Genomic DNA, 230,686 nt, shown 5'->3' on the forward strand with positions numbered 1-230,686 from the left:
AAATCAGCGTCGTCCCACTCCCGCCGACCAAAACCAACCAACGCGAAACTCGGCGGCAACAACCCCCGGTTCGCCAGGTCATAGACCGCGGGCATGAGCTTCTTACGGGCAAGGTCACCGGTGACTCCGAAGAACACCAACGACGACGGCCCGGCAATGCGGTTCAGGCGACGATCCCGCGGATCCCGCAAAGGATTCCGCAGGCCGACGTTCTTCCTGCCGTTTTCAGATTCTGGCATGTTTGGTTTGTGCCTTAGCTTTCGAGTGCGCTGGCCTGGCCGGCCAACGCAGCGACGACTTCCTGGAGCTGGGCTACGCCTGCGGCACGCTCGGTGAGGTGCAAGCGCAGTACGGGCCGGCCATGGCCTTCAAGGACCTGGGCGTCGCCCGAGGCCTGGGCAGCGATGAGCTGTCCAAACGTGAAGGGGCGCTCCGGGATTTCAAGATCGGTGGAGGACGAGGCAGTGATCTGCAGGAACACTCCAATAGCCGGTCCACCCTTGTGGAACTGGCCGGTAGAGTGCAGGAACCGCGGGCCCCAGCCAAACGTCACGGGCCGTCCGCTAACAGCGGCAAGTTCGTCCCTGATGCCTTCGAGCGGTGCGTGGGAGATGCGGTCCAAGTAAGCCTGGACGCTCAGGTAGCCATCCGTGCCCAGCTGGGCGAGGAGGGCTTGAACGGCTTCGGCAGCAGTAGCTGCAGATCCGAGCCATTCGCCGCCACGAACTTCCACTGCACCATCGGTGAACGCTGCAGGAGTGGGTTCGGGACGCGCGTCCAGCAGGCCGCGGGCGGCTACCTTTGCGGCCTCCACGTCAGGCTGGTCGAACGGGTTGATGCCCAGGAGGCGACCAGCGACAGCCGTAGCGAATTCCCAAACGAACATCTGGGACGCCAGACCACCGGCGATCGCAACTTCGTTCTCGCGAAGTTCGACGTCGGCATCAGCATTTACCAGGCGAATGACGAGGACGTCCTCGGCGCCGTTAACGGCCTCGGGGGAATCCGGGCCCGCAACCACCGGCAGGACACCGGTGCCCAGCTTGCCGGTGGATTCGGCGATGAGCTGTTCGGCCCAGTCAGCGAAACCGACAATGCCCGAGCCGTCCTCAGCGATGACAATCTTGTTGCGCAGCGGGCTGGTGCCACCCAGGGCGATGCCCAAGGCGAGGCCAATGTTGTCAGCGGAGTCTTCGTTGAGGATCTCAGCAGCTTCCTCGGCTTCGTCCAGGAAAGCCTGGATGTCGACGCCGGCCAGGCCGCAGGGAACCAATCCAAATGCAGTCAGAGCCGAGAAACGGCCGCCGACGTTGGGATCGGCGTTGAAGACCGCACGGTAGCCGGCCTCGCGGGAAGCCTTGTCCAGGGGCGAGCCCGGGTCAGTGACGATGATGATGCGGCTCTTGGCATCGATTCCGGCGTCGTTGAAAGCCTTCTCGAACACCCGTCGCTGCGAATCGGTTTCCACCGTGGAGCCGGACTTGGAGGACACGACGATGGCCGTTTCCGCCAGCCGGTCTGCCAGGGCAGCACTGACCTGCTCGGGATCCGTGCTGTCCAGCACAGTCAGCTCGACGCCAGCGGTGCCGGCAATGACCTCGGGGGCCAAGGAGGAGCCACCCATGCCGCAGAGGACAATACGGGAGACGCCTTCGGCGCGCAGTGCATCACGGAGTTCGAGGATGCCGTCAACCAAGGACTGGGAGATAGCGGGTGCCTCTACCCAGCCGAGACGGATCGCGGACTCGGATTCCGCTTCCGGACCCCACAGGGTGTGGTCCTTGGCAAAAATCCGCGTGGCGACCTTGTCCTCCACCAAGCTGGTGATCTGCTGGGCGATTGCCTGCTGTGCGGCGCCGCTGGCGTCGTAGCTGATTGTGCTCATGGTCGGTTAGGAAGCCTTCCGTGCGGTGGCGAGGGCGCCTTCAACGTCGGCCAGGAGTTCCTTCCAGCTGGCCACGAACTTCTCAAGGCCCTCGGATTCCAGCAGTGCCACCACGTCGTTGTAGGAAACGCCGAGTGCTTCGAGGGCATTGAGGGTTTCGTTAGCCTCCGCGTAAGTGCCGGTGATGGTGTCGCCGGTGACTACGCCGTGGTCGAACGTGGCGTCCAGGGTCTTCTCAGGCATGGTGTTGACCACGCCGGCTGCTACGAGTTCCGTGACGTAGAGAGTGTCCGGGTAGGCCGGATCCTTCACGCCGGTGGAGGCCCAGAGCGGACGCTGCGGCAGGGCGCCGGCCTCAGCCAGCACTGCCCAGCGCTCGGTGGAGAACAGCTCTTCGTAGACCTGGTATGCGAGGCGTGCGTTGGCGACACCTGCCTTGCCCTTGAGGGCCTTGGCGTCCTCGGTGCCGATGGCGTCGAGACGCTTGTCGATTTCAGAATCAACGCGGGACACGAAGAACGATGCCACGGAGTGGATCGTGGAGAGGTCGTGGCCGTTCTCCTTGGCCTGCTCCAAGCCGGACTGGAACGCGTTGATGACCGCACGGTAGCGCTCCAGGGAGAAGATGAGCGTCACGTTGACGCTGATGCCCTCCGCTAGGGTGGCCGTGATGGCTTCCAGGCCTTCCAGGGTTGCCGGGATCTTGATGTGGACGTTGTTCTTGTTGACCTTGGCGTAGAGGTGCTTGGCCTCAGCGATGGTGCCTGCGGTGTCCCATGCAAGGCGGGGGTCCACCTCGATGGAGACCCGGCCGTCCACACCGTTGGTGGCGGCGGCGATCGGAGCGAACAGGTCGCAGGCGTCGGCGACGTCGGCAGTAGTGATCTCGAAAATCGTCTCCTCAACGCTCGCGCCGACAGCTGCCTGGGCAGCGATCGTGGCGTCGTAATCCGTACCGGAGGTGATGGCAGCGTGGAAGATCGACGGGTTGGTGGTCACACCGACCACGTTCTTTTCGTCGATCAGTTTCTGCAGGGTGCCCGTTTCGAGGCGGCTGCGGGAGAGGTCATCGAGCCAGATCGAAACGCCGGCATCAGAAAGCAACTGTGTGGGAGTGCTGGACATGTGTTTTTCTCCTGTAATGGGGGATCAGGCCGTCAGGCCTGCGAGGGAGTCTTTGGCTGCGGCTGCGACGGCTTCGGTGGTGATGCCGAATTCCTGGAACAGGCGCTTGTAGTCGGCGGAGGCGCCGAAGTGCTCGAGGGAGATGGAGCGGCCGGCGTCGCCGACGAATTCGCGCCAGCCCAGTGCGAGGCCGGCTTCAACCGAAACGCGGGCCTTCACGACGGTGGGGAGCACGGATTCGCGGTAAGCCTCGTCCTGCTTGTTGAACCATTCAACGCAGGGCATGGACACAACGCGGGTGGCGATGCCTTCAGCCTGCAGGGTTTCGCGGGCTGCGACGGCGAGCTGGACTTCCGAGCCGGTGCCGATCAGGATGACCTGCGCGTCAACGGTTTCGCCGTCCTTGGATGCCTCAGCCAGGACGTAACCGCCCTTGGCCACACCAGCCGTGGAACCGAAGGTGTCACCGGTGGCTTCACCTTCGCCGCGGGCGTAGGTGGGGATGTTCTGGCGGGTCAGCACAATGCCAGCGGGGTTCTCGTGGTTCTCCAGCATGGCCTTCCAGGCTGCGGAGACCTCGTTCGCGTCGCCGGGACGGACCACGTCCAGGCCCGGGATGGCGCGCAGGGACGCGAGCTGCTCCACCGGCTGGTGGGTGGGGCCGTCCTCGCCCAGGCCGATGGAGTCGTGCGTCCAGACGTACAGGGACGGGACACCCATCAGGGCGCCGAGGCGGATGGCCGGGCGCTGGTAGTCGCTGAAGATCAGGAACGTGCCGGAGAAGGCGCGGGTGCGGCCGTGCAGGGAGATACCGTTCACGATCGAGGCGGCAGCGTGTTCCCGGATACCGAAGTGCAGGACCCGGCCGTAGGGGTTGCCCTTCCAGGCGTCCGTGGAGCGCGAGGCCGGGATGAACGACGGCGAGCCTTCAATGGTGGTGTTGTTGGACTCGGCGAGGTCGGCCGAACCGCCCCAGAGCTCGGGAAGAACCGGGCCGATCGCGTTCAGGACCTTGCCCGAGGCAGCGCGGGTGGAAACGTCCTTGCCTGCTTCGAACACGGGCAGGGCGGCGTCGATGCCTACGGGCAGCTTCTTGGCCTCAACACGTTCCAGCAGGGCAGCGCCGTCCGGGTTCGATGCCTGCCAGGCCTCAAACGAGGACTGCCATGCCGCGCGTGACTCGGCGCCGCGGTCCAGGACCTTGCGGGCGTGGGCGAGGACTGCTTCGTCAACCTCGAAGGACTTGGCCGGATCGAAACCGAGGACCGTCTTCAGTGCTGCGACTTCTTCGGCGCCCAGGGCCGAGCCGTGGATCTTGCCGGTGTTCTGCTTCTTCGGGGCCGGGTAGCCGATGATGGTGCGCAGCGAGATGATGGACGGCTTGTTCGTCTCTGCCTTGGCTGCGAGCAGTGCCGCGTAGAGTTCCTGGAGGTCCTCGACGTACTCGCCGGTGCGGGTCCAGTCCACGCGCTGGGTGTGCCAGCCGTACGCTTCGTAGCGCTTGAGGACATCCTCGGTGAACGCGATGTCGGTGTCATCTTCAATGGAGATGTGGTTCTCGTCGTAGACCACGACGAGGTTGCCCAGTTCCTGGTGCCCGGCCAGCGAGGACGCCTCGGACGTGACACCTTCCTGGAGGTCTCCGTCGGAAGCGATAACCCAGATGGTGTGGTCGAACGGCGATTCGCCGGCGGGAGCATCGGCGTCGAACAGGCCGCGTTGGCGACGCTGGGAGTAGGCGAAGCCGACAGCCGAAGCCAGGCCCTGGCCCAGCGGGCCGGTGGTGATTTCCACACCGGCGGTGTGCTTGTATTCCGGGTGGCCCGGGGTCAGCGAACCCCAGGTACGCAGCGCCTCAAGGTCCTTCAGTTCCAGCCCGTAGCCGGAGAGGAACAACTGGATGTAAAGGGTCAGCGAGGTGTGACCCGGGGACAGTACGAACCGGTCACGGCCAATCCAGTCCGGGTTCTTCGGGTCATGGCGCATCAGCTTCTGGAACAGCAAGTATGCTGCCGGAGCCAAGCTCATCGCCGTACCAGGGTGGCCGTTGCCGACCTTCTCCACAGCGTCGGCGGCCAACACGCGAACCGTGTCAACAGCCTTCTGGTCCAGATCGGTCCATGACAGTTCTTGCTCTTCCAAATGTGGCACGAAAACCGAGCCCCTCTCTGTGCTGACGGCAGGCGTAGGAACACGGCACGCAGGAAGCACAGGATGGCGCCCGCTGCAATGTGTCTACCAGCCGTTCACCATTGAAACGTTGATCTCTCATCCAGACGCACGGATATCCAAGAATACGGTTTCCCGGATCGTCAACGTGTGCTGATCTGCTCAACAGCTTAGCCCTAAACGTGTCGTGGGACTCAGGGAATCCCACTAACTGGACCTAAATTCCCTTATATGAATCACGATGGCGCCGCCGGGGCGTGAAGATTCGGAAACATTGGCGCTTTTTGCGGACATCGGCGCACTTCCGGCCACGGTATGATATTTGGAGGCCACCAGCGGTTCATGCCCCCGGTTCCAGGGACGGCAACCGTTGCGAAGAACCCCAGAGCATAGAACAGAGTGACTGCCGCCGTGAGCACAACTGATACGCCCCTTAACGCGTCCCCGGCCCGGGGAAGCATCGGAATTTCCCGTAAGTTCAAGGCGTATCTGGCCCTCACCAAACCGCGTGTCATCGAGTTGCTCCTGGTCAGCACACTCCCCACCATGATCTTCGCCCAGCGTGGGTTCCCGTCCATTGGACTCATCCTGGCAACGCTTGTCGGCGGCGCATTCGCTGCTGGCAGCGCTGGAGTTTTCAACTGTTACATCGACCGCGACATCGACAAACTGATGCACCGCACCGAAAAACGTCCGTTGGTCACCGGCGAGGTCTCCCCACGCGAGGCTTTGGTCTTCGCCTATATTCTCGGTGCGGCCTCCATTGCGATCCTTTGGTTCGGCGCGAACCCGCTGTCAGCCTGGCTGGGCCTCGGCGCCATCTTGTTCTATGTGGTCATCTACACCATGATCCTGAAGCGCCGCACGGCACAGAATATCGTCTGGGGCGGCGCCGCCGGCTGCTTCCCGGTGCTCATCGCCTGGGCCGCTGTGACCAACACAGTGGAGTGGCCCGCCGTCGTTCTTTTCATGGTTATTTTCCTGTGGACGCCCCCGCACTACTGGCCGCTGTCCATGCGCTACGGCGAGGACTACCGCAACGCCAAGGTACCCATGCTCGGTGCAATTGCCGGTGCAAAGGTTGTCTCGGTACAGGTGGTGCTCTATGCGTGGGCCATGGTGGCTTGCTCGCTGCTCATGATCCCCGTTGGCGGAGCGGGCTGGGTCTACACGATTGCTGCAGTTGCAGCCGGTGCATGGTTCCTCTACGAGAGCCACGCTCTGTACAAGCGCGCGCAGGGCGGCGACGTCTCCAATAAGGGCGCCATGAAGGTTTTCCACGGCTCCATCAGCTACCTGACGCTCCTCTTCATCGCGCTGGCTGTCGACCCGTTCATCGGTTCGCCGATCATCGGCGGCTAGTTTTCCGGCTTCCCCAACGAGCCGAACAGGGCTCGACCGAAGAGGACCTCACCGAAAAGGACTCGACGTCGGTACTCACCTGAGTGCCGACGTCGAGCCATTTCCAGACCCTCTTTCACATCCCGCGCCCTTTCGCCGGTCCCTCTCGCACATCCCTACGCCATACGGCGGACGCTCAATCACATCCCGACGCCTGGAACCGAAGCCAGCCAACACCTAGACGGGTATCGTCGTCGCCACGGGATCATCGACGTCACCGCTGACGCGCTCTCCGCCCTGACGATCCGCCCGGCCAAGGCGCTGCTGTCGGTGCTTGCCGTCCTGTTGGGCAGCGGCGGTTTGGTTGTGGCCGTCGGGTTCAGCGAAAGCGCTGCCGTCAAGGTTTCCGCGCGCATAGACGCAGCATCCAATGACGAAGTAAGGGCTACACGGGACGGTGGATACGCCTCTTGGTCGGTGGTGTCCACGGACCTGGCGGCAGCAAGGCTACTGACAGGGGTCATCGACGCCGGCGTTGTTGCCGATCTCCCAGCCAGTGAAGTTCAGCCGGCGACTTTTCGTCCCGGCTCCGTGCCGGAAGCGCCCGCTTTCAGTGGTGCAGTCCGCATCGCCGATACCGCCTACCTTCGGCTGCAGGGTGCCACCGTCTCTTCAGGTGACGCTGCCTTGCTTGACAACTCATTCGGGGCCCCGGTGGCCGTCCTCGGCGAGGACGCCGCACGCCAACTGGGCGTCGCAAAGCCGGGACCCGGCGTCGTCATCTGGCTCTATGGCCAGCCAGTGCCGGTGGTGGGAATCATCAACGACCCGGGACGTGACCCCATCCTCGATGGCGCGGTTGTGGTGGGCGTGGGGTCGTACCCCATAACGTCAACCAAGGTGGCTGCGAGCTTGGTCCTGAGAACGCAGACCGGCGCGCCGACGGCCATAGCGGAAGTCCTTCCCAAAGCACTGGGTCCCGCGTCAACGGAGGCAATCGAGGTGCAGACCGTCGCGGACCTGAGGGATCTCAAACACGGAATAAACACCGACCTCGGCCGGATGGTTGCGATCGTTTCAGTGGTCCTGCTCGTCATCGCCCGTCTTAGCGCCGGTACCACCATGTACGTCGGGGTGCTCGCGAGGGCGCCTGAGATTGCGCTGAGGCTCGCGCTGGGAATGCGGAAGGGACCTTTGGCATCCATGTTCCTGCTGGAAGGAGCGGTGGTGGGTGCACTGGGCGGCATGGCCGGCGGGGCCGTAGGCATGGGCGCGGCCCTTGCCTACGCCGCAAGCGAGGGTTGGGTCCCGGTGATCCCTGCGGATGCGGCACTCTGGGGTCTCGGTGCAGGACTGTTGAGTGGGCACCCTGTCTGCCGTCTATCCAGCGCTGGTGGCGTCCAGGGCGGATCCGGCCCAGTTGATCCGCGGCTAGCGCAGGGAGCTGTACTTGGCCAAGTCCGCCGCGTTGGTGGCAGCGCTCATCAGCACCGCAGCACCAAACATGTGGGCGCCTACGAGGAGGGCGGGGATTCCGTTGTAGTACTGGGTGAAGCCAATGACAGCCTGCAACAGCGTCACACCCAACAAAAGAAATGCCGCGGTGCGGAAAGGTCCGTCGATCTTGTAGCGCACCACCAAGAACACCGCCAGAAGCGTTCCGGCCGTGATCAGGTAGGCGGGAACGGCGTGGATGTGCGAGAAGAGGTCCCAGTCGAGGTCGTTGCGGGGTGCATCGGCGTCGCCTGCGTGTGGGCCGGCTCCGGTCACCACAACGCCGAGCATCACAGCAAGGGCCGAGCAGACGGCAACGGCCATCATCGTTGGGCGGGCAATTGCTGGAAGGGAGGGCAGCGTGCGATTCATGAAGCCGCCAGTCCGGCCGTGAGCCCGGTTGACGAGCAGTGTTGCGAAGATCACCAGTGCCATGGACACGAAGAAGTGAAGACCCACCACCCAAGGGTTGAGGTTGGACAGCACAGTGATGCCGCCAATGACAGCCTGCGCCGGGATGCTGGCCAGAAGCCCCAGGGCCAGCAGGAAGAGATCCCGCCGTTCCTTGCGCAGGTTCCACAAGTAGACCAGCATGAGCGCGGCAACTGCAGCCAATGCGAAGGTCAGCATCCTGTTGCCGAATTCGATGAACCCGTGGATGCCCATTTCCGGAGTGTTGACCAACGAGTTGTCGGTGCAGCGCGGCCACGTCGGGCAGCCAAGACCGGACGCGGTGAGCCGAACGGCACCTCCTGTAACCACCAGCACGGTCTGGCCGATCAATGACAACATGGCCAACCGGCGGATGGTGCGGTTGACCTCGGTCGGCAGCTTGGCCGCGAATCGCTGGACGGTTTTCGGAAGGCGGGACGCCGTGCTCACAGTTTTCTCAATTCTCAGTTCTGATGGGGTTCGGTCAGTTCCACTTGAACCAGCGGATTGCTGCAGCGCCGGCCAGCACTGTCCACAGCAGGAGGATCAAAACCGCGGGGAGCGGGACAGCACCCAAGAGGAAGGCATCGCGCAAAGCCTGCCCCAGCGCGCCTGACGGAAGGAATTGCACAATGCCCTGGGCCAAGGCGGGAAGCCGTTCGGCAGGCACGACGATCCCGCCGAGGGCGCCCAGCAGGATCCATAAGAGGTTGGTGATGGCCAAGGTGGCCTCCGGGCGCACGGTACCGGCGACCAGAAGACCGAGTGCTGTGAAGGCGGCGGCCCCCAGTACAAGCAGACCGATTCCGGGTAGCCAGGCTTCCGGCCGAGGCGCCCAGCCCAGAAGGCCAGCAACGGCACCCACTACCAGTACTTGCAGGAACAGCACTGCCAGCACGGCCAGGATTTTGCCCGCAATGAGCCCACCGCGGCCCAGCGGCGTGGTGGACAGGAACCGGAGGACGCCGTAACGGCGGTCGAATCCGGTGGCAATGCCCTGCCCGGTAAATGCAGTGGACATGGCGCACAGCGCAAGGATGCCAGGGGTGGCCACGTCAACGCGTGCCCCTCCCAGCCCGTCCAACAAAGGAGTTACCGTCAGGCCAACCAGCGCCAGCAACGGCAGGATGATGGCCAGAATCAGCTGTTCACCATTGCGCAGCATGGTGATGGTCTCGTAGCGGCCTTGCAGCATGATGCGGCGCGGAAGGGAAGCGGGGCCGGCATTCCGGGACAGCAGTTTGCTCATCGGATGTCCCTTCCGGAGATGTCAAGGAAAACGTCCTCAAGGCTACGGGCCTCGAGCCGAAGCGAAGCGGGCATGATGTTCCGCTCCGCCCACCAGGCAGTCAGTGCCGCAAGATGGGCCGGGGAGAGTGCCCCGGTAACGGAGTAGCTGCCAGCGCGGGTCTCTGCAATCCGCAGCTCTGTCCCCAGGACCCCGGCGAAATCGAGGCCGGACGGTGCATCAAAATACAAGGTCCTGTCAGTGATAGCCGTATCAGTCGAATGATCGTGCCGGAGGAGTTCGGCGACAGTTCCTTCGGCGACGTTGTGGCCGCCGTCGATGATGTAGACGTAGTCGGCCAGTCGCTCGGCGTCGTCCATTAAGTGCGTGGTGAGCACGATGCCCATGCCCGCATCGCGGAGTTCTGCAATCAGGTCAAAGACAATCTGCCGCGACTGCGGATCGAGTCCGGCACTGGGTTCGTCGAGGAACAGGATCTCCGGGTTGCCAACCAATGCGGCCGCCAGGGCAAGTCGCTGCTTCTGGCCGCCGGACAGGCGCCGGACGGTCGTCCTGCTGAATTGTCCGATGCCAAGACGCTCCACCAGTTGGTCGACGTCCATGGGGTTCCGGTACATGCCGGCAATGTGCCGGAGGAGTGGAAGGGGACGGGCCGACGGCGGGAGGCCACCGTCCTGAAGCATGACACCTACGCGGGACCTGAGGTCAGCCCCGGCAGTATCGGGGTCGGCGCCGAGGAGCGAAATGTCTCCGCCGGTGCGCTTCTGCAAACCTTGGGCGCATTCGAGCGTGGTCGTCTTGCCGGCGCCGTTCGCTCCAAGAAGAGCAGTGATTTGCCCGCGTTCGGCCATCAGCGACAGCCCACTGACCACCCGGAGCATTTTGCCGTCAAGGGAGGCCAGGGGGCCTACATCCTTAATGAGTCCATCTATGGTGAGGACTGGGGAATCGGGGGATCGCACCAGAGTATTCTACGTGAAGTAGTACGGTCACAGTTTGTGTGCTGGCTAAGGTCAGTCTTGCCTTACTGGATGCATGAAACAAATTACGACATGATTGTGTTGTGTATTCCATGACGAGTCCAGTTTCCATGCCTTCAAAGCGGCATGCTGCAGCGGCGGAGGCCTTCGCGCCTTCGTCGGCGCTGCCGGACGCGGAAGATCGCACAAGGGACCGCGTTCTGAGCGCTGTGCTCGAAAACGGCCCGGTAAGCGCAGCGGAGCTTGGCGACCTGCTCGGATTCACACCAGCGGCCGTCCGTCGCCACCTTGACCATTTGGAGCGCCATGGCGTTATCGAGGTCAAGCGTGTGGCCAAGGCAGGGGCTGGCGCGGGACGACCCGCGCGCCGTTACGTCCTGAGCTCCCAAGGACAATCGAAGTTGGGCGACGACTACCTCAACATCGCGAGTTCCGCACTGAGGCGCCTCCAGGAAATTGCCGGCGAGGACGCTGTGCGGGAGTACGCGGAGGAGCGCTTCTCGGACATGGAACGCCGCTACGCCCCGGAAGTCGAAGCTGCGGGGGAGGACATCACTGCCCGGGCCATGGCACTTTCGAAAGCCCTTAGCCGTGATGGATATGTCGCTTCAGCCCACTCAATAGAGGCCAAGGCCCCGTTGCCCGCAGCACTGTCCAGCGTCCAATTGTGCCAGGGCCATTGCCCCATACAGCATCTTGCCGCGGAGTTCCCGGTGTTCTGCGACACGGAAACCAAAGTCTTTTCCCGGTTGGTGGGCGTCGACGTCCGGCGCCTATCAACACTTGCGCAAGGCGGTCACGTCTGCACAACCCATATACCTACCGGGCGTCCGGCTGCCACGGGGCCTACAGGCACCGCAGAGCTGTCCGGAAACCCGTACCAGGAATCAAACAACCAGCAAGAAAGGCCGTGATGACGGACCAACTAGCAGAGAAAGCGGTAGCCGACGGCACTGTGATCTCGGAGATTCTGGAAAAGAATCCCGAACTGCACGGTATCGGAAACTACGAGTACGGCTGGGCCGACAAGAACGACGTAGGCGCAAACGCCCGTCGTGGCCTCAACGAGGAGGTTGTCCGCGACATCTCCTCGAAGAAGAACGAGCCCGAATGGATGCTCGATCTGCGCCTGAAGGGCCTGAAGTACTTCGACCGCAAGCCCATGCCTACCTGGGGTGCAGACCTTTCAGGCATCGACTTCGACAACATCAAGTACTTTGTCCGCTCCACCGAAAAGCAAGCAGCCACGTGGGAAGACCTCCCCGAGGACATCCGGAACACATACGAAAAGCTGGGCATCCCCGAAGCTGAGCGCAGCCGCCTCGTTTCCGGTGTCGCGGCACAGTACGAGTCCGAGGTTGTCTACCACCAGATCCGTGAGGACCTGGAAGCCCAGGGCGTGATCTTCCTGGACACCGACACCGCACTGCGTGAACACCCGGAGATCTTCCAGGAGTACTTCGGCACGATCATTCCGGTGGGCGACAACAAGTTTGCGTCGCTGAACACTGCCGTTTGGTCTGGCGGTTCCTTCGTGTACGTCCCCAAGGGCGTCCACGTAGACATTCCGCTGCAGGCATACTTCCGTATCAACACGGAAAACATGGGCCAGTTCGAGCGCACGCTGATCATCGCTGACGAAGACTCCTATGTGCACTACATCGAAGGCTGCACCGCCCCGATTTACACCTCGGACTCGCTGCACTCCGCTGTTGTGGAGATCATCGTGAAGAAGGGCGCACGCGTCCGCTACACGACCATCCAGAACTGGTCCACCAACGTGTACAACCTCGTCACCAAACGCGCCATCTGCGAAGAGGGCGCCACCATGGAATGGATCGATGGCAACATCGGCTCCAAGGTGACCATGAAGTACCCGGCTGTTTACCTCGTTGGCGAGCACGCCAAGGGTGAAACCCTGTCCATCGCTTTTGCGGGTGAAGGACAGCACCAGGACACCGGCTCCAAGATGGTGCACATCGCGCCGAACACCAAGAGCTCGATCATTTCCAAGTCCGTGGCCCGCGGCGGCGGCCGCGCGGCTTATCGCGGTCTTGTCCAGGTCCGCGAAGGCGCCAAGCACTCGGCCAACACGGTCCGTTGCGACGCCCTCCTGGTGGACACCATTTCCCGTTCAGACACGTACCCGTACATCGACATCCGCGAGGATGACGTCGTCATGGGCCACGAGGCCACCGTTTCCCGCGTCAGCGAAGAGCAACTCTTCTATCTGATGTCCCGCGGCATGCCTGAGGACGAGGCCATGGCCATGATCGTGCGCGGCTTCATCGAGCCGATCGCCCGTGAACTGCCCATGGAATACGCCCTTGAGCTGAACCGCCTGATTGAACTGCAGATGGAAGGGTCCGTCGGTTAACAATGACTGATATCACTACTGAAAAGGCGCGCATCGGCGCGCCCTCGGCCCAGCCGTTTATCAACGGCTTCACCGAGGAGGGCGAGAACCTTTCGCCCATCAACACCGGCACCAATGCTTCGCAGAGGCTGGAAAAGTCGTCGGAGCAGCCTTCAGCTGGTCCGCTCGGCGGCGCTTCGGTCAAGAGCCACTCGCACGGTGGCGGTGTCGGCATCCCCGACAGCTCCCGCGCGGGCCGCCTTACCTCTTACAAGCTGGACGACTTCAAGCCGCTGACCGGCCTTGAGGAAGACTGGCGTTTCACGCCGCTGAAGCGCCTCCGTGGCCTTCACACCGCAGTCCTCAACGGCGCGGCTCCGGCTGTCAGCGTGACGGCACCTGCCGGCGTCGTAGTTGAGACTGTTGGCCGCGACGATCAGCGCATCGGCCAGGCCGCAATCCCTGAGGACCGCGTGTCGGCCAACGCCTGGGAGAACTTCGCCGAGGCGACCGTCATCACCGTTCCTGCTGAACTGCAGGCCGAGGGCGAAGTCTCCGTGCTCCTCACCGGCGTTGGCGTGGACCCGTCCGCCCAGCACATCGTGATTGTGGCTGAGCGTTTCTCCAAGGCTGTTGTAGTCCTGGATCACCAAGGCTCCGCCGTGGTTTCCGAGAACGTGGAAATCATCGTTGAAGATGGCGCTGAACTGACCGTCATTTCCCTGCAGGAGTGGGCAGACGACGCCGTTCACGCTTCATCGCAGCAGGCGAAAATCGGCCGGGATGCCAAGTTCAAGCACATCGTGGTCAGCCTTGGCGGCGACCTTGTCCGCGTCACACCGTCCACGCGTTTTACTGCGCCGGGCGCCGACGTCGAAATGTTTGGCTTGTACTTCGCAGATGCCGGACAGCACCTTGAGCAGCGCCTGTTCGTTGACCACGCCGTGGCAAACTGCAAGTCGCGCGTCTTGTACAAGGGTGCGCTGCAGGGCCGCAATGCCCACAGCGTGTGGGTCGGCGACGTCCTGATCCGTAAGGAAGCCGAAGGCACGGACACCTACGAGGCCAACCGTAACCTGGTCCTGACTGACGGTGCACGTGCGGATTCTGTTCCGAACCTGGAAATCGAAACCGGCCTGATTGAGGGTGCGGGCCACGCCAGCGCCACCGGCCGTTTCGATGACGAGCACCTGTTCTACCTCATGGCTCGCGGTATCCCTGAAAAGGTCGCCCGCCGCCTGGTGGTCCGTGGCTTCCTCAACGAGATCATCCAGCAGATCAAGGTACCGGCCATCGAAGATCGCCTGACCGAGGCTGTTGAGCGCGAACTCGCTGCGACAGACAACTAAGACGGGTCAGGCAGGAATCAGATGAGTGAACAAACCAAGGGCGAACTGGTATGCAACGCCAACGACATCCAGGTCAAGCAGGCGCTGCGAATCCTGATCGATGACTACCCCGTAGCCATTGTGAAGGACTCGATGGGGGACATCCATGCCATCGGAGATACCTGCTCGCACGCGGATATCTCACTGTCCGAGGGTGAGGTTGAGGGCTGCGCCATTGAATGCTGGGGACATGGCTCCCAGTTCGACCTGCGTAGCGGCCAGCCCCTCCAGTTGCCTGCATACGACCCCGTCCCGGTCTTCGCCGTCACCCTTGACGGGGACGACGTCTACGTGGACGTGACCAACGTTGTGAACGGCGCTTCGGTAGAGACCTACTAAGCGCCCAGTACCGCCAGACTTACGAACGAAAAAGAAAGAAGAGCATGTCTACTCTTGAGATCAAGGACCTGCACGTCAGCATTGAGACGGAGCAGGGCACCAAGGAGATCCTGAAGGGCGTCAGCCTGACCATCAAGACCGGTGAGACCCACGCAATCATGGGTCCCAACGGTTCGGGCAAATCCACGCTCGCGTCCACCATCGCCGGCCACCCGCGTTACACCGTCACCAGCGGTACCATCACGCTGGACGGCGAAGACGTCCTGGAGATGAGCGTCGATGAGCGCGCCCGTGCAGGCGTCTTCCTGGCCATGCAGTACCCGGTCGAGGTTCCGGGTGTCACCATGACCAACTTCCTGCGCACCGCAAAGACCGCCATCGACGGCGAAGCCCCCGCACTGCGTACGTGGACCAAGGATGTCAAGGCTGCGATGCAGCAGCTGCGCATCGACGCCGACTTCGCCCAGCGCAACGTCAACGAAGGCTTCTCCGGTGGTGAGAAGAAGCGCGTTGAAATCCTCCAGCTCGAACTCTTCAAGCCGAAGTTTGCCGTTCTGGACGAGACCGACTCCGGCCTCGACGTCGACGCCTTGAAGGTTGTTTCCGAAGGCGTCAACCGCGCACACGCCGAGGGCAACATGGGCACGCTGCTCATCACCCACTACACGCGTATCCTGCGCTACATCAAGCCGGACTTCGTGCACGTCTTCGTCGACGGCAAAGTAGTTGAAGAAGGCGGCCCCGAGCTCGCCGATCGTCTTGAAGAAGAAGGCTACGACCGCTACGCCGCAGGTGCAGGCGTTGCCGTTGCTCCTGCTGTGCAGGCCTAGTTAGGATCGTTCCATGACCGAAATCAACACGGCGCGTACCAGCCTCGAGGACGTCGAGGAAGCGCTCAAGGACGTCATTGACCCGGAACTTGGGGTCAATGTGGTGGACTTGGGCCTGCTCTACGGTCTTAAGTACTCGGACGAGGACGGCGCCCTCCTGATCGACATGACACTGACCACGGCGGCGTGCCCGCTGACGGACGTGCTTGAAGAGCAGGTTGGCAAATCCCTCGACGGCGTAGTGGACGACTGGCGCCTGAACTGGGTATGGATGCCGCCATGGGGTCCCGAGCGGATCACCGATGACGGCAAGGACCAGATGCGGGCCCTCGGCTTCAACATCTGATCAGCAGTTTTCGCCCCTGCAGAGGGCATGGAAGTGGCCCCGGACTGAAGAGTCCGGGGCCACTTTTAGTTAATGGGGCCACTTTTGGTTATGCAGTGACTACGGCGTGGCCACCCCAAACGTGTCGCACTTGTTGATGTCGCCTGTGGAGTAGCCCTGGTAGAACCACTTCTGCCGCTGCTCGCTTGAACCGTGCGTCCACGATTCGGGGGAGACGCGGCCGGTTGCGGCCTTCTGGATCCTGTCATCGCCGACGGCGGAGGCGGCCGAGAGCGCGTCCTGCAGGTCCTGCTCGGTGAGGGGATCGAGGTAGGGCTTGCCGCTGGTCGGTTCCTTTTGCGTTGTGGCGTAGCGAACCCAGAGGCCTGCGTAACAGTCGGCCTGGAGTTCTACCCGGACAGCGCCGGATTGAGGACCCTGCGGATCCTGCTGGGCTTGATCCAGTGTGCCGATGATGTTCTGGACGTGGTGCCCAAACTCATGGGCCACCACGTATTCCTGCGCGAGGGGCCCGCCGGAAGAGCCGAATCGTGTGACCAGTTCGTCGAAGAAACCGGGATCGAAGTACGCCTTGGTGTCCGCAGGGCAGTAGAAGGGTCCAACGGCCGTGGTCGCGGGTCCGCAGCCCGTGGTGGTGCCGTCGGTGAAAATAACCGTGCCTGGTCGGGTGTATTGCACGTTGTACTCGGCCAGATACGCCGGCCAGAAGGCGTTCAGGCTGTTGACGGTACCGACAATCCGGCAGTCCAGGCGCTTGTCTGCGTCCGCACCTGTTTGGCATTCCTGGCTGCCGCCGGTCGCGCCGCCCTCGACGGCGGGTGGCTGGCTTCCGCCGCCGGTGAGGTCGCCGAGGATGTTTGGGTTGATGCCGAAGAGGGCCAGGAGGAGAACAACGATTCCGCCGCCGATCCCGCCACCAATCTTGGTACCGCGGCCCATTCCGCCGCCTCGTCGGTCTTCGACTTGTGAGGGATCAAGCTGTGCGCCATCGTTGAAACTCATACAGCCAGAATAGACGTCACTATTGGTGCCTGCGCATGGACACTGCCGTAAAATTGACTGGATGCCTTTCCTGGAAAAACTTCAGCTCTGGGCCGAGGAGCGTCCGCACGACACCGCCGTCGTTGTGGGCAGCAGCCGGCTCAACTGGTCCGGCCTTCGCGACGCCGCCACAGCGGTGCTTGGCGACGCTTCGGCCACGACTGTTCTCGCTGAGCCCAACTCCGTTGGTTTCGTTGAGCGATACGCCGCTGCGGTGGCGGGTGAGCGGCGGTGCGCTGTTCTGGACCCACTGTGGCCGCAGCCAATGATCGATGAAGTTGTGGCGCGCTTGGGAGATTCCGGCACGGCAACCACGGACCTGTTGGTGGACGGCGACCCCTCATCCACCTTCCTGGTGGGCCTGACCTCGGGCACCACCTCGGTGCCGAAAGCGTTCACACGGTCCCGTCGCTCCTGGCAGGTTTCGTTCGAGGCATCCATTGAATTCTTTGGACTCTGCCAACACGACCGCACCCTCGCACCGGGCCCTTTGGCAGCAAGCTTGAACCTCTACGCACTCTCGGAGTGTCTCTACGCGGGTGCGTCCTTTCACACCCTTGAGAAGTTCGACGTCGGCGACGCCCATGCTGCTATCAGTCACGATGGCATCACGCGCCTGGTGCTCGCGCCCACCATGCTCCGGCTGCTGAGCGAGCGCGGCTTGGCTGGCGACGTCGATGCCTCGGGTATCACGAGCATCATTTGCGCCGGGTCCAAGCTCGACGCACGCACTTTGGAGGCAGCGCGGCGTTGGGCACCCAACGCCGCGATTTTTGAGTACTACGGCGCATCGGAATTGAGTTTCGTTTCAGGAACGCGACTGGCAGCCGGCGAGCCGTTGGATGTGGGCGGAACAGGTATTGGGCAGCCCTTCCCAGGGGTCGAATTGCGCATCCTGGACGACGCCGGAAACGCACTGGCGGACGGAGAGCACGGCAACATCAGCATCCGCAGCGGAATGGTCAGCGACGGATACCTGTGGGGCGACGACGGTCAGGCCTTCCGCTGCTTGGATGGGTGGTACACGGTGGGGGACCAGGGCTATTTGAATGATGGAACCCTGCATATTCTGGGACGCCGTTCAGACATGATCATTACGTCAGGCAAGAATGTCTATCCGCATGAAGTTGAGCTTGCTCTCGCCTCCGTGCCCGGCATTTCCGCTGCGGTTGCCGCCGGGATCCCGGACGACATCCGGGGTCAGAAGGTGATTGCCGGCGTCGTGCCAGCCTACGGTGCCGTCACCGCGACACAGCTCCGCACCGGACTCGATGGCTTGCTGGCCCGGGACAAGTGGCCCCTTCAGTACTACGTCCTTGCTGAATTGCCGGTGACGGACCGTGGCAAGGTGAGCCGGACCGTCCTTTTGGATTGGATCAAGAACCACGATTCCAGGGCGAAACCCCTTGGTTAGCCTGGCCGACGAGACCCGCCAACCGGTCATCATCGCGGCGCTCAGGACGCCGATCTGCCGCGCCAACGGCCAGTTGAAAAGGCTGCGTGCGCCTGAGCTACTTGCCCCTGTGCTCAGGGAACTACTGGAATCCACCGGGATTAACCCCGCAGGCGTGGATGACGTCGTCATCGGCAACGCCGTAGGTGGCGGCGGAAACGTGGCCCGCTTCGCGGCGTTGCAGGCAGGCATGCCCATCACCGTTCCGGGCCTGACCGTTGACCGTCAATGCGGCTCCGGCCTGGATGCCATCGCGCTGGCGGCCCGCCTGGTGGCCGCGGGCGGGGACCCGCTCTATCTGGCGGGCGGCGTCGAAAGTATCAGTACTGCGCCCGCCCGTGCAAACAGGAACGACGACGGCGGACTCAGCTTCTACTCCAGGGCCACGTTTGTGCCACCTGGCTTCGGCGATCCGGATATGGGTGTTGCTGCAGAAAACGTGGCCCGCGAGTTTGGCGTCAGCCGGCAGAGGCAGGATGAGTATGCCCTGCGAAGCCACCAGAGGGCCCTGGCTTCCGCTGCTGCGGGAACATTCGTGGACGAGATCGTACCGGTTGAGGTGCTCGGCAACGTAGTGGCCTCGGACGACGGTCCCAAAGCATCGCTGAAGCCGGCCCTCATGGCAAGGTTCCCGGCAGCCTTCGTGCCCGGTGGAACGGTCACCGCAGCGAACTCGTGTTTCGACGCTGACGCCGCGTCCGCCGTCGTTATCACGTCCCTGAAACGAGCGCGTGAGATGGGCGCGGCCGACGGCCTTCTGGTGCTCGGGTGCGACACCGCGGGAGTAGACCCAGAACTGCTGGGCATCGGTGCCGCGACTGCGGCGCGCCGATTATTGGAGGTCCACGGTGTGGAATCCCGCGAAGTCGACCTCATCGAATTCAACGAGGCCTTCGCGTCGCAGACGATTGCCTGCCTGGATCAACTCGGCATCGATCCGGAACGCGCCAACCTGGACGGGGGAGCGCTGGCCCTGGGGCATGGTTACGGCGCATCCGGGACAGTGCTGGTGACCAGGTTGCTGGCCCAAGCCCGGGCGCGTCACATCGACTATGCCGCCGGAACCGTGGCACTTGCGATGATCAGCATCGCTGGCGGCATGGGAACGGCATCCCTGCTGCGGTATACGCGGCTCTAAGACCTGCCCGGCTCGTGGGGTTCGCCGAGCCCACGGGCCGCCAGTGCATCTCCGGTCTGCCGGGCATAGGCAACGGTGGTGATGAAAACCGGGAGGACCAGTGCCCTTGGATTCCGTTCGAGCCCGCGTGCACGGGCCGAGTCGCGAACATCCGAGAAGGCCCCGGCAATGAACGGGATGCTTCGCAGCATCACCGCGATGGTCAGGGCAAAGCGCTCGGGGTCCGCGCCGAAGCGTTGGAAGGGTTTGGCCAGGGACACCACGCCATCCAGCAAATCCTGCACAGGTGTAGTGGCGGTCAGGACTGAAGCGGCCACGACGCACACCAGAATGTTCAGGACGATGCGGGCTGCCGTGGGGCCACCAAGTTGCCACCACTGGAACAAGCCGATGACCAGCAGGACCGGCATAACCATCCACACCGCCCGCATCAATCGGCGGGGACCCGCACCGCTCAGGAGGAAGAGCACGCACATTACTGCCAACACGAACAGCGAAACAAGCCAATCCACTATCAGGAAAGAGGCTGTTCCGCAGGCGGCAACCACCAGGAATTTCAGCCAAAGAGGGGTGCGGTGGATCATCGAGTCGCCCCGCACATAGTTGGCAATCAGGAAGCCGTGTCCCCTCATCGCGGCGATTCCCCCGCGGGTGCCTCATCCAAGGCAGCAAGGCACAGCGCACGGTAATGGGCGATCGCATCTGCCGCGCCGCCGTCGAAAACTATGCGCCCGGACTCCACCACCAAAACGCGATCCATGTCCAGGGCGAGGTCGAGGTCGTGCGTGGACATGATGACCTGCTGATCAAGTCCCGCCACCGTGCGGCGCAGGAGTTCGCGGTTACGCAGATCAAGCAACGTGGACGGTTCGTCAAGGACCAGCACTTGGGGTTCCACAGCGAGGACCGCGGCCAAGGCCAGCAGTTGCCGTTCACCGCCGGAGAGTTCATAGATGCTCTGATCGGCCAAGGGCAGGAGCCCGAACCGGTCGAGTAGTGCCTCGGCCCGGGATGCGCGTTCGCGGCCATTCTTGAAGGAGCGGCGGAGCGACAGCTCAACGTCTTCACGGCCAGTGGGCATGACCAATTGGGAGAGGGGATCGGTGAAAACGAAACCGACGTTGCCACGCACGCGGCGGACAGACGCAACGGTGTCCTCGCCGTGGACCACCACCGTGCCCTCGCTGGGCTCCACCAGGCCGTTCAGGAGCCGAAGGAGCGTGGACTTGCCGGATCCGTTGGCACCGATGACGCCGATGCGGCGTTCGGAGAGATCCAACGAAACGTCGTGCAACAGGGTCTTGTGCGCGTTGCTGCCATCGACGGCAACGCGCACTGAGACCCCGGTCAAGCTGATGGAGTTCATGTACTGATTGTTCCGCTATTTCTTGACGCGACGAACCAGAACGTCAGGGAAGGCCTTGTGGATTGCCACCGCGATCACCACTGCAAGGACGTTTTTGAGAATGTCTCCGGGGTAGAACGGGAGGTCCGCGAGGACTGCCTTGGTGAAGTCGAGTTTGGCGTTAACCATCATGCCCAGTACGCCCAGACCGTGGACGAGGACGATGCTGCTCACCATCGCGGCCGAAAACAGCAGGAGCGCCCGGTACTTTACGGTCTTGCGGATAATGACGGCCGCCAAATAACCCGTCGCAGCCGCGGCGAGGGGGAAAGCAATGATGTATCCGGCCGACGGCGTGGCGAGGATGCCAAGGCCGCTGCGGCCACTGCTGAAGATGGGCAAACCTGCGAAGCCGAGAAGTACATAGAGCCCGACGGCGGCGAAACCGCGCCCAGCGCCAAGAACCAACCCGCTCAACATGACAGTCAGGGTCACCAGGGTGATGGGTACTCCGAGAGCGCCAACCGGGATGCCCGGCACCACGGCCGAGGCAGCCACCAAGGCCGCGAAGACGGCAATAAGGCCGAGGTCAGTGGCGGTCCAGCGCTTGCGGGACGCAGTGCGCGCGGTGGAAGTGTCGGTCTGGCTCATGACAGGTCCTATCAGGAATGCTGGGATGCGATGGAAAGGTGATGGTATTTCCCCCTGAAATTGAGGATACGTAGCCTCAAGCGGGCTATTTTTGGAGGCTCTCTACAGTTGCAGACCGCATTTCTTTGATAACCGCCACAGTTTGAGTGCACGCTACACCTGTGTCGGCCCTTGGCCTGCGTGCCGGTAGACTTGAACAGGCTGTTCTCACGGCCGCCCCGCCGCATTGAGAGGGACCACCGGTCTCCGCAGGCGTTCCCCGTTGAAAGGCATCACCCGAATTGATTACCGTCCAGGATCTTGAACTCCGCGCCGGCGCACGCCTGCTCATGGACCAGGTCAACTTCAGGGTGGACAAGGGGGACAAGATCGGGCTCGTGGGCCGCAACGGCGCCGGGAAGACCACCCTCACCCGCGTGCTCGCAGGCGAAGGACTCCCCGCTGGCGGCAAGGTGACTCGCAGTGGCGAGATCGGCTACCTGCCTCAGGACCCCCGTACTCCGGATATGGAGCAGCTCGCCCGCGACCGTATCCTGTCCGCACGTGGCTTGGACGTGGTTGTCGGCAAACTCAAGAAGGCCCACGATGACATGGCCAGCGAGGACGCTGCCGTCCAGCGGAAAGCCATGAACCGGTATGACCGACTCGAGGCCGAGTTCCTTGCTGGCGGAGGCTATGCCGCGGAGGCGGAAGCCGCGGCGATCTCCTCCAACCTGGCATTGCCGGACCGGCTCCTCAACCAGCCGCTGAAGACGCTCTCCGGTGGTCAGCGGCGACGTGTGGAGTTGGCGCGCATTCTGTACTCCGATGCCGAGACACTGCTCCTCGATGAACCGACAAACCACCTCGACGCCGACTCCATCACGTGGTTGCGCGACTTCTTGAAGAACCACCAAGGTGGCCTGATCGTGATCAGCCACGACACGGAGCTGCTCGAAGCCACGGTGAACAAGGTGTTCCTGCTGGACGCAAACCGTGCCCAGATCGATTACTACAACATGGACTGGAAGCGTTACTTGCTCCAGCGCGAAACGGACGAGCGAGCCCGGAAGCGCGAACGTGCCAATGCCGAGAAGAAGGCCCAGGTCCTGATCGACCAGGCCAACAAGATGCGCGCCAAGGCCACCAAGGCCGTTGCAGCGCAGAATATGGCCAAGCGTGCTGAGCGGCTCTTGAGCGGCCTTGAAGCAGTGCGCGAGAATGATCGCGTTGCAGCCCTGCGCTTCCCGGATCCTTCACCTTGTGGAAAGACCCCGTTGACCGCGGAAGGCCTCAGCAAGTCTTACGGTTCCTTGGAAATCTTCACGGACGTGGATCTGGCGATCGACCGCGGCTCCAAGGTGGTCATCCTCGGCCTCAACGGTGCGGGCAAGACCACACTGCTGCGCATGCTCGCAGGCGTTGACAAGCCGGATACCGGAGACATCATCCCGGGCCACGGCCTCAAAGTGGGCTACTACGCCCAGGAGCATGAGACACTCGACGTCGATCGTACCGTTCTGGAGAATATGCGTTCCTCCGCACCGGACATGAAGGACGCCGAGGTCCGGGGCATCCTGGGCTCGTTCCTGTTCTCCGGCGACGACGTCGACAAGCCTGCCGGCGTCCTGTCCGGCGGTGAGAAGACGCGTCTGGCCTTGGCTACCATCGTGGCCTCCAGCGCAAATGTGCTGCTCCTCGATGAGCCCACCAACAACCTGGACCCTGCCAGCCGCGCGGAAATCCTGGGCGCGCTGAAAAACTACAGCGGCGCCGTCGTCATGGTCAGCCACGACGAAGGAGCTGTTTCGGCCCTGAACCCGGAGCGAGTCGTACTGCTCCCGGACGGGGTCGAGGACCACTGGAACGAGGACTACCTGGACCTCATCACACTGGCCTAGGTAGCCTGCCTTGCGGTCGGGTTGGCGCCCGTTTCACCTTTGTGGATCTAGCGAACCTGGAGTTCTTCGGCGTTTGTGATCGCTTTTAGCTCTTCATAGCTGATGGAGAACATTGAGTTGTGGTCTCCGGCGCCTGCCCACAGCAGCGGTTGTTCCCGCAGCGAGGCGTCCAGCAGTGTACGGAGTTTCTCCGGGTGTCCTACTGGTGCAACGCCTCCCACTTCCTGGCCAGTGTGCCTCAGCACGAAGTCCGGCTTTGCCCGGCGGATCTTGCCGGCTCCCAAGAGGCTTGCTACCAATGTCGTATCCACTTTTGCCGCGCCGCTGGCGAGGATCAGGAGTGGTTGCCCATCGAGTTCGAAGATCAGGCTGTTGGTGATGGCCGCGACGTCACAGCCAAGAACCGACGCCGCCGCTGCGGCCGTCGGAACCTTGTCCTCGAAAATCCGAACGGTGTCCTCGGCGCCCGCAGCCGTCAGTGCTGACTTTACGTTGAGTACAGGATCCGGAATCATTCAGTACCCTTGCGCATCCAGAATTGCGTCTTCCTCTTCTTCGGATGTTCGACGCTTGTTCTTCCGGGGCGCCGGAGTCCGGCGCTTGGGCGGACCGCCCGCGGCGATGATGTCGTCGTCCTCTTCGTCTTCCGCGTCAATGGCCGCATTGCGTGCCTGCTGACGGGCCGCATATCCGAAGCCGATGAACATGAGGACACCAAATGCGAACCACTGCAAAGAGTACGAGAGGTGCGTTCCCTCCTCCGTGGCAGGCTTAGGGAACGCAGTAGGCATCGGTTGCACGGCCGGGCTTTCGCTCGCCAACTGCCCATAGGCGCCCGTGGCAATCGGGTAGGGGAGTTCTGTGGCGAAACCCGCCAGGTCAATCGACGCCAATTGGCCCTCGACAGCGCCCCGGTCCAGCTTTGGCTCGGACGGTTTGAGGCGCGCCACTACGGTGACCTCGCCAGCGGGCGGCGCAGGAACGACGTCGGGATGCCCCGGGGTGTTGTTGCCAATCGGCAACCAACCGCGGTCGATGACCACCGCTTCACCGGTAGTCAAGCGGAAGGGAACCACGACGTCGTAGCCTGGCTGGCCGTTCAGCGGCCGGTTGCGTACAACCCGCTGACCGTCGATATCGTAGCGGCCTCGGAGTTCAACCTGGGTCCATTCACGCTCGGGGTCCATTGAGTCGAACTCGGACTTGATGTCCGTGTATGGGATGGGCGTGGCCGAATAGTTGCTCACCACCCGGTTGATTTCGGCGAGGGTCTCGGCCCTGCGATCCATCTGCCAGCGGCCCAGGAAAACACAGGCAGTGGCGAAGACCGCCGCCAGGACAAAGTACCCCAGCCATTTGCTGGAGAAGAGAAAACGGTACATTCAGCGGGCCTCGCCAACTGTGGCGTCGTCAGCCAGGAAGGGAATGGTTTCCTTCCACAAGCCACGCGTCTGGAGATATTCCTCAAGCCAACCGCGATGTTCATCACACGAGAGCCAAACCTTCCGACGCTCCGGGGTGTGGATGCGCGGGTTGTTCCACAGGAGCTGCCAGTCCGCACCTGCACGGCATCCCTTGCGCGAGCAGACAGCAGGCCCGGTGGCACGTTCGGAATCCTGGCCGCCAGTACCAAGGCCGCCAAGGTTAAGGATGTTCATGAAGCCGCCCGTTCATTACCGGTTTCGGTGGTGTAGGTCGTATCAGGTGCGTCAGCCGGATCGCCGGGAGTTTCGTCGTCGATCAGTTCGCCTTGGAGAATTGTCACTTCGTCCGGGGCTTCGTCGGCCGCGGGAAGCGGGGAGCCCTCGATCTCGGCGGCCGCGACGTTCTCAAGCAGGGACTCACTGTGGTCCTCGGCTTTGTCGCTTCCGTTGGCAATAACCACTGCGATCCACGGCAGGAACACTGCGCCGGCTATGGCAATGATCTTGAACCAGCCGTCCACGACGAAGATCAGGATGATGCACACCATGCGGATGCCCATGGCCACCGCGTATTTGATCATGCGCTCACGCATGTCTTCTGAGTGGGCAGCGGCGGCATCGGTGATGCTATGGACTTCGGGGTCGCTGGAAACAGCGTCCGGATCCCCGGGCACCTGCTGCAGGGGACTGTTTTCTCGTGTCACAGCTGAATCATCACGCTCCAAAGGCTTCTCTTAATTCTCTCACCAAGGTGGGAGCCGCCCAAACCGCGCTGGCGGCCAGTTACCCACGGGTTGCATTGCACGGCGGATAAGATCGAGGCAGGAAAACCCCTCTTCACCGCGGCATTGCCTTGCCGCAGAACCTGGAGTCAACGAATGTCTGAAGCAGTATCCACCGGCCGCAGCGTCCTCATCACCGGCGGCAATCGCGGCATTGGCCTCGCGATCGCCGAATCGTTTCTCGCCAACGGTGACAAAGTCGCAGTGACCTACCGCAGTGAAACAGAACTGCCTGAAGGCATCCTGGGCGTCAAGGCAGATGTGACGGATGAGGCGTCCATTGACGAAGCGTTCAAGGTAGTCGAAGCCGCGCACGGCCCGGTGGAAGTGCTGGTTGCCAATGCGGGTATCACCAAGGACACGCTGCTGCTGCGCATGAGCGAGGACGACTTTACTTCGGTCCTGGATACCAACCTCACTGGAGCCTTCCGCGTCATCAAACGCGCCTCCAAGGGCATGATCCGGCTCCGTAAGGGCCGCGTGGTCCTGATCTCCTCGGTGTCCGGCCTCTATGGTGCACCTGGACAGATCAACTACTCGGCATCCAAGGCCGGAATGGTCGGCATTGCCCGATCATTGACTCGTGAACTTGGCAGCCGCGGCATCACGGCCAACGTCGTTGCTCCGGGCTTCATCAACACGGACATGACCGCGGAACTGCCCGAAGACACCCAGAAGGCATACCTTGCCAATGTCCCGGCTGGACGCTTCGCGGAGGCCTCTGAGGTTGCTGACGTGGTCCGCTGGGTGGCCAGCGATGAGGCTGCATACATTTCGGGCGCCGTGATTCCCGTTGATGGCGGCCTCGGGATGGGGCACTGAGCCCCCAACGGTCCTAGTAGACCAATCAGTTTTTGTGTGAGCTCAACAAAAGGATTCATCGTCGCCGCTGGCATGATGGAACTCGAGCCCACGGAATTTGGATGAATTGAACAAAAGGAGCACGAATGGGAACGCTGGATAACAAGACTGCGATCGTCACTGGATCTTCCCGGGGGATCGGGGCCGAAGTTGCCAAGATCCTCGCGGGTGAGGGTGCCGCCGTCGTCGTTAACTACCGCCAGAAGGCGCCTCGCGCCAATAAGGTTGTGGCTGACATCCAGGCCGCGGGCGGCCGCGCGGCTGCCGTAGGCGCCGACCTCACCACCGACGAAGGCGTACACGCCTTGGCCAGCACGGCCATGGAGGAATTCGGTTCCCTCGACGTCCTGGTGCTCAACGCATCCGGCGGCATGGAGTCCGGCATGGAGGAGGGCTACGCACTTAAGCTCAACCGCGACGCCCAGATCAACATGCTGAACGCTGCCGTGCCGCTGATGCCTGAAGGTTCACGCGTCGTCTTCGTGACCAGCCACCAGGCCCACTTCGTTGAGACCGTGCCCACCATGCCTGAGTACGAGCCCGTCGCCAAGAGCAAGCGTGCCGGTGAAGACGCGCTGCGCGCCCTCCTGCCGAACCTTGCGGACAAGGGCATCTCGCTGGTTGTCGTTTCCGGCGACATGATCGAAGGCACCGTCACGGCTACCTTGCTTGACCGCTCCAACCCGGGTGCAATCGAGGCCCGGCGCGCGGAGGCCGGCAAGCTGTACTCCGTGCAGGAGTTCGCGGCCGAGGTTGCCAAGATGGTCACCGCTGACGTCGAATCCGGCCACACCGAGTACGTCGGTGGAGCAGACTATTTCGGCAAGACGGCCGAGTAACGTTCTCCTCAACAGCTGTGGCCCGGGGCAAATGTCCCGGGCCACAGCTGTTTAAGGGCACATTGACGACTCGTTGGCCGACCAGACCGCGGGTAGAGGAAGACGACGTGATAAATAGTCGCGCTTTTCGCGTCACGAAATTCGATAACTTGTTTCGCCGTACCTCTTTTGCATTAACGGATACTATCTGATTAACTCGGCAGAGCGCCCACTCCCGCTGTCGAACGCGTATCCGCGAACTAGGAGCTTTCCTTGGATCTGTTATTGCATGCCGATGATATTCATGCCTCCTATGATCAACGGCAAATCCTCAAAGGCGTTGGGCTTTCCTTGTATCGCGGCGAAATTCTGGGGCTGATTGGAACCAATGGGGCGGGCAAGACAACCCTGATGGGCGTATTGTCCGGATCCCATAAGCATGACGGCGGTCGAATCATGCTGGCCGGGGAAATATATGGACCCGAAACGATCGACGAGGCGCAAGCCTGCGGCGTTGGGCTCATTCCACAGAACTTCCGACTTGATCCTGACATGACTGTCGCCAAAGCGATTTTCCGCAGGACTTTTCAAGCCGATAAGTCCCATCTTGAACTACGGGCCCAGGCCACGGAATTGATCCGCGACATCGGCATCAGCATGGATCCGGATGCCGCAGTCGGGACTCTCATTCGCGCCGACCAGACCCTCGTGGAAGTTCTCAGAATGGTCGCCGAAGAAGCCCAACTCGTCATCATGGACGAGGTTGCCGCATCTCTGCCGGATCACGATGTCGCGGTTCTTCATCAGGTTCTGCGGATGCTGGTCGATCAGGGGAGGGCGATCATCTACATCACCCACCGCCTGGATGAGGTCCGATCCATCGCCCACCGCATCGCCGTTCTGAGGGACGGCACGGTGCATAGGATTCTGGAAGCAAGTCAGACCAATGTTGATGAGCTGGCTTTTCTCCTGCTGCAGCAGAAGCTGGAAAGCAACACCAGACCCACTGTTCCGGCAGCTGGTGAAGAAGCAGTCCGAGTCGTAAACCTTAGCGTCGGGGCCAATGTTCGCGACGTGACTTTTAACGTGGCCAAAGGTGAGATTTTCGGACTCGTCGGAACCCATCGTTCGGGTATTTACGAGTTGCTGGAAGCACTTGTGGGCATTCACCCGAGCACATCGGGGCAGATATTCCTCCACGGAAATCCGGTTCAGATCCTGGGGCCGCAGGATGCACTGCGCCTGAAGATTGGCTATCTGTCAGACACCTCGGGCAACCTGGAGTCCGGAACCACTATTGCGGACGGCCTCCAGCCCAGTGACGATGCCGCCGAGGCGAACTTGCTGGATGAGATCACGCAGCTGCGAGGCGTCATTGAACTGGTTCGCCGCATGCGCATCAACACGACGAACATCCATGGCACCATCACCACTCTTTCCGGCGGCGACCGTCAGAAAGTTCACCTCGCCAAATGGATGACGACGGATTGCGATGTGTTGATTCTCAGTCATCCCAGTCGAGGCATAGACATTGGGGCCAAGGAAATTGTGTATCAGATGCTTACCGAGCTCAGCCAAACCGGGGTGGCCATCATCCTGTTGTCATCGGACTTGTCGGAGCTGGTCAGCTGGTGCCACCGGATTGGTGTGATGCGGGACGGCGAACTTGTTACCATCGAGGCCAACGCCAATACCAATGAGGACGTCTTGGTGCACCATATGCTGGGCTCCAAGTTTGAATCCGGGGTCAGCGAGGCTCGCCGCGTGAAGATTTGAGGCAGAGCGGCATCGCTGCCGGGAAGACGCCAAGGGGACGGCCACGCAATTGCGTGGCCGTCCCCTTGGTTTTCCTGCGGGAGATCAGATCGTGATTCCCTTGGCCAGGTTGTTGAGCTTGTGGCGTGCCAATGCCAGGTTTGCATAGGTTCGGTCGAGCACCAGGTAGACGAAAAGGCCCTTTGAACCGCCTGAATTCAGCACGTGGATCAAGTGGTACTGGGTGCTCAGGGTGATCAGGATATCTTCGATGTCACTGTCCAGGCTCAGGTCCGCCATGGTGCGCAACTTGGCACTGACGACGTTTGAGTTGCCGGCTGCGGCAATGCCGAGGTCAAAGCCAGGGCTTCCACCCTGAGCCAGGGCCATTCCGCTGGAGTAGTCCACGACGGCCGCACCAGTGGCGCCTTCGATGGACAGCAGTTGCTTAATAGCTTCGTCAAGCGTGCTCATATTTAGCTCTTCCTGTTCTGTTTTGTCATCAAACGAATCCGTGAAGTGGTCGCCATGGAAGAGTTCGCGGAAGGTCGTTGTGGGCTCGTCTGATGGGGACTGCTCATATTCCGCCGACTCAAATCCTTCCCGTTGTTTCCACCATTTCCATGTGCGCTGTGAACGGTTCATTAACCCTGCACTTCTGTCATCCCGGACGTCCGCTTTCTTCACGGTACGTCTATTAGGTTATGCGACTTAATGCATAATTTGGAAACTCTGACGGAGCGTTTCACACTTAATGGCCATATTCCCAAGAATTCGCGGCGATCGAATAGATTGTCTCAGTTTTCGCGTCACGAATCCTGCTTTAGCGTTTCATTCCGCCGCTCCCACGTTCATGGCCTTGACTTACCAACTGGGGTGCAATTCGCTTAATTCGGAGACTGAATCCATGCTTGGGCTTCGCATGACGAGGACCGTTGCGTGGTTCAGTGGCTTCCGCCTTCGCCTTTGCCGCAGCAGGAGAGATCTCTCTCCGCCTGCCTCTGCGCTTCCTGAGGACCAGCGCCGCAAGCGGTACAACGACGAGAACGACGAAGACCCCGAGTAGGGCCATTAACGTTGCGCCGAGAATCAGCACGACCATGAGGCCTGCTTGCACGTCCGCGGTATCGAGGTTGGCCATGCCAACTGACGCTCCGATGTGGGATTGGTTGAAAACCATCTTTCTCTCCTGGGATTCTGTTGCTATGAGTCACCAGTAGGTGGGACGGGAATCCGGTTCGTGTCGCGAAAATCACGTTTTCCGGCGCGGGCGCCCGTGGTCACCCGTCACCCGCAAGACCCTCCGGCGCGGAGATCGATGCGCGACATACCACTCCAACGGAGGACCGGGACCTCGGACTCTATTGGCGGCTCGGATCCGGGCTGAGACTGGGAGTAGATCTCAGAAGTGAAGGGTGCGGATCATGATGTGGGGTTATGGACAAGGCATGGCGTGGATGTGGCTTTGGGTTCTTCTGCTGCTTGTCGGCATCACGCTTCTTGTGTTTCTCTCGATCAAGGTCATTAGCGGCGGCCGTGGCGGCTACGTGCCTACAGGCCCACAGGGGCCAGGCGACCCGCCGCCGGCGAAGGGGAGCAGTGCCCGCCAGATTCTCGACGAGCGTTTTGCAAAAGGAGAACTCACGGCAGACCAGTACCGCGAACACCTCAATGTGCTCGGTGAGGCCCCGTAGTGCAACCCATCAGCCGTCGCCAGGTGCTGCTGCTGGGCGGGTTCGGCATTGCAGGAACAGCGGCCGGCGGTGCCGGGTTGGTCTGGACCCTGACCTCGCCGGATCATCCCCCTATGGGAAGCGAACTGACCCAGCCTCCGGAGGAGTGGAGTGCAAACGGCCAGCTTCAGGTACGGCTCGAAGCCGCACCCGGACAAATGTTGCTTGCTGGCCAGCAGACCGCAGCCCTTGGCTATAACGGCGGCATTCCCGGCCCGACGCTTCGAGTGCGGGCAGGCGATGTCCTGAGGATCCGCCTGGTCAACAACCTGGCTCAGGCCACTAACCTGCACGTGCACGGCCTCCACGTGTCCCCGGAGGGCAGCGGGGACAATGTGTTCGTCGCGGTGGACCCCGGAGGAACCTTCGACTATGAATACAAACTTCCGTTGGATCACCCCCCGGGAGTGTACTGGTATCACCCTCACCACCACGGCGTGGTCGCTGATCAGATCTTCGCGGGCCTCTTCGGAGCGATCATCGTCGAGGACCCGGTGCCGATCGAGTCGAGTGTGGACCGGGTGCTGGTCATTTCGGACACCACCTTGGACGGCCTGGGCAATATTGCGGCGGTCCCGGGGATGGAACGGTTGATGGGCCGGGAGGGTGAGCTGATATTGGTCAACGGTCAAAGCAATCCGAAATTCAGTGCCCGCCCGGGGCAACGGGAAAGGTGGCGCATCGTCAACGCGTGCGTGGCCCGCTACCTCCGGCTGCGGCTCGACGGCCAGCAGTTGCAGCTCCTCGGGCTGGACTCCGGCCGCTTCCCGACACCGGAGAAAGTGGATGAACTGCTGCTCACTCCCGGAAACCGGGCAGACCTTTTAGTGACCACAGCAATCGGCAACTCCGTTCTGCGCACGTTCTATCAGGACCGGGGAACCATGGAGGGAATGATGAGCCCTGGGCGCCGAACACGAGGCCCTGCCAACCAATCGGACGGTACGGCACTGGCCACGCTTCATGTGACCGGCGAACCGGTCGCCACCCTCCCATCAGTGCCCACCCAGAAAGTGCCCGGAGACTTACGGTCAGCGACGGTCGCGGCCCGCCGGCAGTTCGTGCTGGCCGCTGGCATGGGTGGGGGCCTGATGAGTTTCACGATCAACGGCAAGAAATTCAACGAAACCCGAACAGACACTACGGTATCGGCCGGCGACGTGGAGGAGTGGACGCTGATCAACTCCGGCCCCATGGACCATCCGTTCCACCTTCATATCTGGCCAATGCTAATCATCGAAGAGAACGGTCACCACAAGTACCCAGCCATCTGGCAGGACGTGGTGAACGTGCCCGCAAACGGGCGTGTAAAGGTCAGGATCGCATTCAAGGACTTCAGCGGACGCTCCGTCTACCACTGCCACATCCTGGACCACGAGGACCTCGGCATGATGGGTGCCATCGAAGTCCGTTGAATATCGAAACAGAGGAATCCCGAACCACCCGATAAGGGATGAACAGCGCTTGTCGAATATACCCCCTAGGGGTATATTAATGGTGTTGTCAGTGAGTGGTATGTCGCGGAGGGTCGTACTGGTTTCCTCTTTACATCCGTTCAACCACAGCACCCATCGCATCTTCTGCAACTAAGGGAACTGACATGCAAACACCTTCTTGGATCCAACTGCCCCTTACTGCTGCGTCGTCCTTGCGCTGCGGCTGCTGTTCCGACGAAGCCCGAACCACTCCGCCCGCCGAAACGGGTATCGAGTACGGCGTTGAAGGACTGACCTGCGGTGGTTGCGTGGCCAGCATCGAACGGGCTGTCAAGGCCGTGGACGGCGTGGACACCGCGTCCGTTGAACTGGTCCCTGGCGGCGTTTCCCGCCTGATCATCACCGGTTCCGCCGGATCTCCCGCCGTCCAGCATGCCGTCATGTCGGCTGGATACAGCCTGACGGGAAGCTAGTCCAAACACGTTGGGCCCGCATCGCCTCGGCGATGCGGGCCGCGTCTGAAGGAGCGCACCATGACAGACCACAGCCATCACCACGATCACCGCTATTCGTCGGCCAGCGAAGCAGATGACCCGAACCGGGCAGAACCGCAGCAGCTTCCCGAAGCGGCAGCGTCATCACATCCGCACGATGCCCATGGGCAGGGGCACCATGCCCAGGACGATCATGCCGTGCACACTCACGGCCAGCACGCCGGGCATAGTACGGCCATGTTCAAGGACAGGTTCTGGCAAACCTTGGCGCTATCAGTCCCGGTCGTGTATTTCAGCCCGATGTTCGGGCACCTCGTGGGGTATATGCCGCCGGAATTCCCGGGCTCCCTCTGGATCCCGCCTGTTCTGGGCACGGTGATCTATGTCTATGGAGGCATGCCGTTCCTCAAGGGCGGCTTGAACGAACTGAAGTCCCGGCAGCCGGGCATGATGCTGCTAATCAGCATGGCCATCACCGTTGCCTTCGCCGCGTCCTGGGTCACGACCTTGGGACTCGGGAACTTCGAGCTGGACTTCTGGTGGGAGCTGGCGTTGCTGGTAGCCATAATGCTTCTCGGTCACTGGATCGAAATGCGGTCTCTTGGCTCGGCCCAAGGCGCCCTGGACGCCCTGGCGGCCCTGTTGCCCGACGAAGCCGAACGCGTCACCGACACCGGCGTCCAGACCGTTCCGGTTTTCGAACTGAAGACAGGGGACGTAGTCCTTGTGCGATCCGGGGCGCGGATGCCCGCCGACGGCACCATCGTCGACGGGCAAGCCGAGTTCGATGAATCCATGATCACCGGTGAATCCAAAACGGTGCTTCGCTCATTGGGGGACCCGGTGGTGGCCGGGACCGTGGCCACCGATAACACCGTCCGGGTCACCGTGACGGCGATCGGGGACCACACGGCCCTGGCTGGCATCCGGCGGTTGGTAGCCGAGGCACAGGCCTCGTCCTCAAAAACCCAAGCCCTCGCCGACCGGGCGGCGGCATTCCTGTTCTACTTCGCCACCATTGCCGGTGTCATCACTTTCATTGCCTGGGCCCTGTTGGGCAGCCTGCCCGACGCCGTCACCCGTAGCGTGACGGTCCTCGTTATCGCCTGCCCGCACGCCCTCGGGCTCGCCATTCCACTGGTGATTGCGATCTCCACGGAACAGGCCGCCACGGCTGGGGTGCTGATCAAGAACCGGATCGCACTGGAGCGGATGCGCACTGTGGACATCGTTCTGTTCGACAAGACCGGGACCTTGACCAAGGGCGAGCCCGAGCTCAAGGAGACTGCCGCAGTCGAGGACACCAGCCCGGAAGAACTGCTGGCGCTGGCCGCGGCCGTGGAATCCGACAGCGAACACCCCGTCGCCCGCGCAATCGTCCGGGCAGCCCACAGCAAGGGCCTGGAAGTTCAGCAAGCGAAAGGTTTCACTTCGATGACGGGCCGGGGCGTGCGTGCCACGGTCAACGGTCGCTCTGTCCAGGTCGGAGGGCCGGCATTGCTGCGCGAACTGGGGCTCACGGAACCCGCCTCCCTGACGGCCTCCACTCATGAATGGATGGAGCGCGGCGCGGCAGTGCTGCACGTCATCGACGACGATCGGATCGTTGGTGCGGTCAGCCTGGAGGACGCAATCCGTCCTGAGTCCCGGCAAGCAGTGGCAGCCCTGCAAAGCAGGGGCATTAAGGTTGCCATGATTACCGGCGACGCCACCCAGGTGGCGAAGACAGTAGGTGAGGAGCTGAACATCGATGAGCTCTTCGCCGAAGTGATGCCCGCGGACAAGGACAAGAAGGTCGCTGAACTACAGAGGCGCGGTCTGAAGGTGGCAATGGTCGGGGACGGCGTCAACGACTCCCCGGCGCTGGCCCGCGCCGAGGTCGGCATTGCCATCGGTGCCGGCACCGACGTGGCCATGGAATCAGCCGGGGTGATCCTGGCTGGCAACGACCCACGGGCTGTGCTGTCCATGGTGGACCTGTCCAGGGCCAGCTACACGAAGATGTGGCAAAACCTCGTGTGGGCCACCGGCTACAACGCCATCGCCGTACCCTTGGCAGCGGGCGTGCTGGCATTCGCCGGTATCGTCCTGTCCCCAGCCGCCGGGGCAGTCCTGATGTCCATTTCGACCATCGTGGTCGCCCTCAACGCACAGTTGCTCCGCCGGGTGAAACTGAACCCCGCACAGGTTCGTTGACCGCCCTGAAGGCCGCCAGCACCGACGCAACACATACTTGGAGGGCGTGCCGGTGCCGGTAGCCTGGAAAAGACAGCCACGCAGGGAGGAGGACCGTCATGACCAGAGAGCGCACCATGACCGGATCCGTCCTGCATGCCATCGGTCTGCTCTCCACCGTGTTGGCGCTGACCGCCGGGATCCTGGGCATGCATGTCATGCCCAGTTCCCATTCGATGCATACAATGGCGACCATCACCGGGTCTCCGACGGCAACTACAGGAGTAGTTTCCACTATTATTGACGGAAGCGCCGCGGGGCACTCCGGCCATGCAGGCCCAGCGCAGGAACGCATCATGTCGCAGAACGCGGCCGACTCGGAGACGTTCCCCTCCCGGGCTCAGTGCTCCTGCTCAGGGAACTGCCCAAACCAGCACATGATGACCGCTCCGTGCATCCCCTCTGTCGCGCCAGTTGGCCTTTCCGCGCCTTTGCCCGTGGACTCGGTTTCCATAACGGCACCGTCCCGCATCTCCACCATGACGTCCTGGAGCCTTTGGGCCTACCGTCCAGCCGGTCCTTCGCCGGGTGAATTGTCCATCAGCAGAACATAGACGCTCCATCTGCCCGTCCCGGGCTTCTCCCCGCTGCCCGCCAGCCTCTACGGCTGTCGGGTCATGGCTGATACACGCCGACCCTTATCCCGGGCCGCTTGCGCCCCGAAATCCTTTCGAAGGACCCAATTTTGATGACCACGAAAAAGTTCTTGCCCATTGCCGCGACGGCCGCCGCCGCCATCATCGCTCTCGCCGGCTGCGGCGCATCCGGCAGCGGTTCCAGTTCCTCAGGGACCTCCATGCCGGGGATGGATCACGGTAGCAGTTCCTCCAGCCCTGCTGCGGCCACCGGCCATAACGCCGCGGACCTGATGTTTGCCCAAATGATGATCCCGCACCACGCACAGGCGGTCGAAATGAGCGACATGATCCTGAAGAAGCAGGACATCCCGAGCGAAGTCACAGCGCTGGCAGCCCGGATCAAGGAGGCCCAGGCGCCGGAGATCAAGAAGATGACCGGCTGGCTTCAAGGCTGGGGCGAGTCGATGCAGGTGCCCACCGGGCACGGCACGGAAGGCATGATGGGCGCTGAAGACATGGCGAAACTCGAAGCCGCGCAGGGTGTCGATGCCGCCAAGCTCTTCCTGACCCAGATGGTCGCCCACCACGAAGGTGCCGTGACGATGGCCAAAACCGAAACGACCGACGGCAAGAACACCGAAGCCGTCCAGCTCAGCAAAGACATCGTGAGCGCCCAGGAAGCCGAGATCAAGGAAATGCAGCAGCTGCTGGCCACCCTCTAAGCCCGCACTCCAGGCTGCTGGCCCACGATGAATCCGGGCCAGCAGCCCTTTGGATGGCCTTGACGTTTCCCAACTCCTAGGGATTTCCATACCTCTTTCCCCCCGCAGCCTCCCGCAGCAAGGCAATAATCGCCGGACAAGTCAGGCCCGGACGAGACTCGTCATGCCCAGGTTGATGTGTCGCGAGGGCGGTCCAGGCGCGTGCTGAGGTTCGGAAAGACCCGGACCTGGAACCCGTGACAGTGCCGGTATTGGTCATTCGGCCAGACCGAGGACGGTCGTGGACCGGGACCGCACCGCGCTATCGTGGCACGATGTGGTCAAATGAGAGTCAGCCCTTGTCTGTTGCCGTGGTTGGCGAGGACGCCGAGCCTTCCCACCGTTTGCTGTCCGACCTCCGGGCGGCCATCCGAGGCGTCAGGGTTGTCGAACTCCAGCCTGCCGACCTAAGAATCGCTGCCGCGTCGGCTGCCTGCCATCTTGCGGTGGGCGTTGGTCCCGGAGCGTCGGGAATGAAGGATTCCCGTCTTTTGGACGCGGTAATAGCTGGTGGCCGGGACCGCGAGGCCTTTATCGTCAGGGCGCAGCGGTTCGACCAGAGGCGCCGTGACCATCAACTACCGTCCGATTTACCGCCCGCGATTGCTCAATGGTCGCCGGTCTGGGCCGAAACAGCTGGGCGGATCGAGGCACGCATCGAGCTGGTATTCAATAGTTTCGCCGTGAAAATCAATCACATCGGGTCGACGGCAGTTAAAGGCCTGCCTGCCAAGGCCATTATCGATTTGCAAGTCTCGGTTGAGCGCTTGGAAGACTGCGACAGTGTGGATGCGCAGCTGCGTAGCGCGGGTCTCGTTAATGTCCAAGATGTGGCGCCGGACGCTCCGGGCGTCAGCGCAGACAACCCTCGCGGCTTGATCACCGATCCCGCGTTGTGGGCGAAGCGGTTGTACGCGAGTGTCGATGAGGAACGCCGGGTCATCGTCCATGTGCGCCGAATTGGCTCGCCGGGATGGCGATATGCGTTCTTGTTTCGGGACTGGCTCCGGGCAGATGACCAGGCCCGCGACGACTATGCGGCGGTGAAAAAATCACTGGCAGCAACACATGCAGCTGACACCCATTTCGATGCCTACGCAAAGGCCAAGGATTATTGGTTCGCCAATGCATACTACCTCTCGGAACAGTGGGCCAAATCAACCAATTGGGATCCGGAGGCCGCCCCGAAAGCAGCGCCGTAACGCCGCCCAATCGGCAGGACACCGTGAACGCGTGCGTTTAGTTCCTGACCCGGCCGAACGAGTCCGGATGAATGACCCGCCTCAGTCGACGCTTCAGACGTTGGCTATGTGCCGTACGGCGTCCAGGTATGGCATGTTGATCGCGGCGTCTGCCACTGCGCGGACCGCCGGCTTCGCGTTGAAGGCGACGCCGATGCCCGCGGCACCGAGCATGTCGAGGTCATTGGCGCCGTCGCCCACGGCGATGGTGTGTTCCATACTGATTCCCTCGGCAGCGGCCCACTCACGCAGGTACTTTTCCTTGGCGGCCCGATCAATCACCGCTCCCAAAACCTTGCCCGTCAATGCGCCATCCACGATTTCCAGCTCGTTCGCAATCCAGTAGTCCAGGCCGAGCTCCTCGGCGATGGGCCCCAGGATCTGGTTGAAGCCACCCGAAACAACGGCCACCACATGTCCGGCGGCCTTGAACGCGGCAACGAGCTCAGCAGCTCCCAGGCTGAGGCGCACCTCGTTGCGTACGGAGTCGACGACGGCGGCAGGCAGCCCTGCGAGGACGGCCACACGTGCGTGCAGGCTCTGGGCAAAGTCCAGCTCACCACGCATGGCGGCCTCGGTGACGGCCGCAACTTCGTCGCGCTTGCCGGCGTAGGCAGCCAAGAGCTCAATGACTTCCTGCTGGATGAGGGTGGAATCCACATCCATGATGAGCAACTTGCGGGATGCTTCCCGAAGACCGGCGGGGACCAGTGCAGTATCCGTTCCATCAACGGCATCCTCGGCCACGCGACGTCGCAGGGCGGCAAGGTCGGCGTCGGTACCAGAGACCACGGCGAGATCGGCAGTGTGAACGCCAAATCGGTCATCCCCCGACTGTGATTCCGATGACACTGCGGCGCCGGCATCGGCCAGCACTTTGCGCAGGTTATCGAGCGATTCAGGGGACAAATTCACGCCATAGCTGACCGCAGCCAAGTTCGAAGTCATGGCTTCAATCCTACTGAGCCTGCTAGGTTCACCCGAATTTGTTTCTCCGCAGCAACGAGCACAAGTGACCGGTTATCAGTCATCTGTATTTTTGTCCTAGTGTCTACTGCTATGAGTGATGTTCTGGAATTGGCTTCCGTCAGCGTTGTCCGAGGCAAAAAGACCCTGCTGGACAAGGTTGACTGGCAGGTCAATGAAGGCGAACGCTGGGTCATCCTTGGACCCAACGGCGCCGGCAAGACCACCCTCCTCCAGATCGCGGCAGCACGACTGCACCCCAGCAGCGGCAAGGCCGGGATCCTCGACGAAACCCTCGGCCGCGTCGATGTGTTTGAGTTGCGTCCGCGGATTGGCCTTTCTTCTGCAGCCCTCGCCACCCAAATCCCGGAACACGAGAACGTGCTGAACGTCGTCGTGACCGCCGCTTATGGCGTGACCGGACGCTGGCGTGAAGGATACGAACGCGATGACGAGCGCCGCGCCTTTGGCCTCTTGAACGACTGGGGGATGGGACCACTGCTCAACAGGACGTTCGCCACGTTGTCCGAGGGAGAGCGCAAGCGCGTTCAGATTGCCCGAGCCCTTATGGCCGACCCCGAGCTGCTGTTGCTTGACGAACCAGCTGCCGGCCTGGACCTTGGCGGACGCGAAGAGCTGGTCCACAAACTGGGCGAACTCGCCAGCGATGAGGACGCACCGGCCATGGTCCTGGTCACCCACCACCTTGAGGAAGTCCCGCCTGGATTCACGCACGCAATGCTGCTGCGGGATGGCGGCGTCGTCGCGGCGGGTCCCATCAAGGAGGTCCTGACCGACGAGCACCTGTCCAACACCTTCGGGCTTTCCTTGGACGTCACTGAAAACTCCGGCCGCTACACGGCCACTGCCCGCCGCTAGGCCGGGGGACCCAAGAAATGGAGATCCTTAGCAGCATCCTGGTCTTTTTCGCGGGCTTGTGGGCCGGCACCATCAACGCGGTGGTCGGCTCCGGCACGCTCGTAACTTTCCCCGTACTCATTGCGCTCGGCGTTACCCCTGTGGTTGCGTCCATGAGCAATGCCATGGGTCTGGTGGCCGGCACGGCGGCGGGCGCATGGGGATACCGGCGGGAGTTGGCTGGCCGCGGCAGGCAGCTCATGAAGTTGCTGCCGGCGTCTCTATTGGGCGGCATCACCGGCGCGTGGTTACTGCTGCATCTGCCGGAGAAGGTCTTCCACTACGTAGCGCCTGTCCTGTTGGTGCTGGCGTTGTTGATGGTGCTGTTCCAGCCGAAATTGCAAACTTGGGTCCGGAGCCGTGAACAGAACCCGGAGCACGCCATTCGGGATCGTAGCCATGGCGTGCTGCTGGTGGTTCTCGTTTACCTCGCCGGTATCTATGGCGGCTATTTCGTGGCTGCCCAGGGCATCCTGCTGGTGGGAATCCTGGGTGTGTTCCTCACGGGAACCATGCAGAACGCGAATGCCATGAAGAACATCCTCGTGCTGGGTGTGAACATGGTGGCCGCAGTGTCCTACCTGATCTTCGCCTTCGATCGCATCAACTGGCTGGTGGTCCTCCTGATCGCGGTGAGTTCCACGATTGGCGGTCTCGTTGGCTCCAAAGTAGGCCGCAGGCTTTCTCCACGCGTCCTTCGGGCTGTCATCTTCACCCTCGGCATTGTGGCCTTGGGCGTCATGATCGCCAACCTGCTGAAATAATCCCGCGGTGACCTTCCACTATCTGGAGTCAGCCGACGATCCCCGGGTGACTGACTACACGACGCTGACCGACGTGCACCTCCGCAAGCTCCGCGAACCTGAGGAGGGCATGTACATCGCCGAGTCCTCTCGGGTGCTGCGTCGTGCACTCGCCGCCGGGCACCAGCCGCGGTCTTTCTTCCTCGCGGAGAAATGGCTGGAAGATCTCGACGACGTTTTCCAGGCCTATCCAGACGTTCCGGTGTTCATCGGCAAAGCTCCCCTGTTGGAAGAGATCACAGGGTTCCACCTGCACCGCGGAGCCATGGCTGCCATGCACCGGCCAGCCCCAGTACCCCTCCAGACACTGTTGGAGGGTGCGCAGCGGGTGGCCGTTCTGGAAGACATCGTGGACCACACCAATGTCAGTGGTTCCAAAGTACAAGGGCCGGATCGTTCTCATACGCCAGGACGATCAAGGATCGCGGTCCTTGAGAACCTTACCGACCACACAAATGTAGGCGCGATTTTCCGCAGCGTGGCAGCCATCGGCGTCGACGCCGTACTGGTCTCACCCCAGTGCGCCGACCCGCTATACCGACGCTCCATCCGCGTGTCGATGGGCACCGTGTTCCAGGTGCCGTGGACCCGCATCGAATCGTGGCCGGACGACCTCGAGGTCCTCAAGGAAGCAGGCTACTTCGTGGCCGGCATGTCGCTTGGCGAAGGTGCCATCACGCTTGATGACTTGGTAGCGCAAGATCATCCGCATCTGGCGCTGGTCTTCGGCACCGAGGGTGAGGGGTTGAGGCCTGAGACTGACCAGGTACTCGACGCGCGCGTAACAATTCCGATGATGAACGGCGTCGACTCGCTCAACGTCGCTGCCTCGTCGGCTGTTGCGTTCTACGCGACGAGGTAATGGCTGAGCGTGACTGCACCCACCCGACCGCGGTGTCAGGAGCAAATGAAGAGCTAGAGATGCCCTGGTGTCTGAGGTGAAACCTCAGGTCAGAGCACCATTTGCTGCCCAGGGGAAGGTGTGGGAGGGCAGCGCGAGTCCCACCGCCCATCAGCGATCGCCGGCCGACGATGGCCGGGTCACGCCGAGGCGATGAGGCGGGGGAGGTTGGAGAGCGCTCCGGCGGCATGGGCTCGGCTGCGCTCGCGAGCCTCGGGGATGCGTGGGTCGTCGGCGTAACGCTCCAGCTCGGAGAAAGGATACAGCCGGCTCGTGCGAGACCAGGCGGACACGGCCGGATGCTGGCCGCGTGACCGGGCGTTCGCCATCAGCGCGGCGTAGGCGCTGAGGAAGTCGACATTCCGATCCCAGAGGTGCAGCGGGCGGCACAGCTTGTTCTTCTGGTCATCGTCGTGGAGTTCTGCTTCGACGACGCCAAGCATCGCGTACTGGAACGAGACGGTGCCCCAGAACATCGGCTGAAGCGTGATGCGGCCAGGTTCGAAGATCGGACGAAGCGGCGGCCGGACGAGCCCCGACGCCGCGCAGTGGACGTGCAGTGTGTCGCGTGTCGTGGGGATGACACCGTCGTCGAGGATGATGCGGTCTCGCTCGACACTACGCACGTGACCGAGGCGGACGACATCCTCGATTTGCCGGAGGAGGGCGATCTCGGCTTCTCCGACGATCGCGCCGTGGAACATCGTGGGTGACACCGACGGATCGACCCGCAGCAGGATTTCCTGTTCGTCGAGCCGTGCGAAGAAATCGTCAACCGTCGTCGCTTGGGCCATGGCCTCGATCTGTGCGGTGTTCGCGACGTACTGGTCGACGACCAGGTCGTGCGGCTGCAGGTAGCGCCGATTCGGCCACCAGCCCTCGCGCGGTTTGATCCACGTGAGGTCGGCGGGATCCACACCCCGTTCGAGAAGCCACACACACGTGTCGAGGGCGGTTTTTCCCGCGCCGATCACGGTGATGTGTCCGGCCGGGTGGGCGAGTCGGGCGAGCCCACCGGTGGGGATGCAACGGACTCCCTCGGCCACGGAGAACGGCGGGGCGGAGGTGGCGGGGATGCGGCCCTCGAGATACCTGGCATCCACCACGCGGCGGCGCACTGTGACGGGCACGGTGCGCCCGTCCAGGCGGGAGACGATCCGACCCTCGTCAACGAAATCGCACTCGGGCAGGTAAACTACACGACCGGTCGGCAGGAAGACCCGCGTCATCGCTTCTTCGAAGTGCGCGCAGATCTCGCTCGGGCCGGCCAGCTCGTACATGCCTGCATTCGTGCCGCTGACGTCGCGCCTGTAGGCTCCGAATGGCACGGATTCGACGCCGTAGAGGTTGGCGGGCTGGTGCAGCCGAACGAACGGATATGCGTCCTGCCAGTGTCCCCCGGGTGCGTGCCGACGATCGACGATCGCGACCGTGGCATCCGAATGCGCGAGGATCCGGTCGGTGAAGACCATCCCCGCTGTCCCAGCGCCGACCACCAGATAGTCGGCTTCGATGCGCCCGCGCACGCACTCACAGTAACCCGGCCGGCTGCGCAGGGGAATCCCCCGGTGCGCAGGTACGCTCGGGCGGCCGCCCGACAGGTAATCGCCCGGTCTGCGCCTGAGACGCTTGCCGCCGTCGACCTCGCCGTCAAGATACCCATGCGTGGCGGCGTCGATTCGCTCAACGTCGCGGCCGCCTCGGCGGTGGCGTGCTGGGAGCTTCGCCCGCACGGCTGAGCTTGGTTCGTCTGGCCTACCCGTTTCCGCTATGATTGGTTGTTGGCCCGGCAGCTGAAATTTCTACACTGCAGCAACGGACCACCTCCATTCATACCTGGCAGCTGGCAAAATCCAGTTGCGCGAACAAAAGGTCCCATTATGAAGTCTGATATCCACCCGAAGTACGAAGCTGTTGTATTCAACGACCTGGCTTCCGGCACGAAGTTCCTGACCAAGTCGACTGTGTCTTCCTCGAAGACCATCGAATGGGAAGACGGAAACACCTACCCGGTTATCGACGTCGAAATCTCTTCGGAGTCCCACCCGTTCTACACGGGCAAGCAGCGCATCATGGACTCCGCTGGCCGCGTCGAGCGCTTCAACGCTCGCTTCAAGGGCTTCGGCGGCAAGAAGTAATTCACTTCACCCCAAGGCTTTCGAAAGCCCGCATTGCTGGAATTTCCGGCAATGCGGGCTTTTGCGTTTTCCGGCAAGATGGAAGCCATGACTTCCCACCCGGCTCCGGAAATACCAACCAACGACGGCGGCAGCCGCCTACACGGCGAATTCAAGGTTCCCGGCGGCAAACTGGTGGTGGTCGACCTGGAGGTCAAGGATGGCCGGTTCGCCAACGTGTCATTGAGCGGAGACTTCTTCCTCGAACCCGATGAAGCCCTGGTGGACATCAATGCAGCCCTGACAGACCTCTCCGCGGACCTGTCAGCTGCAGACATTGCCGCTGCCGTTGCCGCAGGCCTGCCCGAGGGGGCCACACTGTTCGGGTTCTCGGCGGAGGCGGTAGCTGTCACCGTTCGCAGGGCACTCTCCAAGGCGACAGGATGGGCGGACCACCCGTGGGAGTTGATCCCGCCGAGCGTCCTGCCAACGCAGGTGAACGTCGCCCTTGACGAGGTCCTCACCGAGGAAGTGGGCGCGGGGCGACGCAACCCCACGCTGAGGTTCTGGGACTGGGAGGAACCATCGGTAGTGATCGGCAGCTTCCAGTCGGTCCGCAACGAGGTTGACCCGGAGGGCGTTGCCCGGCATGGCGTCACCGTGGTGCGCCGTATCAGCGGAGGCGGGGCCATGTTCATGGAAGCCGGCAACTGCATCACGTATTCCCTCTACATCCCGCAAACTCTTGTAGATGGCATCAGCTTCGCCGACTCCTACGCCTTCCTGGACGCCTGGGTCATGGCTGCGCTGGAAAAACTCGGCATCACTGCTTTCTATGTTCCCCTCAACGACATCGCAACCGATCAAGGCAAGATCGGCGGCGCTGCGCAGAAGCGGCTCGCGAACGGGGGCATGCTGCATCACGTCACCATGAGCTATGACATCGACGCCGACAAAATGGTGGACGTCTTGCGGATCGGCAAGGAGAAGCTCTCCGACAAGGGCACCCGCAGTGCCAAGAAGCGGGTAGACCCGTTGCGCCGCCAGACCGGGTTGGCCCGCTCCGCGATCATCCAGGCCATGCAGGAAGTCTTCGCGGAGCGGTACGGCGCCCAGGAATCCCGGCTATCCGCCGAGGAACTGGCGGAGGCCAGGAGCCGGGTGGAGACAAAGTTCGGCACGGAGGAATGGCTGTACAGGGTTCCCTGAGCGCCACTTCCCCGACCGCGAATCAGCTTCGTGCGGCCTGGGCCGTGAGGGCACGGAACAGATGGCTGCGTTGCTCGATCACAATGCGGCGTAGTCCGCGGGGCGCCTCGGTGTGCGCCCGCAGCCATTCGTCGGTCTGCACCAACACCGGATGATCGGTGGGCTTCAGACCATCGCCCAGGTCCTGCGCAGCAGGGTAGAGCCCGCGGACGATCCTGGCGGCAATTTCGATGCTGCGCTCGGCCCAGACACGCTCCAGGCATTCGAAATAGGAATCCGTGTAGGGCTGCAGGAGGACCAACGGCGCCGTGGTGAAGCCGCTGATCGTGGCGGTGAGGATTTCGTTGGAAAGCCCTGTGCCCATGACTGCGGCATCCCAAGCTGCGGCCTTGACGGCGGCGTCGGGGCGTGCGGCGGAAGCCGTGGCGTGGCCTTCCCTGCCGGATGCGGTCCGGTCATTGGCAAGCTCTGCGTCGAGTTCGCCCTGCGTCGCCTGCCCGTGGGCGGCCAGTGCTTGCCACAGGCTCCAGCGGAGGTCTGCGTCCACCGCAAGACCCTCCACCACCCTGCTGCCGTCCAGCAGGCCACGCAGCAGCGGTAGCTGGCTGTCACCGTGCCTTGACACGTCGGCCAGTGTCCTTGCCCAGGCCAGCTGCTGGTCAGAACCGGCCGCGGCCGCCTGCAGCTGCGCCGCTGCGACCGCGAGGAAGTCTTTACGGACTGCGTCCCGTGCGCCGGCGGGCACAAAGCGTTCGATTGCGCTGGCCGCGTTGCCCAGGACGTTCAGGAGCACGCCAATGCCGGTCTCCGTCGGGGCGAACTGCTCGACGGCGGTCACGTACCGTGCCGCTGGGGTGACACCGTCGCGGGCAGAATCCCAGAGCGCAGTCCAGCACAGTGCCCTGGCCATGGGGTCCTGGATCTTGGCCAGGGAGGTCCGGACTGTATCTTCCGACGTCGGATCGAGCCGGACCTTGGCGTAGCTGAGGTCGTCATCGTTAATGAGAAGCAATGCCGGACGCGGCTTCCCGTCCAGCTCAGTGACCAGCGTGCTGGGTCCGGCGACGTCCACCTCGATGCTTTCGGTCCGGACCAGGTTGCCGGCCGAATCGGCGTCGTAGAGGCCCAGGCGTAACCGGTGTGGGCGGAGTTCCTGTTTGCCCGTGATGGGGTCAACGGCGTCCTGCAGGAGCGTGACGGCCCCGAGCTTATGGCCGTCCTCGACGATATCGGCCGAAATGGTGGAGATCCCGGAGGTCTGCAGCCATTGTCCGGCCCACGCGGAAAGATCCCGGCCGGACGCCGCACTCAAGGCCCCAAGAAGGTCGCCCAGGGAGGTGTTGCCGAATTCGTGGTCGCGGAAGTATTGCCGCGAACCTGCGATGAAAGCGTCGAAGCCCACGTAGGCCACCAGTTGCTTCAGCACCGAGGCGCCCTTGGCGTACGTGATGCCATCAAAGTTCTGCTTGGCTGCCTCAAGATCCGGGATGTCAGCGACAATTGGATGCGTTGTGGGCAATTGGTCCTGGAGGTACGCCCAGGCTTTGCGCTTGTTGGCAAAGTTCACCCACGCGGTGTCCCAGTCGGTGGCCCGGTCCACGCCCAGGGTGCCCATGTAGTCCGCGAAAGACTCTTTGAGCCATAGGTCATCCCACCAGTTCATGGTGACGAGGTCACCGAACCACATGTGCGCCATCTCGTGCATGAGGGTGTTCGCCCGGGCCTGGTACTGGGCATCCGTGGCCCGCGAGGCGTACACGTACTTTTCGGTGAACGTCACCAGACCCGGGTTCTCCATGGCGCCGAGGTTGTATTCGGGTACAAACGCTTGATCATATTTGCCCCACGGGTAGGGGTAATCGAAAAGGTCGTTGAAGAATGCCAAGCCGCTCTTGGTCAACCGGAACAGTTCATCGGGGTCGAATGATTCCGCCAAAGAGGCCCGGCAGTAAAGTGCCAGCGGCACCTCAAGGCGGGTGTCGTCGTCGAGCGTTACTCCCCAATGATCCGTGGCCTTGAAGTAGGGGCCGGCCAGGACGGTGGTGATGTACGTGGACATCCGCTTGGTGGTGGCGAAATCCCATTTCGCGGCACGAGGGTCATCGGCCAGGGGAGTGCGGGCTGACTCGACGCCATTGGAGGCGACCTCCCAACCAACGGGAGCAATGACATGAAACGTAAATTCAGCTTTGAGGTCCGGCTGTTCAAAGTTGGCGAACACCCGCCGGCTATCGGCCGGTTCGTACTGCGTATACAGGTAGCACTGCCCGTCGGCAGGATCCACGAACCGGTGCATGCCCTCACCGGACCGGCTGTAGAGCGCGGTTCCAGTCACTGTCACGACGTTTTCAGGGGCCAGGCCTTCCAGGACAATCCTGTCGCGATCCACCACTTTCCCAACGTCCAAGGACTGCCCGTTGAGCACAACGCTGTGCACGGCACCGCTGATGAAATCCAGGAAGGTTGCGGCGCCGGGTTCGGCCGAGAAGGTGATGGCACTGGTACTCGGATAGCCGGCAACTGCGGGATCCGCCGCGTTCCGGACATCCACGGTGACGTCGTAGCTATGGGTGGTGATCAGGGCTGAACGGGTAGCGGCTTCATCGCGCGACAGATTGTGATTCGACACACAGCTATCTAATCATGATCCACGTGGCACCCAGTCCGAGGGTGGCGATCAGGAACCACGACGCGAGGGCCACCAGGGCTGCGCGGCCGCCGGTGTGGATCAGGGTGCGGATCCGCACTGCGGACCCCAACCCAAAGAGCGCCGTCGCCAGGAGCACGTCCTGTACGCCCGCCGCCACCTCCAGGGCGACGGGCGGCGCCCAGCCCAAGGAGCGGACCCCCACCATGGCGATGAAGCCGAGCACGAACAACGGGACGATCGGCGGAAACTTGCCGTCAACGTCGTCGTTGCCCGACGTGCCGTTGGAGCGCTGCCTGAGGTGGCTGAAGCGCTGCTGCAACCCGGCTGCTGCCGCTATGGGCGCCAGCAGCACAACGCGGGTTAGTTTCACGACGACGGCGACAGCCAGTGCCGCGGGCCCCGCGGTTTGCGCCGTGGCCACCACTTGACCTACGTCATGCACGGAAGCGCCGGTCCATGCGCCGAATTGCTCGGGGTTCAGGCCCAATGGGTGCATGAGCAGGGGGAGGATGCCGATGGCCAACGTTCCGCACAGGGTCACCAGCGCCACGGGCAGCACAGTGTCCTGATGCTTGATGCGGCGAACCGCGGCCATGGCGCCGATCGCCGAAGCCCCGCAGATGGAAAAACCCGTAGCTATCAGCAACGCAGCTTCGCCTGGCAACCGCAGCAGCCGGGCGAAGCCGTACGTTCCGGCGAAGCTGAGCAGCACCACTCCGGCGATCAGGACCAGTGACAGCCAACCGAGTCCCAGGACATCCATGATGCTGACTTTGAGTCCCAAGAGGACAATGCCGCCGCGCATGAGGTGCTTACCGGCGAAGTCGAGGCCCGCACGGGCGCGTCCCGCAGTCCACACGGCGGTGCCCGGTATATTTGCTGAGAGCAGGCCTAGCGCCACAGCAACCGTCATGGCCGGGATAGCCGGAATAACGGCGTGGATGGCAAAGGCAAGCCCCGACGCGGCAATGGCCAGCACCAGTCCGGGCCCCAGCCGGGACAGTTGGGGCACAGGTCTGTTGAAGGGCATGCCTCCACCCTGCCGGATCAGGGTGTGGAAAGGCGAACCGGACAGCGTCCGGAAACCGCGACACAATCAGTGCGTAATGCGCTCGACTCAAAAAGGTGATTGTCTAATTCCCATGTCTGACCTATTCCAGGATTACTCCGAGGCAGCCGCACGCAGCGGTGCCTACGACGAGATGTTCACCCCAGGCCAAGCTGCCCGAAAATCCTACGGTCAGGTTGCCGGTGCTTTGCGCGAGCTTTCGTTGGCCGATGTCACGGCCCGCGCGGACTCCATGGCGCGTACGTTCCTTGATCGGGGTGTGACGTTCGATTATGCGGGGGAGGAGCGTCCGTTCCCGTTGGATATCGTTCCGCGCGTCATTCCGGCCGATGAGTGGGATGTGATGGAGCGCGGTGTCGCGCAGCGGGTCAAGGCTTTGGAGGCGTTCCTGAATGATGTCTATGGCCGGATGGCCGTGGTGTCGGACGGGGTTATTCCGCGTCAATTGATCACCACGAGCGCGCATTTCCACCGTGCCGTGCACGGTTTTGAGCCCTCGGGCGGGGTGCGCGTGCACGTCTCGGGCATTGACGTTGTGCGTGATGCCGCGGGCACTTTCCGGGTGTTGGAGGATAACGTGCGTGTTCCTTCCGGCGTCAGCTACGTCCTGGAAAACCGCCGGGCCATGGCCAAGGGACTGCCGGAGGCCTTCGGGCAGCAGCACATCCGGCCGGTGGAGGAATATCCGCGCAGGCTCTTGTCCGCCTTGCGCAAGACCGCGCCGTCGGGGGTGGACGATCCCACCGTGGTCGTCCTGACGCCCGGGGTGTTCAACAGCGCCTATTTCGAGCACACCCTTTTGGCTGGTCTCATGGGTGTGGAGCTCGTGGAAGGCCGCGACCTGATTTGCCGTGGCAACCGGGTGTACATGCGGACCACGGCCGGTGAGCAGCGCGTGGATGTGATCTACAAGCGCATCGATGACGACTTCCTCGATCCTTTGCAGTTCCGCTCGGATTCCATGCTCGGCTGTCCCGGCCTGGTCAACGCTGCCCGCGCCGGCGGTGTGACTATCGCCAACGCCGTGGGCAACGGCGTCGCCGATGACAAGCTCGTGTACAGTTACGTGCCTGACCTGATCCGGTACTACCTTCACGAAGAGCCCATCATTGCCAACGTCGACACTTTCCGGCTTGAGGAAAAGGAAGCCCGGGAGCACGTCCTGGATCGATTGGATGAACTGGTGGTGAAGCCCGTGGACGGCTCCGGCGGCAAGGGCCTGGTCATTGGGCCGGACGCTTCCAAGGACGAACTCGAGGCCCTCCGTAAGCGCGTGATTGCCGATCCCCGCGGTTGGATTGCCCAGCCGGTCCTGCAGCTCTCCACGGTACCTACGCTCTCCGGCGACAAGTTCGGTCCCCGGCACGTGGACCTGCGTCCCTTCGCTGTCAACGACGGCGACGACGTCTGGGTCCTGCCGGGCGGCCTGACCCGGGTGGCGCTGAAGGAAGGTTCGCTGATTGTGAACTCCAGCCAGGGCGGTGGTTCCAAGGACACCTGGGTACTGGCCGACTCACCGCAGATGCCGGCCGAGCTGATCCCGCGCCAATCTGTCACCGTCCGCGAGCAGGTCTCGGTATGGCCGGTTGAAAGCAACTGGCGAGACCGCCAGACGGAGCAGCAGCAGTGAACCCGGCAGCAATTGCCGGACCGCAACCCATTGAACTTCGACAAGCACCACGCGAAGGAGGCACAGTTCCATGCTGAGCCGTATTGCTGAGTCACTCTTCTGGATCGGACGCTATGTAGAGCGTGCCGACGGGACCGCCAGGATCCTCGACGTACACCTGGAGCGACTGAACCACCTTCCCCTCGAGGAACAGCGCAGCGTTGCGCGGGAACTCCTCGCCGTCATGGGCGCACGGCCGCAGAGCGAAGACTTCGGCCTGCCCGAATTGCTGCATGCCTTGGCTTATGACAAGCAGAGTGCATCGTCGATCGCCGGATCGCTTGGGGCCGCCCGTGAGAACGCGCGCCGTGCCCGGGAGACCGTATCCCAGTCCCTGTGGGAGAGCCTCAACACCACGTATTACGGGCTTAACCAGCACCGCAAGGACGTTGTGGGAACGTACCGGTTCTGCAACTGGGTCCTTGAACGGACCGCCATGGTCCGGGGCCTCGCTGACACCACTGTGAGCCACGATGAGAGCTGGCTGTTCATGGTCCTCGGCCGCTCCCTTGAGAGGGCGGATATGACTGCCCGCATGTTGTCCACGCGAGACGTCCAGTCGGCCGGCATGTCGTGGGTGAACATGTTGCGCTGCGCCGGAGCCTACGAGTCCTTCATCCGGACACGTCGTGCCGCGTTTGGCGACCAGCACGCAGCGGAGTTCCTGCTCCTTGACCGATTGTTCCCGCGATCCATCGTGTACGCGCTGCGTGATGCTGATGAGTGCCTGGCGAAACTGGACCCTTCGGCCCAGCGTGTCGGCTTCATCAATGATGCCAGGCGCATCGTCGGCCAGGCCCGCACCTTCCTTGAGTTCCACCGGACCGATGACCTGATGGCAGAACTGCCTGAGCACATGGAACGTGTGCAAAAGGCAGTCACGCAGGCCTCGGACGCGATTTCCCGTAAGTACTTCAATCAGGCGGACGAGCATGCCTGGGTGGGAGAAGTTTCATGACCCGGCTGAGCATTGTTCACAAGACTGCCTACAAGTACAACCGCCGCGTGACGTTGTCGTACAACGAGGCCCGGATGACGCCCCTCACCGACTCGCAGCAGGTGGTCCTTGAGTCCTCGCTGAAGGTCTCGCCGTCGCAGGCTGCCGTCAGCACTTACCGGGACTACTGGGGTACCAGGGTCACGGCCTTCGACATGCAGATGCCCCATGAGAGTCTTGAGGTCCTGGCCACGGCAACAGTTGAGGTACACCGTACCGAGCGTGTGGCCACTGCAGAGGACATCGTTGGGTGGGACGTCCTGGCTTCGGAAAAGGTGCTGGATGAATTCAGCGACTGGCTCCCGCAGTCCCGCCTCAGCGGACCCGGCGATGAAGTGCTCGGAATCATTCCCGGTGTAGTTGAGGGGAAGAACCCGCACGAAGCTGCGATGGCGGTTTTCGCCTGGATGGCGGGGGAGATGACCTACATGAAGGGCACCACCGGCGTCACCACGAATGCAGAACAGGCATGGTCGCAGCGCCAGGGTGTGTGCCAGGACCTTGCCCACCTCGCGATCGGCGCCCTGCGGAGCAGAGGCATCCCGGCACGCTACGTTTCCGGGTACATCCACCCCCGCTCATCTGCTGACATCGGTGAAACCGTGGCCGGGCAATCGCACGCGTGGTTGGAGTGGTGGGACGGTGAATGGCGCAGCTGGGATCCAACCAACCACAAGCCGGCCGGCGACTATCACGTCACCGTGGCCAGGGGCAGGGATTACCGGGACGTTCCGCCCTTGAAAGGCATCTTGTCCGGCGGGGGTGGCTCCGGCCTCACAGTGACCGTGGAGATCACCCGCCTGGCCTAAGGGCGTGTGAATGCAGTTGAGGCCCCCAAGAAGACTTGGGGGCCTCAACTGTGCTTACGGCGTCGAATCTCTACCAGGCCGAATCTTTACCAGGGAGACGGCTTGTAGTCCTTAAGGAAGACGCCATATTGATCTTCGCCGTTTTCGCCCATGACGATGGGATCGTAGACACGGGCTGCGCCGTCTACCAGGTCCAAGGGCGCGTGGAAGCCTTCCTCCATGAGCCGGACTTTGGTGTAATGAGGACGTTCATCGGTGATCCAGCCTGTATCCACAGCCGTCATGAGGATGCCATCAGCGTCCAACATTTCCTGCGCGCTGGTACGCGTCATCATGTTCAACGCGGCCTTGGCCATGTTGGTGTGTGGGTGGCCCGGGCCCTTGTAGGCACGCGAGAATTGGCCTTCCATGGCCGAGACGTTCACGATGTACTTGCGCCGGGCCGTTGACCGCTTCATGGCACCCCTGAGCCTGCTGACCAACAGGAACGGAGCCGTGACGTTGCAGAGCTGAACCTCGAGCATTTCGAGTGGATCCACCTCGTCCACCACCTGTGTCCAACTGTTGATCGTGGCGAGGTCTGGAACCAATCCGCCGGCGTCTATTGCTGTCCCGGATTCAATGCGCGCCAAAGAGGCAGAACCGGTGGAGAGCGCCAGCGAAGTAATGGCGTCGCCTGCCAGGACCGGATGTTCGGTGACACTGCTTGCCAGAGCCAAAGGATGTTTGTCGTGGGCATGGCCGAAGGTTACAAGTTCCGGGCCGCCATTGGCCGCTTCAAGTTCAGCGGGCAGCGGTTCGTCCTCGGCGTCAACCAACGGCTTGTAAGCGTTGCCTGAGCGCCGTACGGTCTGCGCAGCATTGTTGATGATGATGTCAAGGGGGCCGGCCTCGTTCAGGGAATCTGTCAGGGCCATAACCTGTGACGGGTCGCGGAGGTCGATCCCCACAATCCGCAAGCGGTGCAGCCACTCGGCGCTGTCTTCCATGGCCGCGAAACGTCGGGCAGCATCCTTCGGGAAGCGCGTGGTAATGGTGGTGTGGGCGCCGTCCCGGAGCAGTCGCAAGGCGATGTACATGCCGATCTTCGCGCGCCCACCGGTCAACAGGGCCCTGCGGCCTGTGAGGTCGGTGCGGGCGTCACGTTTGCTGTGGCTGAATGCAGCGCATTCAGGGCAAAGCTGGTGGTAGAACGCGTCCACCTGGGTGTAGTGCGTCTTGCAGATGTAGCACGGGCGGGAGCGGATCAAGTGGCCGGCGATCTCGCCGGTGGCTGACGGTGCCAACTTGTTGCCACGCGTTTCGTCATCAATCCGGTCCGGGGCCGCCGTGGCCGTCTGGGCAATAACAGCCCGGTCGGCTTCAGCAATAAGGTCGCGCTTGGTGACTCGACGGTGGCGCTTGACGGCCTTGAACATCTTGCCGGTGGCACGACGGACTGCAATGTAGTCCGGGTGCTCCTCGTCGTAGACGTGGATCGTGGTCAGAACCTTGAGGCAGGCCTGGATCTCTTCAGGCGTCAGATCGGTGGAGCTCATTGACCTGATTTTACAGCCTTGGGAGCCCGCGGCCTGCCTCGGGTTCTGCCAGCGTCACGGCTGGTCAACCATCAATCAGCGGGAGGCGCCTTGGGTGGCGGCGTCCACGGCACGGGCCTGAAGTCCGGCGGCAACCTTTTCAGCGGAGTCCCGGATCTCCGGGTCATCCTGCGTCGCTGCTTTGAGGGCTTCCGGCAGGCTGCGTCGGTACTCAGCGGACAATGCCAGTTCGGCCTCGCCGGGCTCAGGAACCAGCTGTCCCTTTGCAAGGACGGTGATGCCCGATTCGGTGACTTTGTATCCGCGGGCCTTGTCCAGGGCCGGGTCCAGTCCAATCGCGGCGCCTGCAGGAACCTTGACGTTCTTGTCCAGGATTGCGCGCTTGATCACGGCGCCTTCACCCACCCGGACCTTATCCATCAGGACCGAATCCTGAACACGGCTTCCGGCTGCAACGAAAACGTCGTTGGACAACACTGAGCCTTCCACGATGCCGCCTGAGATGACCACGCCACTCGCCACGATCGAATCCAGCGCAGTACCCACCGTGCTGTTTTCTCCACGGACGAACTTTGCCGGCGGGGAAATGCTCTGGCGGGTGTAGATGGGCCACTCGGAGTTGTAGAGATTGAAGACAGGCACGGGGGAGATGAGGTCAACGTGCGCGTCGTAGAACGAGTCGATGGTGCCTACGTCCCGCCAGTAGGTGCGGTCGCGTTCGGTGGCGCCGGGGATGTCGTTGAGCGTGAAGTCGTAGACTCCCGCTTCACCCTTGTCCACGAAGTAAGGAATGATGTCGCCACCCATGTCGTGCTTGGTGTCCAGGCGCTCGGCGTCGACATGCAATGCCTCAACCAGGGCGTCGGCGTCGAAGACGTAGTTACCCATGGAGGCCAGGAACTGGGTGGGATCCGCGGCGAGCCCGGGAGTGCTCGCCGGCTTTTCGACGAACGCTGCAATCTTCTGGGGATCGTTCTGGTCGACTTCGATCACACCAAACTGGTTCGCCATGTTCAGCGGCTGGCGGACGGCCGCCACAGTGGCCTTGGCGCCGCTGGCGATGTGCTGCTCCACCATTTGCGAGAAGTCCATGCGGTACACGTGGTCCGCGCCCACCACAACCACGATGTCCGGAGCGTCGTCGTGGATCAGGTTCAAGGACTGATAGATGGCGTTGGCACTGCCAAGGAACCAGCTCTTGCCCACGCGCTGCTGCGCGGGAACCGAAGCTACATACCGGCCCAACTGCGTGGACATGCGCCACGTCTCAGAGATGTGGCGGTCAAGGCTGTGTGATTTGTACTGCGTCAAAACGACGATTCTTAAATACCCGGAATTGACAAGATTCGATAGTGCAAAGTCAATTAGCCTGTATCCTCCGGCAAACGGCACAGCGGGCTTGGCCCGGTCTGCCGTCAGTGGCATGAGGCGGTTGCCTTCGCCGCCAGCCAATACGATTGCCAAAACTTTCTTCAACGCCATGGTCGTCGCTCCCCGTACGTCTTCGTAGCCCCCAAAAGTCCGATTTTCCGGACTCTTTCACACTAGAACACATACGCCGGAACGACTACGTTGGGTAGCGTGCGAATAGACATTGTGACTAAAGAATTCCCTCCGGAAATTTATGGCGGTGCCGGTGTCCACGTTGCCGAGCTCAGCCGCGTGCTGGCCCAGCACGTTGACCTTCATGTTCGGGCGTTCGGCGCGCCGCGTGATGCCGACTACCACGGGGCAACCGTGGCGTCCTATGCTTCTCCCGAAGATCTCGCCGATGCCAACGCGGCCATCCAGACACTCGGCGTCGATCTTCGGATCGTTCCGGACATCGCGGGGGCAGATCTTGTCCACTCGCACACCTGGTACGCGAACATGGCGGGCCACCTTGCCTCGCTGTTACACGGCATCCCGCATGTGCTCAGCGCCCACAGCCTCGAACCCCTGCGCCCGTGGAAGGCCGAACAGCTCGGCGGCGGTTACGCCTTGTCGTCGTGGGTGGAGAAGACCGCGTATGAAGCCGCAGCGGCGATCATCGCTGTGTCGGACGGCATGCGTCAGGACATCCTGCGCAGCTACCCGGACGTAGACCCGGACAAGGTCCGTGTAGTGCACAACGGCATTGACGTTTCCCTCTGGGAACGCGACGAGGAAGACGACGCAATCCGCGCGCTTGGCATCGATCCCGCCAAGCCCAGCGTTGTGTTCGTGGGCCGTAACACGCGGCAGAAGGGCGTTCCGTACCTGCTCCGTGCCGCGTCCAGCCTGCCGGCGGACGTGCAGCTGGTGCTGTGCTTGGGAGCTGCGGACACACCCGAGCTGGCAGCAGAAACCGCCCGCCTGATCGAGGAACTCCAGAACAAGCGCCAGGGTGTCATCCTGATCGAGCGGATGCTCCCGCGCAAGGAACTCATCCAGGTCCTCAGCCACGCCACGGCATTCGCCTGCCCGTCCATCTACGAACCCCTGGGCATCGTCAACCTGGAGGCCATGGCGTGCGGCGCAGCCGTGGTGGCCAGCGCCACTGGTGGTATCCCCGAGGTTGTCCAGCACGGCGAGACCGGCTTGCTGGTGGAGTTGGAGCAGGTTACAGACGGCACCGGGACCCCTTTGGATCCAGAGAAGTTCGTGAGCGACTTCGCCGCTGCCTTGAACGAGGTAGTAGCAGACCCCGCTCGCGCCAGGAAGATGGGCGCGGCAGGTCGACGCCGCGCCGAGGAGCATTTCTCGTGGGAGTCCATCACCGAAACCACCCTTGAGGTGTACCGCTCAGTCCTTCGCTGACCAGCGCACCCGAGCGTCACTCAAGCAGCAGAACGACGACGGCGCCGCCCCCTTTGGTGGGGACGGCGCCGTCGTGGTGTTAAAGCTTCCGCAACTGTTCACCGCCCGGACGGGGACCCGTGCTAACGGGCGCCGGCCTCACGGTATGGCAGTTCCGATCAGCGGGACGTGGATGCCTTCAGCGCCAACAGCGACTTCTCGTCGGCAGGTGCGTTGCCGCTGGCCCGAAGCTCACGGAAATGCGTCTGTGCCTCGTCCTGACGGACGGCTTCCGCTCCCGAAGCGATGGCAGCGCGCAGGTGCTCCGGGCCGTAGCCAAAGGCATCAACCAGGTCCAGCGCGTGCGGTCGGATCTTGACGAGCAGACGGTTGATGTACGTGCCCACTGTGCGACCACGCTGCATGGAAAGCCGGCCATTCATGAGGTACCAAGACAAGTGCTTCTCGATCAGCGACAAGCCGAAAAGGTCACGCAACCAGGTGAGGACCCGCTTTGTGCCGTCATCGGAGACGTGGGTCAGGGCCTCGGTGAAGGCCTCCCACTGAAGCAGTTCGGCGTGGGCATGGGCTGCCTCGATCAGTTCATGTTGGTGCTGGTTGAACAGAGCCGCCGCTTGATGTTGGGGCAGCTTGTTGGCGCCCTTCAACGCCGCGCCGACCTCGGCAACCATGGACTGCACACGGTCCGTGAGGAGGGTCCGCTGTCCGTCTTCGTCGCGCAATGCGAGTGCGGCTTTCTGGACCGATCCGGTATCGGCGACGAACTGTGCCACTTGGCGAAGGCCGGTCCGGTTGAGGGCCACATCAGCGGCCTGGTCAACCACGTAGCGCGCCAGCACGCCGAAGTCGGCACTGCGGAATTCCTTCGCGTAGTCAGCCAGCAGCCGCTTCGCGACCAGTTGCAAGAGCACGGTGTTGTCACCTTCGAACGTCACGTAGACGTCCAGGTCTGCGCGCAGTGAGGCGAAACGGTTTTCGATGAGGAAGCCGGCGCCACCGCAGGCTTCACGGCATTCCTGGAGCGTGTCCAGGGCGTGCCACGTGCTCAGCGGTTTGAGGGCTGCCGCCAGTGTCTCAAGATCCTGCCGGTCCGTGTCGGTGTCGTGGGCTCCGGAGAAGACGTCGTCGAACTTCTGCAGGAGCTGCTCGTGGGCGAAGCTTGCGGCGTAGGTGGTGGCAAGCCTGGTGAAGAGGCGCCTCTGGTGCCGCTGGTAGTCAAGGAGGACCTCTTCGTCAGTGGGGGAGGAGGCATTGAACTGGCGGCGTTCGGTGGCGTATTGGATGGCGGTCTTGAGTGCCACCTTGGTGGCGGCCACAGCAGCGCCGTCCAGCGAAACACGGCCCTGGACCAAGGTGCCCAGCATGGTGAAGAACCGGCGGCCGGGGCTTTCGATCGTGGAAGAGTATGTCCCGTCCGCCGCGACATTTCCGTAGCGGTTCAGCAGATTGGTGCGCGGGATGCGGACATTGGTGAAGTGCAGGCGCCCGTTGTCGATGCCGTTGAGCCCACCCTTGATGCCGTCGTCCTCGCCGCCGATGCCTGGCAGGAATTCCTTGGTGTCCGGGTCCCGGAGTTCAACGTAGAAGGCGTGGACACCATGGTTGATGTTCCTGGTGATCAATTGGGCGAACACCACCGCGGCGAGGCCGTCGTTGGCAGCGTTGCCGATGTAGTCCTTCCATGCAGCGCGGAAGGGCGTGTTGATGACGAACTCCTGGGTTCCTTCGTCATAACTGGCCGTGGTGGCGATGCTGGCGACGTCTGAGCCGTGACCTGTTTCGGTCATGGCGAAGCAGCCGGGAATGTCCAGGCTCATGATGCCCGGGAGCCAATTGTCGTGGTGCTCTTTGGTGCCGAGGTGCATCACCGCGGAGCCGAAAAGCCCCCACTGGACCCCAGCCTTGATCTGCAGGGACGGGTCGGCGGTGACGAGTTCCTCGAAGCCGGCGATGTTGCCGCCGTGATCGTCGGAGCCGCCGAGCCGGGTGGGGAAGGCGCGGTGGACGGCGTTGTTGTCCACGAGGAACTTCAACTGCTCAAACACCCGCGCCCGGTGCTCGGTGTGGGTGAGCCCTTCAATCTTCTGCACTTCCGGGCGGCCGGCGACGTCGCGGGCTTGGTGGCGGATGTGCGCCCATTTGCCGAGGAGCTGCTCGCCGAGGGCAGCGACGTCCACTGCCGGTTCCGTCGCGCCGGCAACCGGGGTTGCTGTGCCGGCGTTCGCGGCGTCGGTGCGTCCTGATGAGGCGCGGTCCACTACTTCAGTCATGTTGCTTCCTTCTTTGGTTCCGACAACTGATGAGTCATAGCTGGTGTTGGCTGGTGGTCTTGAGTGCAGGAGCAATGCCGAGGCACAGCCAGTCGGTGATTTGCCCTGCCATGGCTGCCTGATCCGGTTTCGCCGGTGACGCTGGGCTGCCGAGCCACATTTCGCCGGCGTTCCGGACGAGCCCGATGGCCGCGGTGGGCCAGTAGTCGATCACGGCTTCCTTGTCGGCGCCGAGGTGCTCCTGCATGGGGGTGGCGATCATGTCGGTGATTTGTTCAAAGAAGTTGCCCAATGCGCCGGATGCAGCGATCGCGTCTTGTGCCGAGGCCTCGCCGGGGGAGAGCCGCGTGATGAACGCGTAGACGTTGGGGCTGGACTCTGCCATCTGCAAATAGGCGGAAACCATGGCGTAAAGGCCCTCGCGGGGCGTTTGTGCCAGCTGGGCGGCTTCCTTCATGCGGCGTTGCATTTGGCCCAGGATGACCTCTCCCATGGCCTGTTGGAGGCCGGCTTTGTCGCCAAAGTACCTGTAGTAGACCGACTTGGAGGTGCCCGCGGCGCCGGCAATGTCCTCCATGGACGCGTCGCTGCCCAAGAGGTGGACAGCCCTTCGGGCCGCTTTGATGAGTTCCCTGCGCCGCTCCTCGCGATGCGACTGCCAGCGGGCGGCTCTGCCGTCTACAGCGACCGGTGAATCTTCGACGGCGGCAAGCGCGGAAGCGTCCGACGCGGAGGCGGCGCTGGGGCTGGGGGATTCTGCGGCTGGGCTGTTCACGATACCCAGCGTATCAGGTACGCTGGGTATCAGTAACTGGTGATCGACCCAAGGAGACAAGCATGGCTGCAGCAGACGTGACCCACGCATCGACCTTCACCCCCAAGGCCACCCGCCGGGCGGTCGTTGTAGGAGGTAACCGCATCCCCTTCGCCCGGACAGGTGGGGCGTACGTAAAGTCGTCCAACCAGGACATGCTGACAGCCGCGCTGGACGGCCTGATTGCACGCTTTGGGCTGCAGGACGAAAGGATCGGCGAGGTGGCTGCGGGCGCCGTCCTTAAGCACTCACGCGACTTCAACCTCACCCGTGAAGCAGTGCTGGGTTCAGCGTTGTCGCCGGAGACACCCGCCTATGATCTCCAGCAAGCTTGCGCAACAGGACTGGAGACCGTGCTGGGCTTGGCCAACAAGATCAAGCTCGGCCAGATCGACTCGGGTATCGCCGGCGGTGTTGATTCAGCCTCCGACGCTCCGATTGCCGTCAGCGAGGGTCTGCGGGAAATTCTCCTGGACCTGAACCGGGCAAAGACCGCCACGCAGAAGCTTCGCGTCCTCGCCCGGATTCGCCCCAAAGACCTTGCCCCCGATGCACCGAATACCGGCGAACCGCGGACAGGACTCTCAATGGGCGAGCACCAGGCCCTGACCACGGCCCAGTGGAAGATCACCCGCGAGGCACAGGACGAACTCGCCTTCAATAGCCACCAGAACCTTGCCAGTGCGTACGACCGCGGGTTCTTCGATGACCTCGTCACCCCCTACAGGGGTCTCAGCCGTGACTCCAACCTTCGTCCCGACACCTCGCTGGAAAAGCTGGCCGGCTTGAAGCCGGTCTTCGGCAAGAACCTCGGTTCGGAAGCCACCATGACTGCCGGCAACTCGACACCCTTGACCGACGGCGCCTCGGCGGTCCTGCTGGCCACGGAGGAATGGGCGGATCAGCGCGGCCTGCCGAAACTCGCCACAGTCCTCGACGGCGAGGCGGCCGCCGTCGACTTCGTCCACGGCAAGGATGGGTTGCTGATGGCTCCGGTCTTCGCTGTACCGCGCCTCCTGGCCCGCCATGGACTCACGTTCGAGGACATCGATTTCTTCGAAATTCACGAGGCTTTCGCCGGTACCGTCCTCAGCACGCTGGCAGCCTGGGAGGATGAGGACTTTGGGCGGACGCGGCTTGGCCTGGACGGCGCCCTTGGCAAGGTGGACCGTGCAAAGCTAAATGTCAACGGATCATCGCTGGCAGCTGGCCACCCCTTCGCCGCTACCGGCGGTCGGATCGTGGCCTCGCTCGCGAAGATGCTCCATGAGAGGGGAACCGTGGACGGCCGGCCCGCCCGCGGCCTGATATCCGTATGCGCCGCCGGCGGGCAGGGCGTCGTCGCTATTCTTGAAGCAGCGTAGGGGAGCCCGATGACCGACAAGTACACGCAGATTGTCAGCCATGGACTGGGCAAAGACGTGGCACGCAGGCTTGGCCTGCCGCAGCCTGTTGTCCTCCGGAGGTACCAACCGGGAGCCCCTCTCATCACGGGCCCGGTCCTGGTCAATGGTGACAGCGCCGGCGCCGATGACCTTGCCACCACCCTGATGGGATGGGGCCTGGATGTTCGACGCAACGCCCTCCCCAAGGAAAAGCTCGGGGCCATCATCATGGTTCTCGACGCCGTCCAACACCCCGAAGACCTTGGTAAGCCGGTGTTAACTGTTGGTGCGTCATTGCGGGACCTCGCCGCCAACGCCCGGGTGATCACCGTGTCGAGGGTGCCAGGCTCGGCCTCCGCTCCCGCCGTCGCCGCCGTCCGGCAAGGCGTCGATGGCCTGTTGCGATCCCTCGCCAAGGAGCTTCGATCAGGGGCAACGGCAAACGGCATCCTGCTCGCCGAGGGAGTGATCACCACCAGCCCGTCAGCATTGGGAGCTTTGCGGTTCTTCCTTTCCGGACGCTCCGCCTACGTTGATGGCCAGTTCCTGACTGTCACCACGAACTCCGGTACGCTGCCGGACGACGTCGAGAAGCCCCTGGTGGGCAAGGTCGCCGTGGTCACCGGTGCCGCACGGGGGATTGGCGCAGCCATCGCCCGGACGTTGTACCGTGACGGCGCCAAAGTCGTCGTGGTGGACATCCCCGGCGCCGGGGACCACCTGGCCGCAGTTGCCAATGAGGTCCACGGCACCGCCCTGCAGTTGGACATCAGCCGCGACGACGCCGGTCAGCGCATCCTGGACCACGCCGTCGAACGTCACGGCCGGCTCGACATCGTGGTGCACAACGCGGGCATCACCCGCGACCGCCTTCTCGCGAACATGGATGAAGGCCGGTGGCAGTCCGTGATGGCCGTCAATATCGCAGCGCAGCTGAGGATTAACGAGGCATTGCTGGCTTCGGAGCATTTCAAGGACGCCCCGAGGATTGTCTCCGTTGCCTCTACAAGCGGCATTGCCGGTAACCGCGGCCAGAGCAATTACGCCGCGTCCAAGGGCGGAGTCATTGGCATGGTCCGCGCGACGGCCCCGCTCTTGGCGGCCTTCGACGGCACGATCAACGCCGTTGCGCCTGGATTCATCGAAACCGAAATGACGGCTCGCATGCCCTTGGCGATCCGTGAGGCCGCCCGACGGCTGAACTCCCTCAAACAAGGTGGCCAACCTCAGGATGTTGCCGAGGCCATTGCGTTCCTGGCCAGTGATGCTGCCGGCGGCATTTCAGGCCAGACGCTGCGCGTGTGCGGCCAGCAACTGGTGGGGGCATGAATCATCCCCAGCCCGTGATACTTGGAGAGCTTCCGTCGCTCTCCAAGCTGTACGTCAACGCGGCTGCGACCGCCGCCAGGCGTCGCGTCCTGGGCACCTCCACTGATGGGAAGCTGCCCGCCATCAGCCACGAAGTCCGGGGAGTAGTTGCCGACGTCGCGAACCTGACTGCATACCAACACCTGGTGAGTGAGACTGCCAGCGATGTCCTGCCCGCAGGGTTCGTTCACGCGCTGGCATTTCCCGTGTCCATGAGCATCATGAACCGGGACGACTTTCCCCTTCCGCTACTTGGCATGATCCATCTGGGGAACCATGTGGAGCAGTACATTCCCCTTCAGTTCTCGCAGCCCATGGATATCCGTTGCTGGTCTGAGAACCTCTCAGGGCACCGAGTAGGGACCAAGCTGGATGTCGTGGCGGAAGTGCGTTCGTCGACGGATGGCACACTGTGCTGGCGTGGTGTGTCGACGTATCTCGCGAAAGGCGTCTTCCTGCCGGGCATCGACAAGCCCGGGGCCAGCAATGGGGCAATGCCGCGCACGGACTTTTCACCTCCGAATCCAACAGCGCTCTGGCAGTTGGGTTTGGACATTGGCCGCAGCTACGCAGCAGTCTCCGGAGACTTCAACCCCATTCACCTGAGCGTTCTCTCCGCCAAGGCACTGGGACTGCGCGGTTCCATGGCCCATGGCATGTATCTGGCGGCCCGCGCATTGGCCGACGTCGGATCCGTTAAGTCAGATGCCTTCGTTTGGGACGTTGCCTTTGAAGCACCCGTCTTCCTCCCGGCGCGGGTGGCCCTGGACATCTCCACCCGGCAGACGGACTCGGGCACTTGGGAGCGTTCGGATTACGTCGCGTGGAATCCGCGCGGCGGCCGCCGGCATTTCAGCGGCAGCGTCGCGGCCTTGGGCTGAGTGTGAGAATGCTGCCTGATGGAAACAACGACGGCGGCGGCCACCTCAGGGTGGCCGCCGCCTTCGTGCAGTGTCCGGCTTTGTTTGAGGCCTGAAGTCCGCTCAGCGGGTCCGCGCCGCGGCTTCCGGTACGTAGGCGCCCGCCCAGCGGAAAACCTCCCGGAAGAACTGGCTTCGAGCCGGTTCGGCTGACAATGCGAGGTCGTGGATACCCCCATCAATCCGCGCCAGCGTCACCAGGCGTCCCAGCCGGACGCTTCGTTCCGCGATGTGTTTGACGTTCAGCACGATGTCGGCGGCGTTGATGGTCTCCGGCGGGGCATTCTCGGCCGCGCTGGCCGTGGAGGCGCACACGAGCACAGGGCAGCGGATATCCAAGCCCTTCGCCAGTTCGGCGTGCCCGCGCCGGATGGCACGCAGCCATCCAGCCAGGACCGGGAACCCTTCCAGCGGCTTCCATGTGAGGTTGAAGTCCCACGTTCCGCCGGTGCTGGCGTGCAGGCTCCGACCATACCGGTCACCGAGCGCGCCCACTTGGCGGCGCGGCTGGTAGTTCGCCAAGCGGTCAACGACGGCGGTGCCCACCGTGCGCTGCAGGAGCGGCTTGTTGAGGTCGAACCAGGGGCTGTTCAGGACCAAGGCATCGATGACGGACTCGAAGCGGCGCCGATGCGCCCACAGGCTTGCTACCAATCCTCCCGTTGAGTGCCCAAGGACCACCAGGACATCGTGTCCGTCCTCTTCCCTAATGATGCGGACGGCGGCATCGAGCTCTTCGTCATAGTCTTGGAGCGACTCGGTGTAGTTCGGCGTTTGGTGGGGGAGAAGGGACCGGCCATATTTCCGAAGGTCAACGGCGTAGAAGTCGTAACCGGCGTTGACCCACTCATCGGCCAGGTGCGTCTGGAAGAAGTAGTCCACAAATCCATGGACGTACAGCACTGCCCGTCCTGTGGGGCGCGAACATTTCCTGGAGACCAACGTGGCAATGACGTCGCCCTCAGCGTCGGGCTGGAGGGGGATGGTACGGGCCGAATATTCAGGACCGAGAATGTCTTCGGAGCTGCCCATGTTTTCCTTAAATGACTGAACGGAAACAAATGTGATCAAGTTCGCATTGTATTTCGTTCTGTGAATTTCGGACAAAACAAACAAGGCCCGGAATCCGAAGATTCCGAGCCTTGACTTGGTGCGCGGAGGGGGACTTGAACCCCCACCCCCTTTCGAGGACTAGCACCTCAAGCTAGCGCGTCTGCCATTCCGCCACCCGCGCAGGTGGTATCCGGAGCCTCGTTCTGCACCTCTCGGTGCTTCACTTTCCTCCGAAGCAGCGAGAAAAACTCTAACACGGTTTCAGGGAAACAAGAAAATCGGCGCTGGTCAGGAGCCGGTCCATTCGTATTCACGCCCGCAGGGCTGATCCGTTCACCGGCACGTAATGCTCGTGGTGAGTAGGCTGATGGAACACGGGAGGGCACACCAGGCGGGCAACCGCCGTGTCGTCACCGGAACCTGCATCCCAGCCACGCGAGGAGAGTTTCCATGTCTGTCATCCGCCCTGAAGACGAAGTTGTCCGGATCTGCCAGGAGCTCATCCGCATTGACTCCTCGAACTTCGGTGATGACTCCGGCCCGGGCGAGCGTGCCGCGGCCGAATACACTGCGGGGCTGATCTCCGAAGTCGGCTTGGAGGCAGAGATCTTCGAGTCTGCGCCGGGCCGCGCGAACGTCGTCACCCGGATGGCCGGCGAGGACCCTTCGGCGGATGCGCTGGTTGTGCACGGCCACTTGGATGTTGTTCCTGCGCTCAAAGACCAATGGTCAGTGGATCCTTTCAGCGGCGAACTCAAGGACGGCCTGATCTGGGGTCGCGGTGCCGTGGACATGAAGGACATGGACGCCATGATCCTGTCCGTGATGCGCGGATTCGCCAGAACAGGCCGCAAGCCCAAGCGTGACATCATCTTTGCGTTCTTCGCCGACGAAGAGGCCGGCGGAACGTACGGTGCCCGCTACGCGGTGGAGCACCGGCGGGAACTCTTTGACGGGGCTACCGAGGCCATCTCGGAAGTTGGCGGCTTCTCGGCCACTATCGGCGGCCAGCGGACGTACTTGCTGCAGACTGCCGAGAAGGGACTTTCGTGGTTGCGGCTCGTGGCCCACGGACGTGCAGGACACGGCTCGCAGATCAACACCGATAACGCGATTACGCGGCTTGCCGCGGCCGTCACCCGGATTGGTGAGTACAAGTGGCCTGTGGAACTGACGCCCACAACACGGCAGTTCCTGGACGGCGTCACTGAACTGACCGGCGTCGAATTCGATGCCGACAATCCCGACATCCTGTTGAAGGAACTGGGCACCGTTGCGCGATTCGTGGGCGCGACCCTGCAAAACACTTCCAACCCCACGCTGCTGCGCTCGGGATACAAGCACAATGTCATCCCCGAATCGGCAGAGGCGTTCGTCGACTGCCGCACCCTCCCAGGGCAACAGGAACAGGTGCTGGAAACCATCAAGCAACTTGCCGGCGACGGCATTGAAATCAGCTACGTCAACAAAGATGTGTCCCTGGAGGTGCCGTTCGCAGGCAACCTGGTGGACTCCATGATTGATGCCCTGCACTCCGAGGACCCCGGGGCCAAGGTATTGCCTTACACGCTCTCCGGCGGAACGGACAACAAGTCGCTCAGCAAGATCGGCATCACCGGGTATGGCTTCGCCCCACTGATGCTCCCGGACGAACTCGACTTCACCGGCATGTTCCACGGTGTGGACGAGCGTGTACCTGCCGAATCCCTGCAGTTCGGCGCGCGCGTCCTGAACACGCTGCTGAGCAACTACTAACCCGTTCCCACCAGGAGGACCAGCCATGACTCCCGAGGAAATACTGCCGGATGCGCTTCTTGAACGCCTGCGCGGCCGTGCGGCCGGTTACGACCAAAACAACCTCTTCTTCCAGGAGGACCTCGAAGAACTGGCGGACGCCGGCTACCTGAAACTGTTCGTGCCGGAGGCCGACGGCGGGTTGGGCCTTGGGCTCGAGGCGGTAGCTGCCCTGCAGCAGCGCCTCGCCACGGCGGCCCCGGCCACGGCATTGGCGGTCAACATGCACTTGGTGTGGACCGGCGTCGCGCAGGTGATGGCGGCCCGCGGCGATGACTCGCTGCGTTTCGTGCTGGAAGAGGCCGGACAAGGGGAGGTCTTTGCCTTCGGTATTTCCGAGGCCGGCAACGATTCCATGCTGTTCGATTCAACCACTGTCGCAGAGCCCCTGCCTGATGGCAGCTACCGTCTGACCGGGAGGAAGATCTTCACGAGCCTTTCGCGTGGCTGGACCCGGTTGGGGACGTTCGGCAAGGACGCGGCCGCCAGGGATGGCGAGGGTGAGCTGGTCTTTGGATTCCTTCGCCGCGACGAACCCGGCCACGAGACGCTCAGCGATTGGGACACTCTGGGCATGCGGGCCAGTGCTTCGAACACCACCCTGTTGCATGGTGCCGTTATTCCTCCCGAGCGGATTTTCCGGAAATTGCCGGTGGGTCCCAACCAGGATCTGCTCATTTTTGCGATTTTCGCGTGTTTCGAGACGCTGCTGGCCGCGGTCTATACCGGGCTGGCACAACGCGCTTTCCTCGTGGGCATTGAGAATGTGAAACGACGTACCTCAGCGAAGCACGGTGGCCGGAGTCTCGCCCAGGACCCGGACATCCGGTGGAAAGTGGCCGACGCCGCCCTTGCGATGGACGGAATCTACCCGCAGTTGTCCTCCATGGCCCGGGACATTGACCTCTTGGTGGATCACGGGCCGCAGTGGTTCCCCAAACTCGTCGGCCTGAAGTCACGCGCTACGGAGAATGCGCGCCATGTGGTGGATCTGGCCATCCGGGTCACGGGCGGCTCAAGCTACTTCCGCGGATCGGAGATGGAGCGCCTGTACCGTGATGTCCTGGCAGGAATATTCCACCCGTCCAATGACGAGTCTGCACACACCACCGTGGCCAACGCCTGGCTTGGGCCCCTGGCAGACTGATCCTCCAGGAGGTTAGAAAGTACGCTGCACCGAATAGACTTTCCGGCGTAGCCAAAAGCGCCGGCCGCCGCCGACGTAGAGGATGCTGCGCTCCAGTTCCCACTTGCCGTATTCCGAGTGTTCGGCGAGCCGGCGGCGGGCTTCAGGCAGCGAATCCTCAGGTCCAACCGTCAGTACGAGATACTCGTACTGACGTGCATAGTCGCGTTGGCGTTCAACTGAGCCGCTCAGAAATTGTTCCTTCATCCCTCTCCATTTTCGTCCTTTTCGGGCTAACGTGAAGTCATGAGCATCGATCCGCGTGTCGCGCTTCAGTCATTGACCGCCGCCCTCGAGGAACATCTGGTGGCTGCATCAGCACGTCGTGGTGAGGGTGATCCTAACGTCGAAGCCGCCTTTTTCGCTGTAGCCGACGCCTTCGAAGTGTACGAGGACGCACTGTACGAGGCCTATTCCGAGGTTACGCCGCTCCAAGTCTTTGACGACGACGAGGACGACGACGACGAGGTCCTCGATGAAGACCTGGAGATCGTGGAAGACTAACCATTCTTCGCAGCGAACCGGCCGTCTGGAGACGGCCGGTTTTTTGTGCCGTTTTTCGGCCTTCTTTGTGTTGCGTCCCAGCCTGATTTCCGCGGATTTTGTTGAGCCGGGCGAGGGCGAAAACACGTAGTCCTGCGTAGCCAAGCTAGGTACTTGCACGTAGGGGTCACGGGTAATCAGGCACAAACTTGAGTACCGATTACTGGTGCGCGCCCCAAAGGCCGGGTCTTCACTTGGTTGTAGGCAATGGCAGGTCTGCGAAGAAGGCTGACATGGGAGAAGTTCCAGTTGCACGTCTGGTTCAAGAACCGGCACCCAAGGGCGCTGGAGTCTCCCTCAACTCTGCTTTCCCCGCGGAATCCTCTGTTGCTGAAGTCAATCCGCCGGCGTCCCCCTGGATTGACAAGTCCGCTGCTGCACAGCGGGCTGACAAAGCGGGGCTGGCGGCACTGAGGTCGGAGGTGCCCATCGACCCGGTGCCGCCAGTCACCCAACACACCTACCCTGCCGGCGAGCGCAATCGCCGGGCCACGTGGACGCTCTTTCTGACCAACAGTCTCAGGCTCGCTGACAGTGCTCTTGTTGCTGTGGCCGTCATCGCGGGCTATCTGCTCGGCACCACCGGTTGGCCTTTTCCGGAAGGGCGCAACGCGAACCCCCAGCAGCTTGCCGTCAGCATGGTGCTCGCGATCGTGTGGGTGGCGTCGCTGGAAATCTACAGGACGCGGGACCCGAAAGTGCTCGGCATTGGCGCCGAGGAGTACAAGCGCGTTTTCTCTGCCAGCCTGCGTGTTTTCGGATTCCTGGGAATCGTCGCAGTCGTTTTCCGGGTAGAGGCCGTCAGCTCGTTCGTCCTTGTTTCTCTTCCGTTGGGCCTGATTGCTCTCACGGGCAGCAGATGGGGCTTCCGCCGCTGGATGGTTCGCGAGAAGTCCCGGGGTCGTTTCCTGTCCCGCGCCATCGTGGTGGGTGAACCGCAGGATGTCAGGTACGTCATCCAGCAGATCAACCGGAAGTCAGGAGCAGCTTACGAGATCCTTGGAGCATGCTTCCCCGCTGCACGCCGCGGCGCCGCGATTGAGGTGGACCAGGTCCGGGTACCAGTGCTGTCCTCCATTTACGGAATATCCCGCACTGTTCGGCTGACCGGGGCCAACGCTGTCATTGTGGCCGGGCCCGTGCCTGGCGGAAACCAATTCATCCGCGAGCTGGGGTGGAGGTTGGAAGAGGATTCTGCTGAGCTGGTCCTCGCTGCCACGTTGACGAATGTGGCCGGTCCTCGCATTCATTGGCGGCCGGTGGAGGGGCTGCCGCTGATGCACGTAGACATCCCGCACTACTCAGGTGGCAAACACACCCTCAAGCGTTTGATGGACATCGGCGTCTCGGCTGCAGCTTTGCTGGCCTTGTCGCCCGTCTTGCTGGGTCTCGCCCTGATCGTCAAACTGGACAGCCCGGGGCCGGTGCTCTTCCGGCAGGAACGCATCGGCAAGCAGGGAAGATCGTTCCCGATGCTGAAGTTCCGCTCCATGGTGGCCGATGCCGAGGCACGCCTGGAAGAACTCAAGGCCCAGGACGAAGGAGCCGGTGTGCTCTTCAAGATCCGTGGCGATCCAAGGGTCACCAAGTGCGGCCGCTGGATGCGGAAATACTCCTTGGACGAGCTGCCCCAGTTCTGGAACGTCTTCCTGGGCCAGATGAGCTTGGTGGGCCCCAGGCCGCCGTTGCTGCGGGAAGTGACCGGCTACGAACGCCACACCCACCGTCGGTTGTTGATCAAACCTGGGATCACGGGTCTTTGGCAGATCAACGGACGATCGGACCTCCCTTGGGATGAGGCGGTCCGGCTTGATCTTTACTACGTCGAAAACTGGTCGATAGCGGGGGACTTGATGATCATGTGGAGGACTTTCAGAGCCATGAGCCGGGCTTCCGGCGCTTACTAACACGTCAAAAACCAGCCATCCATCACAGAATCCGAGTGGACAATGAGCATAGGAACTATTCCGTCCGGTGAGATGAACGGAAACGGGTTGAGGCCAAGGCTGCGGATCGCCGTAGTCGGGGCCGGATATTGGGGGCCGAATCTCGCCAGGAACCTCAAAGCCAGCCCTGATTGGGACCTTGTGGCAATTTGCGATCTCGACGTCGAGCGCGGGTTAAGGCTCGCCGAGACGGTGGGCGGTGTGGCCGTCGTCGAGTCCCTGGACGAGTTGCTGGACACCTACAACCTGGACGCCGTAGCGGTTGCGACCCCGGCGCATACGCACCACGGAGTGGTGATGACGGCTCTGCGCGCCGGCAAACACGTCCTGGTGGAGAAACCACTGGCTGACAGCCGTGCGAAGGGCCTGGAAATGGTCGAGGAAGCCAAGGGCCGGGGCCTTGTCCTCATGGCGGACCACACATACTGCTACACGCCGGCCGTCCTGAAAATCCAGGAGCTGGTGGCCAGCGGCGCCTTGGGCGAGATCCTGTATGTCGACTCTGTCCGGATCAACCTTGGCCTCGTGCAACCTGACGTTGACGTGTTCTGGGACCTGGCGCCGCATGATCTGTCGATCCTGGATTTCGTGCTCCCGGGCGGCCTGCACCCCACAGAGATCTCTGCCCACGGAGCGGACCCCTTGGGGACAGGACGCGACTGCGTAGGCCATCTGACCTTCGGTTTGCCCAACGACGCCATGGTGCACGTGCACGTGAACTGGCTGAGCCCCACGAAGATCCGTCAGATGGTCATTGGCGGATCACAAAGGACGTTGGTGTGGGATGACCTGAACCCCCAGCAACGGCTGAGCGTCTACGACCGCGGCGTCAGCCTTGAACACCAGCCCAGGTCTGCAGCTGACAAGAAGTTGTCGGCGATTTCATACCGTTTGGGCGACACGTGGTCGCCTGCTCTGCAGGAACGCGAACCGCTGGGCCAGGTGGTGGCCGAGCTGGCGTCATCCATTCGGACGCACAAGGCCCCCCGGACCAGCGGAGAGTCCGGACTTCGGGTCTTGTCAGTGCTGGAGGCCGTGACTCAGAGCCTCGGGCAGGATGGACGGTCAACTGCGGTGGCGGGCAACGAAGTGACGCTCCAGGTTGCACGGTGAAAAAGCTCCTGGGCGCGAATGTACTGGTCACCGGCGGCGCCGGAACCATCGGTTCCACCTTGGTGGACCAGCTTCTCGACGCCGGCGCGGCGCATATTGACGTGCTGGACAACCTGGTTCGGGGACGCCGCGCAAACCTCGAAGGTGCCTTGGCTACAGGCAATGCCCAACTGGTTGAAGGCGATCTCCGGGACCGCGACCTGGTCCATGACCTGACCCGCGGCAAGGATCTGGTGTTCCATCAGGCCGCCATCCGCATTACCCAGTGCGCCGAGGAACCTCGGCTGGCCCTTGAAGTGCTGGTTGATGGGACGTTCAACATTTTCGAAGCCTCGGTGGAGCACAAGGTGGGAAAGCTCGTTGCGGCCTCTAGTGCTTCCGTCTACGGAATGGCTGAAGAATTCCCGACGGCGGAGCGCCACCACCATCACAACAACGACACGTTTTACGGTGCGGCAAAGTCCTTCAATGAAGGGATGGCGAGGAGTTTCCGCGCCATGTCCGGGCTTGACTACGTCCTGTTGCGCTACTTCAACGTCTATGGCCCCCGCATGGACGTCCATGGACTCTACACGGAGGTACTGGTCCGCTGGATGGAGAGGATCGTGGATGGCCAACCACCCCTGATCTTCGGCAGCGGAGAACAGACCATGGACTTCATTCATACGGCCGACGTGGCCAGGGCCAACGTCCTGGCGGCGGTGAGCGACGTTCGCGAAGGCGTTTACAACGTCGCCAGCGGCACCGAAACCAGCCTGGCCGAATTGGCTCAAACACTGCTGCTGGTCATGGACTCCGCGCTCCACCTTGAACACGGTCCGGAACGGGCTGTGAATGGCGTGGCCCGCAGACTTGCCGACACCACCGCCGCCCGAAGGGATCTTGGCTTCGAAGCCGCAGTTGGGCTGGAAGACGGGCTCCGTTCGCTGGTTGCGTGGTGGCGTCCGCTACGCGAGGAAATTGCTGCTTCCCGGCTTGTCGCCAGGCCCGAATCCCCGGCTGTGGGTGCACGATGACCACCTCCGAGACTTCACTGGCACGCATCGACGTCATGAAACCGTGGCTCGGCGAGGAAGAAGCGCAAGCCGTAGCCGAGGTCATCGCCTCCGGCTGGGTGGCCCAGGGCCCCAAGGTCCGTCAGTTTGAGGAAGCCTTCGCCCGGGAGCAACAGGCAGCGTTCGCCGTCGCGACCTCAAGCTGCACCTCATCGCTGCACCTGGCACTCGTCGTGGCCGGCATAGGTCCCGCCGACGACGTCCTGGTGCCGTCCTTCTCCTTCATCGCTACCGCCAACGCACCCACGTACGTTGGAGCGCGGCCGGTCTTTGTGGACGTGGACCTCCAGACGGGCTGCGTCACCGCAGCCACGATTGAAGCTGCGCTCACCCCCAAGACGCGGGCGGTCATCGTGGTGGACCAGGGCGGCGTACCCGTGGATCTCGACCCCATCCGGGCCCTGTGCGACCCCCTTGGCATCGCCGTCATTGAAGACGCGGCGTGCGCCATCGGTTCGAGCTACCGGGGACGACCAGTAGGCGCAGGCGCCGAACTGGTCGCATGGTCCTTCCATCCCCGCAAGATCCTTACCACTGGCGAGGGCGGAATGATCTCCTCCTCCCGCCGTGACTTGGCAGACCAAGCCCGACGCCTCAGGGAACACGCCATGAGTGTTTCGGCTACGGACCGCCACGCAAGCATCCTCGCCCCCGCCGAAGAATACCTGGAGGTTGGGTTCAATTACCGCATGACGGACCTTCAGGCCGCCGTCGGAATCGTCCAACTGGGCCGTTTGGCCGCCGCCGTACAGCGACGCCGTGAACTGGCCTCCACCTACGCTGCGGCTTTCGCCGGGGTCGAGGGCCTCCGGCTGGTGATGGACCCCGCCTATGGCACCGGCAACTTCCAGTCCTGCTGGCTCGAAGTGGGTGCAAACTTCCCGGTGGGAAGGGACAGCCTGATGACCCGGCTCGCCCAGGATGGCATCTCGGCCCGGCGGGGCATCATGGCGGCACACCGCCAGCCCGCGTATACCGGCAGGGACACGGGAAACGCCGACTTGGCAGTCACTGAATGGCTCACCGACCACACACTGATCCTGCCGCTGTACCACCAACTTGACGACGGCGACCAAGCCCGCGTCATCGACTCAGTACTTCATGCGGCGGGGCAGCAGAGATGAGCGAGCTACTCCTCATCGCAGCCAGCGGACTCGCACGTGAAGTCCTTGCCATGGTCCGCGGGAGCGGTCTCTACGACGTCGTTGGCATCCTCGACGACGACGAAGACAAGCTGGGCCGGGTAGTGGACGGCGCCCATGTACTGGGACCGATCCGTGACGCCCTGAAGTTTCCGCACGCGCTCCTGCTGGTCTGCATAGGGTCAGGGAGCGGTCGTGAAAGCGTCGTGATGAGACTCAGGACCCTGGGGCTGGCAGAGGACCGGTATGCAACGGCCATCGATCCCTCGGTCCACCCGCCCGAGGGATGCCGGATTGGCCTTGGCAGCATCCTGTTGGCCAACGTCACCATGACAGCTTCGGTGTCTCTCGGCATGCACGTGGTCGCTATGCCGGGAGTCACCTTTACCCATGATGACGAAGTGGACGACTTTGCGACGTTTGCCGCAGGCGTATCGCTCGGTGGGAGCGTCCGCATTGGCCGCGCCGCCTACCTCGGCATGAACGCCAGCGTCCGGGAACACCGGCGCGTTGGGGCCGGGGCAACCATCGGGATGGGTGCCGCCGTCCTGACTGATGTTCCCGACGGCGAAACCTGGGCCGGCGTACCGGCCAGGATCATCCGCCGCGGGAATTCACCACAGCTGGAGGACATGCTGTGAAGCTGACACGTCCACGCCCCCTGCACAGCCGCCCCCTGGTGACGGTAGTGGTGCCCTGCTACAACTACGCGAGGTTCCTGCCGGCCGCTGTGGCCAGCGCCCTCACGCAGGAAGGCGTGGACGTCGAGGTCATCGTCGTGGACGACGCTTCCACCGACGAAAGCCTCACGGTTGCCAACAGCCTGGCAGCCACGGATGCGAGGGTGAAGGTGGTCGCACACCCGCACAACCGCGGACACATCGCCACTTACAACGACGGACTCGCCCGGGCCGGGGGAAAGTACGTCACCCTCCTGTCGGCTGATGACCTGATCGCTCCCGGAGCACTTGCCAGGGCCGCTGCCCTCATGGAGCACAACAACCGCGTGGGAATGGTCTACGGACTTCCCAAGGACTTTAGCGATCCGTCCACTACGCCATGGCCGGACACCAGCCCGCAACGCTCCACCTGGACACTCTGGAAGGGAAAGAGCTGGATCGCACTGGCATGCGCACGGGGGAGGAACTTCATCCTGTCACCCGAAGTCGTCATGCGCACAGAGGCAGTGCTGGGCATCGGGGCGTACAACGCCACTCTCCCGCACTCCGGAGATCTCGAATACTGGCTGCGCGCGGCTGCCATCTGGGACGTAGGACGGATCAACGGCCCAGTCCAGGCTTACTACCGCGTCCACGGCGCGAATATGCACCAGACGCACTTCGCCGCGGCCGCCGTCGACCTCCAACACCGGCTCGATGCCTTCCGCGTGCTCGAAGATCCACGCTTTCCAGTACCCGCTGAGCTCAGGGCCAGGCAACTGCATCGCGCACAACGGGCCTTGGGCAAGGAAGCCACCAGGCTCGCCTACAGCGAACTCGCACACAGCGGCTCCACCGAGTCCGCAACCGAGCTCCGCAAATTCATCGAAACCCTGCACGAAATGCCAGGAAACATCCGCAAAGCCAACGCCATCCAAGCGAAAATCACCAAGGCATCCCGCGGCAAACGCCCCAGTACCGGCCGAGCAGCTGCCGAGTACGTCCACACCCAACTTGACCGCGTCCGTTGGCGCCTATGGGCCATGACAGGCATCTCATGACCACCCGCAGGGAAAACCGAACTCTGGGAAACCGGGCTGCGAGCGCCACGCTCTGGGGTGGACTCAACATGGCCCTGGGACGGACCGTCCAGTTCGCCACGACCATCATCGTCGCCCGGATGATCGCCCCCGAACACTTCGGCGCACTCGCCGTCGCCATCGTGATCCAAACGATCGCCACCAATATGGCAGAACTGGGTGCCACGGCAGCCCTTGCACGCGGCAACGGCGACCCCGACAAAATCGCCCCCACCGTCTTCTCCATCGCCCTGGTCACCAGCACCGCCATGACGGCAGGCGCCATTGCCTTGGCCCCTGCCATCGCCGCCCTGTTCGACGACCCAGCCGCAACGCCGGTAATACAGGTACTGTCCACCACCATCCTCCTGCAGGGCATTGCTGCTGTACCTTCCACCATGGTGTGGAGGGAATACCTCCAAAAGCCACGGGTCGTGGTCGACCTCGCCAGTGTGGTGACCATCCTGGTACTGGTCGTCCCCATGGCACTGGGCGGCTGGGGCGCAATGGCGCTTGCATGGTCACGTGTGGGCGGCCAAGTCGTCGCGCTGATCGGTTACTGGATCATCACTCCCAAGCGCTACGCGCCGGGCTTCAATCGCTCAGTGGCCTCGGACATCCTCAAGCTGGGTATGCCGCTGGCGATGGCGAACCTCGTGGTCTTCGTGACACTCAACATCGACTACCTCCTGATCGGCCGCATGCTCGACCCCGTCGCCCTTGGCCTTTATCTCCTGGCCTTCAACCTGGCAGGGTTGCCAAGCCAAGTCATTACCGCTGTAATTCGTTCCGCGGCTGTGCCAACGTTCGGCCGCCTCCACGCCGAAGGCACACTCGGAGCCCTCGCAGCTCGGTTCGTTGCAGGGGTCTCGTACTGCGCCTTTCCCGTGTCCGCCATGGTCATCGCCTTGGCCCACCCCCTGATCGTCACCGCCTACGGCCAAACCTGGGCGCCGGCAGGAATGGCCCTGGCCACCCTGGGAGTCTTCGGCGCCGCACGGATCCTCGTTGAGCTGTTCGCGGACCTCAGCGTTGGCGCCGGGCGAACCGTATGGCTCTTCTGGGTACAGGTAGCCTGGCTTGCCACCCTCACCCCGGCCCTCTACTTCGGCATTCTCTGGTGGGGTATCGCAGGGGCAGGAGTAGCGCACGCCACCGTCGCCATCCTCATCGTCATCCCCCTGTACGTGAAGGCACTGACCTCCGTACTGCAGGTGACAGCATGGCAACTCCTGCGGGGGAGCGCCTCATCGCTCCTGGCCTCCGGTGTGGCAGGTACAGCTGCATGGGCCGCCACAACAACGATCACCCATCCCGTCGTAGCCGTGGCCGCCGGCACGTTGCTGGGAGCCGCCATCTACCTGCTGCTGACCCTTAAGCAAGGCCGGCGGCTGTTCAGGGAGATCAGTTCACTCCTGCGCCCGGAACAAACCAGGCAGCAGGGCCCCACTGGAGTCGCAGAACCCGAACCCGCGCTCGCAGAAGCCTCACCCGCGGAATCCGGACGGGTGGGCAAGCCATGACACCCAAGTTGGCAACACTTCACCTCATAGCCACACGGGTGAAGAAGGACGGCTGGTCATCAGTTGCCCGGCAGGGCACCGGCAAAGTGCTCACCACGGTCCTGGACAGGCTCCACCTCTCAGAACCCGAACTTCCCCTGCGCCCCGAGGACATCGTTGACCCTGGAACGGCGGCACCATCCTGGCAGGTCCCCGGAACCTCTGGAAACCTCCGCATTGGTTGGGTGTGCACCCCGCCCGCCCCAGGGTCAGGCGGCCACACGACGTTCTTCCGGATGGTCCAAGGACTCGAAGCCCGCGGCCACCAATGCACCCTGTTCCTCCATGACCGCAATGACGACGACGTCACCAGGCATGAAGCAACCATCCGCCGCCACTGGCCGATGATCAAGGCTTCCGTGCGTAGCGCCACGGATGGACTGGAAGGGGTGGACGCCATCGTCGCGAGTTCCTGGCCCACGGCACACATTGTTGCCGCGCGGTCCCCGCGCGGCGTCCATCCCTTCTACTTCATCCAGGACTACGAGCCGTACTTCTACCCCCGGGGCGCCTTCTACGCCATGGCCGAAGACAGCTACCGATTCGGTTTCACCAACGTTGCCCTGGGCGGGATGATCGCCAAGGTCATGCAAACAGAACTGGGCCTGCCACCGGACGCAGTAGTTCCCTTCGGCTGCGACACAGACGTTTACCGACTCCTGGACACCCCACCAACAGTCCGGCGCAGCGGAGTGGTCTACTACGCCAAAAGGAAAGTCGACCGCAGGGGCTACCTCCTGGCCAAGCTGGCTCTGGAAGAATTCCACCACCTCCACCCCGAGCAGGAAATCCACATCTACGGTGACATCATCACCGGCTGGAACATTCCCGTCACCAACCACGGGAACATGACACCCGCGCAACTGAACACCCTCTACAACCAAACGATCGCCGGATTGGCTATATCGTTTACCAACATCTCCCTTGTTCCCGGCGAACTCCTCGCAGCCGGCAACGTACCCGTCCTCAACAACGCCCCCTTCGCGTCCGGACTCCTGGACGACCCCGACGCCGTATGGGCCCCCGCCACCCCCATGGGGCTGGCAACAGCGCTCGCAGAGGTCGTGAGCGCCCCTGATGTGGACGAGCGTCCTTCGCGGATCGCCGGCAGGCCGCGATTGGACTGGAAGGTCTCCCAGGAAGTGTTCGCCGATCTGCTCGAAGCCACGTGTGCCCTCGCAGCAGCGGAGTCCCCAGTCATTCGCTCAGAGAACCGGGACCATTCAAAGAACCGGGTCCGGGCATGAGGGCGAACAGGAAGGCCCTGACCTTCACGCCACCGCTTGAGGCAAGCCATGCGGAGCTCTCGGTGCAACCCGGTATCAAGGGACACGTGTCGTTGCTGCTGAAGTTCGCGGCCTTCGGTGTCTTCTTCTTCCCGTCGAACATGATCGTCAAGCCCTTGGGGGCCATTGGCACCATTCCGCTGATGGTGGCACTGCTGTTGCTCGCCTTGTGGCTGTGCTCCGTGCTCTTCGGGCTGCAAAACCCCTTGAAGACCAGGCATCCGGGGCGACTCGGGGTGGGGCTGCTGTGGTTGGGCACGTGTGCGTCCTACGTTGCGCTGTATTCGGGCTTCTCGGGCAATACCAGCGTCGCCTCCCAAGCCGCAGCGGACCGGTGGCTGATTCTGGTCCTGGCGAGCGCGGGCATCGTCCTGGTCACCGCCGAGGCTGTGCGGACACTCAATGATGCTATGTCACTGGTTCGCGCGATTCTGGCAGGTGCTTTCTTCTGCTGCCTGGTTGCCGCCATCCAGTTCCTGTTCCGGGTCAACCCCATGCTGTGGATCCAGGAGGCCATGGTGGGATTCACGGACAATGGAGGCAACACCGCATTCCAGGTCCGTGGCCTCATGATGCGCGTTGCCGGCAGTACCTTCCACTCCATAGAACTGGCCGTCGTCTGCTCCATGCTGTTGCCTTTGTCCATCTGGCGCAGTCTCTATGACCCCATCGGCCGCAAATGGCTGCACTGGACCGGCACAGCGCTCCTGGTGTTCGCCATTGCGTCAACAGTGTCCCGCTCCGGAGTTCTGGGACTCTTCATGGGCATGCTGGTATTTGTTCCTTTCCTGCCGCGAATCGCCCGCCGCTGGGCGCTCGTTGCGGCCCCCATGGCAATGGCTGCCCTCTTCCTGGGCATCCCCGGACTCGTGGGCACCCTGACATCATCCTTTACGGCCGGCGACAGTGATCCGTCGCTCACCACAAGGACCAACAACTATCCCCGCGTGGCCGAGATGTTCGGCGAACTTCCGTTCCTTGGGCTCGGCCCGGGAAACTACCAGCCGGCCAACGCGTTGAACATCCTTGACAACCAGTACCTGAACTCACTGGTGACCATGGGCCTGGTTGGCTTCATTGGCACGCTCGCCTATCTGACTTTTCCCGGCATATCGTCGTTGATCGCCGCGAGGGCGTCACGGATACCGGCGCTGCGTGCCCTTGCAGGAGCTTTGGCCGGGGGAGGGATCGTCGCGGCCGGGTGCTCGCTCACCTTTGATTCCATGTCCTTCCCGGTATTTGCTTTGACGTACCCGTTCATTGTTGGCCTCGCTGGAGGTACATGGATCATGATTCGACGAGAACTGGACCTCCGGGAATCCACTGTGGTTGACGACGGGGACAGTGGACCGCCGCCGGGTGGACCGGCAGCCAATACTTCCACCCCGAATGCGAAGGCGATCACATGGACCCCGTAGTAGTAATCAAGACACTCTGGCACCACAAGCTGGTGGTTCTACCCGTCCTCCTGTTGACGGCGCTTGCTGCTGTCTACGTGTACTCCTTTGCCCCGCGATCCTATGAGGCAAAGACGACGTACGCCATTGTGAATCCCAAGATCCCCACGGCAGCAGAATTGGAGAAGAATCCTGCCTTGGGACTACTCAATTCGGATAATCCGTACCTGCGTTCGGCCGATTCATCGCTGATCGCCCAAGTAATCGGTACGCGGCTCAACGACGATACGACAGGGGATGCCCTGTTGCGCGCCGGCCTCAGCACGGACTTCACCGTGGAACGCCCGCCGGCCTCGTTCCTCATCGAGATCTCGGCTACTTCGGACAGCAGGGAGAAGGCCGTCGCCACGGTTAACGCCCTGGGGAGCCGAATGGAGGAGGATCTGCACTCGATCCAGTCGGCTAATGGCGCCGACGAGCGGTTCCTCTACACATCCCTGATGATTGCCGCCCCGGACAATGCCACTGAGCAGTTCTCCAGCCGTCTCCGTTCCCTCATTGTGGTGCTGGTGGCCGGAGTGGTGCTGACCTTCGGAGCGGTTTCGATAGCTCGCGGAGTAGAAAACTCGCGGGCGCGGGCCAGGGCAGAGGCCCCAACCGAGGAACGGCAAAAGAAGTCCCGCCGTCGGCGCGCCGACCCGGATCCGGAAGAGCGGGCCGAGCACGACGAAGAATCCAAACCGCTCACCCTGACGGCACTGGACAAGCTGACAGTGCAGGACGTGCTGGAGCCGACAGGCAGTGACGACGATGCCTTCCTGCAGAACGGCCCGTTGCATGAAGCACTCCGGTCCGGCGGCCGCACCACATCACCCATCGGCGCCGCATCACCCATCAAGGAAACATCTGTCTGAAAGCGTGATCCGTGAAACGCAGCACAGCCGTGGCCGCCGGCGGAGTCGCACTGGCCAGCCTGATCGTAGTGGTTGCGGCTGCCAGCGGCGTTCCACCCTTCCCCGGCAGTGGACCTGCCAGCTCCACGGCGTGGACGTCGGCACCCACCCAACCAAGCTATGAGGGCGTATCCCTCCGCCAGGTCGACGGTGGACCGGATTACTATGCCAGGTTCAAAAACGGCCTGCCCACGGATCCATCCTTCTTTCCCATCGCCGTCTGGTTCGAGAGCGTGCTGGATACCGGCAATGTTTCCCTGGACAAGGGCATCGGGCTCAACACCTATGTTGAACTGACGGCGAACTCCGACCTGGACCTTGTGCGGGCATCGGGCATGTACGCCATCCCCACCTTCGAGTCGGCGGCCGCGTCCGGCTTTGCGCTCAGTGATGAGGTAGACATGTGGGCAGGCCCGGGAAGCACAACCTGGACCGGAAAATATCCCGGGGAAGGGCAACTCTGCTCACCTGACGGCAGCAGGTGCGGCTACACCGTGCAACAGGACCGCCGAGCGGTTGCGCCCCCAGGAGCCATGCTTTATGCCAACTATGGCAAGGGAGTCACGTTCTGGCTGTCCGATGAAGAGTCCCAAGGGTTTTTCAAAGGCACGCAGGATCTTGTCTCTGCCGACAATTACTGGTTCACGGATCCAAACATTTGTGCCAAGGGTGAAGGCGGCGCCATCATCGGCTACACCCGGGACCTGACCGAAGACGAGTGCCGGTTGGCCGCAAACTACGGCTGGACTGTGGATCGCGTCCGGAAACTGCAGGATCCCGGTTCCGTGACGCCCATCTGGGGCTTCGTTGAAGCCGGCCATCCTTTCAAGGACTCGGCTGGCGCGACCACCATCACTGGCCCCGAGATCCGGGCCGCCGTATGGAGCAGCCTCATTCATGGAGCCAGGGGCATCATCTACTTCAATCACAACTTCGGCAGTGAATGCCTTTCCCAGCATGTGCTCCGGGATTGTGGCGCCAACGTCCGCCCGATTGTGGGAACCCTGAACCGGCAAATCAAGAATCTTGCCCCTGTGCTGAACGCCCCGTTCCTTGACGGCGCCGCAACCGTCACCGGTCCGGCGGATTACGCCACCAAACTCCACGACGGCAAGGTCTACATCTTCGCCGGCGCGAATTCGGCGGTAGGTGGCGAGGCGGCGTTCACGCTCCGCTGCGGCGGCAGCTCTGCCGTCGTGATTGATGAGAACAGGACCATCCCCGTAGTCAACGGTTCGTTCAAGGACACCTTCGCCGACGGCAACGCCGTGCACCTTTACCGCATCGAAGGCGGCAGCAGCTGCGGCTTGTGACTAGCGGCTGCTGTCGTCGCGTTCCCAAGCGGGCGCCGGCTGACGCACCAGCGGACGACGGCGGCCCGCACTTGCGAAGGCGGCATAGACCACCGCATCCATGGCACTCAGGGGACCGCGGACTGACCGGATCAGTTCCTGAAGCGTCCGGACTGTCGACGGTCCTGCCGGCGAGGCTGCCTTGAGGGGACCACTTGCGTCCTGCTGTGCGTTGCCACGATAGGTGCGGCGCAGGATGCCCAGCAACGCGGCAGTGTTCCGCGGCGTCCTGACCACCACAGGCGTAGTTTCCAGCACGGCCTTTTCGTCCGGACCGAAGAGACGGTCCACATAGTAGTCATCGCCGGTCAAAGCAGGGAACGTTCCGAGTCGCTCATGGGCTCGCTGGCTCATCGCATACGCGCCGGCTCCCCAGAGCGCCCGGGCATTCCCAGGGATCCGGTTCCTGGCCCGGTAGTATGCCCGGACCGGCCGGGACGCGCCAGTGGTGTCGTAGCGGAAGGCTGGCCGGGCAGCAAGGAGGGGTCCGTCGCCGAGCGCCCTGAAGACCGAACGGAGCGCCTCCGGGCTCAGTTCGATATCGGCATCCAGGTAGAGCCGCGGCCAGCGTTGCGTCACGGCGTCTGCAGCGTTCAAGGCGGCCACTTTTGACGCTTCGTCAACATGGAGGACATGAACCCCAGTGTGCCGGGCGGCGAGCTGTTCAGTCTCATCCGTGCAGCCGTTACAGGCCACGATGACGTCCACGGTGCCCGAATCAATGACTTCCTGGAGCGAATCCAGCGTCCGATCGATGACAGCGGCTTCATTGTGCGCAGGAATGATGACGGCCCCACTGGGGAACACGTCTGCATCAACGCGCGAACGGGTGGCGTGCGGCAACGTGGGCCAGCGCCGCATGTTCACAACCGCCAATGCCGCTTCCCGGTGGCCGGGCTTGTGAAGACGGGCTACCTCGGCCGCGCAGACGGCACCACGGAACAACGCTGCATGCCCACGCCCCAGATGCTTGGCTGCGTAGCGGACGCGGTTGACGGACATGAGGGCCGTCAATTGGGGGGACGAGCCCGAACCTCCGCGTTCGTGCCACATCCGCGCTGTTGGTTCGAACCAGATGTCCCGGCCTGATTCGCGGGTGCGGCGGCAGTAGTCAGTTTCTTCGGAATAGAGGAAGAACTGCTCGTCCCAGTCGCCCACGGCCTCGGCTGCCTCAGCGCTGATGAGCAGGGCCGCGCCGGTGGCCCAGTCGACGCGGTGCGCATGCTGGTAGCTTTCAGTTTCGCAGTCCATCTCGGACAACCATCCGGGCCGCCCCGGCAGATGGCTCCCCAACGCTGCATCGCCCAACGCGCGCAGGAAGCTCGGCTCCCGACGCAACGAAGGGTAGACACTGCCGTCGTCATCAAGGAGAGCAGGGACCACCATACCGGCGCCGGACTCGGTCATTCTTTTGCGCAAAGAGGCCACGGCACCGCGCTCCACCCGGAGGTCCGGGTTGAGGATCAGGAAAGTGTCTGCCGGGCCTGCTTCCCTGATGGCGGCGTTGATGCCGCCGGCGTAACCGAGATTGCCGCCCGTCCGCATCGCCAGGATGTCCGGGTGCTTGGCCAGCTCAGCCATGGTGGCGTCGTCGGGGGAGTTGTCGGCCACCACCACCTTGATGGACTGATCTGCCGTTTCCGCCCGCAGGCCGGCGACCAGCGGTCCGACGTCGTCGGCGTTGTTGTACGTGACAACAACGACGGCGACGTCGGCCCTCAGCGCCGCTGGCACGAAAGGTCCCGGAGCACGGCTGGGGGCGCACTCCGGGACGTCTGGGGCCGCGTGGAGTGCGCGGCCAATGCTTGGGTTGGGTACTGCAGGAGCCGGTCCACTGGCCTGCCGAAGTCTCAAATAGGCTTCCGGTCCGTCCACCAGGTAGCGGCGTGCGAGCCTTCGCGGCTCCAGCATCAAACGCCATGCCCACTCCATGCCGTGGGAGCTGATCCACGACGGAGCGCGCCTGATGTGTCCGGCAAGAAAATCCACCACAGCACCGAAAGCAAGCAACACCTTGGCGCCAGTCAGGTGGCCGTACTTGGAAATCCAGAGCTCCTGGCGCGGCTTCCCCATGCCAACCACCAGGATGTCCGGAGCGCTTTCGGCAATGGAAGCCGCCAGATCCAGGGAAGCATGCTCATCGGCCAGCACGGATCTTTCGGGAGCCCACCAGCCTGCAATGCCCAGCTCAGGGTGCTCAACGGCGAACCTCTTGCGGATCAGTTCCTGCGCCTGCTCGGAGCCGCCAAGGAAACCAACACGCAGGCCACGCCGTGCTGCCCCGTTCAACAGTGGTTCCACCAGGTCGCTGCCTGCCAGCCGGGGCCATGACCTTGCCGTCAGGCGTCGCGCCTCGGCTGCCAGGGGTGCACCGTCAATCAGGGTCAGCCAATCGACAGAGGCCTGATACTCCATGGTGCCCATCCAGCGGCTGCCGACGCCAAAATGCCGGATGTGGTCCAGGTTCGCGGAACAGACACCGAGCGGCAGGGAATCTTCCACGGACGCTGCGCGGTCCAGGATTTCGGTCAAGGCTCCGTCGAAATCCATCAGCTTTACGGGGACACCACCAAGGTTCACCCACTGGGATTCAGACGCCAAGGACGTGGTCTTCGATTGCAGCATTGCGGCTCCAGGCTCAAGCTCACGGTGCCACGCGGGGCACCACCATGTGACCGACGATCCGAAGCCGCTGCACTGCCCGGATCGTCGTGGGCGACCCTGGGGCCGCCCCACCAACATGTTTACTTGAGTTGTCTCCCGGCGCCGCCGAAGCGGTGCTGCCGTAACCGCAACTTTAGGCGCATTCCTTCACCCGCGCCAGATCTTGGAGGAGGCTATTTGCCGCCCGCCGAACGCACTGTCAGCCGGTTGCCGTCGTCGGGATCTGCGGCAGCGCCTTCAAGGTACTCGGCAAGCCGCCGCGTGGCAGGCGCAGGCGCGAATCCGGTGTTGTGGATCTTGGTGAGGTCCAGGACGCTGCTGCGGGGCCGCGGCGCCATCCCGGGCTTCGCGTAGTCGGCCGTGCTGATGGTCGTCACCTTTCCGGGATCGGCGCCGCACAACCTGAAAACCTCGCGGGCGACGTCGGCCCACGAGTACGGTTCGCCGCTGTTGCTCACGTTGTACGTCCCGAACGGCGCGGAGCTGGTCAGCAAGTGCCGGATGCCGGCCGCGATGTCTTTTGCGAAGCTTAGGCGTCCCCACTGGTCATCGACGACGGCGGGCGAAGCACCTTGGGCAGCCAGCGCAGCCATCGTTCGAACAAAGTTTCGACCTTCACCAACAACCCAACTGCTCCGCACGATGTAGTGGCGGGGGACCACTGCTGCCGCCGCGTCGCCTGCAGCTTTGCTTTGTCCATAGACACCCAAGGGGCTCGGCTGCTCGTCTTCGCCGTGGACGTCGACGGTGCCGTCGAACACGTAGTCGCTGGACACATGGACCAGCGTCAGTGAATGTTCGACGGCGACACGCGCCAAGCGGGTTACGGCACCGGCGTTGATGCGCCAGGCGGCCGCACGGCCTTGCTGTGTTTCGGCAGCATCGACTGCGGTGTACGCCGCTGCGTTGATGACCGTTGCGTATTTCCGCCAATCCATGGCGCGGTACGCCGCGTCATCGGTGATGTCGAACGTTGCCCTGCCGGCAAAGTCCACGGTTTCGTCGCCGTCGTATTCGGCCCTGAGCGCAGTCCCCAATTGTCCGTCTGCGCCCAGCACCAGTGTCCGCCGCGCCCGCATGGGGACAACATCGCCCAAGCGCGGATGGGTCCTGTCCTGGTCCGACACGATGGCCTGATCAAGGGGAATCGGCCACGGAACGGCGATGTCCTCATCAGCGAGGTTCAAGAAGGTGTAGTCGGCCTGCGCCTCGGCACTCCAATGATCGTTGACCAGGTACGTGTAGGCGGTGTTGTCGTCCAGCGTCTGGAAGGCGTTGCCCACGCCGCGAGGCACGAAGATGGCATCCTTGGCGGTCATTTCGGCGCAGAACAGCGTGCCGAACGTTGGCCCGTCACGGAGATCCACCCACGCCCCGAAAATGCGTCCCGAAGCCAGGGAGATGAACTTATCCCACGGTTCGGCGTGGATGCCACGCGTGGTTCCACGCTTGGCATTGAACGAGATGTTGTTCTGGACCGGCCCAAAATCCGGGAGACCCAACGCCACCATCTTGCCTCGATGCCAGTTCTCTTTGAACCACCCCCTGGCATCGCCATGAACCGGCAGTTCGTAGAGGACCATTCCGGGGATTGGCGTGGGCCGTGCGGTCAGCTCCGGCGTGTCCATGGGCCTAGTGACCCTGCTTGGCGTAGTTGGACTCTGTGTCGGCTTTCTGAGGCCTCCACCAGTCCTCGTTCTCCTGGTACCAGCGGACCGTATCTGCCAGGCCGGCGTCGAAGTCCCCGTACCGGGGCGACCAGCCGAGCTCCCTCCTGAGCTTGGTCGAATCTATGGCGTATCTGACGTCGTGGCCGGGCCGGTCCGTCACGAGGTCGTAGGATTCGACCGGCTGGCCCATCCGGACCAGGATCTTCTCCACCACCTCCCGGTTGGACCGCTCGCCGTCGGCGCCGATCAGGTAGGTTTCACCGATCCGTCCGTTACGCAGGATGGCGGCCACCGCGGATGAATGGTCCTCAACGTGGATCCAGTCACGGACGTTCAGTCCGTTGCCATAGAGCCGCGGCCTTGCGCCATCAAGGACGTTGGTGATCTGCCGCGGAATGAACTTTTCCACGTGCTGGAACGGCCCATAGTTGTTGGAGCAGTTGCTGATGGTTGCCTGCAGCCCGAACGAGCGGACCCACGCCCTGACCAACATGTCAGACCCCGCTTTGGTGGCCGAGTACGGACTCGTCGGCCTGTACACGGACTCTTCAGTGAATCGGGCCGGATCGTCCAAGGCGAGGTCACCGTAGACCTCGTCCGTGGAGACGTGATGGAAGCGGGTACCGTGCTTGCGGGCTGCTTCGATGAGCGTAAAAGTGCCCACGAGGTTGGTGTCCACGAACGGTCGCGGCTCCTGCAAGGAATTGTCGTTGTGCGACTCCGCCGCGAAGTGGACCACCGCATCCGTCGCCGCCACGAGCTGGTCCACGAGGGAGGCATCGCAGATGTCGCCTTTGACGAAGTCGTACCGTTCCGGGGGCAACCCGGCAAGGGATCCGAGATTGCCCGCGTAGGTCAATTTGTCCAGAACCGTGACATGAAGGCGCGTGTGCTCCATGATGTAGTGGACAAAGTTGCATCCGATGAATCCGGCCCCGCCGGTGACAAGGATTCTCTGCATGGCCCTAGAGTAGCCGTCCGCGGCGAGACTGGGCACAGGTGAGGACGGCAGGTTTGCGCGGAATAGTTCTTGCAGGCGGCACTGGCTCAAGGTTGCATCCGATCACGCTCGGAATCAGCAAGCAGCTGGTACCGGTGTTCGACAAGCCCATGATCTACTACCCGCTGTGCACGCTGATGCTGGCCGGGATTCGGGACATCCTGGTCATCACCACGCCAGGTGACGCAGGCCAGTTCCAAAGACTTCTCGGCGACGGCTCCCAATTCGGTATCAACCTCAGCTATGCGGAGCAACCCACCCCGGATGGGCTCGCCCAGGCATTCATCCTGGGGGAGGAGCACATCGGCACCGGCAAGGTCGCCCTCATCCTGGGGGACAACATCTTCAATGGTCCGGGTATGGGCAACCAGCTCCGCCAGTACACCGAGGTCGACGGCGGAGCCATCTTTGGATATTGGGTCAAGGATCCGTCGGCGTACGGTGTGGTGGAATTCGACGACGACGGGCTGGCGGTCTCGATCGAGGAAAAACCCGCAGTACCCAAGAGCAACTACGCAGTCCCTGGCCTGTATTTCTACGACAACAACGTGGTGGCCATGGCAAAGGACCTTGAGCCCTCAGCCCGGGGTGAACTGGAAATCACTGACATCAACCGGCAATACATGGAGGCCGGTCAGCTTCATGTGCAGAAGTTCCCCCGTGGCACGGCGTGGTTGGACACGGGAACGTTCAGCGACCTCAACGATGCCTCAAACTACGTCCGCACCACCGAGAACCGGCAGGGCCTGAAGATCGGCGCTCCTGAGGAGGTGGCGTGGCGGATGGGATTCCTCAACGATGACGAACTCCGGCAGCAAGCAGCCAAACTCTCCAAGAGCGGATATGGCAGCTACTTGTTGGACATCCTCGACCGCCAATAGTTGGGACGTGATGTCCCTAGGCCGCGGACACATCTTCCAGGGCGCGTGCAATCTCGGCGGGCAGTACCGTCAATTGCGCCTCCAGAATCTCTTTGAGCTGAACAGCGTTCCGGGCGCCAACGATCGCCGTGGCAACCCCTGGACGGGAAAGCAGCCAGCTGAGGGATACATCCGCGGACGAACGTCCCAGTCCCCGGGCGGCCATGGCCACGGCTTCCACCACGCGTGAGGCACGTGGCTCAAGGTAGGGCTCCACGTATCCCGCGAGCCTGCCTTGGGCTGCCCGCGAGTCCGACGGAATCTGACCGCGGTACTTTCCGCTCAAGACGCCACGGCCCAGCGGAGCCCAAGCCATGAGTCCCAATCCGGCGTCTTCGACCGCCGGGACGAGTTCTTCTTCGGCTTTCCGCTGCACGAGCGAGTATTCGGACTGGTTCGCCACGATCGTGAACCCGGCAATCGCTGCAGCTTTCGCAGTCTGCCAGCCGTTGTAGTTGGAAATACCGACGTAGCGGGCACGCCCGGTTCGCTGGGCCAGTTCCAGCGCCGAAAGGGTCTCTTCCAACGGCACGTTGGGATCCCACTCGTGGGCGAACCAGATGTCGATATAGTCGGTTCCCAGCCGGGCCAGGCTCGCGTCCAGGGCAGACAACATGGCGCCACGGGATGCGTTGACGCTGCGGCGGGCCTCCGACGACGACACGCCGGCTTTGGTGGCAATGACGACTTCCGATCTGGCCACGACATCACCCAACATGGAGCCCAGCATTGCCTCCGCCTGTCCGTGGGCATAGGAGGCTGCGGTATCGATCACCGTGCCACCGGCATCCACGAAGGCATAGAGCAACTCGGCGGCGTCCTGCTCATCGGTCTCCTGCGCCCAGGACATGGTTCCCAGGGACAGGGACGAGACACGGAACCCGCTGTTGCCGACGTAACGCTGCTGCATAGCTGCAAGCTTACGGGGAGTTCCCATACTTCATGACGTAGGGTCTATTCACGTGAACTGGATAGAAGCAGCCTTGCTGGGCCTCGTGCAGGGCCTCACCGAATTCCTCCCGATCTCCTCCAGCGCCCATCTGCGCATTGTCGGCTCGTTCCTGCCGGCTGCCGCCGATCCCGGCGCGGCCTTCACTGCCATTACGCAGCTGGGTACGGAGACCGCCGTCATCGTTTTCTTCTGGCGCGACATCGTACGCATTGTGGGGGCCTGGTTTGGTTCCCTGACCGGACGAGTCGCCCGGAGCAACCCGGACGCCCGCATGGGATGGCTGGTGATCCTGGGCAGCCTTCCCATCATCGTCCTCGGGTTGTTGTTCCAGGACCAGATCGAGTCCGTGCTGCGAAGCATGTGGATCGTTGCCACCATGCTGATTGTGTTCGGCATGATCCTCGCTGTGGCCGACGCCGTCGGCCGGCAGGAGAGAGATCTCACACAGCTAACCTACAAACACGGCATCCTGTATGGCTTGGCTCAAGCAATGGCCCTGATCCCCGGTGTCTCCCGTTCCGGCGGAACCATCACCGCAGGCTTGCTGATGGGTTACACCCGTGAGGCTGCGGCCCGCTATTCCTTCCTCCTGGCCATCCCCGCAGTGTTCGGCAGCGGCTTGTATCAGCTCTACAAAACCGTTTCCAACGAAGGCCTCGCCGGCCCGTACGGCCTGCCCGAAACGGCACTGGCTACTGTGATCGCGTTTGTGGTGGGCTACGTCATCATCGGCTGGTTCCTGAAGTTCGTTTCCACCCGGAGCTACAGGCTTTTCGTCTGGTACCGGATCCTCCTGGGCCTCGCCTTGTATGTCTTGCTCGGTTTCAATGTGATCAGTGCCTAGCACTAAGGTTGACCTGTGAAATCGTGGATCTCCCGCCCTGTTCCTGAGCTGCCCGGCAGCATGCCGCAACTACGTCTCTTCGACACCGCCCTCGGCGACGTCGTGGAGCTTGAACCGCGGCCCGAACAGTCCATGTACGTTTGCGGCATTACGCCGTACGACGCCACGCATATGGGTCACGCGGCCAGCTACGTCGCGTTCGATCTCCTCAACCGGGCCTGGCGGGACAGCGGCACCAGAGTTTCATACGTGCAGAACGTGACCGACGTCGACGATCCCCTCCTGGAGCGGGCAACCGCGACCGGCGTCGATTGGCGTGACCTCGCCCAAAGCCAAATCGATCTCTTCCAGACGGACATGGACGCTCTTAACGTCCTGGCACCCAATCACTACATTGGCGCCGTTGAGGCCATCCCGGACATCGTTCCGGCGATCGAGCAGCTCATCATTGATGGCCTCGCCTACCGGGTCCAGGGCTCCGACGGCGAACCCGACGGCGACGTCTACTACGACGTCGAAACCGCCGGCAAGCGCTCTGACGCTACCGACGCCTGGTCCCTGGGCGATGTCTCCGGCCTGGGCGAAGCGGAAATGCTCGCATTATTCGCTGAGCGGGGTGGCGACCCCAGCCGAGCGGGTAAGAGACAGGCGCTTGATCCTCTGCTCTGGAGGGTCGCCCGCGTTGGCGAACCGAGCTGGCCCGGTGGCACCCTGGGTGACGGCCGGCCGGGGTGGCATATCGAATGTACGGTCATTGCGCAGAAGTACCTCCCAGCGCCATTCACCGTCCAGGGCGGGGGCTCGGACCTTGTCTTCCCGCACCACGAAATGGGAGCCGGTCACGCCTATTCCATCTCCGGAGTTCCTCTCGCCAGGCACTATGCGCATGCGGGCATGGTGGGCCTCGAGGGCGAAAAGATGAGCAAGTCCAAGGGCAACCTCGTCCTGGTTTCGAAGCTTCGCGCCGCCGGCGAAGAACCGGCAGCCATCCGCTTGGCCATTCTGGCCCACCACTACCGTTCAGATTGGTCGTGGACGGACGAAGCGTTCGCCGCTGCCAAGGACCGGCTTGCCACGTGGCGTGACGCCGTAACCAAAGCCCCGGCTGGATCCGCGGCTGCCGTGGTGACTGCCATGCGCCAGGAATTGGCCAACGACCTCAACGCTCCCGGTGCGATCGCCGCCATTGATCACTGGGCTGCTGACGCGGTGGGCAACGACACCGCCGGTTCCGCCCAAGACGGTGCGCTGCTGAGCGACGCCATCAACGCGCTGCTCGGCGTGGAAATCTAAAACCGCTTAACTAGCAACGGCCCCGACAAGTAACGGCCCCGACATTTCGTCGGGGCCGTTACTTATTTAAGCGAAGATCAGTCCGTCAGGGTCGCTCCTTGCCGCGGCGCTTAAGATAGCGTTCGAACTCGCGCGCAATGGACTCGCCTGAGGCTTCAGGAAGATCAGCGGTGTCCTTGGCCTCTTCCAATTGGCGAACATAGGCGGCGATTTCAGGATCCTCGGTGGCCAACTCGTCCACCCCGCGTTCCCAGGCCTCTGCTTCCTCGGCCAAAGAGTGGCTGTCCAGTGGAACCTGGAGCAGGTCCTCAATCTTGTGCAGAATGGCCAGCTGGGCCTTGGGGGAGGGTGGCTGGGCTACGTAGTGCGGGACGGCCGCCCAGAGGGAAACCGTGGGGAGGCCCGCCAGCAATGCGAACTCGGCCAAGACTCCGACGATTCCCACAGGGCCCTCGTACTGGGAGGCTTCCAGGTTCAGGCGTTCGCGGAGAGAGCTGTCCTCAGTGGTAGTGCTCACCGGGATGGGGCGGCTGTGGGGAACATCAGCCAGCAAAGCACCGACCAGGATGACCGAATCCACTTTCAACGTTTCGGCGTGCACCAGGAGTTCAGTAGTGTAGGCCCGCCACCGGTAGGAAGGTTCCGTGCCCAGCACGAAGACAACGTCCACGTTGCTGTCCGGCACCTCGGCCTTGTAAATCCGGGTTGCCGGCCACTTGACCTTCCGCGCACCGGAAGAAGTGCGGCGGACCGTTGGGCGCGTGAATTGGAAATCGTAGTATTCCTCGGCGTCCACGGTGGCGACCTTCTTGCCGTCCCACAGCTTGTTCAAATAGTGCAGTGCATCGCTGGCTGCTTCTCCGGCGTCATTCCAGCCTTCAAATGCGGCAACCATCACCGTGACGCGTTGTCCGGCCGTGGGTTCCTTGAGGAAACGCTCGGGCTCCGCTGCGATGTCCTGTCCTTCGGGGGTCCCGTCCACACTGTTCATCCACTCACCCTACGTCCAACACCCTCGACGACGCATGGCATTGCGCGGGCGCGTGTCCCTTCTTCGCCCACAGCGCAGTGCGGACAGCCGGAGTCCATGTTCCACGTAGACTTGAAGCCATGCATTCCTCACCCAGTCAGCCCCTTCTCAAAGCCGTGCTCTGGGACATGGATGGCACACTCGTGGACACCGAGCCCTACTGGATCGCCGCTGAAAGCGCGATGGTGGAAGCCCATGGTGGCACGTGGTCGCACGGGCAGGCCATGCAGCTGGTGGGTCAATCACTGGTCCACTCCGCCGGAATCCTGCAGCGGGCCGGAGTCCGCCTTGAGGCCCGTGAAATCATCGACACCCTGAGCGCACAGGTCATTGCGCAAGTCCGCAAGGAGGTTCCCTGGCGTCCAGGCGCGCGCGAACTGCTCGATGAACTCCACCAAGCCGGCATCCGGTGTGCGTTGGTGACGATGTCCGAGGGTCCCTTGGCAGGCGTCGTCGTGGAAAGCCTGCCCAAGCCCTACTTCGAGTTCAAAGTGACCGGGGATACCGTCAGGAATGGCAAGCCACACCCTGAGGCCTACCTCACGGCCGTCGAACGCTTGAAGCTCGATGACCCGTCGCTGACCATCGACCACTGCGTGGCCCTTGAAGACTCCGTTCCCGGGGCAACCGCGGCGATCGCCTCCGGCGTGGTCACCGTGGGCATCCCGCACCAGGTGCCCTTGCCGGCGGACCGCCGCATGATTGTTTGGGAAACCTTGGTAGGAAAGTCCGTGGACGACGTGAACGAGCTGGTGCTTAACCGCGTGTCAGGACAGGATGCGACAGATTCGGCCAACAACGTTGGCAGCTCCGATGACGCAGGCCTCCTCGAAGGGGCCAACTAGGTGAGCAGTTCTTCCACGCCACATCATGCCGCCACCAAAAGAGCCGGCATCCCGCTGGGCAAGATCGCGGGAATCCCGGTGTATCTGGCCTACTCGTGGTTCGTTATTGCCGGCTTCACGGTGATTGTCTTCGGTCCGCTGCTCCAGCTGACCCGGCCGGACCTTGACCTCGGCTTCGCCGCCTATTTCGTGGCCCTCGGGTACGCATTGCTCCTCGCTGTCTCGGTCCTGGTCCACGAGCTCGCCCACGCACTGAGTGCCAAGGCCTTCAACTGGCCTACGGAGAAAATCGTGCTGAATCTCTGGGGTGGGCACACCCAATTCGAGAGCTTCACGGCTTCTCCGGGCCGCGCTGTGATCGTCGCCATGGCGGGCCCTGCTTCCAACTTCGTCTTGGCTGCTGGAGTTTGGGTCCTTATAGAGACGCACGTATTCACCGGCGTCACACTGCTTTTGGCGGATATCCTCATGTCGGCCAACTTGCTCATCGGCATCTTCAACGTGTTGCCCGGATTGCCCCTCGACGGCGGCCGGCTCGTGGAATCCGCCGTGTGGAAGGCCACTGGCAGCCAAGACAAAGGAACGATTGCCGCAGGCTGGTCCGGCCGGGTCATTGTGGTTGCACTGGTCATCTGGCTTATCGGTGTGCCGCTGCTGAGTGGCGGTCCTATCAACTTCAACTACATGCTCATCACAGTCGTCGTGTGTGGCTTCCTCTGGATGGGAGCCTCGAGCTCCATCAACCACGCAAGACTGCGCAGCCGCCTGTATCTGGTGAGTGCCGCAGGTCTGGCCGATCCCGCCGTCGGCGTCCCCAACTCCGCCACTGTGGCCGACGTCCTGGCCATGTCGCCGGGCGGAAGGCCCGCCGTCGTCATCTGTGGTCCGGATGGCAAGCCGCAGGGCGTAGTCGACCCCGGCGCAGCCGCCGCGGTGCCGCTGGAAGCAACCTCGCTGACGCCCGTCACCGCCGTCGGGCATGCATTGGCCGCAGGGGCGTATGTGCCTGAATGGTCAAAAGGGCAGGATCTCATCCAGTACCTGGCGCGGCTGGAAGGCGGCGAATACGCAGTGGTTGACCACAATGGCGCCGTGACCGGCCTCTTGCGCCAACAAGCCGTAGTGACAGCGATTACAGGTAAAGAACCCCGCAGGAGCGGGCGTCCCTGACACCGTTGCCGGTAGAGTTACCTGCCGGCCGTGAAATATACCGGACAAATTTTGCGCCCATCAAGCAGCAACGAATGACGGCCCAGCCGTACAGGAGCGAGGAACACCACATGAGCAGCGAAACCGCCGCCACCGAAACAGCCGTAGGGACCGCCTCGGCCGTGCAGCCGACAGGCGCTGCGCGACGCCGTGGGCCTTTCCGCGTCGGCGAGCGGGTCCAGCTCACGGACGAACGCGGCCGCATGAACACCATCACCCTTGAGGTCGGCGGAGCGTTCCACACGCACCGGGGGTTCCTCAACCACGATGAAATCATCGGCCAGGTGGACGGCTCGGTGGTCAGCAACAACATCGGGCAGCAGTACCAGACCCTGCGGCCGCTGATCTCCGACTTCGTGCTCTCCATGCCGCGCGGCGCTGCTGTGGTCTACCCCAAGGATGCCGGCCAGATTGTCACCATGGCGGACATCTTCCCGGGTGCCCGGGTTGTTGAAGCCGGTGTTGGCTCGGGAGCACTCTCCATCTCGCTGTTGCGCGCCGTGGGCGATGGCGGTTACCTGCACTCCTTTGAGCGCCGTGAAGAATTTGCCGACATCGCACGCGGCAACGTGGAAACCATTTTTGGTGGGCCGCACCCGGCATGGAAGATTTCGCTGGGCGACTTCCAGGAAGAAGTGGTCAAGGCCGAAGAACCCGGTTCCGTGGACCGTGTGGTGTTGGACATGCTCGCACCCTGGGAGTGCCTCGATGCCGTGGCAACGGTCCTGGCGCCGGGTGGTGTGTGGATCAACTACGTGGCTACTGTGACGCAGCTTTCCCGCACCGCGGAGGCCATCCGCGCCGACGGCCGCTTCACTGAACCCGATGCCTGGGAGTCCATGGTTCGCGGCTGGCACCTGGAAGGCTTGGCTGTCAGGCCGGACCACCGCATGGTTGCCCACACCGGCTTCCTGCTGGTCACGCGCCGGCTGGCCGACGGTGTGACGGGAATTTCCGTCAAGCGCCGTCCGTCCAAGACTGAATTCAGCGAGGAAGACCTCAACGCCTGGACGCCCGGTGCAGTGGGGGAGCGTGCGGTTTCGGACAAGAAACTCCGCCGCGCTGCCCGCGATGCGATCGCCGGAACCAACGTGCAGGACGACCCCCCGGTCACAAACTGACAAAGGTCACAATAGGGTCCGCATTCCGGATGTCACCAAGCACCCTGAGCTTTTCGGGACTAATGTCTTGTTAAGCGCAGGAAGGGGCTGATGAATCGTGGATACGTCCAACAATGACCTGGGACGGCCGACGCCGGAAGAAGCAAACGCCGCAGCGGAAGAGGCAGCAAGCCGGGGACTTGCCGCCATTCAACCGCCAGACCCCTCGAGTGAACTTACCGTCGCCGAACGGCAGATCAACATCCTTCGGGACAAACTTCGCCATATAGACCGCCAGCTTGCTGCTGCAACGCAGAACAACAGCAAGCTGGTGGGCATGCTGGAAACCGCCAAGGCTGAGATCCTTCGCTTGAAGGGCGCCTTGGAGCAGGAAGGGCAGCCACCCTACAGCTTCGGCACGGTGGTGCAGATCAACCTCCGGAGGCTGCCGGGCGCAGGAAGCTCCGGCCAGGCGGCTACGGAGGAATCCGTGGATATCTTCAACGCCGGCCGCAAGATGCGCGTGGGCGTCAGCCCCTTGGTCAACGTCAGCCAGCTGGCCGTCGGACAGGAAGTCCTCCTGAACGAGGCCCTGCTGGTGGTGGCTGGTCTCGGGTACGAGCGCGCCGGCGAACTGGTCACGCTCAAGGAAATGTTGGGCAAGGACCGCGCGCTGGTGGTCGGCAGGGCCGACGAAGAGCGCGTGGTCCGTCTTTCGGGTGCTCTGCAGAGCGTGCACTTGAAGGTTGGGGATGCTTTGTCCCTGGACTCGCGCACAGGCTACGCCTTGGAGAAAGTACCCCGCGCAGAGGTGGAGAACCTCGTGCTCGAAGAAGTTCCGGACATCACCTACCAGGACATTGGTGGTCTGGGACCACAGATTGAGCAAATCCGGGATGCCGTGGAGCTTCCGTTCCTGCATCCTGACCTGTACCGCGAACATGGCCTGAAGGCTCCCAAGGGAATCCTGCTCTACGGCCCTCCAGGGTGTGGAAAAACGCTCATCGCCAAGGCAGTGGCCAATTCGCTGGCGGCACGCGCGGCCGAGCGGGCCGGTAACACGGACCTCAAGAGCTACTTCCTCAACATCAAGGGCCCGGAACTGCTGGATAAGTACGTCGGCGAAACCGAACGGCACATCCGGCTCATCTTCTCCCGTGCCCGCGAAAAAGCATCGGATGGCAGCCCGGTAGTGGTGTTCTTCGATGAAATGGATTCACTGTTCCGCACCCGCGGTACCGGCGTCTCGTCCGACGTCGAAACCACGATCGTGCCGCAGCTCCTGAGCGAAATCGACGGCGTGGAACGCCTGGACAATGTCATCGTCATTGGCGCCTCCAACCGTGAGGACATGATCGACCCCGCCATCCTGCGGCCCGGCCGCCTGGATGTGAAAGTCAAGATTCAACGTCCGGATGCCGAGGCTGCGGCGGATATCTTCGGCAAGTACATCACCACCGATCTGCCGTTCCATGCCCAGGACCTGGCGGAATACGGCGGCGACGTCCAGGCCACCGTGGACGCCATGATCCAACGCACGGTCGAGGCAATGTACTCCACGGAGAAATCCAACGAGTACCTGGAAGTCACGTACGCCAACGGCGACACGGAGATGCTCTACTTCAAGGACTTCAACTCCGGGGCAGTGGTCCAGAACGTTGTGGACCGCGCCAAGAAGTACGCCATCAAGGACCTCCTGACGAACAACCAGAAGGGCCTGCGGATCGACCATCTGCTGCGTGCAGTGGTGGACGAGTTCCGCGAACACGAAGACATGCCGAACACCACCAACCCCGATGATTGGGCCCGGATCTCCGGCAAGAAGGGCGAACGGATCACGTACATCCGCACCATTGTGCAGGGCAAGGCGGGTCAGGAACCGGGCAAGTCCATCGAAACCACCGCCAATACGGGCCAGTACCTGTGACGGCCCGGCCCGAGGGGGTCCCTCCCGCCAAGTTGCCCAGCGAAAGACTGCCTGTCGGCGGCGCCATGCGCGTCATGGGCTCGGAGACCGAGTATGGGATCCACGCACCCTCGGCTCCTGGGGCGAATGCCACCATGATGTCCGCCCGGATTATCCAGGCGTACGCCACGGTGACGCGCCAACGTGCCGCTGGCGGTGCCGAAACACGCTGGGACTACACCGACGAGGAACCGTTGCATGACGCCCGTGGCTGGACCCTTGACCGGGCGTCTGCGGATCCGAGCCAGCTGACGGACCAACCGCCAGTGCTCGACGCCGAAGCTGTCGCCTTGGCTTACGGTCGCCAGGACCTCGAACTCGATGGCGCGGACGAGTCCGGGTCCCTGCTGATGAACATGGTTCTGGGGAACGGCGCACGCCTGTACGTGGACCACGCACACCCTGAGTATTCCAGCCCCGAGGTCACCAACCCGCGTGACGCCGTGGCCTGGGACGCCGCGGGAGACTTGGTTGCCTTGGCCACGGTCAGGAAGGTTGCGGCAGATGCCAGCCTTCCCGCCATCAACCTCTACAAGAACAACACCGACAACAAGTCCGTTTCCTATGGTTCCCATGAGAACTACCTCATGCCGCGGTCAGTGCCCTTCGGCGACATCATCCGTGGGCTGACGCCGTTTTTCGTCTCACGCCAGGTGGTTTGTGGTGCCGGGCGCGTGGGGCTGGGTCAGGACAGTTCCACCCCTGGGTACCAGATCAGCCAGCGGGCAGACTTCTTTGAGGCCGAGGTTGGTCTCGAAACCACCATCCGGCGCCCGATCATCAACACCAGGGATGAGCCCCACGCAACAGCGGACAAGTATCGCCGCCTGCACGTGATCATCGGCGACGCAAATCTCAGCCAGGTCTCGAACTACTTGAAGTTTGGCACCACGGCCATGGTCCTGAGTCTGATCGAAGCAGGTCAGGCCCCGCGGATTGAGGTGCACGAACCCGTTCAGGCATTGCAGGCCATTAGCCATGACACCTCCCTGACAGCGACGGTTCGGCTCCTGGATGGCCGGCGGGTGACAGCGCTGGACATTCAATGGATGTACTACGAGGCAGCAGCCAAGTTGGCGCAGGAGACTGGAGTCTCGGACTCCGTTTCGGGGGACGGCCACACCCACGGCGTTCTGGAGCGGTGGGAGGCCACGCTCACGGACTTGGGCGGTGATCTCAGTGCCGCAGCGTCCTCCGTTGAATGGCTGGCCAAGAAGTCCCTGCTGGAGGGCTACCGCAACCGCGATGGCCTGGAGTGGAACGACGCCCGCCTGGGGTTGGTCGATCTGCAGTGGTCCGACATCCGTCCCGAGAAGGGCCTTTACTACAGAATGCTGTCCAGGGACCGCATGCAGCGGGTAGTGGACGACGCCGACATCAGCCGCGCGGTCAGTGAACCGCCTTCCGATACCCGGGCCTTCTTCCGTGGACGGTGCGTTTCCAGTTTCGGCAAAGACGTGGTTGGCGCGAGCTGGGATTCGGTGATCTTCGATGTCCCGGGCTTGGGCAAACTGCAGCGCGTACCAACACGGGAGCCTCTCCGCGGGACGCAAGCACTCACTGGGGCCTTGTTTGAACGCCATGGTGATGCAGGCTCGTTTCTGGCGGAATTGCTGGGCCAAAACCCGCCGCAGACCAAGGGCTGAGGCTGGAAGCGCCACAGCGAATTTCAGGGCCGGCCAAAGCCGGGCGCAGCACGCTTGGGCGTGGCAATATGGCAGTAGGAAGTCTCCATTGAAGGGGACTGACAGTAGGGAGAAAGAAAATGGCAGCACAGGAGCAGCAGCAACCGCAGTCGCGCGACACCGAGACCGAAGTGGACGTCCCGGAGGCACCGCCGGCTGCACCCGAGGCCCAGGCCTCTGCGGCAACACAAGGCGTGGATGACCTGCTCGACGAAATTGACGGCGTCTTGGAATCCAACGCCGAAGAGTTCGTGCGGGCATTTGTCCAAAAGGGTGGCCAGTAACCGGACCCCACACAGGAAGTAGGCCCGGCCGGCGTGAGGCCGGCGGGCATCGGAATGCAGAGTCGAAGGAGTGCAGCAATGCAGGACCCATCAGCCGGCCCCCTGACCACCCAGGCAACGTCTTCGTTCACGGAGCATCTCCAACGCTCCCGCCCAGAACTGCTTCCGTTCAACCAAACCTTACCGGCCGGCTCTGTACCGGCGACTCCGCACGCCACCACCATCGTGGCCCTGACCTATGCCGGGGGCGTCCTGATGGCGGGGGACCGGCGGGCCACCATGGGCAACGTGATCGCCAGCCGCCATATTGAGAAGGTATTCCCGGCAGACCAATACTCCGTGCTGGGTATCGCCGGCACTGCAGGCCTTGCCATCGACATCACCAGGCTCTTTCAAGTGGAGTTGGAGCACTACGAAAAGATCGAGGGCACGCTGCTGAGCCTCGTGGGCAAGGCGAACCGCCTAGGCGCCATGATCCGGGGAAACCTGCCCATGGCGATGCAGGGTATGGCGGTCATTCCGCTGTTTGCCGGATTCGACCACGTCTCGGCAACGGGACGGCTGTTTTCCTACGATGTGACCGGTGGCCGGTACGAGGAACAGGAACACCATTCGGTGGGTTCCGGGTCCGTGTTCGCCAGGGGTGCCCTGAAGAAGCTATGGCGCCCCAATCTTTTGGAAGAAGAGGCCGTGTCAGTGGCTGTCGAAGCCCTGTACGACGCCGCGGACGACGATTCAGCCACGGGTGGACCGGATCCAGTCCGGCAATTGTGGCCGGTTGTGTACACGGTCAACCGGGCCGGCAACCGCAGGGTTCCGGATCTTGACCTCGCGGCCATCGCGGGTTCCATCATCGAATCGCGCACCGGCGCTGGAAGGGAGGCCTGACATGACGCAGCAGTTCTATGTCTCTCCCGAGCAACTGATGAAGGATCGCGCTGACTTCGCGCGGAAGGGCATCGCCCGCGGGCGGTCCGTGGTGGTCATCAGTTGCGCTGACGGCATTGCGTTGGTTGCAGAAAACCCCTCGCCGTCGCTGCACAAGATCGGCGAGATCTACGACAAAATCGCCTTTGCCGCGGTGGGAAAATACAACGAGTTCGAAAGCCTGCGGCAGGCCGGTGTGCGCTACGCGGACGTCCGTGGTTATTCCTACGACCGCGAAGACGTCACGGCACGCGGATTGGCGAGCGTCTATGCACAGAGCCTCGGTGCGGTCTTCACCGCGGAACAAAAACCGTTCGAAGTTGAGTTGGCCGTGGCGGAGGTAGGTACCAGGCAGGAGCAAGACCACTTGTACCGGCTGACCTTTGACGGTTCCATTGCCGACGAAAACGGTTTTGTGGTCATGGGTGGGCTGGCCGAACAAGTATCGGATGTTGTCCGAGGCGCGTGGGAAGCAGAACTTGGATTCGCCGGAGCGATGCGCCTGGCGCTTCGAGCCCTTGCCGCGGACAAGGAAATGGATGAACTGCCGGCCACCGCAGTGGAGGCCGCAGTGCTTGAGCGTATGTCAGAGAGCCACCGCGGATCACGGCGGGCCTTCCGGCGGCTGACCGCCCAGGACATGACGCAGCTGCTCACAGAGGAGGCTTGAGATGGACAAACGAATATTCGGCATCGAAACAGAGTTTGGGATTTCCTATTCCAGCCCCGATTCACGCCCTTTGGCCCCCGAGGAAGTTGCGCGGTATCTGTTCCGCAAAGTTGTCAGCTGGGGCCGGTCGTCCAACGTCTTCCTGACCAACGGTTCCCGGCTTTACCTGGATGTGGGCTCGCATCCGGAATATGCCACGGCTGAATGCGATGACCTGGCCCAGTTGATCGCCCATGACCGTGCGGGCGAACTTATCCTGGATGACTTGGTGGACGAGGCCCAGACCCGGCTTGCCGCTGAAGGGTTCAACGGGACGGTCTACCTGTTCAAGAACAACACCGATTCCGCGGGCAATTCGTACGGAAGCCATGAGAACTACCTCATTCCGCGCCGCGGCGAATTCTCACGTTTGGCGGAGATTCTGATCCCGTTCCTGGTGACCCGCCAACTCATTGCCGGCGCAGGCAAGGTCCTGAAGACACCGCACGGCGCCACCTTTGCCTTCTCACAGCGGGCCGACCATATTTGGGAAGGGGTATCGTCGGCTACCACCCGGTCCCGCCCCATCATCAACACAAGGGACGAGCCCCACGCTGACGCCGAGTTCTATCGCCGTCTCCACGTGATCGTGGGCGATTCGAATATGTCAGAGACCTCGGCCCTTCTCAAAGTAGGCACAGTCGACCTCATCCTGCGCATGATCGAAGCCGGTGTCATCATGCGGGACATGCGCATGGAGAACCCCATCCGCAGCATCCGGGAAATCTCACACGATCTCACCGGGCGGGCGTTGGTCCGTTTGGCCAATGGCCGCCAGCTTTCGGCTCTTGAGATCCAGCGGGAATATTTGGCAAAAGTCACTGAATTCGTGGCCGCCAACGGTGCACACAACGCCCATGTCCCACTCATCCTCGATTTGTGGCAGCGGACCTTGGACGCCATTGAGAGCGGAGACACCAGCAGCATCGATACCGAGGTTGACTGGGCCATCAAGAAGAAGCTGATGGACAACTACATGCGCCGCCATGACCTCAGTCTGGATTCGCCACGGATAGCGCAATTGGACCTGACCTACCACGACATTTCGCGGCAGCGCGGCCTGTTCTTCCTCCTTCAGGCCCGCGGCGCAGCCAAACGGCTCGTCACGGAAACAGAGGTCAAGGACGCAGTGGACGCACCACCGCAGACCACCCGCGCCAAGCTGCGCGGGGACTTCGTTCGAAGGGCCCAGGAACTCGGCCGCGACTACACCGTGGATTGGGTCCATTTGAAGCTTAATGACCGCGCACACCAGACCATTCTGTGCAAGGATCCCTTCCGCAGTGTGGATGAAAGGGTGGACGCCCTTTTGGACTCTATGAGCTGACTCCCAGCTTCACGGGCTATTCTGGATGTTGGTCTCTTTCCAAGAGCCATCTGCTTGGATGCGCTACACGCCGTTCCGAGTGTCCTTTGCCCCGACGAAAGTGTCTTTTTGTGCGCCGACTCCTAGCAATTCTCCTTCCTGCCCTGCTGCTCATCACTGCCTGCGGGGGAGGGAACACGCCCGCGGCAGAGCCGACGAGCCAGTCCTCCGGTGACATCTCCAAGCTCGAGTCGCTGAAGGTGACGGACAATGGGGACGACAAAGCACCCGGCCTCGATTTCACCAAGCCGTTGGCTGTCTCGGAGCCCACCATCAAGGTTGTCAGCGAAGGCAGCGGTGAGACCATCAAGGCCGGCCAGACCGTAGAGATGGCCTACGTTGCCGTCGACGGCAAGGACGGCAAGTCCCTTGAAGACACCTACGCGGCGGGCCCCCAGCCATTGGAAGTCAACGACGACCTGAAGTCCGGAAACGAGCTCATCTACAACGCCATTGTTGGCGCCAAGGTGGGCAGCCACGTTGCGTTTGCAGCCTCCGGCCAGGCCCAGGGTGCCGAAGCGGCGTCCACCCAGCTCGTTGTATTCAAGCTGATCTCCGCCAAGGAGGCAGCCAAGGTCCTGGAGAAGCCCGAAGGCGAGACAGTAACTCCTCCGGCCGGACTGCCCACCGTGAAGGACAACGACCAAGGCATTCCGGAGATCTCCGTTGAAGGCGTCGCAGCACCTACCGAGCTGATTTCCCAGGATCTCATCAAGGGCTCCGGCCAAGCCGTGAAGACAACCGACACGATCACGGTCAACTACGTCGGCGTCAATCTGGTGGATGGCAAGAAGTTCGATTCCAGCTTTGACCGCGGACAGACTACGAGTTTCCCGCTGACGGGCGTCATCAAGGGCTGGACCCAGGGCCTGGAAGGCAAGACTGTGGGTTCCCGCGTCCTGTTGGTGATCCCGCAGGACCTCGCCTACGGTGAAGCCGGGCAGGGCGAAGCCAAGGGCCACCTCGTCTTTGTCGTTGATATCCTCGGTGTCAAGTAACCCCTCCAGTAGCCCAGGCACTGGCTTAAGCTTGTCCTGACACCCTTTGACCCCATCACCCCAAGGAGTAACCATGTCATTTGGTCAGCGTGACTTCGACCGCACCAAGCCCGAGATTGATTTCCCGGAAGGTGACGTCCCCACCGACCTCGTCATCACCGACCTCATCGAAGGCACGGGCGCTGAGGCCAAGCCAGGCGATACCGTCTCTACCCACTACGTCGGCGTTGCCTGGTCCACGGGCGAGGAATTCGACGCTTCCTGGGGCCGCGGCGCTCCGCTGGACTTCCGCGTCGGCGTCGGCCAGGTCATCCAGGGTTGGGATCAGGGACTGCTCGGCATGAAGGTCGGCGGCCGTCGTCGTCTGGAAATCCCTTCGGAGCTCGCCTACGGTTCACGCGGAGCGGGCGGAGCGATCAAGCCCAACGAAGCCCTGATCTTCGTGGTTGACCTTGTAGCAGTCCGCTAGGAATCACCTTTTGCGCATGGCGCGTCATCTCCGGTCCAAGCCGGCAGGTGACGCGCCTTGTTCGTTTCTGCCGGGACTTTAGTAACGTAGCAACCGTGTCCGCATCTCGTACTGAACGACTCTTGAACCTGCTCTTGGCCCTGCTCAACACAAGAGTGGGGCTTTCGCGTGCCGTCCTGCGGGAGAAGGTCTATCACGATTCTGCCGAGAACGATGTCGCTTTCGGACGGATGTTCGAACGCGACAAGGTGGATCTCAAGCAGTTTGGCTTTGAGATTGAGACGCTGACGGATCCCAGCACCTTCGCAGGCGATGACCCGGCCTCTACGCGCTACCGGATCGGCAAGGACTCCAACAGGCTGCCTGACGTCAGCCTCACCCCGGCCGAATGTACGGTCTTGTTGCTGGCCGCCCAGCTGTGGGAGCGTGCAGCGCTGGGATCTGCCGCTGCGAGTGCAGTCCGCAAACTGCAAGCCGCCGGCGGCTTCTCCGACGTCGACCTTCCGGCCGGTGTCCAGCCCCGTATCAAGCCGGCGGGTCAAGCGTTCGACGACGTCGTTGCGGCCATGCACGGGAAGTATCCAGTCCGCTTCGGCTACCTCGCCGGAAGTACCGGTCGCGAGGAGGAGCGCGAAGTGGAACCGTGGGGGCTGGGCAGCCGATTCGGGCAGTGGTACTTAGTGGGCCTCGACCGGGCCCGCGCCGCCAAGCGGATCTTCCGGCTCTCCCGGATGACGACTGCCGTCAGCGTCATGACCGGCGACTCCTTCGATCCTCCAGCTGGATTCAACGCCCGCGCAGAGCTCGATTCGTTGAACGAACTGCCCCTCCAGCAGGCTGTCCTGTCCGTTGACCCGGACCGCTTGCTGGGCCTGCGGAAGCGCGCTGTGTCCATCCAGGCAGCCCGGGTCGGTGGCGATGGTCGTGACACCGTGGTGGTGGACTTCCGTGACCCTGAGCAGCTCGCCGAAGAACTGGCCTCGTACGGTCCCCACGTCAAGGTGACCGGACCCGCAGAGCTGCGGTCCGCCGTCGTGCGCCGCCTGAAGGGAGCTGCTGACTTCGGTGCCTCACCGACGATTCCGGTGCAGTTTCCGGCGGCGGGCCGCGCTCCCCGCTCAAGGAAGCGGACCTCGGAAGACCAACTGGCCCGGATGCTTCAGCTTGTCCCTTTCCTGGTCCACCATCAGGGGCTCCATATCCAGGAGGTAGCGGACAGGTTCGGTATCAGCCGCAAGGCGCTCATTGACGACCTCAAGATCCTTATTTGTTCAGGGCTTCCCGAGGGCTATCCTGACGACCTGCTGGACATCCAATGGGAAAACGACCACGTGTACATTACAGAGCACCTGGACCTGCACCGTCCGATCCGCTTCAACGAGGACGAGGCAGGCGCCCTGCTGACTGGCTTGGCAATGCTGGAGGACCTGCCTGCGATGGCAGGGATGGCTGACGACGAGCAGGGGAGTGCCTTGGAATCCGTGACCCTCAAACTGACCGGCGCAGTCGGCCAAGCGGGTCGCTTGGCCGGGTCCGTGGCGGGACAATCGGTGGCTCCTGCCCAATCACAAGCCTTCACCACCATCACCCACGCAATCCACGATGGCCAGCAATTGCGGTTGAGGTATCTGTCCCTGCAAAAGGATCAGGTATCCGAGCGGGACGTGGACCCGCTCCGTTTGTACTCGCTGGATAACACGTGGTACTTCGAAGCCTATTGCCATACGAAGGCCGGCCTCCGGAACTTCCGCCTTGACCGGGTGGAAAGCCTCGAACCGAACGGTAAGCCCGTAACCGGCAGCGCGAGGACAGCGCAGGACTATCCTGCACGGCTGTTTACACCCAGCGATGACGATGTCCTGGTGGTCTTGGAACTTTCCCGGCAAGGGGCTGGACTCGCGGATGATTACTACGCTGAGCGAACCGTCCCGCTGAGCGGCGGCGGCCTGGTGGCCGAAGTACGGTTCGGCAATGCCGAGTGGCTGCCCATGTTCGTCTCCCAGCACGGCGGCTCGGTACGGATCCTGGAGCCGGACGTCCATCGCCGGGAAGCCCAGGCCTGGCTCGCCGCTTCCCTCGACCAATACGACCACCTGTCTGCCGGCTCCGGTCCGGCTCGCTAGACTACACAGATGCCTTGGTGGTTCTGGATCCTGCTGTGGATCGCGCTCATAGCTTTGTCGCTGCTGTTTCACGGCTGGCTGGGAGTCCGGTTGTTCCGCCGGTTCATGGCCACAGTCCGGGAATTGGGTGATGCGGGGAAACGTTTCAGCACGATTTCACCGCGTAACGAAACCTCCGATGTCGAACCAGCGGAAGTCCGGCCGGAACCGGGATCCGCAATTTTTGCCTCGCCGGATCAGATGCGTCATGATTACCTGACGGCCAAAGCCTTCCGCCAGGAAGTTCGTCGCAAGAAACGCGTACAACGCAAAGCCGAGCGGGGTCAGCCCCAATCCCTGCACGACATAGAATTCAGATAGACGTAGGATGTATCCAAAAGGAAAGGACCTCCCCACATGAGGCTCGAAGGCTGGCATCTCATCATCATCATCGTTCTGGCTCTGGTGCTTTTTGCCGCACCGAAGCTGCCGTCCATGGCGCGCAGCATTGGGCAGTCGATGCGTATTTTCAAGTCTGAAGTCCGCGAAATGAAGAAGGACGGCGGTTCTTCGGAGGCGAAGGACTCGCAGGACGCTTCCGACGCCGTTGAAGGCAAGGTCGTGAACCACCCGGACGAGAAGGCCAGGAACAACGGCGAAACCGACGTTCCCCCCTCCAACCGCGTCTAAGAAGAAGTGGTACAGACGAAGGGGCGCAAGACCAACCCCGAAGCCCGGATGGCTCTGCTTGACCACCTCAAGGAGCTGAAGAACCGGCTATTCAAGGCTGCCATCGGCGTCATCCTGGGAACTGTTGTCGGCTTCATTGTCTACCAGCCGCTCCTGGAGGCCTTGATCAAACCGATCAAGGACCTCAACGAGAAAGAAGGAAGGCTGGCCACCCTCAACTTTGACGGCGTAGCCAGCTCCTTCGACCTCATGGTCCAGGTATCGGTCTTTCTGGGCCTGATCCTCGCCAGCCCGGTGTGGATCTATCAGCTCTGGGCTTTCATTGTTCCGGGCCTGCACAAGAAGGAACGCCGTCTGGCGTTGTCCTTCGTGGCAGCCGCAGTCCCGCTGTTTGTGGGCGGCGTGTTGCTGGCGTGGCTCGTTCTGCCCAATGCCGTCCGGGTGTTGACGGACTTCACACCGGTGGGCGGCTCAAACTACATCAGTGCGGAAATCTACCTCGCGTTCGTGCTGAGGCTCCTTCTCGCATTCGGCATAGCCTTCCTGGTTCCGGTTGTCCTGGTGGGATTGAACCTGGCTGGAATCGTCAAGGGCAAGCAACTGGTCAAGAGCTGGCGCATCACCATCTTCCTGGTATGCCTCTTCGCGGCCATGGCCGCCCCGGGCGCCGACGCCATGAGCATGTTCTACCTTGCAGCGCCGATGCTGATCCTCTTCTTTGCTGCCATCGGAGTATGCCTCCTCAACGACAGGCGCCGTGAACGGCGGGCCATCAAGCGCGCCGCTGAGACTGAGGCCACTGCGGATATCGCCACGTCCGCGTCCGATCTGGAGAATCTGTAGACGCAGGGCCACTAGGCTTGATGCATGTCCTCCATTTCCGGGTCTTCGTCACCATCAGACCGCTACCAGGCGGCCGCGCACCGGACAGCTGAGGCCAAGACCTATCTTGGCTCTTTTGCCCGCTCCTTGGACTTCGAACTGGATGACTTCCAGCGCGAGGCGTGCCGGTCCTTGCAAGAGGGACGGGGTGTCCTTGTAGCCGCTCCCACGGGCGCAGGCAAGACAATCGTCGGTGAGTTCGCGATCTACCTGGCCTTGGAGCGCGGTCTCAAAGCGTTCTACACCACTCCGATCAAGGCGCTGAGCAACCAAAAGTTCTCCGAACTGGCATCAAAGTACGGCGCGGCCAACGTCGGCTTGCTGACGGGTGACACCACCATCAACGGCGACGCTCCCGTGGTGGTCATGACCACCGAAGTTCTGCGCAACATGCTGTACGCCGATTCTGAAACGCTCGGCGATCTCGGTTTCGTGGTGATGGATGAGGTCCACTACTTGGCGGACCGCTTCCGTGGGGCAGTGTGGGAAGAAGTCATTATCCACCTGCCCAGCGAAGTTCAGGTGGCCTCCCTCAGTGCCACCGTTTCAAACGCCGAGGAATTCGGTGCATGGCTGGACACAGTGCGCGGGCACACCGACGTCATCGTTTCCGAGCACAGGCCCGTGCCGCTGTGGCAACACGTCATGGTCGGCAGGGAGATTGTCGATCTCTTTGCCGGGGATACGTCCTTTGACGAAATCGCCCCGTCAGCACCTGAGGACGACGTCGTTCCTGACCTTGCCGATGCAGAGGAAGTCTCCGAAACCCCATCGACCCCTGCCGTCAGCCGGTACAACCGCTCCGACAGCGGTCGCACCGTGACGTCGATCGTCCGGGCACAGTCAACCTCCGGTCCTGAATTCGAGGTCAACCCGGACTTGCTGGCCATGGCCCGCTCCGAAAGCCGGATGAATTTCAACGGGCGGTTCGGCCACGGTGGCCGCAGTCGGCGTCGGCAGGACCGCTACCGTGATGACCGTCAGTCCTCCGAGCAACGGAGCCCGGTTCGGAAAGCCAGCAGGCCTCAGGTCATTGAAAGCCTGAACCGGCAAGGCCTCCTGCCCGCCATCACCTTCATTTTCTCGAGAGCCGGCTGTGATGGCGCGGTCGCGCAGTGCGCCGCGTCAGGGCTGTGGCTGACCACTGAACAAGAGCAGCAGATCATCGCCCTTCGCGTGGACGAGGCCAGCCGCGAAATTCCCGCAGATGACCTCGATGTCCTGGGGTTCTGGGGTTGGCGGGACGGACTTCTGCGCGGCTTCGCGGCCCACCATGCAGGCATGCTCCCCACTTTCAAGGAAGTGGTTGAGAAACTCTTCGCGGACGGCCTGGTGAAGGCTGTTTTTGCCACGGAAACCCTGGCCCTCGGCGTCAATATGCCGGCCCGTTCCGTAGTGCTGGAGAAGCTTGAGAAGTTCAATGGCGAGGCTCACGTCAACATCACGGCGGGGGAGTACACGCAGCTGACGGGTCGTGCAGGCCGACGCGGCATCGATGTTGAAGGGCACGCCGTGGTCTTGTGGCAGCCCGGTACAGATCCGGCCGCGGTGGCAGGCCTGGCTTCACGCCGAACGTACCCGCTCAATTCGAGCTTCAGGCCCACGTACAACATGAGCATCAACCTGATAGCGCAGTTCGGTCCGGTCCGTGCCCGCGAAATCCTGGAGTCGTCCTTTGCGCAGTTCCAGGCGGACCGCTCAGTTGTTGGCCTGGCCCGCCAGGTCCGGGGCCGCGAGGAATCGTTGGCTGGTTATGCCAAATCCATGGAGTGCCACCTCGGCGACTTCACCGAGTATGCCAAGTTGCGGCGTGAGCTCAGCGATGCGGAAAACTTTGCGGCGCGGGACAACCAACGCGCCCGGAAAACCAGAGTGGCGGATTCGTTGGCGCGGCTCATCCCTGGTGATGTCATCAGCGTCACGGGCAGCAGGTTGGCCGGGTACGCCGTCGTGATTACTTCCGACGCCAACGCGCGCGAGCCGCGTCCTTCGGTCCTTACCGCTGACAACCAATTGCGCCGCGTGGGTGTCCATGACATCGATGGCCCGGTTTCGCCGGTCACCCGGATCCGGATCCCGAAGTCGTTCAACGCCAAACTGCCCAAATCGCGCCGCGACCTCGGGGCCTCCATGCGCCATGCGGTCAGCGACGAAGCACCCAAGACCAGCCACAACCGCCGGCATGAGGACTTCGGCCTTGGCTCGCGACTTCCGGACCAAGAGAAAAAGATCGCCGATCTTCGCAGGGCCCTGCGAGCCCATCCCTGCCATGGCTGCAGTGAACGCGAAGACCATGCGCGCTGGTCCGAACGCTGGTGGAAGTTGCGCAGGGAAACTGATGGATTGGTACGCCAGATCCAGGGTCGCACGAACACGATCGCCAAGACGTTCGACCGCGTTTGCGATGTCCTGTCCTCTTATGGCTACCTTGAAACGTCCGACGCCGGCCGGGTCACCATCAGTGCCGACGGCCAGCGTCTCCGGAGGATCTACGGGGAGAAGGATCTGCTTATTTCGCAGTCCCTGCGCCAAGGGGCCATCAATGACCTGGACGCTGCGGAACTGGCGTCCCTCGCCAGCGCCTTGGTGTATCAGGCGAAGCGTGAGGACCGCGGTTTGCGCCCAAAGATGCCCTCGGTGTCTCTCGAGAGCGCCGTGGACATTGTTGTCCGCGAGTGGTCCCAGCTGGAAGACACCGAGGAGCAGAACAAGCTTCCGCTGACCGGCGAGCCGGAGTTGGGCCTCATGTGGCCCATGTACAAATGGGCCAAGGGCCGGCATCTGCAGGAGGTCCTCAGCGGCACCGATCTCGCAGCAGGAGACTTCGTCCGCTGGGCCAAGCAGGTGGTGGACTTACTTGACCAGCTCGCAAAGATCCCGCAACTGGAGCCGCGTTTGGCGCGGATCTGCCGCGAATCCATTGACCTGATCCGGCGGGGCGTCGTGGCTTATTCCACGGTCGCCTAACATTGATTTCCAAGCTCGAGGAGCACACCGCATGAACCAGCCAGGCGCGCCTGCCGGCAATCCCGTCAACCGCAAGGTGACCCTCTACCGCAACGGCTCCATCTACACGGCTGCCGATCCGTTTGCCACTGCCATGGTGGTGGATGGCGACACCGTTGCCTGGGTGGGTTCGGAGCAGGCGGCGACCTCAATCGCGGATTCAACCATGGAGGTCATAGACCTCCGTGGGGCCCTGCTCGCGCCGGGCTTTGTTGACTCCCATGCGCATCTGACTGAAACCGGCATCGCACTGGCCGGACTTCAGCTGTCCGGCGTCCGGTCCGCGAAAGAATTGCTCGACGCCGTCGCTGCCGCCCCGGGCGACGGCGTAGTGCTTGGTCACGGCTGGGATGAAACTGGTTGGGCAGATCCAGAGCTACCCACGTTGGAACAGCTCGAACGGGCGGGCCGAGGACGCCAGGTCTACCTCTCCCGCATTGACGTTCATTCAGCCCTTGTGTCCCAGGCACTCGTGGCAGCCGCTGGGCTGACCGGGACAGACGGGTTCGCCGGGCACGCCCACGTAGTGCGGGCAGCGCACACGGCTGCCCGGTTGACCGCCCGCCAGGTCAGCGAACCGGATCGCCGCTCCTACCAGGCCGAGGCACTTCGTGAGGCAGCTGCCAACGGCTACGTCGCGCTGGCGGAAATGTCGGCACCCCACATCTGCACTGTTGACGACCTTCGCATGGCTGTCTCGTGGAACACTGCTGGTGCCAGTCCCGAAGTGTTGCCGTACTGGGGAGAATTGGCGTCTTCCGCCGATCACGCCCAGTCCATCCTTGACGGACTGGGAGTCAGGGTCCTTGGCCTCGCTGGAGACCTCAACATGGATGGCTCCATCGGATCACGGACGGCGGCTCTTCGAGATGACTATTCCGACGCTGCGGGGGAGCGGGGAAACCTGTACCTCGCGGTGGACGAGGCCGCGAAGCACCTCGCCGCATGTTCACTCCTGGGCGTGCAAGCAGGATTCCACATCATCGGCGATGCGGGCCTTGATGCCGCACTGGAAGCCTTGGACGTCGCAGCGGCCGAAGTGGGCGAGCAGCGGATCAGGGCAGCCGGTCACAGGTTTGAGCACGTTGAAGTGGCAGATCAGGTGTCTGTGGACAAGCTGGCGAAGTACTCGATTACGGTCAGCGTGCAGCCTGGTTTCGATGCCGCCTGGGCCGGGCCTGGCGGATTGTATGAACAGCGGCTCGGCGACCGCAGCAAGACCATGAACCCGTTCGCATCGTTCTATGCGAGCGGCGTGCCCATTACGTTCGGCAGCGACAGCCCCGTCACTCCGCTGCGCCCGTGGTCCAGCATCCGTGCCTGCCTCGAGCACAGCAACCCTGAACAACGGATCTCTGCGCGCGCAGCTTTCCTGGGACACACTCGGGCAGGATGGCGTGCCACACGAAATCGCAATCCCCTCATGGGCCAGCTTGTGCCTGGCGCCCCGGCAAGTTTTGCCGTCTGGGAAGTCGAAGAGCTCATGGTGCAAGTTGCGGACAGCCGCGTGCAGTCGTGGAGCACAGACCCCCGTGCACGGACACCGCTCTTGCCGGCACTGGATACCGGAACGGATCCCGTGTGCCTGCAGACGGTCCGGGAGGGGCAGGAGCTGTTCGCGCACGAGATTCTCCGCGCGTAATCCGTCGACTTTCTTTCGGCGTGCGTGGCGCTCCTGAACTGGGATGATGAGCAAAGGCGCAGGTCAGAAGACGCTTGACAGGTTTTGTAAACACCGTAACATTGAGGCTCAACGGATCGTCCAATGCGTGGCCACGTGCCGGGCTTGGTGATCTGGCCGCAGCCGGATCTGCGTCTTGGTGGCGGCACGCGAGTGGGCAGGCCTATAGGGTCCCAGAAAACAGTTCGGTGGGCACATCCGTTGTCCGGCGTCACTGGTCCTGGACCTATGGACCTGCCCGCAGCGCTTAAGCTCCTGTGGCAGGCGCCACACGTGCCCTCGAACGTCCCATGAGTCGTCCTATAATGGAGAGTTGCGCCAGAACGCCAGCCGCGCGGCTGGTCCGGCACACTGACCGCTCCATCAAGGAAAGGCCTCTTCTTGCGTGTCCTGACGATCATCCCCACCTTCAACGAGCTGGAATCGCTCCCCAAGACGCTCGGTCGGCTGCGCGCCGCAGTCCCGGACTCGGATGTGCTGGTGGTAGATGACAACAGCCCGGACGGCACGGGCCAGCTTGCCGACCGCTTCGCCGCAGAGGACAGCCAAGTGCACGTCCTCCACCGCAAAGGCAAGGAAGGCCTGGGCGCCGCTTACATTGCCGGCTTCAAGTGGGGCCTGGCTGCAGGTTACGACGTCCTGGTTGAAATGGATGCAGATGGCTCCCACAAGCCTGAGCAGTTGCCGCTCCTCCTGGACGCCGTCAACGACGGCGCTGACCTCGCCATGGGCTCCCGCTGGGTACCCGGTGGAAGCGTGGTCAACTGGCCGCTCTACCGACAGGCCATCTCCCGCATCGGCAGCACCTACGCGCGAATCATGCTCGGCCTCAAAATCAAGGACGTCACCGGCGGCTACCGCGCCTTCCGCCGCACCACGCTTGAAGCACTCAAGCTGGACGAGGTCGATTCGGTGGGCTACGGCTTCCAGGTAGACCTTGCCTGGCGTGTAGCCAAGCTTGGCCTTCGCATTGAAGAACGCCCCATCACGTTCGTTGAGCGCGAACTGGGTGCTTCAAAAATGAGCGGAAACATTGTTGTGGAAGCCATGATCAATGTGACCAAATGGGGCATCGCGTCCCGGTGGGCAAAGCTGACCGGCAAGAAGTCCGTCATGGCCAAGTAGGTCTCTACTTCCCAAACACAGAAGGCCGGGTCCGGTTCCCTTGGGAACCAGACCCGGCCTTTGCTGTCTCAAGTATCCGACTACGCGGAGCGACGCTCTCCACGACGTTCGCGCAGAATGTTGAGGCGATCCTCAAGAATCTGCTCGAGCTCGGGAAGGCTGCGGCGTTCCAGCAGCATGTCCCAGTGCGTGCGGACGGCCTTTTCGTTGGCGTCGATGGGACGCTCGCCATCTACAAGGAGAGCTTCCTTGCCAGTCTTGGAAACCCAAACAGGGGGGATCTCGGCCTCGGCGGAGAAGGTCACGAAGACCTGCTCGCCGTCCTCGCAGCGGTATTCGACCCGCTGGCGAGGTGCCGGCTCAACACCGGATTCTGTTTCCATGCTCTGGGCGCCAAGACGCATACCCCGCAGGCTGCGATCGCTCATGATTACTCCCTCTGTCTGTTCGCGAAGCGGAACTCCGCGCTAGCCGAAGGCCGCTTGCGCGGCTTCCGGACTACTTCTGCACACGATGCATCAATACATGCAACGCCTGACCAAGCCTTAATGTTCCGTCCGGACTGAACCGGCCGGACAAATATCCCATTATACGCGTACTAACTGCGACTACTCAAAGTCGGTACCAACGCCGAACGGCCAACCACTGAATGGCTGGCCGTTCGATGTGTTCGGTTGAGGCGTACGCGCGGCCGGTTTACTCGGCTGATGTGGCCGTTTCACTTGCTTTGCCCTGGTCGCCACCAAACAGGCCGGCAACCTGGGAGTCACCATTGGTGCCACCCAAGGCACTCCCGATGCCCTTGAGGGCCTCACCAACTTCGCTCGGGATGATCCAAAGCTTGTTGGAGCTGCCTTCGGCCAGTTTGGGAAGCGTCTGCAGGTACTGGTACGCCAGCAGCTTCTGGTCCGGGTTGCCCTTGTGGATGGCATCAAAGACCTTCTGGATGGCCTGTGCTTCACCGTCTGCCCTGAGAATGGCGGCCTTCGCATCGCCTTCGGCAGCAAGGATGGCAGCTTGGCGCTGGCCTTCTGCCGTGAGGATCTGCGACTGCTTGGTACCTTCGGCGGTAAGGATTGCGGCACGGCGGTCACGCTCTGCACGCATCTGCTTTTCCATCGAGTCCTGGATGGAGTGGGGCGGATCGATTGCCTTGAGCTCTACACGCGAAACGCGGATGCCCCAGCGACCGGTTGCCTCATCAAGGACGCCACGCAGTTGCCCGTTGATCTGGTCGCGGGACGTCAGTGCCTCTTCGAGGTTCAGCCCACCCACCACGTTGCGGAGCGTGGTGGTGGTCAGCTGCTCGACTGCCTGGATGTAGTTGGCGATTTCATACGTCGCGGCGCGCGGATCGGTCACCTGGAAGTAGACAACCGTGTCGATGGACACCACGAGGTTGTCCTCGGTGATGACTGGCTGCGGCGGGAAGGACACCACCTGTTCACGAAGGTCGAGGAGCGGCAAGAGCCGGTCGACAAACGGAATCAGGATGGTGAGTCCCGGGTTGAGCGTGCGCTGGTACTTACCGAGGCGTTCCACAACGCCGGCACGTGCCTGCGGGATGATCCTGACCGAGCGGACCAACACGATAATGACAAAAATGACGAGAACAATCAGCACAATTGCTGCCGCTGTTCCTCCTAAGCCGTCCATACGTCTCCTTCATTCCCCAATTGCGTGGCTTAATGCGGCCGTCACGGGCAGGTTGGCCAGCCCGGCAACCCCGCGGACTCGTCGGTGATTAGAGCTGGCTGTTCTCGGCGCTCGAGGCGACTACCGCCGTCGCACCGTCGATCCGGGTAACTTGCACTGTCGCCCCGGCGTCGATGACTCCGGCAGTGCTGCGTGCGCTCCAAACGTCCCCACCGATCTTGACCAGACCGCTCGTGCTGCTCACGGCTTCAATGACGAGGGCAGACTGTCCGATGAGCCTGTCGATATTCGAGCGCTGCTCGGCCGGCCCCTTGTGCAGGTGCTTGAGGGCGACGGGACGGACGAAGGCGATCATGAGCAGGGAAACGACGCAGAAGATGACGATTTGGAGCCAGAAATCCGCTCCGGCGAAGTCGGCGATCAGCCCTGCAAGGGCTCCGCCCCCCAGCATGATGAAGAAGAGGTCGAGGGTGAGCATCTCGACCACTGCAAACGCAAGGAAAACCGTGAGCCAGAGAGCCCACCAGTTTTCGCCGAGCCATTCAAACATCATTCCCCCTTGGTCCCGGATCCCGCGGGCGGGATCACAGTCGCTGTTCCTCCATCCTAGCCCGAGGTGACGTCCCACGTCAGGACAGGACCAGGGGTGCTTCAGGACCCCGAATCCGGAGCAGTGAAAACACTGATCTGGAACATCGCCGTGGCAGCGACCTTGTCATCGGAGCCCGCGGCGTGCGCCAGTACCCTACGATCCAGATGATGCCCTGCCGGCCCCATGAACGCGAGGTCGGCGAGCTCAGTGGGGTCGAGTTCCAGGGCGATGTCCAGGGTGTGTGAGGACGACGGCGAGAAGTGTCCGCGAAGGGTATCAGCCAGGCGGTCGGCTTTTCCTTCCTCGATCTCCAGCATGCCGGTCCGGGCCGCGACCTCGGCGAGGTGACCTGGACGGGGTGTGACAATGATGAGCGTCCCGCCTGGGCGCAGGACCCTCGCGAACTCAGCCGGGTTTCGCGGGGCGAAGACCACCATGAGGACATCTGCGGCGTTATCCGCGATCGGCAGTCGGCGCCAAACATCCCAGACGATATTCACTGCCTCCGGGTTGAGCCGGGCAGCGCGGCGCAACGCAAATTTGGAAATATCAAGCCCAATGGCCCTGGCTGGCGTTCGATCCAGAATGGACCGCAGGTAATAGCCGGTACCCGTTCCGGCGTCGATGACCACTGACCGAGGACCAGCAAGGGCTTGCCCGGCCAGCTCGGCAATCAATGCAGCCAAGGCGCGATAGTGGCCACTGTCCAAAAATCCTTGCCGTGCCGTCACCATGTCCGCCGAATCGGCTTCGAAGACCGTGCCCTTGCCGGTGAGGAGATTGAAGTATCCCTGCTTGGCACTGTCAAAACTGTGTCCGAGGCCGCAGACCAGGGCATGTTTGGGGTCTTCTTTTAGGGTTAGTGGCCCTTGGCACACAGGGCAGCAAAGGACAGAAACGGCGTCGGACAACATGGATTCAATCCTACGGGGGACGGTGTGTCTGGTGATGTCCTGAAATCGTCCCGGCTAGGCTCACGAAGGTGAAACCCGAGCAATTGCCCTTGCTGAACTCCGTGTCCGCGCCAGCCATCCACCCCGATGGCAGCAAAGCAGTAGTGTCCGTCATCCGGCCGGATTTCGCCGCCGATTCCTATATTGGACAATTGTGGAGCGTTCCGCTCGATACGTCGAAGTACCCGCGGCGGATCACCCGTGGATTCAGGGATTCTGCACCGGCGTTCTCGCCCGATGGGCTGGTCCTTGCGTTTCTCCGGGCTGAACCTGAGGGCAAGGCGCAGTTGTTCGTTGTGGAGGCGGCAGGAGGGGAGCCCCAGCGAATCACGCGGCAGCAAGCAGGCGTCTCGAGCTTTGCATGGGCCCCTGATTCGCGCCGGATTGCCTTCACCGCAAGGGTCCCGGACGCCGGTCGCTACGGAACGGTTGACGGTGTAGGGCCCGGCAGCGAAGACGCCCGGCTGATCGACACAAACCAGTACCGGATCAATGGTGTTGGCTACACCACGGATCAACCACAGCAGCTCTTCATGGTTGACGTCCCCGAGCTCGGTGGCGAACCTGCGGTGATCCCGCGGGGCAGGGCGGCCCGTGAGCAACCAGCGGACCAGGTGACAGGCGTTCCGCAGGCCCGGCAACTCACGTTCGGCGCTACCGACCACGAAGCACCGGCGTTCTCCGCTGACGGTGCCCACCTTTTCTTTGTGGCTACGCTCCATGAAACGCACGACGACGACCTCGTCACCAATATTTACAAAGTGGATCCTGCGGGCGGACAAGCCGTTGCCGTCCTACCCAGCAACAGCCGCCCTCAGACCGTGACGGCAGTGCGGCCGTCAACCGACGGGCAGTGGATCTTCTACACCGCTGCGGACTTGGGAGACAGTGGCCGCGACTTCGTGGGGAGAAACACCGCGCTGTACGCCATGCCGAGCCGCGGGGGAGAAGCGGTAACACTGACCGACGTCGAACGTCTTGATGTGTCCGGTCCGCTGGAACCCAGCGGACCCGATGCCGTTTTGGTGCTGAACACGGCGATGGGAAGTGTGGAACTTCTTGAAGTTTCAGCCAGCGGAAACATGACGCCGTTGGTCCACGGTTCGCGAGTCGTGACGGGGGCGACTGTCGCCGCCAATGGCGAGACGGCAGTGAGTTTCCTCGACGCGTCCAGCGCGGGCGACGTCGCCTCTTTGGAGCGTGGCGAACTCCGGCTGCTCACCGATTTCTCCGCTGTGCTGCGGAACAACTCCCGCGTGAGCGAACCGATGGAGTTTGTTGCCGAACCCGCTACAGGTAACCCTGTGCACGGCTGGCTGGTCCTTCCCGACGGACCTGGGCCACATCCCGTGCTTCTGAATATTCACGGTGGACCCTTCTCTCAATACACAGGTGCGTTTTTTGACGAGGCACAGGTCTACGCAGCCGCCGGTTACGCGGTCCTGATGTGCAATCCGCGCGGTTCAGCCGGCTACGGGCAGTCCTTCGCGCGGGCCCTCAAGGAGAAAATGGGCACTGTTGACATGCAGGATGTCCTCGCCTTCCTGGACTCAGCGTTGGGCAAATTCGCTTCCTTGGACAAGGATCGTCTTGGCATTATGGGCGGCTCGTATGGTGGCTATCTCACCGCATGGGTGATCGCCCACGACCACCGGTTCAAGGCGGCAATCATTGAAAGGGGCTTCCTGGACCCGGTAAGTTTCACTGGCTCCTCCGACATCGGCTGGTTCTTCGGCGGAGAGTACACCGGAGGAACCCCGGAGCAACTCGCGGCGCAGAGCCCTATGGCCGTTGTTGGCGCCGTGACGACACCAACGCTTGTGATCCACAGCGAAAACGACCTCCGCTGCCCCATTGAACAAGGACAGCGCTATTACAACGCGCTGAAGCAACAAGACGTCGAATCCGCGCTGCTCATTTTTCCGGGCGAAGACCATGAACTGTCGCGTTCAGGTACACCTCATCACCGCAGGCAACGGTTCGAACGCATCCTTGGCTGGTGGGCCAAACATTTGCCCTCGGACGCCAACCGACCACCGGAGTAGCCGGCCTCTGCGACCTCGAGTCGTCAGTCCCGCAGGAAGCCCAACCCGCGTCGGGCATCATCGGGGGTGGCGTGAGCCCAGTATTCCGCGTACTCAGCGTTGCCGGCCAACGAACGCAATTCCGCCCTGTCCAGATAAAGAGTGCCTTGGAGGTGGTCGGTTTCATGCTGCACGATGCGTGCTTGCCAGCCCGAATACCAGGCTTCCGCGGCATGCCCGTCCGGCGTGAAGTACCGCAACTCCACATCGCGGTGCCTCGTGACCACGGCTTGGTAACCGCTAACGGAAAGGCACCCTTCATAAAACGACGCCGTCCCGGTGCCAATTCCGCGATAGCCCGGGTTGATCATGGCAAAGAATTCCAAGGATTGTCTGTCGCGCGCAGCCGCTGAAACCGGATCAACCTCAAACTTGTCTTCCAGTACGGCCAGTTGGAGGGGAACACCCAATTGCGGGGCAGCCAGGCCAACACCTGGCGCGGCACGCATGACGTCCCTCATCCGTTCGATGAGCAGGCTCAGGTCACTGTCGTCGATCTGGCCGAACACCGGCGCTGCGAGCTGTCGCAGTACCGGATGGCCTGCCTGGACAATGGCGGGCAGTTCAGGATCGTCGAGGATTCGGCGCACTGCGTCCCTGATCTGGAGGGGGTTCAGGGTAGTAGCCGGGCTGGTGGCAACCGGATGAGGCTGATGGGTCATGTCTTGAGCCTAGCGCCAGAGCCCCGTCTTGACACGACGAACCACCCGCTTGAGCTAGGCTCGTCGGATGAGCGAAACCACCCCTCTGGAATGCGTACTTGGGTTCGTCCGCGCAGTTGAAGCCGGCGCCGGCTCAGCGCAGATCCGGCCGTTCCTGGCAGATGACTTCAAGCTCACCGAGTGGCCTCATGCCTTGTCCAAGACCGGGTCCACCAGCAATCTGGAGCAGACGTTATCCGGCGCCGACCAGAGCAAGCATGTTGTTGCAGACCAGAATTTCGAGATCGTCCGGACCACCTGCCAAGACACTCGGGTGGTCCTCGAAATGAACTGGTCGGCAACCCTCCTCCTCGATCTTCCGCATTGGGACCAAGGAGACACAATTCGGGCACGAAGCACTGCCGTCTTCGAAGTGCTGGACGGCCGCATTGTCAGCCAAGACACGTATGACTGCTATTACACCCTTCCGGAATGACTAGCGCATGGTGAAGCGCCGCTCTACCAACCCGGCGATGGCCGGCACTCCTATTGCCTTGGCAAAGAGCCGGTTTCTTGCCGCGAGCACGGATGACGGCAAGGGCCGTCCCAAGGCCATGTTGAGCCCGGCCTGAGTGGAGGCCCTGGTAGCTGCCCGGTAGCGCTTCCGTTCGAAATCGCGCAGCACTTTGCCAACCGGGTGTCCTACCAAGGACGCGGCGATGATTGGCGCAAGAGCAGCCGAGTCCAGCCAGCCAAGGTTCATGCCCTGGCCACCGATGGGACTGATTTCGTGCGCAGCATCGCCAAGCAGCACGGTTCGGCCGTGGACCATGCGTTTGGTCAGCCGTGACTGTACGTCGAAGGCACTGAGCATCGTGTTACTCGCCGCCTCAACGTCTACCCCCGTTCTGGCGCCGATCAGGGTTGCCAGCTGGGCCGCCGTCGACCCTGGATCCGGAGCACCCAAACGCACCACCCAACGCCGGATCGCACCGGGCAGGGGGAACGATTCGACGATGCCGTCCGGTTCGAGATACAGCACAGCGTTACTCCCGTGTCCGGTGGTGTCCGCAAAATCGCCCATAACGTAGCAGTCCGGATAGTTGCGCGCGGGAGTGTCCGGCAGAAGCTGTTGCCTGATCCCGGAGTGTGCGCCGTCCGCGGCCACCACGAGCTTGCACGTAAACTCAAGGTGCCCCGAAGCTCCGGAGGCCTGCACGCGGACCGCACCGCCGTCGTCGTGAATGGCCTGGACCTCCGCGCCGCGCACCAGCGTTTCAGGGTCGAGCGCCGCCACCCGGCTTTCGAGCACCCGCTCCGTGACCGTCTGCGGAACGGCGAGGATGAATGGATAGAGGGCGTCTCCTGTGAACGAGATCCCCGCAACGCGGCTACCCCGGCTATAGGCGACGCCATTCTCGATGCGGACGCCTGCAGAAATCAGCGGCTCAGCGGCACCGATCGTATCCAGGACAGCCAGGGCCGGTGGATGGATGCCGATGGCCCGCGACAGTCCGCTCCTGCCATTCCGCCGCTCAAGAATGAGTACGTGATGCCCGTTCTGCAAGAGCAAAGCACCCATGAACAGTCCCACGGGCCCTGCCCCAACAATGACGACATCAAACACCGGACCTCCCGGGGTCGCCTTCCGTCTGGTGGTCGCGGCGATAGACGAGCGCGATGTGCCATGGCCCGTTGGCTTCAACCTGCCAACCAGGCGGGGCCACCGAACCAAGTTCGCGCGCAGTGTAACTGCGCCTGATGGACACCAGCCCGTCACCACAAATGTAAGAGCCAAGCCCCAAGGGCCAAAAGCCGGCCATGAACAGCACGTACGCCGCGTTGCTCCGTTTGAGGTCGTTATGGAGTGCCACATCGCCGGTTAGGAGCTCGGAATCGTGGAGGACACCGGCCAACTGCGCCGGGTCAAGGTGATGCAGGATGTGGTTGGAAATGACGACGTCGAATCGGAGGCCTTCCGAGACGAGCTCGGCGCTGTGCGCCTGACGGTAGGTGACTCCGTCCACTGCCCGCGCCGTCGATGCAAACCGGAACGCACGGTCGTCCGGATCAATCGCCGTGACGTGCAGGCGAAATCCATCTTTGGCCGCCCATCGGGACATACTTCGAGCCACGTCCCCGCCTCCACAACCGACGTCGAGCATCGACGCTGAGCCGGACCTGACAAGGATTGGCCGGATATGAAGCCGGTACTGCCGATGCCAGCCGGAGAGGAGCGCGTTGATCACAGGGAAACGGGCGTAGGTCCGGCTCAAGCGTTCGGGGTCGGCGTCGGGCCTGTCCATTTCCTCTATGGCGAGCAAGTCACGCTGCCCCAGGAACCCCCACGGCATCAGAGACCGGGCGAGACCAGGGTGAATAGTCCCGTTTCCACGGTGAGGCCGGGTCCGAACGCCATGGAACAGATCCGCTCCTCACGATCGGCGCCGGGTTGACCGAGGATAAACTTCAGGACGAAGAGCACAGTGGCACTGCTCATATTGCCGTATTCCCGCAGTGTTTCCCTTGCCGGAATCAACTGATCCTGCGTCAGCTCAAGCTTTGCTTCCACTTTGTCCAGGATGCTGCGACCTCCGGGATGGATGGCCCAATGCGTGATGTCCTGGTACGGCAGGCCTGCCAAGTCGGGCTCCCTGGCCAGCAACGGTTCTAGGGCTCCGGTGATGTGCTCTTCAATAATGTGCGGCACGTAGGACCCCAGCACCATCTCGAAGCCTTCGTCGCCGATGTTCCACGCCATGGCCTCCTCACCCACCGGAGTCAGGACCGTCTCGAAGTGGTCCAACCTGATCACCGGCTCGGGACCCTGCGGCGGCCTGGCAGTTACGACAGCGGCCGCGGCACCATCACCGAAGATCGCCGAGCCCATGATCGTGTCCGGATCGTTCGAGGTCCGAACGTGAAGCGAACACAGCTCTGCACAAATGACCAGGACGACGGCGGTAGGGTCCGCCACGCAGAACTGCTTGGCCGCCCTCAGCGCCGGAAAAGCGGCATAGCAGCCCATGAATCCAAGGTGATAGCGCTGGACCGATGGATTCAAACCCAGCGCCCTGACCACTTTGTAATCCGGGCCGGGATTGAAGAAGCCTGTGCACGACACCGTGATGACATGGGTGATTTCGTCCAAACCGATATCCGGCGTACCGGCCAGCGCGGCTTTGCCGGCTTCGATAAAGAGCTTCGTGGCCTCGTTGGCGAAGATTTCGTTGCGCACTTTGGTGCTTGGGCTGAGGACGCGGTTGGTGGACAGGTCAAAGAATCGTGGGTTTTCGGGGTGCGCGTCGAGGCTGAGCTCTTCGACAGCTGTGTAGCGGGTGTCAATGGCTGCGGAATCGAAGCAGGTGGAGACGAGCCTTGATCCGAGGCGGGTCAGACCCGGTTGGGCTGCGAAAACGTCGCGCGCCTGGGATTGCACGAGGATGGTTGGCGGAACTGCGGTTTCAAGGGACCTCACAAATACCGGCATGCTTCATTCTTAGTGAGTAAACCTCTGAAGACAATGGCAGAATCAAACGTACTGATCGATGTCGATCAGATCGACTCAGGCGCCGCAGGCGGGGGACCGCGAGGACAGCCCCGCCTTAGAGATGGAGACACCATGAGCATTGCAACGAGCACGGACACGGAATCTTCGGGGATGCACGTTGCCGACAGCCACGACATGATCCGGGTTCAAGGTGCGCGCGAGAACAACCTCAAAGACGTGAGCATCGAGATCCCCAAGCGACGTTTGACGGTGTTTACAGGTGTTTCGGGCTCGGGCAAGAGTTCACTGGTATTCAGCACCATCGCAGCTGAGTCACAACGAATGATCAACGAGACCTATAGCGCCTTCGTGCAAGGCTTCATGCCGTCGCTGGCGCGACCCGACGTCGACATGCTCGATGGTATTACCACCGCCATCATCGTCGATCAGGAGCGCATGGGTTCGAACCCGAGATCCACAGTTGGTACGGCCACCGACGCCAACGCCATGCTCCGGATCCTGTTCAGCCGTCTCGGGCAACCGCACATCGGCTCACCTAACGCCTATTCGTTCAATGTCCCCACCGTGAAGGCCAGTGGAGCAATCACCGTTGAGCGGGGGGAAGGCAAGACCAAGACTGAGAAAGCGACCTTCAACCGGCTGGGCGGCATGTGCTCGCGGTGTGAAGGAATGGGCTCCGTTAACGATTTCGATGTGACTGCTCTATACGACGACACCAAGTCGCTCAACGATGGGGCGCTCACCATCCCCGGCTACTCGATGGATGGCTGGTACGGCCGCATCTTCAGCGGCTCAGGGTACTTCAACATGGACAAGCCGATTGGCAAGTTCACCAAGAAGGAACTCCACGATCTGCTCTATCGCGAGCCCACCAAGATCAAGGTTGAAGGCATCAACCTGACCTACGAGGGCCTCATCCCGAAAATCCAGAAATCAATGCTTTCCAAGGATGTAGATGCCCTGCAGCCCCATATCCGCGCCTTCGTGGAACGGGCCATCACCTTCACAACCTGTCCCGAATGCGAAGGCACCAGGCTGAGCCCGGAAGCCCGGTCCTCCAAAATCAAGGGGAAGAGCATCGCCGATCTCTGCAAGATGCAGATCAGCGATCTCGCCGTGTGGATCCGCGAGCTCAAGGAACCTTCTGTTGCGCCTCTACTCAAGGGCCTCCAACACCTTCTCGACTCTTTCGCGGAGATCGGCTTGGGGTACCTGTCCCTCGACCGGCCCGCCGGCACGCTGTCCGGGGGAGAGGCACAGAGAACAAAAATGATCCGCCACCTCGGCTCGTCCCTCACTGATGTCACGTACGTTTTCGACGAGCCCACTATTGGTTTGCACCCGCATGACATCGAGCGCATGAACCAATTGCTGCTGCAGCTGCGGGACAAAGGCAACACGGTTCTCGTCGTCGAGCACAAACCGGAAACCATCGCCATTGCCGACCACGTCGTCGATCTCGGTCCAGGTGCCGGTACGGGCGGAGGTACCGTCTGCTTTGAAGGCAGCTTGGAAGGATTGCGGAGGAGTGACACCATCACCGGCCGCCACCTTGACGACCGCGCTTCCATCAAGGAAACCGTCCGGCAGCCCTCGGGTGCCATGGAAGTCCGGGGAGCTTCGACTCACAACCTGAAGAACGTGGACGTCGATATCCCGCTCGGCGTGCTCTGTGTTTTGACCGGCGTGGCCGGGTCCGGCAAGAGTTCGCTGATCCATGGCTCGGTGGCAAACCGTGAGGGCGTCGTCGTCATCGATCAAGGTGCCATCCGTGGTTCGCGTCGGAGTAACCCGGCAACCTATAGCGGCCTGCTTGATCCAATTCGCAAGGCATTCGCGAAGACCAATAACGTGAAGCCGGCTCTCTTCAGCTCCAACTCTGAGGGTGCTTGCCCTACGTGCAACGGAGCAGGCGTTATCTACACGGACTTGGGCGTCATGGCCACTGTTGAGTCCACTTGCGAGGAGTGCGAAGGCAAGCGCTTTCAGGCTTCCGTTCTTGAGTACAGGTTGGGTGGACGCAATATTGCAGAGGTGCTTGCAATGTCTGTCACTGAGGCTGAGTCGTTCTTCAGTGATGGCGAAGCACGAACTCCGGCCGCCCACAAGATCCTCGACCGCCTTGCCGACGTGGGCCTTGGCTACCTGACACTGGGCCAGCCTCTCACCACACTGTCCGGCGGTGAACGCCAGCGCCTTAAGCTTGCCACCCAGATGTCGGACAAGGGCGACGTCTACATCCTGGACGAGCCGACAACGGGCCTCCACCTCGCCGACGTCGAAAACCTGCTCGGCATGCTCGATCGCCTGGTCAACTCAGGTAAGTCGGTCATCGTGATTGAACACCACCAGGCCGTTATGGCGCATGCGGACTGGATCATCGACCTCGGCCCAGGCGCGGGTCACGACGGCGGTCAGATCGTCTTCACCGGTACGCCGGCGGATCTCGCGGCAGGTCGGGCAACGTTGACAGGCAAGCATTTGGCGGCCTACGTAGCCAACTGATCAGGCGGCTTGGTTGCAGCTCAGGTGACCGCGGTTGATTTCTCACAGCCGCGGGTCGCCTGAGCTTTTTAATCTTCAGTTAGCGGTGCGCCATATCCATGAACCATCTTGATTGAATTTTCAGTCAGGATTACAGTTGAGGCATTGCATCAGCGTGATGCAGCTCACGAAAGGTTTCCCATGATCAGCATGCGCCTCCGCAATGACGCGGAATCAGCCGGTGCGGCATCACAGCACAAGGATCGTTTTGGCCGGATCGAGTCGGTCGGCATTGAGTTCATTCCCGACGAAGAGCGCACCTCCAGGCCCCGGAACCTCTTCACTGTCTTCTTTGGCGGCAACTTCGCCTTCTCAGTGATCGTTTTCGGCTGGCTGCCCATAACGTTCGGCCTCGACTTTGTGGGAGCCGCAACGGCCAGCCTCGCGGGTCTCGTTGTTGGCACCGCCCTTATCGCCCCGATGGCTCTACTCGGGCCACGGACTGGAACCAACAACACCGTTTCCAGCGCCGCTCATTTCGGCACCCGCGGCCGGCTGATCGGCTCAGGCCTCACCTTGCTCTTTGCCCTGGCGTACGCTGCGATCGCCGTCTGGACTTCGGGCGACGCCTTGGTAGCGGCAGCCGAGCGGCTGCTGGGCGTGCCCGTTGACGGTACGACCCTGGCGGTTGGTTACGCCTTGATCTCCGTGGAAATTGTGCTGGTTGCACTATTCGGTCACGGAACCGTGGTGGCCATGCAGAAGTTTGTAGCCCCGGTAGTGGGAGCCTTGCTGCTGCTTGGCGTCATCGCGTTCGCCCCCGACTTCAGCCCCACCACAGTTCAGGCCGATTACCTGCTGGGCGATTTTTGGCCCACGTGGATCCTTTCCGCCGTGATTTCAGTAGGCGGACCACTCTCATACGCACCTACCCTCGGGGACTACAGCAGGCGCATCTCACGCACGCGACACTCCGACCGATCTGTCGTCATCGCTACCTGCCTCGGCGTCTTCCTCGGCCTGTTTGTTACAGCTCTTTTCGGTGCCTTCACGGCCTCGGCAATGCCGGAGCTGGGCGGCTCCTATGTTGCAGACCTCGTAAAATCATCGCCTGCCTGGTACCTTTTGCCGATCCTGTTGATCGCCCTGGCCGGGGGACTGGGCCAAGGCGTACTGAACCTCTACGCCAGCGGTCTGGACCTCGAAGCCCTCTTCCCGCGCTTGCGTCGCATCCATACAACCTTGATAACCTCCGTCATCGCCGTGGGGCTCCTGTACCTCGGGGTGTTTGTCTTCAACGCAGTGGACTCGATCACCGCCATGACGCTGGTTCTCAACGGATTCGCCGGGCCCTGGGTGGTCATCAACGTTCTGGGATTCCTGATCGCCCGCAGGGGTAAGTATCACGCCGCCGACCTCCAGCTCTTCCGGGCGGACGGCCCACGCGGCAGGTACTGGTTCTGCCACGGATGGAACTTACGTGCCGTGATTCCCTGGGCAATCGGTTCGACGTTCGGTGTGCTGGCGACGGAAACATCCCTTTACTCCGGGCCCTTGTCCCACATCGGCGGGGGAGTAGACCTTAGCTTCATCGGATCCACCCTCATCGGCGCAGTCGGCTATCTGATCGCCTTGCGATTCTGGCGCGAAACGGCCACCACGGGGGAGTTCGCACAAGAGCAATGCGAGCACGTACTAATGTCAAACCATGAGTGACAAACTAACCAAGATCCTCAACGCCAGCACCGCCTGCATTGCCAGGAACGGAGTCCGGGGGATGCGGGTCAATGATGTGGCAGCTGAGGCCGGGGTTTCGGCGGGTCTTCTCTATTACCACTTCACAGACCGGGCCGGACTGCTGGCTGCGACTCTTGAACACATCAACAAGCAGGTCAGCAAGGACGACGCTGCACCCTCAACGCTGGACGCCGAGGGGCGCAAGCGGCATTTCCGCCACCTGCTGCTCGACGAAATCAAGGACGACGCCGACGTGCGCCGGAACTCTGTGGCGTGGAATGAATTGAGGGCCTGTTCCATCTTCGAGTCGGAACTGGCAGAGCCACTGTCACAGACGACGACGGAATGGAACCGCGCGATTGCCAGAGCCATCCTGGACTCCAGCGAAGGAACCAGCACCGAGGAAGCCGCCGTCACGGCCGAGATACTCACCAGCCTTGTGGAAGGGATCTCCGGCCGATGGCTCAACGGCTTCATTACCACCGAGCATGCACACTCGCTCCTGACGACAGCGATTGACGCATTGGCCGCGGCGCGCCCGGCGACTTCGCGGGAATCCGTCGTCTAGTTTCGGGGATATTCACCCAGCGGATGCCGCACGTATCGAGTGCAGCATCCGCTGCGTGAGGCTGTTTTGTTGGCCACTTCCAGCTTCGTTGAACTTCATTGAAAAAACTGGCATGCACGGTTATTCGTGGGGCTGGAGTAGGCGGCCTTGGAGGACACGTCACCTAGATAGAGCTGCCTGTCTGGGCTGCAACCCGCCCAGGCCGATACTAGGTGTCGTCATCGATGGCGAGTTGGCGGAGCGTCTCCGTCAACACAATGCGAAGTTGATGGGCGTCGAAGTACTCCAGACCTTCTCCCGGGGCGTAGAGCGAAAGCGCGTAAAGCAGATCGTCCAACTGTTCATCGTCGAGGTGCTCCTCAATGAGGACGCCTTCCAGCTCCTGTGCCAAGTTTTAGCAGCTACTTCTGCTCCCGTCGCTCAACGTGCCTGCGCGGGCGTTCATGGGCCGGTAGTAGGGTGCGTGAGACACTTCGTCTATGGAACAGCCCATACTCGTGACCTCTATTCGACGTCCTTGGCACAGGGGGATCGCTGTGGTCACGGGCCCTGGTCAGACGGAGGACTTTCCAGAGATCGAACCGGATCGGCCCTTCTGTTCGACCTCGGGAGCACTGGTCATCATGGTGCGGCACGCCCAGGACATTGATGATATTGATCTTGGTTTCGCAGAGGTGACGGTGTCGATAGCCCTGCATCAGAACGAGGTGGTGCCGGAGGCCGGCTATCACGCAGTGGGTGGGGGCGTCCTGTCGACTCCAGAGGGGACACTGTCTGTGGGAGATGCCGATATGGAAGTTGTTGTTCCGGCCCAAAAGGGGATAACCCAATTCCGGGTCAGTGTCGCCGATCCTGCGGAATCGTCACCCGAGCACGTAAGGGTCGATCTCTGGCCCAGCGGAACGTCATAGAGCTCCCTGAAGATACGTCCGAAATGGGCGTCTCCCTGAAGGCCTCCGGATGCCGAGCTATTTGCGTCTTGTGTCCTGGCGTTCGGTTCTCGCCGTGGCGACGTATTGGGCATGGGCGGCTGCCCAGTCGGTGGCGTGGCGTTCGATGGTGGTCGGGGAGTAGCCGAGCGTTTCGGCGATGATGGCCACTAGTGCGAATTTGGTGAGTTCGTGGAGGGTCCCGAGCCGTGCGGCCCGGGTGCTGAACAACTCACTGAGGCGCGTTGTGTGAGGTGTCCGGGGTGGGTGTGTGCCATGTTTTCAGCCTGTTGTCCGAAGATGAGGATGAGGATCGCGGCGGCCCTGTCACGTGCTTCGAGTCCGTTGGCGTCGATGTTCTTTTAGCTGCTTCTACTCCCGTGGGTTGACTGGCAGCGAGACGTGTTGATGTGGGACGAGTTGGAGGCCTTGGATTTCAATTTGCATTGGTGCTGTGACCACTAAACTGCGGTTATGGAAGTCCTTCCCACGGTGGCGATAGGGATCAATCTGTGTGTCGTGCCGACGGCGGAAGGCGGACGGGACACACCTCTGCTAGGTGGCTCCGCCTTGAAATCTAGATTCAGCTACCGACCGAACTGGGGCTTGCCTGGCTGGGCCGACGGCGAACAAGCGGGTGCACCAGTATTGGGCTTCTCTGGGGAGGACATTCAGCCGGGTGAAACAGTTCGCGCTGTAATCGCTCCCTTCTTCTTTGAAGGTGTGCCAGCTTGGCGGGACATTTTGCCGGGCGATGAGCTGCGCATGTACGAAGGTCTACGCATCTGTGGGCGTGGAACCGTGATTTGGGTGACGCCCTCTACCTGGCCGATGCCCGACGAGGATCAAGTGCGGTTTATCCGCTGGCTCGAAACCGGATAACTGGCGTGTCAATCATCATCCCAGTCTGATGGCCGGTCGTCCCGTGCGCCGCCAACAATAGGGCACCAGCAATTAGGGTAGCCATTCGATTTGTGGTGGCGTCGAGATCAACGAGATCTGCCCGAAGTCTCCGTCCATCGACCAGACGTTGTCCTTGAACTGCAGGACATCGAGTGATCCGTAAACGATCTCACCACTGGCGTCAGTTGCGGGCGTAACTCTGCTTTGCGCGGTCCAGTGCAGTTCGCTCACTGACGAGAACACGAGGCTGCCCCTCTTGTAGCAGTACTGCTCTCCGGGTTTGGGGTTGCTGTAGTCCGGGTGACGTTCTCGGAGAACGAAGTCCAAGAGCACTTCCAGGCGTCCTGGCGAAGCGTTCATCGACAGAATCCAGCTGTCTTCGAGGTAAACGTCCTGGAGATGGTCCAGCTTCCAGTAGGGATTCATTCTTGCTTTTGCCCTGTCTTTGTCATGGTTGGTTCCTCTCCGGCGCTGTCGAGGCGATGTATTGAGCGTAATTGGCTGATGAGTCGATGGCGTGGCGCTCGATGGTGGCGGGGCTGTAGCCGAGAGCCTCGGCGATGATAGCTACCGGGGCGAGTTTGGTGAGTTCGTGAAGGGTTCCGAGCCTGGCCGCCCGGCTGCTGAAAGCGGTGCTGAGTCTTTGAGTGAGGGTTGAGGCCCGGAGATGTCAGCCCGGGGAGCCACCGCGGAATACCCAATTGCTGTTGGGGTGAGCAGCTGTCTGGTCGTGGGCTGGGAAAGCTGCGAGTTCACGCCAAGGCTCATCGAGCGGTTCCCTGAGGGCTATCTCCACAGTTCCGAGGGTTATCGTGACGAGTTCCTCTGTCACCGTGACGTTGTCCCACCTCAGTTGCACGATGTCGGAGACCTGCTGGCCGAAGACCATGACCAGGATGGCTGCTTCGCGATCCCGGGGGTTCATGTCGGTAGTGTGGCTCAGGCTGTGCACGACTTCTGTTTGCCTGGCGGCGTCCAGCCGGGGGCTAGTGCCGCGGCGGTGACGAGTTCTCTCATCTACTTCTACTCGTCCTACTTAACTGGCATGCGCGGTTATTCATGAGCCGGGAGTAGGCCCATTCCGGGTGGCTGGCAACGCCTTCGAAGTGGAAGTTTTCCCTGACCGCCTATGCTGAGCCAATGGGTTTTGGTCGTGAGTCGAGGCGTGTTCGTGATGAGTCGCTGCCGTTTAGCCATCGCTTTATGTCCCTTGGTTCCTGGATCCAGCAGGCGCAGCCGATCGGCTTTGAACCCGCTTGGGCATACCTTGAGGCGAAGTTGAATCTTTCTTGGTATGAGCCGGACTTCTTGTTGCCAGCGATGGATATGTTGGAGGCAGAACGAGCGATTCATCTCCGGATTGCCGCGGAGTATGCCGACCTTCGTAGGCTGCAGAAGGCTGCCGGCCATCGGTCTCCGCCGCGGGACCAAGTTACCCCTATCGAGCCGCGCCGCTGGCACGGCGATGAACGGGCTGGCGCACGACATGCGCTGGAATCATGGCTCCGGCGCGTAGGCCTGGCTCTTTCCGACCCTTACGAGCGAAGAATCCGCGGTGTGGTGGAAGATGCTCTCTCAGGATCAACGCTGACAAAGCTTGACACTGACGAGCTCCAGTCACTTCTTGATGGCGCGCGCGCCCAAAGTGCAGGCTTCGCAGGTGGCACGGTTCCGTATCGGAATGCCTTGTCCTATCGTCAGCCTCTTGGGCACTTGTTTTTGATGTTTCATGAGGTTCCTTCCGTCGGGAAGCCCTGGAATTTTCGAACCCCTTAGATTCAGGTTGCCTGCTTTCGGGCGGCGATGTACTGGGCGTAGGCGGCGGCTGAGTCTGTTGCGTGGCGTTCGATGGTGGTGGGGGAGTAGCCGAGGGTTTCGGCGATGATGGCCACGGGGGCGAGTTTGGTGAGTTCGTGGAGTGTTCCCAGGCGTGCGGCGCGGGTGCTGAAGAGTTTGCTGAGGCGGGTCGTGAGGTGTCCTGGGTGGATGTGGCGTCCGGGTGATGCTCCGCGGAACACCCATTTGGTATTTGGGTGCGCGGCGGTCAGCTCGTGGCCCGGGTTCGCGGCGAGCTCCCGCCATGGCTGTGCTAGAGGGTCTGGCAGTGCGATCTGTATGCTGCCGAGCTGAATGGTGACTAAATCATCAGTGACGCTGACGTCGTCCCAGGTGAGCCGTGCGATGTTTTCGGCTTGTTGTCCGAAGACGAGGATCAGGATGGCCGCGGCGCGGTCGCGGGTTTCCAGTTCTTTGGTGTGGATTACTTGGTGGAGTGCTTGGTCTTGTCCAGCCTTGGGGAGTCGTGGGCTGGTGCCGCGGCGGTGCGGAATGATGGTGGGCCCGGCGGGGGCGGTTTTGGTTTTGATGGCCCATTTGAGGAAGCGCTCAGCGATGCGTCTGGTTGTGGGTCCTTCGGCTTGCCAGACGTCCAGGTGGGGTTGCTGCAGGTCGGGGAGCTTGATGTCATGACTGGTGAGCCAGTTCAGGAAGTCGATGGCGACGGTGACTTCCTGCTTGGCACGAAGAAAAGTGCCGCGCGTAACTTCGTCCATGACATTCATGCGCCGTTGGTGGTGCCAGCGGATGTAGCGGCGGATCACGTCAAGGTGCTGAGGGTCGCTGACGCGTTCCAGGGCCTGTGCTGCCCAGTTGTCGTAGCGCGTCAGGAATGCATTTCGTTGGGGGAGCACGCCGTGTTCGATGAGGAGCCCCCGGACGTATTCGCGGGTGCGCGAGTCGGGTAGTTCGTCAAAAGTGTCGTGACTGATTCTGGGTGCGACGGCGAGGTTTCGAAGGAAGTCTGTGACGTGCTTTTGCCGGATCCAGGTCATGCCGCTGTTGGCCCGTTTCATTGACTTCAATGCCGCTGCCAGCGGGATCAGTTCCGTTGCCATGATTCCCGTAGTCGGGTTGGTCAGCAGGTCGTCGACGATGTCGCCGAGGACGCAGCCCCAGCAGCGTGCACCGGTATAGAGTTCGTCTTCGGCGCCGCAGCTCTGGCAGTCGATATTGAGCCGAACGCCTGAACAGTTCCGGCATGCAGGCCGCTCATCGACGATTCCGGGCAGGACGCCTTCGTGGCCGCAGGCGCAGACCCCGCGGGTGCGTTTTGCCTGCTGGTAGCAGTAGCCGCAGACTCCGCCGTCGGGCCAACGCGCGACTGTTTGGTGGTGCTGGCCGCAGCGGCCGCAGGGGACCGGCCAGCGGGTGGGGTCCTCTGCTTTGCGTGGCCTACTCACCGTCTTCGGGAGCGACGAGTCGGACGCGTCGTGCGATCGGGTTTCCTGGTTGGATGCCGAGGTCTTCGCTGCGTTTCGGGGCGTTCGCTGTCGCTGCGGCGCGCATTTCCACGAAAGGTTCGAACAGGTCGTTGGGTGTGCAGTCCAGGATGTCGCAGAGCGCGGCGAATGTCCTGGCCGGAATGCGCTCCGGCGTGGAGGTGACCAGCCTGTAGACCTGGCTTTCGGAAAGGTTGATGCCACGGGATTTCAGGAGCGGCATAAGTTCGGTGGTCTTCCAGAGGTTCTGCTTTGCCATCAGGGCTCGCAGGTTCCAGCGGTAGCCGATCCGGCGCTGTTCAGGCATCTGGGTCCTCCAAGTTCGCGATGCGGCGTGCAATCATCTGCTGCACGGTTTTCTGCTTGAAGTCCGACGATACCGAGGTATAGAGCCCGGTAGTCGACGCATAGGAGTGGCCAACCTGCGTCTGCACGAAGGCCGCGTCATAACCGGCTTCGATCAGGTGGGTCACGTAGGAATGCCTGAGGCAATGCAGGCCCAGCTCTTGGGGCAGACCGACGGCATCCCGCGCGGCAGCGAACGCATCACCGAACGAGCCCAGGGACATCCGGGCGCCACGCTCGCTGGGCCACAGCGCTGAGGACCGTTCAGCGGTCGGAAACTGTTGCCGCATGCCGCCGGCTGTCCAGGTCTTGAGCTGGTCCACAACCCAGTCGAACTCCGGAACGGTCAACACGGTCCGCCTTCTGGGTCCTGAGCCTGCCGTGCCTTTGGCGAATCGGACCTGGACGGCTCCGAACCGGCCGTAATCGCTGACGTGTGGGTTCGGGCCGAAGTCCTCCAGGTCCAGCATGGTCATTTCACGGCGGCGAAGCCCGTAGGCGTAGCAGACCTTGAACGCCACCGAGTCCCGGAACAGGGGCAGCCAGCGTTTGCTGCCGGCGGCATATTCCCTGTCAACAAGGTCATCTAGGTAGTCGAAAAGCCGCTGCAGTTCCGCCTTCGTGAACGAGCGCTTCTTCGCCGGGACAGCATCATCGGTGGTGTGCCGTGGCGTGTTCCACTCGAAGCAGATCTGGCTCGGTATATCACCGAAGGTCCGTTCGCAGAACTCGCCCCAGCCATAGCCGGGATGCGTCAGGAATGAGCAGAACATCGCCACAGCGTTGCTGTACGAGCGCAACGTCTTCAGGCTGATCGGCTTCTCGCCAGAACGCAGATCGGCCAGGAAATCATCGATGTCCGCGGGGCGCCATTGCCACGGAAATTCACCCGTGAACCGCTGAAAACGCTCCAGCAGCTGGCAGCGCTGCTTGATGGTGTCCGTCGTGAGGCCACGGGCAAGCATCTGCGCCCGCCAGCCATCCAGCATGGCCGTAAAAACCCGTTCATCAGCACGGAAGAGCCCAATGTCCGGATCCACCAGCATCCGCGGGACAAAACCCGGAACGGCACCACTCACAACGACCCCTAAACCATGGAAACATGCATTAGATGCAGGAAACCTACAGGCGCAAGGGATCCGGGCGCAAGTTCACACCCAAGGCGCGAGCATGTTCGTGACCAGTGAATCCTGTTTGACCTGCGGAAACGTCGAAATCGTTGATAGACGGGAGTTCTCGCAGCTACTTCTACTCCCGTTACTTTAACGCCGATAATCTACATTATGTAAAGTGGTACTCTGCGTATCTCATCAGATGAATCAATTCGCCCCGATCCTTGGTCCCGCGGCGACCACCTCAAGAACGCCTGAATTCTGCGTTATTCCGGGCCAGTATGCGCTCACGATCCGCCGCCGCGCCGTCCCGCGCTCTCCGGGCGGCCGTTGTGTGTCGCAGTGAGAAGCGCCTCTGACCTGCGGTTTTGCTGTGATGATGCATTTGATGAATCATTGATTCAGAATCTGAGCGTGGTTGTGAGCAATTTGGGGGCGATAAGTGGCAGTCGATGGATCCGGGCGCGTGTTGCAGTTGAATGCCGTGCACCTGCTGCATCCCGAGGAGCAAACGCTCGAGGACATGTTCACGGGCTGGCGCAACCAGCAGCTCTCGCGGAACCTTCAGTTCGACACAATTGATAAAGGCATTGCGTGCGTCCGAAGGTTCGTCAACCATGTGAACGAGTTCCCTTGGAACTGGTCACCGGAGCATGTCGAAGAGTATTTCGGTGACCTGCGCTCGATCCATCAGCTGAAGCACTCTACTATCCGTGGTTACCAGTCCTCGCTTCGCCGGTTCGCGTCCTATGTGTCCAATCCTGACTATGGCTGGGACCGGGTCTGTGAGGAGCGTTTTGGGACGCACCCGGCCCAGGTGTTCTTTGACTGGAACACCGCAGCGCACACGCAGGAATATGAAGGAAGCCCGTCCAAGCGGCCTTTCACGAGGGCCGAACTGCAAAGGCTGTTCGACTACGCGGACGACCAAGTCGAGATCATTGCCGCGTCAGGCAAGAAGGGCTGGCAAGCGGCTTACCGTGACTCAGTCATGCTGAAAGTCGCCTACTCATTCGGGCTGCGGTTCAATGAGCTCCGACACCTCCAAACCTTCGATTTCGCGACTAACCCGCAGGCTCGGCGGTTCGGAAAAACAGGGATATGCAAGGTCCGCTTCGGCAAGTCACGCAAGGGCTCCCCCTTCAAGCCCCGCAGCGTCCTGACCGTGTTCGACTGGACAGCCGGTGTCATCGAGGACTGGCTCGCGAACGGACGCGGAACCCTGGAGACACTCGACCTGTTTCCCAGCGAACGAGGGGGCCTGATCTGCGAATCAACCCTGCTGAGACGGCTCCGACGTTACCTCAACGAGCTGGGATTGCCGATGGAGGGCCTGGACCTGCATTCGCTCCGACGCTCCTATGCAACGCATCTTCTGGAGGATGGATGGGATCCTAGATTCGTGCAATATCAAATGGGCCACGAACATGCCTCCACTACCGGGATCTACCAGTTCGTCAGCGACGACTTCCGTAACTCCACACTACGTGCGGCCCTGGACCGCACCATGGTCGAAGTCCTGGGCGTGCAGATGCGTGGGCAATGGTGAGGCGCGAAGTCGAGTACAAGTGGCGGCTATCCGAACTCATGGCAGCACGGGGACTGCACAACACCACCGACCTCATCCCCCTGCTGGCCGAACGCGGCATCACCCTGTCCAGGCCGCAGGTTTACCGGCTCGTCAACCAGAAACCAGAACGCGTAGCGCTGCAGGTCATCGCCGCGATCTGTGACATCTTCTCCTGCGGACCCGAAGACCTCATTACCGTCACAGCAGCCGACGTCCGCGCCCGCAAAACAGGAACCAGCGCACCGAACGTCGTCGACCTGAACCGCACCGTCCGCCCACGCCGGGCACGCATCATCGACGATGCCCACTGAGGTTCCGGGGCTTAGCCCTCGGAACACCAGCCGCGGCCGGCCCCGCACCACCGGCACCGCCACGTGCGCCCGCTGCGGCCGCAATGCCGGCCGGACACGGGCCACCTGGCCAGAGGGGAGAATCTGCGGACCCTGCTTCACCACCGCCACCCGCACCCACGGGACCTGCCCCAACTGTGGCCAACACCGGCTGCTCCCGGGATCACCCGAAATCCCCGGAGGACCCCGATGCGCACCCTGCGCAGACATCACCCACGACTTCCACTGCACCAGCTGCAATGTTGAGGGTGAGTTTTACCGGCGGGGCATCTGCGCCCGCTGCGCCCTCCAGAACGATCTCGCCGACCTGCTGCTCACCAACCCCGACGAGCCGTCAATAGCCGAAAGGATCATCGAGGTACTCTGCAAAGCCGAGCGGCCCGAAAGCATCATCACCTGGAAGCGCTCCTCAACAGTGCAAGCCCTCCTGGCCTCAATCGCCCGTGGCGAAACACCTTTGACCCACGAAGCACTCGACGCACGAGCTAAGTCAGCGGAACGGGAAACCAACCACCTCCGCGCCCTGTTCGTTCATCACGGACTCCTTCCCTACCAAGACCCCTACCTGGCCCGGTTCGAGGCTTGGATCAAAGCCAAACTCAACCCCCTGCCCGACGAGGTCGCTAAACCCGTCGAGCAATTTGCCACCTGGCACCACCTCCGTCGCATCAGGTCCATGACAACACCTGAAACAAGCGCCCGCGGCCCCGTGCATGCCGCCAAGCAGGAGATCACCGAAACCATCAAATTCCTCGACTGGCTCTGGGAAACCCACCAACGGACTGCAGCAAGCTGCACCCAACAAGACATCGAAACCTGGCTCGCGACCGGCCCCACCACCCGAAAGGCCCTCCGCACCTTCATCGTCTTCAACAACGACACCGGGACAAACCACCGCGTGAAGATGGGCCACTACACGGCGAAAAAACGCCCCGCGATCACCCAAGAGCAACGCCTTGCCTGGCTACGGGAATTGCTCACCGGCACCAGTGAATCCCTGCCCTACAGAATCGCCGCCGTCCTGCTGCTGCTCTACGCCCAGCCCTTGGTGCGCGTAGCGAAACTCCGGACAGCTGCCATCGAGACCAGCGAAACCACCGGCGCTATGAGGATAACTTTCGGCAAGAATCCGGTGCCCGTTCCCGAGCCCTTCGCGGAACTGCTACTTGAACATCTTGGAAGCCGTCCCAACCTCAGAACCGGAACAGCCGACGACAGCCCCTGGCTGTTTCCGGGGACCCGGGCCGGGCAACCTCTTCACCCAAACGGGATCATGGACAGGCTCCGCAGCCTCGGCATCGATCTGCGCGGCGCCCGAAACACCGCATTGGATGAACACCTCGCCCTTTCCCCGCCACCGTTGGTCGCCGACGCACTCGGCTACAGCCACCAAGTTGCCTTCCTCCACGCCGACAACGCCGGCGACGCCTGGTCACGCTACGTCGATCGGCGGACGATGCGTTCTCCGGCGAAGCTGAAACACAACAACCGAAGGGACTGAAATGGGAAAACGTAAACCGGCCGCTTGGGGCATAGTCGTGCGCTTGGATACGGGAGAGACGTTCTATTACTACCTGCACCCCAGCCGGCCAGGCGATGAATGGACGCCCAGGGAAAATCAGGCGTTGCGGTTCAATTCGGAAGAAGAGGCTCTCTCCCGGTGCCGCACCTTCGTGACGAACAGTAAGGCAAAGGAATACTACGTCGTGCCGCTGCCCCTGCTGAGGGCTTAGGCCTCTGGCGCCGAGCTCTCCTCACCGAACGGACTCGGATACAGCAACCGAAAGCGCTCCTCCAAGCCCACAATGCCTGCGACACCCGGTCACGCTTCGTCAATCTTCTCTCTAAACCCTGATCAGGCGTGCTGTGTTGATGTTGAAAGCGTTGTTTCTGCAACACTACGATCAGCGAACTCCGTATGCTTGCCATTCGTGAAGCACTTCACGGGGAAATCGTTGGGGCCGATTCGCTCATTGCTGCGGGTCTACGGGCGCTTCTGGATGACGTTGATTCGCCTTCGCTCCCACTCATTGCAGGCCTCACACGACGGGAAGAAGGCGAGGCACACGATCTGTTCCGCGCCGTCGCAGTTGAGCTGAGTCTGGTGCCGCCAATGCCCGTGAACACAGCACCAGAACGTTGGCGTCTGGTTCAGTGGCTGTGCGAAGCACTAGTTGACGGCACGGTGGAGCCGGACATTGTAGGGCGTTTGATCTGGATCGAGGGCTGGGAGGAACTAGGACGCCCTGTCGGCCTGTTAAGCGAGTGGGACGACTGGCAGCCATTCTGGACCGTGTCTCGCGAGCAGATCGGCCAGCTCATCGTGAATGAAGCGGTGCAACTCCTCAATGGATCATGGCCGCCGAAGTAGCAGGCTGGACCATCTCACGACGAGGAATACGTACACGGTCAATCCGCAGGGATGCCACTACAACAGTGATTGTTGCATCTGATGCACGATCGCCCCTCCTCCGCCAGTTGAGCCGGAACCTGGCGCTTGGCACCAGCGAGGGCCGGGAACGGGTGGCGGGAACGGCCCGGTGACGCGGTTCCAGTGGATGAGTTCTTCGGGGATCTTCGCAGCGTGAAGCATGCCGCGCAGTCCACCATCCGAAGCTACCAGGCAGCACTGAGGGCGTTCTGCGCCTACGCAGCGTCGCCTGAGTATGGCTGAGAGCGGGTCTGCGAACAGTACTTCGGAACACGCCCTTCGCAGGTCTGCTTTGACTGGAACACCGCGGTCCATGCGCAGGCGACAGAGTCAGCTCCTGTCCGGCGCCCGTTCACCAGGCAGGAGCTGCAGGCCTACTTTTGACCGGGCCGACGACGAGGTGGACCGGATCGCGACCCTGGGTCGCAAGGGCTGGCTGCCGGCATACCGCGACTCTGTCCTGTTCAAGGTGGCCTACAGCTGGGGCCTGCGGCGCAATGAGGTCAGGCACCTCCAGATCGTGGAGTTTGCCCCGGAACCCGCACGCCCGGGAGTTCGGCAAGTACGGGGTGCTGCAGGTCCGCTATGGCAAGGCCATGCGGGGTTCTCCCCCGAAGCGCCGCAGCGTCCTGACGGTATTTGACTGGTCGGCGGAGATCATCGCCGACTGGCTGGAACGCGGCCACCGGAACATGGCTGACGGGCTGGACCTATTCCCGTCCGGGCGCGGAACCCTGGTTTCGGAGACGGCGCTGAACCGCAGGTTCAACCGCCACTGCGAAGACCTGGACCTCTCCCCCGGACTAGACATCCACTCCCTCCGCCGCTCCTACGTCACCCTCCTGATCGAAGCCGGCATGGACCCCCTATTCGTCCAGCACCAGGCCGGGCACGAGCACGCCTCGACCACGGCCCTCTATACCTCCGTCTCCAGCGACTACCGCGTCAAAACACTACGCCGCGCCCTGGACTCAACCATCAGGGACGCACTGGCCGGAATGGAAGACAGCTACCAAGTCACCCAGAAACACTCCGCAGCGGCCGCCGAACCCGGGTCCCGCTATCCAAGAATTCAGGCGACGAGGATAATGACTGACACCATCGGAATGGGTCGCTAACCGCTCCGCACCGATGAGAGGCGCAAGCGTCCTGCGAGCAACCGCGCGGACTGGCCAGGGACTGAGAGCCCTGTGTCTATACCTTGCTCGCGACCACCATGTAGTTCTCGGCCTCAAGATCGAACGTGCTCACTTCCGTCCGGAGTCCGACCCGGTGCAGCTCGACTTCGAGTTCCTCGTACCGGTAGGGCCAGCAGGACAGCAGTTCCGAGCGGACAAGAACCAGCCCAGTCGCATCAACTTGGGCGATCGCAATCTCGATGTGGTGCTCATCTTCCCAATGCGGCGCAATCTCCCAGCGGTAGACCACAACGGCATCGCGACCGTTCCGACGGACGAGTCGGTCCCAGATGTCCAGCCGGGAACCTCTGGCCCTCACCAGTTCCCAAGTGCGGGATGTGAGCACCAAGCGCCCACCAGGGCGCAGAAGCCGTGACATCGACTCCAGAGCAGCACCCCTGCCTGTCGCGCCCGCGGCATGGTGAAGCGAGTTGCCAACGCAGAACACCATGTCGAACGTGTCGTCCTCGAAATGGTCGGGCAACTCTTCCCAATTCGCCCGCACGGCCCGAACGGAGGCCCCGAACTCCTCAGACAACTCTGAAGTCCGGCGAACCATCGCTTCGCTGGCGTCAGTTGCGACAACGTGCATGCCACGACCGGCGAGGCCAACCGCCAACTGTCCGGTTCCGCACGAACAGTCGAGGACATGAGCGTTCGACGGCAGGAGACTGAGGACGTCATCGAACGACGCAACGAACTCGGCAGGAGGCAACTTTGCATCCGCGATGAGCCATTCGTACACCTCGGCAAGCACATCATATTCCGTCACAACCACTACCTCCGTCACGCAGCAGGCTCACGGTGGGACGTCAGTCCATCAACGGCGCTAGCCGGGCATCAATGGCTTTCGCAAGGATAACCCGTCCGCGCATGCCGCGGATAGCGCGAGCTGATCCGCTCGGTCATTCGCCGTGTTCGGCTCTTCGGAACTATCAATACGTCCGAACCTGATACGCAGCGCGTCCATTAGTTTCCTCAGGCAATCAGAAGTGGCTTGCACTTTTCGCCCCTTCCCGAAGAGGCATTTATAGGAAGATCATGCTGCGGACTACGGCATCGGATACGGGCACAACCTGAAGCAGGGACATGGAAATAAGACGAGCCACCGGGACGACCAAGTGGCAATAGGCAATTTGATATTCCCTTGGGACCTGGAAACGGTCCTCCGCAGTCCAAACCCTCCCGATCCCTACGCCGAAACGGCCGAACGAGCATCGAACCAACTACGCGCCTTGTTTGTCCGCTATGGACTGCTCCCCTACCAAGACCCCTACGTGGCGCGGTTCGAAGCCTGGATCAAAGCCAAGCTCGACCCCTGGCCGTCTGCGAGCAGCATGATCATGGCCATTGATCTCGCACGGTACTCAATGGAGTCGACTCTGAAGCCCAGGTGCTGCGAGAGTTTTGCGAGGCGATGTGCCACGCTGCTGTGGTGCAAGAACAAGGCGTCGGCTGCCGTTCTCAAAGTTCCCGACTGCAAGTACACCTTCAGGGTCTCCAAAAGCTCTACCCCGTGTTCGGAACTGCGCACCTCGAGCGCACGCACCATATCTGGGATCCGCTCTTGCCCTACCTTCGATCCCGGCGCCAGCAGCACCATCGCGCCGAGATCGTCTGCGCTCACCACCGGTGTGGCTCCAGACGTCTGGCACTTGGCAAATTGAGCTGAGGCAACCAGCAGGTGGATCTCTGAGGCTTCGGCAGCAAGCGACACACCCACCCGGGCGTGCGCCGCGGACGCCGCCGCCGCGAGCTCAGGAAGATGCAGAGGCAGGTATGAATCGAGCACTAGCCCCATGTGATCCCCGTCCATCTCGATCCCAGTTGCCCGGCCGGGTGCCGCCTCTCTCGGAATCGCCAGCCCCTCCCCCGAAGAGACAAGCACGCGCACCGTCGTCGAGGGTTCAATGCGCAGCGAGGCGCACGCCGTCAAAACCGCGACCTGATCCACGGAGACCAAGAGATTTCGCGTATGCTCCGCATCGGTGAGGGGTCTTCGAGGCTGCAAGATCGATGCGGCCGTGAGCGCCATGCGATCGACCAACATTTCGTCGAGGGGAAGCTGGTCGCCTATCCGCTCGATCCACACCCGGCCGACGACAGCATCGCCAATCATGATGTCTTTCATCACGGTTCGCGGGCGCACCGGCTGCGGCGACCAGTTTCCGCGAGAGTCGCACCGCCGCACGTCGAGGTTGCCGGATTTCCCGGTCGTTTCGATCCCCACAACACAGTTGGCCAGCGCGGCACTTGCGCGCATCAACGCCACAGTGTCGGCACCGTGTCGCACCAGCGCATCGAAATAATCAATGACACGTACGAGACCTGCCGAATCAGCGTCGAGTTCGGCAAGGCGGTACATTAAGCCCTGCATAGCGTCATTCTACGAGACTCTTGATACAGCACGCAGTCCCCCCTTTATCGCGTTCAGCGACTCGGCAACGCCACGGCGGCTCACCTCGGCGGCAACGACCATTCCTGAACCGTGAAACGTTCCTGGGAATGAGTGCAATTCGACACTCACGCCAGATTGCAGCAGCCGGAGTCCGAATTCGATGCCCTCATCACGCAGCGGATCAAGCTCCATCGTGCACAAGTAGGTGGGGGGAAGACCGCTGAGATCTGTCGCACGCGCGGGCGCTGCGTAGATTGATACGTTCGAGTCGGACGGACCCGCGTACTCTGCACCCAAGTAGTATCGCCACGACAGTTCTGCGTTCGGGCGATTCCATAGGGGGGTGTCGATGAAGTTCGTCATGGAAACCGTGTTCATGCGGTCATCGAGTACCGGGACTTCGAGGTGCTGAAAGGCGATCGGGATGACGCCTTCGTCTCTGGCTCTCAGCACGACGCCCGCGGCGAGCCCACCACCGGCACTCTCACCGCCCACCGCGATGCGTTCAGGGTCGATTCCCAATTCGTCGGCATGCGCGTGGAGGTACGTCAGCGCGGCGTAGCAGTCGTTGTGCGGGCCAGGGAACGGCGTCTCGGGGGCGAGCCGGTACTCGACGCTCGCGACCGCGTACCCGAGTTTGCGCACCACATCGAGGCAGTAGGTGTCGCTGGCGACCGCCGTGCCGACCGCAAAACCACCGCCGTGGATCCACATGAGTACCGGGATTTGGCCTGTCGCGTCTTCCGGCGTGAAAAAGCGAACCTCGACGTCGGGGTCCTCTCCCATGCCTGGGACTGAGAGCACCTGAAGATGCGCATCCTCGTATGACAGCTCCGCGAGGAACGCGTCGATGAGGCTGTTCATGGCGGATCGGGCGACCGGGAGATCGCTGAAATCTCCCTTGGGAAGCATGGACACCGCGGCTGCGAGTTCGGGATCGAGCGTGGGAAAGGTTGTCATGCATTGATGATGAGCCGGATTCATGCACTGGTCATCAGCAGCCTGTCGGGCTTTTGGGCAGCTATACCCGACGGCCAGTGGGTGCATGAGGTGCGGCGGACATACAAGATGGACGACATGACTTATCAATTTGATTCCGAGCTCGAACCGGTGCTGGCGATGTTGCCTGACCAGAGCGCCCCTTCCCAGTCGGTCGCAGAGGTGCGCGAGCAGCTCGCCCAGTATGTGGCGGGCTCCAGCGACATTGATATCTCCGGCGTGCGGGTCTACGCCGAGATGATTCCCGGTCCCGACGGCGCGCCCGAGGTTACGCTGCACATCATCGCCCCCAGTGTTCGCAAGAGTACAGGTGCGATCTACTACATTCACGGCGGCGGGTTCACCGTTGGTTTCGCGTCCATGCGAGACGACATCAACATTCCGCTTGCTCGAGACTTGGGTGTTGTGATCATCTCTGTCGACTACCGCTTAGCGCCCGAGCACCCGTTCCCCGCAGGACTCGAGGACTGTTACGCCGGGCTGCAATGGGTCGCAGATCATGCGGAGGCCCTGGGCATCGACCCAGCGAACATTGCAATTCAGGGTGATAGTGCCGGCGGCGGGCTCTGCGCCGGGCTGGCGCTGCTCACGCGCGACCGGGGCGGAGTCACGCCCGTCTTTCAGTACCTCGGGGTGCCGGAGATCGATGACCGCCTCACCACCCTCAGCATGCAGCGGTTCACCGACACGCCGATGTGGACGAGAAGGGCGGCCGAGGAAAGCTGGGACGCCTACCTCGGCGACGGCGTGCGCGGCACCGACGGGGTCTCACGGTATGCTGCGCCTGCGCGCGCCACCGAGCTGTCGGGGCTCCCGCCGACGTATATCTCGGTCATGCAGTACGATCCACTGCGCGACGAAAACCTCGCGTACGCGCAGAAGCTCCTTGACGCGGGGGTGAGCGTCGAGCTCCATCTCTATCCGGGCACGTTCCACGGTTCCAGCCTCGCAACTTACGCTGCGATCACCCAGCGCGAGTCTCGGGAAACCTTCGCAGTGTTCGCAAAGGCACTGGGCGTAAACACGGAGAACTGAGGCGCCATGCCCGCCCTCCTGTAGGAAGACGACGCTCAGGGCTCACGGATCAACACAGCACATTGGCCTCGGCAGTAGCCCCAACTACTGCCGAGGCCAATCTGGCCCCAGGCAACGAGCGGTGGATCCTACTTCAGGCCGGCATCGGCGCTGCTGAAGTCAGCGTTCGCGAGCGAGCCGTCGAAGAGGTTGCGCTGATCCCAGGTAAGCGCGGTGGTGGTTGCATCGTTGCACAGCGAATCGAGATCCCAGCCGTCGCGATGGAACCGTGAGCGGATGAGCTCTGACTCCTGGTAGAACGCGATGTGGCACCCCGCGATAAACAGCTCGCGTCCGTTAATCGCCCTGGCTTGGTCGGTGCACAGCCACGCGATTGCGGCGGCGGCGTGCGAGGAATGCGGATCGGCGGCGTAGGGCGCTCCCCCGCCGTCCATCCACATGTTGGCGAGGGGCGGGATGCCAAGGGAATCCACCGCGTAGCCCAGGCTCGCCATGTTCTCGGGTGTGGCCATGTTGCTGTTTGCGGTGCTCGGGCGCACGACGTTGCTGCGCACGCCGAACTCCCCCAGGTCGCGGGCGACGGTGCGGGAGAGGCCAACGACGCCTTCCTTTGCAGCAGAGTAGTTGCCCATTCCGTAGTGGCCGATGCCTGACGGCGACGAGAGATTCACGATCGAACCGCCGCACTGCATCAAGTGCGGGGCTGCCTGGTTGATTGTAGCGAAGTAGCCCTTGAGGTTCACGGCCAACACCTGGTCGAAGTCTTGCTCGCTCATGCGGTCGATGCGGGCCGGCCGTATGATGCCGGCGTTGTTCACCAGAATGTCGATCCCACCGAAAGTGTCCATGGCCACCTCGACGACGGCCTTCCCTCCGGCCATGCTGTCCACGCTCGAACCTTCGGCCACGGCCTGGCCGCCCGCGGCCCGGATCTCGTCGACCACTTGCTGCGCGATCGACGCGTTGCTTCCGCCGCCGTTGGGGGAACCGCCCAGGTCGTTAACGACGACGTTGGCGCCTTCGCGGGCCAGGAGGAGCGCCGTATCTCGTCCGATTCCTCGCCCGGCTCCGGTGACAATGGCTGTCTTTCCCGTAAATCGTTGGTGGTTCATGTGCTTGCCTTTCATTCAATGGGTGTGGATCCGTGCGGCGGGGTGCCCCGCCGGACGGTGCAGGGGGTGAGTGAGTAGGTCGGCTAGGTCTTACTCAACCTCTGCCAGCTCGGGGGCACCGCTCTGCTCGGCAGCCTTCGGGGTGACCTTGCTGTGGCCCATCGCCAGGACGAGGCCCAGCACGATGACAGCACACACAATGAAGAGGGTGAGGCAGGCCTGAATCGCACCGAGGGTTGGGAACGGGGTGCCTTCGGTCGTTGACGACGCCAGAATCACCGAACCGATGGACACGCCGATCGCCGCAAACATGCTGCCCGCGGTCAACATAACGCCGGTGATTTCGCTGGTGACTTCTTCGGGAACGCTTTCGGTAATGAGCTTCGGGTAGGCGGTGAGGCTGAAGCACGCGGCACCCGCGAGCGTGATGTGCGCGGCGACCATTGCCGGGATCGAGTTGTAGCCGAAGAAGATGATGAGGCAGGTCACGATGTACAGCGACACCCCGACGACGAGCGTGAAACGCCCGCCCCACTTGCTGGCGACGATGCCGGTAAGTGGGCTAATGAGGAATCCGACGAGGGCTGTCACGGCAGCAAAGGAACCGGCCGCAGTGGCAGACAGCCCGAGACCGACGGCGAGGGTCACTGGCGCAAGCATGATGAGCGGCAGCACGATGACAAGGGCGCCCGAAGGGCCGAGGCCCATGACAGAGGTTGCGACGATGGTGAGCGAAACGCGCCGGTCGCCGAGCACCCGGAGATTCATGAGTGGATCGGTCTGTCGAAGCTCCCACCTCACCCAAACTGCGAGCACCACAACTCCGCTGGCAACGAGACCAACGACCGGCAGGCTGGTCCACCCCCAAGCGGGACCCTGGGTCAGCCCGTACAGAACCGCGGTGAGGCCGGGAGTCAACAGTAACGCCCCCACGAGGTCAAACTTGGGGAGTTGTGAGAAGCGCTTCGAAGCGGGAATGCTCACGGCCACGATGAACGCCGCGATGACCGCGAGGGCCCCGGCAAAGATGAAGATGACGTGCCAATCCCAGATATCGAGAATGCGACCGGCAAGAATTGATCCGCCGGCACCGGCCACGAGCCCTGCACCGCTCATCGCTCCGAGGCCGATGCCGAGCTTGTGCCGGGGCAACGCTTCCCGCGCGAGGCCGTAGCACAGCGGCATGATCGCGCCCGCGACGCCTTGCACACCGCGGCCGATGATGATCGCGCCCATCGAGTCGCCGAAGATGCTGATGCCTGAGCCGAGGGCTGAGATCAGCATGACGATAATGAGGACTCGTTTGCGGCCGTACATATCGCCAAGACGGCCCCCAACAAGCGCAGCCGTTGCGGCAACGAGCATGAAGGCCGTGACGGTCCAAGCTGTAGTTGACGCCGGAACGTCAAAGAGCTCGCCGAACCGAGGCAGCAAGATGTAGATCATGCCAGACTCAAACGCCGTGACGCAGACTGCGGCAACGAGCGAGAAGATGACAAGCGCAGAAGGCCGATAGCTTCGGGTACTTTCTGCTGATTCAATTTCGTCTTGAGATGTGGGTAACGACATTGTTTTCACTCCTCTTACTTAGGGCATCTGGCGCGACACGTGAAAGGACTCAACGAGTTCACTGTCGATGCTGGGTACTGCTGTTGGGAACCGGTTCCGCGCAACGCAAATTCTGGGCCGCTGCCGACTACTGCGTCTGGAATTGCCTCGCCAGCGCAGCTGCGGGCCAGTGCCCGAGCGCTGGAATCTTCGTCATGCATTGATGATCCACGTCTTCCCGGCCCGCGTCATCGGCGGCCTGTAGGACGCTCGACTCCAATTGATCGACGGCGGTCGGGTCACAAAACCGGTAAAGGTGGCCCTCAATGTCGTGGCTATTGTCGTCAGCTTTGGTATCGCCCTCGCCCAAACTTTCGTAGCCCGAGGCGCAAGGCTTTACTGACGGGTTGCCGTCGAGAGCGCCGAGGGGCACCATCGACACATGACCAAGTACCTCATCTCATTCCCGAGTGAAGCCATGGTGCTCACGGACGAAGAGTTCCCGATTGTGGTCGCCGAATCCCACGCTGTGATCGAGGAGGCCAAGGCCGCCGGTGTTTACGTGTTCGGGGGCGGGATCAACGAGGGCGTCCAGCCAGCGCTTGTCGCCGCCGACGGGTCTGTAGCCACCGACACCTATCCCGGCTCGAAGCTCAACGGCGGTTTCACCGTCCTTGAGCTGCCGAAGCGCGAGGCTGCCGAAGAGTGGGCGAGAAAAATCGCAACTGCCTGCCGCTGCTCACAAGAGCTGCGGGAGTTCATGTACGATCCGGCGAGCTAGGTTCCCTGGCGCAAGCTTTCTGTTAACAGCCGAATGCCCCGTCCAAGCGGCGTTGGACGGGGCATTTCGCGAAACTCAGTGCTGCGTTTGGTTATTGCTCCTGCTGGGAGCCTGCGATGTTCACGAGCCAGGCGATACCGAATTTGTCGACGCACATCCCGAATACGTCACCCCAGGGGGCGCTTTCGAGCGGCATGGTGACCGTGCCGCCGTCGACAAGTTTGTCCCAGTAGCCCCGCAACTCGGCCTCATCCGAGGATTCGCCACTGAGGGACACTGAAATGTTGTTGCCCGGGTTGTACTCCATGCCATTGGGCGTGTCGGCCGCCATGAGCGTCAGCCCGTTCGGCGTCACCAACTGGGAGTGCATGACCTTGTCGGCCTCGGCCGGGTCCTCGCTGGCGTGATAATCACCAAACGTGCTCAGCGTGAGTTCGCCGCCGAAGACGGATTCGTAGAAGTTGATCGCGTCCCGGGCATTGTCGCTGAACGAAATGTAGGGGTTGAGGCGGGTTGTCATCAGTCAGTTCTCCTCATTGTTGTGATCGGTGCGCACGTCACCTGCCGTCATGCTAACAGCGCTCCAAGGCCCCTGTCCCCCAAAACTTTTAGTCGCCGTCGTACGCCTTTTGCAGAACGTTGATATCCAGCTTCCGCATCTTCAGCATCGCTTCCATGGCGCGCTGGGCGCCTGCCGGGTCCGGCCCCGACAACAGCGCCGGCAGGGCCGTCGGCACAATCTGCCACGACAGGCCGAATTTGTCCTTCAACCACCCGCATTGGCTCTCCTCTCCCCCATCAAGGAGCGCTGCCCAGTAGCGGTCAACTTCGTCCTGAGAATCGCAGTTCACAACGAGCGACACCGCTTCGGTGAAATTGAAGGCCTGGCCGCCGTTAAGCGCCATGAACTGCCGTCCTTCAATCTCAAACTCAACCGTGATGACGCCGCCGTCGGGCCCGGGCATCGATTGCCCGATGGACGAATCCTCAAATACCGACGTGTAAAACCTGGCCGCTTCGTCAGCCTGGTTCTCGAACCATAAGCACGTGGAAATCTTCTGCACTACGCCAGCCTTCCAGAAATGGTCAGGAACCGGTTGTCCCCTCGACCGCGGCTGGTCGCGTAACTTCTCCGCCGTCACTTTGACCGACCCCGCCATCGCGTTCTTAGCATCACGCTAATTCAGCGAAAGAACCCAGTCACCGTGGCCAGCAGCGAAGAAAGCGCGCTCCGCCTCGATGAAATTCAGTCTAGATGACCGACCCTGCATGTCATCGATCCGCCAGCAAATAGTGGTGCATGTGCCAGATTTGACCAGACGTGCCGGAGCGCGCAAAACGGGCCCCACAGTGAGCGGCTAGCCCCGGTTCATGCCCCGTCCTTCGTTCAAGGCATTCATGGCCGAAATGTGTTGGGCAAGGTAATTGAGGCCGACGTCCATCTTGGTCTGCCAGCTCAAGGTTGCGGCCCTAAGATCTCCGGCATCGATTGCTACAAGAATCTCAGTATTTTTGTCGAGAATTATTGTCGGGGAGAATGCATAGCGCGCGCCCATGACCGCAAAATGCATGAATGCCTGCTTGGTCAGCGTCTCCAAAATTGCCGGTATTCGATTCAAGCCTGATGCCTCAAACAGTGCGATCTGGAAATCCATATCCAAGTAGTGGGCCCGGGTGACATCGTTGCGGCGAGCACAATCGCCCAGCTCATCCAAGTGGTTCTTGACGCGGGATCGGCCTTCGGGGCTCCATCGGCTGGCCGCTCGTACCACGATCGCGCCCAATGCACGCCGGGCCATGTAGGTCTCTGATACGTCATCAAGGGAGGGAATTCGCACCACCACGGAATCTGATCTGGCGGCGGTGACCAACCCATCTTCGGTGAGCGCGCGAACGGCAAGCCGAATGTCCCGCACAGGCGCACCCAGCAAACGGTTCAACGTCCCCGGGGAAGCGAATACACCGACCTGAGCTGGCACTTCATTCTGGGCACGAGTACTTTCATAGCCGTCGCCATTTTCCTTGGCCGCCTGGGCATGCCGGAGTCACTACGCTGGTTGTGGAGCGTCGGACGCAAGGAAGAAGCCCAGGCACTTGCCAAAAAGTACCTACCGGATGACGCCCTTGACGATGTCCGTCATGAGGACGTTCGCAAAGGGAGCTTTGGAATGTTGTTTTCCAGGCAGTACTGGCGATCGACGCTCTTCATCTCGGCCTTTTGGTTCTGTGCAGTGACCCCCTACTTCGCAATTGCCACTTTCGCGGACAACGTGCTGAACCAGTATGGGCTCGCCGGCGGCGTCGGGCTCTCTGCAATCGCCCTGGCCGGAGTGATCGTCATTTTCTTGCTGATCGAAAGGGTCGGCCGCCGAACGCTCACCGTCCCTCCTCAGTGGCTCTGCGGTGTAGTACTGGCAATTATTGGGCTGTGGGCTGGTGCCCCGGCTTTCGCCGTCCTCACTCTCTTCCTGGTGTTCTCCTTCTTCAATGCCGGCTACAACACCCTGACGAATGTCTATCCGGGAGAAGTCCTTCCCACAGAGATCCGAGGAATAGGAACCGGGTTCGCCGCCGCCGTCAGCCGGGTAGGGGCGGGCATCGGCATCTTCCTCATGCCAATGTCGATGGAATCCCTGGGCGCTGGACCTACGATGCTGGTCGCCGCCGCGGTCGCCCTGGCCGGGGCCGGACTATCCCAATGGCTCGCCCCGGAGACGAAAGGAAAAACACTCACCGAGGCAGCAGCCGGATATGCGCATTAAAACTTCACCTGGGTGCTTGCCAGTGCTTCACCGATCCACGGCACGGCATGTACGCCGATCGATTGAAGCTCATATTCAGGGAAGGCCTGACGCCGCAGCACCAGCCTCTTTCTTGAGTAATCAGAGCGTGCTGGCTACCGGAATCCAAATCCGCATGGTTGAGCTGCCACGCTCTGCCCAGGAGTGATATGGGACCAGCGGTACAACGATTGTGTCCATCGACTTCCGTGGAGTCTGCACTTCGAAAGGCCAGCCGCTATGCCCCCCGGTTCTGTTCAGGCCACGTACTGTGACAGCCACTGAGCCATCTGCGTCTCCCAGCCCGGCTGACATGTCGACTTGAACGTTTTCAAGTTGCCATCCTGCCGGCAGATCGACGGATTCCAGGGCAAAAACCTCCGGGCCCCGCTCAACAGCCACGCATCCGCGAACAGCATCAATCCGGTCATCCGGCAAGGAAAAGCGCGGCTGCATCGGAAGCTCAAGGATCAGCTGATGCCCTGGCTGAAATGTCTGGTTCACGTGGACGTTCCCGGTCCCCACAGGCTTCGGCCCAGATCCGGTGTCCAACGTGGCGCCTGCGGCCCAGCCCGGCACTCGGAACGACAAATTAATGGACGACGACGGCGCCGCCACCACAGTGACCACGATTCGGCCACTGCTGGGGTACTCCGTGTCGATATCGAGATCCACGTGTCCGGCTGCTACCTTCGAGCGAATCCGGGAGGAAGCGTACTGGTGGATCTGTACACCTTCATCGTCTGCGGTTGCTACGTAACCGCCGAAACTGGCCAACGTCCTTGCCACGTTGGGTGGGCAGCACGAGACCTCGAACCACGCCTGGCGGCCCGTGGAACCTCCGCGGATGCATACGCCGTCCGCGTTCAGCGGGGCTTCGCCAGCAGTGGTGCGTTGGTGCAGGGTGTTTGCGTAGAAGAAGGATTTGCCGTCAGCAGAGGGCGATGTGGCAACGATGTTGTAAAGGGTTCGTTCGATGAGGTCCGCATACTTTGCCTCGCCCGTTGCCAGGAGCAGCCGCCAACTGAACATGATCGAGGCAACGCCGGCACAGGTTTCGCAGTACGAGCGGTCCGGGGGAAGGACGAAGTCGTCGCCGAATGCCTCATCCATGTGGTGCGAGCCCATCCCACCGGTGATGTAGGTTCGCCGGGCCAAGGTGTTGTCCCATTGGAGCTTCAATGCGTCCAGGAGCTCTGAGTCGCCGGTTTCCACTGCTACGTCCACAGCGCCGGCCGCCAGGTAAAGCGCCCGCACGGCGTGTCCGCGCAATACCGTCGCGGCCCGTACTGGGATGTCGTCCTGCCAATACGCCTGCCCGAATTCGAATAATGGAAGCGTCCCAGTGCCACGCCGTTCGACGAAGACCTTGGCTTGGTCCAAGTACCGCCTCCGGCCAGTTGCCCGGAATAACTCCACAAGCGCCACTTCAATTTCGGCATGACCGCATACTTTGTCGAGGCCGCCAGGGCCGAACATCGTGCAGACGTGGTCGGCCAGTTTCGTAGCGACGTCGAGGAGTTTGGTGGAGCCGGTGGAACGGAAGTTGGCCACCGCGGACTGAATGAGGTGGCCGAAACAGTACAGCTCGTGCCCCCATTTGAAATCCGAATAGCGGGGCTGCTGCCAGGGCCTGCCGAAGAGGGTGTGGAGATATCCGTCTGGATCCTGCGCCTCAGCGAGCTTGCCGATAAAGGCGTCCAGAACTTCGTCAAGTTCAGAAGCTCCCGAACGTGCGTGCTCCCAGGACATGGCTTCAATGAGCTTGTATACCTCGGAGTCGGCGAACTCCCGGCCCCGGTGCTCGTATTTCTCACCTGTGGCCGCCTTTTCAAGATTGCCTACCCACTCCAGGCGGTTAACCCAGGAGACTGCGTGCGGAATGATGGATTCCCGGTTCAGCCTTTGCCGTTCGCCCCAGAAGCCCCCGGCGATGGCGACGGCGGATAACGGCAGCGGAACCAGGGTTCCTGCCGATGGGGTGACTGGTATCGCATCAAGCGTGTCTTCACGGACGGATTGCATGGGGACCTCCAAAGCCGCGTTGCGCGGCGTCGTCGTAGTTTTTGATGATGTCTTAAGTTCGGCAGCGAGCAGGCTGACTCCGAGGACCGGGTCCTGCTCGACAACGCGAACGTCGTGAATGCCCGCTCTGGCGAGCTGTTTCCGGAAGGCGGCTTGGATCAGGGCCACGTTCATGGCGAGTCCGCCGCCCAGAATCACGGGCCCGGAAATGTCCAGGAGTGCGAGAGTCTGGACTGTGAGATCGGCCAGATCCTGTCCGGCATGCTCCACCAAGCTTTCACTGGCTTTGTGTCCGTTTTCCGCGGCCTCGACAACCTCGCGAGCCCGCTGTGCCCAATACCGGCGCCCGGTTTGCCCTGAATGAAACAGTGCGATGAGCTGGCTTGGATGGCTTACCTCGCAGGCCACCAGAAGGTTCTGGGTGAGGAGGTCCGGCTGGTGGCCTTGGTTCATTCTGCGCAGGCTGTGACGAACCGCTTCGCGGCCCAGCCAATAACCACTCCCTTCATCGCCCAGAAGGAACCCCCAACCTCCTGACCTGGTCTCCTCACCGTTGCTGTTGCGGCCCCACACGGCCGAACCCGTTCCCGCGATGACGGCAACACCGGTGGTCACTCCGCCCGCGGCCAGCAGCAAGCGGGAATCGTGAACCACCTCGATGCGGGCTCCGGGCACGAAAGGAGCAATGAGCTCCTTCAGCGACTCCGCGTCCTGGACGGTGTCCACTCCCCCGGCCCCGGCGATGACCTCATCGATCCTTCCCTGGCCCAGTGAGCCGAAGAGTTCAGCGAGGTTCTGCTTGGCAGTTTCCCTGCTGACGTTCTGGACATTCGCGCTGCCGGTGATCCGCTCCGCCACGGGGGTGCCGTCTTCGAACCTGGCACCGTGGGTTTTGGTTCCGCCGATGTCCAGCCCGATCATGGTGGGCTGGCTGGTCGCCTTCATCGGGCAGCCGTCACATGCAGCGGGACGGTGGCTGCAAAGGCAACGAGGGGTTCGGAGCCGATGCCATGTAGCGTGGGCAAATCCTCGTTCGCGGAAACAAACACACTGTCGCCCCGGTTGAGGCTGAGGGATTGGCCCGTCGAGGATAACCGTCCGGAACCTGACACCACCAACAGGATGCTCGGAGTTCCGCCGGTGAGGGGAAGTCCATCATCGCCGGCAACGACTTCCATCCGCTGCAGCACGAATTCATCAAAGGGCGGCTGCCATAGGTGCACCCCGGCCGTGGGCGAGAAGGCCTCCAGCAGGGGAACCGGCAAAGGACTGAAATCCACAGTGTTGAGCAACTCGTCGGTGTCGATGTGCTTGGCGGTCAGGCCTCCCCGCAGAACGTTGTCGGAGGATGCCATGACCTCGATGCCGAGCCCGCTCAGGTAGGCGTGGATGTTGCCGGACGGAAGGAATACCGCCTGGCCGGGCGTCAAGGAAACCCGGTTAAGCATCAAGGAAATCAAAACGCCCGGATCACCGGGGTAGGCCTCGCTGAGCTCCAGGGCAGTCGCCAACTCCTTGGCGAAAGGCCCTACCGGAATGCCCAAGCGAAGGATTCCAGCCACGGATTCAACCGCGTCCACAACGGAAATGCCGCCGCGGATGAGCAGGGCGAACGCCGCGCCGACGGCGGCAGGTTCCCCACCGCCGTCGAGCATGTCACGAACCTGCTCCAGGACAGGTGGAACCTCAGTTCCGACTTCACGAAATGCGCCCGCCAGGTGGCCGAAGATGGACGCCGCTTCAGCCGCCGGGCGGAACCCGCATAAGGCTTCGATGGGAGTCAGCGCAAGAATCATCTCTGGTTTGTGGTGGGCATCCTTGTAGTTGCGATGGGCAGCTTCCAGGGGGACGCCCGCAGCCTCTTCCGCCACGAAACCGGCAGCAGCCTGTTCGTTGCTTGGATGGACTTGGAGGGAAAGTGGAGAGCCGGCGGCGAGGAGCTTCATCAGGAACGGGAGGCGGTCGCCGAAGGCCTCCCGGCATCGGGTACCGAGCAGACGGTCAGGATCTGCGGAGATCAGCCGGTCGAGCGGAATTGCGCCGTGCTCACGGAGCGCCGACGACGGCGAGCCGGCGTGCGCGCCCAGCCACATCTCCGCCTCCGGCGCCCCGGAAGGATCGGTGCCGAGGTAGTCAGAGATCAGCGTCGTGGAGCCCCAAGCGTAGTCACGGATCGTGTTCTTCAGTTTGTACATGGTTCCCTTGTCAGCTTTGCTGTGCTCTGACCGTGAACGTGCCTGCGGAAATGCCGTCCACGCCGGACAGAGCGAGATATCCGGCCTTATCCCACGTGAAGTCGAAGGCTCCGGGTGGGCCGACCCAGTCCACAGTGACTTCCGTGCCAGCCCAGCGCGGAAGGTCCAGCGTCAGTTGCCCAGCTGTCCCTCCCCTGTTCCAGACGGTGATCAGGTCCCGTTGCGGAGCGCGGAGACCGATACTCAACGACTGGTCGTCCCACTGCGGGATGCCGGACGGCCAGAAAGCGCTGGAAGCGTGAATCTCAGGTAGCAATTCTTTGTGCGCCGTGACAGCCTGGCGGACCAGCTGCAACTGCCCGGGGGTCATGCGATCCAGAAAACCTGAGAGGCACATCCGCCCAAGGATCGCCGTGGCGAGGGTGAAGCGGATTTCCGCATCCGTCATTTCGGCCTGCGGGTAGGCCCAGTGGGCTGCCTGTTCGGGCAAGACACTGAAGAACGAGTTCGCCGCGATAGGCGGGTAGAGCAGCAGGTCTTGCTGATCCGAGGTGGACTGCAGATCCAGACGGGACAACAATGCGTAATCCTGACGCATGGCCCCAGACGCGCAATTTTCCACCGTCAACCGCGGGTGGCGGGCCTTCACATCGTCGAGCCATTGAAGATAGGCGCGATTGTGAGCCAAAAGGCCGTCACCGGTTGAAACGCCACCGAGGTCGGTTCCGGGGCCCGCTGTGATGTTGTAGTCCAACTTGAAATAGTCCACCGCGAAGTCCCGTACGAGCCTGTCGATGGTTTCGTCCATGTGTCCCCGGGCTGCGGGATGGCGGAAGTCCAAGTGATACCTCCCGTGTTCAACCACGCGTTGGCCGTTGCGCTGTAAAAACGCACTGCGTGGAAGCGACGAAGCCATAGGGCTGCGAACGCCGATGACCTCCGGTTCGAGCCAAAGGCCAACTCCCATACCGTAGGCCCGGATGGCCTCGGTGACGTGGGAAAGTCCATGGGGAAAGCGACGGGCGGACGGCCGCCACTCGCCCACTGCGTCCCACCAGTCCGTGCCGTCGTCGTACCAACCCGCGTCGATGCAGAAAATATCGGCACCAGCCTCAGCTGCGGCTTTTACCAGGGGAAGGAGCTTCTCGGTGCTGGGGTCGCCCATGAGCGTGTTCATGAAATCGTTGTAGACCACCGAGTGGTTTTCTTCGGCGGCTGTGGTGGTACGGAGCGCCCTCCGGTGCGATGTCAGCTCGGCCATAGCACCGTGCAGGCCTTGGTCGCTGACGGCGAGCGAAACAGGCACGGTGGTAAATTCCTGGCCAGGCTGTAAGTGGTGAAGCCATTGGTGTTGATCATCTGTGGGCCCCAGAAGGGCGAGGTTGACGCCTTTTCGGGTCTCGCTCAGCTCCCAGGCCCACCCACCGTTGTGCTCAACCTGCCACATCCAACACCATTGGTCGTCGACGTCGGTCACCGCGCCTGTCGGCAGCGGGCCGCCGGTGGACCACGACGACGTCGACGCCCGGAGCAGGTGCCCCCGCTGGTCTTGTGCGTGCAATCCCAGGTTCAGATTCGGAAGTCCGGCACGCAATGGCTGCAACGTCCATTGATTTTCGCCGAGCCACTGTGACGTGGCGGACGCAAGGCGGAGGTCGTTTGCGTCCACGTGCCGGCTCCCTGCCAACAGAGGTACGGCAAGCGACGTGACTGCCTGCAACTGCACCGACTCCGTGCCGTTGTTCCGAACGATAGCAACGGCTTGCAGAGCACTGCTCCCCTCGGCCGCCCGGAGAACGACGTCCACCTCCAACCCGCTGTTCGCATCGCATTGCTGGACGGTGAGGGTGTGCCAACGGCCATCCCTGCCGGATTGATGACCGGTGTAGCGGAGTCGGCCGCCAATGGCGGACTCGCCGTAGCGCTGGCTTGTTCTTGCCCTGCCGTGCCCCACGGTCAGGATCTCCACCAGGGCGGGGCCGCTTTCAACCGGACCCGAGGCCGGCCTGTTGGGATGGAAGTACCCAAGGCCAACGGGCTCGTTTTCTCCTGCGTTCAAGGTCAGGTTGAGTACATGGTTGGTCCATACGAGTTCCATTTGCTATGCCATCCTCTCCAGGTCGGTCAGGCCGACTGGAAACTTAGGGGGCTCACCCGCTGCGTACCGTTCCACCTCGGTGAGCGCGTAGGCGGTCAATCGATGGAGCTCTGTGCCCATCGAACCGGCGACGTGCGGAGTAAGCAGGACGTTGGGCAAGCCGTAGAGGGGGTTACCTGCCGGCAGCGGCTCGGGGTTGGTGACATCCAAACAGGCGTTGATCCGTTGCGAAACCAGCTCTCGGACCAGCGCTTCCTGATCCACCAGCTCTCCCCGGGCAGTGTTGATCAGCGTTGAGCCGTCCTTCATGGCAGCCAACTGCCGGGATCCAATCATGTTCACCGTCTCAGGGAGGACCGGGGCATGCAGGGAAACAATGTCGCTGCAGGCCATGAGCTCATCCAGCCCAACCCGGCGGGCGCCCATTCGCCTCGCCTCAGCATCGGAGATAGTTGGGTCGTAGACGAGCGCGTCAAAGTCAAACGGCTGGAGCCGTTCCAGAACCAGCTTGCCGATCGTGGAAGCCCCAACGATCCCCACTGCCCGCTCGTAGTTTCCGGTCTCCGGGAACTCCAGCTCCCGGTCGATTTTCGTTTGCCTTTGGCTGTAAAGGTTGCTGGCGGCCAGCGCGGACTTGCCCGCCAGCAGGATCAGGCCCAGTGTAAATTCCGCGACCGGAAGGGCGTTGGCTTCCGCGGCAGTGGTCACAACCACCCCGCGCTCCCAGCATTCAGGCAGCACGTGGGCTTTAACGCTCCCTCCCGCGTGGGCGATGAGCCGGAGCCGGGGCATCCTTGAGAGCACTTCAGCGTTGATCTTCGGAGAGAACCAGCCGGTGATCAGAACATCAACGTCTCCCAGCAGTTCATTCGGAACGATGGAGAAGTCCTGGATGACCTCGCTGAAGTCGCAGTCGGCAATCGCCTCGAGCCTGGACTTCAACCGCTTGGAGAACAGCGCGTCCCGCAGGTCCACATCCTGCATGGCCAGGGCCACTTTGGGCCGGAACTGAGCAGGTTTTGGCTCTGCGCTGCTGTGGAGTGCGGCGCTCAATGGCCCTCCTTGTTCCGGCAGCGATTCAGCCGGTTTTCGGCAGCGCCCACGGAGCGGGGCAGCGGCGACATCATCATGGTGTTCCTTGGAGTGGTGGGAAGGCGGTGGTTATCAGCCCTTGAGGCCGGCACTGGCCATGCCTTCAACGAATCGGCGCTGGGCAAAGATGAACAGGATGATCATCGGAAGGGTGGCCAAAGTGGCGCCGGCCATCAGATAGGGCCATTGCACGTTGAGGGGGTCCTGCGAGAAGATCGCGAGTCCCACCTGTAGCGGCCTGAGTTCATCGGAATTGGTGACGATCAACGGCCACAGGAAACTGTTCCAGGCGGCCTCAATCTGGAAGACCCCGATGGTGACCAACGCAGGTTTGATAAGCGGCGTCATGATCCTGAAGAAGATGCCGAATTCGCCGAGGCCATCCACCCGCGCAGCATCCGCGAGTTCCGAGGGGAGCGTGACGTAGAACTGGCGGGCGAGGAAGGTGTAAAGAGGCGCGATGGCCAAGGGGATGATGAGGGCCCACCAGGTATTGAGCCAACCGGTGCCGCCTTGGCCAAAGATGTCGTTCCCACCGAACAGAGGGATGGACTTCACTAGCAGGAAGAGCGGAACCAGGATGATCTGGAACGGGACCATCATCAGCGCGATGAAGTAGTTCAGGATTCCCTTCGCACCACGAATTGGCGCCTTGGCCAGTGCGTAGCCCGCCATGGTGCAGAACACCAGCGTCAACGCAGTCTGTCCAACAGTGAGGACCAAGCTGTTCCAGAAGTAGCGCAGGAAGGGAGCAGCATCCATTGCTTCTACGAAGTTGGACCAATGGAACTCGGTTGGGAGCCAGGTGAAGGTACTGACTTCACCTGTCGACTTCAGTGCCGTGAGGACCATCCAGATGAACGGGCCGATCATCAGCACGCTTCCCAGGAGCAGCACTGCGTAGAGGACCACTCGACCGGGCGTGAGGTTCTTCTTACGCATCCTGGTTCTTCCTTTGTGAACGACCACCCAGGTAGATGAAGGTCGCAATGAGTATGAGCATGATGACTGTTTCAGCGGAGGCATACCCCAGCCGCAGCCCTTCGAAGGCGTTGTTATAGATGTCGAAGGTCAGAACGGTCGTGGAGTTCACTGGCCCGCCCTTGGTCATGACGAAGACCAAATCAAATACCTGGAATGTCTGCACGATCGCCGTGATCAGGACGAAGTAGTGGGCAGGCCCCAGGGCAGGCCACACCACATTGCGGAACACTTGCCAACGGTTGGCGCCGTCGAGGTTGGCGGCCTCCAGCAATTCTTTCGAGACGCCCTGCATTGCTGCCAGGTAGACGATCATTTTGGCACCGAGACCCTGCCAGATGCCGACCGCCATCAAGGCCGGCAATGCCGTACCCGGATCGTTCAGCCACTCTGACCGTGCCAGGCCGAAGAGGCTGCCCACGGCGTTCGCGAGGCCCGTGCTCGGCTGATAGATCCACAGCCACACGGACGCAACGGCAACGGTGGCAGTGACGACCGGAAGATAGTAGACGGTCCGGAAGAAACCCAGTCCGCGAATCTTCTGGTTCAGGCCGAGGGCGATGACCAAAGCCAGGGCCATGGACAGTGGCACAACCACCAAGGTGTAGCTGATCGTGTTCCACAGGGCTGCTTGGAATCGGGTGTCTTGGAACAGCTCCACGTAGTTCTCGGCGCCGATCAGCTGCCAGGCTCCGGAGAAGTCGTAGTTGGTGAAGCTGAGGAAGACGGCCGCGACTGCCGGCACTGCAAGGAAGAAGGTGGAGTGGAGCAAGGCGGGCGCGAGAAGCCACCAACCTGCCCGGGATTGCTGGCGGGTGAGGCGTGAGCCGTCCCGCCCTGTGGGGCGCGAAGCCCGGGGTCTTGCCCCGTGTGCCGCGCGCACCACCGGCGTCGTTTCTTTCAAGGTGCTCACTTTGACTGCTTTTCCAGGGCTGACAGTGTCTCCTGGGCTGACTTCTTACCCAGCAGCGCATCATCCAGGCTTGTGCCAAAGGTTCCACGCAGGTCCAGCCAGTTGGCAGCCCCGCCCTCAAACTTGGCGTCACCGAGGTTCGCGGCAACAAACGTGCTGGCGGGGTTCGATTTCACAACGTCCGATTGCGCCGCATCCTTTGCCGCCGGAACGGCGAAGTTCAGTGTCGCGATACCTGACTCAGCTTCGGGCTTGCTCAGTTCCTGGATGAAGTCCCAGGCCGCGGACTTGAGCTTGCTGCTCTTGCCTACTGAGGCGAGCTGGCCGCCCGTAAACATGGAGCCGTCCTTCTCCTTGAGGTTGAAGTACACGAGGTCATCGCACACCGCCTTTCCCACACCTTTGTCAGAGCAGTCGATGTAGCCACCGGTGAAGCCCATTGCTGCCTCACCTGTATTGACCAGAGGAGACTTGGCGGCGTTCTGTGCGCCGTACTTCTGGACGTTGTTCACCATGGACTTCATCCACTCAAGGGTCTGAACACCTTCTTCTCCGGCGAATTGAGGGTCGCCATCAGTGTTGTACAGCGGCTTCCCAAGCGAACCAAGCAGGGCCACGAAATCCTGGCGGTAGCCACCGGGCGCAGCCCAGAAGTCGAAACCGGCCTGGGTGATATTACCCGCGGCATCCTTGACGGTGAGTTTCTCTGCAGCGGTCCTGATCTCGGCCATGGTTGTGGGCGGCTTGCTCGGATCGAGCCCCGCCTTCTCGAAGAGCGACTTCCGTAAGGCCAAGGGCTTGGGGCCGGCGATCAAGGGAACGGCGTACACCTTGTCTTTGTATTCAGCCGCGGGGACGAGCGCCGGGTTGGTCGACTCCCCCAGCGAATCGGCAGTGGCGCCGAACGATGAAAGGTCCTCGAACACGTTCTTTGCCGCGAATGGCGGAACCCAGCCAATACCTGTCACCAGGACGTCGTAGCCCTGGCCTCCTGCAATCGAGGTAGAGATCTTCTGGTTGAGGGTGTCGAACGTAGCGAAGTCCGGTTCAACCGTCACCTTGGGGTACTTGGCGTTGAATGAATCCACTACTTTTTGCAGTGCCGCCTTGCCCTCGTTGCTCGCAGGGTAGCTGGGCACCAGGACCCGCAGGGTCCCCGTCACCTCGGCAGGGTTGGATGCCGGTGCAGTCGATGTTCCGCCCGAACCACAAGCTCCGAGGGCGAGAGTACCGGCCACTGCCAGCGCGAGAAATCCTGCACGTCGACGTGCCATATCAATCCTCCTGATTTAGCCATCCGACGGTGGATAGCGTGTGCAAACCACTGTATGATACCGATATCAGAGATGCAAGTCACAGATTTCACTTCCTAAAATGGGTGAACTCAGGAGGGCTCTGACAGCAACCTCGCTGCTATGAATGGATGGACGCATGGACCAGCAAAAACGCCGCCCACGGGGAGCCGCTGTTATGGCAGGGCTTGAAACAGTCGGAGATGTTCTACTGCTGCAGTTGCTGTTCCTGCTGGTCAGCCTGCCGCTCTTCACCATGGTCCCGGCAGCCATCGCACTACAGAGAGCCTTCCGCAAGATTGTGCTTCAGGACCGACCGGGCGTCACGCGGGCATTCTTCACCGAGTTCACATGGGCCTGGCCGCGCCTTGGAGTACCCGGGCTGTTGGCGCCGCTTGCCATGGGCGCAGCCACGTTCTCCATTTTGTTCTGGCTGTCGACGCCAGGAGTCCTCGGCACAGTAGCGCTCTGCATCATCATCCCGTTGTGTGGCGCCGGCGTGGCTGCCTACATTGCCCTGCTCGGAACAGCGATGGACGCCGACGACGATACTTCCCGACGTGGGCTCCTGGACGGGGCGGCCCGGATCTTCCTCACCAAACCCCTGGCGCTCGCCGGATGCGTCATTGCCTTCGCCACGTGGTTGCTCCTCGCATCCAGGATCCCCACCCTGATTCCCCTGGGCAGCGGTCTCGTACCCGCGCTCCTCGCCTGGCTTCTGATGCGAAGGGAAATTGCCACCCAAGACGGTATTTCGGGATAACCTTCGCAGGAAGACGCAAACTGTACGACGAGGATCCACATGAGAATTTCCAAAGACTCCAAACCGCCAGTCATTGCAGACGTGGCACGCCTGGCCGGCGTTTCAGTTCCCACGGTCTCGCGCGTCCTAACGGGCAATATCCCCGTTAGCGAGGGCCTCCGCGCCAAGGTCGAAGCAGCAATCAAGGAGCTCAACTACCGTCCAAGTTCCCTGGCACGGGCCCTAAAGAGCGGCGAACGGACCATGATCGCGATCTTCGCGGCCAGCACTTCCGCCTATGGCTACGCGAACACCTTGGCCGGCATCGAAGCGGTGGCCCAAGCCGCCGGCTACTCGGTAGTCATCTCCGCCGTGAAGTCCGCCGAAGAATCAGACGTCAAAGCAGCGTTGGAGGTAGCCCTTCAGCAACAACTCGCCGGCATCATCGTCCTGGACTTCGACCCGTCCGCTGCCGAGGTCCTGAAGCAGCTACCAAGCGCCATTCCTACGGTTGCAGCGTCCGGTTTCCCTGTTGGTCAACCCGGCTTTCCCTACGCTTTCATCGACGAATACGCAGCCGGGCGGGCCGCCACGGAACACCTGCTGGAACTTGGGCACAGCACCGTCCATCACCTGGGCTTGTTTCCGCTCACCCAGTTCTCCGGCCGCTACCAAGGCTGGCACGATGCCCTTACGGACGCCGGAATCACGCCCCCTCCTGTCCTTGAGGCGACACGGGCAGCGCGCTCCGGCTACGAACAAGGGCTTCGGATCGCGGCCGACCCCGGCATCACGGCTGTGTTCTGTTCCAACGACGGTCTGGCTGTAGCCGCACTGCGCGCACTCTACGAAAAGGGCATCAAGGTCCCGGACGACGTCTCGATTATCGGCTGGGACAACCAGCCCTTCAGCGAATTCACTTGGCCGGCACTGAGTACCGTGGCACCTGATTTCAACGACCTCGGTGTCAGGGCATTCCGAATGCTTGAACAGCGACTTTCCGGCGTGGAGGCAGTCGCAGACTCTTCGGTCGGACCCGTCCTCCTCCAGCGGGAATCCACCGGCGCACCAACTGCGGGGTCGCGCCGGTACGCATCAGGGGAGCAAGGAAACGGCGCCAATCCCCGGACTTCCGTTCGTAGGTAGAACTGGCCACACAGATTCGACGAGCCTGGAGTCCGTATGGAGTCACGGTTAACCGGATCCAGAAGAAACTTCACGACATTTGCTGTAGATCATGTCATCGGTACGTGCGCCGACCACAAAGTTGTACATGCCGGGACCCGAACGGCGTGTCTGGGAATTCTTTAGCGAGACCGTTCGGACCGTGACCCGGTATGGTCCACACCACCAGCCGGAGGGTGGCTAGGCTGGATGGATGGCAACACTACTTCTCGTGCGGCACGGCCGCACCACAGCCAATGCCAGTGGATTGTTGGCCGGTCGGGCCGACGGCATCGGCCTGGACCAACTAGGGTGCGACCAAGCGGCTCTGACTGGTGACCGGCTCGCGGCCGTGCCCGTCGTCGGGGTGGTATCGAGCCCTCTTGAACGTTGCCAGCAGACCGCCCAGCTCATCATCGACCGCCAGGCCGGCTCGCCGTCCACAGTGGTCGATCCCGATCTCACCGAGTGCGATTACGGCCAGTGGCAGGGCCGAAAGCTCGGTGATCTAGCCACCGAGGATTTGTGGCCTATGGTGCAGTCGCAACCGTCCGCCGTCGTCTTTCCCGGCGGTGAATCCATGGCCGCGATGCAGGCTCGGTCCGTGGCAGCGATTCGACGCCACGATGCTGCCTTCGAAGCCCGGCGCGGGCCAGGGGCCGTGTGGGTGGCCGTGAGTCACGGTGACGTCATCAAGTCAATCCTTGCGGACGCGCTCGGCATGCACCTTGACCTGTTCCAGCGTATAAACGTCAGCCCCGGTTCCGTATCAATCGTCCACTACAGCGCGAGTCGCCCCAGCGTCCATGCGACCAATACCGAAGCCGGTGACCTGTCATGGCTGTCGAACGGCATCCGTTCGGGCGATGCACCGGTGGGCGGCGGCGCAGGACAGAAGACGTCGTGAAGGTCATGTGCCTAAACTACTGGCATGCCTACACGCGTTCACGAGTTTGCCTGGCCTGATCGGGTTGTCATTGGCACCATCGGCCTTCCCGGAGCGCGCACGTTCTACCTGCAAGTGCGGACCGGGGCGCAGATCGTGAGTATTGCCCTTGAGAAACAGCAGTCGGCTCTGCTTGCGGAGAAGATCGACGAAATCCTCGATCAGCTCATCACCCTCGACGGCAACCCCTTCAGCGTTCCTACGGGTACGCCCCGTGAACTCGTCGACAATGACCCGATCGAACCCCCTCTGGAGCAGTTTCGCACCGGCGCCATGACCTTGGATTGGGACCCGACCACGGCCCAGATCGTCGTCGAGGCTTACCCCCTTACCGACGTTGATGCTGATGAGAACGACGAACGGCTTGTTGAGGGCGGCACCAACGAAACCGAAATGATGCTGGTGCGCATGCCGGTCGGCACCGCCCGCGCGTTCGCCAAGCGCACCCGTGAGATTGTGGGAGCCGGGCGGCCGATATGCCCGCTCTGCGGTTACCCCATGGACGCGGACGGGCACGACTGCACCCTCCCCGAGGTCTAATGCCGGTGCTGGACCTGGTGACCGCCGAGCTGACGCTTTCAGGCCGCATTACGACGGCCTCAAACGCCACATTTCTAGGCAGCATCGGCGACGTGCCGGTCGTCTATAAGCCGATAGCGGGCGAGAGTCCCCTATGGGATTTCCCCGACGGCACCCTCGCCCACCGGGAGGTGGCCGCATACCTGGTCTCGCAGGTTCTCGGCTGGGACGTTGTGCCGCACACCTGGCTACGTGATGGTCCTCTGGGCGAAGGGATGGTGCAGCTCTGGCAGGAGCAAGAGCCCGCCCAAAGAGCCGTGGACCTGATTGCAGCGGACCACCTGCCCGAGACGGGCTGGAAACACGTTCTCGAAGGACAAGATGAGAACGGTCAGACGGTGGCCCTCGTCCACGAAGATTCGCCGACGCTGAGACGCATGGCCGTGTTCGACCTGGTCGTCAACAACGCTGACCGCAAAGGAAACCACATACTCGCCATGACGGACGGACACCGGCACGGTGTAGACCACGGACTCACTTTTCACAGCGAACATAAACTGCGCACGGTGCTCTGGGGATGGCTGGGTGAGGCCCTGACAGCGGAGGAACTCGACGGGATCGATCGCGTCACCGAAGGACTGAAGAGCGAGCTGGGCCGGAATCTGGCGGACCTGCTCACTGCCGAAGAAATCGCGTCGCTCACCGCGCGCTGCGCTCGGCTGCGGCTGACGGGACGATTTCCGGCCCCAGTCGGCGGAATGCCGGCGGTCCCTTGGCCGCTGTTCTAAAGTCGGCTACCGGCTTCGCGGGCTGAGTCGTCCCGTTCTCCCCTGTGCCAGGACTTACGGTCAGGGGTTCTCGGCTCTACGACTGATTTGTCGGCTCCCAGCCCTTTCCTTCCGCCCGGTCAGAACAGAGCTTGAAGGCGATGTCTGCCGCCTTGTTAGTCGCCACGGCAGGTAAAACGTCCGATCCCCGGCTTCCTTTCCCAGCTTCAAGCCCTGCGGCGTAACCGACCATGAAAGCCGTCACCGGCGCTGCTGCATGGATCACGGCGTCTGCAGATTTCCTGGCAAGATCAAGGACAAGCTCCTGGTCAACGCGGCAACGGGATGTTCGCGCCGGCTGCCGATGAGCGCCATAGGAAGTGGGGCCCACCAACCCGCTGTGGCAAAGTTTGCCGCTTCTGGACAAGGCATAATCGCTGTCCATGGACAGCAGCCGTGACAGACTGGTGCCATGCTGCTCGATGAGCTCGTGAGGACCTCGGAAGCCGTCGCGGCCACGCGTTCCCGGATCGCCAAGATCAAGGAACTGGCAGGCCTGCTGCTTCGGCTCGACCCCGCTGACATCCCGACGGCGGTCGGTTTGCTCACCGCCAAGCCTCGCCAGGGCCGGGTAGGGATCGGCTGGAGCGGCATGAGGGCGGCCAAGGGCGAGCCCTCTCCTGAGTCGAATCTCACCATCGCCCACCTCGACGTTGCGTTGGACCGGCTGCTGGCGGGCGCAGGCGCTGGCTCCACCGTGGAACGCGCCGCCACTCTTCGGACTCTGATGGCGGAAGCCACAGAACGAGAGCAGACGTTCATCGCCGGCGTGCTGCTCGGAGAACTTCGTACCGGTGCACTCGAGGGCGTCCTGACGGACGCCGTTGCCCGCGCCGCCGGCAGGCCGGTCGAGGCCGTACGCCGCGCAGCGATGCTCTCCGGCGATCTCGGCGCGACTGCCCTGCTGGCGATCACGGGCACCGCGGCCCAGCTTGACGCAGTCGGCCTCGTCGTCGGGCGTCCGGTCCAGCCCATGCTCGCCGCAACCGCGGCCAGTACCGGCGAGGCGCTGGAGGCGACGGGAGAAGCGTCGGTGGAGTACAAGCTCGACGGCGCACGCATCCAGGTGCACCGTGCTGGCGATGACGTGCACATCTACACCCGCACCCTGGCCGAAGTGACCCATCGGCTGCCTGAGGTGGTGGACGTGGTGCGCGGACTGCCCGTTCGCGATGTGATCCTCGACGGCGAGACCTTGGCCCTCGACGAGGACGGCAGGCCCCGGCCGTTCCAGGAAACCATGTCCCGGTTCGGGACGAACGCCGCGCGCACCACACTGCTGCATCCGTGGTTTTTTGACGTGCTGCACGTCGACGGGCGCGACCTGCTCGACGAGCCGTTGGCCACACGCATCGGCGTGCTCGAGCGGATCGCACCCGGTCATCGCATCCCGGGGAAAATCACTGAGGATGCCTCTGTTGCCGAGAGCGTCTCGCGCGATGCGCTGGACGCCGGCCACGAGGGTGTGGTCGTGAAGGCGCTGGGCTCGGCCTACGCCGCCGGGCGGCGGGGTTCGAACTGGATCAAGGTGAAGCCAGTGCTCACCTACGACCTGGTGGTACTCGCCTGCGAATGGGGGTCCGGACGGCGCGCCGGGCTGCTGTCCAACCTGCACCTCGGTGCCCTGGACCCTGTTGGCGAGTTTGGCGAACCCGGCAATTACGTGATGGTGGGCAAGACTTTCAAGGGCCTCACCGATGCACTGCTGCAGTGGCAGACTGAAAAGTTCCAAGAGTTGGAGGTGCGGCGTACGGCGGGCACGGTGTGGACCGAACCGGTCACCGTTGTCGAGATCGCTATCGACGGCGTCCAGCACTCGCCCCGCTATCCGGGTGGAATCGCCCTTCGGTTCGCACGCGTCAAGCGCTACCGTGACGACAAGACTGCCGCCGAAGCCGACACCATCCAGACGTTGCGCTCTCTGCTCCGTACATCAGGGAGTAGAAAGGCATCGCCCGCACAAGCAGAGCCAGATCTCCAGTCCATGGCTGAGGAGACCTAATGTGGATGGTGATTTGAGTTCCGTCGCACCCACGGTCCTCAGCTACCTGCCCAGCTTCGTCTACGTCGGAATCTACTGGAACAATCACCACCACATGATCCATCCGGCAAGCAGGGTCAACGGCGCACTGGATGGATGAGTCCGGCTTCGTGCAGACCCCCGCCGTCCCCCCTAGCTTCCGGCGGGTCCAGAAACAGTGCCGGGGTGGGCGGTGACAGGAAACAACTGGTGAAGTTGCGAGCAGGCGCGCTGAACTACGGAGCGAAGCCACACGTTGGCCGGATCCTCCGTCCTTGATGGGTGCCAGTAGAGGGCCTCCACCAAGGATGCTTCGAGTTCTTCATCGAACTCCAAGACTTCGATGTTCGCGCCTCGCTGTGCTCTGGCTGCCAGCATGCGGGGCACTAGCGCCACCAAGTCTGTACCTTCCACCAAGAGCGGCAGTGAGAGGAAACCTGCCACCACTGCTGCCACACGGCGTCGAACGCCCCGGGACTCGAAGAGCTTATCGGCCGGCGTGCTGATTCCTTCCCCGAAATATCCCACCGCATGTGGGACGCTCACCAGATCCTGCAGGGTAATGCCCGGGAGCTGAAGGACTGGATTTGCGGCGTCTGTGATGGCCACAAAACTATCCCTGAACAGCTGCTTTGTTTCACCCTGCATCTTGTAGCCGGTAGGTCCAACAAGCAGGTCCAGCTTTGAATACTCGGCCATGGTGCCGTGAAGTCCAGTCATGGGGACGATGTCCACGGTGACTCTGGGAGCCTCTTCCCGCAGGATCCCACGCAGCGGGCCAACGATGAGAGCCGCTGCGTAGTCCGAGGCCGCAATCACAAATTCCCGTTCACTCGTGGTGGCGTCGAATCCTGATCGGACCAGCGTGGCTCTCTGGACGTGCACCATGGCCTCATCCACCAGAGGAACGAGCGACTGCGCAAACGGCGTCAGGACGTATGTTCGGCCGTTACGAACCAGGAGTTCATCGTCGAAATGCCGCCGCAGCCTGGCCATGGCAGCGCTGGTGGCAGGCTGGCTCAAACGCAGCCGTTCGGCGGCCTTGGATACGTTGCGCAGTTCGAGCAGTACCTGCAGCTGGGGCAGCAGGTTCAGGTCCAAGGTCTTCATTCCCACAGACTACCGGGTATCAGTCTGACGAATACGTTCTATCCAGAATCCTCTCTTCCCCAAATAACTGACCGGCCCCATTGTTGTTACAGGACCTGCAGATCACTGTCCGAGCAACCAGAGCATTTAGAAGGAATTCATCGTGGAAACTCCCCTCTCCCATCTTGCCCACCTCGAGATCACCACTCCGGACGTCGAAGCCTCGGCGAGGTTCTACGAGGAAAAGTTCGGCATGCGCATCATCGACCGCATGGATGGAAACGTGTACCTGCGCTGCTGGGGCGACTACTACCGTTACAGCCTGGTGGTCACCCATGGAGAGGAAGCGTCGCTGGGCCGAATGGCATGGCGCACCAACTCCCAGGAAGCCCTCGAAGCTGCAGCAGCCCGTGTAGAAGCAACCGGTGTGCAGGGCACCTGGACCCCGGGCGGCCACGGATTCGGCAAAGCGTACGAATTCACCGGTCCCTACGGGCACCACATGCGGCTTTTCTATGACGTGGAGAAGTTCGTTGCCGAGCCCGGCTTCGAGTCCACCTACCCGGACCGTCCCGAGCGCCGCAGCAGCCACGCCGCCGCTCCGCGTTTCCTGGACCACGTCACCGTCGCCTCTTCCGACGTCCGCGGATTCGCCAAGTGGTACAACGAAGCACTGGGCTTCCGCGTCATGGCGTTCGTGGACCTCGACGAGGCACCCATCACGGTCTTCTCCGTACTGACCACCAACGAGAAGTCCCACGACCTCGGCGTCGTCCTGGACACCTCAAAGCGTGCCGGCCGTGTCAACCACATCGCCTTCTGGGTGGACGCCACCGAAGACCTGCTCCGCACCGCGGACGTTATGATGGAAAACGGCACCCCCATGGAATATGGCCCCTCCATCCACGGCGTGGGCGAGCAGAACTTCCTCTACTTCCGCGACCCCTCAGGGCTGCGTGTGGAACTGAACTCCGGCGGCTACCGCAATTACGTCCCGGACTGGGATGCAAACACCTGGAAGCCCTCCGAGGGCTCCAACAACTTCTACAAGAACGGCGCCATGCCGCACTCCATGACCGAGTCCTTCCCGCCTGCCGAAGGTTTCACCGCCACCGAGGAAGGCGCTTCCGCCGAAATGAAGGAAGCCCTCCTGAACCCCTATGCAAAGCAGGGCCGCGGCTAATGACGCAGCCACACTACGCGCTGATCCGCTTCCAGGAGGCCGGCGACACCAAAACAAGAGCGGGCCTTGTGGTGGGCGAACGGATCCTACCGCTGGACGGTGACATCAACTCGCTGATCCAGCACTGGGACACCACGGAGGCCGAACTGGACGCACTGGCCGCCTCAGCCGGTGAGGAAACCGGACTGGCGTTGTCCGCCGTCGAGGTCCTTGCCCCGGTGGAACCCGCGCAGGTCCTGCAGACCGGCGCCAACTACCGCAAGCACGTCATTGACTTGGCCGTGGCACACCGCGACGCCGGGCAGGACGCTGAGGAGGTACGCGCCAAGACCGCCGCCATGATGGACCAGCGGGCCGGCCAGGGAACCCCGTACTTCTTCATCGGCCTCCCGACGGCCATCGCGTCAGCTACCGACGACCTCACCTTGCCGTCCTACAGCAAAAGCCACGACTGGGAGCTGGAGCTCGCGGCCGTCATCGGCAAGGAAGCGTTCCGTATCAGTCCGGAAGAGGCCCTTGAGTACGTCTTCGGCTACACCATGGTCAACGACATCACCACCCGTGAGTATGTGTTCCGCAAGGACATGCCCGCCATCGGTTCGGATTGGTACCGTGCCAAGAACGCCCCAGGCTTCCTGCCCACCGGTCCCCTGCTGGTGCCGGCGAAGTTCTTCGGCGATCCGCAGGATGTCCATGTCACGCTGAAGCTCAACGGCAAGGCCATGCAGGACGAGTCCACGCAGGACATGATCTTCGGGGTTGCCAAGCTGGTCAGCGAAGCATCCCAGATCATGCCCCTGCGTCCGGGCGACCTGGTCCTGACCGGCAGCCCTGCCGGGAACGGCCAGCACTGGGGACGACTCCTTCAGGACGGCGACGTCATGGAAGGCACCATCACCGGATTAGGCACACAGCTCATCCGCTGCAAGGACGAACAGTGACAACCGATGCCGCGGACACACACCTGATTCAGCGCACGGATCCGCTGGCCAGCATTGCCGCCGCCGCAGAAAGATACAACAACTGGGGCCGTTGGGGCGAAAGCGATGTGCTCGGAACGCTGAACTTCATCGATGCCGGCAAGCGGGTGGAGGCCGCGGCGCTGGTCATCACCGGAGAGGCGTTCTCCTTGTCCCAGCCCTTCGACACCAACGGCCCACAAAAGGGGTGGCGTCGCCGCACCAATCCCGTCCACACCATGACGGACACCGGGGTGGACGCGGAGCGCGGCAATCAAGGGTTCCCGCACGGATTCGGCGGCGCCGATGATGTGATTGCCATGCCGTTGCAGTGCTCCACACAATGGGACGGACTGGGACACATCTTCGATCGCGGCAAAGCCTGGAACGGCAGGGCAGCCGGGGACGTAGTGACGTCAGAGGGTGATCTGTTCACCGGGATCGAAACCGCCGCGGCCAAGATTGTCACGCGCGGCGTGCTCCTGGACGTTGGACGTGCGCTGGGCCCGGATCTGGGACGCACCGATGGGGAACTGCCCGATGGCTTCGCGATCGCCCAGGAACACCTGCAGAAGACCATTGACTGCCAGGGTCCCAGCTCGGCAGTCCGCCGTGGGGACATCGTGGTGATCCGCACAGGGCAGTACGCCCGTGTCCGTCGCGATGGATGGGGAGATTACGCAGGTGGGCCCGCGCCGGGGTTGTCCTTCAGCACTGCTGCGTGGCTGCACGAGTCGGAGATTGCTGGAATCGCAACCGACACGTGGGGCTTCGAGGTGCGTCCGAACGAGTTTGAGGGCGCTTTCCAGCCACTCCACCAGATCGCCATCCCCAACCTGGGGTTGTTCCTCGGCGAAATGTGGGACCCGGACCAACTCGCTGAAGCTTGCGCAGCCGACGGCAAGTATGACTTCATGCTGACCGCAGCGCCACTTCCCATCACCGGGGCTGTCGGTTCGCCGGTCAATCCCATCGCCGTCAGATAGCCGACCAGTCCCTGGGTTGGGCCAACGAAGGCCCAACCCAGGGACAACAGCCAGCAGCACTATTGGCAGTATCGCCGTCACACAAAGGAGTCGTCAGATGGCAGCAGTACAGAAGGTCGGAATTGTCGGAGCGGGGGCGGCAGGACTTGCTGCGGCCATTCTCCTGGCCGACGCCGGCATCGAGGTTGAGATCCTGGAGAAGGCCACCGGGCCGCAAGCCCTCGGCTCCGGCATCACGCTCCAAGGCAACGCCCTGCGCATCCTGCGCGAACTTGGTGTCTGGGAACAAGTGCAGGCAAAAGGGTACGGGTTCAGCACCCTTGGACTGCGGGCTCCCGACCCCGCCGGCACCGTGCTCGCCGTGTTGGAAGACATCCGGACCGGTGGCGACGATCTTCCGGCCACGCTCGGAATGTACCGCCCGGACCTGACAGCCATCCTCCGCGAACGCGCCCTTCAAGCGGGTGCGAGGATCAGCTACGGCAAGGCGGTCACCGACCTGGCAGACGACGGCGGCAGCGTCACCGTGAGCACCGCCGACGGTGGCACCTCCCGTTTCGACCTCCTGATAGGCGCAGACGGGCTTCATTCAGCCGTCAGACAGGCGATCGGAACCGGCGTCGAGCCCAAGCCCACAGGCATGGGCATCTGGCGGGCATTCGTGGAGCGCCCCGAGGACGTTATCCGGACCGACCTCACCTACGGCGGCCCCTGCTTCATCGCCGGATACTGCCCCACCGGCCCGGACACCATTTACGCCTACCTCGTGGAAAAGGCCCAGGAACGCAAACATGAGGACGGTCCCCGCGTGATGGCAGAACTCGCGGCGGCCTACGGCGGCCCGTGGAACGAGATCCGCGCCAGTCTGGACCACGGTGCGCGCATCAACTACACGTGGTTCACGTCGCACCTGGTGGACGGTCCATGGAACCGCGGCCGGACGGTCATCATCGGCGACGCTGCCCACAGTTGCCCGCCGACGGTGGCCCAAGGTGCCGCCATGGCACTGGAAGACGCCGCAGTTCTGGCCGAACTCCTCATCTCCGCCGACCACCTCACCGAGACTCTGTGGAAAGAGTTCGCAGACCGCCGACTGGACAGGGCAACCGCCGTCGTCAAGGCTTCCGTCCAGTTGGGCCAGTGGATGCTGGACGGCGTCCGGGACGCCGACGTGCCCGGCCTCATGAACTCGCTCTCCACCATGCTGAAGGAACCCGCATGAACCCCACCGCTCCCAGCCAGCACCCCACGATGGATGTCCACGCCCATGTCCTCATTCCGGCCCTCCAACAGGCCGTAGCGGAGAGTGATCCGGAAGGTTTTTCGGCCCTCCAGGCTCTGGAAGTCCGGCGAAACGGGCCCGAATCCATGGCTAACTCCGGCCTCATGATCAAAGAACGGTGGCCGCAGCTCACCGACCTTGGCCGGCGTCTGGAAGACATGGACGCGCAAGGCGTAGATGTCCAACTTGTCTCACCTTCGCCGTCCCACTTCTACTACTTTGCCGCCGAAGAGCTTTCCCTGAGGTTGGCGAGGCAGGCAAACCAGTCCATCCGGGACTACGTCAACAAAGCTCCCGACCGGTTGAACGGGCTCGGGCTGGTGCCCTTGCAGCATCCGCACCTCATGGTCGAAGCACTGGACCAAGCCGTCCTGGAATGTGGCTTGCTTGGCGTGGAAATCGGTTCGTTCGCCGGCACACCCGGCGACCCGGACCGGACCACAGTGGAACTCTCAGACCCCAGGCTGGAACCCTTCTGGAACCGGGCCGAGGAACTGGGTGCCATTGTGTTCCTGCACCCGTTCGGATGCTCCCTGGACGAACGGCTGGACCGTTTCTACCTGGCCAACACCGTCTCCCAGCCCGCCGAGAATGCCGTGGCCTTGTCCCACCTCATCTTCAGCGGGGTCTTGGACCGGCATCCGGACCTAAAGGTGCTTGCTGCCCATGGCGGGGGTTACCTTCCCACCACCATCGGTCGTTCCGACCACGCTTGGAAGGTGCGTCCCGAGGCACAAAGGTGCGCCGAACCGCCGTCGTCATATCTCCGGCGGATCTTTTTCGACTCACTGGTCCATAACCCCCGCGAGCTGCGTTCCCTCGTTGAGGCAGCGGGTCCCGGACAGGTGCTGCTCGGTTCGGACTACCCCTTCGACATGGGATCAGAAAGGCCTGTTGACGAAGTGCACGCCGCCGGGCTTCCCGAGGCCGACGCCGCCGCGATTCTCGCCGGCAACGCAGCCCTGCTGGGCATCACCGCCGCGGCAACGCTCAGCACCCGCGCTACGGCCCAAGGAGCCTGACATGGTCAAGATCGCCCGTTGGAATCACGACGGCGGAACCCGGGAAGGATTCGTCGACGACGGCAACTGCTTCGCGTTGTCCCACGGACGCACAGTCAACACTCTTTTAGCCGCAGGGCTGGAGGAGACTCTGGCCATCGCCAAGGAAACTCTCCGCAGCCAGCGCCCGGTCGCCCTGCGGGACATACAGTTGCTGGCACCGCTGGCACCTTCCACCATCCGGGACTTCGTAGCCTTTGAAGAACACGTCGAGGGTGTGCGCAAGAGCATCGATGGCGTAGCTGGAGTGGTGGCTGAATGGTATGAAGCACCCACTTTCTATTTCACCAATCCCCACACGGTGACGGGAACCGGCGAAGTGATTGGCATTCCGGCAGGCTGTGAGGACCTGGACTTCGAAACCGAAGTAGCTGCCGTCGTCGGCCATGTCCCGGGCAGTGACGGCAGGAACCTGTCCGCGGCCGAGGCTCACCGGCACATTTTCGGCTACACCGTGCTCAACGACTGGTCGGCACGCGACCTGCAGCGCCGCGAGATGAAGGCCAGCCTCGGCCCTTGCAAAGGGAAGGACTTCGCCAACACCTTGGGTCCGTGGATCGTCACCGCCGACGAGTTCGAGCACCTTCACGATGAGGAAGGCTTCCTGCCCATCTCCATGGAGGTGGAAGTCAACAGCAAACCGATTGGCCAGGATCTGCTGTCCAACATGGGGTGGCCGTTCGCCGAGCTCGTCGCCTACGCATCCCAGGACTCCGTGGTGCGGCCCGGCGACGTGCTCGGATCCGGAACATGCGGCAGCGGCTGCCTCGCCGAACTCTGGGGACGGAACGGTTCCAAGACTCCCCCACCGTTGAAGACCGGCGACGTCGTGCGGATGACCGTGGAGGGAATCGGAACGATTGAGAACACCGTGGGCCAACGCCGCGACGCTGAGACGCGGGTGGCTGCACGTCCCCGGCCACGGAACAGGTCTGCCGCTGAAGTCTCGTCCGCTATCCGTTAAAGAGGCTCCAACGCTTGAATTCATCGGGGGGCAATGGCTAAGGATCTGCTCCAAATCCTTAGCCATTGCTCGCCGATCTTTTTTGGATAGTACGGTTACCCTTCTATCGACGTAGGTGAAGGCTCCCTACCGCCGTTGCGTCGAGGCCACCGCCCACATGGATTTCGAAGGCCCCTTCCTCTACGACGTAACGAGCGTCGTTGTCCCAGAATCCGAAGTCATTCCAGCCGAGTTCGAAAGACAGCGTCCGCGTCTCTCCGGGCTGCAAGCTGGTTCGGGTGAAGTCCCTGAGCCTCCGGACGGGCTGTGCGAGGGAGGCGACAAGGTCTCGAATGAAGACCATGGTGACCTCGTCTCCTGAGCGCGAGCCTGTGTTCGAAACATCGATCTCGAAGCCGATGGTAAGGCCGCATTCAAGGTCTCGCAAGAAGACCTCCGGAGCTGAGAGCCTGAGCTCCCCGTACTCGAATGAGGTGTAGCTCAGGCCGTGGCCAAAGGGAAACTGAGGACCCAGGTCCAAGTCCTTGTACTTGGACGTGTAGTGGTCGTCTGTGTTCCCGGGGCCCATCAGAGCAACGTCAACGGCACCGCCGTCGAGGGTTCCCGAGACCCTTGCCGGACGCCCAGTGTTCTCGTGGTCGTAATAGATAGGTATCTGGCTGGAGGAACGCGGAAAGGTCATTGGCAACCTCCCGCCGGGATTCACCGCGCCGCTCAAAGCCCGCGCCACTGCCCTGGGGCCTTCCAGACCAAGGTGCCAGGCCTCCATCACTGAAGGAGCCCCATCAATCCATGCGCTTGTGACCAGCGGGCGTCCGTTGAACATGACCACAGCGAAGGGCGTCCCTGTCGCCGCAACCGCCTGGATCAGTTCTTCCTGTGCCCCCGGGAGTCGGAGGTCACTGCGTGAACTGGCTTCTCCGGTCAGGGCAGACGGCTCGCCGACGGCGACCACAACAGCATCGTAGTCAGCAGCGCCGCCCACTGCATCGGTGATCAGATCGGGCTCGCCTCCGAAGAAGCCGGTCCCCTCCCTGACTGTCAGCACCCATTCCGGGCACTCTCGTCGGATGGCGTCGGCCAAGGAACCGGCGGGTTCCGCGAAGGATTGGACCCAGGCTCCAAGATGGTCCGTGCTGTTGGCGTACGGACCGATCAGCAAGATCCGCTTCGGTCCAGGGCCAAGCGGCAGGACGGATTCATTCTTGAGCAGAACCAGCGCTTTTTCGGCAGCCTTTAGCGCCGCAAGTCGACTGGCACCCGTAGGGGACGTCACCTCGGATTCGGGCTCCCGGAACGGATCATGGAAGAGACCCAGGGCAACCTTCAGGCCGAGGACCCTGCGAACGGCATCATCCACTCGTTCAAGGGGCAGGTCTTCCTGACCAAGGCGCGCACCGTCATCGCCAGCAACAACATTTCCACCCATTTCGATGTCGAGCCCGGCAGCAAATGACTGCCTGAGCGCATCCCGGAGATCTCCTGCAACTCCGTGGTCAAGGAGGTTCACCACACCGTCGGCGTCACCAACCACCGCACCGGAAAACCCGAGTTCATTCTTGAGGATTTCCGTCAGGAGCTCGTGGTTGGCGTGTGCCGGTCGACCGGCAACCGTGTTGAAGGCCGCCATCACGGTGGCTACGCCGGCATCCACTGCAGATCTGAACGGCTCAAGATAGACATTGCGGAGCCGCTGGAGGGACATATCCACGGTGTTGTAGTCACGACCTCCTTCGGCCTGGCCGTAGGCCACGAAGTGCTTTGCGCACGCAAGGATGGAGTCGCGGTCCCGCAGAGAGCTACCTTGATAGCCGCGAACCTTCGCCGCACCGAACACGCCGTTGACGTACGTGTCCTCGCCGAAACCCTCCACAACGCGGCCCCAGCGAGGATCGCGGGACACATCGATCATCGGAGAGAAAGTCCAATTGACTCCCCCGGATGCAGCTTCCTTCGCTGTGATGCGGGCGTCGGTCTCCGCTGTAATCGGATCGAAGCTTGCCGCCTGAGCGATGGGGACGGGGAACGTGGTCCTCTGTCCGTGAATCACGTCCAAGCCCACTAAGAGCGGAATCCCATGCGGAGTCTCTTCCCGGGCGATCCTCTGGAGTTCGTTGGTGGCTTCCGCGCTGCGAGGCCAAAAGACCGCACCGATGCCGCAACGGACCAAATCCGCAGCGTCGTCCAACCGGGGCCGGAAAGCTATCTGGAGCTGAGCCAGCTTTTGCTCCCACGTCATCGATGCCATGAGGTGGTCGATGATTTCCTGCTGAGCCGGAGCTGCTGTCATTTTGTGGGCCTTTCACTGTCGGGGAGAGCCGATCGAACAGCCAGCGGTTGCCCGTGCCGGCAGGCAGAGGCAACCGCTGCAGGGGACGTTCAGCTCTTAAGGGTGAGGGTCTTGTGGTCTGCTCCCCCACCCGGTACGGGCATGTAGGAGATTCGAAGCCTTTGACGGACGGCAACTGAATGGGGTCCCTCAGCGAGGCCACCTGCCCTGTCAACGGACACTGTGGCCACCTCCCCCATTTCCCAGCGATCATCAAAGATGCCGGGCAGGTCTGTCAGCTTGTACGTATTCCCGTGGACCGTCAGGGACACAGAACCGCGCGGGGCAGTTTCACCGTCCACGGTGACCTCGATATCCTCCACCATGGAGAGCCCTAAGCCGCGGTAGTACGGAAGCCGCACGCCGAGCTGGAAGCCTGCGACGTCGTCGCCATCCACCGCGTTGCAGAGGGTGTCCTCAACGATGATGTATTTATCGAACATTGCTGCCTCCCTCGGCGTAAACACCGATGCCTGGCGTAGCCCCGGCATCGAGCGTTGTTTCTTCACCCAACAGACGCGCGAACATGCGGTGCTGCCGGCGGACCTGTTCAACACTGTCTACCTCGACGATGTCCTGGATATGCCGGTTGCCTTCGTACTCGCTGGACAGGTAACCGTCATAGCCACCTTCAATGAGCACGGGAATGATCCTCTCGTACGGAATGCTGTATTCCGATCCCTCGTCTGTCATCTCGTAGAACTTCGCTTGGATGTGGTGGATCAGCGGCATGTGCTCCAGCATCACGCGGGGATCGTTCCATGTGAGGAACGTTGAGAGCCGTGCAATTGCTTGCTCTACAGGGTTGGCACCCATGTAATTGAACGTATCCATGAGGCCATGCACGTCCCCGCGGTTGTTGTAGGTCTCCACTGCGAGCTCAACGAACTGCGGACGGGCTCCGTCGCGCAGCGCGCGCTCGGACATGACGCGAGGGAACCGTTCCACGAAGGTGCCCATGTCCGGCATGAATCCCAGAGCTGGAGACTGCAGGCGATGCATCACCTCCAGGTGCCGGAGAATCCACGGATGCTCGTAGTGGAAAGGTGCATGAACTTCCAGAAGCAACTTCAGCCCCAGCTTTTCGGCATGCAGGGCACACGCCTCCATGACTTCCGGCGGCGTGTTGATGATGGCGCGGACGAACCTGGCGCCAAGCCGTTTCGCGATCTCCAGGTCTTTTCGAACAGACTCCGTCATTTCGTCGAGTGTCATGACCCGTCCGGGGTATCGCTTCGTGTCGAGGAACAGGTCCGTGGCAACCGTGGTGGTGCCGTACTCTTCCATCCACCCATCCCAGTCCCGGTAGAACGCATCCCCCGGGTTCGGGTAGCCGGTCATCGACTGTTCGGGGATGATTTCGACGCCGAATGCCCCTATGGATCCAGCCTCCCTGACGCAGTCCTCAAGGGACATTTTCTTGAGGAAGCATTCTTCCTGGTAGCTGTAAAAACTGACTCCACGCTTAATCTGATGGGCGGTATTCAACACCCAGCTCCTCGTGTTTGGCGCGCTTTCGGCGCGACATCTCGCACCGACCTACGACGGGCGTATTTCCACGCTACTGGCGTGGCCACACAAAGGGCAGTGCTGGAAAGATCACGAACACTGATGCTGCCCATCAACAGTTCGAATGACCACAACGGTCCTGGCCGCCGTCGCAGCCGGTACCGTCTATTCAGGTGCCTGCATCGCTTTTGTACGCTTCGTGCGCTGATGCTCCCGGGCACTGTGCCTCCGGGTTCAACACCCGAGCACTGAGTAATCCGCGAAGGATTTCCATGGAAACAACATCCGACAAACCCAGTCAAGCCTTCGACGTCGTGATCGTCGGCAGTGGCCCTTCCGGCGCCGCTTACGCCCGTGTCCTGCATGAAGAGGCTCCAATGCTCCGGGTCCTGATGGTTGAAGCTGGACCGTTGCTGTCCGAACAACCGGGCCTGCATGTGAAAAACTTGCCGGACCCACACGCAAGAGCGGCGGCACAGCTCGCTTCCCAGGGGCCGGTTACTTCGCTGAGCCCGGAAACACCTGTACCCGGACCAGGACGGCCTGGAACCTTCCTGCTGCGTCCCGACGTACTCGCTCCCCTTGCCGGTATGCCAGCAGCGGCGATGTCCAGCAACGTCGGAGGCATGGGCGCGCACTGGACCTGCGCCTGCCCCAGGCCTGGGGAATCGGAAAGGATTGCATTCCTGGACGATGGCACGTTGGACGCAGCCCTTTCCGATGCCGAGCGACTCCTGTCTGTTACGGCGTTGGTGTTCGAGGATGCACCGTTCTCCGCCGAAGTACGCCAGCGTCTGGCTGGGGAGTTTCCCCGCACCGGATCCGCGGCCATCCAATCGATGCCGCTGGCCGTGCAGACGCGTTCTGATGGAACCATCATGTGGTCAGGGACCGACGTCGTACTTGGTCCGCTTGCCGGACCGGAGACCCGGGGCGACCATTTCGAACTCCGCGACCAAACTCTGTGCCAACGGGTACTGCTCGACGACGGCCGCGTTACCGGAGCGGTACTCAAGGACCTCACCACGGGGACCGAATACACCACTTCAGCGCCGGTTGTCGTTGTCGCAGCGGACGCCCTCCGCACACCTCAGGTGCTGTTTGCCTCCGGCATCCGGCTCCGCGCCCTCGGACGCTACCTGAACGACCAGCCGCAGGTAATCAGCGCCGTCCGGCTGCCAACCGAGGCTGTGAAGGCCGAAGCCGGAACTGCGGTGGTGGGAGCAGCGCGGCACAGCGGCGTTTCCTGGGTTCCCTACACGGACCAAGAGCCGTTCCACGGTCAAGTCATGCAGCTTGACGCATCACCCATTCCCTTGGCCGAAGACGACGCAGTAGTGCCCGGATCCGTCATCGGTCTCGGGTGGTTCTGCGCCACGGAGACGGTTGAAGAGAACCGCGTGGAATTCGATGAGAACGTGACGGACCACTATGGGATGCCTCGCATGAGCATCCAGTACAGCCTCACGTGGAAGGACTTGCGGACAATTGATGAAGCCAAGGAGGCCGTCACTCGCGCGGGCAAAGCCTTGGGGACATTCCTGGATGACAGGCCGCCGTTCCTCCTACCAGCCGGCTCCTCCCTCCACTACCAAGGGTCTGTGCGTATGGGCCAGTACGACGACGGTCGTTCCGTATGCGGTCCGGACAGCCAGGTCTGGGGTACCGGGGGTTTGTACGTTGCGGGCAACGGGGTGATCCCGACGTCCACGGCATGCAATCCGACGTTGACGTCGGTGGCATTGGCAGCGTTGGGTGCCCGTGCAATCATTGACCGCTTGACGTAGGCGCATACGGCAAAGGCGGTGCCACCTGGGAGGTGGCACCGCCTTTGCCCTATGCGCCGTCAGCCCCGTGAAACTTCCAGAAGTTTGATCCGAGCCGCGCTGATATTGGCGCCCTGAAGAACCTGCAGCCGTTCATCGCCGTTCAGGAGGCGGCTCTCCTGCCAGCCATCGGGTGTCAGCCGAAGCTCCCGCACCGAATCCACTTCAAGCACAGAGTCTGCTGTGTGGAAATCGAACAACGCGCCTTGGCCGACTACCAGGTACTCCAATGGTCCCGTCTCGATGACAAGTCCGAACGGACGGTTGTCCCCTGGAGTGTGCCCGTGGGCTGCTCCGTCGGTCTCCCCCGGTAACTCCGGAGGCGGCGGAAGAACTACCCCTGCGTCCAGGAGCATTGCTGTGTAGAGCTTCGCCGCGTTGCGGATGCTGACGGTGATGGCACCGAAATTGGTGACCACATCGTCTTCGTTCTGCTCCAAAGCAAATCCGATGATCCGCCCATCACGCTGCGCATCCACAATCTCCCGGGTCAGGGAAAGTATCGCCTCGCAGGCCATGCTGTATTGGTTACCCTCACGGCCATCTTCCAAGCCGAAGACGTGGTAGCCGAAACCTCCGAAGCGACCCAGCGCGAGGAAGACGTCCCCTGCCCGGAATCGAGCTTCCGGGATGAAGAGCGGATTCTCGGGAGTTGCATACTGGGCCATGATTTCGGCGGAATGAGGTACGTAGATGTCCGGGGCGAGGAAATCAAGGGTCGGGGCAGCTGCCTGCCACACCGGCAGCATCTTGGCCGTTGGTCCGCCACTTGGGTAGTTGCCCGGTAGGTCTTGGCCAGGCTGCGGCCCAATCCAGGCATTGGCGTAGGCCGGAAGATTCAGAAGCTCCTTGCCAGCGGCGGCAAGCCCACCGACGTATGTCGCAAACGCCCACGCCATGAAGGTTTCCTCAGCGGCTGGGTTGCCGTCGCCGAAGTGATCGGCCCAGCTGGCGTCAGAGGAGGTGATGGGACGGAGATCATCCGCCAATGTGGAATCGAATGAGTACTCGCTGTTCGCCAGGGCCTTCCGGAGTGATTCGGGTACGGGCGATTCCCAGGCTGCCTGCGCTGCTCCCGAACGGTCCCGTCCCGCACCAAGGAGTCCGACTTCGTTCTCCACCTGAACCATGATCACAGTGTGCTGTGTATCAGTCTCGGCAAGGTGCGCCATGAACCGGCAGTACGCAGCTTTGTCGGCTTCAAAAAGATTGTTTGAAAACACGGAAAGCGTTGGCCGGGGCATCGAACCCTTGTAGGAGAACGGCGTTTCCATGGGTTCCGACCCCCGGTCAGCACGAGGAAAACGTGAAGGGTCACTTCGTACCCACGACGGCGCGTAGGTGGAAGAGGCATTCTTGAAGGCGCCAAACCAGATCAGCACGAGCCGAAGCCCAGAGGATCGGGCGCCTTCGACGAGCCCGTCCACAGCGGAGAAATCAAAAGCACCTTCAGTTGGTTCCACTTGGTCCCAGGCCACCGTCGCAATGACCGTGTTGACCTTCGAATCCGCAATCCTTCCCCAACGTGGTGCCATATAACGGGGATCGGAAGAACTGGAATTGTGCAACTCCCCGCCAATGCAGAGGAACGGTTCACCGTCAACGATCAGTCGCGTATGTCCGGAATATCGTTCGAGTCTCGGAAGCGGGGGCATGTTCATCCTCATTGAGTCTGTCGGGTTAGTTGGTGGCTGAGCCGGTTTGCCCAGCGCCGTCAAGATTTCACCCCTCCAGTGAATCCTTGGATGAACTGCTTCTGGGCCACCAGGAAGAACGCCAGGATGGGGATCATCGAGATGATAATGGCCGCAAAGATCACGTTCCATTGCGAAACACTCTCGCCTACAAAGTTGTAGATCACCACTGGCAACGTGACTGCGTCAGATCCATTGAGGAAGATCAGGCCCGTGAAGAAGTCGTTCCACACGATGAGTCCGGTGAAGATCGCCACGGTGCCGGTGGCAGGCGACAGCAGCGGAAAAATAATCTTGCGGAACACCGTGAACCGGGAAGCTCCATCGATCTGGGCGGCTTCCTCGTAATCCCGGGCTATGCCATTGGTGAACCCCATGTACAGGAAGATCGAGATGGGTAGCAGGGCGCCTGCGTACATGATGATGGTGCCTGCATGCGTACCCACGAGGCCAACATTGCGCATGCCCACGTAGATGGGGATGATGGCGGCCTGTGCGGGGAGGACCATGGTCACCAGGATGAGCCCCATGGCCACTTTGCTCAGCTTGCCTGTCCGGCGGCTGAGCGTGTAGGCGGAGATCGATCCAACAGCTACCAGCACCAGCACGCTCCCGGCGGTGATGATGATGCTGTTGAGCATTCCATCCATCAAGGTTGCTTGGCGCCCTCCTTGGATGGCTTGCCCGAATGCGTCCAGAGTGGGGTTGGTAACCAGCTGCATCGCCGACGTCGTGAGTGCGTCATTGCCATTCTTGAGGGCAAGGTTGATCAGGAAGTAGAACGGCAGCAGGAAGATGAGGGCAACCAGGATCAGCAGTGCCTCACGGAGGAAGGTCTTCTTCGTATAACGGAACATGGCTGGCTAACCTTTGGAATTCGTGCGGAGGAGGAGGCGCTGGGCCACCGTGAGGATAATGATGATCACGGACATGACCAATGCGAGTGCGGCACCGAAGCCGAAGCGGCCCATCACAAAGGTTTCCTTGTAGATGGTGACTGCGAGCGTTTCGGACGCACCGTAGGGTCCGCCTCCCGTCAAGGCTTGAATCTGGTCGAAGACACGCAGGCCGTTGATCAGCATGAGTGTCATGGCGATCACCACGGATGGCATGATGGCCGGCAGGACTACATAGTTGAACCTTTGCCACAGGCTTGCTCCATCAAGGGACGCTGCCTCTTCGAGCTCCGGAGATACGGTGGCCAGCCCGGCCAAGTACATAACCATAACCAAGCCAACGTTTTGCCAGACCATGACGATGATGATTGCGGGCAGGACAGTAGACGGGTCGCCCAGCCACGTCCGCTGCAAGGACTCCAGCCCGATCGAGGCCAGGAACTCGTTGAGCGGGCCGTCCTGTTCGAAGATGAACTTCCAAATGTAGGACGTTGCCAGCGAACTAAGCACCACCGGCGCGAAGATCAGCGTCCGGATCACATTGCGTGATTTGACGGTCCGGTTGAGGCCGAGAGCCAGCAACAAACCAAGGACGTTAGTCAGAACCACGAACGAAATGCCAATGATGAAGGTGTTGATCAGCGCCGTGGTAGTCGGGCCACCCTCGGCAATTGCCGCGAAGTTGTCCCAGCCGACAAACTGCCACTTTCCCAAGCCTTTCCAGTTGGTAAAGGCGAAGAATGCCCCAATGGCACTGGGGGCGTAGTGGATGAGCACCAGGGCCAGGAGTGCGGGGGTGAACCACCACCATGTGGCGAACCGACGCTCGGTGCCGCGGTGATCTTTGCGGCCGTTCTGCTTGCTGGAGCGGGGCTGGCGCCCGGTGACCCGGGCGCCCTCCGCTTTCTGCTCAAGTTGTGCGGTCATGGGATGTTCTTCCAATCCGGTTCGTCGCCGTGGACTAGGCGCCGCGGTCGTACTGCTCGTCCATGGTCTTCAGAACCTGGTCAGGAGTAGCCTGCCCGGTCAGGAGTCCCTGGATGCCGGAGCCGAGTGAGTCGTAGACGCCGCTGTTGGGCCACAGGTAGTTGGGCTGAGTGACGATCTTCTTCTCAGGTTCGGAGAAGTAGGGTTCCAGCAAGGGGAACTGTGCGGGAACTGTTCCCGAGACGGCGGCAGTAATCGAAACATTTCCGTTGGCTTTCGCCAAGGCATCCTGGTTGGCCGGCTGGGCGAGGAACTCAAGGAACTTGAGGGTGGAGCCCTTGTGCTTGCCTGCGGCGTTGACGGCGAGTGCGTTGCCCGGGCTCGCAATCAGCCTGGTGTCTTCGGCCTTTTCGCCAGGGATGACAGATACGTCGAAGGAGCCATCCTTGACCTGGGCGCGAAGGGCAGCCACTGCACCAGCCGGGGCAAATACAGCTGCGACCTTGCCCTGGGCAACGGACGGGAACAGCTGATCGAAACCAGCACCCGCGGCACCATCCTGGTAGCAGCCTGCGTCCTTGAACTTCACGATCTGCTCCAGCACCTTCTTCCAGTCAGAGTCAGCGAAAGTGGTTTCTTTCTTCGCCCGTTTGGCATCCCATTGCGGATCCTTGGCGTAGACAAGGGAAGCCGCAAGCTGCATTGCCTGCAGGCCAGTGTTCGCACCGGAAGTTCCTGCGACGGCGAAGAACGACTTACCGGCCGCCCGTGCTGTCTTGCACTGCTCTATAACTTCGTCCAAGGTGGTTGCTTGCTTGAGGCCAAGCTCTTTCAAAACGGTGGTGTTCTGCAGTTCCGTGATGGGAGCGAGGTCGGCTGGAACTGCGAAGATCTTGTCGTCGTCGTAGTACAAGTTCTTTGCCGATGCAGGAATCGCATCTGCTGCCCACTTTTGGTCGGTGAGGTCCTGCAGGTAGCCCGCCTCTGCCAGTGACGCGAACGACTGGTTGTTGCCCCGGCCTGCCGTGACATAGAAAATGTCGGGTGCGTTGCCGGCTTGCAGCTGCGTCCGCATCGTCTGCCCATGCTGGTCATTGGGCGACTCCACCAATTTGACGGTGATGTTGGGGTTCTTGGCTTTGAACGCGTCGATCAAAGCCAAGTAGGGGTTACCTGCGCCGCCCCCTGCGTAGGCGGGGGTGGCAAGGGTGATCTCCACAGGACCAGTTTCTTCTGCAATGGGTTCGCTGCTGGCGTCGCCGCCACCGCAGGCGCTCAAAGCCAGCGCAGTTACAGACGCCAGCGCCGCGGCGGAGAGGAACCTCCGACCTGCCGGGGTTGTTGTTTTCTTCATGGTGTGGCCTTTCGTGACGTCGTTGTCCTGTTCGCCCTGGCGATCAGTGGATTCGAGCCTTGCGTCAGTTTGTGTTTCCTGGATCACAAGCTGGCTCCTGTCATTCAAGGTAGGTCAGGTCACAGCGGCCATGGAAATAGTTATCGTCTATGCTCACCATCTTCTCTCCGCATGGCTGTTTTCCCCCATGGACATATGCGCAGGTTTTAGGCTGAATTCAGATGTCGCGGCGTGAGCCGTCTCCCCACTTAAGGATGTTCCCGTGCCCGACGATGCCACGTTTGCTTTATCCCTTGGTGCAGACGTTCTGTTCCCTGGTTTTGTGAATCCGCCCAGTTCCGCGCGTCCGCGGGTTTGGTGGCATTGGATGGATGGGAATGTGGATGAGGCCGGGATCGTCAAGGACCTCGAATGGCTGGCAGCATCAGGAGCTGGTGGAGTGCAGGCGTTCACCGGATCGATGGGTATCCCCCAGTACACCCGGGATCACGTGGCTTTCCGGTCCCCGGCATGGCAGTCGGCCATCGCATGCGCGGCATCAACCGCTACAAGGCTCGGTCTTGAATTGGCGGTGGCAACGTCGGCTGGCTGGAGCGCCACGGGCGGCCCCTGGGTTGTCCCGGCCGCTGGCATGAAGAAGCTCGTGTGGAGTGCCACGCGGGTAACCGCTGGTCAGACTGCCCAGCCCAAATTGGCTGCTCCCCCGTCTTCGTCAGGTCCCTATCAGGACGTGCCGTTTGGGGCGGTTCGGAAAGACCCGATCGGTGTCCCGGACTATTTCGAAGACGTCGCGGTGGTCGCATTTCCCCGGAGAGACGGCCATTTTCCACTGCAGGCAGCCCGCCAGACCTTGAGCGGAACAGCCACCGGAGACCGGGTTGCTGATACGTTGGCGGACGGCCGTTTCTGGCCCGCCCTCGAGCTCGGTTCCGACGGCGATTCCGCGTGGATCATGGCGGAGTTCGACGAGCCAACCTCTGTTTCGTCCGTGCGGGTAGGCCTGCCCGTATCCCGTGGATTTGGAACGCAGCCCGCCCCCAAAGCCCGGCTGGAAGCCAGTATGGACGGCGTAGCCTTCAGCGCGGTGACCGTGCTCCCGGCGTCGGCGTCGCCGGTCCGTTCTGCGGGTTTTCCTACCGTGACCGCTCGCTGCTTCCGACTGGTCCTCGAGTCTGGAGAAGGTCACAGCTTTGCAATTGCACCGGGTATCAAACCGTTGCCCTTTTCGGCGCCATCAAGCAGTCAGCTCTTCAAGGTTTCCGCCTTTCAGCTTTTCTCCGGTGCCCGTATCAGCCGTGCCGAGGAGAAAGCCGGGTACGCTCCTGTGCCCGACTACTACGCCCTCGACGGCGGGCCAAGCCAACTGTCCGATGCCATCCGGCCCGAGGACGTCATCGATGTTACGGAGTATCTGCGTCCGGATGGAACCTTGGCCTGGGAGCCCGAAAGCGGAGACTGGACAGTTCTGCGATTCGGCTACTCCCTGACCGGTCATCTCAACGCCCCGGCACCTGTTGACGCTACGGGTCTGGAGGTGGACAAGCTCGATGCAGGCTTGGTCACCGAGTATCTGGAGCATTATCTGGGATTCTTCGAAGACGCCCTCGGCAGCGAATTGGAAGGCATTTCGGCACTGCTCAGTGACAGCATCGAATCCGGTCCGCAAAACTGGACGCCTGCCATGCGCAGCGGGTTCCAGAAGCGTCGCGGATACGATCTGTTGCCGTGGCTCCCCACTGTCAGCGGCATCATTGTGGGCAGTGTGCAACAGAGTGATGCCTTCCTATGGGACCTGCGGAAGACCATCTCCGAACTTCTCGGAGAGAACCACTACGGGACCATAGCCGGCATGGCCCGCGAGCGTGGCCTGACTTATTACGCGGAAGCGCTGGAGGACCACCGGCCACAGCTGGGCGATGACCTCGAGATACGCTCCCACGCGGACGTCCCCATGGGGGCCATGTGGTGCTACGAGCCGGACGAAGGACCTCAAGCCACCTATGTTGCAGATCTTCGCGGTGCCGCCTCTGTCGCCCACGTGTACGGAAAAGCTGCCACCGGTGCGGAGTCGATGAGCGCCTTCGGAAAGCCGTTTACGTTTACCCCCCGGAAGCTCAAGCCGATCGTGGACATGGAATTCGCCTTGGGCGTCAATCTCCTGAACATCCACACGTCGCCCCATCAGCCTGACGCCGTGCCCAAGCCTGGGATCACCCTGTCTCCGTATCTGGGACAGTCGTTCACCAGAAACGAAACCTGGGCGCACGCGGCAAAGCCGTGGCTCGACTACATTGGCCGTTGCAGCCACCTGTTGCAGCAAGGGACCTATGCAGCCGATGTCGCGTATTTCTACGGCGAGGAAGCGCCAATCACGGGTGTCTTCGGGGACAGTGCGCCCGCGGTTCCAGAGGGGTATGGCTTCGATTTCATCAACCTTGACGGCCTCCTCAATCACCTCACCGTCACGCCTGACGGCGGTCTGCTCACTACGGGAGGCACCACGTACCGTTTGTTGTACCTTGGCGGTTCCAGCCGACGGATGACTCTGGCGGCCGTCCGGCGCGTAGCAGAATTGCTCGACGGCGGAGCCACCGTTGCCGGTTGGCGTCCCGAAAGCTCTCCCAGCCAAAGCGACGATCCCTCCGAGTGGGCTACCGCCGTCGAGAATTTGTGGTTGGGACGATCCGGCTTGCTGGACCTCACCGGAGTGGCCTCGGCAAACGGAGTCGCCACTGCCCTTGCTATGGCAGGCGTTGAACCCGACTGGAGCCTGCTTGCCTCTGATGGCGCGAAGTTGCCGGTCATTCATCGTCGGCTCGAGGACGCGGAGCTCTACTTCATCAGCAACCAACGTCAGCGTCCGGAGAAGGTGAGCGCCTCGTTCAGGGGCGAGGCAACGTCGGCGGAAATATGGGACCCGGTCCAGGTGGTTCGCTCCGATGTCAGCGTTCGCGCCGAAGCTGGACGGACCGCCGTCGACCTGCATCTCGAGCCGTTTGGTTCAGCCTTCGTTCTTGTCCACCGGAATCGGGAGGCATCTGCAGCTGTCAACGATCTGCAGAAAAGCGCCGCCGAGGAACAGGTGCTTGAAGGTCCGTGGGAAGTGACCTTCGACGGCGATGGCCAGTCGCCATCTGCAATGCACTTGAAGGCCGTGGCACCGTGGAGCGGGCCCGGGGCCGGTCATCATGCGGCCGACGTCAAGTTCTTCTCCGGGACTGCGACCTACCGTCACGTGTTTTCTGCTGACATGCCGCTGCCAGGATCATCCAAGCGGTTGTTCGTGGACTTGGGCGACGTCAGCGACCTTGCCGAAGTACGCCTCAACGGGGCGCCTCTGGGCACCTTATGGACCCATCCGTTCAGCATCGATGTCACTGACGCCGTCCGGGCCGGCACTAATGTGCTTGAAATCGCCGTGACCAACACGTGGTGGAACCGGCTGACCGGGGACGCCGCAAAGAACGATCTTAGGCGTCCAGGAGCGGCCATCTTTGAAAACCATGCCGAGATCTTGCCGGCGGGTCTTCATGGGCCGGTCCGGCTTCTGGTCCTGGACGCCTAATTGTGATCCGCCAGAAGGTACGCCGCAACCATGCCGGAAAGATTGTGGAGCATTTCATCCCAGTCTTCCTGTTCGGTGCGGGGAGATGAATGCCCCAGTCCCAGGTGACGGGCAAGGACATCGTAGGAGAAAGTGAAGGCCCAATACCGCTTGCGCTCGGACGCTCCGGGAAGCGCCGGGCTGAGCCGCTGCAGGGCGTCGTCGAAGAATGCTCCGAGCTTCGAATGGGCGGCCGCACCCCGTTCCGAAATGGACCTGTCCCCCACCGCATGGAACATCAGTGCCCTAAGGACGGCCGCCTCCGCTTCCAGCACGGCGGCGAGTCGGGACACGACGTCGCCGACGAACCTCTCCGGTTGACTGGCAGGTTCAGCTTCGGCCGCGCCGAAGAGCTTGGCGGCATGAGCGTCCATACGATCCATTACTCTTTCATGGACCGCATGGACGAGTTCGCTCTTGCCTTTGAACCTGGAGTAGATGGTGCCTGTTGTGACTCCCGCGCGGGCTGCCACCTCTGCCAAGCTGAAGTCTCCTGCGCCGCGTGCGGACAAGGCCTCCTCTGCAGCATCCAGCAGCTTGGCTTCGGACTGCCTGCTGCGTTCTTGCTGCGGAATTTTCCTGCCCGCTCCGACGACGTCCATGAGACTCCCTGCTTCGTATGACCTAGTTCAAGAGCTCCGCCGGTGTCTGCCACTCAGCCGGGGGCTTCCAGTCGCCCAGCGGCGGCGTGGGAACGGGATCGCCGGCATCATTGCGTGACGGCTGGGTGGGGTCGCAGAATTCACGGAACTCCTTGATCTTTCCATCTTCCAAGCGGAAAGCCATGATGTAGTGGTTCGCGGCGTTTACAGGCTCATGACCGTCTATTCGAATGACGCCCCTCCCGTGGCACTCTGCCCAGAATCGATCATGGTACTGCGTGTCGAAAATCTGCACGCCGCTCCATGTCCAGTCCGTGAAGATCTGGCGGTTGCGTGTGAAGTTGTAGCTGATCTCCCTGATGCCTTCCATGTCGATGGGATGCCCCATCGAGGTCCATGGAAGTTCCTTACGCCCGTCCACGGCGAAGAGGGCAGCCCTCTCAAGTCCTGAGGTTACGAAGAACCTCTCCACTGTTCGTCGGTTAATTTCCTTGATGTTGGCGTGTGCCATCCCGCTCCTTCTTGAGCTGTTCCAATCTCAAACCATAATCGTAATTATGATTATGGTTAACTTAGATGCTCCCGTTGAAGTGGTCAAGAGCAGCTTCTAGCTGTGATCCTTCAGGTCCGCCAAGCGTTGCTCCGGCATGAAGATGGACAACAGCACCCCCACGCCGAATATGCACGCCAGCAGCCCGAAGATCGGGAGGAACGCATCTGTGTAGATTGCGGCAACCCCGGATTGAAGCGCTGGCGGAAGCTGCTGGACGGCTTGGGGATCAGTAATCATCGATGGCGGTAGACCCAGCTTGTTAGCTGTCGAGCCCTGCGCGAGCATCATCGCGAAAAGCCCACCGAAGACCGTCGTTCCTACCGTGACACCTAGTTCACGAAGGTAGCCAAGAGAGGCGGTCACGCTTCCCACCACCGAATGGGGCATCGCGTTTTGCGCTGCCACCACTGTGATTTGCATGAAGCTGCCCACAGCCAATCCCAGGAGCGCCAGGAGTAGGCCGACCACCGGCAGCGGCGTACCGGGCTGAAGGAACCTAAGGCAGATGGCGACGGCAGCGGCGAGGGCCGAGCCGGCAAGAGGGAAGATCTTGTACCTCCCGGTGCGGCTCACAATCCATCCCGTCAGGTTGGTGGAAACCATCATTCCCAGAACCATGGGCAGGAGGATCATGCCCGCTACGGAAGCCGACGTCGAGTAGACCATCTGCACGTAGCTGGGCAGGTACGCCACCACACTGAACAAGCCGGCTCCGATAACCAACCCCAAACCGGCTGCATTAACCACAGGCCAGCTCCGGAACATCCCCATGGGGATCAAGGCATGCTTCGAACGAATCTCGACGACCACGAAAAGCACGCCGGAGACGGCCGTCAGCACGCCAAGTCCAAGGAGTATGGCGACCGGGACCTCCGGCCCCGTAGTTAGCGAAATCACCGCCACCAGGGAACACGTGAACACAACCATCAGCACGGTGCCGGCCCAATCCACGCCACCGGAGCCCCGGGCGGACTTCAGGCGACGGAGAGAAAACGCCATGGCCAGCGCCAGCAATCCAACGGGAAGGTTGATCCAGAACACCCATCTCCAGCCAACGGTGTCAGTAATGGCACCCCCTACCAGCGGGCTGATGACGGTGGCTACACCAAACACAGATCCCAGCGGCCCAAGGTACTTGGCCCGCTGGCGGGGCGGTACCAGGTCGGCGATGATCGCTGGTGGCAGCACAGCCAGCCCCGCCCCGCCAAGCCCTTGCATGCCGCGAAAAAGCGAGAGCTGGAACATGTCCTGCGCGAAGCCGCACAACACGGACGACCCCAGGAAGATCGTGAGGGCGACCATGAGAAGGGCAGGACGGCCAAAGCGGTCCCCCAACCGCCCGTAAACGGGCATGCCTACTGTCATCGCCAGTGTGTAAGCAGTGATGATCCAGGCCATATGCCGCGCGCCATCCAATTCACCTATCACTGTAGGCAGTGCAGTGGCGACGATCGTATGGTCCAGGGCACCCAGCAGGACGATGATGAGCAGAGCGGTATAGATCGGGCCAACCCGGGCTTTCGGACCCTGCCGGGCCTTTGTATCGGGCAGTTCCACAGACGGGGCGGCCGCCGAATATTCATCAGTGCGGGGCTCACCGACTTCAGGATCGGAGCCGGCTATTGGGGACAAGTTTGAACGGCGCACCGCAACCTCGTTCTGGGAGAGCCAACAACGTTGACTCGATACCGGCCAGATGCGCGTCCGGAGGAATGTCCACCCCGACCGACGGGCCATGAGGCCCCGGTATCCCCACGAACCTATCATTGGCGTACGCCCCAGCACCCAGGCATGCAGCATCGGAATTCGCGATAGCGCACATACTTTGGAACTATTTCCGCAGCCGCCTCTCCCCCGCGTTTACTGGAGTAAATCTCAACGAAGAGGAGAGCAAAACGATGACCCGGAGCATCCGCGCTTCCACTGCCGAAACGCACGAAACCAGCCCCGAAAACGCCGCCTGGTTCCGTTACGTCCTCGGCCAATACCCCACCGGCGTCACCCTGATCACGGCTGCACGCGACGAAGACGAACCTGCAGGAATGGTTGTGGGAACGTTCAGTTCAGTCTCGCTGGATCCACCGCTGGTGGCCTTCATGCCCGATGTCCGCTCGACAAGCTGGCCCAAGATCCGGGAGGCAGGCTCGTTCTGCGCCAACATACTCACCGCCGGTCAGCAGGATGTCTGCCGGGCTTTCTCCCGCAAAGCCGAGGACCGCTTCAGCGCCAACCAGTGGGGAGACACCCCCTCCGGCAGCCCGAGGCTTGAGGGGGCGGCTGCCTGGATTGACTGCGACATCGAAGACGTCATCCGCTCCGGCGACCATGACATCGTCATCGGTCGCGTCAAAGCCCTGGGAGTAGGTTCATCCAAGGAACTGCCCCTGCTTTTCCTCCGCGGTGGCTACGGGTCCTTCACCATCCCGTCCATCGTTTCCCCGGCTACCGCACTGACCCGTCACGTCAAGGCGGCGGATGCCGCACGTCCAATCATTGAAGCGCTTGCCGATGCACTGAAGCTTGAAGTCCTGGTGAGTGGAGTCGTCGACGATTCAGTCGTCGTCCTCACTGCCGCCGGAGTGGACAGCTCCCCCGGCGGCTCACCGTCACGCGTAGGAGTCTCCTTTGGCCTTGCCGCTCCGCTGGCACCCCTCTATGTGGCGTGGGCCGGTGAGGTTGCCGAGAAGCGTTGGATCGACAACGCCCGGGAGGTCGTTGGCGACGTTGACGACAAACTGGCGCACGCAGAACTTGAGCACGTCCGATCCGTGGGCTATGCAGTATCCGTGGATGTAGGCGCGGCAGCTGAATTTGAACGGATCGTGCACATTCCCAGCGACACCGCAGCGCCCGATCTCAGCGGTGTACTGCCCCTCCTCATTGAACGGGCTGCGTCATCCGGGCCGGCGTCACTGGACGATCCCGCAGGAGTAACTTCCCTGCACGCCCCGGTCTTCGACTCCGAGGGGCAGGTAGCAGTGACTCTTACACTCAACGGCTTCTCCGGGGATGATTCCCTGGCCCGCTTGGAGGAATGCCGTGACAGGCTGCTGGCCTCGGCCAAGGCAATCTCCGAGACGATCGGAGGTACTTCCCCAAGCCCCGCCTCCTAATCGAAAGCCGGCTATTGACCTGGGGTGTGACGCCTCTCATAATTAGTATCAGTATTCTAATTCGAATTTGGAGAATCACATGGTCAACCTTCTGACTGCGGACCTCAACCTCCTGGTTGCCCTGGACGCCCTGCTCGTAGAACGCAATGTGACGCGAGCCGGCGCAAGGATCGGCATCAGTCAGCCGGCCATGAGCTCGTCCTTGCAACGCCTTCGCAGGCAGTTCGATGACCAGTTGCTGACGCGCGTCGGCTCGTCCTACGAGCTCACGCCCCTGGCACAGGTCCTCAAGGAAGACGTCTCCCAGATCCTCCGCATGGTGGAACGGACGTTCGACGCGCAGGCAGTCTTTGACCCGGCGTCGTCGACCAGAAGCTTTCGGATCGTCACCTCGGACTACTGCCTCACAGCCCTCTCCGGGAAATTGATGACCATGCTCCAAGAGGAAGCACCCGGCGTGCAGGTTCACTTTGATGCCGTCACGCCACAGGCTGTGGAACGCATCAAGGAAACACTTCAGTCCGCTGACCTCATGCTCATCCCCAAGGGGCATTTTTCCGGCTTCCCACATATGGAATTGTTTACCGATAACTGGGTGTGCGTGACAGGAGCCACGTCGCCGGAAAGAACACTGACCGTCGAGGAAATGCGGGATGCCCGCTGGGCCAGGCTCTTCGGAGCCGAGGTTGATTCAACGCTGGCCGACCGCAGGGTATATGACCTCCAACTGGGCGAGAAGACGGACATCATCGTTGACAGCTTCCTGATGCTGCCCTTCGCAGTGGCGGGAACAGCACGACTCGCCCTCGTCCAGGAGAGGCTTGCACAAATGCTTGCGTCCGTGGCCGGAGTCAGGATCATGCAGCTTCCCATCAGCCTTCCCACTTTGGTGGAGTGCGCCTGGTGGCACCCCACCAAAACCGCAGACCCAGGGCATCAATGGTTCCGCCGACTGGTGGCGCGCGCCGCAGCCCAGCTTGACGCCGCAGCGACTGACGTTGTTGCCCCCAAAACGACAGAAATCCCCGAGGCAGAGAACCACGTCGAGCCGCAGACGGCTCAGCACGTTCTCGCCTGACACAACCAAACACTTCAGGAGTTTCCATGCATTTCTCTTTGTTCCTCACCTCCCGTTCCCGCGGCCCCGAGGAAGACCGTCCCGTCATGCAGGCCATGGTGGAGCACGCCGTCGATGCCGAACAGAAGGGATTCGACGCGGTCTTCCTCCCCGATCACCACTTCACCGGCTACGCTCCCCCGGCCAGCGACCCCTTCGTGTTCGCGGCCTACCTCGCCGGCAAGCTCGAACGAATGCACTTCGGATTCTCCGTGCAGACGCTTGCGCTCCACCACCCGGTCCGATTCGCAGAACGTCTGGCACTGCTGGACCAGCTGACCGACGGCAAGCTCCTGGTCGGTGTGGGCAGTGGAACTACGCCCGAAGAGATGATCGGCTTCGGGGTGAACTACCAGGACAGCTCGCGCCTGGCCAACGAAAACCTTGAGATCGCCGAACGGCTATGGGCCAAAAAGCCCGATGACGCCCCCGTTGTCTTCGACAACGGCCACTACCGCGGTGCAGTGGTGTCACGCATCGTCCCCGCGCCGTACACCAAGCCTGAACCGCGCGTCATGTCCGTCGCGGCGCGACCTTCCAGCGTCGAGCGCGCCGCCAAGAACGCCCAGCCTGCGTTCATCCTCGCCTTCACGCCACCAGTGATCGACAGCGGAAACGCCTACGAGGAAGTCAAGAAGAACTTCACCATTTACCGCAATGCCCTCGAATCGGCTGGTCACTCGGATCAGGCCGTCAAGGCAGCGCTTGAGTGGACCACCCACTCGTACCAGCACGTGCACATTGCTGAAACGGACGAGCAAGCTGCTGCCGAAATGGACATCATCCTCGAGCAGTACCAGGAGACCGTGGAGCGCGAACACGCCGCCAACAAAGCAGCCGAAGAGATCAGCGGCGTCGATTTGCGCCCCACACCGGATGCGCGGACGGCGGGCTACAAAGGGACCTGGTGCCTGTACGGCAGCCCGGAAACCGTCGCCACCGAGTTGCAGAAGTACGCGGACCTCGGAATTGGCAATGTTCTCATGGCGATCATGGGCGGCCCCCTCACCGACGAACGCCGTCGCTTCACCGCCCAAACAATGCGCCTGTTCGCCGAGCGCGTCCGGCCGCTGCTTGAGACTGCCGCATCCCGCGCTGAAGATGACAAAGTTGCAGCCCTGTGACGGCAGCTGCCACCACGGGCGAACAAACAGAGGTAAGCCGCGCGGAAACCAGGGCGGCTAAACCGGACCTCACTGGAGCAGAACTCACCGGCGGCCTGAACGGTTGGAGCACGTCCGCAAGTGCAGCCACAGGAGTAGAGGAAATGGTGCTGCTTGACGGTCCCCTGGGAATCGTCAGCAAGGCCATGGATGAACGTGACACCTCACTGATCATGCCCTCCGGAACCGCCCTGGGCGCTACCTGGGACCCGGAACTGGTCGCGGATGTTGGCCAGGTCATCGGTCAGCAGGGCATGGAACGTGGTGTTTCGGCCATCCTCGGCCCCAACCTCAACATGCCTCGCTCGCCACTCACGGGCCGTGGATTTGAGATGTTCTCGGAAGATCCTTTGCTCACCGGCATTCTTGGCGCGGCCTGGGTTGACGGTGTGCAGTCGCAAGGAGTTGGTTCCTGCACCAAGCACGTCGTCGCCAATGACACAGAAACCGAACGACGCCGGATGAACTCCCGCGTGGAGCCGGCAACCTTGCGCGAAACGTACCTGCGGCCGTTCGAGATTGCCGTCCGATCTGCGAATCCTTGGATGCTGATGATGGCCTACAACCGGGTCAACGGAACTCACTGCTCCCAGAACGCCGAGCTGATCAGTGTCTTGAAGGATGAGTGGAAGTACGACGGCGTTGTAGTTTCGGACTGGTACGGCGTTGATGACACTGTCGCTGCTGCAAATGCAGGGCTGGATCTGGAAATGCCCGGACCGGCCACTCACTTTGGCGCCCGTTTCGGAGAAGCCGTCACCGTCGGCGACGTTGCCCAATCGCGCCTGGGTGACGCCGTCGAGCGTGTCACGCGGCTCGCGGACAGGACCGGGCGCCGCTCCGGCGGCACTCCACCGGCACCGTCCCGCCTTCGTAGCCAGAAGGAGCAACGGGAGATCCTGAACAAGGCCGCTACCCGGTCCTTCGTGCTGCTCCAAAACAAGGACAACGTCCTGCCGTTGGATGTGTCGAATATCAGGACGCTGGCCGTCCTGGGGCCCAACGCGAGCAAACCGTGCTTCCAAGGCGGAACTTTTGCGACGGTCCGCCCGGAAGGCGAAGTGGTCACTCCACTGGAAGCTATCCGCGCAACAGTGGGACCCGGCGTTGAGGTCCTCTATGAACCCGGCGCCGCACCGGCGTCGGCTCTGTCGCTGACCGATCTCGGCAGCACAGCACCAGACGGTACACCGGGCGTCCTTCTGGAGGTTCTGTCAGCCGGTGCGGATGACGTGCTGTACAGCGAGGTGCGCCAGGCATCAGCGTTCGTCTGGTTTGGTCCAGTTCCAGGACTCGGAGCCGGCATCCCGGGCCGGGCCCGGATCACAGCAAACTTCACCCTTCCAACCGCCACCAGATGGACCTTGGGTGCGGGTGGGACGGGCGTCAGTTCCCTTCGAGTTGATGGGACGGAGGTATTGGAGGTTCCGCCGCCCGCACCGGATGACGTCATGGGTGTTGTCGCGCGGGCGCAAACACAGGAAGTTGCGCTCGACCTACCCGTGGGTGAAGTTGAGGTTGTCATCGAAATGGCCTTCCAGCCTGGCCGCGTACAGGCAATCACCGCCGTGGCAACACCGGAACAACTCTCTGATCCGCTGGCTGCAGCGGTGGAACTCGCAGCCAGCGCCGACGCTGTAGTGATCGTCGTTGGTGACCAGCAGGGGTCATCGCGTGAAAGCGCTGACCGCACGACGGCGGCACTCGACCCGGCGAGCGACCGTCTGGTAAATGCGGTGGCTGAGGTGGCGACGGAAACCATCGTGGTGGTCAACGCGTCCCGGGCGGTACTTCTCCCGTGGGCCGACAGAGTCAAGGCCGTGCTGATGGCTTGGTTCCCCGGGCAGGAGTTCGGCCCGGCGTTGGCTGCTGTCCTGGCCGGCAGGGTGGCTCCTTCGGGACGCCTCCCGGTGACTTTCCCCTTGCACAATGAAGACATACCCGGATGGGGCACCGGGCTGGACGCTGAGCTCACGTTGGACTACGCCGCCAGCGAACCCATGGGATACCGGCATTTCGAGGTCTCAGGACCGAAACCCCGGTACTCCTTCGGATACGGTCTTGGCTACACTACCTTTGAACTGGTGGATGCCGTAGCTTCTGCCAGCCCGACCAAACGGGACCCGGCCAACGGCGTTGGCGGCATCTCCATCCGGGCGACGGTCAGCAATACAGGCGGCTCGGAAGGTCGGGATGTCCTGCAGGTCTACGCCAAGGCGCCCGGCGAGGCGGACTTCAGGTTGGCCGGATTCGCCGCCCTCGTCGTGAGCCCGGGGGAATCAGCAGAGGCAAAGATAGCCTTGGACCCACTCGGGTTCAGGAGGTGGGCTCCTTCGAATGCGGGATGGGTGGTCCCGTCAGGAGAGTGGGAGCTTCGCGTGGCACGGAATGCCTCCGACGCGGGAATCCTCTGTAGGATCGCGTTGTGACCCTTCCGGAGACAAAGTCCCGCGAACCTAAGCAGGCCAGGAGCCGCCAGTCGTTTGAGAAGACGATCGAGGCGGCCCTGGCCCTGCTTGAAGAGCGGGGCAACGATGAATTCACGCTTGCGGACGTCAGCGCCCGCTCAGGTGTGTCCATTGGGTCCATCTATGCACGGTTCGAAGGCAAGGAGGACCTTGTCTGCGTTGCCCACGGCCGGAAGATGGACGACATCGACGCCGTCTCCAATCATTTGTTTGAGTCGCTCCCGTCGCATCCGGAGGATGGATTGCAGGCCATCGTCCGCGAGGCCATGGACAAGACCATTGAAGTCCTCAGGCGGTACGCCGACATTCTTCGCCCGTTCATGCTCCGGGCGACGAACGATGAAACCATCTCGCAACGAGGTGCAGCATCACACGCAGTGCTCGCGGGAAACTTCGCAGCAGTGCTGCGCCAGTGGCCTGGTGGTTACCTCGGCCAGGATGAGATCGACTGGTGCTTCAACGTGGCCTACAGTGTCATCGCCCGAAGGCTCGGACTTGGGAGCACCATGGAAGGCAGCGGCAAGCTGGAGTGGCCGGAGATTTCGGAAAAGCTCGCCGGCATGGTTGCGTCCTACCTGACGGCCAGCCTGCAGGACCCCTCTGACAGGGCATAACTTTCAGCAATACTGGCTATCCAAAAGCTCGTCTTCCTGACCCTTCCCGTCTCTCGGCATAGTGGAAATAAGCACAATTTCACTGCCGATTGAAAGGAGTCCGCCGTGCACGTTCGCGTTAGCCCCGGATCCGTTGCCCTGGACGAGCCCGACGACTGCACCAGCTTTAAGGTGCTGTTGTCGGAGGCGGCGAGGGACAACCTCCCTACCCTGCTTAAGACGACGTCCGCGGGACAACTCGACGACGGAGATGTCCTGGTATCTGTCGACTGGATCCGCAACGAGTGTGTAGGCCGGATTGGCATGGGGTGGAGCTACCGCTTTGCCAACATGCTGGTCTATGCCGCCGGCAAGGGTTGGTTGAGCGACGACGGCAGCCATGTTCGCGCCCACATAGAGGCTTACTGACAGGGCCACCATGGGACGGCACCACGGATCGACGATTCTGCCATGTCATCCCATCCGAAGAAGACCCTGACATCCCGCGGAACTCGCAAACGTCGCATCAAAGGTGGTTGTCAGTGAATATCCGGTGGGCACAGGTTCCTATGCTTGGGTAAAAATCTTCGCAACCTCTTCGCGAAGGATAGCCGAAACGGCAGTCGCCGCAATCGACGGAGTCCCCCCGCCCGGCCAAGCCATGACAACTTCGCGGTGCAGGGACGGATGGATAATGCGAGCCTGCTCGAGGGCACCCGCTTTCACTTCTGATCGAACAGCAGATATAGGAAGCACGGTGATTCCGAGCCCCTGCGCAGCAATTTCCAGGAGGATGCGGAAGGAATCAGCTTCGATGACCACATTCATGGGTGCGTTTACCCGCTCTGCGGCATCGCTGATGATGCGCCGCACCCCGTGTGAGGCGCTCGGAAGGGCAAGGGGTTCACCCAAAAGCGCGGTCAGTTCCACTTCCTCCACGTTGGCAAGACGCCCTCCGCTCGCGGTGATTGCTACAAGTTCTTCGTTCCCAAATGACTCGGTGGGCATGAGCAGCGAGTCTCCAGGCCCATACAGGACGGCGAGGTCGAGCTGCCCGCGATGCAGCCAATCGACCAAGTGGCCGGTGTAACTCTCTGACAAGACCAGCGACACCCCCGGAAGTTCGGAGAGCACTCTCCGTGCAAGAGTTCCGGAAACCTGGGCACTCACTGTCGGGACAAGCCCGAGATGAACGTGCCCGGTCGGTGCTCCTGTAAACGAACGGAGATCGTCCCGCAGGCGATCCACGTCCCGCTGGAGCTCCGCCGTCCTCTCAAAAAGCATCTGACCCGCGGGAGTCAGGCGCATGCCGCGCCCGTCGCGGAAGAATAAGGAGTTTCGCAGCTCAGCTTCCAACAGTTTGATCTGGCGGCTCAGGGCCGGCTGGGCAATATGAAGGCGGCCCGAAGCCTTGGTTACACTTCCCAGCTCCGCTACGGCGCGGAACGTTTGCAATTCCTTGAGATCCATTGCCAATCACCACCTCCGATAAAGCGTACGACGCGTTCAGGTCAGCGCGTTCACACATCTACAGCCCGACGTTCAGCCATCGTCCATGGGCCCTGTGATGACGGGGGTATTCCGAGGCAGCATATCTGAATGATCCGACAGGCATGCCAAACCTCTGGTGAGCCGGATCACTCGATGCCTAGGCTCTAATTACGGCCGAATGAACAAGTGACGGGATCTGCCTTTCAGCACTTTCGCAGCAATGGAGCTGCACCGCTGAATTCAGCTCCGAGTCATACCTGGATACTCGCAAACATGATTTCGTAGCAAGGAAACAGCTTGAATAATCCCTACTCCCAGCCCGTGCTCACATCGGCGGAGGTCCCGCAAACGGACACCCCCATGGTCTCTCTTAGAGGTGTGAACAAGCACTATGGACCACTCCACGTCCTGAAGGATGTCAACTTGGACGTCGGCAAGGGGCAGGTGGTCGTTCTCATCGGGCCGTCCGGTTCGGGTAAATCAACGCTCTGCAGGACGATCAATCGACTTGAGGCGGTGTCCTCCGGGACTATCCGTGTGGACGGCCACGAGTTGCCACGGGAAGGACGTCAACTGGCCGTCCTTCGTGCTCAGGTCGGCATGGTCTTTCAATCGTTCAATCTGTTTTCCCACATGAGCGTCCTTGAAAACGTGACGCTTGGACCGACCCGGTTGAAGAGAATCAGCAAAGCAGAGGCCGAAAGCCAAGCGCTGACCTTGCTGAAGCGAGTCGGGGTTGCGCAACAGGCGCACAAGCTTCCCGCCCAGCTGTCCGGCGGCCAGCAGCAGCGCGTGGCGATCGCCAGGGCCCTGGCAATGGACCCTAAAGTGATGCTGTTTGACGAGCCAACTTCAGCGCTTGACCCAGAGATGATCAACGAGGTTCTCGACGTGATGATCGAGCTTGCCAAAGAAGGTATGACGATGATCGTCGTGACCCACGAGATGGGTTTCGCCCGCAAGGCAGCCGACCGGGTTGTCTTCATGGCTGATGGCGAAATTATCGAGGATCAAACCCCTCAAGGCTTCTTCACCAATCCGAGCACCGAACGCGCCCGCGACTTCCTGTCAAAGCTGATTACCCACTGAACAATTTCAACGATGGCGCCGCTCAAGGACGCCTGTGTCAACAATTCCTTCTTTGGCGACCGCCGCTTTACTTGCGGAAGCCGAAAACCATCCCCATGAGGAGTACAAACGTGTCAAAATCCTATGCTGCAATCGCTGTCGGAACGGTTGCCCTGCTTGCGATTGCCGGCTGCTCGGGTGCAGCCAGCGGAACGTCGGGCGCAGTGGAACCCGACGTGCGTTCTTACACCGTGGCCTCGTCCGTCACCCCGGAGGACAGCCCCACCATTAAGCGGGCACAGAGCCGCGGACATTTGGTCATTGGTGTCAAGGAAGACCAGCCTGGTTTCGGATACCTGGACGTAGTCACGGGAGCGCGGAGCGGCTTCGACGTAGAAATAGCGCGCTGGACAGCGGCCACTTTGGGCTTCGGGCAAGACAAGATCTCCTACAAGGCTGTCCCTTCCGTCGCCCGCGAACAAGCTCTTGAAAACGGCGACGTCGATATCTACGTGGGCTCCTACTCCATTACCGACAAGCGCAAGCTTGTGGTCGATTTCGCAGGCCCCTACTTTAAAACGGGCCAGGGAATCCTTGTCCTGAAGGACAATGACAAAATCAAGGGCAAGGATGACTTGAGGCAAGGCGTCAACGTTTGCTCGATCACCGGTGGAACACCCATACAGAACATCAGGGCGAATTTCCCAGGTGTGAAAACCACTGAGTTCGATACCTACTCGCAGTGCGTGGAATCCCTGAAGGCCGGCCAGGTAGATGCGGTCTCCTCAGACCAAGCACAGCTGCTCGGCTTCGCGTCGCAGGATCCGGAGAAGCTCAAAGTGGTCGGGGACACATTTACCAATGAGCTCTACGGAATCGGCCTACCCAAGGACGACACAAGCCTCCGCAAGGTCATCAACACCATGCTCACCGACGGCGGGAGCACATGGACGGAGATCTACGAGAGCACGCTCGGGAGTACTGGCAAGGCTGGCGAGCAACCCCCTGTGAACAACTACTGAGGTTTGAGAGTCCGAGAAATGAACATCGTCGCCGACAACCTCGACCTCTGGGGTCCCGCACTTTTGAACACCTTGGCCCTCTTCCTTGGGGGTGCCTCCATAGCCCTTGTCCTCGGCACGGTACTGGGCGTTATGCGCGTATCTTCAGTCCCGGCCGGCCGCGCCATAGGGACTGCCTACGTGAATCTTGTCCGGAACACTCCATTGACCCTGGTCTTCTTTATTTTCGTTTTCGGCTACCCCGCTCTGGGACTTCCCCGTCTCGACTACGCGGCTCTCGCGATCACGGCAATAGGCCTGTATGCGGCCACATACGTTACGGAAGTGCTCCGGTCCGGATTCAACACAATTCCTGTTGGCCAGGCCGAAGCCGCCCGGGCTCTCGGGATGACGTTCGGTCAGGTCATGGGAAACGTTGTGCTCCCACAGGCCTTCCGATCTGTTGTCCCGCCGCTCATCAGCACCCTCATTGCGATCCTGAAAATGACAACTATCGCTGCAGGTTTCTCTGTCCTGGAGCTCGGCGCAGTGCGTGCGAACCTCAGCGAACGCGGAGAGAATGCGCTGGGCGTACTCCTTTGGGTTGCCCTGGTCTTCGTCCTACTGGTTGCAATCATGTCCTTGGCCCAGCGATCTCTTGAAAAGAAATGGAAAATCGTTCGATGAGCAGTGTCTTTTCCGACCTTCCCGGCCCCCGGGCAGTCACCCGCAACCGGTTCCTCGCCGTAATTGCAGTAGTGACCGTGTTGGCAGTGCTCGGATTCATCGCCTACAGGTTGGCCATCTCCGGGCAGTTCAGCGAACAGAAGTGGAGAGTATTTTCCTATCCACAGGTCTGGGAGCAGATTGGGGCAGCAACTGTTCGCACGCTTTCAGCCTTTGGCCTGGGCTCCGTGTTCAGTCTCTGTATTGGGTTCGGACTTGCACTGGGCCGCATGTCCGACAACCCCTGGATTAGCAGGTGCTTCGCCGTCATCACCGAAATCCTCCGTGCCATTCCAGTTTTGGTGCTGATGATGATCATGTACTACGGGCTCCCGGTTTTGGGGCAAACGTGGGTAACGCCGTTTACTGCGGTTGTCACTGCAGTCTCGGTCTATAGCGGGGCGGTTCTGGCTGAAGTATTCCGAACCGGAGTCGATGCTGTTCCCCGCGGCCAGTCGGAAGCGGCGTACGCCATCGGATTCCGAAAAACGTCCGTCATGAGGCTTGTCTTGTTGCCCCAAGCGATTCGGGCAATGCTCCCGGTCATTGTTGCCCAAATGGTGGTGGTGTTGAAGGATACAGCGCTCGGATTCGTCATCACCTATCAGGAGCTGCTCTACCTCGGCAAGCTTGTGGGCAGTTCGGCCAGCTACTCCTCACCCATTATTCCTGCAGCAGTGGTGGTCGGCAGTATCTATATCTGTCTTTGCCTCACATTGGCCGGCATTGCTAAATACCTTGAGGTCCGGCTGAGGACCAGTCCGAAATCGAAGGACGTCAAACCTCCCGCGGACATTGCCGGTCGCATCCCTGCTCCAGCTGGCAAATGACCAGCGCCCGCGGAGATTGACCCATTGGGAGTCGGGCACCAAGCAGAAGACCCGTGAACCACGTGAAAAGCCGTCCGGAGATGAATCTCCGGACGGCTTTCGCCCCAACTTTCCTTAGCCGAGTCCCAGTTCGGCCCGCACTTTGGCGGTGTGCTCCCCTAATGCCGGGACGGCAGCCATGCGGTAACCAACTTCCCGCGACGTTACCGGCGGGATCAAGCTGCGAATGGGTCCGACAGGCGACTTCACGTCCCGCCATCGGTTCCTCGCGGATAGTTGGGGGTGTTGCGACAAACCCTGCATGTCCCGCAGCTCCGCGTTGGCTATTCCGGCCGCATCCAGCGCCGCCGTAACGGCATCGGTGCTCATGGTCCCCACGACAGCGTTGATCGCCTTATGCAGACCGGCGCGGTTGGCCACCCGTAGGCTGTTGCTGGAGAAGCGGGAATCGGTAGCGAGTTCGGGACTACCCAGCACCTTTCCACAGAAAACTACCCATTCCCTCTCGTTTTGGATCCCCAGGAACACAGTGCCGCCCTGAACGTGGAACGGACCGTACGGGGCGATGCTTGCATGCTGCGCACCGGCGCGGGCCGGTGGCGCCCCGCCGTACTCCGCAAAGAAGTAGGGTTGACTCATCCATTCGGCGAGGGCTTCCAGCATGGAAACCTCCACCACGTCCCCGCGACCGGTGGTGGCACGGCTCAACAACGATGTAAGGATGCCCGAGTAGGCGTACATCCCGGCGCAGATGTCTGCAATGGAAACGCCCACCTTTGCTGGACTCTCGGGCGATCCAGTAACGCTCAGCAGACCTGATTCACATTGGATGAGGAGGTCATAAGCCTTCTTCTGTTCATGGGACCCCCCACGCCCATAGCCGGAAATGGAGACATGGATGAGCTTTGGATTCAGCGCCAAGGCATCGTCGGGTCCGAAACCAAGCCGTTCCACTGCACCTGGAGCGAGGTTCTGCACCAACACGTCAGCGCTGGACACCAGCTCGTTGAGTACAGCAAGCCCGTCCTCGGACTTCAGGTCCAAGACCACGCTTTCCTTGCCTCTGTTGAGCCAGACAAAGTAGCTGGACATGCCATCAACCTTGGTATCGTAACCACGCGCGAAATCGCCGGCGTCCCGTTCAATCTTGATGACGCGCGCGCCAAGGTCTGCGAGCTGGCGGGTGGCGAAGGGCGCGGCAACTGCCTGCTCCAGCGAAATGACGGTGATGCCTTCCAAGGGAAGCCGGGACATTTAGAGTTCCTTTCCAGCCTGCGCCAGGATGCGCTTCGCACGATCGGTGACCGGGCGGTCGATCATCTGGCCGTCCACCTGTACTGCGGCACCTTCCGCGCCAATAACCGAGTGCGCCCACGCTACTTCTGCCTCGGACGGAACAAAAGCGGCGACCACCGTGGGGACCTGCCGCGGGTGGATGCACAGCTTGCCGCCGAACCCGAACTTCCGGGCCAGCAGTGCTGACTCAGCGATTTTTCCCTCATCCTGAATGTCGACGCACGGCGAATCCAACGGCGCTGCGATTCCAGCCGCCCTGGAGGCCACCACCAAATGCGAACGGGCATGATCCAGGAACCTGTCCTCCCCCGATCCATCAACATCAAGTGCGAAGTCGATCGCCCCAAAGGCCAGACGGGTCACTCCCGGTACGCAGGCCAGGCCAAAAGCGTGCATGAGCCCAGCCGCGGATTCGACCAATGGCACCAACGCCAGGTCCCCCGGAAAACGCGCGCGGAGTTCGGCCAGCAACTGAGGATCGTCAGCCTTGGGAAGCACAATGCCCAGCAAGCCATGTCCCTCCCCCGCGGTGAGGCCGAGCAGCACCGAAATTTCGGCGTCGTGCGTTGCAGAATCTGCCGGGTTGACTCGCACCAAAGCGCGGACGTCACCGCCCCTCAAGGAATCGACGACGGCGGCCAGCGCCGCTGCCTTGTTCGTCGGAGCTACGGCGTCCTCGAGGTCAATAATGACGACGCCGGCACCTGCGGCAGCCGCTTTCGCGAAACGTTCGGGACGGTCACCGGGAACAAACAGCGCGGTGACAGCTCCTGCTGCCAGGACGTGGCCAGTGGCCCTTTCAGTCCATTTTCCAGCGCTGGTCATTTGAAGTCTCCGTGGTCAGGCAGGCTTGACTCGTCCGGGCGCGACGACTCTACACCGGGAAGGTGGCCCTGACGATAGACCATGAACGTACGGCGATAACTGATCACAATTTTGCCGTCCTGGTTGTATCCCTCCGTCGCAACAGTCACCAGACCGAGGTTGGGCCGCGACTTGGATTCACGCACGGCGAGGACCTTGGAGCGGGAGTAGATGGTGTCGCCTTCAAACACGGGGTTAGGCATCCGCACTTCGTCCCAGCCCATGTTCGCGAAGACGTTCATGGACAGGTCGATGGTGGACTGCCCCGTCACCAAGGCCAGCGTGAACGTTGAATTGACCAGCGGCAGGCCGAACTCGGTGGCCGCGGCAAAGTTTCTGTCGATGTGGGTCTTGGCAACATTCTGGGTGACCAGGGTGAAGGTCTGGTTGTCCGCCTCGGTGACTGTCTTGCCAAACGGGTGATAGTAGATGTCGCCAACGGCGAAGTCCTCGAAGAGCCTGCCGGTCCAGCCAGGGACTACCCGGGTCTGGCCCGGGATTTTCGTTGACGTTGCATCAGTCATGGTTCGTCTCCTTCGACGGGTAAGAGTTCACGTGGAAATCTGGTGAATATATTTTGTACTTGATCCAGCAAACCCGCTTGATCCCTGCACTGTCAAGGGTCTGCCTGCTGAAATCACAGATCATGAGATAGTCACCGCTCTTGTCAGATCCAGAATATATTTTGTATTCTCGATTCAGGCTACCGATGACGCACTAGCCACCCACACTAAGGAGCATCCGATGACCGCCCCCACCACTGTCGAAGAACTTCGGGCCAAAACACGGGCCCTTTGCGACCTGTTTCCGGATGAGTACTGGCGCGAGACTGACCGCAACCGCCGCTACCCGCAGGAATTCGTTGACAGGCTGACCAAGGAAGGCCTTCTTGCTGCGCTGATCCCCACTGAGTATGGCGGCCTTGGCGTCGGCCTGACCGAAGCCAGCGTGATCATGGAAGAAATCAACAAGTCCGGCGGCCACTCAGCAGCATGCCATGCGCAGATGTACACCATGGGCGCGCTCCTCCGTCATGGCAACGAGGCACAGAAGAATGCCTACCTGCCGGCAATCGCCTCTGGCGACCTCCGTCTCCAGGCATTCTCCATCACGGAGGACTCTGCCGGTTCGGACACCACCAGCATCGAAACCGCAGCGGTCAAGGATGGCGAGGACTACATCATCACGGGCCACAAGAGCTGGACCAGTCGAATCGACGAATCAGACCTGGCGTTCGTCCTGGCCCGGACATCTGCCAAGCCCGAAGAAAAGGGCGGTGACCGGACCCACGGACTCACGCTGTTCCTCGTGGACCTCCGCAGAGTGCGTGCCGAACAACCCGAGACTTTGGAAGTGGTCAAGGTGCGGACGATGTTCAACTATGCAACCAACCAAATCTTCTACAAAGGGATGCGCGTTCCGCAGTCGGCAGTCATCGGCGAGGTAGGCAAGGGCTTCCGATACGTCATCGACGGCTGGAACGCAGAACGAATCCTGCTCGCTTCGGAAGCTATCGGCGATGGCTACTGGTTCACCACCCGCGCGGTGGAATACGCCAACAAGCGCAGCGTTTTCGGCCGGACCATCGGAACCAACCAGGGCGTACAGTTCCCCATTACCGACGCCTACATGAAGGTCCGTGCAGCGGACATGATGCGTTACGAAGCAGCCCGGCTCTTCGATGCCGGAGAACCGTGCGGCGCCGAAGCCAACATGGCCAAGCACCTTGCCTCCGAGGCCAGCTGGGCCGCCGGCAACGCCTGCCTGGACACGCATGGCGGTTACGGCTTCGTCGATGAATACGATGTTGAGCGCAAGTTCCGCGAAACCCGCATGTTCCAGGTCGCTCCTGTCAACAACAACATGATCAAGTCCTTCGTGGCCACCAAGGTGCTGGGGCTTCCCCGCTCCTACTGAGCGGCGGAGGAGTCCTGCCATGGATGACTCGCAGAAGTGGAGCCGGCTGGTTGGTGCCACAGTCGAGATCAGGAAAGACGGGCAGCTTGTACGCACGGGCGTTGTTGAGCACGCGATGCCTGATTCATCGGCCATATGGCTGGCGGCGGATGCCAACAACAGACGCGCCATGTTCGCTTCTGCGGAGAACTTCGAAGTGTGGATCCAGCCGAGGCAGCTGAGTTCACCGGTTAAGTTCAGCTAAGAGGAGTGGCGCGGCTGGCTGCAATATGCCGGGACTACCTGACCGGGCGGGCGGACGGCCATTGGCCGGACGAAATTTTCCCAAGGATGGTTCTCTCCAGCATGTCGGCCACCATGCGCACGGCCGCCGTTGACCGCGCGCTGGGGGGCCGCGCAAGTACGATCCTGCGCGGAATCGCTGGATTGACGATGGGAGCCGCCAGGACAACACCGGAGGACGCCTCTTGTGCCGCAAGAATGCCCGGCAGCACCGTCCATCCGATTCCGACTTCCACCAGCTGGGCCTGGACACCGGCGTCGTTCGTCTCAACGGCGATCTGAAGCGGCTGCCCAAGTCGTGCTGCGGCGCTCTCCACCAGCGAACGGATGCCGTGGGGAGCGCTGGGCATGACCAGGTTCATGCCCAGCAGGTGGTGAAGGTCCACGCCCGGAACAGGGAATGAATCCTCACTGGGCGGCGCGACCGCCCACAAGTCTTCGTCCAACAAAGGCAGAACTTCCAATGCAGCGGCAGGGGGCTGGTTGTACGTCACGGCAACGTCAATATCGCCCGATTCGAGCCCACGACTCAGGTGGCCGGCATATCCGGTGACTACCCTCAACCGGACACCAGGGTGACTCTCCATCACCCGTTCAACCAGCGGGACGGCCAACAGCGAGGACGTGCTGGCCAACAGCCCCACGGTGACAATTCCGTGGAGCCCCGCACCTTGGGAACGGGCTTCCTCCCGGGCGCGGTCAAGTTCGTTCAGGGCCCGGCGTGCCCGCTCCGCAACACTGGCTCCAACATCGGTCAGCCGCATTCCGGAACGGCTTCGCTCGAACAACGTGGCGCCGAGTTCAGTCTCCAGGTTGTGGATTTGGCGTGTGACCGCAGGCTGGACGATCCTCAGCAGCTCAGCAGCCCGCGTCACGCTGCCCGAGTCCGCCACTGCCAGCAGCGCCTGGAGTTGCCGCATCTCCATGTGGATCCTTTCGTCAGCCGAACAAGTGCAATAACACCATGACATATAGCCATCACAAAAAGGTATTGGTGACATCTATCCATAACGAGGACGATGGAATGCAAATCCCTCCGTTACCACTGCTGAAAGACAACCACATGCTTCAGAACCTGACCCCCGAATCCAGCCCGACCAACCCCGGCTCAATACCCGCAGCCGATTCCCGCAAAGTCCTCCGCGGCCGGGGCGCAGCCATGGCCCGCAATATGGAGGCCAGCCTCAGCGTGCCTACGGCATCCACTATGAGGACCTTCGAGGTCTCTGCACTCATGGCTTGGCGTGAACGGCTCCGCGGCCAGGGCTTCAACGTCCCGATTGCCGCCGTGCTTGCGACGGCAATGGCCCGTGCCGCCCAGCACGAGGTTCCGGCAGTGCGTCAGCGCATCGAATCCGATGGCTCTGACCTTGTCCTGGTTCAGGAAGGGACGGTCAATCTTGGAGTGGCGGTAGACGTTGAGACTTCCGCGGGCCACTCCATCATGGTCCCCGTCATCCAAGACGCCGCCAGCCTCACATTCCCGGCGCTTGTAGAACAGCTCGGTCAGCTTTCCCAGGAATGCCGGGCCGGAACCATCGCCGTGACCAAACTTCGCGGAGCCACCCTGATCCTCACCAGCACAGGCCGTTTCGGTTCGACAACAGGTGTACCGCTGCTTCCCGCCGGCCCAGGCATCATCGTCGCCGCAGGTGCTATCGGCGTTCCCGCAGGACTGGAAACTCTCGCTTCCACTCATCCCGTGGACCCTGTTATCACGCTGTCCTCCAGCTACGACCACCGCGCAATCCAAGGCGCAGACTCTGGTAGTTTCCTTGGCACCGTCGAGAAGCTTCTGCGATCCCCCGACTTCCTTGCCGAACTCGAACAGGAAATTCTGCGCAACGAGCCTGACCCGCTGCTCGGACTTCAGGGGGTGGACACAGCCGCCGACGGCGACGTGCGGCTTGCCGAGTTCAACAGCGCAGGCAGCGCTACCGTCGCCCGGCTGGAACCCGTACGTGCCCGCGACGAGGGATCCTGGCTGCCGAACGGCGTCGAGGTCGAATTTGCCCACCTTTCCGACCCCGAAACGCGCACCTGGCTCGCTGATCTCATCCGCCATGGCACTCCCCAGCCCACGGCTGAACGGCGACTTCAGGCGCTCAAGCTGTCTACCGACATCGACGTCTTCGAAAGCTACCTTCAAACCCAGTTCCTGGGCCAAAAGACACTCTCAGTGCAGGGGCTCGAATCAACCGTTGTCGCCTTGGCGGAAATGGCGGGACACGCAGCGGGCAAGGGCTACACAGACACTGTCCTGGGTATGGCCCACCGCGGCAGGCTCAGCATCATGGCTCACATCCTGAATTGGCCGATGGAGCGCATCCTTGCCGAATTCCTCCCCTCAGCCCGCTCCACCGAACTGGCCCGCTCCGGCGATGTCCGCCAACACCTCGGCGGTAGCGGCACATTCACCGACGCGGATGGCACAACGATCAGCGTCATGCTGGAACAGAACCCCAGCCACCTGGAATTCGTCTCACCCGTGGCGCTTGGCGCTGCCAAGGCGAAACAGGACCAGCTCGTCGCAGAGGGCATGACACCGGAAGAGGCCCGGCGCCGGGTTCTTCCCGTGTTGCTGCACGGTGACGCCGCTTTCACAGGACAGGGGGTTGTTTACGAGACCTTCAACCTGCAGCGGCTCGAGCCCTACAACGTGGGCGGCACCGTCCACATCGTCCAGGACAACAGGCTCGGATTCACGGCAACGCCCTTCCAGCTGCGTTCAACCTCCTACCCGTCGGACGTTGTCCGCGGCTTCGACGTTCCCGTCATCCACACCGACGCTGACGACGTCGACGCCAACCTGGTTGCGGCCCGAATTGCCTTCGAATACCGCGAGCGCTTTGGCTCGGACATCGTCATCCACGTTCAGGGTTACCGCCGTCATGGACACAATGAGACCGACGAGCCCCGCTACACGCAGCCCGTGTATTACGACGACATTGACCAGCACCCTCCAGTCCACGAAATCTACGCGGGCACTTTGGAAGCGGCCGGCCTGGTGACGAACACCTACGTCGCCGAAACCCGGACCGCGGCCAAGGAGCACCTCGTCGGAGCCTTGGAGAAGGCACGGGTCTTTGATTTGAGCTCCGTCGTTACGCAGGAGTTCAAGCCGCGCCCCGGTGTCGCGGCAAAACTGCAGGACATTACGGCTACGTGGCTGGCCGACGTCCTTGATGTGGCCGAACAGACGCGTGACGACGTCGCAATACATCCGAAGCTGATGCGTCAATTCGATAAGAAGCGCGCTTTGCGTAACCAGGAGTTCCTGGTGGACTGGGGTCAGGCGGAACTACTTGCTTTGAAGCACATCAATGAGGCTGGCGTTCCCGTGCGGCTCACGGGTGAGGACGTGGAGCGCGGCACCTTCAGTCATCGTCACATCGTGGTGCACGATGCGCAGACGGGTGACAAGGCGGAGCGTCTCACGTTCGGGGAGGCACCTTTCCTTGTGGCAAATACTCCATTGACCGAGGTTGCCACGGTGGGATTCGAGTATGGCTACGGGCGGACGAACACGGACTCACTCCAGCTGTGGGAGGCCCAGTTCGGTGACTTCGTGAACGTTGCACAGGTCATCTTCGATCAGTTCATCATGGCCGGGCGTGACAAGTGGGGCCGCGAAAGCCGGTTTGTTGCACTCCTCCCCCACGGCTGGGAAGGCGCCGGTCCGGAACACTCCTCGGCACGCCTTGAGCGGTTCCTCCAACTGGCAGCACGCGACAACGCCCGTATCCTCATCCCGACCACGGCGGCCCAGTACTTCAACGCCTTGGTGAATGCAGCAGCCATGGAGGAGCCCCGGCCGCACGTCATCTTCACGCCGAAGTCACTGCTGCGGGCTGAGTCTGCGAAATCTGCGGTGGAAGACTTCACCGCTGGCACCTTCCACAAAGTCCTGGCATCGGGCGCTCCCAGCCACGAGGCAACACGCCTTCTCCTTTGCACCGGAAAGGTGGGCGTGGAGGCCAAGGAACGTCTGGGCGAGGGCGTGCGCCTGCTTCGCCTCGAGCAGTTGTACCCCTTCCCCCATGAAGAGATCATGCGCGAAGTGGCAGCTGCCGGTGGGCTGGAGGAAATCATCTGGGTCCAGGAAGAACCCGAGAACATGGGTGCATGGACCTATGTCCTGCCCAAGCTTCTCAAGATGGGCCTGAGCCGTTTCCGTCTCGGCTACGTCGGCAGGCCGGAGGCAGCTTCACCTGCGGAAGGCTACTCGGCTGAGCACAAAGCAGCCCAGGAGCGTCTGCTGACAGCGGCGGCCCAGCCCGGCGTCGTCGATTTCCGGATCGGCTAGCGGTCCAGTCTCGTCCACCCGGTTCGAGGCGCCTAGAGTAACCAAGAGACGAAGGTCAGGCGGTGCGGGAAATCCCGCACCGCCTGACCCAGTGAAAGGAACCTGATACATGCGGATAGGTGTTGTCGAAGACGACGACGGCGTTGCCAGCGCACTGGTGGACGCGCTGGAAGCCCACCGCATCACCGCCCACCGTATGGCCCGCGGCACCGAACTCCTGACCCGGCACCCGGACTTCGACCTTGTTCTTTTGGACCTGGGGCTACCCGACATGGATGGAATAGAAGTCCTGCGGCGTCTCCGCCAGGTTTCCGCGGTCCCTGTCATCGTGTTGACTGCGAGGGACGACGAACGGTCCGTGGTGCGTGGCTTACGGAACGGAGCCGACGACTATCTGGTCAAACCTGCCCGCATCACTGAACTGTTGGCCCGGATTGAGGCCATCCGTCGAAGGGCGCAGCGGGCCTCTGCGACTTCAACGCATGTCCGCGAATTTGGCGACGTCATCATCGATCTTTCGGGGAGAACCTTGGAAGTGGGTGGGGAACAGATCCAGCTGACCACCAAGGAGTTCCAGCTGCTGGCCATGCTGGTTGACAGCCCTGGGACAGCCGTCAGCCGCCAACACATGATGGATCACATCTGGGGCGACGCTTTTGTCACGGTGTCGCGGTCCCTGGATGTCCACATGACGGCCCTCCGGTCCAAGATCGGCCGCGCCGGGTTGATTGAGACCATCCGCGGTTTTGGGTATCGCTGGACGGGCGAACAGTGAGAACCCGCCTGCTATTGGTCCTCGCGATCCTTGGCGCGATAGTGGTTGCAGGGTTCGCGGTTCCTTTGGCGTTGTCGTCAGCGGACCTTCGCACCCGCCAGTTCGTCCTCAGCAGGGACGGGGACCTTCAACGGTTCGCGGACCTGGCCGACAACTACGTCCGGAACGCAGGTCCCGGATTGCTCCTGGAAGAGATTGCCGCCTACAACAGCCTCTATGGTGATGCCGTTGCCGTAGTGTCCACCAGGGGCGCTTCCGCCCAGGCGGTCGGAACCACACTGGACGATCCCGAAGTGTCGGAGGCTGTGGGGCGGGCGCTGCGCAACGAGCGCTCATCGGGCCTCGAACTGCTCACCCCGTGGAGCCCCGACACAGCGGTCTTCGCCAAACCGATCGGTTCCGGTGCCCAGGTCAACGGCGCGGTGGTCATCGTTGCTTCCACAGACGGCCCGCGGGGCGACATCCTGCGGATATGGCTGCTCATCGGCGCAGGGTCCATCACGGCTGTGGCAGTTTTCGGTCTCTTGGCCTTGGCTTTAAGCCGCTGGATCCTTCGCCCCTTGGACAAAGTCAGCCAGCGCATGCAGGAACTGACTGAAAGCCTGCCCGTCTCCAAAGCCGCCGGCAGTGGCGCCGCGCCCCTGCCTGAGCACACCGCCGGGGGGCCGCCGGAATTCCAATTGCTGTCCAAGGCCTTTGAAAAAATGGCCACTACCGTTCATGCCTCGGCGGACGCCCAGAGCCGGCTGGTGGCCGATACAGCCCACCAGTTGAGGAACCCCCTCACGGCTCTCCAATTGCGCCTGGACCTTTTGGAGCCGCAGGTGCGTGGCGACGGCACAAAGAGCTACCAGCGAGCTCTTGGCGAAACTCTTCGCTTGGAGGAAATCCTTGACGATCTGCTGGCTTTGTCCGTGGCTGAAACTCCGCGTGCCCGGCAACTGGGTCACGAGTACTGCCTGCCACTGGCTGTGGCTCAAGAGCGCGCAGACTTTTGGGCGGAAACTGCCGCTGCCGCCGAGGTTGCCCTTGAGGTTCAAGACTCGACTGGCGGTCCTGCCGCCTCCATCAGCACCGGCGACCTTGAACAGTCACTCGACGTCCTGCTGGACAATGCCTGCAAGTACGCCGGCCGCGGCGCCACTGTCAGGATTTCAGTCGACACCAACGACGACGCCCGGGTCATGGTCACGGTGGCAGATGACGGGGCAGGTGTACAGCCGAGCGAACTGACGTTGATTACCAGGAGGTTCTTCCGCGGAACAGCCGCACAGCCGGAAAAGCCCGGGGGAACCGGATTGGGACTGTCCATTGTGGAGGCACTCATACAGCGGAATGGTGGCAGCGTCAGCACCCGTGAAACTCCCGGCGGCGGTCTCACCGTCATATTGACACTCCCTGCTGCTCAAGAGGAGGTGGCGCCATGACACACCTGAACATCGCCCGGCAACAGTTATCACGACGGCGGCTGCTCACCGCAGCCGCTGCAGCGACAGCAGGTGGCCTGCTGGGAAGTTGCAGCGCACCACATAGTCAGTTCACACTGGGCACCGCAGAAAACCGAGGATTCTTCTACGATTTCGGCCAGTCGCTGACTGCGGCGGTATCCGGCGCCGACGTCGGCTTCACCCTGGACCCGACCATTACCGATGGGTCAGTGGAAAACCTGGAACGCATCCTTACGGGCAAGCTCGATTTCGCGTTGGTTTTGGCCGACGTCGCGCTGACCGAACAACAGAATCTACTAGCGGTGGGCCGGCTCTACCTGAACTACCTGCAATTCGCTGTCGCCGGAGACTCGTCCGTACGCTCGGTGTCCCATTTAAGAGGAAAGGTCATCAGCCTGGGAGCAAGTTCGGCCACCATCCGGGCCGGCCATCTCCTCCTTGAGGCCGGCGGGATCAACGAGTCCGACGTGACTATCCGCCAAGTACCCATCACGGGCGTGCTCGAGGCGTTGGCCGCTGGTGACGTTGAGGCCGCCCTCTTTGCGGGAGGAGTGCCCCATCCCCAGATGGACACCAGTAACGGTCGCGGCCCAGCCTCCGGGATCCGCCTCTTGGACCTTGCCTCCGAACAGCGGGCGCTGCAGGCACGGTACGGTCCCGTGTACCAGCCGGTGACCCTGCCGAGAAGCCTCTACGCCTCGGGAACCGAGATTTCATCAGTGGGAATTTCGACCATCCTCTTAGCCAGGCCCGGCCTTCCCAATGACGTGGTCAGCAGGGTTGTGGACGTCTTGGTGCGAAGGTCCGCGGAATTGGTGCCTCCGGGAGCCGTGGGCATTCAGTTCCTGGACACCCGCTCACTGATCTACACCTCCGGGATTCCACTCCACCCAGGTGCCGCCGAGGCCTACAAGCGCAACCACGCCTAGCGTTGGACTCGCCGAGGCCATGCGCGGAAGCTGCGACAATTCTTCCCGGGCAATGCCGTAGTTTTGGTTGTAGCAAGCAGAAAGTGACATGACAATGATTGAGCGCAAACGTGTTCGTCCGCAATTGAGTGACGAGGCTTCGTCCTACGTCCGCGCCCTCATCATGTCTGGCAGCCTTCGGCCCGGAACGCAGGTGCGGCCCGAGGTCCTGGCCGAGGCTCTACAAATTTCCACCACGCCGGTCCGGGAGGCTCTGCAGTCCCTCCGGGTGGAGGGCTTCCTGGAATTGGTACCGCGGAAGGGATTCCAAGTTGCGCCGCTGACCGGGCAGGACATCCGGGACATCTTCCGGGTTCAGGCTCTGATCGGTGGCGAACTGGCGGCGCGAGCGACGCACAATGCCACCGACGAAGACCTGGCCGAACTCGAAGCGCTGCATCACGAACTCATTGCTGCCGCAGCCCGCCACGATCATGCCTCGCTGGAAGAAAAAAACCATGCCTTCCACCGCGAGATCAATCTCTTGGCGGATTCACGGAAGATTATCTGGGCCATGGGCCTCGTTTCGCGGTATGTTCCCCGAAGGTTTTACTCCAGCATTGAAGGCTGGCCCAAAGCTACTGTCGACGACCATTCAAAACTCTTGGAAGCCATCCGATCCAAGGACGCCACCACGGCCCGGGCGGAGATGGAGGAGCACCTGATGCACTCAGGAGAGCTTCTGGCCGCCCATTTTGATGAGCGCGTAGCCGCCGACGGAGCCAGTGACGAGTCACCGGGTCTCGCACGCGTCTAGCTCCCTGTTAAGTCCGGTCATGCCGGGTCCGCGCTCATGCGGGCCCGGCTATTTTGTGCTGCCAAACGCCCACTGAAGAACCGTCTTAAGGGACGGCTAAGAAATCGCCAATTCGCTATTCAGGCCCGGGTGACCTGAGACACATTGGAGGTAGTTCCACGGCGAAAGCCCCGAACCGGCGGCGACGGCAGCAGAAGCCCAACGCCACCGACAAGAACAAAGGAGTTCAAGTGAACACTCAAAGCACGCAAGCTGCACCGGTCAAGTCCCGTGTGGTGAGCAATGTTGTCAAGGGGTGCCTCGGCAACCTGATCGAGTGGTACGACTGGTTCGTCTACGCTTCGTTCAGCATCTACTTCGCTGCCGAGTTCTTCCCCAGCGGCAACCCCACCGCCCAGTTGCTGTCAACCGCTGCCGTTTTCGCCGTCGGCTTCCTCATGCGTCCCCTCGGCGGCTGGTTGCTGGGTATGTACGCGGACCGCCACGGACGCCGAAACGCCCTCGCCGCTTCAGTCCTTCTCATGAGCGCCGGCTCGCTGACGATCGGCCTCACCCCATCCTTCGACACGATCGGGATTTGGGCACCTATCCTCTTGGTCTTCGCACGGCTCATTCAGGGCCTGAGCGTCGGCGGGGAATTCGGCTCCAGCGCCACGTATCTTTCAGAGGTCGCAACGCCTGGCCGCCGAGGCTTCTTCTCCAGCTTCCAGTACGTCTCCATCATCATCGGCCAACTCTCCGCACTGCTGGTGATGATCCTGCTGCAACGCCTCCTGACACCCGAACAGATGGGCGAATGGGGATGGCGCATCCCGTTCATCATCGGCGCCGTAGCCGGACTCCTGGTCATGGTCCTCCGCCGCTCCATGGACGAATCCGAGCACTACAAGCTGGAGAAGGCACGCAGCGAAGCAGAGACCGCATCCACCGGTAAGAAGCCTGTAGGCTCCCTGCGCGCTCTCCTGCAGTACCCCAAGCAGCTCATCGCCGTCTTCTGCCTGGCCATTGGAGGCACAGTCAGCTTCTACGTCTACACCACCTACATGCAGAAATACATGGTCAACACCTCCGGTATCGCCAAAGAAGACGCCAGCGTCATCAGCTTTGTGGCACTGTTCCTCTTCATGTTCCTGCAGCCGATCGCCGGCGGCCTCTCGGACCGCTACGGACGCCGCAAGGTCATGCTTTTCTTCTCCATCGGCGGCACCATCGTTACCGTGCCGGTACTGACCATCCTCGCCGACACCACCAACGTGTTCGCCGCGTTTGGCCTGATGATGCTCTGCTTGGTCTTCGTCTCCGGCTACACAGCCTGTGCTTCGATCGTCAAAGCTGAAATGTTCCCCACCCGGGTCCGCGCTCTGGGCGTCGGACTGCCGCACGCACTCGTTGCAGCATCCTTCGGCGGAACAGTTGAACCCATTGGTTTGGCGCTCAAGCAGGCGGGCATGGAATCTACCTTCTTCTGGTACGTCACAGGCTGCATCGCATTGACTCTGGTTGCCTCGTTTATGGTCAAGGAACCGTCGAAGAACTCCAGCCTCGAGGCCGACATTGCACAGACAGCTCCCGCTGGCAACGTCCCCTGGTCAACAGAAGGTGATTCGAACGGCACGGTACCCGAATTGAGCCCCACAGGCTCCCGAAACTAACCCACCAAGACAAAAGTGGCCGGCCTCCAGCGGAGGCCGGCCACTTTTCTTTGTTTGCCACTTCAACCCAGGCCCTGATTCCTTGGTGGTTACAAGTGATTCCTTGGTGGTTGCAACTAGCCCTTTGAAGGGCGGCAAGTGCGCCGTCGCCACGGGGGCACGTTTCAGTCCCTCCAGGCCGTGGCGGGATTGATCGGGTCCAGTTCTGCGGACGTGGGTGGATTGGCGCCAGGGCGCGAGCAGGTGATGGCTGCCGCCCTGTTCGCATAGGCTGCCAGGACGCGGAGTTCGGCGAGGGTGAGGGCCACCAGCCGGGACCGGGCATGTGCTCCCAGGAGGTCCAACTGTGAAAGCCCAAAAACAAGGGTGGCCATGAAGGAGTCGCCCGCCCCGACCGTGTCTGCCACGTCTATGCTTTCGCCGGGTAGTTCAACGCGGCCCTGCCTGTTAACAAGCACGGGCCCCTGCGCGCCGCGGGTGAGGGCAACCAGCACCGGGCCGAGCTCCAGCCAGGCAGCCAACGACTCCTCGGGAGTCCTGTGAGGGTAGAGCCACATGAGGTCTTCGTCGCTTGCCTTGACGATGTCGCTCGCAGCGACGAAATCTTCGGCCTGCCGCCGGGCCGAGGCAACATCCGGGCTGACGCCCGGCCGGCAATTGGGGTCGTAACTGACGGTGGCACCACGCCGTGCCGCCTCCACCAGGGCAAGCGTGGCGTGGTTGCCCGGCGAAAGCAGCGTGGCGATCGAACCTGTGTGGACGTGCGTGGAGGCTTCCACCGCAGCAAGCGCGGGAAACAATGCGCCGTTGATGTCCCACGTGACGTCGAACGTATACGTTGCGGCACCGTCATGGCCAAGTGTTGCTGTTGCGGTGGAAGTGGGTGCCGTACCGCCACGGACCGGCACAACGCCGTTGGCCCGCAGGTGCTGCTCGACCATCAGCCCGTACGCGTCGTCGTCGTAATGCGTCACGAGGCTGGTCGGAAGGCCCAGCCTGGCGGTTCCCACTGCAACGTTCAGAGGGCTGCCGCCCGGATGGACGTGGCGGCCTGCAGTCCCCCGGCGCGGGTCATCGATGATGTCCGCCAGGGACTCGCCGATGACGGTGACCAAGGGACCGCCGACCGGAAGGACCGTGGCGGTGGAGTGTGTTGGCATGGTAGCTTCCTTGCAGAATTCTCGAGTGTCCACGATGCCGCGGTCAGCGGCCGGGGTAGACGACAGCCTTGAGCTGGCCGGGCTGCTTTCCCGCTTTCAGCGCCTCTTCGGATTCGGCCAGCCCGAACTTTCCGGTGACCAGGACGTCCAGGTCCACCTTGCCGTCGGCGAGGAGCTGGATGGCCAGCGGCCAGGTGTTTGTGTAGCGGAAAACGCCGGAAAGCCAGATCTCCCGGTTCTGGATGTAGGAGACGGGGAGTTCGACCTCGTCGGCCCCCAGCCCCACGAGGATCACACGGCCCGCCGGCGCTACGGCCTTGATGCCGGAACGGACCGCCTGCGGTGCCCCGGAGGCATCTATGAAGGCGTCCACATCGAGTCCTTCCACGCTGTCCGTCCTGGCGTTCAGGGCGTGGGTTGCCCCGTGTTCCAGGGCAAAAGCCAATCGGTCCTCGGCAATGTCGCTGATGTAGATTGCGGTGGCACCGAAGGCCCGCGCAGCCTGCGCCGCGATGATGCCGATAGGTCCGGCACCGGCGATCAGCACCCGGCTGCCGGGCTTGATGTCTGCTCGCTCGCAGGCCCAGAGCCCTACCGAAAGGGGCTCGATCAGGGCAGCGGCTTCGTCGCTGACGTTGTCAGGGATGTCGTACGCGAAGTCGCTTTGAATGGTGACGTACTCCGCGAACGCTCCGTCCACCGGCGGGGTGGCGTAGAACTCGATGTCCGGGCACAGGTTGTAGCGGCCGGCCTTGCACTGCTTGCACTTACGGCAAGGGCGTTGGGGTTCGACGGCGACGCGCTGGCCGATGCGGGCAGGGTCAACGGACCTGCCGACGGCGGCGATCCGGCCGGAGAGTTCGTGGCCAAGGACCAGAGGGTGATCCACCACGTAGGGGCCGATCCGGCCGTGCTCGTAGTAGTGGACATCGCTGCCGCAGACGCCCACAGCGGCGACCTGAACGAGGACCTGGTCCGCGTCGAGCTGCGGGAGTGGAAGGGTTTCCATGGACATGTCGCCCTGGCTCTTGAGGACGTTGGCGCGCATGGTGGCGGGTAGTCCGGAGCCGGCAGCAGGTGCATGCGGCGTGGTGGTTGTTGTCATGGGAGCGATCCTTTCGAAAGCGGCGGGCAGGTTACTTGACGGCGCCCAGGGAGAGGCCTTGGACGAGTTTGTCCTGGGCAGCGAAGCCGGCGAACAGCACCGGGAGGGAGATGACGACGGCGGCGGCACAGACTTTGGCGAGGAACAGGCCCTGGCCGGAGACGAAGCCGGTCAGGAAGACAGGGGCCGTACCAGCCACGACGCCGGTCAGGACGCGGGCCAAGAGCAGTTCGTTCCAGCTGAAGATGAAGCAGATCAAGGCGGTGGCGGCGATGCCCGGCATCGCGACCGGGGCGATGACCTTGCGCAGGATGAGCAGGAGGTTGGCACCGTCGATCTGGGCCGCCTCCAGCATTTCTTCGGGAACTTCGGCGAGGAAGGACCGCATCATCCACACCGCGATGGGCAGGTTCATGGAGGTGTACATGAGGATCAGGAACCAGATGTTGTCCAGTGCCCCGACCGTGCGGGCAAAGAGGTAGAGCGGCAGGATCGCTGCCACCACCGGCATCATCTTGGTGGAGAGAAAGAAGAACATGACATCTGTCCACTTCTTCACCGGCCGGATGGACAGTGCATAGGCCGCGGGGATGGCCAGCACCAGGACGAGGACAGTGGACAGGATGGACGCCGTGGCCGAGTTGATCAGCGATGGCCACGGGCTGACGCCGGACGTTTCGCCGAAGAATTCCCGGTAGGCGTCCAGCGTCAGACTTGCAGCGATCGACGGCGGATTGGTGGCCGCGTCCGTCTCGGAATGGAAGGAAGTCAGGATCATCCACACCACGGGGGATGCAAAGAGCAGGGCCAGCAGCCACGCCGCGATACCGGCGGCAGTGTTGTTGCGTGTGGGGTCCATGCGGGTCTTGCCGTGCCTGCGGGGGTTGCTGGCGGCGCGAGCAGCCTTGCCGGTTGTGTTGTCGTGGGGCACGGCGGGAGTAAAGGTGCTCATCGTGCTGCCTCCTTCTTGAAGAGCGAGAAAACGGTGCGGAGTGCGAACGTGGCCACGACGATGGTGCCAATGACCACCACTACGCCGGCGGCGGAGGCCAGGCCGTATTCGTTGGCGTAGTAGAACGTCTGGTAAATGGCGTAGGGCAGGTTGGCAGTTCCCAGGCCGCCTGCGGTGAGGGTGAAGACGGAATCGAAGTTCTGCACGATGTAGATGGCTCCGAGAAGGCCGCCGAGTTCCAGGTATTGGCGCAGGTGCGGCAAGGTCAGGTGCCGGAAGATCGCCCATGGCGTTGCGCCGTCCATCTGGGCCGCTTCCACGGTGTCCATGGGCCGCGACTGCAGCCCGGCAAGCAGGATGAGCATCATGAACGGAGTCCACTGCCACACAAGCGAGACGATCACTGCCATCAGCGGCGCCTGGGACAGCAGGTCCAGCTGCGGGGCAGAGCTGCTGCCGAAGAGCGACCAGATCCAGGTGAGGATGCCATTAATCAGCCCGTAGGCGGGGTTGAGGAGGGCATGTTTCCAGATCAGGGCGGCAGCCACTGGGACCACCAGGAACGGTGCGATCAGCAGGGTGCGGGCAAGACCGCGGCCCATGAATTTCTTGTCCAGCAGCAGCGCCAGGCCCAGCCCGATGAGCAAGCTGGCCAGGACCACGGCAACGGTCAGGACGATGGTGGTGAAGATCGCCTGCCGCAGGTCAGGATCGGTGAGGACCGTGACGTAGTTCTCGAAGCCAGCGAAGGCCGTCTTACTGGGGCTCAGGCTGTTCCAGTTCAGGAACGAGATGATCAGGGTCACCACGAACGGGAGCTGCGTGACGATGATGAGGAAAATCAGGGCTGGAAGCAGCGGGGCGCGCCGTGCCCAGGCAAGGGCGCGTTCCCGCGAAGCCCTGTTTTGTGTTGGTTTGGATGTGGCATGTCCTGGGCGGGAGATGCGCGCCGTTGCGGTAGTCATGATGTTCTCCTGCAGTTCCGTTATTGCTTGTTCTTGTATTTGTCGCCGACCTTTTGCGCAGCTTGCTGGCCCTTGGCCAAGGCATCAGCCACGCTCCCCTGTCCGGCAATGGCGGAGCTGACGCCTTGGGAGACGTTGGTGCCAAGTGCAGCGAACTCCGGGATGCCAACGAACTGGATACCGACCGCGGGACGGTCCTGCAGGCCCGGGTTCTTGGGGTCTGCATTTTCGATTGCAAAGCGTTCGGCCTTGAAGAACGGTGCAGCTTTCTGGAAGGCGGTGTTCTCGTATGTGGAAATCCGCTTGCCGGATGGCACTTTCGCCCAGCCAAGCTTTGAGGCCACCAGCTCTTCGTATTCCTTGGAACTGGCCCAAGTGATGAACTTCTCTGCGGAATCCTGCTTCTTGGAGGCTGCTTGCATGGCCCAGGACCACGTCCACAGCCAGCCCGAGGATGAGGTTTCCTTCACAGGCGCTTGGGCGTAGCCGATCTTGCCCTTCACTGGAGAAGCATCGGCCTCAAGTGCACCGGCAGCCGAGGTAGCGTCGTACCACATGGCTACCTTGCCCTGTGTCAGGTTGTTCAGGCATTCAGTAAACCCGGCCTGGGCTGCGCCGGCTTCTCCGTGCTCACGGACCAGCTTGGTGTAGAACTCGACCGCTGCGGTGAACTCCGGGGAGTTGACCTGGGCATTCCACTCCTTGTCGAACCAGGTGCCGCCATAAGTGTTAACAACAGTGGTCAGGGGTGCGAACACCTGGCCCCAGCCGGGCTGGCCGCGCAGGCAGATGCCCTTCATCCCGGGAGCTGCGCCGTCAACTTTCGCCGCGATGTCCGCTACTTGGTCCCAGGTGGGCTTGTCCGGCATGCTGACGCCCTTGGCCTCGAGGATGTCCTTCCGGTACATCAGGAACGACGATTCGCCGTAGAACGGTTCGCCGTAGAGCTTGCCGTCTGTACCGGTAAGGGATGCCGTGTAGGCGGGGAGGATGTCCGCCTGGTCGAAGCCGGGGTCCTTGGCTACGTTGTCCAGCGGTGCCAGCCAGCCGTTGGCGGAGTAGAACGGGATTTCGTAGTTGGACAGCGAGGCTACGTCGTACTGGCCGGCCTGGCTGGAAAACTCCTGGCTGATCTTGGCCCGGACATCGTTCTCCGGCAGGATCGTGAAGTTGACGTTGATGCCGGTTTCCCTGGTGAAGTTGTCCGCAGTGAGCTTCTGCAGGTCCTCCATCTGGGGGTTGTTGACCATCAGTACGTTAATGCTGTTGGGGTTGCCGGCGGAATTGCCTCCACCGGCACCCGCACAGGCTGTGGCGCTCAGTGCGATGCAGAGTGCCCCGGCGGACAGGACGGCAGCGCGCGTTTTCGGGCGCATTAAGGACTCCTTTGTTCTCAGGAAGATGCAGGACCGTTGCACGCCGACTGCTGCGTCAGGGTGCCGGACTGGTGCGCGGCCAGCCACCGGAACCCCGGTGCGCCGTGCTGATGTTCCTCAAGATTAGGCGTGCGGCATGCGTCACAACTAGCGCCTTGGTTGCCCATTTCTGATACTTATTTTCTGCACCGCCGAGCCACAGCAACCGCTACTCTGGGAAGACGGCTGGAATGCTGTCCAGAATTCATAACACCGGATGCACGGAGACCACCATGGCAACAGTGGATACTGCCGAGGAAGCCACCGCTCGGCTGGCCGAAAGGCTGCTGGGCATGCGGGCCAACCGGGAGGTGATTCCGCCGGATCCCAACCACTCCGTCCGCTGGCACCAACACAGCTACCCCAGCCCCGTGGCGCGGTGGAACTACCATCCGGAGTACGAGATCCACCTCATCCGTAAGGGCACCGGAAAGTTTATCGTCGGCGACCACATTGGTACCTTCGAGGCCGGTCACGTGTCAGTGGTGGGCTCGGGCCTGCCGCACGACTGGGTCAGCGACCTGGAGCCAGGCGAGGTGCTGGAGAACCGGGACGCAGTCATCCAGTTCGACGGGAAGTGGGTGGAGCAGGCGTCCGCCCTGGTCCCCGAGCTGGCGGAGGTCCGGCCGCTGCTGGAACAGTCGGCGCGTGGCATTGAATTCCTGGGGCACACCGCGGTGGCCGCGGCAGCGGCCATCGAGGCCATGGGCCAAACCACCGGACTGGAGCGGCTGCAGCATTTGTTCGAATTGTTCGCGCTCCTTGCTGGCGCCCCGGACGGCGACCGGCGCTACCTCGCGGAAGAATGGTTCAGGCCGCAGTTGGACGGCCAAGCGGCCGCCGTCGTTGACCTTGTCCTGGAGTACGTGTTCAGGAATCACGCCGGCAGCGTGCGGATGTCCGAGGCCGCCGCGCTGGTGGGGATGCCGGAACCCACCTTTTCGAAGTACTTCAAGCGGGCTACCGGTCAGAACTTCAGCGACCTGGTCCGTAAACTGCGCCTGGCCCACGCCCGTCGCCTGCTGGAGCGCAGCGACAAGGCCGTGTCGGACATCTGCTACGAAGTCGGGTTTACAAACCTCTCGAACTTCAACCGGCACTTCCTTAACGACACGGGCGAGACGCCGCGCAACTACCGCCGACGCATCCGGCAATAGGGCGGCAGGCTTGCTCCCAAGCAGAAGTCTGCTGTTGCCCAGCCGGGGAGAGCGGCAACCAGGCTCAGGCCATGATGCAAAGTGTTTCCGGCTTGGCCCGGCTTCTTCCTGCGCCGATACAGGTACTACCTACCGGTGAGAGTGGACAGCGATGAAGCATCCAATAACCTATCTCTCATCGCCAGGGGCTGGTCCGGGCTTTTCACCGCCGTCACCGCCCCTTTCAGGTGCCCTCATCTGCAGAAGAACAGCCCGTAGCTCCTCCAGCAGTTCCAACTGTTGGCTGTTGATGGCCATAAGCCGATCGATCTCCGTCTTTGCCTGCACGTCAGTGTCGTAGTCGTGCTGGGCCATGGCAGCCGCGATGGCGTCCTGCCTCTTGGCGGCGATGAGCAGTATGGCTCCTTGGAGGCCGGCCAACATGGACAAGAAGAGGTTCAGGAGTATGAACGGGTAGGGATCCCATGCGTCCTCAGCCAGCACATACGAATTGATGGCTCCCCACACGATCATTACGAGGACGAAAAGGCCCACAAAAATCCAGCTGCCCATGCCGTTGCGGAGGTAGTCGGCTGCCCGCTCTCCCCTGCTCAGGCCCGCTTGGTGCTGGCCATGCCACGTGCTCTTTTGTTCACTCATGAGCACAGACTAAAGGTGCGGCAGCCGCCCTGGGGCTGGAAGCGGCAGAAATACCTGCCTGAACCCAGTTGTTCAGGAACCATCCTGCGTCCACACCCACTCCCTGATTTCAGGAAGGTCCTCGAAGTGCTCGCGGATGTAGCGGGCATGGGCATCCAGCTGCGTCCTACAGTGCTCCAGGAGTTGGTCTGACCCCTCGAATTGCCCGTGGGCCCGGCGCAGCGCTTCCATCACCAGGTGGTAACGGCTGACCTTGTTCAAGACCACCATGTCGAACGGTGTGGTGGTGGTGCCTTGCTCGATGTAACCGCGAACATGGAACCGTTCGGGATGCGGGCGGCCATGCAGGAGTTGATGCAGGGCCCTCGCGTACCCATGCCAAGCCATCACCACGTCCACATCAGCGGTGAAGAGTTGCTCGAACTTGTCACCAGCCAGCCCATGTGGATGGGTCTCCGGAGGTGGCAAGACCATGGCATCCATGACGTTGACCACCCGGACGGACATGTCCGGGACGTGTTGCTTGAGCAGCCATGCGGCCGCCAATGTCTCCTGCGTGGGAACATCTCCGGCGCATGCCAAGACAATGTCCGGACCCTTGCCGGCTGAGGTCCCGGGAATTTCATTTCCGGCCCAATCCCATGTGGATGCTCCCGCGGCTGCATGGTCCCGCGCCTCTTCGAGGGTCAGGTACTGAGGATGTTCGTGTTTATCGATCACCACCAGATTCACGTAGTCCCTGCTGTGCAGCATGTGTTCCGCGGTGACCAGCAGGGTGTTGGCATCAGGCGGAAAGTAGACGCGGATTACGGTACTGGACAGTGACAGAACCGTATCGATCAGACCAGGGCCTTGATGGCTAAAACCATTGTGATCGTTCCGCCAACAGGTAGAGGTCAGCAGGATGTTCAGGCTCGGCACGGGCTGCCGCCACTCCAGGTCCCGTGCATGGTGGAGCCACTTGGCGTGCTGAATGGTCATGGAAGCACTCACCATCGCAAACGCCTCATAACTCGCGAACAAGCCATACCGGCCCGTCAACAGATATCCTTCCAGCCACCCCTGGCACAGGTGTTCGGACAGGACTTCCATCACGCGTCCGCTGGCTGAAACATGATCGGCCGCGAGCGCGGCATCTTTGTTCGCAGCTGGTTCGAGGAGGCATCTGTCCGTGGCTTCAAAAACTGCGCCGAGCCTGTTGCTGTTGGTTTCGTCAGGGCAAAAGAGGCGGAACCTGGGGTCACCGGCAGTATCAATGTAGATATCCCGCAGCATCTCCCCCAACGGTCGCGTGCTCTCATGCATCACGGCGCCGCGGGGAACAGTCTCGATGGCGTACTGATCGAGACTGGGAATAGCCAGATCATGATTTCCAACACCACGACTGGCCGGCAGTGCGCCCATGCGTAGATCGCCTCTCGGGGCCAGCTGAGCGAGTTCGGCGGTAAGCCGCCCGTCGCCGTCGAAGAGTTCTTCCGGACGGTAGGAAAGCATCCACGCTTCAAGTTGTCTTAGGTGCTCGGGGTTTTCCCTCACCTCAGTCAGCGGGACTTGGTGGGAGCGGTGGGTTCCCTCTACGGGCTTTCCGTCTACTGTCACCGGCCCAGTCCATCCTTTGGGCGTCCGCAGGATAATGGCCGGCCATCGTGCGGGGCCGGTGACGCCCTCTCTTCGGGAATGAGACTGGATGGCGCGAATGGAGGCATAGGCCGAATCCAAAGCGGAGGCGAGGGCGGGGTGGACGATTGCTGGGTCGTCCCCGGAGACGACGACGGGATCCCAGCCGTGGGCTTCCAGTAGTGATGCTACGTCCGTGTTCGAGCGCCGGCCCAGCACCGTGGGCCCGGAGATCTTGTGCCCGTTGAGGTGGAGAATGGGAAGTACTGCCCCGTCCCTGAGCGGGTTGATGAACGACGGAGCCTTCCAGGAGCCCTCGAGGGGACCGGTTTCAGCCTCCCCATCGCCGACGACGCAGGCAACGATCAGGTCCGGATTGTCCATGGCTGCACCGGTGGCATGCATCAGGGAATAGCCCAGTTCGCCGCCTTCATGGATGGAGCCAGGCGTGGCCGGCCCGACGTGGCTGGCGATGCCTCCCGGCGTCGAAAACTGCCGGATCAGTCGCCGGAGACCTTCAAGGTCCGTCCCAACAGCTGGATAAACTTCCGAGTAGCTCCCTTCCAGATAGGTATTGGCGACGACGGCGGGACCTCCGTGGCCGGGGCCGGCAACGAACAGAACTTCCGCACTTGTGCGACGGATGACGCGGTTGAGGTGTGCGTAGATCAGTGACAGGCCCGGACTCGTGCCCCAATGACCTAAAAGCCTGGGTTTGATGTGTTCTGCGTGCAGCGGCTCCCGGAGCAAGGGGTTCTCCTGGAGGTAGATCTGTGCCACGGTCAAGTAGTTGGCTGCGGACCAGTACCGGTGCAGGAGGTCAAAGTTCTCGACTTCCTGCACGGGGGTGGGAGCGGCAGCGTTCTCATCCAAGCTCATGTCCCGATCATCCTTCCTTGGGAATCGTGGCGAGCAGCGCCGCCGTCGATTCTGCAATGGCACGTTCCTCGTCGCTGGGCACTACCAGCACCGGGAATACGGAGTCCATGGTGCTGATTTTGCGGATGCCCTCCAGCGTGGCCGAATTCAGGTCCTCGTCAACGCCCAGCCCGAGTGGTCCCAGCCAGGAGACCACTTTGGCCCTGAACAGCTGGGAGTTCTCGCCCACGCCGCCGGTGAACACCAGAGCGTCGGGTCGGTCAACCACCATCGAATAGGCGGCTATGTACTTGGCAAGACGGTAAGCCGCCATGTCCAATGCGAGGATCGCACTTGCCTCTCCGTGGAGAGCAGCGGTGCCAATTTCGCGCATGTCTGCGGTTCCGGCCAGCGCCAGCAAGCCCGAGCGGTGGTTGAGGATGTCATCAACTTCCCCGGCAGTTGCGCCGCCGTGCTGCAGCAACAGGACGATGGAAGGATCCAGGTCTCCCGATCGCGTGCCCATGATAAGGCCCTCCAATGGCGTCATCCCCATGGAGGTGTCAACACTGCGGCCTCCGCTGACGGCGGTGACTGACGCACCATTGCCAATGTGGGCCACCACCGCGTTCACGGACGAAATTGGCATCCCTAGAAATGAAGCTGCGTCACGGCAGGCCATCTCCACTGAGATCCCGTGGAAGCCGTAGCGCCGCACTGGATGAGCCCGGTAGGCGTCCTCCGGAATGGCATAGCGGGCAGCGAAGTCCGGAATGGAGCGATGGAACGCCGTGTCAAAGACGGCCACTTGCGGGAGGCCGGGCCAACGTTTGCCGGCGGCGTCAATGCAGGCAACACTGGCCGGGTTGTGGAGCGGCGCCAAGGCACTCAGTCCTGAAATGGCGGCTATCACGTCCGCCGTGACACGCACCGGGGTGCTGAACCGCTGGCCGCCGTGGACGACGCGGTGTCCAATCGCCTCCGGATGCACGGATCCGAGATTCTTGATGGTGTCATTTATCTCTTCAAAGGCAGCGCGCAGGCGGTAGGGAGCGGAACGTTCCTCAGGTGGCCAGTTCACCTGCCCGGAAGCCAAAATGCCTTGGGCGGGAGTGGCGGCTGTGGTGTCACGCAGGTGGAACTTCAGCGATGAGGAACCCGGGTTCAGCACCAGAACACGCATGTTCTCCTCTCACTTCCGTGGGGCGGGCTACGGTCGATGGCTCTCCTGTGGACCCTAACGCAACGCGCCGTTCAGTGGGAGGGCCTTCCGGCCCTTGCGACGGCGGGTCCGCCCACCGATAGTGGAGACGACCACCGTTGGTTATCCGAAGGGAACGTCGGTTCATGAAGATACAGATCCTGGTTGCCCTTGATGGTTCCCTGGCGGGCGGTCATGTGGCTGACTGGGCTGCTGCCCGCGCAGATTCCCTTGGCCTCGGCCTGACGCTGGTCCACGTGGTTCCCGGAGAATGGGCTTATCCACGGGAGAACGACCGTCAACTGGCCGTAAGCCGCGCTGACGACTTACTCAACAGCGAGGCGGCGCGGCTGGCCGAAGCCTTTCCCGGAGTGGGCATTACGACCAAACGATTGTCTGGCGAACCAGCCGAAACCTTGGCTGCACTATCGTCGGATTCTGAGATGGTGGCGGTGGGAACAGACCGTGGTCCCGGCACGGAAGGGCAAGGGTACGGCTCGGTCAGCTTCCAAGTGGCTGTTACCAGCAACTGTGATGTCGCCGTTGTCCCGGCGTCGCGCTCTGAACTGCGTTCCGGTGTTGTTGTCGGCGTAGACGGCTCAGCAGAATCACTCAACGCCTTGGATCATGGCGCCAGGGAAGCTCTACGTTTGGATGAGGAACTCATCATTGTCCACGCCTCAGGACCCGATGCACAGCTTGCCGACGGCGGGGATGTCCTCGGCAGGGCGGTCCAGCGGGTCAGCCAACAGTTCCCCTCTGTCACGGTGACGGCACGACCGGACCCGACCCGCAGTCCCGGGGAAGCGCTCGTGGCCGCTGCCAGGGATGCCCGGCTGTTGGTCATGGGCTGCAAGGGCCGGGGAGGGTTGAGCGTGCTGCTGGGATCCGTAGCCCAGCACGTGCTCCTGCACGTCCAATGCCCCACCATCCTGACCCGACCCAAACGATCCTGACCCGACCCAAGCGAGTGGCGCCACGCGGCACCTAATGAAGTCCGTCGTCGTTCACTTCAGGCGCCTTTGGATCCCGCGGCGGCCACCACTTCGTCGGGGGGCTGATGACGAACCGGCGTCCGCTGACCTCCGTGGGCGTGACTCTCACCAGAATGTCCTTGGCACCGGGCTGCCATGGAGAGAGGCCGGCGTCCACCGCCTCCTGGATGTCTTCGGGCTGCGTCACGAACTCCGGCCTCCCCTTGAGGATGACGCTCCACGCGATAGTTCCATATCGGTTGAACCCATCGGCTTCCAGCGCAATCACCGCCCCTTCACGAAGAGCGTCGTGCTTCGTCCCCGGTCCGGTCCTGAAGAGAACGGTTCCGTAGTTCGGGACGAAGTTCACCGGAAAGATCTCCGGCATTTCACCGTTGACGAGGGCGATCCTGCCAATTGACACGGATTGAAGGTACTTCCAGCAGTCGTGGACACTGAGCTCTTTGGTGTCTGGGTCCGTCGATGTGTTCTCCATGGGGCCGAGCCTATCCCGTCCGGTAACGCACGTGTAGGGCAGAAGGTCCTTCCCTCAACCGTGCCCTTCGACCCTAGACGCACGGAGTTCCCCGGTGGAGTCTTTCATCGAACAGGCATTCCCGCATTGGAGAAATAATGTCCCTTGGGAACACACCCCCGGCCTCGCTGTCCGAAACCCCGGGCGCTGAGGGCCTGAGCTCGCAGACCGCCGGCGATTTGCTGCGAAGCGCCGGACCAAACGTGCTGCCCACCGCCAAGAAGATCCCCCAATGGCGGAAGCTGCTGGGAGAACTGACGCATTTCTTTGCCCTGATGCTGTGGGTTGCAGCGGGACTCGCGTACGTGGGAGGAATGCCGCAGCTGGGTGTAGCGATCATCATCGTGGTGATCGTGAACGGCGTCTTCGCCCATATTCAGCAAGAGCGTGCCCAGCATGCCGCCGAACGCCTGCAAGGACTGCTCCCCGCGGAAGTCACTGTGCGGCGGGATGGGCGGCTTCAGAGCGTCCACGCGAGTGCTTTGGTACCGGGTGATGTGGTGGTCCTGACCGCAGGCGACCGGTTGCCGGCAGACGTGCTGTTCATCTCAGCATCAGCATGCAGCGTCGACGAGTCCATGCTCACCGGTGAGAGCGAGGCCGTGCCCAAGTCCGCCAAAGACACAGTTTGGGGCGGAACATTTCTGGTCAATGGTGAGGCCGAGGGACTGGTGACAGCAACGGGAGGAAACACCAAACTTGCCGCCATCGCCAAGCTCACCAGCGGCACCAAGTCGCCACCGACTCCTTTGACCATGGAGCTGCGCAGAATAGTTCGACTGGTTGCCACAGTGGCGCTCGCCGTCGCCGGAGTGTTCTTCGTGGTCTCCGTCCTTGTCGGAATCGTGTGGCGTGACTCGTTTCTTTTTGCCATCGGCGTGGCGGTGGCGCTCATCCCGGAAGGGCTTCTGCCGACCGTGACGCTGTCGCTCGCCATGGGCGCGCAGCGCATGGCGTCACGGAACGCCCTCGTCCGCAATCTGGAGGCCGTGGAGACCTTGGGTTCAACCACCTTCATTTGCACCGACAAAACAGGCACCTTGACGCAAAACCGCATGAACGCCGTCGAGGTTTACACGTTGGAAGGGTCACTGAAGATCATCGGCGATGGTTACTCGCCCGATGCCAGGGTGGAAGGGCGGGGGCGCTTGGCCGCCGCCGATGTTGCCGTGGCAGCCCGTGCCGCTTCACAAGGCCGCGCCAAGGTCCACGACCAGGAATGGACCGCAAACGGGGACCCCATGGAGGCAGCGATCGACGTTTTGGCCCGTAGGCTCTTTGGGTCCCAGCCGGTTGATCTTCAGCCGTCGGTCCGGTTCGCTTTCGACGCCGACCGACGGAGGGAATCGGTCATTGTGGGCAACAAGCTATATGTGAAGGGCGCTCCG

Annotated in this window: 209 protein-coding genes, 1 tRNA gene and 4 pseudogenes (1 of these 214 cut by a window edge); 125 read left to right on the top strand and 89 right to left on the bottom strand. The window is 62.1% G+C overall.

All coding sequences use genetic code 11. The annotated features are described in order from the left end of the window. The 4 genes and pseudogenes from ACIQC5_RS09580 to tkt all read right to left on the bottom strand — a co-directional run. Positions 1–239, bottom strand: a pseudogene (locus tag ACIQC5_RS09580) (glucose-6-phosphate dehydrogenase); the annotation flags it as partial. A 14-nt stretch (positions 240–253) separates the two neighbouring features. Further along, complete coding sequence (locus ACIQC5_RS09585; RefSeq protein WP_400280926.1) at positions 254–1,885, bottom strand: glucose-6-phosphate isomerase; 1,632 nt, start codon at positions 1,883–1,885, stop codon at positions 254–256. 6 nt (positions 1,886–1,891) lie between these two features. Next, positions 1,892–3,010, bottom strand: a complete 1,119-nt coding sequence (gene tal / locus ACIQC5_RS09590) for a transaldolase (RefSeq protein ID WP_400280929.1) — start codon at positions 3,008–3,010, stop codon at positions 1,892–1,894. Positions 3,011–3,034: 24 nt separating this feature from the next. Then, complete coding sequence (tkt, locus tag ACIQC5_RS09595) at positions 3,035–5,161, bottom strand: transketolase (protein WP_400280932.1); 2,127 nt, start codon at positions 5,159–5,161, stop codon at positions 3,035–3,037. Between the two features lie 417 nt (positions 5,162–5,578). On the opposite strand from tkt, the gene ACIQC5_RS09600 reads away from it, so the two are divergent. After that, positions 5,579–6,541: a heme o synthase gene (locus ACIQC5_RS09600; RefSeq protein WP_400280935.1), complete on the top strand. Its 963-nt coding sequence runs from the start codon at positions 5,579–5,581 to the stop codon at positions 6,539–6,541. Between the two features lie 309 nt (positions 6,542–6,850). Then, positions 6,851–7,795 (top strand): annotated as a pseudogene (locus ACIQC5_RS09605) (ABC transporter permease); the annotation flags it as partial. 156 nt (positions 7,796–7,951) lie between these two features. Here ACIQC5_RS09605 and ACIQC5_RS09610 read toward each other — a convergent pair. From ACIQC5_RS09610 to ACIQC5_RS09620, 3 genes are read right to left on the bottom strand one after another with little or no spacing between them, the layout of a single operon-like run. Beyond that, positions 7,952–8,896 (bottom strand): heme A synthase, encoded by a 945-nt coding sequence (locus tag ACIQC5_RS09610; protein WP_400280938.1) that lies wholly within the window; start codon positions 8,894–8,896, stop codon positions 7,952–7,954. A gap of 34 nt (positions 8,897–8,930) precedes the next feature. Continuing rightward, positions 8,931–9,695 (bottom strand): ABC transporter permease, encoded by a 765-nt coding sequence (locus ACIQC5_RS09615; protein ID WP_400280941.1) that lies wholly within the window; start codon positions 9,693–9,695, stop codon positions 8,931–8,933. Continuing rightward, positions 9,692–10,657, bottom strand: a complete 966-nt coding sequence (locus ACIQC5_RS09620; protein WP_400280944.1) for an ABC transporter ATP-binding protein — start codon at positions 10,655–10,657, stop codon at positions 9,692–9,694. Before ACIQC5_RS09620 ends, ACIQC5_RS09615 begins: the two co-directional genes overlap by 4 nt. Before the next feature lie 110 nt (positions 10,658–10,767). Here ACIQC5_RS09620 and ACIQC5_RS09625 point away from each other — a divergent pair, with 110 nt between their 5' ends. From ACIQC5_RS09625 to ACIQC5_RS09650, 6 genes are read left to right on the top strand one after another with little or no spacing between them, the layout of a single operon-like run. Continuing rightward, the gene (locus tag ACIQC5_RS09625) at positions 10,768–11,589 is read left to right on the top strand and encodes a helix-turn-helix transcriptional regulator (RefSeq protein ID WP_400280947.1); all 822 of its coding nucleotides are present in this window, start codon (positions 10,768–10,770) and stop codon (positions 11,587–11,589) included. Continuing rightward, positions 11,589–13,052 (top strand): Fe-S cluster assembly protein SufB, encoded by a 1,464-nt coding sequence (gene sufB / locus ACIQC5_RS09630; protein ID WP_377673160.1) that lies wholly within the window; start codon positions 11,589–11,591, stop codon positions 13,050–13,052. The genes ACIQC5_RS09625 and sufB overlap by 1 nt, the downstream gene beginning before the upstream one ends. Positions 13,053–13,054: 2 nt before the next feature. After that, positions 13,055–14,380, top strand: a complete 1,326-nt coding sequence (sufD, locus tag ACIQC5_RS09635) for a Fe-S cluster assembly protein SufD (protein ID WP_400280951.1) — start codon at positions 13,055–13,057, stop codon at positions 14,378–14,380. 21 nt (positions 14,381–14,401) lie between these two features. Next, a complete protein-coding gene (locus ACIQC5_RS09640) occupies positions 14,402–14,758 on the top strand; it encodes a non-heme iron oxygenase ferredoxin subunit (RefSeq protein ID WP_400280954.1) in 357 nt (118 codons plus the stop codon). 44 nt (positions 14,759–14,802) lie between these two features. Continuing rightward, complete coding sequence (gene sufC / locus ACIQC5_RS09645) at positions 14,803–15,588, top strand: Fe-S cluster assembly ATPase SufC (RefSeq protein WP_400280957.1); 786 nt, start codon at positions 14,803–14,805, stop codon at positions 15,586–15,588. A 13-nt stretch (positions 15,589–15,601) separates the two neighbouring features. Then, complete coding sequence (locus ACIQC5_RS09650; RefSeq protein ID WP_011774796.1) at positions 15,602–15,934, top strand: metal-sulfur cluster assembly factor; 333 nt, start codon at positions 15,602–15,604, stop codon at positions 15,932–15,934. A gap of 99 nt (positions 15,935–16,033) precedes the next feature. Here the strand turns inward: ACIQC5_RS09650 and ACIQC5_RS09655 are convergent, their stop codons facing one another. After that, the gene (locus ACIQC5_RS09655) at positions 16,034–16,936 is read right to left on the bottom strand and encodes a neutral zinc metallopeptidase (protein WP_400280961.1); all 903 of its coding nucleotides are present in this window, start codon (positions 16,934–16,936) and stop codon (positions 16,034–16,036) included. A gap of 61 nt (positions 16,937–16,997) precedes the next feature. Here ACIQC5_RS09655 and ACIQC5_RS09660 point away from each other — a divergent pair, with 61 nt between their 5' ends. Beyond that, positions 16,998–18,389, top strand: coding sequence for a class I adenylate-forming enzyme family protein (locus tag ACIQC5_RS09660; protein WP_400280964.1), 1,392 nt, complete (start codon positions 16,998–17,000; stop codon positions 18,387–18,389). Then, positions 18,382–19,566, top strand: a complete 1,185-nt coding sequence (locus ACIQC5_RS09665) for a thiolase family protein (RefSeq protein ID WP_400280967.1) — start codon at positions 18,382–18,384, stop codon at positions 19,564–19,566. The genes ACIQC5_RS09660 and ACIQC5_RS09665 overlap by 8 nt, the downstream gene beginning before the upstream one ends. On the opposite strand, the gene ACIQC5_RS09670 is transcribed toward ACIQC5_RS09665, so the two are convergent. Genes ACIQC5_RS09670 through ACIQC5_RS09680 form a run of 3 tightly spaced genes read right to left on the bottom strand, consistent with a single transcriptional unit; the run spans position 19,563 to position 21,562 of the window. Next, complete coding sequence (locus ACIQC5_RS09670) at positions 19,563–20,198, bottom strand: energy-coupling factor transporter transmembrane component T family protein (RefSeq protein WP_400280970.1); 636 nt, start codon at positions 20,196–20,198, stop codon at positions 19,563–19,565. The two genes, ACIQC5_RS09665 and ACIQC5_RS09670, sit on opposite strands and share 4 nt — an antisense overlap. Further along, entirely contained in the window at positions 20,195–20,932 is a 738-nt protein-coding gene (locus ACIQC5_RS09675) for an energy-coupling factor ABC transporter ATP-binding protein (RefSeq protein ID WP_400280973.1), read from the bottom strand. The genes ACIQC5_RS09670 and ACIQC5_RS09675 overlap by 4 nt, the downstream gene beginning before the upstream one ends. 15 nt (positions 20,933–20,947) lie before the next feature. After that, complete coding sequence (locus ACIQC5_RS09680; protein WP_400280976.1) at positions 20,948–21,562, bottom strand: biotin transporter BioY; 615 nt, start codon at positions 21,560–21,562, stop codon at positions 20,948–20,950. Positions 21,563–21,843: 281 nt separating this feature from the next. Between ACIQC5_RS09680 and ACIQC5_RS09685 the strand changes: the two genes are divergently transcribed. Beyond that, complete coding sequence (locus ACIQC5_RS09685) at positions 21,844–23,442, top strand: ABC-F family ATP-binding cassette domain-containing protein (RefSeq protein WP_400280979.1); 1,599 nt, start codon at positions 21,844–21,846, stop codon at positions 23,440–23,442. A 47-nt stretch (positions 23,443–23,489) separates the two neighbouring features. Here ACIQC5_RS09685 and ACIQC5_RS09690 read toward each other — a convergent pair whose 3' ends face one another. Genes ACIQC5_RS09690 through ACIQC5_RS09705 form a run of 4 tightly spaced genes read right to left on the bottom strand, consistent with a single transcriptional unit; the run spans position 23,490 to position 25,591 of the window. Beyond that, positions 23,490–23,957, bottom strand: a complete 468-nt coding sequence (locus tag ACIQC5_RS09690; protein WP_400280982.1) for a YbaK/EbsC family protein — start codon at positions 23,955–23,957, stop codon at positions 23,490–23,492. Next, positions 23,958–24,824: an SURF1 family protein gene (locus tag ACIQC5_RS09695; protein WP_400280985.1), complete on the bottom strand. Its 867-nt coding sequence runs from the start codon at positions 24,822–24,824 to the stop codon at positions 23,958–23,960. After that, the gene (locus tag ACIQC5_RS09700; RefSeq protein ID WP_400280988.1) at positions 24,825–25,100 is read right to left on the bottom strand and encodes a hypothetical protein; all 276 of its coding nucleotides are present in this window, start codon (positions 25,098–25,100) and stop codon (positions 24,825–24,827) included. Beyond that, on the bottom strand, positions 25,097–25,591 hold the full coding sequence (locus ACIQC5_RS09705; RefSeq protein WP_400280991.1) for a DUF3099 domain-containing protein: 495 nt from the start codon (positions 25,589–25,591) through the stop codon (positions 25,097–25,099). Before ACIQC5_RS09705 ends, ACIQC5_RS09700 begins: the two co-directional genes overlap by 4 nt. Positions 25,592–25,744: 153 nt before the next feature. Between ACIQC5_RS09705 and ACIQC5_RS09710 the strand changes: the two genes are divergently transcribed. From ACIQC5_RS09710 to ACIQC5_RS09720, 3 genes are all read left to right on the top strand, one after another. Continuing rightward, positions 25,745–26,470: a beta-ketoacyl-ACP reductase gene (locus tag ACIQC5_RS09710; protein ID WP_400280993.1), complete on the top strand. Its 726-nt coding sequence runs from the start codon at positions 25,745–25,747 to the stop codon at positions 26,468–26,470. A gap of 125 nt (positions 26,471–26,595) precedes the next feature. Then, positions 26,596–27,348 carry an SDR family oxidoreductase gene (locus tag ACIQC5_RS09715; protein WP_400280996.1) on the top strand — a complete coding sequence of 251 codons (753 nt, stop codon included), beginning with the start codon at positions 26,596–26,598 and terminating at the stop codon, positions 27,346–27,348. A 252-nt stretch (positions 27,349–27,600) separates the two neighbouring features. Next, entirely contained in the window at positions 27,601–29,103 is a 1,503-nt protein-coding gene (locus tag ACIQC5_RS09720; protein ID WP_400280999.1) for a sugar ABC transporter ATP-binding protein, read from the top strand. Between the two features lie 84 nt (positions 29,104–29,187). Here ACIQC5_RS09720 and ACIQC5_RS09725 read toward each other — a convergent pair whose 3' ends face one another. Next, the gene (locus ACIQC5_RS09725; RefSeq protein WP_400281002.1) at positions 29,188–29,556 is read right to left on the bottom strand and encodes a hypothetical protein; all 369 of its coding nucleotides are present in this window, start codon (positions 29,554–29,556) and stop codon (positions 29,188–29,190) included. 433 nt (positions 29,557–29,989) lie between these two features. Here ACIQC5_RS09725 and ACIQC5_RS09730 point away from each other — a divergent pair, with 433 nt between their 5' ends. From ACIQC5_RS09730 to ACIQC5_RS09765, 8 genes are all read left to right on the top strand, one after another. Beyond that, complete coding sequence (locus ACIQC5_RS09730) at positions 29,990–30,148, top strand: hypothetical protein (RefSeq protein WP_400281005.1); 159 nt, start codon at positions 29,990–29,992, stop codon at positions 30,146–30,148. Positions 30,149–30,506: 358 nt separating this feature from the next. Further along, positions 30,507–30,776 (top strand): SHOCT domain-containing protein, encoded by a 270-nt coding sequence (locus tag ACIQC5_RS09735; RefSeq protein WP_400281008.1) that lies wholly within the window; start codon positions 30,507–30,509, stop codon positions 30,774–30,776. After that, the gene (locus ACIQC5_RS09740) at positions 30,776–32,230 is read left to right on the top strand and encodes a multicopper oxidase family protein (RefSeq protein WP_400281010.1); all 1,455 of its coding nucleotides are present in this window, start codon (positions 30,776–30,778) and stop codon (positions 32,228–32,230) included. The genes ACIQC5_RS09735 and ACIQC5_RS09740 overlap by 1 nt, the downstream gene beginning before the upstream one ends. Before the next feature lie 185 nt (positions 32,231–32,415). After that, positions 32,416–32,724 carry a heavy-metal-associated domain-containing protein gene (locus tag ACIQC5_RS09745; RefSeq protein ID WP_400281013.1) on the top strand — a complete coding sequence of 103 codons (309 nt, stop codon included), beginning with the start codon at positions 32,416–32,418 and terminating at the stop codon, positions 32,722–32,724. A 60-nt stretch (positions 32,725–32,784) separates the two neighbouring features. Then, complete coding sequence (locus ACIQC5_RS09750) at positions 32,785–34,941, top strand: copper-translocating P-type ATPase (RefSeq protein ID WP_400281015.1); 2,157 nt, start codon at positions 32,785–32,787, stop codon at positions 34,939–34,941. A 98-nt stretch (positions 34,942–35,039) separates the two neighbouring features. After that, positions 35,040–35,534 (top strand): hypothetical protein, encoded by a 495-nt coding sequence (locus ACIQC5_RS09755; protein ID WP_400281018.1) that lies wholly within the window; start codon positions 35,040–35,042, stop codon positions 35,532–35,534. A 134-nt stretch (positions 35,535–35,668) separates the two neighbouring features. Further along, positions 35,669–36,280 carry a DUF305 domain-containing protein gene (locus ACIQC5_RS09760; protein WP_400281021.1) on the top strand — a complete coding sequence of 204 codons (612 nt, stop codon included), beginning with the start codon at positions 35,669–35,671 and terminating at the stop codon, positions 36,278–36,280. 512 nt (positions 36,281–36,792) lie between these two features. Continuing rightward, positions 36,793–37,521 (top strand): GrpB family protein, encoded by a 729-nt coding sequence (locus ACIQC5_RS09765; protein WP_400281024.1) that lies wholly within the window; start codon positions 36,793–36,795, stop codon positions 37,519–37,521. A gap of 93 nt (positions 37,522–37,614) precedes the next feature. On the opposite strand, the gene serB is transcribed toward ACIQC5_RS09765, so the two are convergent. Continuing rightward, the gene (gene serB / locus ACIQC5_RS09770) at positions 37,615–38,508 is read right to left on the bottom strand and encodes a phosphoserine phosphatase SerB (protein ID WP_400281026.1); all 894 of its coding nucleotides are present in this window, start codon (positions 38,506–38,508) and stop codon (positions 37,615–37,617) included. 111 nt (positions 38,509–38,619) lie between these two features. Here serB and ACIQC5_RS09775 point away from each other — a divergent pair, with 111 nt between their 5' ends. Genes ACIQC5_RS09775 through ACIQC5_RS09785 form a run of 3 tightly spaced genes read left to right on the top strand, consistent with a single transcriptional unit; the run spans position 38,620 to position 41,109 of the window. After that, positions 38,620–39,405 (top strand): ABC transporter ATP-binding protein, encoded by a 786-nt coding sequence (locus tag ACIQC5_RS09775; protein WP_400281029.1) that lies wholly within the window; start codon positions 38,620–38,622, stop codon positions 39,403–39,405. A gap of 17 nt (positions 39,406–39,422) precedes the next feature. Further along, entirely contained in the window at positions 39,423–40,208 is a 786-nt protein-coding gene (locus tag ACIQC5_RS09780; RefSeq protein ID WP_400281032.1) for a sulfite exporter TauE/SafE family protein, read from the top strand. A 7-nt stretch (positions 40,209–40,215) separates the two neighbouring features. Continuing rightward, on the top strand, positions 40,216–41,109 hold the full coding sequence (locus ACIQC5_RS09785; RefSeq protein ID WP_400281035.1) for a TrmH family RNA methyltransferase: 894 nt from the start codon (positions 40,216–40,218) through the stop codon (positions 41,107–41,109). Positions 41,110–41,288: 179 nt separating this feature from the next. Here ACIQC5_RS09785 and ACIQC5_RS09790 read toward each other — a convergent pair whose 3' ends face one another. After that, positions 41,289–42,674, bottom strand: coding sequence for an NAD(P)-binding protein (locus ACIQC5_RS09790; protein ID WP_400281037.1), 1,386 nt, complete (start codon positions 42,672–42,674; stop codon positions 41,289–41,291). 81 nt (positions 42,675–42,755) lie between these two features. On the opposite strand from ACIQC5_RS09790, the pseudogene ACIQC5_RS09795 reads away from it, so the two are divergent. From ACIQC5_RS09795 to ACIQC5_RS09805, 3 genes and pseudogenes are all read left to right on the top strand, one after another. After that, positions 42,756–42,887: pseudogene (locus ACIQC5_RS09795) on the top strand (TrmH family RNA methyltransferase); the annotation flags it as partial. A gap of 141 nt (positions 42,888–43,028) precedes the next feature. Continuing rightward, positions 43,029–43,286 (top strand): type B 50S ribosomal protein L31, encoded by a 258-nt coding sequence (locus tag ACIQC5_RS09800; RefSeq protein WP_066275740.1) that lies wholly within the window; start codon positions 43,029–43,031, stop codon positions 43,284–43,286. Between the two features lie 78 nt (positions 43,287–43,364). Further along, on the top strand, positions 43,365–44,474 hold the full coding sequence (locus tag ACIQC5_RS09805) for a biotin/lipoate A/B protein ligase family protein (protein ID WP_400281699.1): 1,110 nt from the start codon (positions 43,365–43,367) through the stop codon (positions 44,472–44,474). Positions 44,475–44,496: 22 nt separating this feature from the next. Here ACIQC5_RS09805 and pepN read toward each other — a convergent pair whose 3' ends face one another. Further along, positions 44,497–47,103, bottom strand: coding sequence for an aminopeptidase N (gene pepN / locus ACIQC5_RS09810; protein WP_400281042.1), 2,607 nt, complete (start codon positions 47,101–47,103; stop codon positions 44,497–44,499). 4 nt (positions 47,104–47,107) lie between these two features. Then, positions 47,108–48,154: a YeiH family protein gene (locus ACIQC5_RS09815; protein ID WP_400281045.1), complete on the bottom strand. Its 1,047-nt coding sequence runs from the start codon at positions 48,152–48,154 to the stop codon at positions 47,108–47,110. 112 nt (positions 48,155–48,266) lie between these two features. On the opposite strand from ACIQC5_RS09815, the gene ACIQC5_RS09820 reads away from it, so the two are divergent. The 3 genes from ACIQC5_RS09820 (at position 48,267) to ACIQC5_RS09830 (ending at position 51,668) form a co-directional block, all read left to right on the top strand. Then, positions 48,267–49,823, top strand: coding sequence for a circularly permuted type 2 ATP-grasp protein (locus ACIQC5_RS09820; RefSeq protein WP_400281048.1), 1,557 nt, complete (start codon positions 48,267–48,269; stop codon positions 49,821–49,823). Positions 49,824–49,893: 70 nt separating this feature from the next. Continuing rightward, a complete protein-coding gene (locus ACIQC5_RS09825; RefSeq protein ID WP_400281050.1) occupies positions 49,894–50,820 on the top strand; it encodes an alpha-E domain-containing protein in 927 nt (308 codons plus the stop codon). Then, on the top strand, positions 50,817–51,668 hold the full coding sequence (locus ACIQC5_RS09830; RefSeq protein WP_400281052.1) for a transglutaminase N-terminal domain-containing protein: 852 nt from the start codon (positions 50,817–50,819) through the stop codon (positions 51,666–51,668). Before ACIQC5_RS09825 ends, ACIQC5_RS09830 begins: the two co-directional genes overlap by 4 nt. 86 nt (positions 51,669–51,754) lie before the next feature. Here the strand turns inward: ACIQC5_RS09830 and ACIQC5_RS09835 are convergent, their stop codons facing one another. Beyond that, the gene (locus ACIQC5_RS09835) at positions 51,755–53,206 is read right to left on the bottom strand and encodes an SDR family NAD(P)-dependent oxidoreductase (RefSeq protein WP_400281055.1); all 1,452 of its coding nucleotides are present in this window, start codon (positions 53,204–53,206) and stop codon (positions 51,755–51,757) included. Between the two features lie 75 nt (positions 53,207–53,281). Continuing rightward, a complete protein-coding gene (gene glgC, locus ACIQC5_RS09840; RefSeq protein ID WP_400281058.1) occupies positions 53,282–54,688 on the bottom strand; it encodes a glucose-1-phosphate adenylyltransferase in 1,407 nt (468 codons plus the stop codon). Between the two features lie 99 nt (positions 54,689–54,787). On the opposite strand from glgC, the gene glgA reads away from it, so the two are divergent. Next, positions 54,788–55,984, top strand: coding sequence for a glycogen synthase (gene glgA, locus ACIQC5_RS09845; RefSeq protein ID WP_400281060.1), 1,197 nt, complete (start codon positions 54,788–54,790; stop codon positions 55,982–55,984). 158 nt (positions 55,985–56,142) lie between these two features. Here glgA and ACIQC5_RS09850 read toward each other — a convergent pair whose 3' ends face one another. Next, complete coding sequence (locus ACIQC5_RS09850; protein WP_400281063.1) at positions 56,143–58,254, bottom strand: acyl-CoA dehydrogenase; 2,112 nt, start codon at positions 58,252–58,254, stop codon at positions 56,143–56,145. Positions 58,255–58,288: 34 nt separating this feature from the next. Further along, entirely contained in the window at positions 58,289–59,029 is a 741-nt protein-coding gene (locus tag ACIQC5_RS09855) for a TetR family transcriptional regulator (RefSeq protein WP_400281066.1), read from the bottom strand. 62 nt (positions 59,030–59,091) lie between these two features. Here ACIQC5_RS09855 and ACIQC5_RS09860 point away from each other — a divergent pair, with 62 nt between their 5' ends. Genes ACIQC5_RS09860 through ACIQC5_RS09870 form a run of 3 tightly spaced genes read left to right on the top strand, consistent with a single transcriptional unit; the run spans position 59,092 to position 62,702 of the window. After that, positions 59,092–60,432: an acetyl-CoA C-acetyltransferase gene (locus ACIQC5_RS09860; RefSeq protein WP_400281068.1), complete on the top strand. Its 1,341-nt coding sequence runs from the start codon at positions 59,092–59,094 to the stop codon at positions 60,430–60,432. 9 nt (positions 60,433–60,441) lie between these two features. Continuing rightward, positions 60,442–61,782, top strand: coding sequence for a 3-oxoacyl-ACP reductase (locus tag ACIQC5_RS09865; protein ID WP_400281071.1), 1,341 nt, complete (start codon positions 60,442–60,444; stop codon positions 61,780–61,782). After that, complete coding sequence (locus ACIQC5_RS09870; RefSeq protein WP_400281074.1) at positions 61,779–62,702, top strand: MaoC family dehydratase; 924 nt, start codon at positions 61,779–61,781, stop codon at positions 62,700–62,702. Before ACIQC5_RS09865 ends, ACIQC5_RS09870 begins: the two co-directional genes overlap by 4 nt. Positions 62,703–62,804: 102 nt before the next feature. Here the strand turns inward: ACIQC5_RS09870 and ACIQC5_RS09875 are convergent, their stop codons facing one another. Then, positions 62,805–63,773, bottom strand: a complete 969-nt coding sequence (locus ACIQC5_RS09875; RefSeq protein WP_400281077.1) for an alpha/beta hydrolase — start codon at positions 63,771–63,773, stop codon at positions 62,805–62,807. A gap of 116 nt (positions 63,774–63,889) precedes the next feature. Beyond that, a tRNA-Leu gene (locus tag ACIQC5_RS09880) sits at positions 63,890–63,975 on the bottom strand. Between the two features lie 269 nt (positions 63,976–64,244). Between ACIQC5_RS09880 and ACIQC5_RS09885 the strand changes: the two genes are divergently transcribed. Together ACIQC5_RS09885 and ACIQC5_RS09890 are read left to right on the top strand one after the other, a co-directional pair. After that, positions 64,245–65,549 carry a M20/M25/M40 family metallo-hydrolase gene (locus ACIQC5_RS09885; protein ID WP_400281079.1) on the top strand — a complete coding sequence of 435 codons (1,305 nt, stop codon included), beginning with the start codon at positions 64,245–64,247 and terminating at the stop codon, positions 65,547–65,549. A gap of 25 nt (positions 65,550–65,574) precedes the next feature. Continuing rightward, on the top strand, positions 65,575–66,735 hold the full coding sequence (locus tag ACIQC5_RS09890; protein WP_400281083.1) for an acyl-CoA dehydrogenase family protein: 1,161 nt from the start codon (positions 65,575–65,577) through the stop codon (positions 66,733–66,735). Between the two features lie 12 nt (positions 66,736–66,747). Here ACIQC5_RS09890 and ACIQC5_RS09895 read toward each other — a convergent pair whose 3' ends face one another. Next, on the bottom strand, positions 66,748–66,981 hold the full coding sequence (locus ACIQC5_RS09895) for a DUF5703 family protein (RefSeq protein WP_400281085.1): 234 nt from the start codon (positions 66,979–66,981) through the stop codon (positions 66,748–66,750). 39 nt (positions 66,982–67,020) lie between these two features. Here ACIQC5_RS09895 and ACIQC5_RS09900 point away from each other — a divergent pair, with 39 nt between their 5' ends. The 12 genes from ACIQC5_RS09900 (at position 67,021) to ACIQC5_RS09955 (ending at position 80,822) form a co-directional block, all read left to right on the top strand. Then, positions 67,021–67,278: a hypothetical protein gene (locus tag ACIQC5_RS09900; protein WP_400281088.1), complete on the top strand. Its 258-nt coding sequence runs from the start codon at positions 67,021–67,023 to the stop codon at positions 67,276–67,278. Between the two features lie 272 nt (positions 67,279–67,550). Next, entirely contained in the window at positions 67,551–69,224 is a 1,674-nt protein-coding gene (locus ACIQC5_RS09905; RefSeq protein ID WP_400281090.1) for a sugar transferase, read from the top strand. Positions 69,225–69,266: 42 nt separating this feature from the next. Continuing rightward, on the top strand, positions 69,267–70,376 hold the full coding sequence (locus tag ACIQC5_RS09910; RefSeq protein WP_400281093.1) for a Gfo/Idh/MocA family protein: 1,110 nt from the start codon (positions 69,267–69,269) through the stop codon (positions 70,374–70,376). Next, complete coding sequence (locus ACIQC5_RS09915) at positions 70,373–71,392, top strand: NAD-dependent epimerase/dehydratase family protein (RefSeq protein ID WP_400281096.1); 1,020 nt, start codon at positions 70,373–70,375, stop codon at positions 71,390–71,392. The genes ACIQC5_RS09910 and ACIQC5_RS09915 overlap by 4 nt, the downstream gene beginning before the upstream one ends. Further along, positions 71,389–72,555, top strand: coding sequence for a DegT/DnrJ/EryC1/StrS family aminotransferase (locus ACIQC5_RS09920; RefSeq protein ID WP_400281098.1), 1,167 nt, complete (start codon positions 71,389–71,391; stop codon positions 72,553–72,555). Before ACIQC5_RS09915 ends, ACIQC5_RS09920 begins: the two co-directional genes overlap by 4 nt. Further along, the gene (locus tag ACIQC5_RS09925; RefSeq protein WP_400281101.1) at positions 72,552–73,214 is read left to right on the top strand and encodes an acetyltransferase; all 663 of its coding nucleotides are present in this window, start codon (positions 72,552–72,554) and stop codon (positions 73,212–73,214) included. The genes ACIQC5_RS09920 and ACIQC5_RS09925 overlap by 4 nt, the downstream gene beginning before the upstream one ends. After that, positions 73,211–74,293, top strand: a complete 1,083-nt coding sequence (locus tag ACIQC5_RS09930) for a glycosyltransferase family 2 protein (protein WP_400281104.1) — start codon at positions 73,211–73,213, stop codon at positions 74,291–74,293. Before ACIQC5_RS09925 ends, ACIQC5_RS09930 begins: the two co-directional genes overlap by 4 nt. Next, the gene (locus ACIQC5_RS09935; protein ID WP_400281107.1) at positions 74,290–75,834 is read left to right on the top strand and encodes an oligosaccharide flippase family protein; all 1,545 of its coding nucleotides are present in this window, start codon (positions 74,290–74,292) and stop codon (positions 75,832–75,834) included. The genes ACIQC5_RS09930 and ACIQC5_RS09935 overlap by 4 nt, the downstream gene beginning before the upstream one ends. Further along, the gene (locus tag ACIQC5_RS09940; RefSeq protein ID WP_400281110.1) at positions 75,831–77,120 is read left to right on the top strand and encodes a glycosyltransferase family 1 protein; all 1,290 of its coding nucleotides are present in this window, start codon (positions 75,831–75,833) and stop codon (positions 77,118–77,120) included. Before ACIQC5_RS09935 ends, ACIQC5_RS09940 begins: the two co-directional genes overlap by 4 nt. Next, a complete protein-coding gene (locus ACIQC5_RS09945; RefSeq protein ID WP_400281112.1) occupies positions 77,117–78,577 on the top strand; it encodes an O-antigen ligase family protein in 1,461 nt (486 codons plus the stop codon). The genes ACIQC5_RS09940 and ACIQC5_RS09945 overlap by 4 nt, the downstream gene beginning before the upstream one ends. After that, complete coding sequence (locus ACIQC5_RS09950) at positions 78,565–79,470, top strand: chain-length determining protein (RefSeq protein ID WP_400281114.1); 906 nt, start codon at positions 78,565–78,567, stop codon at positions 79,468–79,470. The genes ACIQC5_RS09945 and ACIQC5_RS09950 overlap by 13 nt, the downstream gene beginning before the upstream one ends. Before the next feature lie 11 nt (positions 79,471–79,481). Continuing rightward, positions 79,482–80,822, top strand: coding sequence for a hypothetical protein (locus ACIQC5_RS09955; RefSeq protein ID WP_400281117.1), 1,341 nt, complete (start codon positions 79,482–79,484; stop codon positions 80,820–80,822). Here ACIQC5_RS09955 and ACIQC5_RS09960 read toward each other — a convergent pair whose 3' ends face one another. The 3 genes from ACIQC5_RS09960 to rfbB all read right to left on the bottom strand — a co-directional run bounded on the left by ACIQC5_RS09960 (position 80,823) and on the right by rfbB (position 86,156). Further along, positions 80,823–83,486: a WecB/TagA/CpsF family glycosyltransferase gene (locus ACIQC5_RS09960; RefSeq protein WP_400281119.1), complete on the bottom strand. Its 2,664-nt coding sequence runs from the start codon at positions 83,484–83,486 to the stop codon at positions 80,823–80,825. A 212-nt stretch (positions 83,487–83,698) separates the two neighbouring features. Continuing rightward, the gene (locus ACIQC5_RS09965; RefSeq protein WP_400281122.1) at positions 83,699–85,153 is read right to left on the bottom strand and encodes a sugar nucleotide-binding protein; all 1,455 of its coding nucleotides are present in this window, start codon (positions 85,151–85,153) and stop codon (positions 83,699–83,701) included. Between the two features lie 4 nt (positions 85,154–85,157). Then, on the bottom strand, positions 85,158–86,156 hold the full coding sequence (gene rfbB / locus ACIQC5_RS09970; RefSeq protein ID WP_400281125.1) for a dTDP-glucose 4,6-dehydratase: 999 nt from the start codon (positions 86,154–86,156) through the stop codon (positions 85,158–85,160). Between the two features lie 53 nt (positions 86,157–86,209). Between rfbB and rfbA the strand changes: the two genes are divergently transcribed. Further along, positions 86,210–87,076 (top strand): glucose-1-phosphate thymidylyltransferase RfbA, encoded by an 867-nt coding sequence (rfbA, locus tag ACIQC5_RS09975; protein WP_400281127.1) that lies wholly within the window; start codon positions 86,210–86,212, stop codon positions 87,074–87,076. A 16-nt stretch (positions 87,077–87,092) separates the two neighbouring features. Here the strand turns inward: rfbA and ACIQC5_RS09980 are convergent, their stop codons facing one another. Beyond that, a complete protein-coding gene (locus ACIQC5_RS09980; protein ID WP_400281129.1) occupies positions 87,093–88,025 on the bottom strand; it encodes an aldo/keto reductase in 933 nt (310 codons plus the stop codon). Between the two features lie 52 nt (positions 88,026–88,077). Here ACIQC5_RS09980 and ACIQC5_RS09985 point away from each other — a divergent pair, with 52 nt between their 5' ends. Together ACIQC5_RS09985 and mshC are read left to right on the top strand one after the other, a co-directional pair. Beyond that, entirely contained in the window at positions 88,078–88,911 is an 834-nt protein-coding gene (locus ACIQC5_RS09985) for an undecaprenyl-diphosphate phosphatase (protein WP_400281132.1), read from the top strand. Between the two features lie 15 nt (positions 88,912–88,926). After that, a complete protein-coding gene (gene mshC / locus ACIQC5_RS09990) occupies positions 88,927–90,204 on the top strand; it encodes a cysteine--1-D-myo-inosityl 2-amino-2-deoxy-alpha-D-glucopyranoside ligase (RefSeq protein ID WP_400281135.1) in 1,278 nt (425 codons plus the stop codon). An 85-nt stretch (positions 90,205–90,289) separates the two neighbouring features. Here the strand turns inward: mshC and ACIQC5_RS09995 are convergent, their stop codons facing one another. Beyond that, positions 90,290–91,195 (bottom strand): PAC2 family protein, encoded by a 906-nt coding sequence (locus tag ACIQC5_RS09995; RefSeq protein WP_400281138.1) that lies wholly within the window; start codon positions 91,193–91,195, stop codon positions 90,290–90,292. 119 nt (positions 91,196–91,314) lie between these two features. Here ACIQC5_RS09995 and ACIQC5_RS10000 point away from each other — a divergent pair, with 119 nt between their 5' ends. The 18 genes from ACIQC5_RS10000 to ACIQC5_RS10085 all read left to right on the top strand — a co-directional run bounded on the left by ACIQC5_RS10000 (position 91,315) and on the right by ACIQC5_RS10085 (position 112,278). Further along, a complete protein-coding gene (locus ACIQC5_RS10000) occupies positions 91,315–92,079 on the top strand; it encodes an HAD family hydrolase (RefSeq protein WP_400281141.1) in 765 nt (254 codons plus the stop codon). After that, entirely contained in the window at positions 92,080–93,249 is a 1,170-nt protein-coding gene (locus ACIQC5_RS10005; RefSeq protein ID WP_400281144.1) for a site-2 protease family protein, read from the top strand. A gap of 110 nt (positions 93,250–93,359) precedes the next feature. Further along, positions 93,360–94,409 (top strand): tRNA (adenine-N1)-methyltransferase, encoded by a 1,050-nt coding sequence (locus ACIQC5_RS10010; protein ID WP_400281147.1) that lies wholly within the window; start codon positions 93,360–93,362, stop codon positions 94,407–94,409. A gap of 97 nt (positions 94,410–94,506) precedes the next feature. Beyond that, positions 94,507–96,315, top strand: a complete 1,809-nt coding sequence (arc, locus tag ACIQC5_RS10015; protein ID WP_400281150.1) for a proteasome ATPase — start codon at positions 94,507–94,509, stop codon at positions 96,313–96,315. Continuing rightward, positions 96,312–98,000, top strand: coding sequence for a depupylase/deamidase Dop (gene dop, locus ACIQC5_RS10020; protein WP_400281153.1), 1,689 nt, complete (start codon positions 96,312–96,314; stop codon positions 97,998–98,000). The genes arc and dop overlap by 4 nt, the downstream gene beginning before the upstream one ends. 119 nt (positions 98,001–98,119) lie before the next feature. Then, on the top strand, positions 98,120–98,323 hold the full coding sequence (locus tag ACIQC5_RS10025; RefSeq protein ID WP_400281156.1) for a ubiquitin-like protein Pup: 204 nt from the start codon (positions 98,120–98,122) through the stop codon (positions 98,321–98,323). Positions 98,324–98,401: 78 nt separating this feature from the next. Beyond that, positions 98,402–99,211: a proteasome subunit beta gene (prcB, locus tag ACIQC5_RS10030; protein WP_400281159.1), complete on the top strand. Its 810-nt coding sequence runs from the start codon at positions 98,402–98,404 to the stop codon at positions 99,209–99,211. Position 99,212: 1 nt separating this feature from the next. Beyond that, complete coding sequence (gene prcA, locus ACIQC5_RS10035) at positions 99,213–99,920, top strand: proteasome subunit alpha (protein WP_400281162.1); 708 nt, start codon at positions 99,213–99,215, stop codon at positions 99,918–99,920. Between the two features lies 1 nt (position 99,921). After that, positions 99,922–101,286, top strand: a complete 1,365-nt coding sequence (pafA, locus tag ACIQC5_RS10040) for a Pup--protein ligase (protein ID WP_400281165.1) — start codon at positions 99,922–99,924, stop codon at positions 101,284–101,286. A gap of 110 nt (positions 101,287–101,396) precedes the next feature. Beyond that, positions 101,397–102,323: an FKBP-type peptidyl-prolyl cis-trans isomerase gene (locus tag ACIQC5_RS10045; protein ID WP_400281167.1), complete on the top strand. Its 927-nt coding sequence runs from the start codon at positions 101,397–101,399 to the stop codon at positions 102,321–102,323. Positions 102,324–102,396: 73 nt separating this feature from the next. Further along, on the top strand, positions 102,397–102,792 hold the full coding sequence (locus ACIQC5_RS10050) for an FKBP-type peptidyl-prolyl cis-trans isomerase (protein ID WP_400281170.1): 396 nt from the start codon (positions 102,397–102,399) through the stop codon (positions 102,790–102,792). 95 nt (positions 102,793–102,887) lie between these two features. Further along, positions 102,888–104,915: a helix-turn-helix transcriptional regulator gene (locus tag ACIQC5_RS10055; protein ID WP_400281173.1), complete on the top strand. Its 2,028-nt coding sequence runs from the start codon at positions 102,888–102,890 to the stop codon at positions 104,913–104,915. 9 nt (positions 104,916–104,924) lie between these two features. Continuing rightward, complete coding sequence (locus ACIQC5_RS10060) at positions 104,925–105,275, top strand: hypothetical protein (protein WP_400281176.1); 351 nt, start codon at positions 104,925–104,927, stop codon at positions 105,273–105,275. A 36-nt stretch (positions 105,276–105,311) separates the two neighbouring features. Beyond that, the gene (gene tatA, locus ACIQC5_RS10065) at positions 105,312–105,584 is read left to right on the top strand and encodes a Sec-independent protein translocase subunit TatA (RefSeq protein ID WP_400281179.1); all 273 of its coding nucleotides are present in this window, start codon (positions 105,312–105,314) and stop codon (positions 105,582–105,584) included. Positions 105,585–105,590: 6 nt separating this feature from the next. Beyond that, positions 105,591–106,427, top strand: a complete 837-nt coding sequence (tatC, locus tag ACIQC5_RS10070) for a twin-arginine translocase subunit TatC (RefSeq protein ID WP_400281182.1) — start codon at positions 105,591–105,593, stop codon at positions 106,425–106,427. 24 nt (positions 106,428–106,451) lie between these two features. Then, on the top strand, positions 106,452–109,433 hold the full coding sequence (locus tag ACIQC5_RS10075; RefSeq protein WP_400281184.1) for a DEAD/DEAH box helicase: 2,982 nt from the start codon (positions 106,452–106,454) through the stop codon (positions 109,431–109,433). A 31-nt stretch (positions 109,434–109,464) separates the two neighbouring features. After that, positions 109,465–111,114 (top strand): amidohydrolase, encoded by a 1,650-nt coding sequence (locus ACIQC5_RS10080; protein ID WP_400281187.1) that lies wholly within the window; start codon positions 109,465–109,467, stop codon positions 111,112–111,114. A gap of 420 nt (positions 111,115–111,534) precedes the next feature. Beyond that, entirely contained in the window at positions 111,535–112,278 is a 744-nt protein-coding gene (locus ACIQC5_RS10085; protein WP_400281190.1) for a polyprenol monophosphomannose synthase, read from the top strand. 80 nt (positions 112,279–112,358) lie between these two features. Here ACIQC5_RS10085 and ACIQC5_RS10090 read toward each other — a convergent pair whose 3' ends face one another. The 4 genes from ACIQC5_RS10090 to ACIQC5_RS10105 form a co-directional block, all read right to left on the bottom strand. Then, entirely contained in the window at positions 112,359–112,706 is a 348-nt protein-coding gene (locus tag ACIQC5_RS10090) for an RNA polymerase-binding protein RbpA (protein WP_400281192.1), read from the bottom strand. Positions 112,707–112,974: 268 nt separating this feature from the next. Further along, positions 112,975–113,934, bottom strand: a complete 960-nt coding sequence (locus ACIQC5_RS10095; RefSeq protein WP_400281195.1) for an SPFH domain-containing protein — start codon at positions 113,932–113,934, stop codon at positions 112,975–112,977. Between the two features lie 88 nt (positions 113,935–114,022). Then, positions 114,023–114,484, bottom strand: coding sequence for an NfeD family protein (locus ACIQC5_RS10100; RefSeq protein WP_400281702.1), 462 nt, complete (start codon positions 114,482–114,484; stop codon positions 114,023–114,025). A 101-nt stretch (positions 114,485–114,585) separates the two neighbouring features. Beyond that, entirely contained in the window at positions 114,586–115,440 is an 855-nt protein-coding gene (locus ACIQC5_RS10105) for a methyltransferase domain-containing protein (protein ID WP_400281198.1), read from the bottom strand. Between the two features lie 68 nt (positions 115,441–115,508). On the opposite strand from ACIQC5_RS10105, the gene ACIQC5_RS10110 reads away from it, so the two are divergent. Continuing rightward, a complete protein-coding gene (locus ACIQC5_RS10110) occupies positions 115,509–117,524 on the top strand; it encodes a prolyl oligopeptidase family serine peptidase (protein WP_400281201.1) in 2,016 nt (671 codons plus the stop codon). 23 nt (positions 117,525–117,547) lie between these two features. Here the strand turns inward: ACIQC5_RS10110 and ACIQC5_RS10115 are convergent, their stop codons facing one another. After that, positions 117,548–118,225, bottom strand: a complete 678-nt coding sequence (locus tag ACIQC5_RS10115) for a peptide deformylase (RefSeq protein ID WP_400281203.1) — start codon at positions 118,223–118,225, stop codon at positions 117,548–117,550. A 67-nt stretch (positions 118,226–118,292) separates the two neighbouring features. Between ACIQC5_RS10115 and ACIQC5_RS10120 the strand changes: the two genes are divergently transcribed. Beyond that, positions 118,293–118,700 carry a nuclear transport factor 2 family protein gene (locus ACIQC5_RS10120; RefSeq protein WP_400281205.1) on the top strand — a complete coding sequence of 136 codons (408 nt, stop codon included), beginning with the start codon at positions 118,293–118,295 and terminating at the stop codon, positions 118,698–118,700. On the opposite strand, the gene ACIQC5_RS10125 is transcribed toward ACIQC5_RS10120, so the two are convergent. Genes ACIQC5_RS10125 through ACIQC5_RS10135 form a run of 3 tightly spaced genes read right to left on the bottom strand, consistent with a single transcriptional unit; the run spans position 118,701 to position 121,694 of the window. After that, positions 118,701–119,831 carry an FAD-dependent oxidoreductase gene (locus ACIQC5_RS10125; protein WP_400281208.1) on the bottom strand — a complete coding sequence of 377 codons (1,131 nt, stop codon included), beginning with the start codon at positions 119,829–119,831 and terminating at the stop codon, positions 118,701–118,703. Beyond that, positions 119,824–120,561, bottom strand: a complete 738-nt coding sequence (locus ACIQC5_RS10130) for a class I SAM-dependent methyltransferase (RefSeq protein ID WP_400281705.1) — start codon at positions 120,559–120,561, stop codon at positions 119,824–119,826. Before ACIQC5_RS10130 ends, ACIQC5_RS10125 begins: the two co-directional genes overlap by 8 nt. Beyond that, the gene (locus tag ACIQC5_RS10135; RefSeq protein ID WP_400281210.1) at positions 120,558–121,694 is read right to left on the bottom strand and encodes a type III polyketide synthase; all 1,137 of its coding nucleotides are present in this window, start codon (positions 121,692–121,694) and stop codon (positions 120,558–120,560) included. The genes ACIQC5_RS10130 and ACIQC5_RS10135 overlap by 4 nt, the downstream gene beginning before the upstream one ends. A gap of 132 nt (positions 121,695–121,826) precedes the next feature. On the opposite strand from ACIQC5_RS10135, the gene ACIQC5_RS10140 reads away from it, so the two are divergent. From ACIQC5_RS10140 to ACIQC5_RS10150, 3 genes are all read left to right on the top strand, one after another. After that, a complete protein-coding gene (locus tag ACIQC5_RS10140) occupies positions 121,827–124,220 on the top strand; it encodes an ATP-binding cassette domain-containing protein (protein WP_400281212.1) in 2,394 nt (797 codons plus the stop codon). 180 nt (positions 124,221–124,400) lie between these two features. Continuing rightward, on the top strand, positions 124,401–125,915 hold the full coding sequence (locus tag ACIQC5_RS10145; protein WP_400281214.1) for a purine-cytosine permease family protein: 1,515 nt from the start codon (positions 124,401–124,403) through the stop codon (positions 125,913–125,915). Continuing rightward, positions 125,908–126,504 carry a TetR/AcrR family transcriptional regulator gene (locus tag ACIQC5_RS10150; RefSeq protein ID WP_400281216.1) on the top strand — a complete coding sequence of 199 codons (597 nt, stop codon included), beginning with the start codon at positions 125,908–125,910 and terminating at the stop codon, positions 126,502–126,504. The genes ACIQC5_RS10145 and ACIQC5_RS10150 overlap by 8 nt, the downstream gene beginning before the upstream one ends. Before the next feature lie 208 nt (positions 126,505–126,712). Here ACIQC5_RS10150 and ACIQC5_RS10155 read toward each other — a convergent pair whose 3' ends face one another. Further along, a complete protein-coding gene (locus ACIQC5_RS10155) occupies positions 126,713–126,895 on the bottom strand; it encodes a hypothetical protein (protein ID WP_400281219.1) in 183 nt (60 codons plus the stop codon). Positions 126,896–126,983: 88 nt separating this feature from the next. Between ACIQC5_RS10155 and ACIQC5_RS10160 the strand changes: the two genes are divergently transcribed. After that, positions 126,984–127,415 carry a hypothetical protein gene (locus tag ACIQC5_RS10160; RefSeq protein ID WP_400281222.1) on the top strand — a complete coding sequence of 144 codons (432 nt, stop codon included), beginning with the start codon at positions 126,984–126,986 and terminating at the stop codon, positions 127,413–127,415. 57 nt (positions 127,416–127,472) lie between these two features. Here the strand turns inward: ACIQC5_RS10160 and ACIQC5_RS10165 are convergent, their stop codons facing one another. Beyond that, positions 127,473–127,664, bottom strand: coding sequence for a hypothetical protein (locus ACIQC5_RS10165; protein ID WP_400281225.1), 192 nt, complete (start codon positions 127,662–127,664; stop codon positions 127,473–127,475). Between the two features lie 243 nt (positions 127,665–127,907). On the opposite strand from ACIQC5_RS10165, the gene ACIQC5_RS10170 reads away from it, so the two are divergent. Next, entirely contained in the window at positions 127,908–128,315 is a 408-nt protein-coding gene (locus tag ACIQC5_RS10170; RefSeq protein WP_400281228.1) for a hypothetical protein, read from the top strand. A 72-nt stretch (positions 128,316–128,387) separates the two neighbouring features. On the opposite strand, the gene ACIQC5_RS10175 is transcribed toward ACIQC5_RS10170, so the two are convergent. Both ACIQC5_RS10175 and ACIQC5_RS10180 read right to left on the bottom strand, forming a co-directional pair. Further along, the gene (locus ACIQC5_RS10175; RefSeq protein ID WP_400281230.1) at positions 128,388–128,762 is read right to left on the bottom strand and encodes a hypothetical protein; all 375 of its coding nucleotides are present in this window, start codon (positions 128,760–128,762) and stop codon (positions 128,388–128,390) included. Between the two features lie 244 nt (positions 128,763–129,006). Next, positions 129,007–129,261, bottom strand: coding sequence for a hypothetical protein (locus ACIQC5_RS10180; protein WP_400281233.1), 255 nt, complete (start codon positions 129,259–129,261; stop codon positions 129,007–129,009). Between the two features lie 215 nt (positions 129,262–129,476). Between ACIQC5_RS10180 and ACIQC5_RS10185 the strand changes: the two genes are divergently transcribed. Further along, positions 129,477–130,112, top strand: a complete 636-nt coding sequence (locus ACIQC5_RS10185; RefSeq protein ID WP_400281235.1) for a hypothetical protein — start codon at positions 129,477–129,479, stop codon at positions 130,110–130,112. 2 nt (positions 130,113–130,114) lie between these two features. Here ACIQC5_RS10185 and ACIQC5_RS10190 read toward each other — a convergent pair whose 3' ends face one another. From ACIQC5_RS10190 to ACIQC5_RS10200, 3 genes are read right to left on the bottom strand one after another with little or no spacing between them, the layout of a single operon-like run. Then, a complete protein-coding gene (locus ACIQC5_RS10190) occupies positions 130,115–131,575 on the bottom strand; it encodes a Fis family transcriptional regulator (protein ID WP_400281238.1) in 1,461 nt (486 codons plus the stop codon). After that, positions 131,568–131,921 carry a helix-turn-helix transcriptional regulator gene (locus tag ACIQC5_RS10195; RefSeq protein WP_216925664.1) on the bottom strand — a complete coding sequence of 118 codons (354 nt, stop codon included), beginning with the start codon at positions 131,919–131,921 and terminating at the stop codon, positions 131,568–131,570. The genes ACIQC5_RS10190 and ACIQC5_RS10195 overlap by 8 nt, the downstream gene beginning before the upstream one ends. Then, the gene (locus tag ACIQC5_RS10200) at positions 131,914–133,038 is read right to left on the bottom strand and encodes a tyrosine-type recombinase/integrase (protein WP_400281241.1); all 1,125 of its coding nucleotides are present in this window, start codon (positions 133,036–133,038) and stop codon (positions 131,914–131,916) included. Before ACIQC5_RS10200 ends, ACIQC5_RS10195 begins: the two co-directional genes overlap by 8 nt. 499 nt (positions 133,039–133,537) lie before the next feature. On the opposite strand from ACIQC5_RS10200, the gene ACIQC5_RS10205 reads away from it, so the two are divergent. From ACIQC5_RS10205 to ACIQC5_RS10240, 8 genes are all read left to right on the top strand, one after another. Next, the gene (locus ACIQC5_RS10205; RefSeq protein WP_400281244.1) at positions 133,538–134,620 is read left to right on the top strand and encodes a tyrosine-type recombinase/integrase; all 1,083 of its coding nucleotides are present in this window, start codon (positions 133,538–133,540) and stop codon (positions 134,618–134,620) included. Continuing rightward, entirely contained in the window at positions 134,614–134,952 is a 339-nt protein-coding gene (locus tag ACIQC5_RS10210) for a helix-turn-helix domain-containing protein (protein WP_400281247.1), read from the top strand. Before ACIQC5_RS10205 ends, ACIQC5_RS10210 begins: the two co-directional genes overlap by 7 nt. Further along, on the top strand, positions 134,942–136,492 hold the full coding sequence (locus ACIQC5_RS10215; RefSeq protein ID WP_400281250.1) for a recombinase XerD: 1,551 nt from the start codon (positions 134,942–134,944) through the stop codon (positions 136,490–136,492). The genes ACIQC5_RS10210 and ACIQC5_RS10215 overlap by 11 nt, the downstream gene beginning before the upstream one ends. Before the next feature lies 1 nt (position 136,493). Continuing rightward, positions 136,494–136,724, top strand: a complete 231-nt coding sequence (locus ACIQC5_RS10220; RefSeq protein ID WP_400281253.1) for a hypothetical protein — start codon at positions 136,494–136,496, stop codon at positions 136,722–136,724. Positions 136,725–136,909: 185 nt separating this feature from the next. Then, positions 136,910–137,362, top strand: coding sequence for a hypothetical protein (locus ACIQC5_RS10225; protein ID WP_400281256.1), 453 nt, complete (start codon positions 136,910–136,912; stop codon positions 137,360–137,362). 126 nt (positions 137,363–137,488) lie between these two features. After that, complete coding sequence (locus tag ACIQC5_RS10230) at positions 137,489–137,665, top strand: site-specific integrase (protein ID WP_400281259.1); 177 nt, start codon at positions 137,489–137,491, stop codon at positions 137,663–137,665. 70 nt (positions 137,666–137,735) lie between these two features. Continuing rightward, positions 137,736–138,065, top strand: a complete 330-nt coding sequence (locus tag ACIQC5_RS10235; RefSeq protein ID WP_400281263.1) for a hypothetical protein — start codon at positions 137,736–137,738, stop codon at positions 138,063–138,065. Next, on the top strand, positions 138,019–138,540 hold the full coding sequence (locus tag ACIQC5_RS10240; protein ID WP_400281266.1) for a tyrosine-type recombinase/integrase: 522 nt from the start codon (positions 138,019–138,021) through the stop codon (positions 138,538–138,540). Before ACIQC5_RS10235 ends, ACIQC5_RS10240 begins: the two co-directional genes overlap by 47 nt. 76 nt (positions 138,541–138,616) lie before the next feature. Here the strand turns inward: ACIQC5_RS10240 and ACIQC5_RS10245 are convergent, their stop codons facing one another. The 3 genes from ACIQC5_RS10245 to ACIQC5_RS10255 form a co-directional block, all read right to left on the bottom strand. Continuing rightward, positions 138,617–139,372 (bottom strand): class I SAM-dependent methyltransferase, encoded by a 756-nt coding sequence (locus tag ACIQC5_RS10245; RefSeq protein WP_400281269.1) that lies wholly within the window; start codon positions 139,370–139,372, stop codon positions 138,617–138,619. 501 nt (positions 139,373–139,873) lie between these two features. Beyond that, entirely contained in the window at positions 139,874–140,977 is a 1,104-nt protein-coding gene (locus ACIQC5_RS10250) for a helix-turn-helix domain-containing protein (protein ID WP_400281272.1), read from the bottom strand. Positions 140,978–140,986: 9 nt separating this feature from the next. Continuing rightward, on the bottom strand, positions 140,987–141,958 hold the full coding sequence (locus tag ACIQC5_RS10255) for an alpha/beta hydrolase (RefSeq protein ID WP_400281275.1): 972 nt from the start codon (positions 141,956–141,958) through the stop codon (positions 140,987–140,989). 6 nt (positions 141,959–141,964) lie between these two features. Here ACIQC5_RS10255 and ACIQC5_RS10260 point away from each other — a divergent pair, with 6 nt between their 5' ends. Continuing rightward, the gene (locus ACIQC5_RS10260) at positions 141,965–143,032 is read left to right on the top strand and encodes an alpha/beta hydrolase (RefSeq protein WP_400281278.1); all 1,068 of its coding nucleotides are present in this window, start codon (positions 141,965–141,967) and stop codon (positions 143,030–143,032) included. A gap of 128 nt (positions 143,033–143,160) precedes the next feature. On the opposite strand, the gene ACIQC5_RS10265 is transcribed toward ACIQC5_RS10260, so the two are convergent. Continuing rightward, entirely contained in the window at positions 143,161–144,144 is a 984-nt protein-coding gene (locus ACIQC5_RS10265; RefSeq protein ID WP_400281281.1) for an SDR family NAD(P)-dependent oxidoreductase, read from the bottom strand. 90 nt (positions 144,145–144,234) lie between these two features. Then, positions 144,235–145,713: an MFS transporter gene (locus tag ACIQC5_RS10270; protein ID WP_400281284.1), complete on the bottom strand. Its 1,479-nt coding sequence runs from the start codon at positions 145,711–145,713 to the stop codon at positions 144,235–144,237. A gap of 421 nt (positions 145,714–146,134) precedes the next feature. On the opposite strand from ACIQC5_RS10270, the gene ACIQC5_RS10275 reads away from it, so the two are divergent. After that, positions 146,135–146,473, top strand: a complete 339-nt coding sequence (locus ACIQC5_RS10275; RefSeq protein WP_400281287.1) for a YciI family protein — start codon at positions 146,135–146,137, stop codon at positions 146,471–146,473. Between the two features lie 91 nt (positions 146,474–146,564). Here ACIQC5_RS10275 and ACIQC5_RS10280 read toward each other — a convergent pair whose 3' ends face one another. The 3 genes from ACIQC5_RS10280 to ACIQC5_RS10290 all read right to left on the bottom strand — a co-directional run bounded on the left by ACIQC5_RS10280 (position 146,565) and on the right by ACIQC5_RS10290 (position 148,344). Then, complete coding sequence (locus tag ACIQC5_RS10280; protein WP_400281290.1) at positions 146,565–146,993, bottom strand: VOC family protein; 429 nt, start codon at positions 146,991–146,993, stop codon at positions 146,565–146,567. 88 nt (positions 146,994–147,081) lie between these two features. Further along, positions 147,082–147,537 (bottom strand): VOC family protein, encoded by a 456-nt coding sequence (locus ACIQC5_RS10285; protein WP_400281293.1) that lies wholly within the window; start codon positions 147,535–147,537, stop codon positions 147,082–147,084. Between the two features lie 294 nt (positions 147,538–147,831). Further along, positions 147,832–148,344: an FCD domain-containing protein gene (locus tag ACIQC5_RS10290; RefSeq protein ID WP_400281295.1), complete on the bottom strand. Its 513-nt coding sequence runs from the start codon at positions 148,342–148,344 to the stop codon at positions 147,832–147,834. A 96-nt stretch (positions 148,345–148,440) separates the two neighbouring features. On the opposite strand from ACIQC5_RS10290, the gene ACIQC5_RS10295 reads away from it, so the two are divergent. Next, the gene (locus ACIQC5_RS10295; protein ID WP_400281707.1) at positions 148,441–149,235 is read left to right on the top strand and encodes an MFS transporter; all 795 of its coding nucleotides are present in this window, start codon (positions 148,441–148,443) and stop codon (positions 149,233–149,235) included. 120 nt (positions 149,236–149,355) lie between these two features. On the opposite strand, the gene ACIQC5_RS10300 is transcribed toward ACIQC5_RS10295, so the two are convergent. The 8 genes and pseudogenes from ACIQC5_RS10300 to ACIQC5_RS10335 all read right to left on the bottom strand — a co-directional run bounded on the left by ACIQC5_RS10300 (position 149,356) and on the right by ACIQC5_RS10335 (position 159,831). Then, positions 149,356–151,278, bottom strand: coding sequence for a glycoside hydrolase family 127 protein (locus tag ACIQC5_RS10300; protein ID WP_400281709.1), 1,923 nt, complete (start codon positions 151,276–151,278; stop codon positions 149,356–149,358). 57 nt (positions 151,279–151,335) lie between these two features. Further along, positions 151,336–152,199, bottom strand: a pseudogene (locus ACIQC5_RS10305) (N-acetylglucosamine kinase); the annotation flags it as partial. A 20-nt stretch (positions 152,200–152,219) separates the two neighbouring features. Further along, the gene (manA, locus tag ACIQC5_RS10310) at positions 152,220–153,473 is read right to left on the bottom strand and encodes a mannose-6-phosphate isomerase, class I (RefSeq protein WP_400281298.1); all 1,254 of its coding nucleotides are present in this window, start codon (positions 153,471–153,473) and stop codon (positions 152,220–152,222) included. A gap of 10 nt (positions 153,474–153,483) precedes the next feature. Next, positions 153,484–155,571 carry an alpha-galactosidase gene (locus ACIQC5_RS10315; RefSeq protein WP_400281300.1) on the bottom strand — a complete coding sequence of 696 codons (2,088 nt, stop codon included), beginning with the start codon at positions 155,569–155,571 and terminating at the stop codon, positions 153,484–153,486. Between the two features lie 3 nt (positions 155,572–155,574). Beyond that, entirely contained in the window at positions 155,575–156,624 is a 1,050-nt protein-coding gene (locus tag ACIQC5_RS10320) for a hydroxyacid dehydrogenase (protein WP_400281302.1), read from the bottom strand. Between the two features lie 111 nt (positions 156,625–156,735). Next, entirely contained in the window at positions 156,736–157,605 is an 870-nt protein-coding gene (locus ACIQC5_RS10325) for a carbohydrate ABC transporter permease (RefSeq protein ID WP_400281304.1), read from the bottom strand. Continuing rightward, on the bottom strand, positions 157,598–158,557 hold the full coding sequence (locus ACIQC5_RS10330; protein ID WP_400281307.1) for a carbohydrate ABC transporter permease: 960 nt from the start codon (positions 158,555–158,557) through the stop codon (positions 157,598–157,600). Before ACIQC5_RS10330 ends, ACIQC5_RS10325 begins: the two co-directional genes overlap by 8 nt. After that, positions 158,554–159,831 (bottom strand): extracellular solute-binding protein, encoded by a 1,278-nt coding sequence (locus ACIQC5_RS10335; RefSeq protein WP_400281310.1) that lies wholly within the window; start codon positions 159,829–159,831, stop codon positions 158,554–158,556. The genes ACIQC5_RS10330 and ACIQC5_RS10335 overlap by 4 nt, the downstream gene beginning before the upstream one ends. Positions 159,832–159,988: 157 nt before the next feature. Between ACIQC5_RS10335 and ACIQC5_RS10340 the strand changes: the two genes are divergently transcribed. The 5 genes from ACIQC5_RS10340 (at position 159,989) to ACIQC5_RS10360 (ending at position 164,008) form a co-directional block, all read left to right on the top strand. Further along, on the top strand, positions 159,989–160,612 hold the full coding sequence (locus ACIQC5_RS10340; protein ID WP_400281313.1) for a DUF624 domain-containing protein: 624 nt from the start codon (positions 159,989–159,991) through the stop codon (positions 160,610–160,612). Between the two features lie 39 nt (positions 160,613–160,651). Then, positions 160,652–161,737 (top strand): LacI family DNA-binding transcriptional regulator, encoded by a 1,086-nt coding sequence (locus ACIQC5_RS10345; RefSeq protein WP_400281316.1) that lies wholly within the window; start codon positions 160,652–160,654, stop codon positions 161,735–161,737. A gap of 232 nt (positions 161,738–161,969) precedes the next feature. Next, positions 161,970–162,662 (top strand): MSMEG_4193 family putative phosphomutase, encoded by a 693-nt coding sequence (locus ACIQC5_RS10350; RefSeq protein ID WP_400281319.1) that lies wholly within the window; start codon positions 161,970–161,972, stop codon positions 162,660–162,662. A 24-nt stretch (positions 162,663–162,686) separates the two neighbouring features. Continuing rightward, positions 162,687–163,241 (top strand): DUF3090 domain-containing protein, encoded by a 555-nt coding sequence (locus ACIQC5_RS10355; protein ID WP_400281322.1) that lies wholly within the window; start codon positions 162,687–162,689, stop codon positions 163,239–163,241. Next, positions 163,241–164,008, top strand: a complete 768-nt coding sequence (locus ACIQC5_RS10360; protein WP_400281325.1) for an SCO1664 family protein — start codon at positions 163,241–163,243, stop codon at positions 164,006–164,008. The genes ACIQC5_RS10355 and ACIQC5_RS10360 overlap by 1 nt, the downstream gene beginning before the upstream one ends. 76 nt (positions 164,009–164,084) lie before the next feature. Here the strand turns inward: ACIQC5_RS10360 and ACIQC5_RS10365 are convergent, their stop codons facing one another. Further along, complete coding sequence (locus ACIQC5_RS10365) at positions 164,085–164,432, bottom strand: DUF6457 domain-containing protein (protein WP_400281328.1); 348 nt, start codon at positions 164,430–164,432, stop codon at positions 164,085–164,087. A gap of 27 nt (positions 164,433–164,459) precedes the next feature. On the opposite strand from ACIQC5_RS10365, the gene ACIQC5_RS10370 reads away from it, so the two are divergent. Further along, complete coding sequence (locus tag ACIQC5_RS10370) at positions 164,460–166,049, top strand: ATP-dependent DNA ligase (RefSeq protein WP_400281331.1); 1,590 nt, start codon at positions 164,460–164,462, stop codon at positions 166,047–166,049. Between the two features lies 1 nt (position 166,050). After that, positions 166,051–166,188 carry a TMEM175 family protein gene (locus tag ACIQC5_RS10375; RefSeq protein ID WP_400281334.1) on the top strand — a complete coding sequence of 46 codons (138 nt, stop codon included), beginning with the start codon at positions 166,051–166,053 and terminating at the stop codon, positions 166,186–166,188. Between the two features lie 32 nt (positions 166,189–166,220). Here ACIQC5_RS10375 and ACIQC5_RS10380 read toward each other — a convergent pair whose 3' ends face one another. Beyond that, a complete protein-coding gene (locus tag ACIQC5_RS10380) occupies positions 166,221–167,177 on the bottom strand; it encodes a LysR family transcriptional regulator (RefSeq protein WP_400281338.1) in 957 nt (318 codons plus the stop codon). A 142-nt stretch (positions 167,178–167,319) separates the two neighbouring features. Here ACIQC5_RS10380 and ACIQC5_RS10385 point away from each other — a divergent pair, with 142 nt between their 5' ends. From ACIQC5_RS10385 to ACIQC5_RS10410, 6 genes are all read left to right on the top strand, one after another. Further along, a complete protein-coding gene (locus tag ACIQC5_RS10385) occupies positions 167,320–168,339 on the top strand; it encodes a VOC family protein (RefSeq protein WP_400281341.1) in 1,020 nt (339 codons plus the stop codon). Then, the gene (locus ACIQC5_RS10390) at positions 168,339–169,280 is read left to right on the top strand and encodes a fumarylacetoacetate hydrolase family protein (protein ID WP_400281344.1); all 942 of its coding nucleotides are present in this window, start codon (positions 168,339–168,341) and stop codon (positions 169,278–169,280) included. Before ACIQC5_RS10385 ends, ACIQC5_RS10390 begins: the two co-directional genes overlap by 1 nt. Continuing rightward, on the top strand, positions 169,277–170,284 hold the full coding sequence (locus tag ACIQC5_RS10395) for a cyclase family protein (protein ID WP_400281347.1): 1,008 nt from the start codon (positions 169,277–169,279) through the stop codon (positions 170,282–170,284). Before ACIQC5_RS10390 ends, ACIQC5_RS10395 begins: the two co-directional genes overlap by 4 nt. A gap of 97 nt (positions 170,285–170,381) precedes the next feature. Then, positions 170,382–171,506 (top strand): FAD-dependent monooxygenase, encoded by a 1,125-nt coding sequence (locus ACIQC5_RS10400; protein ID WP_400281349.1) that lies wholly within the window; start codon positions 170,382–170,384, stop codon positions 171,504–171,506. Then, complete coding sequence (locus tag ACIQC5_RS10405) at positions 171,503–172,588, top strand: amidohydrolase family protein (RefSeq protein WP_400281352.1); 1,086 nt, start codon at positions 171,503–171,505, stop codon at positions 172,586–172,588. Before ACIQC5_RS10400 ends, ACIQC5_RS10405 begins: the two co-directional genes overlap by 4 nt. 1 nt (position 172,589) lies before the next feature. Beyond that, positions 172,590–173,591, top strand: a complete 1,002-nt coding sequence (locus ACIQC5_RS10410; RefSeq protein ID WP_400281354.1) for a fumarylacetoacetate hydrolase family protein — start codon at positions 172,590–172,592, stop codon at positions 173,589–173,591. A 103-nt stretch (positions 173,592–173,694) separates the two neighbouring features. On the opposite strand, the gene ACIQC5_RS10415 is transcribed toward ACIQC5_RS10410, so the two are convergent. From ACIQC5_RS10415 to ACIQC5_RS10425, 3 genes are all read right to left on the bottom strand, one after another. Continuing rightward, the gene (locus tag ACIQC5_RS10415) at positions 173,695–175,881 is read right to left on the bottom strand and encodes a glycoside hydrolase family 3 N-terminal domain-containing protein (protein WP_400281357.1); all 2,187 of its coding nucleotides are present in this window, start codon (positions 175,879–175,881) and stop codon (positions 173,695–173,697) included. Between the two features lie 89 nt (positions 175,882–175,970). Continuing rightward, the gene (locus ACIQC5_RS10420) at positions 175,971–176,363 is read right to left on the bottom strand and encodes a DUF6379 domain-containing protein (RefSeq protein ID WP_400281360.1); all 393 of its coding nucleotides are present in this window, start codon (positions 176,361–176,363) and stop codon (positions 175,971–175,973) included. Beyond that, positions 176,353–177,411: a TIM barrel protein gene (locus tag ACIQC5_RS10425; protein WP_400281363.1), complete on the bottom strand. Its 1,059-nt coding sequence runs from the start codon at positions 177,409–177,411 to the stop codon at positions 176,353–176,355. The genes ACIQC5_RS10420 and ACIQC5_RS10425 overlap by 11 nt, the downstream gene beginning before the upstream one ends. Before the next feature lie 290 nt (positions 177,412–177,701). Between ACIQC5_RS10425 and ACIQC5_RS10430 the strand changes: the two genes are divergently transcribed. Continuing rightward, on the top strand, positions 177,702–179,216 hold the full coding sequence (locus tag ACIQC5_RS10430; protein ID WP_400281366.1) for a GMC oxidoreductase: 1,515 nt from the start codon (positions 177,702–177,704) through the stop codon (positions 179,214–179,216). Between the two features lie 59 nt (positions 179,217–179,275). Here ACIQC5_RS10430 and ACIQC5_RS10435 read toward each other — a convergent pair whose 3' ends face one another. From ACIQC5_RS10435 to ACIQC5_RS10450, 4 genes are all read right to left on the bottom strand, one after another. Beyond that, a complete protein-coding gene (locus tag ACIQC5_RS10435; protein WP_400281368.1) occupies positions 179,276–180,790 on the bottom strand; it encodes a DUF5597 domain-containing protein in 1,515 nt (504 codons plus the stop codon). 179 nt (positions 180,791–180,969) lie between these two features. Next, positions 180,970–181,806, bottom strand: coding sequence for a carbohydrate ABC transporter permease (locus ACIQC5_RS10440; RefSeq protein ID WP_400281370.1), 837 nt, complete (start codon positions 181,804–181,806; stop codon positions 180,970–180,972). 6 nt (positions 181,807–181,812) lie between these two features. Next, a complete protein-coding gene (locus tag ACIQC5_RS10445) occupies positions 181,813–182,772 on the bottom strand; it encodes a carbohydrate ABC transporter permease (protein ID WP_091328088.1) in 960 nt (319 codons plus the stop codon). Between the two features lie 34 nt (positions 182,773–182,806). Further along, complete coding sequence (locus ACIQC5_RS10450; RefSeq protein ID WP_400281374.1) at positions 182,807–184,213, bottom strand: ABC transporter substrate-binding protein; 1,407 nt, start codon at positions 184,211–184,213, stop codon at positions 182,807–182,809. 235 nt (positions 184,214–184,448) lie between these two features. Here ACIQC5_RS10450 and ACIQC5_RS10455 point away from each other — a divergent pair, with 235 nt between their 5' ends. Then, positions 184,449–187,691, top strand: a complete 3,243-nt coding sequence (locus ACIQC5_RS10455) for a glycosyl hydrolase (RefSeq protein ID WP_400281711.1) — start codon at positions 184,449–184,451, stop codon at positions 187,689–187,691. On the opposite strand, the gene ACIQC5_RS10460 is transcribed toward ACIQC5_RS10455, so the two are convergent. The 3 genes from ACIQC5_RS10460 to ACIQC5_RS10470 form a co-directional block, all read right to left on the bottom strand. Continuing rightward, positions 187,688–188,332 (bottom strand): TetR/AcrR family transcriptional regulator, encoded by a 645-nt coding sequence (locus ACIQC5_RS10460; protein WP_400281376.1) that lies wholly within the window; start codon positions 188,330–188,332, stop codon positions 187,688–187,690. The two genes, ACIQC5_RS10455 and ACIQC5_RS10460, sit on opposite strands and share 4 nt — an antisense overlap. Before the next feature lie 22 nt (positions 188,333–188,354). Next, positions 188,355–188,843, bottom strand: a complete 489-nt coding sequence (locus ACIQC5_RS10465) for a PhzA/PhzB family protein (RefSeq protein ID WP_400281378.1) — start codon at positions 188,841–188,843, stop codon at positions 188,355–188,357. Positions 188,844–188,939: 96 nt separating this feature from the next. After that, complete coding sequence (locus tag ACIQC5_RS10470; protein WP_400281381.1) at positions 188,940–190,532, bottom strand: MDR family MFS transporter; 1,593 nt, start codon at positions 190,530–190,532, stop codon at positions 188,940–188,942. 251 nt (positions 190,533–190,783) lie between these two features. On the opposite strand from ACIQC5_RS10470, the gene ACIQC5_RS10475 reads away from it, so the two are divergent. The 6 genes from ACIQC5_RS10475 to ACIQC5_RS10500 all read left to right on the top strand — a co-directional run bounded on the left by ACIQC5_RS10475 (position 190,784) and on the right by ACIQC5_RS10500 (position 197,768). After that, complete coding sequence (locus tag ACIQC5_RS10475) at positions 190,784–191,998, top strand: flavin reductase (protein WP_400281384.1); 1,215 nt, start codon at positions 190,784–190,786, stop codon at positions 191,996–191,998. A 79-nt stretch (positions 191,999–192,077) separates the two neighbouring features. Further along, positions 192,078–193,076, top strand: coding sequence for a LysR family transcriptional regulator (locus tag ACIQC5_RS10480; protein ID WP_400281387.1), 999 nt, complete (start codon positions 192,078–192,080; stop codon positions 193,074–193,076). Between the two features lie 26 nt (positions 193,077–193,102). Continuing rightward, complete coding sequence (locus tag ACIQC5_RS10485; RefSeq protein ID WP_400281390.1) at positions 193,103–194,239, top strand: LLM class flavin-dependent oxidoreductase; 1,137 nt, start codon at positions 193,103–193,105, stop codon at positions 194,237–194,239. After that, on the top strand, positions 194,236–196,707 hold the full coding sequence (locus tag ACIQC5_RS10490) for a beta-glucosidase (RefSeq protein ID WP_400281393.1): 2,472 nt from the start codon (positions 194,236–194,238) through the stop codon (positions 196,705–196,707). Before ACIQC5_RS10485 ends, ACIQC5_RS10490 begins: the two co-directional genes overlap by 4 nt. Further along, complete coding sequence (locus ACIQC5_RS10495) at positions 196,704–197,360, top strand: TetR/AcrR family transcriptional regulator (protein WP_400281396.1); 657 nt, start codon at positions 196,704–196,706, stop codon at positions 197,358–197,360. The genes ACIQC5_RS10490 and ACIQC5_RS10495 overlap by 4 nt, the downstream gene beginning before the upstream one ends. A 105-nt stretch (positions 197,361–197,465) precedes the next feature. Beyond that, positions 197,466–197,768, top strand: coding sequence for a hypothetical protein (locus ACIQC5_RS10500; RefSeq protein ID WP_400281398.1), 303 nt, complete (start codon positions 197,466–197,468; stop codon positions 197,766–197,768). A gap of 138 nt (positions 197,769–197,906) precedes the next feature. On the opposite strand, the gene ACIQC5_RS10505 is transcribed toward ACIQC5_RS10500, so the two are convergent. Then, positions 197,907–198,809 carry a LysR family transcriptional regulator gene (locus ACIQC5_RS10505; RefSeq protein WP_400281401.1) on the bottom strand — a complete coding sequence of 301 codons (903 nt, stop codon included), beginning with the start codon at positions 198,807–198,809 and terminating at the stop codon, positions 197,907–197,909. A gap of 381 nt (positions 198,810–199,190) precedes the next feature. Between ACIQC5_RS10505 and ACIQC5_RS10510 the strand changes: the two genes are divergently transcribed. The 4 genes from ACIQC5_RS10510 to ACIQC5_RS10525 all read left to right on the top strand — a co-directional run bounded on the left by ACIQC5_RS10510 (position 199,191) and on the right by ACIQC5_RS10525 (position 202,455). Continuing rightward, the gene (locus ACIQC5_RS10510; protein WP_400281713.1) at positions 199,191–199,919 is read left to right on the top strand and encodes an amino acid ABC transporter ATP-binding protein; all 729 of its coding nucleotides are present in this window, start codon (positions 199,191–199,193) and stop codon (positions 199,917–199,919) included. 110 nt (positions 199,920–200,029) lie between these two features. After that, a complete protein-coding gene (locus ACIQC5_RS10515) occupies positions 200,030–200,920 on the top strand; it encodes a glutamate ABC transporter substrate-binding protein (protein WP_400281404.1) in 891 nt (296 codons plus the stop codon). A gap of 18 nt (positions 200,921–200,938) precedes the next feature. Continuing rightward, positions 200,939–201,586, top strand: a complete 648-nt coding sequence (locus ACIQC5_RS10520; protein WP_400281406.1) for an amino acid ABC transporter permease — start codon at positions 200,939–200,941, stop codon at positions 201,584–201,586. After that, positions 201,583–202,455, top strand: a complete 873-nt coding sequence (locus ACIQC5_RS10525) for an amino acid ABC transporter permease (RefSeq protein WP_400281409.1) — start codon at positions 201,583–201,585, stop codon at positions 202,453–202,455. Before ACIQC5_RS10520 ends, ACIQC5_RS10525 begins: the two co-directional genes overlap by 4 nt. Before the next feature lie 114 nt (positions 202,456–202,569). Here ACIQC5_RS10525 and ACIQC5_RS10530 read toward each other — a convergent pair whose 3' ends face one another. Genes ACIQC5_RS10530 through ACIQC5_RS10540 form a run of 3 tightly spaced genes read right to left on the bottom strand, consistent with a single transcriptional unit; the run spans position 202,570 to position 205,139 of the window. Further along, complete coding sequence (locus tag ACIQC5_RS10530; RefSeq protein WP_400281412.1) at positions 202,570–203,709, bottom strand: CaiB/BaiF CoA transferase family protein; 1,140 nt, start codon at positions 203,707–203,709, stop codon at positions 202,570–202,572. Next, positions 203,710–204,576: an HpcH/HpaI aldolase/citrate lyase family protein gene (locus tag ACIQC5_RS10535; protein ID WP_400281414.1), complete on the bottom strand. Its 867-nt coding sequence runs from the start codon at positions 204,574–204,576 to the stop codon at positions 203,710–203,712. Beyond that, entirely contained in the window at positions 204,573–205,139 is a 567-nt protein-coding gene (locus ACIQC5_RS10540; RefSeq protein ID WP_400281417.1) for a MaoC family dehydratase, read from the bottom strand. The genes ACIQC5_RS10535 and ACIQC5_RS10540 overlap by 4 nt, the downstream gene beginning before the upstream one ends. 220 nt (positions 205,140–205,359) lie before the next feature. Here ACIQC5_RS10540 and ACIQC5_RS10545 point away from each other — a divergent pair, with 220 nt between their 5' ends. Both ACIQC5_RS10545 and ACIQC5_RS10550 read left to right on the top strand, forming a co-directional pair. Further along, a complete protein-coding gene (locus ACIQC5_RS10545; RefSeq protein WP_400281420.1) occupies positions 205,360–206,532 on the top strand; it encodes an acyl-CoA dehydrogenase family protein in 1,173 nt (390 codons plus the stop codon). 19 nt (positions 206,533–206,551) lie between these two features. After that, complete coding sequence (locus tag ACIQC5_RS10550) at positions 206,552–206,776, top strand: hypothetical protein (protein ID WP_400281422.1); 225 nt, start codon at positions 206,552–206,554, stop codon at positions 206,774–206,776. Positions 206,777–206,810: 34 nt separating this feature from the next. Here ACIQC5_RS10550 and ACIQC5_RS10555 read toward each other — a convergent pair whose 3' ends face one another. Then, positions 206,811–207,740 carry a LysR family transcriptional regulator gene (locus tag ACIQC5_RS10555; protein WP_400281425.1) on the bottom strand — a complete coding sequence of 310 codons (930 nt, stop codon included), beginning with the start codon at positions 207,738–207,740 and terminating at the stop codon, positions 206,811–206,813. Between the two features lie 137 nt (positions 207,741–207,877). Between ACIQC5_RS10555 and ACIQC5_RS10560 the strand changes: the two genes are divergently transcribed. The 6 genes from ACIQC5_RS10560 (at position 207,878) to ACIQC5_RS10585 (ending at position 216,720) form a co-directional block, all read left to right on the top strand. Then, positions 207,878–211,120, top strand: a complete 3,243-nt coding sequence (locus ACIQC5_RS10560) for a 2-oxoglutarate dehydrogenase E1 component (protein ID WP_400281428.1) — start codon at positions 207,878–207,880, stop codon at positions 211,118–211,120. Positions 211,121–211,229: 109 nt separating this feature from the next. After that, on the top strand, positions 211,230–211,895 hold the full coding sequence (locus tag ACIQC5_RS10565; protein WP_400281431.1) for a response regulator transcription factor: 666 nt from the start codon (positions 211,230–211,232) through the stop codon (positions 211,893–211,895). Further along, positions 211,892–213,322: a sensor histidine kinase gene (locus ACIQC5_RS10570; protein ID WP_400281434.1), complete on the top strand. Its 1,431-nt coding sequence runs from the start codon at positions 211,892–211,894 to the stop codon at positions 213,320–213,322. Before ACIQC5_RS10565 ends, ACIQC5_RS10570 begins: the two co-directional genes overlap by 4 nt. After that, positions 213,319–214,272 (top strand): TAXI family TRAP transporter solute-binding subunit, encoded by a 954-nt coding sequence (locus ACIQC5_RS10575; RefSeq protein ID WP_400281437.1) that lies wholly within the window; start codon positions 213,319–213,321, stop codon positions 214,270–214,272. The genes ACIQC5_RS10570 and ACIQC5_RS10575 overlap by 4 nt, the downstream gene beginning before the upstream one ends. A gap of 88 nt (positions 214,273–214,360) precedes the next feature. Beyond that, the gene (locus ACIQC5_RS10580) at positions 214,361–215,068 is read left to right on the top strand and encodes a GntR family transcriptional regulator (RefSeq protein ID WP_400281440.1); all 708 of its coding nucleotides are present in this window, start codon (positions 214,361–214,363) and stop codon (positions 215,066–215,068) included. Positions 215,069–215,298: 230 nt separating this feature from the next. Continuing rightward, positions 215,299–216,720: an MFS transporter gene (locus ACIQC5_RS10585; protein WP_400281442.1), complete on the top strand. Its 1,422-nt coding sequence runs from the start codon at positions 215,299–215,301 to the stop codon at positions 216,718–216,720. Between the two features lie 164 nt (positions 216,721–216,884). Here the strand turns inward: ACIQC5_RS10585 and ACIQC5_RS10590 are convergent, their stop codons facing one another. Genes ACIQC5_RS10590 through ACIQC5_RS10610 form a run of 5 tightly spaced genes read right to left on the bottom strand, consistent with a single transcriptional unit; the run spans position 216,885 to position 222,278 of the window. Beyond that, entirely contained in the window at positions 216,885–217,880 is a 996-nt protein-coding gene (locus tag ACIQC5_RS10590) for a carbohydrate kinase (protein ID WP_400281444.1), read from the bottom strand. 43 nt (positions 217,881–217,923) lie between these two features. Next, a complete protein-coding gene (locus tag ACIQC5_RS10595) occupies positions 217,924–218,985 on the bottom strand; it encodes an NAD(P)-dependent alcohol dehydrogenase (RefSeq protein WP_400281447.1) in 1,062 nt (353 codons plus the stop codon). A 31-nt stretch (positions 218,986–219,016) separates the two neighbouring features. After that, a complete protein-coding gene (locus ACIQC5_RS10600) occupies positions 219,017–219,937 on the bottom strand; it encodes a carbohydrate ABC transporter permease (protein ID WP_400281450.1) in 921 nt (306 codons plus the stop codon). Beyond that, positions 219,934–220,902 carry a carbohydrate ABC transporter permease gene (locus ACIQC5_RS10605; RefSeq protein ID WP_400281453.1) on the bottom strand — a complete coding sequence of 323 codons (969 nt, stop codon included), beginning with the start codon at positions 220,900–220,902 and terminating at the stop codon, positions 219,934–219,936. Before ACIQC5_RS10605 ends, ACIQC5_RS10600 begins: the two co-directional genes overlap by 4 nt. A gap of 20 nt (positions 220,903–220,922) precedes the next feature. Beyond that, a complete protein-coding gene (locus tag ACIQC5_RS10610; protein ID WP_400281456.1) occupies positions 220,923–222,278 on the bottom strand; it encodes an ABC transporter substrate-binding protein in 1,356 nt (451 codons plus the stop codon). A 272-nt stretch (positions 222,279–222,550) separates the two neighbouring features. On the opposite strand from ACIQC5_RS10610, the gene ACIQC5_RS10615 reads away from it, so the two are divergent. After that, entirely contained in the window at positions 222,551–223,474 is a 924-nt protein-coding gene (locus ACIQC5_RS10615) for an AraC family transcriptional regulator (RefSeq protein WP_400281459.1), read from the top strand. Between the two features lie 168 nt (positions 223,475–223,642). Here ACIQC5_RS10615 and ACIQC5_RS10620 read toward each other — a convergent pair whose 3' ends face one another. The 3 genes from ACIQC5_RS10620 to ACIQC5_RS10630 all read right to left on the bottom strand — a co-directional run bounded on the left by ACIQC5_RS10620 (position 223,643) and on the right by ACIQC5_RS10630 (position 227,771). Beyond that, entirely contained in the window at positions 223,643–224,113 is a 471-nt protein-coding gene (locus ACIQC5_RS10620) for a DUF1003 domain-containing protein (RefSeq protein ID WP_400281462.1), read from the bottom strand. Between the two features lie 72 nt (positions 224,114–224,185). After that, on the bottom strand, positions 224,186–226,609 hold the full coding sequence (locus ACIQC5_RS10625) for a phosphoketolase (protein WP_400281465.1): 2,424 nt from the start codon (positions 226,607–226,609) through the stop codon (positions 224,186–224,188). Between the two features lie 7 nt (positions 226,610–226,616). Beyond that, positions 226,617–227,771, bottom strand: a complete 1,155-nt coding sequence (locus ACIQC5_RS10630) for an acetate/propionate family kinase (RefSeq protein ID WP_400281467.1) — start codon at positions 227,769–227,771, stop codon at positions 226,617–226,619. Between the two features lie 164 nt (positions 227,772–227,935). Between ACIQC5_RS10630 and ACIQC5_RS10635 the strand changes: the two genes are divergently transcribed. Then, the gene (locus ACIQC5_RS10635) at positions 227,936–228,745 is read left to right on the top strand and encodes a universal stress protein (RefSeq protein ID WP_400281470.1); all 810 of its coding nucleotides are present in this window, start codon (positions 227,936–227,938) and stop codon (positions 228,743–228,745) included. A gap of 31 nt (positions 228,746–228,776) precedes the next feature. Here ACIQC5_RS10635 and ACIQC5_RS10640 read toward each other — a convergent pair whose 3' ends face one another. After that, the gene (locus ACIQC5_RS10640; protein ID WP_400281473.1) at positions 228,777–229,259 is read right to left on the bottom strand and encodes a pyridoxamine 5'-phosphate oxidase family protein; all 483 of its coding nucleotides are present in this window, start codon (positions 229,257–229,259) and stop codon (positions 228,777–228,779) included. Between the two features lie 137 nt (positions 229,260–229,396). On the opposite strand from ACIQC5_RS10640, the gene ACIQC5_RS10645 reads away from it, so the two are divergent. Continuing rightward, positions 229,397–230,686, top strand: partial view of a cation-translocating P-type ATPase gene (locus ACIQC5_RS10645; protein ID WP_400281476.1) — the 5' end (the start) only. Its footprint extends 1,311 nt past the window's final position; only the first 1,290 of its 2,601 coding nucleotides appear in the window; the start codon lies at positions 229,397–229,399; its stop codon lies beyond the right edge, outside the window.

This window comes from Paenarthrobacter sp. NPDC092416 (assembly GCF_044755025.1).
Taxonomy (GTDB): Bacteria; Actinomycetota; Actinomycetes; order Actinomycetales; family Micrococcaceae; genus Arthrobacter.

Coding starts and splice junctions, on each gene's coding strand:
- ACIQC5_RS09585 (WP_400280926.1), bottom strand. CDS start 1,885: ATGAGCACAATCAGCTACGACGCCAGCGGCGCCGCACAGCAGGCAATC.
- tal (WP_400280929.1), bottom strand. CDS start 3,010: ATGTCCAGCACTCCCACACAGTTGCTTTCTGATGCCGGCGTTTCGATC.
- ACIQC5_RS09615 (WP_400280941.1), bottom strand. CDS start 9,695: ATGAGCAAACTGCTGTCCCGGAATGCCGGCCCCGCTTCCCTTCCGCGC.
- ACIQC5_RS09625 (WP_400280947.1), top strand. CDS start 10,768: ATGACGAGTCCAGTTTCCATGCCTTCAAAGCGGCATGCTGCAGCGGCG.
- sufB (WP_377673160.1), top strand. CDS start 11,589: ATGACGGACCAACTAGCAGAGAAAGCGGTAGCCGACGGCACTGTGATC.
- sufD (WP_400280951.1), top strand. CDS start 13,055: ATGACTGATATCACTACTGAAAAGGCGCGCATCGGCGCGCCCTCGGCC.
- ACIQC5_RS09640 (WP_400280954.1), top strand. CDS start 14,402: ATGAGTGAACAAACCAAGGGCGAACTGGTATGCAACGCCAACGACATC.
- sufC (WP_400280957.1), top strand. CDS start 14,803: ATGTCTACTCTTGAGATCAAGGACCTGCACGTCAGCATTGAGACGGAG.
- ACIQC5_RS09650 (WP_011774796.1), top strand. CDS start 15,602: ATGACCGAAATCAACACGGCGCGTACCAGCCTCGAGGACGTCGAGGAA.
- ACIQC5_RS09655 (WP_400280961.1), bottom strand. CDS start 16,936: ATGAGTTTCAACGATGGCGCACAGCTTGATCCCTCACAAGTCGAAGAC.
- ACIQC5_RS09660 (WP_400280964.1), top strand. CDS start 16,998: ATGCCTTTCCTGGAAAAACTTCAGCTCTGGGCCGAGGAGCGTCCGCAC.
- ACIQC5_RS09670 (WP_400280970.1), bottom strand. CDS start 20,198: ATGAGGGGACACGGCTTCCTGATTGCCAACTATGTGCGGGGCGACTCG.
- ACIQC5_RS09675 (WP_400280973.1), bottom strand. CDS start 20,932: ATGAACTCCATCAGCTTGACCGGGGTCTCAGTGCGCGTTGCCGTCGAT.
- ACIQC5_RS09680 (WP_400280976.1), bottom strand. CDS start 21,562: ATGAGCCAGACCGACACTTCCACCGCGCGCACTGCGTCCCGCAAGCGC.
- ACIQC5_RS09690 (WP_400280982.1), bottom strand. CDS start 23,957: ATGATTCCGGATCCTGTACTCAACGTAAAGTCAGCACTGACGGCTGCG.
- ACIQC5_RS09695 (WP_400280985.1), bottom strand. CDS start 24,824: ATGTACCGTTTTCTCTTCTCCAGCAAATGGCTGGGGTACTTTGTCCTG.
- ACIQC5_RS09700 (WP_400280988.1), bottom strand. CDS start 25,100: ATGAACATCCTTAACCTTGGCGGCCTTGGTACTGGCGGCCAGGATTCC.
- ACIQC5_RS09710 (WP_400280993.1), top strand. CDS start 25,745: ATGTCTGAAGCAGTATCCACCGGCCGCAGCGTCCTCATCACCGGCGGC.
- ACIQC5_RS09715 (WP_400280996.1), top strand. CDS start 26,596: ATGGGAACGCTGGATAACAAGACTGCGATCGTCACTGGATCTTCCCGG.
- ACIQC5_RS09725 (WP_400281002.1), bottom strand. CDS start 29,556: ATGAGCACGCTTGACGAAGCTATTAAGCAACTGCTGTCCATCGAAGGC.
- ACIQC5_RS09730 (WP_400281005.1), top strand. CDS start 29,990: ATGCTTGGGCTTCGCATGACGAGGACCGTTGCGTGGTTCAGTGGCTTC.
- ACIQC5_RS09735 (WP_400281008.1), top strand. CDS start 30,507: ATGATGTGGGGTTATGGACAAGGCATGGCGTGGATGTGGCTTTGGGTT.
- ACIQC5_RS09745 (WP_400281013.1), top strand. CDS start 32,416: ATGCAAACACCTTCTTGGATCCAACTGCCCCTTACTGCTGCGTCGTCC.
- ACIQC5_RS09750 (WP_400281015.1), top strand. CDS start 32,785: ATGACAGACCACAGCCATCACCACGATCACCGCTATTCGTCGGCCAGC.
- ACIQC5_RS09755 (WP_400281018.1), top strand. CDS start 35,040: ATGACCAGAGAGCGCACCATGACCGGATCCGTCCTGCATGCCATCGGT.
- ACIQC5_RS09760 (WP_400281021.1), top strand. CDS start 35,669: ATGACCACGAAAAAGTTCTTGCCCATTGCCGCGACGGCCGCCGCCGCC.
- ACIQC5_RS09765 (WP_400281024.1), top strand. CDS start 36,793: ATGAAGGATTCCCGTCTTTTGGACGCGGTAATAGCTGGTGGCCGGGAC.
- serB (WP_400281026.1), bottom strand. CDS start 38,508: ATGACTTCGAACTTGGCTGCGGTCAGCTATGGCGTGAATTTGTCCCCT.
- ACIQC5_RS09775 (WP_400281029.1), top strand. CDS start 38,620: ATGAGTGATGTTCTGGAATTGGCTTCCGTCAGCGTTGTCCGAGGCAAA.
- ACIQC5_RS09780 (WP_400281032.1), top strand. CDS start 39,423: ATGGAGATCCTTAGCAGCATCCTGGTCTTTTTCGCGGGCTTGTGGGCC.
- ACIQC5_RS09800 (WP_066275740.1), top strand. CDS start 43,029: ATGAAGTCTGATATCCACCCGAAGTACGAAGCTGTTGTATTCAACGAC.
- ACIQC5_RS09805 (WP_400281699.1), top strand. CDS start 43,365: ATGGAAGCCATGACTTCCCACCCGGCTCCGGAAATACCAACCAACGAC.
- ACIQC5_RS09815 (WP_400281045.1), bottom strand. CDS start 48,154: ATGCCCTTCAACAGACCTGTGCCCCAACTGTCCCGGCTGGGGCCCGGA.
- ACIQC5_RS09820 (WP_400281048.1), top strand. CDS start 48,267: ATGTCTGACCTATTCCAGGATTACTCCGAGGCAGCCGCACGCAGCGGT.
- ACIQC5_RS09825 (WP_400281050.1), top strand. CDS start 49,894: ATGCTGAGCCGTATTGCTGAGTCACTCTTCTGGATCGGACGCTATGTA.
- ACIQC5_RS09830 (WP_400281052.1), top strand. CDS start 50,817: ATGACCCGGCTGAGCATTGTTCACAAGACTGCCTACAAGTACAACCGC.
- ACIQC5_RS09835 (WP_400281055.1), bottom strand. CDS start 53,206: ATGAGCTCCACCGATCTGACGCCTGAAGAGATCCAGGCCTGCCTCAAG.
- glgC (WP_400281058.1), bottom strand. CDS start 54,688: ATGGCGTTGAAGAAAGTTTTGGCAATCGTATTGGCTGGCGGCGAAGGC.
- ACIQC5_RS09850 (WP_400281063.1), bottom strand. CDS start 58,254: ATGACTGAAGTAGTGGACCGCGCCTCATCAGGACGCACCGACGCCGCG.
- ACIQC5_RS09860 (WP_400281068.1), top strand. CDS start 59,092: ATGGCTGCAGCAGACGTGACCCACGCATCGACCTTCACCCCCAAGGCC.
- ACIQC5_RS09865 (WP_400281071.1), top strand. CDS start 60,442: ATGACCGACAAGTACACGCAGATTGTCAGCCATGGACTGGGCAAAGAC.
- ACIQC5_RS09870 (WP_400281074.1), top strand. CDS start 61,779: ATGAATCATCCCCAGCCCGTGATACTTGGAGAGCTTCCGTCGCTCTCC.
- ACIQC5_RS09875 (WP_400281077.1), bottom strand. CDS start 63,773: ATGGGCAGCTCCGAAGACATTCTCGGTCCTGAATATTCGGCCCGTACC.
- ACIQC5_RS09885 (WP_400281079.1), top strand. CDS start 64,245: ATGTCTGTCATCCGCCCTGAAGACGAAGTTGTCCGGATCTGCCAGGAG.
- ACIQC5_RS09890 (WP_400281083.1), top strand. CDS start 65,575: ATGACTCCCGAGGAAATACTGCCGGATGCGCTTCTTGAACGCCTGCGC.
- ACIQC5_RS09895 (WP_400281085.1), bottom strand. CDS start 66,981: ATGAAGGAACAATTTCTGAGCGGCTCAGTTGAACGCCAACGCGACTAT.
- ACIQC5_RS09900 (WP_400281088.1), top strand. CDS start 67,021: ATGAGCATCGATCCGCGTGTCGCGCTTCAGTCATTGACCGCCGCCCTC.
- ACIQC5_RS09905 (WP_400281090.1), top strand. CDS start 67,551: ATGGGAGAAGTTCCAGTTGCACGTCTGGTTCAAGAACCGGCACCCAAG.
- ACIQC5_RS09910 (WP_400281093.1), top strand. CDS start 69,267: ATGAGCATAGGAACTATTCCGTCCGGTGAGATGAACGGAAACGGGTTG.
- ACIQC5_RS09920 (WP_400281098.1), top strand. CDS start 71,389: ATGACCACCTCCGAGACTTCACTGGCACGCATCGACGTCATGAAACCG.
- ACIQC5_RS09925 (WP_400281101.1), top strand. CDS start 72,552: ATGAGCGAGCTACTCCTCATCGCAGCCAGCGGACTCGCACGTGAAGTC.
- ACIQC5_RS09935 (WP_400281107.1), top strand. CDS start 74,290: ATGACCACCCGCAGGGAAAACCGAACTCTGGGAAACCGGGCTGCGAGC.
- ACIQC5_RS09940 (WP_400281110.1), top strand. CDS start 75,831: ATGACACCCAAGTTGGCAACACTTCACCTCATAGCCACACGGGTGAAG.
- ACIQC5_RS09945 (WP_400281112.1), top strand. CDS start 77,117: ATGAGGGCGAACAGGAAGGCCCTGACCTTCACGCCACCGCTTGAGGCA.
- ACIQC5_RS09950 (WP_400281114.1), top strand. CDS start 78,565: ATGGACCCCGTAGTAGTAATCAAGACACTCTGGCACCACAAGCTGGTG.
- ACIQC5_RS09960 (WP_400281119.1), bottom strand. CDS start 83,486: ATGCTGCAATCGAAGACCACGTCCTTGGCGTCTGAATCCCAGTGGGTG.
- ACIQC5_RS09965 (WP_400281122.1), bottom strand. CDS start 85,153: ATGGACACGCCGGAGCTGACCGCACGGCCCACGCCAATCCCCGGAATG.
- rfbB (WP_400281125.1), bottom strand. CDS start 86,156: ATGCAGAGAATCCTTGTCACCGGCGGGGCCGGATTCATCGGATGCAAC.
- ACIQC5_RS09980 (WP_400281129.1), bottom strand. CDS start 88,025: ATGCAGCAGCGTTACGTCGGCAACAGCGGGTTCCGTGTCTCGTCCCTG.
- ACIQC5_RS09995 (WP_400281138.1), bottom strand. CDS start 91,195: ATGAACAGTGTGGACGGGACCCCCGAAGGACAGGACATCGCAGCGGAG.
- ACIQC5_RS10000 (WP_400281141.1), top strand. CDS start 91,315: ATGCATTCCTCACCCAGTCAGCCCCTTCTCAAAGCCGTGCTCTGGGAC.
- ACIQC5_RS10010 (WP_400281147.1), top strand. CDS start 93,360: ATGAGCAGCGAAACCGCCGCCACCGAAACAGCCGTAGGGACCGCCTCG.
- ACIQC5_RS10025 (WP_400281156.1), top strand. CDS start 98,120: ATGGCAGCACAGGAGCAGCAGCAACCGCAGTCGCGCGACACCGAGACC.
- prcB (WP_400281159.1), top strand. CDS start 98,402: ATGCAGGACCCATCAGCCGGCCCCCTGACCACCCAGGCAACGTCTTCG.
- prcA (WP_400281162.1), top strand. CDS start 99,213: ATGACGCAGCAGTTCTATGTCTCTCCCGAGCAACTGATGAAGGATCGC.
- pafA (WP_400281165.1), top strand. CDS start 99,922: ATGGACAAACGAATATTCGGCATCGAAACAGAGTTTGGGATTTCCTAT.
- ACIQC5_RS10050 (WP_400281170.1), top strand. CDS start 102,397: ATGTCATTTGGTCAGCGTGACTTCGACCGCACCAAGCCCGAGATTGAT.
- ACIQC5_RS10060 (WP_400281176.1), top strand. CDS start 104,925: ATGCCTTGGTGGTTCTGGATCCTGCTGTGGATCGCGCTCATAGCTTTG.
- tatA (WP_400281179.1), top strand. CDS start 105,312: ATGAGGCTCGAAGGCTGGCATCTCATCATCATCATCGTTCTGGCTCTG.
- ACIQC5_RS10075 (WP_400281184.1), top strand. CDS start 106,452: ATGTCCTCCATTTCCGGGTCTTCGTCACCATCAGACCGCTACCAGGCG.
- ACIQC5_RS10080 (WP_400281187.1), top strand. CDS start 109,465: ATGAACCAGCCAGGCGCGCCTGCCGGCAATCCCGTCAACCGCAAGGTG.
- ACIQC5_RS10090 (WP_400281192.1), bottom strand. CDS start 112,706: ATGAGCGATCGCAGCCTGCGGGGTATGCGTCTTGGCGCCCAGAGCATG.
- ACIQC5_RS10095 (WP_400281195.1), bottom strand. CDS start 113,934: ATGGACGGCTTAGGAGGAACAGCGGCAGCAATTGTGCTGATTGTTCTC.
- ACIQC5_RS10100 (WP_400281702.1), bottom strand. CDS start 114,484: ATGTTTGAATGGCTCGGCGAAAACTGGTGGGCTCTCTGGCTCACGGTT.
- ACIQC5_RS10105 (WP_400281198.1), bottom strand. CDS start 115,440: ATGTTGTCCGACGCCGTTTCTGTCCTTTGCTGCCCTGTGTGCCAAGGG.
- ACIQC5_RS10115 (WP_400281203.1), bottom strand. CDS start 118,225: ATGACCCATCAGCCTCATCCGGTTGCCACCAGCCCGGCTACTACCCTG.
- ACIQC5_RS10120 (WP_400281205.1), top strand. CDS start 118,293: ATGAGCGAAACCACCCCTCTGGAATGCGTACTTGGGTTCGTCCGCGCA.
- ACIQC5_RS10135 (WP_400281210.1), bottom strand. CDS start 121,694: ATGCCGGTATTTGTGAGGTCCCTTGAAACCGCAGTTCCGCCAACCATC.
- ACIQC5_RS10140 (WP_400281212.1), top strand. CDS start 121,827: ATGAGCATTGCAACGAGCACGGACACGGAATCTTCGGGGATGCACGTT.
- ACIQC5_RS10145 (WP_400281214.1), top strand. CDS start 124,401: ATGATCAGCATGCGCCTCCGCAATGACGCGGAATCAGCCGGTGCGGCA.
- ACIQC5_RS10150 (WP_400281216.1), top strand. CDS start 125,908: ATGAGTGACAAACTAACCAAGATCCTCAACGCCAGCACCGCCTGCATT.
- ACIQC5_RS10160 (WP_400281222.1), top strand. CDS start 126,984: ATGGAACAGCCCATACTCGTGACCTCTATTCGACGTCCTTGGCACAGG.
- ACIQC5_RS10170 (WP_400281228.1), top strand. CDS start 127,908: ATGGAAGTCCTTCCCACGGTGGCGATAGGGATCAATCTGTGTGTCGTG.
- ACIQC5_RS10175 (WP_400281230.1), bottom strand. CDS start 128,762: ATGAATCCCTACTGGAAGCTGGACCATCTCCAGGACGTTTACCTCGAA.
- ACIQC5_RS10180 (WP_400281233.1), bottom strand. CDS start 129,261: ATGAACCCCCGGGATCGCGAAGCAGCCATCCTGGTCATGGTCTTCGGC.
- ACIQC5_RS10185 (WP_400281235.1), top strand. CDS start 129,477: ATGGGTTTTGGTCGTGAGTCGAGGCGTGTTCGTGATGAGTCGCTGCCG.
- ACIQC5_RS10195 (WP_216925664.1), bottom strand. CDS start 131,921: ATGCCTGAACAGCGCCGGATCGGCTACCGCTGGAACCTGCGAGCCCTG.
- ACIQC5_RS10210 (WP_400281247.1), top strand. CDS start 134,614: ATGGTGAGGCGCGAAGTCGAGTACAAGTGGCGGCTATCCGAACTCATG.
- ACIQC5_RS10215 (WP_400281250.1), top strand. CDS start 134,942: ATGCCCACTGAGGTTCCGGGGCTTAGCCCTCGGAACACCAGCCGCGGC.
- ACIQC5_RS10220 (WP_400281253.1), top strand. CDS start 136,494: ATGGGAAAACGTAAACCGGCCGCTTGGGGCATAGTCGTGCGCTTGGAT.
- ACIQC5_RS10225 (WP_400281256.1), top strand. CDS start 136,910: ATGCTTGCCATTCGTGAAGCACTTCACGGGGAAATCGTTGGGGCCGAT.
- ACIQC5_RS10235 (WP_400281263.1), top strand. CDS start 137,736: ATGCGCAGGCGACAGAGTCAGCTCCTGTCCGGCGCCCGTTCACCAGGC.
- ACIQC5_RS10240 (WP_400281266.1), top strand. CDS start 138,019: ATGCGGGGTTCTCCCCCGAAGCGCCGCAGCGTCCTGACGGTATTTGAC.
- ACIQC5_RS10250 (WP_400281272.1), bottom strand. CDS start 140,977: ATGCAGGGCTTAATGTACCGCCTTGCCGAACTCGACGCTGATTCGGCA.
- ACIQC5_RS10255 (WP_400281275.1), bottom strand. CDS start 141,958: ATGACAACCTTTCCCACGCTCGATCCCGAACTCGCAGCCGCGGTGTCC.
- ACIQC5_RS10260 (WP_400281278.1), top strand. CDS start 141,965: ATGATGAGCCGGATTCATGCACTGGTCATCAGCAGCCTGTCGGGCTTT.
- ACIQC5_RS10265 (WP_400281281.1), bottom strand. CDS start 144,144: ATGAACCACCAACGATTTACGGGAAAGACAGCCATTGTCACCGGAGCC.
- ACIQC5_RS10270 (WP_400281284.1), bottom strand. CDS start 145,713: ATGTCGTTACCCACATCTCAAGACGAAATTGAATCAGCAGAAAGTACC.
- ACIQC5_RS10275 (WP_400281287.1), top strand. CDS start 146,135: ATGACCAAGTACCTCATCTCATTCCCGAGTGAAGCCATGGTGCTCACG.
- ACIQC5_RS10280 (WP_400281290.1), bottom strand. CDS start 146,993: ATGACAACCCGCCTCAACCCCTACATTTCGTTCAGCGACAATGCCCGG.
- ACIQC5_RS10300 (WP_400281709.1), bottom strand. CDS start 151,278: ATGCAATCCGTCCGTGAAGACACGCTTGATGCGATACCAGTCACCCCA.
- manA (WP_400281298.1), bottom strand. CDS start 153,473: ATGTACAAACTGAAGAACACGATCCGTGACTACGCTTGGGGCTCCACG.
- ACIQC5_RS10315 (WP_400281300.1), bottom strand. CDS start 155,571: ATGGAACTCGTATGGACCAACCATGTACTCAACCTGACCTTGAACGCA.
- ACIQC5_RS10325 (WP_400281304.1), bottom strand. CDS start 157,605: ATGCGTAAGAAGAACCTCACGCCCGGTCGAGTGGTCCTCTACGCAGTG.
- ACIQC5_RS10335 (WP_400281310.1), bottom strand. CDS start 159,831: ATGGCACGTCGACGTGCAGGATTTCTCGCGCTGGCAGTGGCCGGTACT.
- ACIQC5_RS10340 (WP_400281313.1), top strand. CDS start 159,989: ATGGACCAGCAAAAACGCCGCCCACGGGGAGCCGCTGTTATGGCAGGG.
- ACIQC5_RS10345 (WP_400281316.1), top strand. CDS start 160,652: ATGAGAATTTCCAAAGACTCCAAACCGCCAGTCATTGCAGACGTGGCA.
- ACIQC5_RS10350 (WP_400281319.1), top strand. CDS start 161,970: ATGGCAACACTACTTCTCGTGCGGCACGGCCGCACCACAGCCAATGCC.
- ACIQC5_RS10355 (WP_400281322.1), top strand. CDS start 162,687: ATGCCTACACGCGTTCACGAGTTTGCCTGGCCTGATCGGGTTGTCATT.
- ACIQC5_RS10360 (WP_400281325.1), top strand. CDS start 163,241: ATGCCGGTGCTGGACCTGGTGACCGCCGAGCTGACGCTTTCAGGCCGC.
- ACIQC5_RS10365 (WP_400281328.1), bottom strand. CDS start 164,432: ATGGACAGCGATTATGCCTTGTCCAGAAGCGGCAAACTTTGCCACAGC.
- ACIQC5_RS10370 (WP_400281331.1), top strand. CDS start 164,460: ATGCTGCTCGATGAGCTCGTGAGGACCTCGGAAGCCGTCGCGGCCACG.
- ACIQC5_RS10380 (WP_400281338.1), bottom strand. CDS start 167,177: ATGAAGACCTTGGACCTGAACCTGCTGCCCCAGCTGCAGGTACTGCTC.
- ACIQC5_RS10390 (WP_400281344.1), top strand. CDS start 168,339: ATGACGCAGCCACACTACGCGCTGATCCGCTTCCAGGAGGCCGGCGAC.
- ACIQC5_RS10400 (WP_400281349.1), top strand. CDS start 170,382: ATGGCAGCAGTACAGAAGGTCGGAATTGTCGGAGCGGGGGCGGCAGGA.
- ACIQC5_RS10405 (WP_400281352.1), top strand. CDS start 171,503: ATGAACCCCACCGCTCCCAGCCAGCACCCCACGATGGATGTCCACGCC.
- ACIQC5_RS10410 (WP_400281354.1), top strand. CDS start 172,590: ATGGTCAAGATCGCCCGTTGGAATCACGACGGCGGAACCCGGGAAGGA.
- ACIQC5_RS10415 (WP_400281357.1), bottom strand. CDS start 175,881: ATGACAGCAGCTCCGGCTCAGCAGGAAATCATCGACCACCTCATGGCA.
- ACIQC5_RS10420 (WP_400281360.1), bottom strand. CDS start 176,363: ATGTTCGATAAATACATCATCGTTGAGGACACCCTCTGCAACGCGGTG.
- ACIQC5_RS10430 (WP_400281366.1), top strand. CDS start 177,702: ATGGAAACAACATCCGACAAACCCAGTCAAGCCTTCGACGTCGTGATC.
- ACIQC5_RS10435 (WP_400281368.1), bottom strand. CDS start 180,790: ATGGCACCACGTTGGGGAAGGATTGCGGATTCGAAGGTCAACACGGTC.
- ACIQC5_RS10440 (WP_400281370.1), bottom strand. CDS start 181,806: ATGTTCCGTTATACGAAGAAGACCTTCCTCCGTGAGGCACTGCTGATC.
- ACIQC5_RS10445 (WP_091328088.1), bottom strand. CDS start 182,772: ATGACCGCACAACTTGAGCAGAAAGCGGAGGGCGCCCGGGTCACCGGG.
- ACIQC5_RS10460 (WP_400281376.1), bottom strand. CDS start 188,332: ATGGACGTCGTCGGAGCGGGCAGGAAAATTCCGCAGCAAGAACGCAGC.
- ACIQC5_RS10465 (WP_400281378.1), bottom strand. CDS start 188,843: ATGGCACACGCCAACATCAAGGAAATTAACCGACGAACAGTGGAGAGG.
- ACIQC5_RS10475 (WP_400281384.1), top strand. CDS start 190,784: ATGACCCGGAGCATCCGCGCTTCCACTGCCGAAACGCACGAAACCAGC.
- ACIQC5_RS10480 (WP_400281387.1), top strand. CDS start 192,078: ATGGTCAACCTTCTGACTGCGGACCTCAACCTCCTGGTTGCCCTGGAC.
- ACIQC5_RS10485 (WP_400281390.1), top strand. CDS start 193,103: ATGCATTTCTCTTTGTTCCTCACCTCCCGTTCCCGCGGCCCCGAGGAA.
- ACIQC5_RS10505 (WP_400281401.1), bottom strand. CDS start 198,809: ATGGATCTCAAGGAATTGCAAACGTTCCGCGCCGTAGCGGAGCTGGGA.
- ACIQC5_RS10510 (WP_400281713.1), top strand. CDS start 199,191: ATGGTCTCTCTTAGAGGTGTGAACAAGCACTATGGACCACTCCACGTC.
- ACIQC5_RS10520 (WP_400281406.1), top strand. CDS start 200,939: ATGAACATCGTCGCCGACAACCTCGACCTCTGGGGTCCCGCACTTTTG.
- ACIQC5_RS10525 (WP_400281409.1), top strand. CDS start 201,583: ATGAGCAGTGTCTTTTCCGACCTTCCCGGCCCCCGGGCAGTCACCCGC.
- ACIQC5_RS10530 (WP_400281412.1), bottom strand. CDS start 203,709: ATGTCCCGGCTTCCCTTGGAAGGCATCACCGTCATTTCGCTGGAGCAG.
- ACIQC5_RS10535 (WP_400281414.1), bottom strand. CDS start 204,576: ATGACCAGCGCTGGAAAATGGACTGAAAGGGCCACTGGCCACGTCCTG.
- ACIQC5_RS10540 (WP_400281417.1), bottom strand. CDS start 205,139: ATGACTGATGCAACGTCAACGAAAATCCCGGGCCAGACCCGGGTAGTC.
- ACIQC5_RS10545 (WP_400281420.1), top strand. CDS start 205,360: ATGACCGCCCCCACCACTGTCGAAGAACTTCGGGCCAAAACACGGGCC.
- ACIQC5_RS10550 (WP_400281422.1), top strand. CDS start 206,552: ATGGATGACTCGCAGAAGTGGAGCCGGCTGGTTGGTGCCACAGTCGAG.
- ACIQC5_RS10555 (WP_400281425.1), bottom strand. CDS start 207,740: ATGGAGATGCGGCAACTCCAGGCGCTGCTGGCAGTGGCGGACTCGGGC.
- ACIQC5_RS10560 (WP_400281428.1), top strand. CDS start 207,878: ATGCTTCAGAACCTGACCCCCGAATCCAGCCCGACCAACCCCGGCTCA.
- ACIQC5_RS10565 (WP_400281431.1), top strand. CDS start 211,230: ATGCGGATAGGTGTTGTCGAAGACGACGACGGCGTTGCCAGCGCACTG.
- ACIQC5_RS10575 (WP_400281437.1), top strand. CDS start 213,319: ATGACACACCTGAACATCGCCCGGCAACAGTTATCACGACGGCGGCTG.
- ACIQC5_RS10580 (WP_400281440.1), top strand. CDS start 214,361: ATGACAATGATTGAGCGCAAACGTGTTCGTCCGCAATTGAGTGACGAG.
- ACIQC5_RS10590 (WP_400281444.1), bottom strand. CDS start 217,880: ATGCCAACACACTCCACCGCCACGGTCCTTCCGGTCGGCGGTCCCTTG.
- ACIQC5_RS10595 (WP_400281447.1), bottom strand. CDS start 218,985: ATGACAACAACCACCACGCCGCATGCACCTGCTGCCGGCTCCGGACTA.
- ACIQC5_RS10600 (WP_400281450.1), bottom strand. CDS start 219,937: ATGAGCACCTTTACTCCCGCCGTGCCCCACGACAACACAACCGGCAAG.
- ACIQC5_RS10605 (WP_400281453.1), bottom strand. CDS start 220,902: ATGACTACCGCAACGGCGCGCATCTCCCGCCCAGGACATGCCACATCC.
- ACIQC5_RS10610 (WP_400281456.1), bottom strand. CDS start 222,278: ATGCGCCCGAAAACGCGCGCTGCCGTCCTGTCCGCCGGGGCACTCTGC.
- ACIQC5_RS10615 (WP_400281459.1), top strand. CDS start 222,551: ATGGCAACAGTGGATACTGCCGAGGAAGCCACCGCTCGGCTGGCCGAA.
- ACIQC5_RS10620 (WP_400281462.1), bottom strand. CDS start 224,113: ATGAGTGAACAAAAGAGCACGTGGCATGGCCAGCACCAAGCGGGCCTG.
- ACIQC5_RS10625 (WP_400281465.1), bottom strand. CDS start 226,609: ATGAGCTTGGATGAGAACGCTGCCGCTCCCACCCCCGTGCAGGAAGTC.
- ACIQC5_RS10630 (WP_400281467.1), bottom strand. CDS start 227,771: ATGCGTGTTCTGGTGCTGAACCCGGGTTCCTCATCGCTGAAGTTCCAC.
- ACIQC5_RS10635 (WP_400281470.1), top strand. CDS start 227,936: ATGAAGATACAGATCCTGGTTGCCCTTGATGGTTCCCTGGCGGGCGGT.
- ACIQC5_RS10640 (WP_400281473.1), bottom strand. CDS start 229,259: ATGGAGAACACATCGACGGACCCAGACACCAAAGAGCTCAGTGTCCAC.